Source organism: Enterobacter sp. HG048 (assembly GCF_024702055.1).
In the GTDB taxonomy this organism is placed as follows: Bacteria; Pseudomonadota; Gammaproteobacteria; order Enterobacterales; family Enterobacteriaceae; genus Enterobacter; species Enterobacter dykesii.
The window spans coordinates 1-181,176 of sequence record NZ_JANLIZ010000008.1 but is presented as its reverse complement, the minus strand read 5'-3'; the positions used below and the strand labels follow the sequence as shown (position 1 = coordinate 181,176).

At 55.8% G+C, this 181,176-nt stretch carries 169 protein-coding genes, 3 tRNA genes, 2 rRNA genes and 1 other RNA gene; 82 read left to right on the top strand and 93 right to left on the bottom strand.

Translation table 11 applies throughout. From position 1 onward, the window contains the following. The first annotated feature begins 6 nt into the window (after window positions 1-6). The 3 genes from rrf (NUX24_RS12140) to rrf (NUX24_RS12130) all read left to right on the top strand — a co-directional run bounded on the left by rrf (NUX24_RS12140) (window position 7) and on the right by rrf (NUX24_RS12130) (window position 371). A 5S ribosomal RNA gene (rrf, locus tag NUX24_RS12140) occupies window positions 7-122 on the top strand. A gap of 14 nt (window positions 123-136) precedes the next feature. Further along, window positions 137-212: transfer RNA gene (locus NUX24_RS12135), tRNA-Thr, on the top strand. 43 nt (window positions 213-255) lie between these two features. After that, window positions 256-371, top strand: a 5S ribosomal RNA gene (gene rrf, locus NUX24_RS12130). A gap of 106 nt (window positions 372-477) precedes the next feature. Here rrf (NUX24_RS12130) and NUX24_RS12125 read toward each other — a convergent pair. The 7 genes from NUX24_RS12125 to NUX24_RS12095 all read right to left on the bottom strand — a co-directional run bounded on the left by NUX24_RS12125 (window position 478) and on the right by NUX24_RS12095 (window position 9,895). Then, window positions 478-1,236: an amino acid ABC transporter ATP-binding protein gene (locus tag NUX24_RS12125; protein WP_023309440.1), complete on the bottom strand. Its 759-nt coding sequence runs from the start codon at window positions 1,234-1,236 to the stop codon at window positions 478-480. A 7-nt stretch (window positions 1,237-1,243) separates the two neighbouring features. Further along, complete coding sequence (locus tag NUX24_RS12120; protein ID WP_126329410.1) at window positions 1,244-2,347, bottom strand: amino acid ABC transporter permease; 1,104 nt, start codon at window positions 2,345-2,347, stop codon at window positions 1,244-1,246. A gap of 9 nt (window positions 2,348-2,356) precedes the next feature. Continuing rightward, window positions 2,357-3,538: an amino acid ABC transporter permease gene (locus NUX24_RS12115; RefSeq protein WP_047650970.1), complete on the bottom strand. Its 1,182-nt coding sequence runs from the start codon at window positions 3,536-3,538 to the stop codon at window positions 2,357-2,359. Window positions 3,539-3,605: 67 nt separating this feature from the next. Next, a complete protein-coding gene (locus NUX24_RS12110; RefSeq protein WP_047650969.1) occupies window positions 3,606-4,631 on the bottom strand; it encodes an amino acid ABC transporter substrate-binding protein in 1,026 nt (341 codons plus the stop codon). Between the two features lie 473 nt (window positions 4,632-5,104). Next, a complete protein-coding gene (locus NUX24_RS12105; protein WP_008502867.1) occupies window positions 5,105-5,326 on the bottom strand; it encodes a lipoprotein in 222 nt (73 codons plus the stop codon). Between the two features lie 304 nt (window positions 5,327-5,630). Beyond that, window positions 5,631-8,744, bottom strand: a complete 3,114-nt coding sequence (locus tag NUX24_RS12100; RefSeq protein ID WP_126329168.1) for an efflux RND transporter permease subunit — start codon at window positions 8,742-8,744, stop codon at window positions 5,631-5,633. Window positions 8,745-8,755: 11 nt separating this feature from the next. Next, entirely contained in the window at window positions 8,756-9,895 is a 1,140-nt protein-coding gene (locus NUX24_RS12095; protein WP_257831731.1) for an efflux RND transporter periplasmic adaptor subunit, read from the bottom strand. A gap of 387 nt (window positions 9,896-10,282) precedes the next feature. Here NUX24_RS12095 and envR point away from each other — a divergent pair, with 387 nt between their 5' ends. Then, window positions 10,283-11,002 carry an acrEF/envCD operon transcriptional regulator gene (gene envR, locus NUX24_RS12090; RefSeq protein WP_257831729.1) on the top strand — a complete coding sequence of 240 codons (720 nt, stop codon included), beginning with the start codon at window positions 10,283-10,285 and terminating at the stop codon, window positions 11,000-11,002. Here the strand turns inward: envR and NUX24_RS12085 are convergent. The 14 genes from NUX24_RS12085 to NUX24_RS12020 form a co-directional block, all read right to left on the bottom strand. Then, window positions 10,918-12,999: a bifunctional diguanylate cyclase/phosphodiesterase gene (locus tag NUX24_RS12085; protein ID WP_257831727.1), complete on the bottom strand. Its 2,082-nt coding sequence runs from the start codon at window positions 12,997-12,999 to the stop codon at window positions 10,918-10,920. The genes envR and NUX24_RS12085 overlap by 85 nt on opposite strands. A 138-nt stretch (window positions 13,000-13,137) precedes the next feature. Next, entirely contained in the window at window positions 13,138-13,302 is a 165-nt protein-coding gene (locus tag NUX24_RS12080; protein ID WP_023309432.1) for a DUF2556 family protein, read from the bottom strand. A 177-nt stretch (window positions 13,303-13,479) separates the two neighbouring features. Then, on the bottom strand, window positions 13,480-13,776 hold the full coding sequence (gene fis, locus NUX24_RS12075) for a DNA-binding transcriptional regulator Fis (protein ID WP_000462905.1): 297 nt from the start codon (window positions 13,774-13,776) through the stop codon (window positions 13,480-13,482). Between the two features lie 23 nt (window positions 13,777-13,799). Beyond that, on the bottom strand, window positions 13,800-14,765 hold the full coding sequence (gene dusB / locus NUX24_RS12070; RefSeq protein WP_257831725.1) for a tRNA dihydrouridine synthase DusB: 966 nt from the start codon (window positions 14,763-14,765) through the stop codon (window positions 13,800-13,802). A 330-nt stretch (window positions 14,766-15,095) separates the two neighbouring features. After that, a complete protein-coding gene (locus NUX24_RS12065) occupies window positions 15,096-15,836 on the bottom strand; it encodes a carbonic anhydrase (protein WP_257831744.1) in 741 nt (246 codons plus the stop codon). A 128-nt stretch (window positions 15,837-15,964) separates the two neighbouring features. After that, window positions 15,965-16,846 (bottom strand): 50S ribosomal protein L11 methyltransferase, encoded by an 882-nt coding sequence (prmA, locus tag NUX24_RS12060; RefSeq protein ID WP_257831723.1) that lies wholly within the window; start codon window positions 16,844-16,846, stop codon window positions 15,965-15,967. An 11-nt stretch (window positions 16,847-16,857) separates the two neighbouring features. Beyond that, the gene (gene panF / locus NUX24_RS12055) at window positions 16,858-18,309 is read right to left on the bottom strand and encodes a sodium/pantothenate symporter (protein WP_126329414.1); all 1,452 of its coding nucleotides are present in this window, start codon (window positions 18,307-18,309) and stop codon (window positions 16,858-16,860) included. Continuing rightward, window positions 18,299-18,541 (bottom strand): YhdT family protein, encoded by a 243-nt coding sequence (locus NUX24_RS12050; protein WP_006178860.1) that lies wholly within the window; start codon window positions 18,539-18,541, stop codon window positions 18,299-18,301. Before NUX24_RS12050 ends, panF begins: the two co-directional genes overlap by 11 nt. Window positions 18,542-18,649: 108 nt before the next feature. Then, window positions 18,650-19,999 (bottom strand): acetyl-CoA carboxylase biotin carboxylase subunit, encoded by a 1,350-nt coding sequence (gene accC / locus NUX24_RS12045; protein WP_023333644.1) that lies wholly within the window; start codon window positions 19,997-19,999, stop codon window positions 18,650-18,652. Window positions 20,000-20,009: 10 nt separating this feature from the next. Then, a complete protein-coding gene (gene accB / locus NUX24_RS12040) occupies window positions 20,010-20,471 on the bottom strand; it encodes an acetyl-CoA carboxylase biotin carboxyl carrier protein (RefSeq protein WP_010436174.1) in 462 nt (153 codons plus the stop codon). A 21-nt stretch (window positions 20,472-20,492) separates the two neighbouring features. Continuing rightward, window positions 20,493-20,945, bottom strand: coding sequence for a type II 3-dehydroquinate dehydratase (gene aroQ, locus NUX24_RS12035; RefSeq protein ID WP_047650962.1), 453 nt, complete (start codon window positions 20,943-20,945; stop codon window positions 20,493-20,495). A 234-nt stretch (window positions 20,946-21,179) separates the two neighbouring features. Further along, window positions 21,180-21,779: a protein-methionine-sulfoxide reductase heme-binding subunit MsrQ gene (msrQ, locus tag NUX24_RS12030; protein WP_032659655.1), complete on the bottom strand. Its 600-nt coding sequence runs from the start codon at window positions 21,777-21,779 to the stop codon at window positions 21,180-21,182. Beyond that, complete coding sequence (gene msrP / locus NUX24_RS12025) at window positions 21,780-22,781, bottom strand: protein-methionine-sulfoxide reductase catalytic subunit MsrP (RefSeq protein ID WP_032659657.1); 1,002 nt, start codon at window positions 22,779-22,781, stop codon at window positions 21,780-21,782. It abuts the gene before it with no gap. A gap of 77 nt (window positions 22,782-22,858) precedes the next feature. Then, a complete protein-coding gene (locus NUX24_RS12020) occupies window positions 22,859-23,833 on the bottom strand; it encodes an MDR family oxidoreductase (RefSeq protein ID WP_214576875.1) in 975 nt (324 codons plus the stop codon). Window positions 23,834-24,016: 183 nt separating this feature from the next. Between NUX24_RS12020 and csrD the strand changes: the two genes are divergently transcribed. The 8 genes from csrD (at window position 24,017) to tldD (ending at window position 36,272) form a co-directional block, all read left to right on the top strand. Next, window positions 24,017-25,957 carry an RNase E specificity factor CsrD gene (gene csrD, locus NUX24_RS12015; protein ID WP_257831717.1) on the top strand — a complete coding sequence of 647 codons (1,941 nt, stop codon included), beginning with the start codon at window positions 24,017-24,019 and terminating at the stop codon, window positions 25,955-25,957. Window positions 25,958-26,239: 282 nt separating this feature from the next. Beyond that, window positions 26,240-27,283: a rod shape-determining protein MreB gene (mreB, locus tag NUX24_RS12010; RefSeq protein ID WP_000913396.1), complete on the top strand. Its 1,044-nt coding sequence runs from the start codon at window positions 26,240-26,242 to the stop codon at window positions 27,281-27,283. A gap of 61 nt (window positions 27,284-27,344) precedes the next feature. Continuing rightward, a complete protein-coding gene (gene mreC, locus NUX24_RS12005; protein WP_010436162.1) occupies window positions 27,345-28,349 on the top strand; it encodes a rod shape-determining protein MreC in 1,005 nt (334 codons plus the stop codon). Continuing rightward, window positions 28,349-28,837: a rod shape-determining protein MreD gene (gene mreD / locus NUX24_RS12000; RefSeq protein ID WP_010436160.1), complete on the top strand. Its 489-nt coding sequence runs from the start codon at window positions 28,349-28,351 to the stop codon at window positions 28,835-28,837. Before mreC ends, mreD begins: the two co-directional genes overlap by 1 nt. A 9-nt stretch (window positions 28,838-28,846) precedes the next feature. Beyond that, entirely contained in the window at window positions 28,847-29,440 is a 594-nt protein-coding gene (locus NUX24_RS11995) for a nucleoside triphosphate pyrophosphatase (RefSeq protein ID WP_257831714.1), read from the top strand. Further along, window positions 29,430-30,899 carry a ribonuclease G gene (gene rng, locus NUX24_RS11990; protein WP_010436156.1) on the top strand — a complete coding sequence of 490 codons (1,470 nt, stop codon included), beginning with the start codon at window positions 29,430-29,432 and terminating at the stop codon, window positions 30,897-30,899. Before NUX24_RS11995 ends, rng begins: the two co-directional genes overlap by 11 nt. A gap of 42 nt (window positions 30,900-30,941) precedes the next feature. Then, the gene (yhdP, locus tag NUX24_RS11985; RefSeq protein ID WP_257831711.1) at window positions 30,942-34,742 is read left to right on the top strand and encodes an AsmA2 domain-containing protein YhdP; all 3,801 of its coding nucleotides are present in this window, start codon (window positions 30,942-30,944) and stop codon (window positions 34,740-34,742) included. A gap of 84 nt (window positions 34,743-34,826) precedes the next feature. Then, the gene (tldD, locus tag NUX24_RS11980) at window positions 34,827-36,272 is read left to right on the top strand and encodes a metalloprotease TldD (RefSeq protein ID WP_029740073.1); all 1,446 of its coding nucleotides are present in this window, start codon (window positions 34,827-34,829) and stop codon (window positions 36,270-36,272) included. A gap of 46 nt (window positions 36,273-36,318) precedes the next feature. On the opposite strand, the gene NUX24_RS11975 is transcribed toward tldD, so the two are convergent. After that, on the bottom strand, window positions 36,319-36,933 hold the full coding sequence (locus tag NUX24_RS11975) for a YagU family protein (protein WP_257831709.1): 615 nt from the start codon (window positions 36,931-36,933) through the stop codon (window positions 36,319-36,321). 219 nt (window positions 36,934-37,152) lie between these two features. Then, window positions 37,153-38,079 carry an HTH-type transcriptional activator AaeR gene (aaeR, locus tag NUX24_RS11970; RefSeq protein WP_126329180.1) on the bottom strand — a complete coding sequence of 309 codons (927 nt, stop codon included), beginning with the start codon at window positions 38,077-38,079 and terminating at the stop codon, window positions 37,153-37,155. A gap of 179 nt (window positions 38,080-38,258) precedes the next feature. Here aaeR and aaeX point away from each other — a divergent pair, with 179 nt between their 5' ends. The 5 genes from aaeX (at window position 38,259) to NUX24_RS11945 (ending at window position 43,238) form a co-directional block, all read left to right on the top strand. Next, window positions 38,259-38,462 carry a p-hydroxybenzoic acid efflux pump operon protein AaeX gene (aaeX, locus tag NUX24_RS11965; RefSeq protein WP_003860416.1) on the top strand — a complete coding sequence of 68 codons (204 nt, stop codon included), beginning with the start codon at window positions 38,259-38,261 and terminating at the stop codon, window positions 38,460-38,462. Between the two features lie 7 nt (window positions 38,463-38,469). Continuing rightward, window positions 38,470-39,402: a p-hydroxybenzoic acid efflux pump subunit AaeA gene (gene aaeA / locus NUX24_RS11960; protein WP_047650974.1), complete on the top strand. Its 933-nt coding sequence runs from the start codon at window positions 38,470-38,472 to the stop codon at window positions 39,400-39,402. A 5-nt stretch (window positions 39,403-39,407) separates the two neighbouring features. Continuing rightward, on the top strand, window positions 39,408-41,375 hold the full coding sequence (aaeB, locus tag NUX24_RS11955) for a p-hydroxybenzoic acid efflux pump subunit AaeB (protein WP_047650955.1): 1,968 nt from the start codon (window positions 39,408-39,410) through the stop codon (window positions 41,373-41,375). 90 nt (window positions 41,376-41,465) lie between these two features. Further along, the gene (locus NUX24_RS11950; protein ID WP_257831700.1) at window positions 41,466-42,920 is read left to right on the top strand and encodes an NAD-dependent succinate-semialdehyde dehydrogenase; all 1,455 of its coding nucleotides are present in this window, start codon (window positions 41,466-41,468) and stop codon (window positions 42,918-42,920) included. A 45-nt stretch (window positions 42,921-42,965) separates the two neighbouring features. Then, window positions 42,966-43,238, top strand: a complete 273-nt coding sequence (locus tag NUX24_RS11945) for a barstar family protein (protein ID WP_008502839.1) — start codon at window positions 42,966-42,968, stop codon at window positions 43,236-43,238. A gap of 64 nt (window positions 43,239-43,302) precedes the next feature. On the opposite strand, the gene yhcN (NUX24_RS11940) is transcribed toward NUX24_RS11945, so the two are convergent. The 3 genes from yhcN (NUX24_RS11940) to argR form a co-directional block, all read right to left on the bottom strand. Next, window positions 43,303-43,569 (bottom strand): peroxide/acid stress response protein YhcN, encoded by a 267-nt coding sequence (yhcN, locus tag NUX24_RS11940; RefSeq protein ID WP_032659672.1) that lies wholly within the window; start codon window positions 43,567-43,569, stop codon window positions 43,303-43,305. A 110-nt stretch (window positions 43,570-43,679) separates the two neighbouring features. Next, complete coding sequence (gene yhcN, locus NUX24_RS11935) at window positions 43,680-43,943, bottom strand: peroxide/acid stress response protein YhcN (RefSeq protein ID WP_023309389.1); 264 nt, start codon at window positions 43,941-43,943, stop codon at window positions 43,680-43,682. 375 nt (window positions 43,944-44,318) lie between these two features. Continuing rightward, a complete protein-coding gene (gene argR, locus NUX24_RS11930; RefSeq protein WP_023309388.1) occupies window positions 44,319-44,789 on the bottom strand; it encodes a transcriptional regulator ArgR in 471 nt (156 codons plus the stop codon). A 397-nt stretch (window positions 44,790-45,186) separates the two neighbouring features. Between argR and mdh the strand changes: the two genes are divergently transcribed. Continuing rightward, window positions 45,187-46,125 carry a malate dehydrogenase gene (gene mdh, locus NUX24_RS11925; protein ID WP_023309387.1) on the top strand — a complete coding sequence of 313 codons (939 nt, stop codon included), beginning with the start codon at window positions 45,187-45,189 and terminating at the stop codon, window positions 46,123-46,125. A gap of 57 nt (window positions 46,126-46,182) precedes the next feature. Here the strand turns inward: mdh and degS are convergent, their stop codons facing one another. From degS to zapG, 3 genes are all read right to left on the bottom strand, one after another. Beyond that, window positions 46,183-47,250 carry an outer membrane-stress sensor serine endopeptidase DegS gene (degS, locus tag NUX24_RS11920; protein ID WP_023309386.1) on the bottom strand — a complete coding sequence of 356 codons (1,068 nt, stop codon included), beginning with the start codon at window positions 47,248-47,250 and terminating at the stop codon, window positions 46,183-46,185. 91 nt (window positions 47,251-47,341) lie between these two features. Continuing rightward, window positions 47,342-48,709, bottom strand: a complete 1,368-nt coding sequence (gene degQ, locus NUX24_RS11915) for a serine endoprotease DegQ (protein ID WP_214576882.1) — start codon at window positions 48,707-48,709, stop codon at window positions 47,342-47,344. A gap of 171 nt (window positions 48,710-48,880) precedes the next feature. Continuing rightward, the gene (gene zapG, locus NUX24_RS11910) at window positions 48,881-49,279 is read right to left on the bottom strand and encodes a Z-ring associated protein ZapG (RefSeq protein WP_008502832.1); all 399 of its coding nucleotides are present in this window, start codon (window positions 49,277-49,279) and stop codon (window positions 48,881-48,883) included. Between the two features lie 189 nt (window positions 49,280-49,468). Between zapG and zapE the strand changes: the two genes are divergently transcribed. From zapE to sspB, 5 genes are all read left to right on the top strand, one after another. Continuing rightward, the gene (zapE, locus tag NUX24_RS11905) at window positions 49,469-50,593 is read left to right on the top strand and encodes a cell division protein ZapE (protein WP_257831693.1); all 1,125 of its coding nucleotides are present in this window, start codon (window positions 49,469-49,471) and stop codon (window positions 50,591-50,593) included. A gap of 289 nt (window positions 50,594-50,882) precedes the next feature. Next, window positions 50,883-51,311 (top strand): 50S ribosomal protein L13, encoded by a 429-nt coding sequence (rplM, locus tag NUX24_RS11900; protein ID WP_257831691.1) that lies wholly within the window; start codon window positions 50,883-50,885, stop codon window positions 51,309-51,311. A gap of 15 nt (window positions 51,312-51,326) precedes the next feature. Then, window positions 51,327-51,719 (top strand): 30S ribosomal protein S9, encoded by a 393-nt coding sequence (gene rpsI / locus NUX24_RS11895; protein ID WP_003860436.1) that lies wholly within the window; start codon window positions 51,327-51,329, stop codon window positions 51,717-51,719. 308 nt (window positions 51,720-52,027) lie between these two features. Continuing rightward, on the top strand, window positions 52,028-52,666 hold the full coding sequence (sspA, locus tag NUX24_RS11890) for a stringent starvation protein SspA (protein WP_014885418.1): 639 nt from the start codon (window positions 52,028-52,030) through the stop codon (window positions 52,664-52,666). Window positions 52,667-52,671: 5 nt separating this feature from the next. Next, window positions 52,672-53,169, top strand: a complete 498-nt coding sequence (gene sspB / locus NUX24_RS11885) for a ClpXP protease specificity-enhancing factor (RefSeq protein WP_024906337.1) — start codon at window positions 52,672-52,674, stop codon at window positions 53,167-53,169. A 27-nt stretch (window positions 53,170-53,196) separates the two neighbouring features. Here sspB and gltD read toward each other — a convergent pair whose 3' ends face one another. Then, window positions 53,197-54,615, bottom strand: a complete 1,419-nt coding sequence (gene gltD / locus NUX24_RS11880; protein WP_029740079.1) for a glutamate synthase subunit GltD — start codon at window positions 54,613-54,615, stop codon at window positions 53,197-53,199. Between the two features lie 9 nt (window positions 54,616-54,624). Beyond that, entirely contained in the window at window positions 54,625-59,085 is a 4,461-nt protein-coding gene (gene gltB / locus NUX24_RS11875; protein WP_214576885.1) for a glutamate synthase large subunit, read from the bottom strand. Between the two features lie 687 nt (window positions 59,086-59,772). Here gltB and NUX24_RS11870 point away from each other — a divergent pair. After that, window positions 59,773-60,714 (top strand): TIGR01212 family radical SAM protein, encoded by a 942-nt coding sequence (locus NUX24_RS11870; RefSeq protein WP_257831741.1) that lies wholly within the window; start codon window positions 59,773-59,775, stop codon window positions 60,712-60,714. On the opposite strand, the gene NUX24_RS11865 is transcribed toward NUX24_RS11870, so the two are convergent. After that, the gene (locus NUX24_RS11865; protein WP_257831684.1) at window positions 60,694-62,196 is read right to left on the bottom strand and encodes a helicase HerA-like C-terminal domain-containing protein; all 1,503 of its coding nucleotides are present in this window, start codon (window positions 62,194-62,196) and stop codon (window positions 60,694-60,696) included. The two genes, NUX24_RS11870 and NUX24_RS11865, sit on opposite strands and share 21 nt — an antisense overlap. 138 nt (window positions 62,197-62,334) lie before the next feature. Here NUX24_RS11865 and NUX24_RS11860 point away from each other — a divergent pair, with 138 nt between their 5' ends. Continuing rightward, window positions 62,335-63,975: a dihydroxyacetone kinase subunit DhaK gene (locus NUX24_RS11860; RefSeq protein WP_257831682.1), complete on the top strand. Its 1,641-nt coding sequence runs from the start codon at window positions 62,335-62,337 to the stop codon at window positions 63,973-63,975. Between the two features lie 43 nt (window positions 63,976-64,018). Here the strand turns inward: NUX24_RS11860 and NUX24_RS11855 are convergent, their stop codons facing one another. The 5 genes from NUX24_RS11855 to pepA form a co-directional block, all read right to left on the bottom strand. Continuing rightward, the gene (locus tag NUX24_RS11855; RefSeq protein WP_032659690.1) at window positions 64,019-65,038 is read right to left on the bottom strand and encodes an NAD(P)-dependent alcohol dehydrogenase; all 1,020 of its coding nucleotides are present in this window, start codon (window positions 65,036-65,038) and stop codon (window positions 64,019-64,021) included. 83 nt (window positions 65,039-65,121) lie between these two features. Next, entirely contained in the window at window positions 65,122-65,625 is a 504-nt protein-coding gene (locus NUX24_RS11850) for a GNAT family N-acetyltransferase (RefSeq protein WP_198886065.1), read from the bottom strand. Window positions 65,626-65,748: 123 nt separating this feature from the next. Beyond that, window positions 65,749-68,604 carry a valine--tRNA ligase gene (locus tag NUX24_RS11845; RefSeq protein ID WP_257831678.1) on the bottom strand — a complete coding sequence of 952 codons (2,856 nt, stop codon included), beginning with the start codon at window positions 68,602-68,604 and terminating at the stop codon, window positions 65,749-65,751. Further along, a complete protein-coding gene (holC, locus tag NUX24_RS11840; protein ID WP_008502815.1) occupies window positions 68,604-69,047 on the bottom strand; it encodes a DNA polymerase III subunit chi in 444 nt (147 codons plus the stop codon). The genes NUX24_RS11845 and holC overlap by 1 nt, the downstream gene beginning before the upstream one ends. A gap of 86 nt (window positions 69,048-69,133) precedes the next feature. Continuing rightward, complete coding sequence (gene pepA, locus NUX24_RS11835; RefSeq protein WP_023309366.1) at window positions 69,134-70,645, bottom strand: leucyl aminopeptidase; 1,512 nt, start codon at window positions 70,643-70,645, stop codon at window positions 69,134-69,136. Between the two features lie 266 nt (window positions 70,646-70,911). Between pepA and lptF the strand changes: the two genes are divergently transcribed. The 5 genes from lptF to mtgA all read left to right on the top strand — a co-directional run bounded on the left by lptF (window position 70,912) and on the right by mtgA (window position 77,171). Beyond that, entirely contained in the window at window positions 70,912-72,012 is a 1,101-nt protein-coding gene (gene lptF, locus NUX24_RS11830) for an LPS export ABC transporter permease LptF (RefSeq protein WP_047650945.1), read from the top strand. Continuing rightward, entirely contained in the window at window positions 72,012-73,094 is a 1,083-nt protein-coding gene (lptG, locus tag NUX24_RS11825; protein ID WP_047650943.1) for an LPS export ABC transporter permease LptG, read from the top strand. The genes lptF and lptG overlap by 1 nt, the downstream gene beginning before the upstream one ends. 135 nt (window positions 73,095-73,229) lie before the next feature. Continuing rightward, window positions 73,230-75,563 carry an aerobic respiration two-component sensor histidine kinase ArcB gene (gene arcB, locus NUX24_RS11820; RefSeq protein WP_126329189.1) on the top strand — a complete coding sequence of 778 codons (2,334 nt, stop codon included), beginning with the start codon at window positions 73,230-73,232 and terminating at the stop codon, window positions 75,561-75,563. A 232-nt stretch (window positions 75,564-75,795) separates the two neighbouring features. After that, window positions 75,796-76,449: an isoprenoid biosynthesis glyoxalase ElbB gene (gene elbB, locus NUX24_RS11815; protein WP_047743546.1), complete on the top strand. Its 654-nt coding sequence runs from the start codon at window positions 75,796-75,798 to the stop codon at window positions 76,447-76,449. After that, window positions 76,446-77,171, top strand: a complete 726-nt coding sequence (mtgA, locus tag NUX24_RS11810; RefSeq protein ID WP_029739613.1) for a monofunctional biosynthetic peptidoglycan transglycosylase — start codon at window positions 76,446-76,448, stop codon at window positions 77,169-77,171. The genes elbB and mtgA overlap by 4 nt, the downstream gene beginning before the upstream one ends. Before the next feature lie 39 nt (window positions 77,172-77,210). Here mtgA and npr read toward each other — a convergent pair whose 3' ends face one another. From npr to NUX24_RS11755, 11 genes are all read right to left on the bottom strand, one after another. Further along, window positions 77,211-77,483 carry a PTS phosphocarrier protein NPr gene (npr, locus tag NUX24_RS11805; protein ID WP_003861872.1) on the bottom strand — a complete coding sequence of 91 codons (273 nt, stop codon included), beginning with the start codon at window positions 77,481-77,483 and terminating at the stop codon, window positions 77,211-77,213. Next, window positions 77,480-78,334 carry an RNase adapter RapZ gene (gene rapZ / locus NUX24_RS11800; protein ID WP_014885397.1) on the bottom strand — a complete coding sequence of 285 codons (855 nt, stop codon included), beginning with the start codon at window positions 78,332-78,334 and terminating at the stop codon, window positions 77,480-77,482. The genes npr and rapZ overlap by 4 nt, the downstream gene beginning before the upstream one ends. Before the next feature lie 45 nt (window positions 78,335-78,379). Next, window positions 78,380-78,871, bottom strand: a complete 492-nt coding sequence (gene ptsN, locus NUX24_RS11795; RefSeq protein WP_008501443.1) for a PTS IIA-like nitrogen regulatory protein PtsN — start codon at window positions 78,869-78,871, stop codon at window positions 78,380-78,382. A gap of 82 nt (window positions 78,872-78,953) precedes the next feature. Next, entirely contained in the window at window positions 78,954-79,241 is a 288-nt protein-coding gene (gene hpf / locus NUX24_RS11790; RefSeq protein ID WP_008501444.1) for a ribosome hibernation promoting factor, read from the bottom strand. 22 nt (window positions 79,242-79,263) lie between these two features. Next, window positions 79,264-80,697, bottom strand: coding sequence for an RNA polymerase factor sigma-54 (gene rpoN / locus NUX24_RS11785; protein ID WP_047650939.1), 1,434 nt, complete (start codon window positions 80,695-80,697; stop codon window positions 79,264-79,266). A gap of 47 nt (window positions 80,698-80,744) precedes the next feature. Continuing rightward, the gene (gene lptB / locus NUX24_RS11780; RefSeq protein ID WP_033146751.1) at window positions 80,745-81,470 is read right to left on the bottom strand and encodes an LPS export ABC transporter ATP-binding protein; all 726 of its coding nucleotides are present in this window, start codon (window positions 81,468-81,470) and stop codon (window positions 80,745-80,747) included. Between the two features lie 6 nt (window positions 81,471-81,476). After that, entirely contained in the window at window positions 81,477-82,031 is a 555-nt protein-coding gene (gene lptA / locus NUX24_RS11775) for a lipopolysaccharide ABC transporter substrate-binding protein LptA (protein ID WP_033146750.1), read from the bottom strand. Further along, on the bottom strand, window positions 82,000-82,575 hold the full coding sequence (lptC, locus tag NUX24_RS11770) for an LPS export ABC transporter periplasmic protein LptC (protein WP_023309357.1): 576 nt from the start codon (window positions 82,573-82,575) through the stop codon (window positions 82,000-82,002). The genes lptA and lptC overlap by 32 nt, the downstream gene beginning before the upstream one ends. Further along, the gene (gene kdsC / locus NUX24_RS11765; RefSeq protein ID WP_023309356.1) at window positions 82,572-83,138 is read right to left on the bottom strand and encodes a 3-deoxy-manno-octulosonate-8-phosphatase KdsC; all 567 of its coding nucleotides are present in this window, start codon (window positions 83,136-83,138) and stop codon (window positions 82,572-82,574) included. Before kdsC ends, lptC begins: the two co-directional genes overlap by 4 nt. 14 nt (window positions 83,139-83,152) lie before the next feature. Then, the gene (kdsD, locus tag NUX24_RS11760) at window positions 83,153-84,139 is read right to left on the bottom strand and encodes an arabinose-5-phosphate isomerase KdsD (protein WP_023333606.1); all 987 of its coding nucleotides are present in this window, start codon (window positions 84,137-84,139) and stop codon (window positions 83,153-83,155) included. Between the two features lie 13 nt (window positions 84,140-84,152). Further along, complete coding sequence (locus NUX24_RS11755; protein WP_257831667.1) at window positions 84,153-85,130, bottom strand: calcium/sodium antiporter; 978 nt, start codon at window positions 85,128-85,130, stop codon at window positions 84,153-84,155. 227 nt (window positions 85,131-85,357) lie between these two features. On the opposite strand from NUX24_RS11755, the gene mlaF reads away from it, so the two are divergent. The 7 genes from mlaF to murA all read left to right on the top strand — a co-directional run bounded on the left by mlaF (window position 85,358) and on the right by murA (window position 90,151). After that, window positions 85,358-86,170, top strand: a complete 813-nt coding sequence (gene mlaF, locus NUX24_RS11750; RefSeq protein WP_024906354.1) for a phospholipid ABC transporter ATP-binding protein MlaF — start codon at window positions 85,358-85,360, stop codon at window positions 86,168-86,170. Between the two features lie 7 nt (window positions 86,171-86,177). After that, the gene (gene mlaE / locus NUX24_RS11745; protein WP_010436044.1) at window positions 86,178-86,960 is read left to right on the top strand and encodes a lipid asymmetry maintenance ABC transporter permease subunit MlaE; all 783 of its coding nucleotides are present in this window, start codon (window positions 86,178-86,180) and stop codon (window positions 86,958-86,960) included. A 4-nt stretch (window positions 86,961-86,964) separates the two neighbouring features. Then, complete coding sequence (gene mlaD, locus NUX24_RS11740) at window positions 86,965-87,513, top strand: outer membrane lipid asymmetry maintenance protein MlaD (protein ID WP_126329192.1); 549 nt, start codon at window positions 86,965-86,967, stop codon at window positions 87,511-87,513. Window positions 87,514-87,531: 18 nt separating this feature from the next. Then, on the top strand, window positions 87,532-88,167 hold the full coding sequence (gene mlaC, locus NUX24_RS11735) for a phospholipid-binding protein MlaC (RefSeq protein ID WP_047650934.1): 636 nt from the start codon (window positions 87,532-87,534) through the stop codon (window positions 88,165-88,167). Further along, window positions 88,167-88,460, top strand: coding sequence for a lipid asymmetry maintenance protein MlaB (gene mlaB / locus NUX24_RS11730; RefSeq protein WP_047650933.1), 294 nt, complete (start codon window positions 88,167-88,169; stop codon window positions 88,458-88,460). The genes mlaC and mlaB overlap by 1 nt, the downstream gene beginning before the upstream one ends. Before the next feature lie 126 nt (window positions 88,461-88,586). Continuing rightward, a complete protein-coding gene (ibaG, locus tag NUX24_RS11725; RefSeq protein ID WP_008501458.1) occupies window positions 88,587-88,841 on the top strand; it encodes a BolA family iron metabolism protein IbaG in 255 nt (84 codons plus the stop codon). A gap of 50 nt (window positions 88,842-88,891) precedes the next feature. After that, complete coding sequence (gene murA / locus NUX24_RS11720) at window positions 88,892-90,151, top strand: UDP-N-acetylglucosamine 1-carboxyvinyltransferase (RefSeq protein WP_023309349.1); 1,260 nt, start codon at window positions 88,892-88,894, stop codon at window positions 90,149-90,151. Window positions 90,152-90,211: 60 nt separating this feature from the next. Here the strand turns inward: murA and sfsB are convergent, their stop codons facing one another. Next, the gene (sfsB, locus tag NUX24_RS11715; RefSeq protein ID WP_047650931.1) at window positions 90,212-90,499 is read right to left on the bottom strand and encodes a DNA-binding transcriptional regulator SfsB; all 288 of its coding nucleotides are present in this window, start codon (window positions 90,497-90,499) and stop codon (window positions 90,212-90,214) included. A 229-nt stretch (window positions 90,500-90,728) separates the two neighbouring features. Continuing rightward, the gene (gene ispB / locus NUX24_RS11710) at window positions 90,729-91,700 is read right to left on the bottom strand and encodes an octaprenyl diphosphate synthase (protein WP_024906360.1); all 972 of its coding nucleotides are present in this window, start codon (window positions 91,698-91,700) and stop codon (window positions 90,729-90,731) included. 257 nt (window positions 91,701-91,957) lie between these two features. Between ispB and rplU the strand changes: the two genes are divergently transcribed. The 4 genes from rplU to cgtA all read left to right on the top strand — a co-directional run bounded on the left by rplU (window position 91,958) and on the right by cgtA (window position 94,799). After that, window positions 91,958-92,269, top strand: coding sequence for a 50S ribosomal protein L21 (rplU, locus tag NUX24_RS11705; protein WP_003025032.1), 312 nt, complete (start codon window positions 91,958-91,960; stop codon window positions 92,267-92,269). A gap of 19 nt (window positions 92,270-92,288) precedes the next feature. Next, window positions 92,289-92,546 (top strand): 50S ribosomal protein L27, encoded by a 258-nt coding sequence (gene rpmA, locus NUX24_RS11700; protein ID WP_004385076.1) that lies wholly within the window; start codon window positions 92,289-92,291, stop codon window positions 92,544-92,546. Window positions 92,547-92,642: 96 nt separating this feature from the next. Then, window positions 92,643-93,608, top strand: coding sequence for a DMT family transporter (locus tag NUX24_RS11695; protein WP_023309346.1), 966 nt, complete (start codon window positions 92,643-92,645; stop codon window positions 93,606-93,608). Window positions 93,609-93,623: 15 nt separating this feature from the next. Further along, window positions 93,624-94,799 (top strand): Obg family GTPase CgtA, encoded by a 1,176-nt coding sequence (gene cgtA / locus NUX24_RS11690; protein ID WP_045403536.1) that lies wholly within the window; start codon window positions 93,624-93,626, stop codon window positions 94,797-94,799. A 34-nt stretch (window positions 94,800-94,833) separates the two neighbouring features. Here cgtA and pmrB read toward each other — a convergent pair whose 3' ends face one another. From pmrB to dacB, 3 genes are read right to left on the bottom strand one after another with little or no spacing between them, the layout of a single operon-like run. Beyond that, a complete protein-coding gene (pmrB, locus tag NUX24_RS11685; RefSeq protein WP_257831657.1) occupies window positions 94,834-95,877 on the bottom strand; it encodes a two-component system sensor histidine kinase PmrB in 1,044 nt (347 codons plus the stop codon). After that, a complete protein-coding gene (pmrA, locus tag NUX24_RS11680; protein ID WP_126329195.1) occupies window positions 95,874-96,536 on the bottom strand; it encodes a two-component system response regulator PmrA in 663 nt (220 codons plus the stop codon). The genes pmrB and pmrA overlap by 4 nt, the downstream gene beginning before the upstream one ends. A gap of 2 nt (window positions 96,537-96,538) precedes the next feature. Beyond that, window positions 96,539-97,972, bottom strand: coding sequence for a serine-type D-Ala-D-Ala carboxypeptidase (dacB, locus tag NUX24_RS11675; protein WP_032659718.1), 1,434 nt, complete (start codon window positions 97,970-97,972; stop codon window positions 96,539-96,541). Window positions 97,973-98,200: 228 nt separating this feature from the next. On the opposite strand from dacB, the gene greA reads away from it, so the two are divergent. Then, window positions 98,201-98,677: a transcription elongation factor GreA gene (greA, locus tag NUX24_RS11670; RefSeq protein WP_014171793.1), complete on the top strand. Its 477-nt coding sequence runs from the start codon at window positions 98,201-98,203 to the stop codon at window positions 98,675-98,677. A 151-nt stretch (window positions 98,678-98,828) separates the two neighbouring features. On the opposite strand, the gene yhbY is transcribed toward greA, so the two are convergent. Then, window positions 98,829-99,122, bottom strand: a complete 294-nt coding sequence (gene yhbY, locus NUX24_RS11665; RefSeq protein WP_003861814.1) for a ribosome assembly RNA-binding protein YhbY — start codon at window positions 99,120-99,122, stop codon at window positions 98,829-98,831. Between the two features lie 127 nt (window positions 99,123-99,249). Here yhbY and rlmE point away from each other — a divergent pair, with 127 nt between their 5' ends. From rlmE to NUX24_RS11635, 6 genes are all read left to right on the top strand, one after another. Further along, entirely contained in the window at window positions 99,250-99,876 is a 627-nt protein-coding gene (rlmE, locus tag NUX24_RS11660) for a 23S rRNA (uridine(2552)-2'-O)-methyltransferase RlmE (RefSeq protein WP_003861812.1), read from the top strand. A 102-nt stretch (window positions 99,877-99,978) separates the two neighbouring features. Next, window positions 99,979-101,913, top strand: a complete 1,935-nt coding sequence (gene ftsH, locus NUX24_RS11655) for an ATP-dependent zinc metalloprotease FtsH (RefSeq protein ID WP_010436002.1) — start codon at window positions 99,979-99,981, stop codon at window positions 101,911-101,913. Window positions 101,914-102,011: 98 nt separating this feature from the next. Then, window positions 102,012-102,860, top strand: coding sequence for a dihydropteroate synthase (folP, locus tag NUX24_RS11650; RefSeq protein ID WP_257831652.1), 849 nt, complete (start codon window positions 102,012-102,014; stop codon window positions 102,858-102,860). Beyond that, entirely contained in the window at window positions 102,853-104,190 is a 1,338-nt protein-coding gene (gene glmM / locus NUX24_RS11645; RefSeq protein ID WP_023309339.1) for a phosphoglucosamine mutase, read from the top strand. Before folP ends, glmM begins: the two co-directional genes overlap by 8 nt. Before the next feature lie 223 nt (window positions 104,191-104,413). Further along, window positions 104,414-104,746 carry a preprotein translocase subunit SecG gene (gene secG / locus NUX24_RS11640; protein WP_023333590.1) on the top strand — a complete coding sequence of 111 codons (333 nt, stop codon included), beginning with the start codon at window positions 104,414-104,416 and terminating at the stop codon, window positions 104,744-104,746. A gap of 9 nt (window positions 104,747-104,755) precedes the next feature. Next, window positions 104,756-104,842: transfer RNA gene (locus NUX24_RS11635), tRNA-Leu, on the top strand. Window positions 104,843-104,995: 153 nt separating this feature from the next. Here NUX24_RS11635 and argG read toward each other — a convergent pair. Continuing rightward, complete coding sequence (gene argG / locus NUX24_RS11630) at window positions 104,996-106,342, bottom strand: argininosuccinate synthase (RefSeq protein ID WP_023309336.1); 1,347 nt, start codon at window positions 106,340-106,342, stop codon at window positions 104,996-104,998. 287 nt (window positions 106,343-106,629) lie between these two features. On the opposite strand from argG, the gene NUX24_RS11625 reads away from it, so the two are divergent. From NUX24_RS11625 to mtr, 12 genes are all read left to right on the top strand, one after another. Next, window positions 106,630-106,706, top strand: a tRNA-Met gene (locus NUX24_RS11625). A gap of 207 nt (window positions 106,707-106,913) precedes the next feature. Next, window positions 106,914-107,366, top strand: coding sequence for a ribosome maturation factor RimP (gene rimP / locus NUX24_RS11620; protein WP_014833432.1), 453 nt, complete (start codon window positions 106,914-106,916; stop codon window positions 107,364-107,366). Between the two features lie 28 nt (window positions 107,367-107,394). Further along, a complete protein-coding gene (gene nusA / locus NUX24_RS11615) occupies window positions 107,395-108,897 on the top strand; it encodes a transcription termination factor NusA (protein WP_029739628.1) in 1,503 nt (500 codons plus the stop codon). 24 nt (window positions 108,898-108,921) lie between these two features. After that, window positions 108,922-111,609 (top strand): translation initiation factor IF-2, encoded by a 2,688-nt coding sequence (gene infB / locus NUX24_RS11610; RefSeq protein WP_047650922.1) that lies wholly within the window; start codon window positions 108,922-108,924, stop codon window positions 111,607-111,609. Between the two features lie 89 nt (window positions 111,610-111,698). After that, window positions 111,699-112,103 (top strand): 30S ribosome-binding factor RbfA, encoded by a 405-nt coding sequence (gene rbfA / locus NUX24_RS11605; protein WP_003024988.1) that lies wholly within the window; start codon window positions 111,699-111,701, stop codon window positions 112,101-112,103. Continuing rightward, complete coding sequence (gene truB, locus NUX24_RS11600) at window positions 112,103-113,053, top strand: tRNA pseudouridine(55) synthase TruB (protein WP_126329200.1); 951 nt, start codon at window positions 112,103-112,105, stop codon at window positions 113,051-113,053. The genes rbfA and truB overlap by 1 nt, the downstream gene beginning before the upstream one ends. 154 nt (window positions 113,054-113,207) lie before the next feature. Then, complete coding sequence (gene rpsO / locus NUX24_RS11595; RefSeq protein ID WP_003861789.1) at window positions 113,208-113,477, top strand: 30S ribosomal protein S15; 270 nt, start codon at window positions 113,208-113,210, stop codon at window positions 113,475-113,477. Window positions 113,478-113,719: 242 nt separating this feature from the next. After that, window positions 113,720-115,858: a polyribonucleotide nucleotidyltransferase gene (gene pnp, locus NUX24_RS11590; protein WP_024906369.1), complete on the top strand. Its 2,139-nt coding sequence runs from the start codon at window positions 113,720-113,722 to the stop codon at window positions 115,856-115,858. A gap of 108 nt (window positions 115,859-115,966) precedes the next feature. Continuing rightward, entirely contained in the window at window positions 115,967-116,851 is an 885-nt protein-coding gene (nlpI, locus tag NUX24_RS11585; RefSeq protein WP_023309331.1) for a lipoprotein NlpI, read from the top strand. Window positions 116,852-116,958: 107 nt separating this feature from the next. Continuing rightward, on the top strand, window positions 116,959-117,039 hold the full coding sequence (yrbN, locus tag NUX24_RS21910; RefSeq protein WP_100122156.1) for a protein YrbN: 81 nt from the start codon (window positions 116,959-116,961) through the stop codon (window positions 117,037-117,039). After that, the gene (locus tag NUX24_RS11580) at window positions 117,032-118,927 is read left to right on the top strand and encodes a DEAD/DEAH family ATP-dependent RNA helicase (RefSeq protein ID WP_023309330.1); all 1,896 of its coding nucleotides are present in this window, start codon (window positions 117,032-117,034) and stop codon (window positions 118,925-118,927) included. The genes yrbN and NUX24_RS11580 overlap by 8 nt, the downstream gene beginning before the upstream one ends. Before the next feature lie 142 nt (window positions 118,928-119,069). Further along, window positions 119,070-120,314, top strand: coding sequence for a tryptophan permease (gene mtr, locus NUX24_RS11575; RefSeq protein WP_257831643.1), 1,245 nt, complete (start codon window positions 119,070-119,072; stop codon window positions 120,312-120,314). Window positions 120,315-120,372: 58 nt separating this feature from the next. On the opposite strand, the gene NUX24_RS11570 is transcribed toward mtr, so the two are convergent. The 3 genes from NUX24_RS11570 to NUX24_RS11560 form a co-directional block, all read right to left on the bottom strand. Further along, complete coding sequence (locus NUX24_RS11570) at window positions 120,373-121,374, bottom strand: luciferase-like monooxygenase (RefSeq protein ID WP_257831641.1); 1,002 nt, start codon at window positions 121,372-121,374, stop codon at window positions 120,373-120,375. A gap of 77 nt (window positions 121,375-121,451) precedes the next feature. Further along, a complete protein-coding gene (locus tag NUX24_RS11565) occupies window positions 121,452-122,330 on the bottom strand; it encodes a U32 family peptidase (protein WP_214576893.1) in 879 nt (292 codons plus the stop codon). Window positions 122,331-122,337: 7 nt separating this feature from the next. Further along, the gene (locus NUX24_RS11560; protein ID WP_126329204.1) at window positions 122,338-123,333 is read right to left on the bottom strand and encodes a peptidase U32 family protein; all 996 of its coding nucleotides are present in this window, start codon (window positions 123,331-123,333) and stop codon (window positions 122,338-122,340) included. 211 nt (window positions 123,334-123,544) lie between these two features. Here NUX24_RS11560 and NUX24_RS11555 point away from each other — a divergent pair, with 211 nt between their 5' ends. Both NUX24_RS11555 and NUX24_RS11550 read left to right on the top strand, forming a co-directional pair. After that, window positions 123,545-124,069 (top strand): SCP2 domain-containing protein, encoded by a 525-nt coding sequence (locus tag NUX24_RS11555; protein ID WP_029739636.1) that lies wholly within the window; start codon window positions 123,545-123,547, stop codon window positions 124,067-124,069. After that, on the top strand, window positions 124,063-124,566 hold the full coding sequence (locus NUX24_RS11550; RefSeq protein ID WP_214576894.1) for a GNAT family N-acetyltransferase: 504 nt from the start codon (window positions 124,063-124,065) through the stop codon (window positions 124,564-124,566). The genes NUX24_RS11555 and NUX24_RS11550 overlap by 7 nt, the downstream gene beginning before the upstream one ends. Here NUX24_RS11550 and NUX24_RS11545 read toward each other — a convergent pair. Continuing rightward, a complete protein-coding gene (locus NUX24_RS11545; protein WP_023309323.1) occupies window positions 124,553-124,882 on the bottom strand; it encodes a GIY-YIG nuclease family protein in 330 nt (109 codons plus the stop codon). The genes NUX24_RS11550 and NUX24_RS11545 overlap by 14 nt on opposite strands. Window positions 124,883-124,896: 14 nt before the next feature. On the opposite strand from NUX24_RS11545, the gene NUX24_RS11540 reads away from it, so the two are divergent. Beyond that, entirely contained in the window at window positions 124,897-125,331 is a 435-nt protein-coding gene (locus tag NUX24_RS11540; RefSeq protein WP_047651704.1) for a YhbP family protein, read from the top strand. Here the strand turns inward: NUX24_RS11540 and NUX24_RS11535 are convergent. Continuing rightward, window positions 125,311-125,829 (bottom strand): type 1 glutamine amidotransferase domain-containing protein, encoded by a 519-nt coding sequence (locus NUX24_RS11535; protein ID WP_048981198.1) that lies wholly within the window; start codon window positions 125,827-125,829, stop codon window positions 125,311-125,313. The two genes, NUX24_RS11540 and NUX24_RS11535, sit on opposite strands and share 21 nt — an antisense overlap. Before the next feature lie 128 nt (window positions 125,830-125,957). Between NUX24_RS11535 and NUX24_RS11530 the strand changes: the two genes are divergently transcribed. Continuing rightward, complete coding sequence (locus NUX24_RS11530) at window positions 125,958-126,602, top strand: NAD(P)H-binding protein (protein WP_214576896.1); 645 nt, start codon at window positions 125,958-125,960, stop codon at window positions 126,600-126,602. Window positions 126,603-126,642: 40 nt separating this feature from the next. Then, window positions 126,643-127,680 (top strand): permease, encoded by a 1,038-nt coding sequence (locus tag NUX24_RS11525; RefSeq protein WP_257831634.1) that lies wholly within the window; start codon window positions 126,643-126,645, stop codon window positions 127,678-127,680. 67 nt (window positions 127,681-127,747) lie between these two features. Here the strand turns inward: NUX24_RS11525 and dolP are convergent, their stop codons facing one another. From dolP to NUX24_RS11505, 4 genes are read right to left on the bottom strand one after another with little or no spacing between them, the layout of a single operon-like run. Then, the gene (dolP, locus tag NUX24_RS11520) at window positions 127,748-128,323 is read right to left on the bottom strand and encodes a division/outer membrane stress-associated lipid-binding lipoprotein (RefSeq protein ID WP_023616279.1); all 576 of its coding nucleotides are present in this window, start codon (window positions 128,321-128,323) and stop codon (window positions 127,748-127,750) included. 9 nt (window positions 128,324-128,332) lie between these two features. Next, window positions 128,333-128,923 carry a DnaA initiator-associating protein DiaA gene (gene diaA / locus NUX24_RS11515; RefSeq protein ID WP_003861754.1) on the bottom strand — a complete coding sequence of 197 codons (591 nt, stop codon included), beginning with the start codon at window positions 128,921-128,923 and terminating at the stop codon, window positions 128,333-128,335. A gap of 21 nt (window positions 128,924-128,944) precedes the next feature. Then, window positions 128,945-129,340: a YraN family protein gene (locus NUX24_RS11510; protein ID WP_257831630.1), complete on the bottom strand. Its 396-nt coding sequence runs from the start codon at window positions 129,338-129,340 to the stop codon at window positions 128,945-128,947. Next, window positions 129,298-131,475 carry a penicillin-binding protein activator gene (locus NUX24_RS11505; protein ID WP_257831628.1) on the bottom strand — a complete coding sequence of 726 codons (2,178 nt, stop codon included), beginning with the start codon at window positions 131,473-131,475 and terminating at the stop codon, window positions 129,298-129,300. The genes NUX24_RS11510 and NUX24_RS11505 overlap by 43 nt, the downstream gene beginning before the upstream one ends. Before the next feature lie 62 nt (window positions 131,476-131,537). Between NUX24_RS11505 and rsmI the strand changes: the two genes are divergently transcribed. After that, window positions 131,538-132,401, top strand: coding sequence for a 16S rRNA (cytidine(1402)-2'-O)-methyltransferase (rsmI, locus tag NUX24_RS11500; RefSeq protein ID WP_023309315.1), 864 nt, complete (start codon window positions 131,538-131,540; stop codon window positions 132,399-132,401). A 66-nt stretch (window positions 132,402-132,467) separates the two neighbouring features. Here the strand turns inward: rsmI and NUX24_RS11495 are convergent, their stop codons facing one another. The 9 genes from NUX24_RS11495 to kbaZ all read right to left on the bottom strand — a co-directional run bounded on the left by NUX24_RS11495 (window position 132,468) and on the right by kbaZ (window position 141,685). Next, window positions 132,468-134,357, bottom strand: a complete 1,890-nt coding sequence (locus tag NUX24_RS11495) for an enterotoxin (protein WP_257831625.1) — start codon at window positions 134,355-134,357, stop codon at window positions 132,468-132,470. A 19-nt stretch (window positions 134,358-134,376) separates the two neighbouring features. After that, a complete protein-coding gene (gene kbaY, locus NUX24_RS11490) occupies window positions 134,377-135,249 on the bottom strand; it encodes a tagatose-bisphosphate aldolase subunit KbaY (RefSeq protein ID WP_047651697.1) in 873 nt (290 codons plus the stop codon). A gap of 12 nt (window positions 135,250-135,261) precedes the next feature. Beyond that, window positions 135,262-136,410 carry an SIS domain-containing protein gene (locus tag NUX24_RS11485; protein WP_257831623.1) on the bottom strand — a complete coding sequence of 383 codons (1,149 nt, stop codon included), beginning with the start codon at window positions 136,408-136,410 and terminating at the stop codon, window positions 135,262-135,264. Window positions 136,411-136,656: 246 nt separating this feature from the next. Continuing rightward, on the bottom strand, window positions 136,657-137,790 hold the full coding sequence (gene nagA, locus NUX24_RS11480) for an N-acetylglucosamine-6-phosphate deacetylase (protein ID WP_257831621.1): 1,134 nt from the start codon (window positions 137,788-137,790) through the stop codon (window positions 136,657-136,659). Next, window positions 137,787-138,221 carry a PTS galactosamine/N-acetylgalactosamine transporter subunit IIA gene (gene agaF / locus NUX24_RS11475; RefSeq protein WP_023333563.1) on the bottom strand — a complete coding sequence of 145 codons (435 nt, stop codon included), beginning with the start codon at window positions 138,219-138,221 and terminating at the stop codon, window positions 137,787-137,789. The genes nagA and agaF overlap by 4 nt, the downstream gene beginning before the upstream one ends. 16 nt (window positions 138,222-138,237) lie before the next feature. Next, window positions 138,238-139,116, bottom strand: coding sequence for a PTS N-acetylgalactosamine transporter subunit IID (gene agaE, locus NUX24_RS11470; protein WP_045355422.1), 879 nt, complete (start codon window positions 139,114-139,116; stop codon window positions 138,238-138,240). Beyond that, window positions 139,106-139,885, bottom strand: a complete 780-nt coding sequence (gene agaW / locus NUX24_RS11465; RefSeq protein ID WP_024906387.1) for a PTS N-acetylgalactosamine transporter subunit IIC — start codon at window positions 139,883-139,885, stop codon at window positions 139,106-139,108. The genes agaE and agaW overlap by 11 nt, the downstream gene beginning before the upstream one ends. A gap of 10 nt (window positions 139,886-139,895) precedes the next feature. Continuing rightward, on the bottom strand, window positions 139,896-140,369 hold the full coding sequence (agaV, locus tag NUX24_RS11460) for a PTS N-acetylgalactosamine transporter subunit IIB (RefSeq protein WP_023309307.1): 474 nt from the start codon (window positions 140,367-140,369) through the stop codon (window positions 139,896-139,898). A gap of 20 nt (window positions 140,370-140,389) precedes the next feature. Then, window positions 140,390-141,685, bottom strand: coding sequence for a tagatose-bisphosphate aldolase subunit KbaZ (gene kbaZ / locus NUX24_RS11455; protein ID WP_257831613.1), 1,296 nt, complete (start codon window positions 141,683-141,685; stop codon window positions 140,390-140,392). 251 nt (window positions 141,686-141,936) lie between these two features. On the opposite strand from kbaZ, the gene NUX24_RS11450 reads away from it, so the two are divergent. After that, window positions 141,937-142,740 carry a DeoR family transcriptional regulator gene (locus tag NUX24_RS11450; protein ID WP_214576906.1) on the top strand — a complete coding sequence of 268 codons (804 nt, stop codon included), beginning with the start codon at window positions 141,937-141,939 and terminating at the stop codon, window positions 142,738-142,740. Between the two features lie 46 nt (window positions 142,741-142,786). Here NUX24_RS11450 and garD read toward each other — a convergent pair whose 3' ends face one another. After that, window positions 142,787-144,358 carry a galactarate dehydratase gene (garD, locus tag NUX24_RS11445; RefSeq protein ID WP_045888054.1) on the bottom strand — a complete coding sequence of 524 codons (1,572 nt, stop codon included), beginning with the start codon at window positions 144,356-144,358 and terminating at the stop codon, window positions 142,787-142,789. Window positions 144,359-144,732: 374 nt separating this feature from the next. Here garD and garL point away from each other — a divergent pair, with 374 nt between their 5' ends. From garL to pflB, 8 genes are all read left to right on the top strand, one after another. Then, on the top strand, window positions 144,733-145,503 hold the full coding sequence (garL, locus tag NUX24_RS11440; protein WP_214576908.1) for a 2-dehydro-3-deoxyglucarate aldolase: 771 nt from the start codon (window positions 144,733-144,735) through the stop codon (window positions 145,501-145,503). A 21-nt stretch (window positions 145,504-145,524) separates the two neighbouring features. Beyond that, window positions 145,525-146,415, top strand: a complete 891-nt coding sequence (gene garR / locus NUX24_RS11435; RefSeq protein ID WP_257831608.1) for a 2-hydroxy-3-oxopropionate reductase — start codon at window positions 145,525-145,527, stop codon at window positions 146,413-146,415. A 59-nt stretch (window positions 146,416-146,474) separates the two neighbouring features. After that, an RNA gene (gene rnpB / locus NUX24_RS11430) (RNase P RNA component class A) lies at window positions 146,475-146,851 on the top strand. A 676-nt stretch (window positions 146,852-147,527) separates the two neighbouring features. After that, window positions 147,528-148,448 (top strand): transcriptional regulator TdcA, encoded by a 921-nt coding sequence (gene tdcA / locus NUX24_RS11425; protein WP_008501504.1) that lies wholly within the window; start codon window positions 147,528-147,530, stop codon window positions 148,446-148,448. 100 nt (window positions 148,449-148,548) lie between these two features. Continuing rightward, window positions 148,549-149,538: a bifunctional threonine ammonia-lyase/L-serine ammonia-lyase TdcB gene (gene tdcB / locus NUX24_RS11420; RefSeq protein ID WP_032640996.1), complete on the top strand. Its 990-nt coding sequence runs from the start codon at window positions 148,549-148,551 to the stop codon at window positions 149,536-149,538. 9 nt (window positions 149,539-149,547) lie between these two features. Then, window positions 149,548-150,879 carry a threonine/serine transporter TdcC gene (gene tdcC, locus NUX24_RS11415; protein WP_023333551.1) on the top strand — a complete coding sequence of 444 codons (1,332 nt, stop codon included), beginning with the start codon at window positions 149,548-149,550 and terminating at the stop codon, window positions 150,877-150,879. Between the two features lie 30 nt (window positions 150,880-150,909). Then, window positions 150,910-152,118 (top strand): propionate kinase, encoded by a 1,209-nt coding sequence (gene tdcD, locus NUX24_RS11410; protein ID WP_257831737.1) that lies wholly within the window; start codon window positions 150,910-150,912, stop codon window positions 152,116-152,118. Between the two features lie 15 nt (window positions 152,119-152,133). Further along, window positions 152,134-154,428, top strand: a complete 2,295-nt coding sequence (gene pflB, locus NUX24_RS11405) for a formate C-acetyltransferase (RefSeq protein ID WP_257831604.1) — start codon at window positions 152,134-152,136, stop codon at window positions 154,426-154,428. Between the two features lie 293 nt (window positions 154,429-154,721). Here pflB and NUX24_RS11400 read toward each other — a convergent pair whose 3' ends face one another. After that, complete coding sequence (locus NUX24_RS11400; protein WP_257831601.1) at window positions 154,722-155,423, bottom strand: pirin family protein; 702 nt, start codon at window positions 155,421-155,423, stop codon at window positions 154,722-154,724. 104 nt (window positions 155,424-155,527) lie between these two features. On the opposite strand from NUX24_RS11400, the gene yhaJ reads away from it, so the two are divergent. Then, window positions 155,528-156,430 carry a DNA-binding transcriptional regulator YhaJ gene (yhaJ, locus tag NUX24_RS11395; RefSeq protein ID WP_008503135.1) on the top strand — a complete coding sequence of 301 codons (903 nt, stop codon included), beginning with the start codon at window positions 155,528-155,530 and terminating at the stop codon, window positions 156,428-156,430. Between the two features lie 41 nt (window positions 156,431-156,471). Here yhaJ and NUX24_RS11390 read toward each other — a convergent pair whose 3' ends face one another. From NUX24_RS11390 to NUX24_RS11340, 11 genes are all read right to left on the bottom strand, one after another. Then, window positions 156,472-156,837, bottom strand: a complete 366-nt coding sequence (locus tag NUX24_RS11390; RefSeq protein ID WP_023615581.1) for a DUF805 domain-containing protein — start codon at window positions 156,835-156,837, stop codon at window positions 156,472-156,474. Window positions 156,838-156,943: 106 nt separating this feature from the next. Next, window positions 156,944-157,930, bottom strand: coding sequence for a glutathione S-transferase family protein (locus NUX24_RS11385; protein WP_257831597.1), 987 nt, complete (start codon window positions 157,928-157,930; stop codon window positions 156,944-156,946). Window positions 157,931-158,001: 71 nt separating this feature from the next. Continuing rightward, complete coding sequence (locus NUX24_RS11380) at window positions 158,002-158,394, bottom strand: DoxX family protein (RefSeq protein WP_023309292.1); 393 nt, start codon at window positions 158,392-158,394, stop codon at window positions 158,002-158,004. A gap of 251 nt (window positions 158,395-158,645) precedes the next feature. Beyond that, window positions 158,646-158,942 carry a YqjK-like family protein gene (locus NUX24_RS11375; RefSeq protein WP_257831594.1) on the bottom strand — a complete coding sequence of 99 codons (297 nt, stop codon included), beginning with the start codon at window positions 158,940-158,942 and terminating at the stop codon, window positions 158,646-158,648. Beyond that, window positions 158,939-159,337, bottom strand: a complete 399-nt coding sequence (locus NUX24_RS11370) for a phage holin family protein (protein WP_014885329.1) — start codon at window positions 159,335-159,337, stop codon at window positions 158,939-158,941. The genes NUX24_RS11375 and NUX24_RS11370 overlap by 4 nt, the downstream gene beginning before the upstream one ends. Window position 159,338: 1 nt before the next feature. After that, complete coding sequence (locus tag NUX24_RS11365) at window positions 159,339-159,644, bottom strand: YqjD family protein (protein WP_008503141.1); 306 nt, start codon at window positions 159,642-159,644, stop codon at window positions 159,339-159,341. Between the two features lie 31 nt (window positions 159,645-159,675). Then, window positions 159,676-160,044 (bottom strand): DUF1090 domain-containing protein, encoded by a 369-nt coding sequence (locus tag NUX24_RS11360; protein ID WP_257831591.1) that lies wholly within the window; start codon window positions 160,042-160,044, stop codon window positions 159,676-159,678. Between the two features lie 142 nt (window positions 160,045-160,186). Then, the gene (gene mzrA / locus NUX24_RS11355; RefSeq protein ID WP_257831590.1) at window positions 160,187-160,570 is read right to left on the bottom strand and encodes an EnvZ/OmpR regulon moderator MzrA; all 384 of its coding nucleotides are present in this window, start codon (window positions 160,568-160,570) and stop codon (window positions 160,187-160,189) included. A 2-nt stretch (window positions 160,571-160,572) separates the two neighbouring features. After that, entirely contained in the window at window positions 160,573-161,235 is a 663-nt protein-coding gene (gene yqjA / locus NUX24_RS11350; RefSeq protein ID WP_008503144.1) for a DedA family general envelope maintenance protein YqjA, read from the bottom strand. Window positions 161,236-161,579: 344 nt separating this feature from the next. After that, complete coding sequence (gene exuR, locus NUX24_RS11345; RefSeq protein ID WP_023309288.1) at window positions 161,580-162,356, bottom strand: transcriptional regulator ExuR; 777 nt, start codon at window positions 162,354-162,356, stop codon at window positions 161,580-161,582. Between the two features lie 115 nt (window positions 162,357-162,471). Next, window positions 162,472-163,770, bottom strand: coding sequence for an MFS transporter (locus NUX24_RS11340; RefSeq protein WP_023333537.1), 1,299 nt, complete (start codon window positions 163,768-163,770; stop codon window positions 162,472-162,474). 475 nt (window positions 163,771-164,245) lie between these two features. On the opposite strand from NUX24_RS11340, the gene uxaC reads away from it, so the two are divergent. Together uxaC and NUX24_RS11330 are read left to right on the top strand one after the other, a co-directional pair. Then, window positions 164,246-165,658: a glucuronate isomerase gene (gene uxaC, locus NUX24_RS11335; protein ID WP_126329219.1), complete on the top strand. Its 1,413-nt coding sequence runs from the start codon at window positions 164,246-164,248 to the stop codon at window positions 165,656-165,658. 17 nt (window positions 165,659-165,675) lie between these two features. After that, window positions 165,676-167,163 carry a UxaA family hydrolase gene (locus NUX24_RS11330; protein ID WP_257831585.1) on the top strand — a complete coding sequence of 496 codons (1,488 nt, stop codon included), beginning with the start codon at window positions 165,676-165,678 and terminating at the stop codon, window positions 167,161-167,163. A gap of 92 nt (window positions 167,164-167,255) precedes the next feature. Here the strand turns inward: NUX24_RS11330 and sstT are convergent, their stop codons facing one another. The 4 genes from sstT to NUX24_RS11310 all read right to left on the bottom strand — a co-directional run bounded on the left by sstT (window position 167,256) and on the right by NUX24_RS11310 (window position 171,508). Beyond that, complete coding sequence (gene sstT, locus NUX24_RS11325) at window positions 167,256-168,497, bottom strand: serine/threonine transporter SstT (RefSeq protein WP_126329221.1); 1,242 nt, start codon at window positions 168,495-168,497, stop codon at window positions 167,256-167,258. Window positions 168,498-168,715: 218 nt separating this feature from the next. Next, entirely contained in the window at window positions 168,716-169,684 is a 969-nt protein-coding gene (locus NUX24_RS11320) for a TerC family protein (protein WP_023309283.1), read from the bottom strand. A 251-nt stretch (window positions 169,685-169,935) separates the two neighbouring features. Next, a complete protein-coding gene (locus NUX24_RS11315; protein WP_257831582.1) occupies window positions 169,936-170,934 on the bottom strand; it encodes a Gfo/Idh/MocA family protein in 999 nt (332 codons plus the stop codon). Window positions 170,935-171,004: 70 nt separating this feature from the next. Beyond that, window positions 171,005-171,508 carry a YgjP-like metallopeptidase domain-containing protein gene (locus NUX24_RS11310; RefSeq protein WP_126329223.1) on the bottom strand — a complete coding sequence of 168 codons (504 nt, stop codon included), beginning with the start codon at window positions 171,506-171,508 and terminating at the stop codon, window positions 171,005-171,007. An 83-nt stretch (window positions 171,509-171,591) separates the two neighbouring features. On the opposite strand from NUX24_RS11310, the gene rlmG reads away from it, so the two are divergent. Then, entirely contained in the window at window positions 171,592-172,728 is a 1,137-nt protein-coding gene (gene rlmG, locus NUX24_RS11305; protein ID WP_214576916.1) for a 23S rRNA (guanine(1835)-N(2))-methyltransferase RlmG, read from the top strand. Here rlmG and NUX24_RS11300 read toward each other — a convergent pair. The 3 genes from NUX24_RS11300 to lsrR all read right to left on the bottom strand — a co-directional run bounded on the left by NUX24_RS11300 (window position 172,725) and on the right by lsrR (window position 177,555). Continuing rightward, complete coding sequence (locus NUX24_RS11300) at window positions 172,725-174,746, bottom strand: NADPH-dependent 2,4-dienoyl-CoA reductase (RefSeq protein WP_257831578.1); 2,022 nt, start codon at window positions 174,744-174,746, stop codon at window positions 172,725-172,727. The two genes, rlmG and NUX24_RS11300, sit on opposite strands and share 4 nt — an antisense overlap. A 207-nt stretch (window positions 174,747-174,953) precedes the next feature. Continuing rightward, window positions 174,954-176,552 carry an autoinducer-2 kinase gene (gene lsrK, locus NUX24_RS11295; protein ID WP_257831576.1) on the bottom strand — a complete coding sequence of 533 codons (1,599 nt, stop codon included), beginning with the start codon at window positions 176,550-176,552 and terminating at the stop codon, window positions 174,954-174,956. 34 nt (window positions 176,553-176,586) lie between these two features. Further along, window positions 176,587-177,555: a transcriptional regulator LsrR gene (gene lsrR, locus NUX24_RS11290; RefSeq protein WP_010435856.1), complete on the bottom strand. Its 969-nt coding sequence runs from the start codon at window positions 177,553-177,555 to the stop codon at window positions 176,587-176,589. A 215-nt stretch (window positions 177,556-177,770) separates the two neighbouring features. On the opposite strand from lsrR, the gene lsrA reads away from it, so the two are divergent. The 3 genes from lsrA to lsrD form a co-directional block, all read left to right on the top strand. Continuing rightward, the gene (gene lsrA, locus NUX24_RS11285) at window positions 177,771-179,258 is read left to right on the top strand and encodes an autoinducer 2 ABC transporter ATP-binding protein LsrA (protein ID WP_257831736.1); all 1,488 of its coding nucleotides are present in this window, start codon (window positions 177,771-177,773) and stop codon (window positions 179,256-179,258) included. Then, complete coding sequence (gene lsrC, locus NUX24_RS11280; protein ID WP_257831573.1) at window positions 179,255-180,286, top strand: autoinducer 2 ABC transporter permease LsrC; 1,032 nt, start codon at window positions 179,255-179,257, stop codon at window positions 180,284-180,286. Before lsrA ends, lsrC begins: the two co-directional genes overlap by 4 nt. After that, window positions 180,287-181,176: autoinducer 2 ABC transporter permease LsrD (lsrD, locus tag NUX24_RS11275; RefSeq protein WP_257831571.1), on the top strand; the 890-nt coding region annotated here is incomplete at its 3' end.

Sequence of the window (181,176 nt, the reverse complement as noted above, 5' to 3'; positions counted from 1 at the left end):
AATTTGCCTGGCGGCTTTAGCGCGGTGGTCCCACCTGACCCCATGCCGAACTCAGAAGTGAAACGCCGTAGCGCCGATGGTAGTGTGGGGTCTCCCCATGTGAGAGTAGGGAACTGCCAGGCATCAAATTTAGCGTGCTGATATGGCTCAGTTGGTAGAGCGCACCCTTGGTAAGGGTGAGGTCCCCAGTTCGACTCTGGGTATCAGCACCACTTTATACTTAGGTTAAAGTTCGGCAAGAAGTAAAAGAATTTGTCTGGCGGCTTTAGCGCGGTGGTCCCACCTGACCCCATGCCGAACTCAGAAGTGAAACGCCGTAGCGCCGATGGTAGTGTGGGGTCTCCCCATGTGAGAGTAGGGAACTGCCAGACATCAAATAAGTGAGAAGGCCATCCGAAAGGATGGCCTTTTTGCGTTTATGCGCCGAAAAAACGGTAGGCCGGGTAAGGCGAAGCCTCCACCCGGCAGAGCAAACAACTAATGAATCACCTGCGACAGGAATGCTCGCGTGCGTTCTGACTTTGGATGCGCAAAGAACTCATCCGGCGGTGCCTGCTCAACAATCTCACCGCGGTCCATAAAGATCACCCGGTCGGCCACGGTTCGCGCAAACCCCATCTCATGCGTCACACAGAGCATGGTCATGCCGGATTGTGCCAGCCCAATCATGGTGTCCAGAACCTCTTTCACCATTTCCGGATCGAGGGCAGATGTCGGTTCATCAAACAGCATAATTTTCGGCTTCATACACAGCGAACGGGCGATAGCCACACGCTGCTGTTGGCCACCCGATATCTGGCCAGGAAACTTATTGGCATGCTCTGCGATACGTACACGTTCCAGGTAGTGCATTGCCAACGCCTCCGCTTCCTTTTTCGGCATCTTTCGTACCCAAATCGGCGCAAGCGTACAGTTCTGCAGAACGGTCAGGTGCGGAAACAGATTAAAGTGTTGAAATACCATTCCTACTTCCTGACGTACGCGTTCGATATTACGGATATCTTCATTCAGCTCGATACCATCAACCACAATGCGTCCTTGCTGATGTTCTTCAAGATGATTAATACAGCGAATGGTTGTGGATTTTCCGGAGCCCGAAGGGCCGCAAAGGACGATGCGTTCTCCCTGCTTTACCTTAAGATTAATGTCCCTCAGGACATGAAATTGTCCGTACCATTTATTCACATTTTCCAGCGTAATCATCGCGTCGGCGGGTGTCATAGTTATTTGGCTCATAATTTCCTCAGTGCGGTGTACGCCCGGTGTTAAAGCGCTTTTCCAGATGCTGGCTGTAGCGCGACATGCTAAAACAAAAGATCCAGTAGATCAGGGCAGCAAAGACATATCCTTCGGTGGACATGCCCAGCCAGACGGGGTCAACGGTTGCCTGTTGCACGCTGCTAAAGAGATCGAACAATCCGATAATGATCACCAGGCTGGTATCCTTGAAGAGGGCAATGATCGTGTTGACCAGACCCGGAATGACCAGCTTGAGTGCTTGTGGAAGAATGACCAGTCCCTGCGTTTTCCAGTAACCGAGAGCCAGTGATTCCGCCGCTTCGTACTGGCCTTTAGGCAACGCCTGCAGACCACCACGTACAACTTCAGCGACATAGGCGGACTGGAAGAGAATCACCCCCACCAGGGCACGGATCAGCTTGTCGATGGTTGTTCCTTCTGCCATAAACAGCGGCAGCATGACCGACGACATAAACAACACGGTGATAAGCGGTACGCCGCGCCAGAACTCAATGAAGATAACGGAGAGCACGCGGACGATCGGCATTTTTGAACGCCGTCCCAGGGCCAGTAAAATCCCCCACGGTAGCGCACCGGCTATCCCTACTGAAGCGATAATCAGCGTCAGCGTCAGCCCGCCCCACTGGCGCGTTTCAACGCGTTCCAGTCCCAGGAAACCGCCATACAACAGTACCCAGACAATAATCGGATAAACCACTGCCCAGCCGGCAATATAGCGTCCACGATGAGGCAGCTTTTTCCAGAACATGGCTGCGACAGAAAGCAGGCCGATGACCAGCGCCAGATTAATCCGCCAGCGCTGTTCGTGGGGATACAATCCATACATGAACTGACCGAAGCGCTCATGAATAAACACCCAGCAGGCGCCGGCTTTTGTGCAGTCTGCTCGGGTTGAACCGACCCAGTTGGCCTGTAAAAATGCCCAATTCAGCAGGGGAGGAATCAATTCCCAAATGAGCCACAGGCAGACAATCGTCAGCAGGCTGTTACTCCAGCTGGAGAACAGATTCTTACGCGCCCAGAGAATGAAACGTCCACCTGTCGAGTTGGCAGGGCGCGAGGAGTGCGACAGTATCGCTTTTGTCATCATAGATCCTTAGCGCTCGACCAGTGCTATACGGCGGTTATAAAGGTTCATCAGCAGTGAAATCACCAGGCTGATGATCAGATAGACAGACATCGTGATGGCGATGGTTTCGATGGCTTGTCCGGTCTGGTTAAGCACGGTTCCGGCGAAGAGTGACACCATATCCGGGTAACCAATGGCAGCGGCCAGCGACGAGTTTTTGACAATATTGAGATACTGACTGGTCAGGGGGGGAATGATGACCCGTAAAGCCTGCGGAATAATGACCTGACGAAGCGTTACGGTATGGGGTAATCCCAGCGAGCGCGCCGCCTCGTGCTGCCCATAGGGAACGGCCTGGATCCCTGCACGGATAATCTCTGCGATAAACGCGGACGTATAAATCGACAGCGCCAGCGTCAGGGCCGCCAGCTCGGGAATTAATACCATCCCGCCCTGAAAGTTAAAGCCCCGCAGATGTGGAATATCCCAGTGCAGCGCTGCCCCAAACAGCCAGTGCGCAATTAGCGGCAGGCTAACGATCAGGACAACTGCCGTGGGCCAGGTTCTACGAAGCTGACCGGTTTTGACCTGATGCTTGCGGTTAAAACGGAATACCCCCGCAGAGAGCGCAAGCGCTATCACAATTGCGCCGATAAAAGCGTACAGTCCTTCACCCGGCTGAGGAGAAGGAATGGACAACCCTCGGTTACTGAGGAAAAACAGCTCAAACGCGTCGACGGCCTGACGGGGACCGGGAAGGTTACGCAGTACGGCGAAATACCAGAAGAAGATCTGCAGGAGCGGGGGGATATTACGGAACGTCTCGATATAAACAGTCGATAGTTTCCGCAGGAGCCAGTTTTCAGAAAGACGCGCCAGGCCAATAAAGAAGCCCAGTATCGACGCGAAGACGATACAAAGCGCCGATACCAACAGCGTATTCAGTAAACCGACCACAAACACGCGTCCGTACGTGTCACCTTCCTGGTAATCAATAAGGTGCTGAACAATACCAAACCCCGCGCTGCGATCTAAAAACGCAAAACCGGAGGTAATGCCGCGGTTATTCAGGTTGGTGATGGTGTTATGGATCAGATACACGGCGATGAGAACAACCGCAACAATAGCAATAATCTGGAATAGCCAGGCGCGGACCGCGGGATGAGAAAAGGATAGCGATCCTTTTACGGCTGAGCGGCGATGGGACATAAAGAAACCTCAGTAACCATGACTCTGGAGTGGGCACTGCCGGAGCAGTGCCCGTTACAGCTATGACTTAACGTACCGGTGGCGCGTACTGAATACCGCCGTTGTTCCAGAGATTGTTCTGGCCGCGTTTGATCTTCAGCGGGCTTTCCGATCCCACGTTGCGCTCAAAGATCTCAGAGTAGTTGCCCACCTGTTTGATGATGTTGTAGGCCCACTTGTTATCCAGCTTCAGATCCTTGCCGAAATCACCTTCTGTACCCAGCAGGTGTGCCATATCCGGGTTGGATGGCTTAGCAGCTTTCTCATCAACGTTTTTCGAGTTGATGCCCATCTCTTCTGCGTTCAGCATGGCAAACAGCGTCCAGCGAACGATAGAGAACCAGTCTTCATCGCCACGACGTACCACCGGTCCGAGAGGTTCTTTGGAGATCACTTCAGGCAGAACGATCCATTCTGCCGGATTGCTCAGCTTAATACGTAAGGCATACAGCTGTGACTGGTCAGAGGCCAGCGTGTCGCAACGGCCGGACTCCAGCGCTTTGGCCGATTCATCCGAGCGGTCGAATGTCACCGGGGTGTATTTCATGTTGTTTGCTTTGAAATAATCCGCGACGTTCAGCTCGGTATCGGTGCCCGCCTGGATACAAACGGTGGCGCCATCCAATTCTTTAGCGCTTTTCAGGCCCGCTTTATTGTGGGTCAGGAAGCCGATGCCGTCATAATAGGTCACGCCCGTAAATGACATCCCCATGCCTGCATCACGTGAGGACGTCCAGGTGGTATTACGGGAGAGCATGTCGACCTCTCCGGACTGCAGCGCCGTAAAGCGTTCTTTCGCCGTCAGCGGGGTGTATTTTACTTTGCTGTCATCACCAAAAACGGCGGCAGCAACGCCACGGCAGACGTCCACATCGATACCGGTAAATTTGCCGTTCGCATCGGCATAAGAGAAGCCAGGCAAACCGTCACTGATACCGCATTGAACAAAACCTTTCTTTTTAACGGCATCCAGTGTCGTTCCCGCATGGGCTTGACCGGCTAAGGCAAACAACATGCCTGCAGCGGCCAGGCTGGCTATCATCGTCTTTTTCATAATGCATCCTGTGTGGCGAAATTTATCGTTATAGAGGCGTTTTTAAACGCTTAACCTGTCTGTGGCTTTGGCCAACGTTTATAAAGCAAACGTAATGCCAGTTTTGCGTTCGACAAAATAAGAGACGAGTGAACGCTTAATGCTGAGTGTAGACAGGCTTAAATAAAACGAGCGCCCCGAAACGGTGCGAAATTACAACCTGTGCCACAAATTGGAGCAAAAGTTGCGAGTCGGGTCAGGAAAAAGAAGAGATAGTTTTCAGCGTGAATATTGGCAGGGTATTCAATAATATTAATGTGTGAAAATCATCACGATAGAATAAGTAATTTGAATGAGTATGCGAAAAAGTTGTGACTGACTTCAGGCTTAGATTAATTATGTGAATAAATACGGAGCTATTTTTTTACTTATTTGAAAATACTGCACTCATTAAAAGCAAAAGCGCGGCCAGAGCCGCGCTTTCTCAACAGATGTTACTTCGTCAGGGCAACAATACCCAGCGTCAGACCCGCTACTGCGGCAGCACCGCCGGCGATCGCACCCGCAGTCTCCCAGTTATCCTGGGTGGTGCCTTTCATACAGGTATTGGTATGAACCAGTCGGCCCTGGTCGTCGTAAACCGGTACACATGGAGAATCGTGCGCGCAACCAGCAAGCAGCGCAGCGAGAAGTGCAACGGAAATGAATCTTTTCATGATGTTACCTCAGTATTATTTCTCATCCGTCCTATAGCCAGGAGGGCTATTAACGAACTGGAGGTTATTTTACCACCGGGGTAAGTTCTCGTTACACGAGGAATAATCTCAAATTATGTAGTTTGTAAAAATCGTGGAGAAAAGTCGGTTTCAGGAGGAATTAATGGAGGCATTATGGAGCTGCAAGAGACTGTTTTTACTTAATGCAAATCATCATGCTCTTAATACTGCCTTTCTGCAAAACCTAATTCGTTGTTTATGTTAAAAATAAAAAAGGCACCAGAGGTGCCTTTTCAGGGAAACATTAATCTTTAGGGTGAGTAAACCTTCGCCGAACAACCACAAAGAAAACGGGCACGAAGAATATCGCCAGAAGCGTTGCGGAAAGCATTCCCCCCATAACGCCCGTACCGACGGCGTTTTGCGCGCCGCTCCCGGCCCCCGAGCTGATCACCAGCGGCATGACGCCAAGGATAAAGGCCAGGGATGTCATCAGGATCGGTCGAAGGCGCATCCTGGAAGCTTCCAGAGTGGCTTCAATAATGCTTTTACCTTCTTTATCCATCAGGTCTTTAGCAAATTCGACGATCAGGATGGCGTTTTTCGCCGATAAACCAATCGTCGTCAGCAGGCCGACCTGGAAATAGACGTCATTGTTTAACCCGCGCAGCGACGCTGCGAGAAGAGCCCCAATGACCCCCAGCGGCACAACCAGCATAACGGAGAACGGAATGGACCAGCTTTCATACAGCGCTGCCAGACACAGGAACACCACGATCAGTGAAATGGCGTACAGGGCAGGCGCCTGGTTACCCGAGAGCCGCTCCTGATAAGACATCCCCGTCCAGTCATAGCCGATGCCGGAAGGCAGTTTTGCCGCGAGATTTTCCATCATAACCATGGCTTCACCGGTACTTTTACCCGGAGCGGATTCACCCAGGATCTCCATAGAGGGCATCCCGTTATAGCGCTCCAGACGAGGTGAACCATAGACCCAGCGAGCGTTGCTGAAGGCTGAAAACGGGACCATTTCCCCCTTCGCGCTGCGCACGTAAAGATTATTAATATCTCCCGGCAACATACGGAATTTTGCGTCGGCCTGGACGTAGACCTTTTTCACGCGCCCATGATCGATAAAGTCGTTAACATAGGTGCCCCCTAAGGCCGTCGAAATCGTCTGGTTCACGTCAGAAAGGCTGACGCCCAGCGCCTGCGCTTTCTCCTGATCGACATCCAGCTTGAACTGAGGCGTATCTTCAAGGCCGTTAGGGCGCACGCGAACCAGCAGGTCAGGGTGCTCATGCACCATGCTGAGCAGTTGGTTACGCGCCTGCGTCAGCTGGGTATGCCCCAGGTTGGCCTGATCGATCAATTCAAAATCGAAGCCCGTGGCGGTACCCAGTTCGATAATTGCAGGCAGGTTAAACGGGAACACGAGGCCATCTGTAATTTGACTGAAGGCTTTCGTCGCGCGACCCACAATGGCTTCAACGCCGTTTTCCGCCCCCGGGCGCTCCTCCCAGGGCTTAAGGCTGACGAAGGCTATACCGGAGTTCTGGCCCTGGCCGCTAAAGCTAAAGCCGTTAACGGTAAAGACGGATTCCACGTTCGCCTTTTCGTTGTTCAGATAGTAGTCCTGAACCTGATCGAGCACCTGTTGAGTACGCGTCTGGGTTGCACCCGCCGGGAGTTGAACCATCGTCATAAACACCCCCTGATCCTCTTCGGGCAGGAAGGAGGTGGGCAAGCGCAGGAAGAGCACCGCCATCCCACCGACGATAATGACGTACACCGCCAGATAGCGCCCTGTCTTACGCAAAATCCCGCTCACGCTGTTGCTGTAGTGCTCCACGCTTTTATCAAAAAGCGCATTAAACCAGCCGAAAAAGCCCCCTTTTTTCTCATGATGGTCGCCGGATACGGGCTTAAGCAACGTTGCGCAGAGGGCGGGCGTCAGGATTAGCGCAACCAGTACGGACAACGCCATCGCGGAAACGATAGTCAGCGAGAACTGACGATAGATTGCCCCCGTCGAGCCGCCAAAAAAGGCCATCGGAATAAAGACCGCCGAGAGCACCATGGCGATCCCCACCAGTGCGCCCTGGATCTGCTCCATAGACTTCTGCGTGGCCTCTTTTGGCGGCAGTTTGTCCTCGACCATGACGCGCTCGACGTTCTCAACGACCACGATAGCGTCATCGACCAGCAGACCAATCGCCAGCACCATGCCGAACATCGTCAGGGTATTAATGGAAAAACCGAACGCCGCCAGAATCGCAAAGGTACCCAGCAGAACGACCGGTACCGCGATAGTCGGGATGAGCGTTGCCCGCAGGTTTTGCAGAAACAGGTACATGACCAGGAAGACGAGAACGATCGCTTCAAACAGGGTCTTCACCACTTCGTGGATGGAGATTTTCACAAAAGGCGTGGTGTCATAGGGATAGACCACTTTCAGCCCCTGCGGGAAGAACTGCTGCAGTTGCGCCAGCTTGCTCTTAATGGCTGCCGCGGTGTCCAGCGCATTTGCCCCGGTTGCCAGCTTAATCCCCAGGCCGGTTGCCGCCTGCCCGTTTATTTTAGTGACCATGTTGTAGTTTTCGCCACCCAGCTCAATGCGAGCCACGTCCTTCAGATGAACCATCGAGCCGTCCTGGTTCACCTTGAGCGTCACGCGACCAAACTCCTCCGGTGATTTCAGGCGGGTTTGCGCGATGATTGAGGCATTGAGCTGCTGCCCGGGGATGGACGGCGTTCCGCCCAGCTGGCCTGCAGCTATCTGGTCGTTCTGCGTTTTCAGCTGGTTGATAATATCCTGCGGCGTCAGCTGGTATTTGTTCATCGCGTTGCTGTCGAGCCAGATGCGCATCGCATACTGAGCGCCAAACAGCTGAACGTCACCGACGCCAGACGTTCGGCTGATGGCATCTTTGACGTTCGAAGCGACATAGTCAGAGATGTCATTCTGCGTGAGATTCTTGTTGTCTGAAACAAAGCCGGCGACCAGCAGGAAGCTGCTGCTGGATTTCTCCACGCCAATCCCTTGCTGCTGTACCTCTTGCGGCAGCAGCGGCATGGCGAGCTGCAGCTTGTTCTGCACCTGTACCTGGGCGATATCCGGATCGGTTCCTGACTCGAAGGTCAGGGTGATGGTGACGTTACCCGCTGAATCGCTGGTGGAGGACATATACATCAGGTTATCGATGCCGTTCATGTTCTGTTCGATAACCTGGGTCACGGTATCCTGCACCGTTTGAGCGTCAGCGCCCGGGTAGGTCGCGGATATCGCCACGGCGGGAGGAGCAATGGTCGGATACTGCGCGACGGGAAGTTTGAGAATGGCCAGCCCGCCTGCAATCATCAAAATGATGGCAAGTACCCAGGCGAAAACCGGTCTCTGAATAAAGAAATTAGCCATGTCGTCGTCCCTTAACCGGCTGGAGCCGTGGTGGTGTCCGGCGTAGCGACGACGGTTACCCCCGGCCTGACTTTCTGTAGCCCGCTGACAATCACGCGGTCACCGTTTTTCAGCCCTTCCGTCACCAGCCAGCGATCGCCAATTGCCTGAGGGGCCACGACGGTTCGCGGCTCAACCTGGTTTTTATCGTTCACCACCAGCACGGTTGCATCACCTCGCGGTGTACGGGTTACGCCCTGCTGTGGTACCAGAATCGCATCCGGCTGGGTGCCCTCATCAATGCGGGCGCGAACGAACATGCCGGGTAACAACAGATGCTGAGGGTTCCGGAAAATGGCGCGCAGGGTAATCGAGCCGGTACTTTCATCGACCGTGACGTCAGAGAACTGCAATGTGCCTTTTAGCGGGTAGGGCTGCCCGTTCTCCATCAGCAGCTCAACGTTGCTGGCAATATCACCTTTTTGCAGGCTCGTCTGTTTCAGGCGCATAAAATCATAACTGGACTGGGTGACATCAACATAAATCGGATCGAGCAGCTGGACCGTTGCCAGCGCTGCGGCTTGCCCGTTCGTCACCAGCGCCCCTTCTGTCACGCTGGATTTTCCGATACGACCATCAACCGGAGAGGTCACTTTGGTGTAGGCAAGGTTGATACGTGCGCTTTCAACACCCCCTTTTGAGGCAACCACGCTGGCATCTGCCTGCTGAGCCGTCGCCACGGCCTGGTCATACTCCTGCTTACTGACATACTGGGTGCCTACCAGCGGGAGATAACGTTTCACCGTCAGGTGCGCAATATTGGCCGCCGCCTGAGCCTTCGCCAGCTCACCCTTCGCGCTGTCATAGGCGGCCTGATAGGGCGCAGGATCAATCTGGTAAAGTGACTCGCCCGCTTTTACATCGCTACCCTCCGCGAAGTTACGGCGCAGGATAATGCCGCTAACCTGAGGACGAACCTCCGCAACGCGAAATGCATCTGTTCTGCCCGGGAGTTCAGTGGTGACAGCCAGAGGCGCGCTTTTCACAATATGCACGCTGACCTGAGGCGCCTGCAGATGCTGTTGTTGATTTTCCTGATCATCGCATCCAGTGAGCAGTACCGCGCAGACAATGAAACCGGATAAGGGCAAGCGTCTGAAATGATTCGTCATTACTGTTCCTTTAAATACCCATTAACCGATATATGCTGCGAATCGGTAGCAGGGGCAGAGGGATAAAAATAAAATGTAGCTGCGTATAATAATGAGGGTATTTAATGTTTTTTAATTTATAAGTGCGAATGACCATGCTTGTAGACGAAAATCAGAATAAGACCGGCTCCATTCTGGGATATAGTCCAGGCATGTTAATTAGATAAATGAGTTTAATATTTTATAATTATTCACTCCGTCAATTTAATTGATTGGACTTATTTGTATTAATTATAAATCCAGAGGTGTGACTTTTTTTGTGCAAAATTAAAACGATTTTTAGTGAATACTTACATTTGCATGAACGCAATATGACCTTTAATCCTTGTGAGTAACGAGTAATTGCCTATGGCGCGTAAAAAGAAAGAAGAGGCTCAACAAACCCGGCAGCAGCTGATTGAGGCGGCTATCGGACAGTTTGCCACGCGTGGCGTAGCCAGCACGACGCTGACGGATATCGCTGATGCCGCTAAGTTGACGCGCGGCGCGATCTACTGGCACTTCACCAGTAAATCTGAAATATTTAATGCCATCTGGGAACAACAATTACCGCTTCGCGACATGATTCACGACAGGCTTTCCCTTTCCGATAGTGACGATCCATTGTTAAAACTTCGTGAGCAATTTATTACTGCGCTGCAATATATTGCCCATGAACCCCGGCAATGTGCGCTTTTACAAATTCTGTATCATAAGTGTGAATTTAGCAGCGATATGATTTCTGAGCGCGAAATCAGAAAGCGTATCGGGTTCAACGATGACACGCTACGTACCGCGCTGGAAACCTGTATTTCGCGGAACATCATTTCGCCACAGGTGAATGTAGATCTCACCTTAATTGTATTCCACGGTTTTTTTAGCGGAATAATTAAAAACTGGTTAATGAATAACGACAGTTTTAATCTTTATCAGCAGGCTCCCGCTCTGGTCGATAGCATACTGGCGACACTCCCGGTTATTCGCGTGTCGCCAGATGAGGGCGGTTACTGCTCAGCGCCAGGTAACATTTCCCCGCGGGCACAAAGTGCTTCTATGGTCTGCGCGCTGACGGGTTTACCTAGCAGATAACCCTGAAGGGTGTTACAGCCCAGCTCGGTCAAAAAGGCTTGCTGCGCTTCGGTTTCCACACCTTCAGCCACGACTTTCAGGTTAAGTGTTTTAGCGAGGGCCACAATCGCTGAGACAATAGTGGCATCCTCGCTCTCGCCGCTGAGCTCTTGTACAAACGCCCTGTCGATTTTTAGCTCGCAGGCCGGTAAGCGCTTGAGGTACAGCAGGCTCGAATATCCGGTGCCAAAATCATCAATGGAGGCCTTCACCCCCGCATTCGTCAGCTCTGTCAGCACCCGTACGCTCTCATCCGGGTTGCTCATCGCCGTCGTTTCCGTCACTTCGAGGATCAACATTTCCGGTGGCACCTGATGAAGTGCCAGGCAGTCGAGAACCGTTTTAACCAGCGAAGGTTGTTCAAACTGCAGTGTCGACAGGTTTACCGCCATTGACCAGCTTTGATGTCCCTGAAGATGCCATTCCCGCAGCTGGCGACAGGCTTCATTAATCACCCAGTTGCCAATGGGGACGATTAGCCCCGTTTTTTCCGCCAGCGGCAGAAAAAGGTCCGGCGTCAGTAACCCCTGCTTAGGATGCTGCCAGCGCAATAACGCCTCGAATCCGAGGACAGGACCCGCGGGGGCGTTAAATTTTGGCTGATACAGCAGGCGCAGCTCATTGCGATCGATCGCCATCCACAGATCGTTCATTAACTGGAGATGGGTCTGCGCCAGGGTGTTCATGGAGGGCTGGAAAAAGTGGTAACCGTTACGGCCCATATGCTTCGTGTGATACATCGCCGCGTCGGCGTTAAACATTAGCTCACGCTCGGTTTTTCCGTCGTGAGGGTACAGCGCAATACCTATGCTGAGGGTCACCACCAGTTCATAGGGGCTGAGATTGAACGGGCTATCGATCGCGCGCACCAGCGAATTCGCCAGCGATGCCGCGTCGTCCGGACCTTCTCCCTCTGCCAGCAGAACAAACTCATCACCGCCGATACGTGCAAGGGTGAATTGGCCTTTCAGAAGCAGCAGCAGACGCTGCGTAACGGCGACCAGCAGCCTGTCACCGACATCATGGCCGTAGGCATCATTGATGGCTTTGAAGCCGTCAAGATCCATGAACATCAGGGCAAAGTGGTTCCCTTCACGATCGGCTTTGCTGATGGCCTGATCGAGTCTGTCTTCCAGCAGGATACGGTTGGGCAGGCGCGTCAGGGTATCGTGTAGCGCCAGTTGAGCGAGTTCCCGGTTAGCTTCTGCCAGCGACGAGGCCAGAAGAGCGGTGCGTGCCTGAAGGCGGGCATCCAGCATCGAAACCAGCAGGGTGATCCCAAGAATAGAGAGCGCGACGACGCTGACCAGCACCGCCAGCCAGCTCCCGTTAATCCCCTCATGGTGAACCATTGTGGACATTGGAAACTGCGCCGCTTTCATCCCGGCATAGTGCATGCCGGCAATGGCAATTCCCATCGTGATGGCGGCACCCATGCGCATCAGCACGACCTGCGCGGCTTCGCGACGCAGGCGGAAGGTCAGCCATAATGCCGCGAGCGAAGCGGCAAGCGCAATCACGACCGAAATGGCCACCCACATCTTGTCCCAGATAATCCCGGGCATCACTTCCAGCGCCGCCATGCCGGTGTAATGCATAGCCACAATACCGCTTCCCATCACCAGCGCGCCGGGCAGCAGTCGGCGCAGGCGTAGTTGCTCGCAGCTCACGAGCCATAGCGCAAACAGCGACGAACCTACGGCGATGACCATGGATAGCACCGTCAGGGTGGCGTTGTAGCTCATGCTCATGGAGAGGTCCATCACCAGCATGCCGATAAAATGCATGGCCCACACGCCGATGCCCATAGCAATACCGCCGCCAGCAAGCCAGATGCGGGCAGCGACGCCATGACTCCCGGCGACGCGTGCAGCCATGTTCAGCGCGGTATACGCAGCAAGGATGGCAACAGCAAAGGAGAGGACGACAAGGATAGGGTTGTATTGGCTGACCAGCATGGACGGTTCTACTCGAGTGTGGGGTTACGCTAGAGCGGTTGAGAAGGGCGAGACATTATCACCGTCAGGTAATGGCTCAAAGGGATTTAAATCCCCGTTTTTAGTGGGTAATAACAGGTGATTTGCGCAATCTGGCGCTTAGTCGAGCTCTGAGCAGTTAACGAGTTTAAGGGGATTCACGGAGTTCATATTGCGACACTTATCGGTTTCGGTACTCATCAGTTCAATCCACTGCATCAGGAGTGTATCGAAAATGAGAACGGAGATTGCAAAGACAACCAGCCACCAGTATTTACGAATCATTGTGTCATTCCGCGAGAAAATCGCCAGTAAGGTGGGGGAAATATACACGAAAAACCGGGGTTGAAAAGCGGGAGACGCGAAGGTTTACAATGCGTTGACGGAGAGGCACAGATAATAAAAAAGGCGCTTCCCCATGCCGAAGAGCGCCTTTTTAAACAAGCATTTAACTGATTAGTATCAGTTCATGCCGTATTTTTTCAGTTTCTTACGCAGAGTACCACGGTTGATACCCATCATCAGCGCAGCGCGGGTTTGGTTACCGCGGGTGTATTGCATCACCATGTCCAACAGTGGCTGTTCAACTTCAGCCAGTACCAGCTCATACAGGTCATTAACATCCTGACCGTTCAGTTGAGCAAAATAGTTCTTCAGTGCCTGTTTAACCGAGTCACGCAGGGGCTTTTGAGTTACCTGGTCCTGAGAGTTAACGGTAGAAACGGTCAGTACGTCAGAATTTACGCGTTGTTCGAACATAGTTCTGTCAGCTCTTTATTTCATTACGCAAGATTTTCGAAGTATGCCTCCAACGCCTCCAGCTGTACGCTGGCATCCTCTATGGCGTTGAATGTGCGCCGAAACTGGTCATCTGGAGCGTGCTCCTGGAGATACCAGGAGACGTGTTTACGCGCAATTCGGTACCCTTTTGCCTGACCGTAGTGGTCATGCAGTTCCCGAACATGCGAGCATAGCAAGCGCTTAACCTCTGCCAGAGGCAGCGGGGCAAGCAGCTCCCCAGTGTCCAGATAATGCTGGATTTCCCGGAAGATCCAGGGTCTTCCCTGAGCTGCACGTCCTATCATCAGAGCATCAGCTCCCGTATAGTCGAGTACAGCCCTGGCTTTAAGCGGGTCAGTTATGTCGCCATTCGCGATAATCGGAATGGAAACTTTCTGCTTAACTGCCCGAATGCTGTCGTATTCAGCTTCACCGTTGAACAAACAGGCGCGAGTGCGTCCATGGATGGTCAGGGCCTGAATGCCACAGTCTTCGGCCAGTTGGGCAATCTCTACACAGTTACGGTGTTCCGGCGACCAACCCGTGCGAATCTTCAACGTAACAGGAACGTCCACCGCGCTGACAACCGCCGTCAGGATAGCTTTCACCTGGTCGGGGTATTGCAGAAGGGCTGAACCTGCAAGCTTGCGATTCACCTTTTTGGCCGGGCACCCCATATTGATATCAATAATCTGGGCACCACTTTCCACGTTAATCCGCGCGGCATCTGCCATCTCTTCAGGCACGCTTCCGGCAATTTGCACGGTGCGAATACCTGGTTCATCAACGTGCACCATCCGAAGGCGGGATTTATCGCTTCCCCAAACCTGCGGGTTAGACGACATCATCTCGGATACGGTTAAACCGGCTCCCATCTCATAGCACAGCGTCCTGAACGGCCGGTCTGTAATACCTGCCATTGGGGCTGCGATCAGGCGATTTCTAAGCTGGTGGTGTCCGATGCGCATGAGTTAAGAAATGACCATACTGTGACTGCAAGGCGGCGTATATTACGCATTTTTTGCACGAGATGAAAGGCCAAACTTTGAACAATCCACTGTTGTAGATCAAGGAATCGCCGCCCAATCTTTCCGTTCAAAATTATTCATTATTTAAATCATTAAGTTATATGATAATGGTTATTTTATGGGCGCTTACAATTTCCCGTAACTTCTCATCATTTCTGAATAAATGCCCAGGTGAAGCGGGATAATCTGCTGTTTTTAGCAGCAGATTTCCCTACTTCTTTGCGATCTGCGTCGCATTTTAGAACATGATCGTTATGCGAAAAATGTGTGTTATTCGACCACGACGCGCCCATGCAGCGACTGTACCGGACGGTTATTATCGTGATGCATCGTCTGGGTGAATCTGGCAAGTTGTTCTGCAGAAACCGTCAGGGGCTGTTTAAGCACAATCCAGGTGACGCCTTCTGAACACGGTGGAGTGGTCAGTGAACCGCTAAAGCGCCAGTACGTTTTATCTTTCGGCAGCAGTTTGTTCAGGTTGAGATCCTGTTTGATGGAGACGTTCTGCTCGGCCTGCTGAGGCATAACGCGCCATAGCTTTTCAAGCTCCGGGTTTACGGCCCCTTTATCAAACATGACCGCCACCACCGTCAGTTCCCCGCTGGCATTTTTATGAACCAGATGCATTTCCATCGCGTACCTCTTGCCATGCACGGTGTTTTCGCTCGGCGCGTGGAAATGGAACTGCTGTAACGTCCAGGTTTGCTTATCAAGAGTAAGGGTATCTCGGGTGTTCGCCTGTTCACTTGCCTGAATGGTATGGCCATTGTTTGTCAGCGTAACAGGGCCATCAACGTAGTGGGTTTGTAGCGGGGAGAGATGGGCGTTAGTGGTGGAATCAATATTAATGGGAGACTGGTTCATTCCGCTTTGACAGGTCTTGTATGCCCCGTCCAGCTCACTCCAGTGTTCCGGTGAACCTTCCCCTTCGTAGCTCCAGTGTGATGCGAATGCTGAAGCCGAGATCATGCTCAGCGCCAGCAGCGCTGCCTTGCCTGTAACGTGTGTCATCATATTCTTCCGGTGAATTTTTGTAATACAAATAAACATGATTTGTAGGGTTATTTTACCGAAGAATGACCGAGGGAGAGAGGATTATCAGAGGGGGAGAGGCGTGGTCAGATGACCACGCCAGATTCTTATTTTTTACGACCGGTGATGCGGCACCACTCTTCTTTTTCCACCACCGGGTCGAGAGCAAAGAGATCGGCGTAGGCTTCACACACGCTGTCGGCCTGGCTCGCCAGGATACCGGAAAGCCCCAGCAGACCGCCCTCAACGGGCAGCACGCTGATTAACGGGGCCAGTTCGCGCAGCGGGCCCGCCAGAATGTTAGCGACCACCACATCGGCTTTCATGGCGTCTGGCTGAGCATCCGGCAGATACAGCTCCAGACGATCGGAGACGCCGTTACGCTCGGCATTATCGCGGCTGGCCTGAATCGCCTGCGGATCGATATCGATCCCGATGGCTTTTGCCGCGCCCAGCTTCAGGGCTGCAATCGCGAGGATCCCGGATCCACAGCCGAAGTCGATCACTGTCTTACCGTCCAGATCCAGACCATCCAGCCACTGCAGGCACAGAGACGTGGTTGGGTGAGTGCCGGTACCAAACGCCAGACCCGGATCGAGCATCACGTTGACTGCGCTTTCATCAGGGACGTCGCGCCAGCTCGGGCAGATCCACAGACGTTTGCCGAACTGCATCGGGTGGAAGTTATCCATCCACTCGCGTTCCCAGTCTTTATCTTCCAGCTGTTCGATTTTATGCACGAAACCCGCGCCCAGCAGAGGATGATTCTCCAGAATCGCGACAACCTCTTTCATGTCGGTTTCGGCATCAAACAGGCCAATAACGTCGGTATCACCCCACAGGCGGGTTTCGCCCGGCAGCGGCTCAAAGACCGGCATATCATGCGTGTCCTGGAAGGTGATAGAGACCGAACCGGCCTCCATCAGCGCATCGCTCAGCTCTTCGGCGTTAGCGCCGGTTGTGTTCAGTTTTAGTTGGATCCACGGCATGGCAAAACTCTTTATTTATCAGTAGAAATCATAGCGGGTTGTGGGACGGGCTGACCGAAACGGTTCCCCACCACAAACGCCAGTAAACTTAGCAGTAACGAAGGCACAATCGGATGGAAGCCCAGGTACTGAATCTTAAACGTTGCGAGGACGGCGTAAAGCACGCCGCCGACAATCATCGCGCTCAGCGCACCGGCGGCATTCGCGCGCTCCCAGTAGAGCCCTAACACCAGCGGCCACAGGAATACCGCTTCAAGCCCACCAAATGCCAGCAGGTTCAGCCAGATGATCATCTCCGGCGGGCGCCACGCGGCTAACAGCAGCAATGCCCCTAACGCCAGAGTAATAACGGCCGACATGCGCTTCAGGCGTCGTTCATTCTCTACCTGCTCAGGACGCAGGTTCAGATAGAGATCTTTGATGATCGTAGCGGAACTTTGCAGCAGCTGAGCGTTGATTGTCGACATAATGGCGGCCATCGGTGCGGCAAGGAAGATCCCGGCGGCAAATGGCGGCAGCACTTTAACCATCAGGGTTGGGATAACCAGATCGGGTACGGTAAGGTCAGGAATAACTGCCCGACCTAACGCGCCCGCCAGGTGCATACCAAACATCAGGATTGCGACAACGATAGTGCCGATAATGATACCTCTGTGCACGGCTTTGCTGTCTTTGTAAGAGATACAGCGCACGGCGGTATGCGGCAGGCCAATCACCCCAAAGCACACCAACACCCAGAACGAGGTCATAAAGGTTGGCGAAAGGATGTCATCCGCGCCCTGCGGAGAGACCAGTTTCGGGTCGATGGCTTCCAGCGTTTCGACGGCGTGGCTCAGGCCACCTGCAGCATGCACAATGCCCACCAGCAGGACAAGAGTGCCAACAAGCATTACCAAACCCTGCATCGTATCGTTCAGCACGCTGGCGCGGAATCCGCCAAACGCGGTGTAGAGCGCAATGCTGACGCCGAAGATAATCAGGCCTGTCTCGTAGGGGATCCCGGCAGCCGTTTCCAGCAGGCGCGCTCCACCGATAAACTGCACCGTCATTGCGCCAATAAAAGCCACCAGCAGGCTTAAGCTGGCCAGCCACACCAGTAAACGGCTCTGATAGCGGGCAAACAGCATATCGTTGAGCGTCACGGCATTATAACGGCGCGCCAGAATGGCAAATTTTTTACCCAGTATGCCCAGCGAGAGCCAGACGGCTGGAAGCTGGATCATCGCCAGCAGCACCCAGCCTAACCCGTATTTATAGGCTGCGCCGGGTCCGCCGATAAACGAGCTGGCGCTGATGTAGGTCGCGGTCAGCGTCATGGCCAGCACGACGCCGCCCATCGAGCGGCTACCCAGAAAATACTCGTTCAGGAAGGTGCCAGTCGTTCTTTTACGCATGGCGTAAACGGATAAACCAAACACCACTAACAGGTAAGCGATAAGCGGCAGAATGACCTCAAGCTGCATCATCGTCCTCCAGCGGAATATCGCGATAGATGAATTTCACCATTGCCCAGCACAGCAGGATGAAGACCAGCGGTACCAGCAAACACGCCATTTCGAACCAGTGCGGCAGGCCGGTGATGCCAATAGCGGAGTCAGGTAAGTAAGCAGTTACTAACCATGCAGCGAGATAGAGAAGGGTCAGCCACAGCGCCCAGCGCGCTTCTTTATGGGCCTGAACAAAACGTTTGTCCATTTTTTGTCCCTTGTGGATGAAGAAAGCGGGGATTGTACATGATGGGGCCTGGCGATCCCCAGAAATAAAAAAGGCCGGATTATCCGGCCTTTTAGCAACACAGGTCTCTTACTTCTCGTTCAGACCGAGTTTTTTCTCCAGATAGTGGATATTAGTTCCACCATTCTGGAAGTGCTCATCGCTCATGATACGCATCTGCAGATCGACGTTGGTTTTGATACCGTCGATGATCAGTTCCTGCAGGGCGTTTTTCATGCGGGCAATCGCCACGTCACGGTTTTCGCCGTAGCAGATAAGCTTGCCGATCATTGAGTCATAGTACGGCGGTACGGTGTAACCGGCGTAGATATGAGACTCCCAGCGTACACCAAAGCCACCCGGCGCGTGGAAACGCGTGATTTTACCCGGGCTTGGCAGGAAGGTGTTCGGGTCTTCGGCGTTAATACGGCACTCTACCGCATGGCCTTTCACCACAACTTCTTCCTGCTTGATGGACAGCGGCTGGCCTGCAGCGATACGCAGCTGTTCTTTGATCAGGTCAACGCCGGTGATCATTTCGGTAACCGGGTGTTCAACCTGAATACGGGTGTTCATTTCGATGAAATAGAACTCGCCGTTCTCGAACAGGAACTCAAAGGTACCTGCACCGCGATAGCCGATATCGACACACGCTTTGGAGCAACGCTCGCCGATGTAGCGACGCAGTTCCGGGGTAATGCCCGGTGCTGGTGCTTCTTCGACCACTTTCTGGTGACGACGCTGCATGGAGCAGTCACGTTCTGCCAGATAGATCGCGTTACCCTGACCGTCAGCCAGCACCTGAATTTCGATGTGGCGTGGGTTTTCCAGGTATTTTTCCATGTACACCATGTCATTGCTGAAAGCGGCTTTCGCTTCTGCTTTGGTCATGGAGATGGACTGCGCCAGTTCAGCATCGCTACGCACAACGCGCATACCGCGACCGCCGCCGCCGCCGGACGCCTTGATGATAACCGGGTAGCCAATGCGTTTAGCATGAGCACGGTTAGCATCCATGTCGTCGGTCAGAGGGCCGTCAGAGCCTGGTACGGTTGGAACACCGGCTTTTTTCATCGCGGTGATTGCAGACACTTTGTCGCCCATCAGGCGGATGGTGTCGGCTTTCGGGCCGATGAAGATGAAGCCAGAGCGTTCCACCTGCTCAGCAAAGTTGGCGTTCTCAGAGAGGAAGCCGTAACCCGGATGAATTGCCACCGCGCCGGTGATTTCAGCGGCGCTGATGATAGCCGGGATGTTCAGATAGCTTTTTACGGACGGAGCCGGGCCAATACAGACCGTCTCATCCGCCAGTAATACGTGTTTTAAATCGCGATCCGCGCTTGAGTGCACAGCGACGGTCTTGATGCCCAGTTCTTTACAGGCACGAAGAATACGCAGTGCGATCTCGCCGCGGTTGGCGATAACAATTTTATCCAGCATGTACGCCTCGTTACTCGATGACGACCAGCGGCTCGTCAAATTCAACCGGCTGACCACTTTCGACCAGAATCGCTTTCACAGTACCTGATTTGTCTGCTTCGATCTGGTTCATCATTTTCATCGCTTCAACGATGCACAGGGTATCGCCTACGTTGACTTTCTGACCCACTTCGATGAACGCCTTCGCGTCCGGGCTCGGGGTGCGGTAGAAAGTACCAACCATTGGGGAACGTACGATGTGACCACTGATTTCTGCTGCAGCGGCAGGTGCGGCTTCAGCTGCTGGCGCAACGGCTGCGGAGAGCGCAGGCTGCTGCACTGGCGCAGCATAAGCTTGCTGCATTACCGGGAAGCTAGCGGCTGGGGCTGCACGGCTGATGCGTACAGACTCTTCGCCTTCAGAAATTTCCAGTTCGGAGATGCCTGATTCTTCAACCAGCTCGATCAGTTTTTTAATCTTACGAATATCCATGAGTGGGTTCCGTACTCTTGTTTAGTGTGATTGTGACAAGCGTTTTACCGCTGTCTGTAAAGCGTATGAATAGCCGTCTGCGCCCAGTCCACAGATAACGCCAGCAGCGATATCCGACAGATACGAATGGTGACGGAACGGCTCTCGGGCGTGCACATTACTCAGGTGGATCTCGATAAACGGGATACCCACCGCGAGCAGTGCGTCGCGGATAGCAACACTGGTGTGCGTAAACGCGGCCGGATTGATCAGGATATAGTCCACATTGTCTTTAGCCTGATGAATACGGTCGATGAGTGCGTACTCCGCATTCGACTGAAAATGATCCAAATCCACATTCAGTGACGCTGCTTCCGTTCCCAGACGGTTAACAATTTCACTCAATGTTAGCGTGCCGTACTTCTCTGGCTCACGGGTGCCGAGCATGTTCAGGTTCGGTCCGTTCAAAACTAAGATATGGAACTTATCAGTCATAATGCCGCTATCTCCTGCGATTTTCGGGTAAAAAACAAAATATACCTTCGAAACGCAAATGTCACCTTTTCAGAGGCTTAAAACCGCTGTCAGGCGAACCAAGGTCGCACATTATAACGATTTCGTAGCATTTAGCAGCTAAATACTGGTCTTATCAGGGAAGATTATCAACCGCTATCCGAAAAAGATTTGCGGTTGACCGGTAATCTGCGGGAAAACGCACAGTTTCGCGAACTATCGCAACCACTGGCGGAACTTCTTGTAACGCCATGCTAAAAGCGCCACGGCCGCCAGTGCATACAGGATCGGCTGTGGCGAGAGAATCTTCACCGACCACAGGTAATGAATGGGAGCGAGGATCGCGACAAGATAGACGAAGTTGTGCAGAAGCTGCCAGCGCCTGCCCAGTTTTCGCTGCGCATATTGCGTGGATGTCAGCGCTAACGCCAGTAAAACCACCCAGCTCACGATACCTAGCGTCAGATAAGGACGTGTCACCAGTTCGCGGCCAAGCAGTGCCAGATTGTTAATTCCCAGTTCCAGCAGGGCGTAGCTGGTGAGGTGCAGCGTCGCCCAGGCAAAACACCATAGCCCTAACAGCCGACGGGTGCGTATCAATAATGGCTGTTTAGCGTAGCGCGCCAGCGGCGAGACGAGCAAGGTGGCCAGCAAAAATTTCAGAGCCATCCGACCGGTAAAATGCTGGATATCCTTTGCCGGATCTGCGCTAAAAAGCCCCTGGCTGGCGGCCCAGAAAAGCCATATAAAAGGAAGCAGCCCGGCCAGGTGCAGCAGCACTTTCAGCCAGGTAATCTGTTTTGCCGTTAAACGCACTCAGAAGTTCTCCCGTAAGTTGAGACCACGGTAAAGCGAGGCCACTTCATCCGCATAGCCGTTAAACAGCAGCGTCGGCTGCCGCTTCACGTCCAGCGCACCGCCGGAACCGATAAACCGCTCGGTTGCCTGCGACCAGCGCGGATGATCCACGTGCGGGTTCACGTTGGCGAAGAAGCCGTATTCATCCGGGGCCGCAAGATTCCACGTGGTTGGCGGACGTTCGCGGGTAAGCTTAATGCTGACGATAGATTTAATCCCTTTGAAGCCATATTTCCACGGTACGGTTAAACGGATGGGCGCGCCGTTCTGCGGCGGAAGCGCTTTGCCATAAACGCCGACGGTCAGCAGGGTGAGGGGGTGCATCGCTTCGTCGAGACGTAGCCCTTCCACATAGGGATACTCAAGCCCGCCGCCGATAAACCGATCTTTTTGTCCGGGCATCTCGTCCGGCGCATAGCGCGTCTGGAAAGCGACATATTTTGCGTTGCTGGTGGGTTCAACCATCGCCAGCAGTTTATGCAGCGGGAAGCCGACCCAGGGCACCACCATCGACCAGGCTTCCACGCAGCGCATGCGATAGATACGCTCTTCGAGCGGGAAACGGGTGGTGAGATCGTGATGGTCCAGCGTCAGCGGTTTTGCCACTTCGCCATCAATTTTCAGCGTCCAGGGATCGGTTTTGAGGCTCCCCGCGTTGGCAGCAGGATCGGCCTTATCGAGACCAAATTCGTAGAAGTTGTTGTAGCCGGTAACTTTATCTTCCGGCGTGAGCGTCAGCTTGTTTTGCCATTCGGCCGGTTTCGTAAAGGTGAGCGGGGCGCCGGATGGGGCCTTTGGCCGATCGTTGCCTTTAAACCAGTCGAGCAGGTCGGCGTGTGCCGCAGGAGAGAGCGTCAGGGCTGTGGCGCTGATGCCAAGCATTTTCAGGATCTGGCGGCGCTGTAACATAAAGACAGACTCAGACGTTACGTCGGCTTCCGTCAGTTTTCGGTTTTTCATGGCATCCTCCGTCATGCGTTTTTCTAAGCATGACGGAGGAGAGGGATTCGCGCGAATATGTCACGAAAATTTGAAGATTAGGCGATTTTCACCAGCGCGCGGCCGTGGAACTGGTTGTCCATGATCTTACTGGCGTATTCCGGCGCCTGGCTGAGGGTTATCTCCGTTGCGCTCTGGGTATAGAAAGATTCCGGCAGATCGCGCACCAGCCGTTCCCAGGCTTGATGACGACGGGCCGGCGGGGTCATCACGGAATCCACGCCCTGCAGGCGTACGTTACGCAGAATGAATGGCATCACGGTGGTTGGCAGGGCAAATCCGCCCGCCAGACCGCAGGCTGCCACGCAGCCGCCGTAGTTCATCTGCGCCAGGACTTTTGCCAGCACCTTGTCTCCGACGGTATCCACCGCCCCTGCCCAAACCTGTTTTTCCAGCGGACGGGTTTCGGCAAATTCGTCGCGGCTGAGAATGCGGCTGGCGCCAAGCTGGCGCAGATAGTCATGGGTGCTTTCCCGGCCGGAAACCGCAGCGACCTGATAGCCCAGCTTGTGGAGCAGCGTGACTGCCGTGCTGCCCACGCCGCCGCTAGCGCCGGTGACGACAATTTCCCCTGACTCAGGGCGGATACCCGCATCTTCCAGCGCCATCACGCAAAGCATGGCGGTAAAGCCTGCCGTGCCGACGATCATCGCCTTGCGGCCATCCATGCCTTTCGGCACAGGCACCAGCCAGTCGCCCTTCACGCGCGCCTGCGTGGCCAGCCCGCCCCAGTGATTTTCACCCACGCCCCAGCCGGTGAGCAGTACATGCTGGCCTGGATGGAAGCGCGGATCCTCGCTGGCATGAACCCGGCCCGCGAAATCGATCCCCGGCACCATAGGGAAATTTCGGATGATTTTACCCTTACCGGTAATAGCCAGCGCATCTTTATAATTTAAACTGGACCAGTCAATGTCGACGGTTACTTCGCCTTCCGGCAGGCGGCTCTCTTCTACCGGCTGCACTGAGGCAAGCGTTTTGCCGTCCTGCTGTTCTAAGATCAAAGCCTGCATACGGGGTCCTCGCGACTCATATGATTGGAAAATAATTTCTGAAGACTATACTCGCTCAGGGAATAGCAGTGCCGATTTAACGCAATAAATTGCCAGATACACCCGATTTGGTAGTATGCCGCATTTGAAATGCAAGTTAGCGCTTACTCGCTACCCCCATCAACCCACGGAGTAATCTCAAGGATGCGATTAACGACGAAGTTCTCAGCTTTTATTACCTTGCTGACGGGGCTTACCATTTTTGTCACCCTTCTGGGCTGCTCTCTGAGCTTTTACAACGCCATTCAGGACAAGCTGGTCAACCGGGTACAGTCTGTGGCATCGGTGATTGATACGCGTCTGCTAACGACGCCGCTACCAACGCTCACCAGTGAGCTTGATGAATTGATGGTACCTGTTGATATCGTTCAGATCGACATTCAGCAGGGAAAGCACCGTGTTTTAAGCCATGAACGACCGGGAAGCTATCGCCCTGCGGGCGTGGTGAGCCAGTATCGGGAAGTGACGGTGCATTCCCTCAAAAATCCGGGGATGACCATACGTATGGTCTATCTCGATCCGATGGCCAGCTATTTCCGATCCATGATGACCACCGCGCCGCTCACCGTCGCGGTGGCGTTTATCGTCCTGCTGATCTTTCTCGCGGTCCGCTGGCTGCGCCGCCAGCTTTCCGGTCAGGAGCTGCTGGAGATGCGCTCCGTACGTATCCTGAACGGTGAACGCGGCCCGCAGGTGCGTGGCTCCGTCCACGAGTGGCCGTCACGCGCCAGCAGCGCGCTCGATACCCTGCTCTCCGAAATCCAGTTTGCCAGCGACCAGCGCAGCCGTATGGATACGCTGATCCGCTCTTATGCCGCGCAGGATAATAAAACCGGCCTTAACAACCGTCTTTTCTTTGATAATCAGCTCGCCACGCTGCTTGAGGATCCGGAAAAAGTGGGGACACACGGGGTGGTGATGATGATTCGCCTGCCCGATTTCGATCTCCTGCGCGACACCTGGGGACAGCGGGCCGCGGAAGAAAACCTCTTTACGCTGATCAACCTGCTCTCCACCTTTATTATGCGTTACCCGGGCGCGCTGCTGGCCCGCTATCACCGCAGCGACTTTGCCGTGCTGTTGCCTCATCGTACGCTGAAGGAATCCGAAAGCATCGCCAGCCAGCTGCTGAAGGCGGTAGATGCGCTGCCGCAGAGCAAAATGCTCGACAGGGACGATATGGTCCACATGGGGATCTGCGCCTGGCGTGGCGGACAATCCACAGAGCAGGTGATGGAACATGCGGAAGCCGCTACCCGCAACGCCGTATTGCAGGGGGCCAACGGATGGGCGGTTTACGATGACTCGCTGCCGGAAAAAGGACGCGGCAACGTGCGCTGGCGCACGCTGATTGAGCAAATGCTCAGCCGCGGCGGACCGCGTATTTATCAAAAACCCGCGGTCATGAAAAACGGCAACGTTCATCACCGTGAACTGATGTGTCGTATTTTTGACGGTACCGAAGAGGTCATCTCGGCGGAATATCTGCCGATGGTGCTGCAATTTGGCCTGTCCGAAGAGTATGACCGCCAGCAGATTACCCGGCTGATTCCGTTTTTATCCTTCTGGCCTGAAGAAAACCTGGCGTTACAGGTCACCGTGGAGTCGTTAATACGCCCACGTTTTCAGCGCTGGCTACGTGATACGTTAATGCAATGCGAAAAATCGCAACGCAAACACATTATTTTTGAACTTGCTGAGGCCGATGTAGGTCAACACATCAGCCGGTTACGTCCGGTGGTGCGTTTGATCAATGCGCTCGGTGCACGTATCGCTGTGACGCAGGCAGGTTTAACGCTGGTCAGCACCAACTGGATCAAGGAGCTGGATGTGGAGTTATTAAAGCTACATCCGGGGCTGGTTAGGAATATTGAGAAGCGTACGGAAAACCAGCTGCTGGTACAGAGTCTGGTAGAAGCGTGCAAGGGTACGCGAACACAAGTATTTGCCACGGGCGTGCGCTCCAGAAGCGAATGGCAGATGTTAACAGCGCGCGGCGTGATGGGCGGTCAGGGGGATTTTTTTGCTGCCTCTCAACCGCTTGACACCAACGTGAAAAAATATTTGCAAAGATACTCTGTTTGACCTGCCGTTTACGCTGTTTTCACGTAGAATATCGCGCCTGTAGCTTTGAGTATGTCGAGCAAAAAGCCAGTGAACGACCTGTAACGGGTTACAAACGTCAGTGGGGAACGCTACTGTTTACTCAGCCCTGAGGGAGTCAGGGGATGTTTTTGTAACATCAGGAAACGTACTGCACAAATTTTCACCGTTGCAGATGATTTTTGCGCCTTGTCGCTGCTGCGTGTGGTTGGTAAAGTAAGCGGATTTTGTTTTCCGCCCCAGCTTTCAGGATTATCCCTTAGTATGTTGAAAAAATTTCGTGGCATGTTTTCCAATGACCTGTCCATTGACCTGGGTACCGCGAATACCCTTATTTATGTAAAAGGACAAGGCATCGTATTGAATGAGCCTTCCGTTGTGGCCATTCGTCAGGATCGTGCAGGCTCGCCGAAAAGCGTGGCTGCAGTGGGTCATGACGCGAAGCAGATGCTGGGTCGTACCCCTGGCAACATCGCCGCCATTCGCCCAATGAAAGACGGCGTTATCGCCGACTTCTTCGTGACTGAAAAAATGCTTCAGCACTTCATCAAGCAGGTTCACAGCAACAGCTTCATGCGTCCAAGCCCGCGTGTTCTGGTGTGTGTGCCGGTTGGCGCAACCCAGGTAGAGCGTCGCGCAATCCGTGAATCTGCACAGGGTGCAGGTGCACGTGAAGTGTTCCTGATTGAAGAGCCAATGGCTGCGGCCATCGGTGCGGGTCTGCCTGTTTCCGAAGCGACCGGTTCTATGGTGGTGGACATCGGTGGTGGTACCACTGAAGTGGCCGTTATCTCTCTGAACGGCGTGGTGTACTCCTCTTCTGTACGTATCGGTGGTGACCGCTTCGATGAAGCCATCATTAATTATGTGCGCCGTAACTACGGCTCTCTGATCGGTGAAGCCACCGCAGAGCGTATCAAACACGAAATCGGCTCTGCGTATCCGGGCGATGAAGTGCGTGAGATCGAAGTTCGTGGCCGTAACCTGGCTGAAGGTGTTCCGCGCGGTTTCACCCTGAACTCCAACGAAATTCTGGAAGCTCTGCAGGAACCACTGACGGGCATCGTGAGCGCGGTAATGGTTGCGCTGGAACAGTGCCCACCAGAGCTGGCGTCCGATATCTCCGAGCGCGGTATGGTTCTGACCGGTGGTGGTGCGCTGCTGCGTAACCTCGACCGCCTGTTAATGGAAGAGACAGGAATTCCTGTCGTAGTTGCAGAAGATCCACTGACTTGCGTAGCCCGTGGTGGCGGCAAGGCGCTGGAAATGATCGACATGCACGGCGGCGACTTGTTCAGCGAAGAGTAGTCATTGTGAAAGGGTAGCGCATTGCTACCCTTTCTCTCTGACGCGAGAATACGCATAGCCTATGAAGCCAATTTTTAGCCGTGGCCCATCGCTACAGTTTCGCCTTATCCTGGCGGTTCTGGTTGCGCTTGGGGTCATTATTGCCGATAGCCGCCTCGGTACGTTCAGCCAGATCAGAACGTACATGGATACCGCCGTCAGTCCTTTCTACTTTGTATCAAATGGTCCCCGTGAACTGCTCGACTCCGTTTCTCAAACGCTGTCTTCACGCGACCAACTCGAACTCGAAAACCGGGCATTACGTCAGGAACTGCTGCTGAAAAACAGCGAACTGCTGATGCTGGGACAGTACAAGCAGGAAAACGCGCGTCTGCGCGAGCTGCTTGGCTCGCCGCTGCGTCAGGATGAGCAGAAAATGGTCACGCAGGTGATCTCTACCGTCAACGATCCTTACAGCGATCAGGTGGTGATCGACAAAGGCAGCGTCAACGGTGTATACGAAGGCCAGCCTGTTATCAGTGATAAAGGCGTTGTGGGTCAGGTCGTGGCGGTTGCCAAACTGACCAGCCGCGTGCTGCTGATTTGTGATGCCACCCATGCGCTGCCGATTCAGGTTCTGCGTAACGACATTCGCGTGATTGCGGCCGGTAACGGCTGTACGGACGATCTGCAACTCGAACATCTGCCTGCCAACACGGACATCCGTGTGGGTGACGTGCTGGTGACGTCAGGTCTGGGCGGACGCTTCCCTGAAGGTTATCCCGTTGCGGTTGTCTCTTCCGTGAAGCTGGATACGCAACGTGCGTATACCGTCATCCAGGCGCGTCCGACCGCCGGTTTACAGCGTCTGCGCTACCTGCTGCTGCTGTGGGGGGCCGATCGTAACGGCGCCAACCCGATGACGCCTGAAGATGTGCATCGCGTGGCAAATGAGCGTCTGATGCAGATGATGCCTCAGGTTCTTCCTGCGCCAGACGCGATGGGGCCGCCTGCGCCTGTACCGGCTCCTGCTACGGGATTAACGCAGCCGCCACCGCCACCTCAAGTGTCGGGTGGAGGGCAGTAGTGGCAAGTTATCGTAGCCAGGGACGCTGGGTTATCTGGCTCTCATTTCTTATCGCATTGTTGCTGCAAATCATGCCCTGGCCGGACGACATCCTCGTTTTCCGGCCAAACTGGGTATTGCTCATTTTGCTCTACTGGATCCTCGCCCTGCCGCATCGCGTAAATGTGGGCACAGGTTTTGTGATGGGTGCCATACTGGATCTCATTAGCGGCTCTACGCTTGGCGTACGCGCGTTATCCATGAGCATAATTGCGTACCTCGTCGCACTCAAATTCCAGCTCTTTCGTAACCTCGCGCTCTGGCAACAGGCGCTGGTGGTGATGTTGTTGTCACTTGCTGCGGATATCGTTGTTTTCTGGGCAGAGTTTTTAGTGATCAACGTCTCTTTCCGACCGGAAGTGTTCTGGAGTAGTGTAGTAAACGGTGTGCTCTGGCCATGGCTGTTCCTGCTGATGCGTAAAATTCGCCAGCAGTTTGCCGTGCAGTAAAAGGTTTCTATGACGTCTATCTATCTTGCCTCTGGTTCTCCGCGTCGTCAGGAGTTGCTCACTCAGTTGGGCGTCTCCTTTGAACGTATCGTTACGGGTATTGAAGAGAAACGTGCTGAGGGTGAAAGTGCTCAGCAGTATGTTTCCCGTCTGGCACGTGAAAAAGCGCAGGCTGGCGTGGTGCAAACGCCGCGTGACCTTCCGGTTCTGGGGGCGGATACCATCGTTATCCTTAACGGTGAAGTGCTGGAGAAACCGCATGACGCTGACCATGCAGTGCGAATGCTACGTAAAATGTCCGGGCAAACGCATCAGGTGTTGACGGCCGTTGCGCTGGCGGACAGTCAAAACGTGCTGGATTGCCTGGTCGTGACGGACGTGACGTTCAGAGTGCTTACCGACGACGAGATCGCCGCTTACATTGCCAGCGGTGAACCGATGGATAAAGCAGGTGCATACGGTATTCAAGGGTTGGGTGGCTGTTTTGTCAGGAAGATTAATGGCAGCTATCACGCCGTAGTCGGCTTACCGCTGGTGGAAACGTATGAGTTGCTGAGCAATTTTAACTCACTGCGTGAGGGAAGGGATAATTATGACGGCTGAATTGTTGGTAAACGTAACGCCCTCGGAAACCCGTGTGGCCTACATTGATGGTGGCATTCTTCAGGAAATTCATATTGAGCGTGAAGCGCGACGCGGAATCGTAGGCAATATCTACAAAGGTCGTGTCAGTCGTGTACTACCGGGTATGCAGGCGGCTTTTGTAGATATTGGGCTCGATAAGGCGGCATTTCTTCATGCTTCCGACATTATGCCGCACACCGAGTGTGTGGCAGGTGAAGAGCAAAAACAGTTTGCCGTCCGCGACATCTCCGAGCTGGTGCGTCAAGGCCAGGATCTGATGGTGCAGGTGGTGAAAGATCCGCTGGGTACTAAAGGTGCCCGCCTGACCACCGACATCACGTTACCTTCCCGTTACCTGGTCTTTATGCCGGGTGCCTCGCACGTGGGGGTTTCCCAACGTATTGAGAGCGAAACCGAACGTGAACGTCTGAAAAAAGTCGTCAGCGCCTACTGCGACGAACAGGGTGGGTTTATCATCCGTACCGCCGCGGAAGGGATCAGCGAAGAAGACCTGGCATCCGATGCGGCCTACCTCAAGCGCGTCTGGACCAAAGTGATGGAGCGTAAAAAACGCAACCAGACCCGCTATCAGCTGTACGGTGAGCTGGCGCTCGCGCAGCGTGTTCTGCGTGATTTCGCCGACGCGCAGCTTGACCGCATTCGCGTGGATTCCCGCCTGACCTATGAAGCGCTGTTGGAATTTACCGCCGAGTACATCCCGGAAATGCCGGGCTTGCTGGAGCATTACTCTGGCCGCCAGCCGATTTTCGATCTCTATGATGTCGAAAACGAAATCCAGCGCGCGCTGGAGCGTAAGGTCGAGCTGAAATCCGGCGGCTATCTGATCATCGATCAGACCGAAGCGATGACGACCGTGGATATCAACACCGGGGCGTTTGTCGGCCATCGCAATCTGGATGACACCATCTTCAACACCAATATCGAAGCCACGCAGGCCATTGCTCGCCAGCTTCGTCTGCGCAATCTGGGCGGCATTATCATCATCGACTTTATCGATATGAGTAATGAAGACCATCGCCGTCGCGTGCTGCACTCGCTTGAGCAGGCGCTGAGTAAAGATCGCGTGAAAACCAGCATCAACGGCTTCTCTCAGCTGGGTCTGGTGGAAATGACCCGGAAACGGACCCGCGAAAGCGTGGAACATGTGCTGTGTAACGAGTGTCCAACCTGCCACGGACGCGGTACGGTAAAGACGGTTGAGACCGTCTGCTATGAAATCATGCGGGAAATTGTGCGTGTCCATCATGCCTACGACTCAGACCGTTTTCTGGTCTATGCTTCCCCTGCGGTGGCGGAAGCCCTGAAAGGCGAAGAGTCGCACGCGCTGGCGGAAGTGGAAATCTTTGTCGGCAAGCAGGTAAAAGTACAAATCGAACCGCTCTATAACCAGGAGCAGTTTGACGTCGTGATGATGTAAACCGCAGTTCGCTGCGAGACCAAAGCTGACAAGGAGAGATGCGTGGGGCGATTGCCGGGTATTTTACTGCTTACAGGGGCAACGCTGGTCGTGATTGTCGCGTTGCTCGTGAGCGGGCTACGCCTCGTTCTGCCGCATCTGGATAGCTGGCGCCCGCAGGTGCTGGCGAAAATCGAATCCGCCACCGGCGTGCCGGTGGACGTAAGTCAGATCAGTGCGAGCTGGCAGAACTTCGGTCCAACGCTCGATGCGCGGGATATCAATGCCAGCCTGAAAGACGGCGGCCATCTGAAAATTAAACGCGTAACGCTGGCGCTGGATGTCTGGCAAAGCCTGCTGCATCTGCGCTGGCAGTTTCGCGATCTCACCTTCTGGCAACTCCAGTTCCTGACCAATACGCCGCTGCGTAGTGGCGATGGCGATCAGGGGCTGGAAACCAACCGCATCAGCGATCTCTTCCTGCGCCAGTTCGATCACTTTGATCTCCGCGACAGCGAGGTGAGCTTTATTACCCTTTCGGGGCAGCGTGCCGAGCTGGCGATCCCACAGCTGACCTGGCTGAACGGTAAAGACCGTCATCGTGCCGAGGGACAGGTGAATCTCTCCAGCCTGAATGGGCAGCATGGCGTGATGCAGGTGCGTATGGATCTGCGTGACGACAATGGGTTACTGAACAACGGTAAGGTTTGGCTGCAGGCCGACGATGTGGATGTGAAACCCTGGCTGGGTGACTGGCTGCAGCAAAACATGCAGCTGGAAACCGCTCGTTTCAGCCTTGAAGGCTGGATGACGCTGACAAACGGGGAATTCGCCAGCGGCGACATCTGGCTGAAGCAGGGGGGGGCGAGCTGGAAAGCGGAGAACCAGCAGCATCAGCTTTCCGTGGATAATCTCACTGCGCACGTGACTCAGGAGAAAGAAGGCTGGCAGTTTGCTATTCCCGATACGCGAATCACCATGGACAACAAGCCGTGGCCACGCGGTGCGCTGACGCTGGCCTGGATGCCGGAACAGGATGTCGGCGGGGCAAGCAGCAAACGCAGTGACGAGCTACGTATTCGAGCCAGCAATCTGGATCTGACCGCCATCGAAGGGCTGCGCTCGATGGCCGCAAAGCTCTCGCCTGACCTTGGTGAGATCTGGCTGGCCACGCAGCCGAGCGGGACGATCGACGCCCTGGGGCTGGACATCCCGCTTCAGGCGACGGAGAAAACGCGCTTCCAGGCCACATGGAAAGACCTTGCCTGGAAGCAGTGGAAACTACTGCCAGGCGCAGAACACTTCAGCGGCAAACTGGAAGGTAGCGTGGAAAACGGCAGGCTGACGGTCGATATGCACGACGCCAAAATGCCGTATGAAACCGTCTTCCGCGCGCCTCTGGAAATCGAGCATGGCAACGCTACGCTGAGCTGGCTTAAAAATGACAAAGGTTTTCAGCTTGATGGCCGCGATATTGATGTCAAAGCAAAAGCCGTACATGCCCGCGGGGATTTCCGCTATCTGAAGCCCGAAGGCGATGAGCCGTGGCTGGGTATTCTTGCAGGGATCAGCACCAGCGACGGCTCGCAGGCCTGGCGCTACTTCCCGGAGAACCTGATGGGCAAAGCGCTGGTGGATTACCTGAGCGGCGCGATCCAGGGCGGGCAGGCGGATAACGCTACGCTGGCCTATGGCGGTAATCCGCATCTGTTCCCTTACAAGCATAATGAAGGCCAGTTCCAGGTGCTGGTGCCGCTGCACAACGCCACTTTCGCCTTCCAGCCGGGTTGGCCTGCGCTGAAAAATCTGGATATTGAACTCAACTTCCTTAATGACGGATTGTGGATGAAGTCAGACAGCGTTGCGCTGGGTGGCGTGACGGCCCGCAATCTGACGGCAAATATCCCGGACTATTCCAAAGAGAAGCTGCTTATTGATGCGGATATCAACGGCCCGGGCAAGGCGGTTGGGCCGTATTTTGAGGATACGCCGCTGGATGATTCACTGGGGGCCACCCTTCAGGAGCTACAGTTGGATGGCGATGTAAGTGCTCGCTTACATCTGGATATCCCGCTGGACGGTGAGATGACCACCGCGAAAGGCGATGTTCGTCTGAACAACAATAGCCTGTACATCAAACCGCTCGACAGCACGCTGAAAAACCTCACGGGGCAGTTCAGCTTCGTAAACGGCAACCTGAAGAGTGAGCCACTTAAAGCGAACTGGTTCAATCAGCCCGTCAATATTGATTTCTCAACCACCGAAGGGGAAAAGGCCTATCAGGTGGCGGTTAATCTGGATGCTAACTGGCAGCCTGCCAGAATGGATGTTTTGCCGAAGCCAATCGCACAATCGGTGGAGGGCGCCGTTTCCTGGAACGGTAAGGTAGCTATCGATCTGCCTTATCACGCCGACGCCCGCTATAAGGTCGATATCACTGGCGACCTGAAAAACATCAGCAGCCAGCTCCCCGCGCCGCTGGATAAACACGCCGGGCAGGCGCTGGCAGTGAAGCTCAACGTTGATGGCAACCTCAATAGCTTCGCGCTGACCGGCAGCGCAGGCGAGACAAACCACTTCAACAGCCGCTGGCTGCTTAACCGCAAGCTTACGCTCGACAGGGCCATCTGGACGACTGACAGCCGCACCACGCCGCCCCTGCCAGAACAGGCAGGCATTGAACTTAATCTTCCGGCGATGGATGGTGCCGAATGGCTCGCGCTCTTCCAGAAAGGCGTGGGGCAGAACGTAGACGAGACCGCTCAGTTCCCGCAGACCGTTACCCTGCGCACGCCTGCGCTGACGCTGGGCGGACAGCGGTGGAACAACCTGAGCATTGTCTCTCAGCCGACGAGCAACGGAACAAAGGTCGAGGCTCAGGGCAGGGAAATTAACGCCACGTTAAATATGCGCGATAACGCGCCGTGGCTGGCCGCGATCCGCTACCTCTACTACAACCCGACGGTCGCGAGCAGTCAAGACCAGGCTGCAGGCCCGTCGCCGTTCAGTAACGCTTCCCGCATTGATTTCAGCGGCTGGCCCGATCTGCAGCTACGCTGCGCGGAATGCTGGCTGTGGGGGCAAAAGTACGGACGCATTGACGGAGATGTTGCCATCAAAGGCAATACGTTGAGCCTGGCCGGTGGGCTGGTCGATACCGGCTTTGGCCGCCTGACGGCTGCGGGCGAATGGGTCAATAATCCAGGCGAGCAGCGCACCTCGCTGAAGGGCGACATCAAGGGCAACAAGCTGGACGCAGCGGCTAACTTCTTTGGCATCAGCACACCGCTTCGCGGCTCGTCATTTGACGTCAATTACGATCTGCACTGGCGCGCGGCGCCGTGGAAGCCAGATGAAGCGTCACTAAACGGCATCTTGAAAACGCACTTCGGCAAAGGGGAAATTGCCGATGTGAGTACCGGGCGCGCCGGGCAGATCCTGCGCTTGCTGAGTTTTGATGCCCTGCTGCGCAAGCTGCGCTTCGATTTTAGCGACACCTTCAGCGAAGGGTTCTACTACGACTCCATTCGCAGCACGGCGTGGATCAAGGACGGCGTTCTGCACACTGACGACACGCTGGTCGATGGCCTGGAAGCGGATATCGCCATGAAAGGCTCGGTGAACCTCGTGCGTCGCGAGCTGGATATGGAAGCCGTGGTGGCGCCGGAAATTTCCGCAAGCGTGGGCGTTGCGGCGGCCTTTGTGGTGAACCCGATTGTCGGTGCGGCGGTGTTTGCCGCCAGTAAAGTGTTGGGGCCACTGTGGAGCAAGGTCTCCATTCTGCGCTACCGCATTACCGGTCCGGTCGATAAACCGCAGATTAACGAGGTGCTGCGCCAGCCGCGCAAAGATGCACAGCAATGATTTGACGTGGGCAGGTAATTGCCTCACTCTCAATAAATACGATCTTTATACCGCCACGGGCGGCAACGAACGAGTAGCAATACGATGAGTCTGAACCTGGTAAGTGAACATTTGCTCGCAGCGAACGGCCTGAGTCATCAGGACCTGTTCTCCATTCTTGGTCAACTGACCGAACGCCGTCTCGACTACGGTGACCTTTATTTCCAGTCGAGCTATCACGAATCCTGGGTTTTAGAAGACAGCATCATTAAAGATGGCTCCTACAACATTGACCAGGGCGTCGGCGTCCGCGCCGTCAGCGGCGAGAAAACCGGTTTCGCCTATGCCGATCAGATTAGCCTCACCGCACTTGAACAGAGCGCGCAGGCCGCACGTACTATTGTTCGTGATACCGGCGATGGTCGCGTGAAAACCCTGGGAGAAGTGCAGCACTCTGCGCTCTATACCAGCATCGATCCGCTGCAGAGCATGAGTCGTGAAGAGAAGCTGGATATCCTGCGTCGCGTAGACAAAGTCGCCCGCGCGGCGGACAAACGCGTGCAGGAAGTCTCTGCCAGCCTGAGCGGTGTCTATGAACTGATTCTGGTGGCGGCAACGGATGGCACTCTGGCAGCGGATGTTCGTCCGCTGGTGCGTCTCTCAATCAGCGTGCAGGTCGATGACGACGGCAAACGCGAGCGCGGCTCAAGCGGTGGCGGCGGTCGTTTCGGCTATGACTGGTTCCTGGGCGATGTTGACGGTGAAGCGCGCGCCGACGCGTGGGCGAAAGAAGCCGTGCGCATGGCGCTGGTGAATCTGAATGCCGTCGCGGCGCCGGCGGGCTCATTCCCGGTGGTGCTGGGCGCTGGCTGGCCGGGCGTGCTGTTGCACGAGGCGGTAGGCCATGGACTGGAAGGCGACTTTAATCGTCGCGGGACGTCCGTATTCAGCGGTCAGATCGGGCAGCTTGTCTCCTCTGAACTGTGCACCGTTGTGGATGACGGCACCATGCGCGATCGTCGCGGCTCGGTAGCTATCGACGACGAAGGCACGCCAGGCCAGTACAACGTGCTGATCGAAAACGGCGTGCTGAAAGGCTACATGCAGGACAAACTCAACGCGCGTCTGATGGGCGTTGCGCCGACAGGTAATGGCCGTCGTGAATCCTATGCGCACCTGCCGATGCCGCGCATGACCAATACGTACATGCTGCCGGGCAAATCCACGCCGCAGGAGATTATCGAATCCGTTGATTACGGTATCTTCGCGCCAAACTTTGGCGGCGGCCAGGTGGACATCACCTCCGGTAAGTTTGTTTTCTCCACGTCAGAAGCGTATCTGATAGAGAAAGGCAAAGTGACCAAAGCGGTGAAGGGTGCGACGCTGATTGGTTCCGGTATTGAAGCCATGCAGCAGATCTCCATGGTCGGTAACGATCTGAAGCTGGATAACGGCGTGGGCGTCTGCGGTAAAGAGGGCCAGAGCCTGCCGGTTGGTGTAGGCCAGCCAACGCTGAAGGTAGACAACCTGACGGTGGGCGGCACAGCCTGACCTGACCCTGCTTAAAAAAATGGCGCTACTGATGTAGCGCCTTTTTTTAGCGTAAGTTACTCAGCGGTATCTCCGGATCCGGCTCGTGAGTGATGCGATTACGCAAATCACGACGAATGATTTCGATCGACCAGAACCAGATCAGATGGCCCACGATCTCTGACACGTGTTCATACCACGGTAGCTCAAACAGCGGTGGCGTCAGCCCCATCAGAGGGAAGGAGATCATATGAACAAAAAGCTGAGCTAACGCACCCGCCAGCAAACCCTGCCAGAGTTTAATTTTCGGAAAGACTTCCGCAACTACACAATAACCTACAGCGAACACGATTGAGAAAATAATATGTGTTACGCCGACCCAGTTAAATATATGTCCGGCAAATGTATAAACCGCCGTGTTAGGATCGACGACGCCCAGCCAGTCGCGTAAAAATACATAGGGAGGGTTTAAGAAGTTTCGTGAGCAGTCAATCTGGCTGGCGGCTCTTATTAATTGCTCGGGCCCGCATGCGCCGGTGAATAAATCGGTGGGACTGCGTGGCGGAAGCGGCACCTCGGCTCCCCATTTGACAAAGGCGGAGACAATCCCTGCAATTAAACCGATGAACGAAGCGAGCCCATAGCGCCTGCGTGAAGGCGGTGTTTGTTCAAATAGATTCATTTGTTTTCCTTGTTTAACATCATCCTGCGGAATTCATTTTATTATTCATATCAGCAACAAATTAATAACAGTCTGAAAGGCTGACTGTTATTAAGGTAAAGGGCAGACGGCGGCAGTGTCAATTCTCTATTCCTGATAGTGACGAAGGAATATTCCAGAATGCAGAGGAGTTTCATCCTGGAAATATTCAACGCTCATATATTTTCAGCGTTAAATCGATTATTCCTTCCTTCTCCCCCGCATCCCCTGAAACAGCTCCGCCACGTCCACAAAATATTCGGTCAGATAGTTAATACACACCTGTACCTTGAGCGGGAGTTTGTCTTTTTCGGTATACAGGGCATACACCGGACGCGGATCGGACTGGTAGCGCGGGAAGAGGATCTCCAGCACGCCGCTGTTGATCTCGTTGATCACCCACATTAACGGCACGTAAGCGATCCCGGCACCGGCCACCAGCCAGCGTGAAATGGTCATCGGATCGTTGGTGACAAACCGCCCTTCCGGCAGCAGTTTGGTGGAGATCCCTTCCGGAGCGATCAGCTCAAATTCATTATCGGGCCGCACGCTATACTCCAGCCACGAGTGGTTGGCGAGATCGGCGGGTTTCTCCGGAACACCGTACTGCGCCAGATAGCTTTTCGAGGCGCAGACGACCATCGGCATGCTGCCCAGCCGTCGCGAGAACAGGCTGGAATCCTGCAGTGCGCCGACGCGGATCACCACGTCCAGGCCGTCGGCAATGAGGTCCGGCGCCGGGATACCCGTCACCAGATTAACGGTAAGCCCGGGATATTCTTTCAGCATATCTGCCGTCATGGCAGCGAGAACATTTTGTGCCATAGTTGAAGAACACCCGATGCGCAGCGTACCGATGGGGGTGTTGTTAAAGGCATAGAGCTGTTCGTGGACATCCTGCACTTCAAGCAGCATGCGGCGACAGCCCTGATAGTAAATTTTACCCGCTTCCGTCAGCCCAATGCTGCGGGTACTGCGGTTGAGCAGCTTGACCTGAAGCTCATCTTCCAGTTTGGACACCGTCTGGCTGATGGATGAGACGCTCATCTGAAGCTGGCGGGCAGCGGCGGTAAACGAGCCCAGTTCAACCACTTTGGCGAAGACCGACATGCGTTTTAAACGTTCCATTGTTCACTCTGGCTTAAAAGTGATTTAGATCACATATTATAGATAACAGCATAACAGTTACGTTAATATATTATTAATTACATAACGGCTGCGCCATTCTCGCCCGGCGTTTCTTGCTCTCCTGCGGTGGCGTGCGCTAAAAAATTCTGAAGCCTGCACTCTCTCTTATCAAGGTCAACATGAGTCTGTTTCCCGTTATCGTGGTGTTCGGTTTGTCGTTCCCACCGATATTTTTCGAGCTTCTTTTATCACTGGCGATCTTCTGGCTGGTGCGCAAGGTGCTGGTCCCTACCGGGATCTACGATTTCGTCTGGCACCCTGCATTGTTCAATACCGCGCTGTATTGCTGCCTGTTTTACCTGATATCGCGCATGTTTGTCTGAGGTTGATGTGAAAACGCTAACAAGAAATATCTCCCGCACTGCCATCACCATGGCGCTGGTTATCCTCGCCTTCATCGCTATTTTCCGCGCCTGGGTTTATTACACCGAATCGCCGTGGACGCGTGATGCACGCTTCAGCGCCGATGTGGTGGCCATCGCCCCCGACGTAGCCGGTCTTATCACGGCGGTTAACGTCCACGATAACCAGCTGGTGAAAAAAGATCAGGTCCTGTTCACCATCGACCAGCCTCGTTACCAGAAAGCGCTGGAAGAGGCGGAAGCGGACGTGGCCTATTATCAGGCGCTCGCTGCGGAGAAACGCCGCGAGGCAGGCCGCCGTAATCAGCTGGGCGTTCAGGCAATGTCCCGCGAAGAGATTGACCAGTCCAACAACGTGCTGCAAACCGTGCTGCACCAGCTGGCGAAAGCGCAGGCAACGCGCGATCTGGCGAAGCTCGATCTCGAGCGCACCGTGATCCGCGCGCCGTCCGATGGCTGGGTCACCAACCTCAACGTCTATGCCGGGGAATTCATTACCCGTGGCTCAACCGCCGTGGCGCTGGTTAAACAGAACTCCTTCTACGTGCTCGCCTATATGGAAGAGACCAAGCTGGAAGGCGTGCGTCCGGGTTATCGGGCGGAAATCACGCCGCTCGGCAGCAACCGCGTCTTTAAAGGCACCGTCGACAGCGTTGCTGCAGGGGTGACTAACTCCAGCAGTTCTAACGATGCCAAAGGGATGGCGACGGTCGATTCCAACCTGGAGTGGGTGCGTCTGGCCCAGCGCGTGCCGGTACGTATTCATCTGGATGAACAGCAGGGAAATCTGTGGCCTGCGGGTACCACGGCGACGGTGGTTATCACCGGTGAAAAGGACCGGGATGCCAGCCAGGACTCGTTCTTCCGTAAAATTGCCCATCGCCTGCGCGAGTTTGGTTAATCGCCATGGGTATCTTTTCCATCGCCAGCCAGCACATTCGCTTCGCCGTGAAGCTGGCGTGCGCCATCGTGCTGGCGCTGTTTGTTGGCTTCCACTTCCAGCTTGAAACCCCTCGCTGGGCAGTGCTGACGGCTGCGATTGTCGCGGCGGGTCCTGCCTTTGCCGCGGGCGGGGAACCCTATTCAGGCGCGATCCGCTATCGCGGGATGCTGCGTATTATCGGAACGTTTATCGGCTGCTTCGCGGCGCTGACCATTATTATTTTGATGATCCGCACCCCGCTGCTGATGCTGATGGTCTGCTGCATCTGGGCGGGTTTCTGCACCTGGATCTCGTCTCTGGTGAAAGTGGAGAACTCCTACGCCTGGGGACTGGCGGGCTATACCGCGCTGATTATTATCATCACCATCCAGTCCGAGCCGCTGCTGGCCCCGCAGTTTGCGGTGGAGCGATGCAGTGAAATTGTTATTGGTATTGTCAGCGCGATCGTCGCTGACCTGCTTTTCTCCCCGCGCTCCATCAAGCAGGAAGTCGACCGTGAGCTTGACGCGCTGATCGTTGCCCAGTATCAGCTGATGCAGCTGTGCATTAAGCATGGCGACAGCGAAGAGGTGGATAAAGCCTGGAGCGGGCTGGTACGTCGTACGCAGGCGCTGGAAGGGATGCGCAGCAACCTTAATATGGAGTCGTCGCGCTGGGCCCGAGCGAATCGACGCCTTAAAGCCCTCAACACCGTCTCTCTGACGCTGATTACCCAGGCCTGTGAAACCTATCTGATTCAGAACACCCGGCCGGAAGTGGTCACCGATACGTTCCGCGAACTGTTTGCCGAGCCGGTGGAAACCGTGCAGGACGTGCATAAGCAGCTTAAGCGCATGCGCCGGGTGATTGCCTGGACCGGGGAGCGCGACACGCCGGTGACCATCTACACCTGGGTCGGCGCCGCGACGCGCTATCTGCTGCTGAAGCGCGGCGTGATCGGTAACACCAAAATCAGCGCGGCGGAAGAAGAGGTGCTGCAGGGGGAAGTGGTGATCAAAGCGGAATCCGCCGAGCGCCATCACGCGATGGTTAACTTCTGGCGTACGACGCTTGCCTGCATGCTTGGCACGCTGTTCTGGCTGTGGACGGGCTGGACGTCCGGCAGCGGCGCGATGGTGATGATTGCCGTCGTGACCGCACTGGCGATGCGTCTGCCTAACCCGCGTATGGTCGCCATTGATTTCCTTTACGGCACGATTGCCGCGTTGCCGATAGGCGCGCTCTATTTCCTGGTCATCATCCCGTCGACGCAACAGAGCATGCTGCTGCTCTGTATTAGCCTGGCGGTCATGGCGTTCTTTATCGGCATTGAAGTGCAAAAGCGGCGCCTGGGATCGCTGGGGGCGCTGGCGAGTACGATTAACATCATCGTGCTCGATAACCCGATGACCTTTCATTTCAGCCAGTTCCTCGACAGTGCGTTAGGTCAGCTGGTGGGCTGTTTCCTGGCCATGATGGTGATACTGCTGGTGCGGGATAACTCGCAGGCAAGAACGGGCCGCGTGCTGCTGAACCAGTTTGTGTCGGCTGCCGTGTCGTCTTTAACAACCAATACCGCGCGCCGTAAAGAGAACCACCTGCCCGCGCTCTACCAGCAGCTGTTTTTGCTGCTGAACAAGTTCCCGGGCGATATCGCGAAGTTCCGCCTGGCGTTAACCATGATCATTGCGCACCAGCGTTTGCGTAACGCGCCCGTGCCGATCAACGACGATCTGTCGGCATACCACCGCCAGCTGCGTCGTACCGCCGATCACGTGCTTTCTGCCAGCAGCGATGACAAACGGCGTCGCTACTTTACGCAGCTTCTTGAAGAGCTCGATACTTATCAGGAAAAGCTCAAGCACTGGGAGGCACCGCCTCAGGTGACCGAGCCGGTAGGACGGCTGGTGTTTATGCTGCATCGCTACCAGAATGCCCTCACGGATAACTGACTGAAGTAAAAAAACCGACGCCAAAAGCGTCGGTTTTTTTGTGGCTATACTTATTCCAGCACGTTCTTACATTTCAGAAAGGGAGAACACATGACGACCCAGGCGCTTCAGGACCACATCCTTTTTCAGACCGGTTATCTGGTCAACGGAATCTGGAAAACGCTGGATACAACCTTTGATGTGCTGAATCCCGCGACCGGCGAGGTCATTGCTAAAGTCGCAAAAGCGGGTAAAGCGCAAACCGAAGACGCTATCGCAGCGGCTACCCAGGCCTTCCCGGCATGGCGTGCCAAAACCGCGAAAGAGCGCTCGGCGATTCTCTACCGCTGGTACGAACTGATTATTGAGAATAAAAGCTGGCTCGGGCGGTTGATGACCACCGAACAGGGCAAACCCCTGAAAGAAGCGGAGGGAGAAGTCGAGTACGCCGCCAGCTTTATCCAGTGGTTTGCCGAAGAGGCCAAACGGGCGAATGGTGAAATTATTCCGCCGATCAAACCCGGCTCACGCATTCTGGCGACCCGTGAACCCATTGGTGTGGTCGCGGCGATTACGCCGTGGAACTTCCCGATGGCCATGCTCACCCGCAAGTTAGGCCCGGCGCTCGCGGCCGGATGCACCGGGGTCATTAAACCGGCCAATAACACGCCGCTCAGCGCCTTTGCGCTGCTTACGCTGGCGAAACAGGCCGGAGTGCCCGACGGTGTTCTCAACGCCGTGGCCGGGAATACGCATGAAATCAGCGATGCGATCATGGCAAGCCGCGACGTGCGTAAAATCTCCTTTACCGGCTCAACCTCCGTCGGCAAAACGCTGGTGCGTAACGCCGCGGAAACCATGAAAAAAGTCTCGATGGAGCTGGGGGGAAATGCCCCGTATATCGTTTTTGAGGATGCGGATATCGACGCAGCGGTTAAGGGCGCGATCGCCAACAAGTTCCGCAATGCCGGGCAGGTCTGCGTCAGCGTGAACCGTTTTTATATTCAGGAAACCGTCTACGACAGATTTGTGAATAAACTTGCCGATGCGGTGAATGCGCTGAAGGTGGGTAATGGTCTTGAAGACGGGGTCGTGGTCGGGCCGCTGATTGAACCTTCTGCGGTCAACAAGGTGCGTGAGCATGTCGACGATGCCGTTGCCCGGGGCGCAACCGTACTGGCAGGAGGTAAGCCTCATCCGCTTGGCGGGAATTTCTGGATGCCAACCGTACTGGGCGACTGCCATGAGGGCATGAAGCTGGCAGAAGAAGAGACGTTTGGCCCGGTGGCGGCGTGCTTCCGGTTCACCTCGGAAGATGAAGTCATCCAGCGCGCCAACAACACGCCCTATGGGCTGGCGGCTTACTTCTACACCCAGAATCTCTCACGGGTCTTCCGCGTTTCACAGGCCATCGAGAGCGGGATGATCGGCATCAACGAGTGCGCCGTCTCCACGGAGCTCGGCCCCTTTGGCGGCGTAAAAGAGTCAGGCCTTGGACGAGAGGGCTCCGTGCTGGGGCTGGAAGAGTATCTGGAAGTTAAAACCCTGCATATTGGGGGATTATAATAGACAGGGCGGCATCTGCCGCTCGCCTGGACTGGGTGGCTGGCAATGAAAACCTATACGTTTGATTTTGACGAGATCGACAGTCAGGAAGACTTCTACCGTGAATTTATCCGGGTGTTTGATCTTGAGCGGGAAAGCGTGACGAATCTGGATACGCTGTGGGACGTGGTCACCGGCAGTCTGTTGCCGCTACCGCTGGAAATTGAGTTCATCCATTTGCCAGATAAGCTGCGAAGACGTTTTGGTGCGCTGATCTTGCTGTTCGATGAAGCGGAAGAAGAGCTTGAAGGGCAGCTGCGCTTTAACGCGCGGCATTGAATGAAAAAAAAAGCCCCTGACCATGAGGCCAGGGGCAAGTCGTATGATGAGATACGACGAGGGTTTATTTATACAGCTCTGCCGTTGCATGCCAGTGGTCACCCTGATTCAGTTCGGTGACGCGATAGCTGCTGGCGCCTGCTTTTTCAGCTTTGGCGGCAAGTTCATGACGAATATCCATCGGTGAACCGGTGACAGACGTTACGGAGACGCTGCCCATACGCTGTAGATTTTGTGCCTGGTCGGCATTTACCTGCTGTACCGCTGCGCTCGCGCCGAAAGAGAGAACGGATGCCAGACCGAGGGTTGCGATGATCAATTTGGTTTTCATAGTCTTTACTCCTGAATAGGGTTTTTACTCAACGGCGAGAAGGGTTGAACCGCTATTTTTATGCCTGGTGCCGTTGAGTGGAGATTTACGTTTTCAGCTATTACTAAAACTTATTTGTACAGCTCAGCGGTGGCGTGCCAGTGGTCACCGGAACGCGCTTCGATGATGCGATAGGATGACGCACCCTGTTCTTCCGCTTTTTTGTTCAGCATCTCATGCATGTCCATTGGCGATGTGCCGACCGCGCCGACAGAAACCGTACCGATGGCCTGGCGGGATTGCGCCTGGTCAGCATTGATAGAGTCTGCTGCGAAAGCACCGAATGACAGGACGGACAGGACGCTGAGCGCCGCTACAGTTGATTTGATTTTCATGATTCTTACCTCGTCGAATTTTTTAGTGGGGTCTTGTTTCGTGACCCTCATCACAAAATCAAGTATACACTAATAACGGTAAAAATTAATACCAGACTAATGGTTTCCTTTGTTATTACGTATTAAGTAGTCTATTTTTTATAACCAAATTGCATAATATTGGGCGTTTTTTGTTCAATGTGGATAGCTATATCTAATTAAATCATATGGATATCAGCTTTTGATTTTTTGTGCGATTTTTTGATTTAGCATTCACCAGATCAATGTTAATGGGTGGTAAAAAGCACTATTTGTCAAAGTGAAGGGCAGTACAAAAGAGGGGAGAACGCAGCGGAAGCAGAACGATCCCCGCAGCGACGCTACGGGGAGAGGGGATTAGAGTTCCTGCTCGAACAGTACCAGAATGGCTTCGTGGAGATCTTTCACGGAGAAACCGCTAGCCGGTGTGGTAAAGATAGTGTCATCGCCAGCGATAGTCCCGAGAATACCTTCCGTTTTACCCAGCGAGTCCAGCATGCGGGCAATCAGCTGCGCGGCACCCGGGCTTGTGTGGATCACCACGACGGCGTCGTTATGATCGATATCCAGAACCAGGTTTTTGAGCGGGCTGGAGGTGGTCGGCACGCCAAGTTCTGCCGGCAGGCAATAGACCATCTCCATCTTGGCGTTACGCGTACGCACCGCGCCAAATTTCGTTAACATGCGGGAGACTTTCGACTGATTGATGTTATCGAAGCCTTGTTCCTGCAGCGCCTGAACAATTTCTCCCTGAGAACTGAATTTCTCTTCTTTGAGTAGCGCCTTAAACGCCTTTACTAATTCTTCTTGCTTAGACGAGCTTCGCATAAGTCACCCGGAATATGACGATAGAAACAACATTATTATGCATGTGGATGAATTTTTATGCAAATTATCTACTCAGCGCCAGGCTGAAATAATGTTATGAAAGGGAGTGATTTTATCAGATTTCGTTATCAGAAAACATGCCTGGGTCACGCCGCGCAAATAAGCTTAAAAGTAAATTAAATGTTATCAAAATGATGTTGTTTTGGTGGCGGGGCAGGGTGTATTGTAACCACCTCTTAATGCGTTGCCCTCTGTCGTCAGATAGTCTTCTGGTGAGAGATAAAGTCGCGTGACCTCAAATTCTTTAGCTACGAAAATTGTAATTATTTACTTGCTGAATTATGGTCGCCGCAACGGATTTACAGATACTTAAGTTAACCATAATAAGGAGTTTAGGATGAAAGTCGCAGTCCTCGGCGCTGCTGGTGGTATCGGCCAGGCGCTTGCCCTACTACTGAAAACCCAACTGCCTTCAGGCTCAGAACTCTCCCTGTACGATATTGCTCCGGTAACCCCAGGCGTGGCGGTTGACCTGAGCCACATCCCAACTGCTGTAAAAATCAAAGGCTTCTCCGGTGAAGATGCACGTCCTGCGCTGCAGGGTGCCGACGTGGTGCTGATTTCTGCAGGCGTGGCGCGTAAGCCAGGCATGGATCGTTCAGACCTGTTCAACGTCAACGCGGGCATCGTGAAAAACCTGGTGCAGCAGATTGCAGAAATCTGCCCGAAAGCATGCATCGGTATCATCACTAACCCGGTGAACACCACCGTGGCTATCGCGGCAGAAGTGCTGAAGAAAGCGGGTGTTTACGACAAAAACAAACTGTTCGGCGTAACCACGCTGGATATCATCCGTTCCAACACCTTTGTTGCTGAGCTGAAAGGCAAACAGCCAACAGAAGTGGAAGTACCGGTCATCGGCGGTCACTCTGGCGTCACCATCCTGCCTCTGCTGTCGCAGATCCCAGGCGTGAGCTTCACCGAGCAGGAAGTGGCTGACCTGACCAAACGCATCCAGAACGCGGGCACCGAAGTGGTGGAAGCGAAGGCGGGTGGCGGTTCTGCAACCCTGTCTATGGGCCAGGCGGCTGCACGTTTCGGTCTGTCACTGGTTCGCGCTCTGCAGGGCGAGAAAGGCGTTGTTGAATGCGCTTACGTTGAAGGCGATGGCGAACACGCTCGCTTCTTCTCTCAGCCGCTGCTGCTGGGTAAAAACGGTATCGAAGAGCGTAAATCTATTGGTACGCTGAGCGCGTTTGAACAACACGCGATGGAAGGCATGCTGGATACGCTGAAGAAAGATATCACCCTGGGCGAAGAGTTCGTTAACAAGTAATACGAACCGTCTCCAGGTAAAAAAAACGGAGCTTATCGCTCCGTTTTTTTATGCCTGTCAGTTAGTGGCCGGGTATTCCTGAATCGTCACGTGCAGCGTCAGTTTCTTATCGTTGCGCATGACCTCAACCGGGATGATAGAACCCGGGCGAATTTCTGCCACCTGATCCATCGTCTCCAGCGCAGAGACCGCTGGCGTGCCGTTGACCGACACAATGACATCGTTTACCTGAATCCCCGCGTTGGCCGCCGGACCACCCGGTGCCACCTCGTTAACCACGATGCCCTGAATCTGATCGATACCGCCGCCCTGGGTATGCATCGGCGCAATTTCGCGCCCGCCGATACCGATATAGCCGCGGATCACGCGTCCGTCGCGGATCAGCTTATCCATAATTTTGGTCGCCAGCTGGAACGGAATAGCGAAGCCGATCCCTTCTGGCGTCTCACCGTCGTTACTCTTATCGAATGAGAGGGTATTGATACCCATCAGCTCGCCCAGCGAGTTGACCAGCGCCCCGCCGGAGTTACCGTGGTTGATGGAGGCATCGGTTTGCAGGAAGTTCTGCCGCCCGGAGGGGTTCAAACCAATACGACCGGTCGCGCTGATAATCCCCTGGGTGATGGTCTGGCCCAGGTTGTAAGGGTTACCGATAGCCAGTACGACGTCACCAATATGCGGGGTACGTTTACGGTTGATCGGGATGACCGGCAAGCCGCCCGTGGCGTTAATCTTCAGGACGGCCAGGTCGGTCAGGCTGTCAGAGCCAACGAGTAACGCCTCAAACACGCGGCCATCCTGCAGGGCGACGATGATCTGGTCGGCATCGTTAATCACGTGCTTGTTGGTAATAATGTAGCCGCGCTCGTCCATGATCACGCCGGAGCCGAGGGTACGGATCTCCAGCTGATTATGGGCTGAGGTATTCAGGCCGCGGTTATAGACGTTAACCACGGCAGGTGCGGCACGGCGAACGGCCTGGTTATAGGTGGCCGGCGTTTCATCCGTGCTATCGAACTGGGGAGCCGACAGTTTATTGAACTGACGTAAAGACGGCAGCGCCAGCAGCAGCAGGCCAGCGACAATCAAACCGATGACAGTAGAACGTAAGAGCTTTAAAAGCATGATGCGCGTGTCGTTAAAAAAGGAACGATTTGCAGCATAACATGAGTTATCCGGACATCACACGCAGCGGTGATGTCCGGGTCGCAAATGCTTAGCGCAACAGAATATAGATGGACTCATTGCCACGCATGACCTGCAGGGCAATAACCGCCGGTTTAGTTTCCAGCACCTTGCGCAGTTCGGCAATAGACTGCACGCGGTTGCGGTTTACACCGATAATCACGTCATCCTGATGCAATCCGGCCTGTGCGGCAGGGCTGCTCTTCTCGACGGTGTCGATGCTAATGCCTTTCGTACCGTCCTTCAGCTGCCCGTCGCTCAACGTCGCCCCCTGCAGCGCCGGGGCGATAAGCTCCGCACTGGCCGAGGATGAGGTGCTCTTATCCAGCGTCACTTCAACGTCAAGCGGCTTGCCGTCACGTATCAGGCCCAGCTTCACTTTGGCGCCAGGTTCCGTCGTGGCAATCCGTGAACGCAGTTCTGCAAAGCTGTTCAGCGGTTTGTCGTTCAGGCTGACGATCACATCCCCCGATTTTACGCCCGCTTTTGCCGAGCCGGAGTTTGGCAGCACTTCACTGACAAACGCCCCACGCTGTACGTTGATATTGAACGCTTTTGCGATATCCGCGCTCATCTCCATACCTTTAATACCCAGCAGCCCGCGTTTGATTTCACCGAACTGGATCAGCTGCTGCGCCAGGGTTTTGGCCATATTGCTGGGGATAGCAAAACCGATCCCGATGCTGCCGCCGCCCGGGGCCAGAATCGCCGTGTTAATCCCAATCAGCTCACCGTTAAGATTGAGCAATGCCCCGCCGGAGTTACCACGGTTGATGGAGGCATCGGTCTGGATAAAGTTTTCCAGCCCTTCCAGATTGAGGCCGCTGCGCCCGAGCGCCGAGACGATCCCGGAGGTGGCGGTCTGCCCTAAACCAAAGGGGTTGCCCACGGCGACGGCAAAATCGCCGACGCGCAGTTTGTCGGAGTCCGCGATGGCAATCTGGGTCAGATTGCTCGGGTTTTGCACCTGCAGCAGCGCGATGTCGCTCTGGTCATCGCCGCCGATCAGTTTGGCATCAAATTCACGGCCATCGTTCAGCTGGACGCTGATCTTATCGGCCTGGCTGATGACGTGGTTATTGGTCAGGATATAGCCTTTTGCTGCATCAATAATGACGCCAGAACCCAGGCCTTCAAAAGGCTGAGCCTGCTGGTCGGGAGACTCATCGCCAAAATATTTTTTCAGTTCTTCAGGGACGCGTTGGCTTTGTACTGCGGTGCCCTCAACCTGAACGCTGACGACCGCCGGCAACACTTTTTCCAGCACAGGCGCGAGGCTTGGAATGGCCGCCTGGCCAGGCACCTGGGAGGGTAGGGCGGCAAATACAGGGACGGACGCCGAGAGAGATAACCCGACACTTAACGCGATAGCGCTCAACAGCTGGTTTTTTTTCTTCATCGATGTTGACTCTCGTAACCTGGAATAAAGGAAAAACGGCCCTAAAAACACGTTGATGTTATTGAATTTTAAACCGCTGAACAATGAGGTGTTTAACTAAATGATAGCTGGGGTCATCAGGAAAGGACGGGCGCAATCGCTGCGCCCGTAAAATAAATTCTGGTTGTGCGATTAATCGCGTTTTACACCGCCGCGCAGCAGGCCGGACGCGCCATCGGAATAGTCGCGAGGCATCTGAACGGGCGCCTGATCGTTACCGGCTTCAGAGTCTGCCAGACGGTTGCGGAACGGGTTGGTTTCCGCGGTCATTTCCGGCAGCAGGCTGCTGGAGCTTTTTGCCATATGTTGATACAGCTGACGATAGTCGGTCGCCATGTTGTCCAGCAGCTCGGCGCTACGGGCAAAATGGCTGACCAGCTCTTCACGATACTCTTCCAGTTCAGCTTTGTTCTTTTCCAGTTCGTACTGCAGTGACTGCTGCTGACGCAATTTGCGATTACCGAAACGCATGGCCACAGCACCGATGACGATGCCGACGACTAAACCGATTAGCGCATATTCCCAGGTCATGAACTTCTCCCGTTGTCTTGTTGTTCCGTAGGGTGTTGGCTCGGCTCCTGCCTGTGCCTGATAATGCCACTATAACCGCTATTTCTGCAGAAGTGGAATCCTGACGTATCATCGCGTAGTGTAGAACGGCCTTTTTTTCATCAGTCACGTCTGCTGGTGAGCGTTAATTGAAGGAATAACAATAAGATTATGCAAAACCTGTCCCCTGCATCGCGTTATCAACTGGCCCTTAACGAGGGCACTCATCAGCCTGACGACGTTCAACGTGAGGCGGTAAACCGTCTGGAGATGATTTACCAGGAGCTCACGGCAAAACCCGCTGAAGTCGAACAGAACGGCGGGCTAAAGGCGGCGTTTGGGCGGTTGCTCGGTAAAAAAGCGCCACAGGCTCACGCGCCGGTGCGCGGTTTATATATGTGGGGCGGGGTCGGTCGTGGAAAAACCTGGCTGATGGACCTGTTTTATCTGAGCCTGCCTGGCGCACGTAAACAGCGTCTGCACTTCCATCGTTTTATGCTGCGGGTGCATGAAGAGCTGACCGCACTGCAGGGCAAAAGCGATCCGCTGGAGATTGTGGCCGACCGGTTCAAGGCGGAAACGGACGTACTCTGTTTCGATGAGTTTTTTGTGTCTGACATCACCGATGCCATGCTGTTAGGGGGCCTGATGAAAGCGCTATTTGCCCGCGGGATCACGCTGGTGGCCACGTCGAATATCCCGCCGGACGAGCTGTACCGCAACGGCCTGCAGCGGGCACGCTTCCTGCCCGCCATCGATGCCATCAAGCAGCACTGCGACATCATGAACGTCGATGCAGGTGTCGATTATCGTCTGCGCACGCTGACCCAGGCGCACCTGTGGCTTTCGCCGTTAAATGCAGAGACCACCCGCGAGATGGATGCACTCTGGCTGGCGCTGGCGGGAGCAAAACGCGAGCACGCTCCGGAACTTGAGATTAACCATCGCCCGCTGCCCACACTCGGCGTCGAAAACCAAACGCTGGCGGTCTCCTTTACGACGCTCTGCGTGGATGCCCGCAGCCAGCACGACTATATTGCGCTTTCGCGTCTGTTCCACACCGTGATGGTGCTGGGCGTGCCGGTGATGACGCGGCTGATGGAGAGCGAAGCACGGCGCTTTATTGCGCTGGTGGACGAGTTTTATGAGCGGCACGTCAAGCTGGTGGTCAGCGCCGAGGTACCTTTATATGAGATTTACCAGGGCGAGCGGCTGAAGTTTGAGTTCCAGCGCTGCCTGTCGCGCCTGCAGGAGATGCAGAGCGAGGAATATCTGAAGCTGGAGCATATGCCATAAATGCCACCCTCTCCCTGTGGGAGAGGGGCTGGGGGGGAGGGCACCAGACCGCACACTACTCACCCCCGAAAAACCCATTCCAAATCACATTTAAGGGTCGATCTTTGACCTCAACTTCTCTATAATCTTGCGACCCCACGTTACGAGAAGGTTTTTTTCCCGAAACTTTCTATGTGTCGGCATGTGCTATTCGAAGGGGTAGGTTTGCCGGACTTTGTCGTGTGAACCTCAACTGACTAAACGTTTGGGTGTTCACCAACGTGTAACTTATTATTTGGGTAAGCTTTTAATGAAAACTTTTACAGCTAAACCAGAAACCGTACAGCGCGACTGGTATGTTGTTGACGCGACCGGTAAAACTCTGGGCCGTCTGGCTACTGAACTGGCTCGTCGCCTGCGCGGTAAGCATAAAGCGGAATACACTCCGCACGTTGATACCGGTGATTACATCATCGTTCTGAACGCTGATAAAGTTGCTGTAACCGGCAACAAGCGTACTGACAAAATGTACTACCACCACACCGGCCACATCGGTGGTATCAAAGAAGCGACCTTTGAAGAGATGATTGCCCGCCGTCCTGAGCGTGTGATTGAAATCGCGGTTAAAGGCATGCTGCCAAAAGGCCCGCTGGGTCGTGCTATGTACCGTAAACTGAAAGTTTACGCGGGTAACGAGCACAACCACGCGGCACAGCAACCGCAAGTTCTTGACATCTAATCGGGATTATAGGCAATGGCTGAAAATCAATACTACGGCACTGGTCGCCGCAAAAGTTCCGCAGCTCGCGTTTTCATCAAACCGGGCAGTGGTAAAATCGTAATCAACCAGCGTTCTCTGGAACAATACTTCGGTCGCGAAACTGCCCGCATGGTAGTTCGCCAGCCGCTGGAACTGGTTGACATGGTAGAAAAACTGGATCTGTACATCACCGTTAAAGGTGGTGGTATCTCCGGTCAGGCAGGTGCGATCCGTCACGGTATCACCCGCGCTCTGATGGAGTACGACGAATCCCTGCGTTCTGAACTGCGTAAAGCTGGCTTCGTTACTCGTGACGCGCGTCAGGTTGAACGTAAGAAAGTGGGTCTGCGTAAAGCACGTCGTCGTCCACAGTTCTCCAAACGTTAATCCATTCTGCTTACGCAGAACGATTGGCGAAAAACCCGCTTCGGCGGGTTTTTTTATGGATAATGCGCAGGTTATCCACAATATCCATGCATATATCTTCTCTTTTTCCACATTTCCAGAATCCCCTCACCACAAAGCCATCAAAATCTGGTAAACTATCATCCAATTTTCTGCCCAAATATCGGTGAATACTCGATTTTTGTTCGTTTCTTGAACAATGTGTTTTCTCTGGGATGGGCGATACAACATCTGGCTGGCCCCTGTTGGGCTGGTAGCAGTAAAAATTCTGAATATACCTGGAGGTTTTCATGGCTGTCGCTGCCAACAAACGTTCGGTAATGACGCTGTTTTCTGGTCCTACTGACATTTATAGCCATCAGGTTCGTATCGTGCTGGCCGAGAAAGGTGTCAGTTTTGAGATCGAGCATGTGGAAAAGGATAACCCGCCTCAGGATCTGATCGATCTCAACCCGAGCCAAAGCGTACCGACGCTGGTGGATCGCGAGCTGACCCTGTGGGAATCCCGTATCATTATGGAATATCTGGATGAGCGTTTCCCGCATCCGCCACTGATGCCTGTGTACCCTGTCGCGCGTGGTGAAAGCCGCCTGTACATGCAGCGTATCGAAAAAGACTGGTATTCGCTGATGAACGTGATTACCAGCGGTTCCGCTTCTGAAGCTGACGCTGCACGTAAGCAACTGCGTGAAGAGCTGCTGGCAATCGCCCCTGTGTTTGGTCAGAAACCATTCTTCCTGAGCGATGAGTTCAGCCTGGTGGATTGCTACCTGGCACCGCTGCTGTGGCGTCTGCCAACCCTGGGCGTAGAGTTCAGCGGTCCTGGCGCGAAAGAGCTGAAGGGCTATATGACTCGCGTATTTGAACGCGACTCTTTCCTGGCATCTTTAACTGAACCGGAACGTGAAATGCGTCTCGGCCGAGGCTAATGACTGTGGAAATGTCACAACTTACCCCACGCCGTCCTTATCTGCTGCGCGCCTTCTATGAATGGCTGCTGGATAACCAGCTCACGCCGCACCTGGTTGTGGATGTGACGTTGCCGGGCGTGCTGGTTCCAATGGAATACGCGCGTGACGGACAAATCGTACTGAACATCGCGCCGCGCGCGGTGGGCAACCTGGAGCTGGCAAACGATGAAGTGCGCTTCAACGCGCGTTTCGGCGGCGTGCCGCGTCAGGTTTCCGTGCCGCTGGCAGCCGTGCTGGCCATCTACGCGCGTGAAAACGGTGCGGGTACCATGTTCGAGCCGGAAGCGGCGTATGATGAAGATGTTGCCAGCCTGAATGATGACAACGCATCCGACGAGCGCGAAAGCGACACGGTGATGTCACTTATCGATGGCGATAAACCCGATCATCACGACGACAATGATCCTGATGACGATCCGCCTCCGCGCGGTGGTCGTCCGGCTCTTCGCGTCGTGAAATAAAAAACAGGCCCAATCGGGCCTGTTTTTTTACACTTCCAGGTAGTTCAGGATCCCGTCAGCCGCTTTACGACCTTCGGCAATCGCCGTTACCACCAGGTCAGAACCGCGAACGATATCGCCACCGGCGAAGATTTTCGGGTTGCTGGTCTGGAATGCGTTGTCGCTGCCTTCTGGCGCAATCACTCGGCCCTGCGAATCCAGCTCAACGCTGTGCTTCGCCAGCCATTCCATGCTGTGAGGACGGAAACCGAACGCCATCACCACGGCATCGGCCGGGATCACGTGCTCAGAACCGGCTACGATCTCGGCGCGACGACGGCCTTTCGCATCCGGTGCGCCCATCTCAGTGCGCGCCATCTTCACGCCGCTCACTTTACCGTTGGCATTCACTTCAATACCCAGAGGCTGGATGTTGAACTGGAACTCCACGCCCTCTTCACGCGCGTTTTTCACTTCGCGCTTAGAGCCCGGCATGTTCTCTTCGTCACGACGATAGGCGCAGATCACGTGTGCCGCATTCTGACGAATGGAGGTACGCACGCAGTCCATCGCGGTATCACCGCCGCCCAGCACCACCACGCGTTTGCCTTCCATGCTGACGAACGGCTCGTCGGCGGTTTCGCCGTAGCCCATGATCTGCTTGGTGTTGGCAATCAGGAACGGCAGCGCGTCAAACACGCCCGGCGCATCTTCGTTCTCCAGACCGCCGCGCATGGACTGATAGGTGCCCACGCCCAGGAACACGGCGTCGTAATCCTTCAGCAGGTCGTCGAGCTGCACGTCGCGGCCCACTTCCACGTTCAGTTTGAACTCAATGCCCATGCCGGTGAAGATTTCACGGCGACGGGTCATGACCTCTTTTTCCAGCTTGAAGGCCGGGATGCCGAAGGTCAGCAGACCGCCGATTTCCGGATGGCGGTCAAAGACCACCGCCTTCACGCCGTTGCGGGTCAGCACGTCCGCACAGGCCAGGCCCGCCGGGCCCGCGCCGATGATTGCCACGCGCTTGTCGGTTTGCTTCACGCCGGTCATGTCCGGACGCCAGCCCATTTCGAACGCTTTATCGTTGATATAGCGCTCGATGTTGCCGATGGTCACCGCACCGAACTCGTCGTTCAGCGTACAGGAACCTTCACACAGACGGTCCTGAGGGCACACGCGGCCGCACACTTCCGGCAGGGTGTTGGTCTGGTGAGACAGCTCGGCGGCTTCAAAAATACGCCCTTCGTTGGCCAGCTTCAGCCAGTTCGGGATGTAGTTGTGTACCGGGCATTTCCACTCACAGTAAGGGTTACCGCACGACAGGCAGCGGTCTGCCTGTGCTTTGGCCTGGCCTTCTGAAAACGGCTCGTAGATTTCAACAAATTCAATTTTGCGGATCTTCAGCGGTTTCTTTGGCGGATCAACACGCTGCAGGTCGATAAACTGGTATACGTTCTGGCTCATCTGAATTCCTTACTGCGCCTGCACGCGCAGCTCTGCTGCGCTACGACTACGGTGACCCAACAGGGCTTTAACATCGCTGGACTTCGGCTTAACCAGCGCGAATTTCGCAGAGAACGCCGGCCAGTTCGCCAGGATCTCTTCGCCGCGCGAAGAACCGGTATGCTGCACGTGTTCGGTAATCAAACCGCGCAGGTGTTCTTCGTGAATGGCCAGCGTATCAACGTCCAGCACTTCTACCAGCTCCGGGTTCACGCGTTTGCGGAACTCACCGTCTTCATCCAGGACGTAGGCAAAACCGCCCGTCATGCCTGCGCCGAAGTTCACGCCGGTTTTACCCAGAACGCAAACAATCCCGCCCGTCATGTATTCACAACCGTTATCGCCGATGCCTTCCACCACGGTGATAGCACCGGAGTTACGCACCGCAAAACGCTCGCCCGCACGGCCTGCTGCGAACAGACGACCGCCGGTCGCGCCGTACAGGCAGGTGTTACCGATGATGCTGGCTTCATGGCTGCGGAAGGCTGAGCCGACCGGAGGACGCACCGCCAGCAGACCGCCCGCCATGCCTTTACCGACGTAGTCGTTGGCATCGCCGGTCAGATACAGCTCAACACCACCTGCGTTCCATACGCCGAAGCTCTGACCCGCGGTACCGCTGAAGTGCGCGGTAATTGGATCTGCTGCCAGCCCCTGGTCACCGTGCGTCTGCGCGATGTAGCCGGAAAGGGAGGCACCCACGGAACGGTCGGTGTTGCGGATATCAAACCAGAACGTTTTGCTCTGCTTGTCGTCCACGAACGGCTTCGCCTGCTGCAGCAGCTGTGCGTTCAGCACGCCGTTATCAAACGGCGGGTTGTTCTCGGTGCAGTAGACCGCTTTGCCAGGATGAGGCTGCGCGGTTTCCAGCAGCTTGCTCAGCTCCAGCTTCTGCTGCTTGGCCGTGAAGCCTTCCAGCTCTTTCAACAGGTCGGTACGGCCAATCAGGTCCACCAGACGTTTCACGCCCAGCTGCGCCATCAGCTCGCGGGTTTCGCGGGCGATGAACTCAAAGTAGTTGGTCACTTTGAACGGCAGACCGTGATAGTGGTTCTTACGCAGCTTCTCGTCCTGGGTAGCAACGCCGGTTGCGCAGTTGTTCAGGTGGCAAATACGCAGGTATTTACAGCCGAGCGCAACCATTGGGCCGGTACCGAAGCCGAAGCTTTCCGCGCCGAGGATCGCCGCTTTGATGATGTCGAGGCCGGTTTTCAGGCCACCGTCCACCTGCAGGCGGATCTTGTGACGCAGACCGTTAGCCACCAGCGCCTGCTGGGTCTCCACCAGGCCAAGCTCCCACGGGCAGCCCGCGTATTTCACGGAGGAGAGTGGGCTTGCGCCGGTGCCGCCGTCGTAGCCGGCGATGGTGATGAGATCCGCATAGGCTTTCGCCACGCCGGTCGCAATGGTGCCGACGCCCGGTTCGGAAACCAGCTTCACGGAGATCATCGCCTTCGGGTTGACCTGCTTCAGGTCGAAAATCAGCTGCGCCAGGTCCTCGATAGAGTAGATATCATGGTGCGGCGGCGGGGAGATCAGCGTCACGCCCGGCACGGAATAGCGCAGTTTGGCGATGTACGGGGTAACTTTATCACCCGGCAGCTGGCCGCCTTCGCCCGGTTTCGCACCCTGAGCGACTTTAATCTGGATCACGTCGGCGTTGACCAGGTACGCAGGCGTCACGCCAAAGCGACCGGATGCCACCTGCTTGATACGGGACACTTTGTTGGTGCCGTAACGCGCCGGATCTTCACCGCCTTCGCCGGAGTTGGAGTTGCCGCCGATGCTGTTCATGGCTTCCGCCAGCGCTTCGTGGGCTTCCGGGCTCAGCGCGCCGATGGACATCGCCGCGGTATCGAAGCGTTTGAACAGTTCAGATGCCGGCTCAACCTCATCAATGCTGACCGCTTCATCGCCCGGATTGAGGGCAATGAGGTCGCGCAGCGTTGCCGCCGGACGGTTGTTTACCAGCTCAGCGTACTGCTGGTAGTCGCTGTATTCACCGCTCTGTACCGCCTGCTGCAGCGTGCGCACCACGTCCGGGTTGTAGGCGTGGTATTCGCCGCCGTGAACGTATTTCAGCAGACCGCCCTGATCCAGCGGCTTACGTGCCAGCCACGCGCGTTTGGACAGGTTCACCAGATCCTGCTGGAAGTCAGCAAAACCGGCGCCGCCGATGCGGCTGACCACGCCCTGGAAGCAGAGGTTGGCGACCTCGTCATGCAGGCCGACCGCTTCAAACAGCTTCGAACAGCGGTAGGAGGCAATGGTCGAGATGCCCATTTTGGACATGATCTTGTACAGGCCTTTATTGATGCCGTTACGGTAGTTCAGCATCACCGCGCGGTAATCTTTGTCGATCGCGCGGGTATCCACCAGACGGGCCAGCGTTTCGTAGGCCAGGTACGGGTAGATCGCCGTCGCGCCAAAGCCTAACAGCACGGCAAAGTGGTGCGGGTCGCGGGCGCTGGCGGTTTCAACGATGATGTTGGCGTCACAGCGCAGGCTCTTGTCGACCAGACGCGTCTGGATAGCGCCGACCGCCATCGGGGCAGGCACCGGCAGACGGTTTTTCGCGATATTGCGGTCGGACAGCACCAGCAGAACGGTACCGTTACGCACCATCTGTTCGGCTTTGTCACACAGCGCATTCACCGTCTCTTCGAGGCTCGCTTCGGTCACGTCGAAGGTAATATCGAGCGTGTCGGCGCGGTAGTGCTCCTCTTTCATGGTGGTGAGCTGTTTGAAATCGGAGTACAGCAGGATCGGCGATTTAAAGGTCAGACGGTGCGCCTGGCCTTCGGCCTCGCAGAAGACGTTCATCTCGCGACCGATGCTGGTGGCCAGCGACATCACGTGCGCTTCGCGCAGCGGGTCGATCGGCGGGTTGGTCACCTGCGCGAACTGCTGGCGGAAGTAATCGTAAATGATGCGCGGCTGGCTGGAGAGCACGGCAAACGGGGTATCGTCACCCATTGAGCCGACCGCTTCCTGGCCGTTTTCACCAAGCACGCGAATAACGGAGTCCAGCTCTTCTGCGCTGTAGTTAAACTGTTTCTGGAAGCTTGCAAGCGTATCGTCGTCCAGTTCGCGGCGACCCACTTCTTCATCCGATAAATCTTCGAACGGCACCAGGCGACGCACGTTCTTCTCCATCCACTCTTTGTACGGATGGCGGCTTTTCAGATCGTGATCGGTTTCGGCAGAGTGCAGAATGCGCCCGCCGCGGGTGTCGATAACCATCAGTTCGCCCGGGCCGACGCGGCCCTTCTCGACCACTTCGTCAGGCTGGTAATCCCAGATACCGACTTCAGAGGCGCAGGTGATGAGCTTGTCTTTGGTGATGACGTAGCGCGCCGGGCGCAGACCGTTACGGTCCAGGTTACAGGCGGCAAAACGGCCGTCGGACATGACGATGCCCGCCGGGCCGTCCCACGGCTCCATGTGCATGGAGTTGAAGTCGAAGAACGCGCGCAGCTCAGGGTCCATATCCGGGTTGTTCTGCCAGGCCGGTGGCACGAGCAGACGCATGGCGCGCACGATGTCCATCCCGCCCGCCAGCAGCAGTTCCAGCATGTTATCCATGGAGCTGGAGTCAGAGCCGGTTTCGTTCACGAACGGCGCGGCATCGTGCAGGTCAGGGATCAGCGGCGTCTGGAACTTATAGGTACGGGCGCGGGCCCACTGGCGGTTACCGGTGATGGTGTTAATCTCGCCGTTATGCGCCAGGTAGCGGAACGGCTGAGCCAGCGGCCAGCGTGGAACGGTGTTGGTGGAGAAGCGCTGGTGGAACAGGCAAATGGCCGATTCCAGACGCAGGTCCGCCAGGTCCAGGTAGAAGCGCGGCAGGTCAGCCGGCATACACAGACCTTTATAGATGTTCACCAGGTTAGAGAGGCTACAGACGTAGAACTCTTTATCGTCCTGGAGACGTTTTTCAATGCGGCGGCGGGCGATAAACAGACGGCGTTCCATATCACGCGGACGCCAGCCCGCAGGCGCGTTGACGAAAATCTGTTCAATACGAGGCAGCGAGGAGAGGGCGATTTCACCGAGCACCCCTTCGTTAGTTGGCACATCGCGCCAGCCGACAATCGACAGGGTTTCACGCTGAAGTTCTTCTTCGACGATGCGGCGTGAGGCGGCAGCCTTTTCAGGATCCTGGTTCAGGAACAGCATGCCGACAGCGTAGTTTTTGGCTAAACGCCAGCCGCGCTCTTCCGCCACGATGCGGAAGAAACGATCCGGTTTTTGCAGCAGCAGGCCGCAACCGTCGCCGGTTTTACCATCGGCAAGAATAGCGCCACGGTGCTGCATACGGGCCAGTGCGTGAATAGCGGTACGCACTACCTTGTGGCTAGGTTCGCCTTCTATGTGGGCGATCAGGCCGAAACCACAGTTATCCTTCTCAAGGGATTTATCGTACAACATATCAGTGAACCTCCCCAGGCTCGTCGGGCTTCCCACTGAACTTTACCGTGGCGCACAGGCGCAGAAAGAGCATGGCGACGGGGTTTGCGTTTCATACGCGGACCTCGCATTCGCCCTCTTTTTCATCCTTTCGCGCAGGTAAACAAGTTTGAGGACTTGCTTCAGAGGGAATCTCAATTACTGCATAAATATGATGAGCAGGCCGCTCATCCAGAAAGCTTCCAGCGGATTTCCAACTTATCGGGAATTGGTACACAGGTCAAATGGCAATCTTATTTATACAAAAATGTGCTAAAGAGAGTTTATCTTTTTGTTATTAAAAGGTATTTAACTATTTTTACATTGATTGAATGCCCTGGCAGGACACAGAGGAGTGTGATCTGACTCACTATATGAAAGCGGTATTATCAATGTAGCGTGCTGAATAGCAGTTTTATAGCAGAATAATAATCTGGCATTGACTGCAAACCCGCATAAACCCACTGTTTTTCAGTGGTGGCGCTATAAATGAAAAAAACAATCAGAACATAAGGAAAAGTAATCACATGCGGCGTGAATGAAATTGCAGTAATCCTGAGTATTTATTCATATAGATAAAGGCCGTCCAGGGCGATTGATCCAGGTCATCGCCGACAGAGGCTAAAAGTGGCAGGCTTGTCCCCTTTCTCCGGGACGGTCTATCAGATTATGCAGTTACAGAAATTAGTCAATATGTTTGGTGGGGATCTTTTGCAGCGGTACGGGCAAAAGGTTCATAAGCTGACGCTGCATGGCGGGTTTAGCTGCCCGAATCGCGATGGCACCATCGGGCGCGGCGGCTGCACCTTCTGTAACGTTGCGTCCTTTGCTGACGAAGCCCAGCAGCATAAATCTATCGCTGAACAACTTGCCCATCAGGCCAGCCTGGTGAACCGCGCGAAGCAGTATCTGGCCTATTTTCAGGCCTACACCAGCACGTGGGCGGAGGTGCAGGTGCTGCGCTCTATGTATCAGCAGGCCGTCAGCCAGGCCAGCATCGTTGGGCTGTGCGTGGGCACGCGCCCGGACTGCGTACCGGACGCGGTGCTGGACCTGCTCAGCGAGTACAAAGAACAAGGCTACGAGATCTGGCTGGAGCTGGGCTTACAGACCGCACATGACAAAACGCTGCACCGTATTAACCGTGGCCATGATTTCGCCTGCTACCAGCGCACCACGCGCCTGGCCCGCGAGCGTGGGCTGAAGGTCTGTTCACACCTGATTGTTGGGTTACCCGGTGAAGGTCAACAGCATGGCCTTGAAACGCTGGAAAAGGTGGTTGAGACCGGCGTGGACGGCATTAAGCTGCACCCGCTGCATATCGTTACGGGAAGCATTATGGCAAAAGCCTGGGAGGCCGGGCGGTTAAGCGGTATTGAGCTTGAGGACTATACGGTGACGGCGGGGGAGGTGATTCGCCACACCCCGCCGGAAATTGTCTACCACCGCATCTCGGCCAGCGCCCGCCGTCCAACGCTTCTGGCTCCGCTATGGTGTGAGAACCGCTGGACGGGGATGGTGGAAATTGACCGCTATCTGCAGGAGAACGGTGTGCAGGGTTCGGCGCTGGGCCGCCCGTGGGTTCCCCGTCTACCGGCGACGGCCGCCTAACAAACTCCCCAGCATGCCGCGCACGATTTGATTGGTGACCTGCCGCGCCGCGCTTTTCGCCATGGTCTGTACCACGCCGTCGCGCTTGCCGCCGCGCGGCCCGGTGCTGCCGAACAGGATGTCTTTGAGCCCCCCGAGAATACCGTCATCCACGGCGACGGACTGCCCTTTAGCGGCAGGAGCATCCTGCGATTCGGTTGTCGCCTGCACTCCTTTTTGCAGCATCTCGAACGCGGACTCGCGATCCACCTCGTCTTCGTACTTTCCGTAAACCGGCGAGTGGTTAATCAGGCCGTTGCGTTCATCGTCGGTAACGGGCCCCATGCGCGAGCAGGGCGCGATCACCATGGCGCGTTCCACCACGGACGGGCTGCCCTTCGCATCCAGGAACGAGATCAGCGCTTCACCGGTGCCTAACGCCTGAATCGCCGCTTCGGTATCAAAGGCCGGATTGGCGCGCATGGTTTGCGCGGCGGCTTTCACCGCTTTCTGATCTTTCGGCGTAAAGGCGCGCAAGGCGTGCTGCACGCGGTTACCGAGCTGGCCGAGCACGTTATCCGGGATATCCGACGGGTTTTGTGAAACAAACCAGACGCCAACGCCTTTGGAGCGGATCAGGCGAATGACCTGTTCAATCTTATCCAGCAAGACCTGCGGCGCGTCGTTAAACAGCAGGTGCGCTTCGTCAAAGAAGAAGACCAGCTTCGGTTTTTCCAGATCGCCCGCTTCGGGTAACTGCTCGTAGAGTTCGGAGAGCATCCATAGCAGGCTGGCGGCGTAGAGCTTTGGCATTTGGTAGAGCTTCTCGGAGCTCAGAATGTTGATAATGCCTTTGCCGCTGCTGTCGGTGCGCATCCAGTCTTTGATATCCAGCATCGGCTCGCCGAAGAAGTGCTCGGCGCCCTGTTGCTCCAGCGTCAGTAACCCACGCTGAATGGCTCCCACCGAGGCGCTGCTGATATTGCCGTACTGGTTCTGGAAGGATTTGGCGTTATCGCCTATGTACTGCGTAATGGCGCGCAGATCTTTGAAATCAAGCAGCAGCAGCCCCTGATCGTCGGCAATACGGAAGATAATATTCAGCACGCCGGACTGCACGTCGTTGAGGTTAAGCAGACGGGCCAGCAGCAGCGGGCCGAGATCGGAAACGGTAGCGCGCACCGGGTGGCCCTTCTCACCAAAGATATCCCACACTACCACCGGATTGTTATGCGGCGTCCAGTTCGTGATGCCAATATTGTTCAGCCGTTCGAGCAGTTTCTCAGAGGCCGTCCCTTCCTGAGCCACACCGGTTAAATCGCCTTTCACGTCAGCCATAAAGACCGGTACGCCAATCTCCGAAAGCGACTCCGCCAGCTTTTGCAGGGTGACGGTTTTCCCCGTCCCGGTCGCTCCGGTGATCAGACCGTGGCGGTTCGCCATCGCGGGCAGTAAATACAGCTCTTTTTCCAGCGTCCTGGCAATTAACAATGGTGTACTCATGATGCGCTTCCTCTCTTTGTCCTGGGTGGAGTATAGGCAACCTGACCGCAATTTGGTTGAGTAAATTCCTGACTTTGCGGCGCATTATCCAGCGCGGACTATGCTTTTGCATACGGTTCACAAAAATAGTGGGAAACGATGTCCAGATTCTTCTTTAACGATCGCAAACAGCTGGTCAACGATGCCATTGAAGGCATACTGCTTTCTGCGCCACACGCAAATCTCGTCAAGCTTGATATCGATCCGGCCATCAGGATCGTCGCGCGCGGCGACTGGGACAAAAGCCGCGTGGCGGTGATCTCCGGCGGCGGCTCAGGCCACGAACCCGCGCACGCCGGGTTTGTTGGCAAAGGGATGCTGACGGCGGCAGTGTGTGGCGATCTGTTTGCCTCGCCGAGCGTGGATGCGGTGCTGAACGCCATTGTGGCGGTCACGGGCGATCGCGGCTGTCTGCTGATCGTCAAAAACTACACCGGCGATCGCCTGAACTTTGGTCTGGCGGCGGAAAAGGCCAAACGCTACGGCCTGAAGGTGGAGATGGCGATCGTGGCGGACGATATCGCGCTGCCGGATAACAAACAGCCGCGCGGTATTGCCGGTACGGCACTGGTGCACAAGATTGCCGGCTATGCGGCGGAGCAGGGGAAATCGCTGAGCGAGGTGCGGGATATTGCGCAACAGGCCTGCGATAACCTCTGGAGCCTGGGCGTGGCGATGCAAACGTGCAACCTGCCGGGCAGCGATGATGAAGAGGGGCGGATTAAGCAAGGCCATGTCGAGCTGGGCCTGGGCATTCACGGAGAGCCCGGGGCTTCCGTCGTGGATACGCAGAACAGCAAAGCCATTATCGACACGCTGGTGACGCCGTTACGCGCGCAGGCGGGAGAAGGGCGGTTTGCGGTATTGATTAACAATCTCGGCGGCGTATCGGCGCTGGAGATGGCGCTGCTGACCAAAGAGCTGGCGCATTCGGCGCTGAAAGAGGAGATCGCGTATCTGATAGGCCCCGCGCCGCTGGTGAGCGCGCTGGACATGAAAGGCTTTTCGCTCACGCTGCTGAAGCTCAACGATTTCTTCGAAAAGGCGATTCGCGCCGAGGTCGAAACGCTGGGCTGGCAGAAACCCGTGGCGTTTGCGCCGCTGCGCACCGTGGCGCATACCGCCATTCACGATCGCGTGGAATACACTCCGTCGGACAATGTGCGGGTAGGCGAATATGTTTCCTCGGTGACAAAAACGCTGCTCCAGCTGGAAAACCGACTGAACGCGCTGGATGCCAAAGTGGGCGACGGCGATACCGGCTCCACTTTTGCGCAAGGGGCGCGGGATATTGCGCAGCGTCTGGAGGATCGCAAGCTCCCGCTTGATGACGTATCGACGCTGCTGCTGCTGGTTGGCGAGCGGCTGGCGACGGTGATGGGCGGATCGAGCGGGGTGCTGATGTCGATCTTCTTTACCGCGGCCGGGCAAAAGCTTCACGATGGTCAGCCGCTGCCCGAGGCATTGCTCAGCGGGCTGGCGCAGATGAAGCAGTACGGTGGGGCAGATCTCGGCGATCGTACCCTGATCGACGCGCTGCAACCGGCGCTTGAAGCATTGAAGAATGGCGATCTTCAGGCAGCGGCGCAGGCCGCACAGCACGGTGCTGAAGCAACGGCGAAAATGGCGAAAGCCGGCGCGGGACGTTCATCGTATGTGAATAAAGAGAATCTGGATGGGGTAATGGATCCGGGAGCGGTCGCGATAGCGGAAGTATTTAACGTATTGTCGCAGCAGTGAAAGTAGGCCGGGTAAGGCGAAGCCGCCACCCGGCACTATCACATCAGAAATCCGCTTTCAACACCACGCGGTAGCGGGCTTTGCCGTCACGCACGTGCTGGATCGCTTCGTTGATTTTCGACATCGGATACAGTTCGGTGGTCGGCGCCACTTTGGTGCGTCCGGCAAATTTCATCAGCTTGCGCAACTCAAACGGCGTACCGGTCGCGGAGCCTGACACGCTGCGATCCCCGCCGATCAGGGTAAACGCAGGAACCGGCAGCGGCTTCATTACGGCACCTACGGTATGGAAGTTACCGCCGTAGGCCAGCGCCTCAAAGTACGGCTGCCAGTCAAGATCCACGTTAACGGTGTTGATGATCAGGTCAAACTGCCCGGCCAGCGCGTTCAGCGCGTCAGGATCGCGGCTGTTCACCACTTTATCCGCACCCATCGCCAGCACTTCTTTCTCTTTCGCCGGGTTCGAGCTGAACGCCGTGACTTCACAGCCCATCGCGTGCAGCAGCTTGATGGCGATATGCCCCAGGCCGCCAATACCAATGACACCCACGCGGCTGGTGGCGGTGATATGGTGCATCAGCAGGGGTTTGAAGACGGTGATACCGCCGCACAGCAGCGGACCGGCGGATTCGATATCAATGCTGTCCGGCAGCGGAATCACCCATTGCCAGTCGGCGCGCAGTTTGTCGGCAAAACCGCCCTTGTTCAGAATAGTGGGAACGGCGCCTTCGAGGCAGTTGATCTGATTCCCGCTGATACAGGCGTCGCAGTGACCACAGCTGCGTGCCGTCCAGCCAATGCCCACGCGCTGGCCCACTTTCAGCCCTTTGTCCTGCGCGGCGCTACCGAGCGCCACGACGCGGCCAATAACTTCGTGTCCGGCAACCAGCGGATAGCTCGAGAAGCCCCATTCGTTGTCGATCATCGAGAGATCCGAGTGGCAGATCCCGCAGTAATCAACCTGTACTTCGACGTCTTCTGCTTTTAGTTCGCCCGCATCGTACTCGTACAGCTCAAGTTCTGCACCCGCCTGCGGTGCGGCGTAGCTTTTTATCTTCGACATCGTGTTTCCCCCGTTGTGGTGTGAACTGAGAGTGTAGAGCATTCAGTTTACAGCCGCTTAACAGAAGAGGGCAGGAACGAAACTTACAGACTTTTCAGCATTCTGACTTCGCAATCAACGTGGCCGGTACAGCCCAGCGGTGCATCGATATGCTCAAAGCCCAGATGTTCATACAGGCCGATGGCCTCTTTGAGGAAAGCGGTTGTTTCAAGGTAGCAGCGTGTAAAACCCTGCTTGCGGGCGTGGTCCAGCGCAATTAGCGCCAGCTTTTTCGCCAGTCCTTGCCCGCGCGCCGTTGGGAGGAAATACATTTTCTGCAGCTCACAGATATCCGGCTCGCTGCAGCTGAGGGGCGCCACGCCGCCGCCGCCCACGACCTGGCCGTTCTGCTCAATTACCCAGTAGGCATGCCCTGGCTGGCTGTAGAGCTGGAAAAGCTCGTCCAGATTCGGGTCAGCAACCGTGTAGCCTTTGTCAGCCGTCAGGCCATATTCGGCAGAAACGGTGCGGATAACGGCGGCGATAGCCGGGTTATCCTGCTCAGTGATCCGACGCATCGTCGTCGCGACGGGGGTAATCACGCTCATAGCATTACTCATTACAAAAATTGACACATAACTGCTGTTAATAGCACCGCAGAAAGGGGAGTGCAAGCGAGGAGTTTTCAGGAAGGATACCCCTTACGCCCTGAAGCGTAAGGGGTAAAAGCATTACAGGGCTGCGATAACCGCCTGCTGCTCGATCAGTTTGGTCTTCGCATCGGCGAAGGCAACCAGACGCTCACGCTCTTTCGCGATGACCGCTTCCGGCGCGCGGGCGACAAAGCCTTCGTTCGCCAGCTTGCTTTCGATTTTGCCAATTTCCACGTCGACTTTCGCCACTTCTTTCGCCAGACGAGCCAGCTCGGCGTCTTTGTCGATCAGGCCCGCCATCGGGATCAGCAGTTCGGCGCCGTCGATGATTTTGGTCACGGAAACCGGACCTTTATCATCCGCAGGCAGCACGGTGATGCTTTCCAGACGCGCCATGGTTTTCAGGAAAGTGTTGTTCTCGGTGACGCGACGAACGGCAGCCTCGCTACAGCCACGCAGCAGCAGCTCCAGCGGTTTGCCAGGGGCAATGTTCATTTCAGCACGGATGTTACGTACCGCAACGATCGCCTGTTTCAGCCACTCGGTATCGGCGGACGCCGCTTCATCAACCTTGGCCGCATCGAATTCCGGGAACGGCTGCAGCATGATGGTATCGGCGTTGATGCCCGCAATCACCTTCACGCGCTGCCAGATGGTTTCGGTGATGAATGGAATGACCGGATGCGCCAGGCGCAGCAGACCTTCCAGAACGGTAATCAGCGTGTTGCGCGTGCCGCGCAGTTCCGCCTCGGTGCCGCCGTTCATCACCGGCTTCGCCAGCTCCAGATACCAGTCGCAGAACTGGTTCCAGGTGAATTCATACAGGATGCCCGCCGCGATATCGAAGCGGTAGGTGTCCAGCGCCTCGCGGAACGCTTTCACCGTCTGGTTGAATTCCGCCAGGATCCAGCGGTCTGCCAGAGACAGCGTCATCTCGCCGCCGTTGAAGCCACAGTCCTGATCTTCGGTGTTCATCAGCACGAAGCGGCTGGCGTTCCACAGCTTGTTACAGAAGTTACGGTAACCTTCCAGACGCTTCATGTCCCAGTTGATGTCACGGCCAGTTGAGGCCAGTGCCGCCAGGGTGAAGCGCAGGGCGTCGGTACCGTGAGACTCGATCCCGTTCGGGAACTGCTTCTCGGTGCGCTTGCGGATTTTCTCAGCCAGCTGCGGCTGCATCATGTTGCCGGTACGTTTTTCCAGCAGATCTTCCAGAGAGATACCGTCAACCATATCCAGCGGGTCAATCACGTTCCCTTTGGACTTGGACATCTTCTGGCCTTCGTCGTCGCGGATCAGACCGGTCATGTAGACGGTATGGAACGGAACCTGTGGCTTGCCGTCTTCGTCTTTGATGAAGTGCATGGTCATCATGATCATGCGGGCAATCCAGAAGAAGATAATATCGAAGCCGGACACCATCACGCTGGTTGGGTGGAACTGACGCAGCGCGTCGGTATTTTCTGGCCAGCCGAGGGTGGAGAAGGTCCACAGCGCGGAGGAGAACCAGGTGTCCAGCACGTCTTCGTCCTGACGCAGCGCAACATCCGCGCTCAGGTTGTTTTCCTGACGCACTTCGTCTTCGCTACGGCCAACGTAAACGTTGCCTTCGTTGTCGTACCACGCCGGAATACGGTGACCCCACCACAGCTGACGGGAGATACACCAGTCCTGAATGTCGCGCATCCAGGAGAAGTACATGTTTTCGTACTGCTTCGGCACGAACTGAATACTGCCGTTTTCAACCGCTTCCACAGCCGGTTTCGCCAGCACGTCGGCACGCACGTACCACTGGTCGGTCAGCATTGGCTCGATAACCACGCCGCCACGGTCGCCGTAGGGCACGGTCAGATCGTGAGGTTTGATCTCTTCCAACAGTCCGAGTGCGTCAACGGCAGCCACGATGGCTTTACGGGCGGCAAAACGCTCCAGCTTCTGGAACTCAGCCGGGATGTCGCTGGAATAAACGTCGGATTCGTTGCCTTTGGTGTCGTACACTTCTGCGCTTTCGCGGATATCGCCGTCGAAGGTCAGAATATTGATCATCGGCAGGGCGTGACGACGGCCCACTTCATAGTCGTTGAAGTCGTGCGCCGGGGTGATTTTCACGCAGCCGGTGCCTTTTTCCATGTCGGCGTGTTCGTCGCCCACAATCGGAATACGGCGGTTTACCAGCGGCAGCACGACAAATTTGCCGATCAGGTCTTTATAACGCGGATCTTCCGGGTTAACGGCCACGCCGGTATCGCCCAGCAGGGTTTCCGGACGGGTGGTCGCGACCACCAGGTAATCTTTACCGTCGGCGGTTTTTGCGCCGTCGGCCAGCGGATAGCGGATGTGCCACATGGAGCCTTTAGACTCGCGGTTTTCCACTTCCAGGTCAGAGATGGCGGTGCGCAGTTTTGGATCCCAGTTTACCAGGCGTTTGCCGCGGTAAATCAGGTCTTCTTTGTACAGGCGGACGAAGACTTCTTTAACGGCGTTGGACAGGCCTTCATCCATGGTGAAGCGCTCACGCTCCCAGTCCACGGAGTTGCCGAGACGGCGCATCTGACGGGTAATGGTGCCGCCGGATTCCGCCTTCCACTGCCAGATTTTGTCGATGAACGCGTCGCGACCGTAGTCGTGGCGGGTTTTTCCTTCTTCAGCGGCAATTTTACGCTCAACCACCATCTGGGTCGCGATACCCGCGTGATCAGTCCCCGCCTGCCATAGGGTGTTTTTACCCTGCATGCGCTGGTAGCGGATCATGGTGTCCATGATGGTCTGCTGGAAAGCATGACCCATATGCAAACTGCCGGTGACGTTCGGCGGCGGGATCATGATGCAGAAGGACTCTTTGCTTTCGTCGCCGTTAGGCTTGAAATAGCCCTGCTGTTCCCAGTGCTCGTAAAGCGGCTGTTCGATATCGCGTGGGTTATATGTCTTTTCCATTATTTCCAGGTTGCCGTATTCAGGTTAAAACCAGCCAGGCGGTACGCTTTATAGCGTTCGCGCGCCAGTTGTTTCAAAGATTCTTCGTAAGGGACAAAGTCTACCACTTCTGTGAAAGCGGTGGCAAAATCTGCAAAATCTATCCGCAGGCTAATCAGAATATCGCGCGCGCTGCTGTTGCGCTTTTGCGGCCAGGCAATTTCAACCGGTGCACCGCCGCGCGGGCCTTCGCCCGACAGATTATGCGGCACAAAACTCTCGGGCGGGCGCGCCCACAGCGCTTCATCCAGGCGAATCGCCTGCTGTTCATCTTCACAGGCAATCAGAACGCGTTTACCTGCGCGCCAACGTTCTGCGGCAATTTCACACACCAGCTGTTCGACGGCGCTCAGGCCATCCTGATGAGTGTCGTTGTCCAGAAGGTAGAACGTTGCATTCTTCATATATGGGGCTTCTTGTGCTCACTTTAAATGCTTAAGCCGGGTGGCAGCTTCGCCTTACCCGGCCTACGGTTTACTGCCGTTTTGACTTACTCGTCGCCGTTAAAACCCGCACGATTGAGCAGGAACTGCGACAGCAGCGCCACTGGACGACCGGTTGCGCCTTTGGCTTTACCGGAGCGCCATGCGGTGCCCGCGATATCCAGGTGCGCCCAGTTGTACTTGCGGGTGAAGCGTGCCAGGAAGCAGCCCGCGGTGATCGCACCGCCAGGACGCCCGCCAATGTTCGCCATATCCGCAAAGTTAGATTCCAGCTGATCCTGATACTCATCGCCAAGCGGCAGACGCCATGCGCGGTCGCCGGCCTGCTCTGAGGCGCCGATAAGTTCATGCGCCAGCGGGTTGTGGTTCGACATCAGGCCAGTGATGTGGTGACCCAGGGCAATCACGCAGGCTCCGGTGAGGGTAGCGACGTCAATCACTGCTTCCGGCTCGAAGCGCTCAACGTAGGTCAGCACGTCACACAGCACCAGACGGCCTTCGGCGTCGGTGTTCAGCACTTCAACGGTCTGGCCGGACATGGTGGTCAGAACGTCACCCGGACGATAGGCGCGGCCGCCAGGCATGTTTTCGCAGCCCGCCAGAACGCCGATCACGTTGATAGGCAACTGAAGTTCCGCGACCATACGCATGACGCCGTAAACCGCCGCCGCACCGCACATGTCGTACTTCATCTCATCCATGCCTTCGGCAGGCTTGATGGAGATACCGCCGGAGTCGAAGGTCAGGCCTTTACCGACCAGCACGATGGGGCGTGCGTCTTCGGACGGGTTGCCTTTGTACTCGATGACGGACATCAGGGATTCGTTCTGCGAGCCGTTACCGACCGCCAGGTAAGAGTGCATTCCCAGCTCTTTCATCTGCTGTTCGCCGATGACGCGGGTAATGACGTTTTTGCTGTAGGCGTCGGCCAACTGACGTGCCTGAGAGGCCAGGTACGCCGCGTTACAGATATTAGGCGGCATGTTGCCGAGATCTTTAGCCGCTTTAATGCCGGCTGCGATCGCCAGACCGTGCTGAATAGCGCGTTCGCCGCTGGTCAGTTCGCGGCGGGTTGGCACGTTAAAGACCATTTTACGCAGCGGACGACGCGGCTCGCTTTTATTGGTCTTCAACTGATCGAAGCTGTAGAGGCTCTCTTTTGCCGTTTCAACCGCCTGACGCACTTTCCAGTAGGTGTTACGTCCTTTGACGTGCAGTTCAGTCAGGAAGCAGACGGCTTCCATTGAGCCGGTATCATTCAGCGTATTGATTGTTTTCTGAATCACCTGCTTATACTGACGTTCATCCAGCTCGCGTTCTTTGCCGCAGCCAATCAGCAGAATACGCTCTGACAGTACGTTCGGAACATGGTGCAGTAACAGCGTCTGCCCAGGTTTGCCTTCCAGTTCGCCACGGCGCAACAGGGCGCTAATATAGCCGTCACTGATTTTATCGAGTTGCTCGGCGATCGGGGAGAGTCGGCGTGGTTCAAAGACGCCCACAACGATGCAGGCACTCCGCTGTTTCTCCGGGCTACCGCTTTTTACACTGAACTCCATGCACTACGCTCCTGAATCTTAAAGACAACGGCGGCTGCTACGGATAGAATTGAAACCTTTCGTAACTCATGTCCGCTGTTGTGGTGACTTCGTGTTAATCTTACGTTACTACGGTTTCGACACGTCAGAAAAAGTCCTGAAGCGTGAATCCGCTGGATGTTTTAATCTTAGCGATGATTTCGACGACTCAAGAGAATAAATGACGTTTAAGCCATGAAACAAGCGAAATTCCTGCAAAGAGACGGGTTTTTACGGGCGTATTTAAAGTGATAATCATAAGATATCTGGTGCGGGAGACGCTCAAAAGCCAACTGGCGATCCTCTTTATCCTGCTGCTGATTTTTTTCTGTCAGAAGCTGGTTAAGATCCTCGGTGCGGCCGTTGACGGCGAAATTCCAACGAATCTGGTGCTTTCCCTGCTTGGTTTAGGGATCCCGGAAATGGCGCAGCTCATCCTGCCGCTAAGTCTTTTCCTTGGCCTGCTCATGACGCTTGGGAAACTCTACACCGAGAGTGAAATCACGGTGATGCATGCCTGTGGCCTGAGCAAAGCGGTACTGGTGAAAGCCGCCATGATACTGGCTCTGTTCACGGGTATTGTTGCGGCGGTGAACGTGATGTGGGCGGGCCCCATGTCTTCCCGCCATCAGGACGAAGTGCTGGCCGAAGCGAAAGCCAACCCCGGCATGGCGGCGTTAGCCCAGGGGCAGTTCCAGCAGGCGACCGACGGCAACTCCGTGCTGTTTATTGAGAGCGTTGACGGCAGTAAATTCAACGATGTTTTCCTGGCGCAGCTGCGTCCTAAAGGTAACGCGCGTCCTTCCGTGGTGGTGGCAGATTCCGGTCAGCTGGCTCAGCGCAAAGATGGCTCTCAGGTCGTGACGCTGAACAAAGGTACTCGATTTGAAGGAACCGCGATGCTGCGCGACTTCCGCATTACGGATTTCCAGAACTATCAGGCCATTATCGGCCATCAGACTGTGGCGCTCGATCCAACGGATACCGAGCAAATGGACATGCGTACCCTGTGGAATACCGATACCGACAGAGCGCGCGCTGAGTTCCACTGGCGTATTACGCTTGTATTCACCGTGTTTATGATGGCGCTGATTGTCGTTCCGCTGAGCGTGGTGAACCCGCGCCAGGGACGCGTGCTCTCTATGCTGCCGGCGATGCTGCTTTACCTGATCTATTTCCTGCTGCAAACCTCGATTCGTTCTAACGGCGCGAAGGGTAAGCTGGACCCTATGGTCTGGACATGGTTCGTCAACAGCCTGTACATCTTACTGGCGCTGGGATTAAACCTGTGGGATACGGTGCCTGTGCGCCGCATACGTGCCCGATTCTCGCGTAAAGGAGCCATCTAATGCAGGCGTTTGGCGTTCTTGATCGCTATATCGGTAAAACCATTTTTACCACCATCATGATGACGTTGTTCATGCTGGTGTCGCTCTCCGGCATTATCAAATTTGTCGATCAGCTGAAAAAAGCCGGGCAGGGGAGCTACGACGCGCTGGGCGCGGGGATGTATACCCTGCTCAGCGTGCCGAAAGATGTGCAGATCTTCTTCCCGATGGCGGCCCTGCTGGGTGCCCTGCTGGGGCTGGGAATGCTGGCGCAGCGCAGCGAGCTGGTCGTTATGCAGGCCTCGGGTTTTACCCGTATGCAGGTTGCGCTGTCGGTGATGAAAACCGCAATCCCACTGGTGCTGTTGACCATGGCGATTGGCGAGTGGGTCGCGCCGCAGGGTGAACAGATGGCGCGTAACTACCGTGCTCAGGCCATGTTCGGCGGCTCGCTGCTCTCGACTCAACAAGGTTTATGGGCGAAAGACGGTAAAAACTTCGTCTACATCGAACGGGTCAAGGGGAATGATGAACTGGGCGGGGTGAGCATCTACGCTTTCGATGACCAGCGCCGTCTGCAGTCCGTTCGCCACGCCTCTTCGGCGAAATTTGACGCCGAACATAAGCAGTGGCGTTTGTCCCAGGTTGATGAATCTAACCTGACCGATCCGAAACAGATTACGGGTTCTCAGACGGTAACCGGCACGTGGAAGACCAACCTGACGCCTGACAAGCTCGGTGTTGTTGCGCTGGATCCTGACGCGCTCTCCATCAGCGGTTTGCACAACTATGTGAAATACCTGAAGTCGAGCGGGCAGGATGCGGGACGCTATCAGCTCAACATGTGGAGCAAAATCTTCCAGCCTATGTCCGTGGCGGTAATGATGCTGATGGCGCTGTCGTTTATCTTCGGTCCGTTGCGCAGCGTGCCGATGGGCGTGCGTGTCGTGACCGGTATCAGCTTCGGCTTTGTGTTCTACGTGCTCGATCAGATCTTCGGTCCGCTGACGCTGGTTTATGGCATTCCGCCGATAATTGGAGCGCTGCTGCCAAGCGCAAGTTTCCTCCTGATCAGCCTCTGGCTGCTGTTGAAACGCTCCTGATCGACCTCTCCTCGCTTCCGGTTAACCGGGAGCGAGGCTAATCTCCTGTTTCACCCCGCACTTTTTCTCACAACCTTCAACGCCTCGCCCTGAATTTGAGTATTATTGAGCGATAAAGTCGTGAAGGGATCCTCTATGAAGCAAATTCGAATGCTTGCCCAGTATTACGTCGACCTGATGATGAAACTTGGGCTGGTGCGTTTCTCCATGCTGCTTGCGCTGGCGCTGGTCGTTCTGGCCATTGTCGTGCAAATGGCCGTCACCATGGTTCTGCATGGTCAGGTCGAGAGTATCGACGTCATCCGCTCCATCTTCTTTGGCTTGCTCATTACGCCCTGGGCGGTCTATTTCCTTTCCGTAGTGGTTGAACAGCTGGAAGAGTCCCGTCAGCGTCTGTCAAAACTGGTCGATAAACTGGAAGAGATGCGCGAGCGCGACCTGAAGCTCAACGTCCAGCTTAAAGACAACATTGCGCAGCTGAATCAGGAGATCTCCGATCGTGAGAAGGCGGAAGCCGAGCGTCAGGCCACCCTGGAGCAGCTGAAAATCGAAATGAAAGAGCGTGAGGTCACGCAGATCCAGCTTGAGCAGCAATCCTCTTTCCTGCGGTCGTTCCTTGATGCTTCGCCGGATCTGGTGTTTTACCGTAATGAAGATAAAGAGTTTTCCGGCTGTAACCGGGCGATGGAGTTGCTCACCGGGAAAAGCGAGAAGCAGCTGATTAACCTGAAGCCGCAGGACGTTTACTCTGAAGAGGCGGCGGCCAAGGTTATGGAGACAGACGAAAAAGTATTCCGCCATAACGTCTCGCTGACCTATGAACAGTGGCTGGATTATCCGGACGGACGCAAAGCCTGCTTTGAGATCCGTAAGGTGCCCTACTATGACCGCGTGGGGAAACGCCACGGCCTGATGGGCTTTGGCCGCGATATCACCGAGCGTAAGCGCTACCAGGATGCCCTGGAGCGCGCCAGCCGCGATAAGACTACCTTTATCTCCACCATCAGCCACGAGCTGCGTACGCCGCTTAATGGCATTGTCGGGCTGAGCCGTATTCTGCTGGATACCGACCTGACCGCAGAGCAGGAAAAATACCTTAAGACTATCCATGTCTCAGCGGTCACGCTGGGTAATATCTTCAACGATATTATTGATATGGATAAGATGGAGCGCCGTAAAGTTCAGCTTGATAATCAGCCTGTTGATTTCACCAGCTTCCTTGCCGATCTGGAGAACCTCTCCGGCCTGCAGGCGCAGCAGAAGGGACTGAGTTTTGTTATGGATCCAACCCTGCCGCTGCCGCATAAAGTGGTGACTGACGGCACGCGTCTGCGCCAGATCCTGTGGAATCTCATCAGCAACGCGGTGAAGTTTACCCAGAAGGGGCAGGTGGCGGTGCGCGTCCGCTATGACGAAGGCGACATGCTGCACTTCGAGGTGGAGGACTCCGGGATGGGCATTCCGCAGGAGGAGCAGGACAAAATTTTCGCGATGTACTATCAGGTTAAGGACAGCAACGGCGGGAAACCGGCGACCGGAACGGGCATTGGCCTGGCCGTGTCTAAACGGCTGGCGAAGAGTATGGGCGGTGATATCACCGTTGCCAGCCAGCCTGGCAGCGGATCAACCTTCACGCTGACGGTTCATGCCCCTGCGGTGGCGGAAGAGGTTGAGGATACCTTTGCAGACGACGATATGCCGCTGCCCGCACTGCACGTCCTGCTGGTGGAAGATATCGAGCTGAACGTGATTGTGGCGCGCTCTGTGCTGGAAAAACTGGGCAACAGCGTGGATGTCGCGATGACCGGTAAGGCCGCGCTGGAGATGTTTAAACCGGGCGAATACGATCTTGTCCTGCTGGATATTCAGCTGCCGGATATGACCGGGCTGGATATTTCGCGTGAGCTGACGCGTCAGTACGCGGCCGACGAACTGCCGCCGCTGGTGGCGCTGACGGCGAACGTGCTGAAAGATAAAAAAGAGTATCTCGATGCCGGTATGGACGATGTACTCAGCAAGCCGCTGGCGGTGCCTGCTCTGACCGCCATGATTAAGAAGTTCTGGGATACCCGTGATGAAGAGGAGAGCACCATGACGTCTTTAGATAGCGCAAAAGCCCAAACGATACTGGATACCGCGATGCTGGAGCAGTACATCGATCTGGTGGGGCCGAAACTGATTACCGACGGTCTGGCAGTGTTCGAAAAAATGATGCCAGGCTACCTGAGCGTGCTGGAATCAAACCTGACGGCCCGGGACCAGAAGGGCATCGTCGAAGAAGGTCATAAAATCAAAGGTGCCGCCGGCTCGGTTGGCTTACGCCATCTGCAGCAGCTGGGTCAACAGATTCAGTCGCCTGATTTACCTGCATGGGAAGATAACGTGGGTGATTGGGTTGAAGAGATGAAACAAGAGTGGCAAAACGATGTTGCGGTACTTAAAGCCTGGGTCGACGCCAGAAAAAAATGACCCCGGATTAACCGGGGTGCGCGAATACTGCGCCAACACCAGGGAAATCGTGGCTGCGCCTGTTTTTTAAAGTTATTTTCGAAATGGCGCTGCCTGAAAAATTTAGGCCGCACGCAGATAAGATAGCAAATCTTAAATGGTTTGTTACATGAATCAGTGAAATGTGTGAAGCATAGCGTTTTAATCAAAATTATTAATGTGCTTCAGCAAGTTGCAGAAAAGGATTGTCATGATGAAAAAGATTGGTGTCGTGCTGAGCGGATGCGGTGTTTACGATGGTTCTGAAATACATGAAGCCGTAATCACGCTGCTGGCCCTGGCTAAGCAGGGAGCAGAGGTTATTTGTTTTGCGCCAGACAAAAATCAGGCGGATGTGATTAATCATCTGACCGGCGAGCCGATGGCGGAAACCCGTAATGTACTGATTGAAGCCGCGCGTATTGCGCGAGGTGATATCCATCCTCTTATTCAGGCAGATCCTACAGAGCTTGATGCGCTCATTGTGCCGGGTGGGTTTGGGGCGGCCAAAAATCTCAGTACCTTTGCTGCGCAGGGCGCGGAGTGTCAAATCGATCCTCATCTTAAAGCGCTGTCGCAGGCCATGCATGCGGCTGGAAAACCGCAGGGCTTTATCTGCATTGCGCCGGCAATGCTGCCCAGGATTTTTGATTTCCCGCTGCGTCTGACTATCGGGACGGATATTGATACCGCAGAGATCGTCGAGGAAATGGGGGGCGAACACGTTCCGTGCCCGGTTGATGACATTGTGGTTGATGAAGATAACAAAATTGTCACCACGCCGGCGTATATGCTGGCGAATAATATCGCTGAGGCGGCCTCAGGCATTGAAAAGCTGGTGGCTCGCGTGCTGGTGCTGACTGAATGAGGCGTAAATTTGCCGCAGGCGCAGGGGTGAAACGTTTTCTCTTGCGCATCGTACTTGTGCTGGCGGTATTCTGGGGCGGCGGGCTGGCTTTATTCAGCATTATGCCGGTACCGTTCTCTGCCGTTATGGTTGAGCGCCAGCTTAGCGCGTGGTTCAGCGGCGATTTCAGCTATGTTGCCCACTCTGATTGGGTGAGCATGGATGAGATCTCCCCGTTCATGGGGCTGGCGGTCATCGCGGCGGAGGACCAGAAATTCCCGGAGCACTGGGGGTTTGACGTGGCGGCCATTGAGAAGGCGCTAGCCCATAACGAACGCCATGAAAACCGCGTGCGCGGGGCATCAACCTTGTCGCAGCAGACGGCCAAAAATCTGTTTCTGTGGGATGGTCGAAGCTGGGTGCGAAAAGGGCTGGAAGCGGGGCTGACCCTGGGGATGGAAACGGTCTGGAGCAAAAAACGCATTCTGACCGTCTATCTCAACGTCGCTGAGTTTGGCGACGGCATATTTGGCGTGGAAGCTGCCGCACAGCGGTATTTCAATAAGCCAGCCAGCCGTCTGAGCATGTCAGAAGCAGCGCTATTGGCCGCTGTGTTACCGAACCCTATCCGCTTTAAGGCCAGTGCCCCATCAGGGTACGTGCGAAGCCGTCAGGCGTGGATTATGCGCCAGATGAATCAGCTGGGCGGAGAGGGGTTTATGCAGCGTAATAACCTTATGTAGGACGGGTAAGCGCAGCGCTACCCGCCTGAATAGCAGATATTAATCTTCGTCGAAACCTGCGTTAAACAGAGCAATCACCGCCGCCAGCGCTTCCTCTTCCTGAGGGCCGGTGGCTTCTACTTCAATCTGGCGCCCCTTGGCGGAATCGAGCATGAGCAGCGCGATCACGCTGTTCGCTTCCGCTTCGGTGCCTTCGTCATTCCGCAGCAATACCTCTGCATCGAAACCCTGCATCAGCTCAAAAAGCTTCATCGCCGGGCGCGCATGCATACCCAGCTTATTGGTGATCTCAACGGTTTGTTTTACGGTCATGTTTTACGTTTTTCCAGCGTGCGATGACGGGACTGAACGTTCTTCCCGCGCGAGCGGAAATAGTCGGCCAGCTGTTCGGCGATATAAACCGAACGATGTTTACCGCCGGTACAGCCAATCGCCACCGTCAGGTAGCTACGATTATTTGTCTCCAGCATAGGTAACCATAGCTCAAGGTAGCTTCGCGTCTGGTAGATAAAATTGTGTACTTCTGTGTGCCGGTCGAGGAACGCCGCCACCGGCTTATCCAGACCGGTCATTGGACGCAGTTTTGGATCCCAGTGCGGGTTCGGCAGGAAGCGCACGTCGAAAACGTAATCCGCATCAATCGGAATACCGTGCTTAAAGCCGAAGGATTCGAACACCATCGTCAGTTCGCGCTCGCGTTTACCCAACAGCCGGGTACGCAGCATTTCCGCCAGCTCGTGAACGGACATCTCAGAGGTGTCGACAATCAGGTCGGCACGAGAGCGCAGCGGCTCCAGCAGGTCGCTCTCTTCATCAATAGCGCTCTCCAGAGAGAGGTTCTTGCTGGAAAGCGGATGCAAACGACGGGTATCGCTATAGCGGCGGATCAGCGTATTGCGGTCTGCATCGAGGAACAGCAGCTGAGGCGAGAACGCGTCAGGCAGGTTGCTCATGGCCTGTTCGAAGATCTCTGGCGATTCAGGCATGTTACGAACGTCGATACTGACGGCGGCAGAGGTTTGTCTCTCCGCCAGCGTGCGGGCCAGGTCGGGTAACAACACGACCGGCAGATTATCGACGCAGTAAAAACCCATATCTTCCAGGGCGCGCAGAGCAACGGATTTCCCCGACCCTGAACGGCCACTGACAATCATCAGCACCATGTTCCGTTTCTCCTCAGGACAACAGATGTGAAGGCCATCTCCTGGTTATGCATCATCCTGATTGCCTTCTGCTTCAGTGATAATTTGATAGAGCTCTTCATCACTTTGAGCCGAGCGCAGTCGACGGCAAATAGTTTTATCGGCCAGACGCTTGGCGACCAGCGACAGCGTATGCAGATGGGTTTTCGTCTGATCGGCAGGCACCAGCAGCGCGAAGAGGAGATCGACGGGCTGGTTATCAATGGCATCGAAGGCGATGGGCGTTTCAAGCTGCACAAACACACCAACGGCACGCAGGGTATCCTCTTCCAGTTTGCCATGCGGGATCGCGATGCCGTTGCCGATACCGGTACTGCCCATTTTTTCACGGGTCAGAATCGCTTCGAACACCACCTGCGGCGGCAGGCCCAGCTGTTTGGCAGCCAGTTCACTGATGATCTCCAGCGCACGTTTTTTGCTCTGGCAGTGAACCGCACTGCGGGTACATTCCTGGTTAAGGACATTGCTCAGTTGAAGAGCGGAATCGTTGTTCATCATAATTTCACCTAAGCGCTAACTGTACAAATGGCCTGTTGTGTTTCACAACAGGCCGTCCTGCACCCGTTAACTGCCCGGACAATTAGTGTTGTTTCAGTTTATCTTTATGTTTATTGAGCTGTCGTGCAAGCTTATCAATCAAGCCGTCGATAGCAGCGTACATGTCTTGCCCTTCCGCACTGGCATGCAGTTCACCCCCGTTAACATGCAGGGTGGCATCCGAGATATGAGTCACTTTCTCCACTTTCAACACAATATAGACCTGATTGATCCTTTCGAAATACTGCTCGAGTTTTGCAAACTTCGCGTTAACGAAGTCGCGTAAAGCCTCAGTAATTTCGACGTTTTGTCCAGTGATGTTGAGCTGCATAGTGTCTTCCTTATCGGTTGTGTCAGACCAGCTGTTTACGCTGGTTGGACGGCGGAATGGATAAAGACTCTCGATACTTCGCAACAGTACGACGTGCCACCATAATACCCTGATCGGACAGCATGGTGGTTAACTTACTGTCGCTTAGTGGCTTCGCGGGGTTCTCCGCGGCGATCAACTTCTTCACCAGGGCACGAATGGCCGTTGACGACGCTTCGCCGCCGCCCTCGGTATTCACATGGCTGGAGAAGAAATACTTAAGCTCAAATATACCGCGTGGACTGTGCAGATACTTCTGCGTGGTGACACGGGAAATGGTTGATTCATGCATCTCGACGGCCTGGGCGATATCCGCCAGTACCATCGGTTTCATATACTCTTCGCCCTGCTCAAAGAACGCCTGCTGCTGTTCGACAATACAGCGGCTGACGCGCAGCAGCGTATCATTTCGGCTCTCCAGACTTTTGATCAGCCATCGCGCTTCCTGAAGATTGCTGCGAATATATTGATTGTCGGAGTCGTTACGCGCGCTGGTGCACATGGAGGCATACTGCTGGTTGATTTGCAGACGAGGGATGCTGTCTGAATTCAGTTCAACGACCCAGCGGTCATTGTGTTTTCTGACCAGCACGTCCGGGATCACGTACTCGGGTTCGCTGGTCTGGATCGACTGTCCCGGGCGCGGATCGAGCGACTGGATCAGATTCACCGCTTCTTTCAGCACCTCTTCCTTCAGGCGCGTGACGCGCATCAGGCTGCGGAAATCGTGGTTGGCCAACAGATCCAGATGATCGCTGATGATTAAGCGCGCCTCGTCGAGCCATGGCGTCTCTTTGCTGAACTGAGAAAGCTGGATCAGCAGGCAGTCGCGCAGATCTTTTGCGGCTACGCCTACCGGATCGAAACGCTGGATGCGCTTCAGAACGGCTTCAACTTCCTCAAGCTCAATCTCGTCGTCGCCCATGCTTTCCAGGATATCGTCCAGCGTGACGGTCAAATAGCCGGTGTCGTCAACGGCATCGACAATTGAGGTGGCAATCGCGCGGTCGGTATCGGAGAAGGGGGTAAGTTCCACCTGCCACATCAGGTAATCCTGCAGCGACTGGGTGGTCTCTCCCTGATAGACCGGTAGCTCATCATCCTGGTAGTCTGCACGCGTACCGGAAGGTGTTCCGGCGGTGTAGATTTCATCCCAGCTGGCATCCAGCGGAAGCTCGTCGGGCATCTCTTTTTGTTCGAGTGCATCCGCGGTGTCGAGCGCTTCTGTATCCTGTGACTGCTGAGCGTCTACCTCGTCATGAAGATCGGTTTGTTCCAGCAGGGGGTTGCTGTCCAGCGCCTGCTGGAGCTCCTGCTGAAGTTCTAACGTGGACAGTTGCAACAGGCGAATTGCCTGCTGTAGCTGCGGCGTCATTGCCAGTTGTTGGCTGAGCCTTAATTGCAAACCTTGCTTCATGTTCAGAGCTTTTTTCTCCGGTTCGGCGTTACGTTACCTCTACCCTATCAGAGTCTGAAGTCTTCCCCAAGATAGACGCGCTTAACATGATCGTCTTCGAGGATCTGCTGCGGCGTACCGTGGGCGATCAGATTGCCCTGGCTCACAATATACGCGCGTTCACACACGGCCAGCGTTTCACGAACGTTGTGGTCGGTGATCAGTACGCCAAGCCCGCTGTCACGCAGGTGTTCAATGATGCGTTTAATGTCGATAACCGAGATCGGGTCAACGCCCGCAAACGGTTCATCCAGAAGGATAAATTTCGGGTTTGCAGCCAGCGCACGCGCAATCTCAACACGACGGCGTTCACCCCCGGAGAGGGCCTGACCGAGGCTGTCGCGCAGATGCTCAATGTGGAACTCTTCCATCAACTCGTTGGCACGATCCTGACGCTGTTCGCTGGTCAGATCGTTACGAATTTCCAGGACCGCCATCAGGTTATCGTAAACGCTAAGGCGACGGAAAATGGAGGCTTCCTGCGGCAGGTAGCCGATCCCGCGACGCGCGCGCGCGTGCAGAGGCAGAAGGCTGATGTCTTCATCGTCAATGATAATGTTGCCGGCATCGCGCGGCACAATGCCAACGACCATGTAGAAAGTGGTGGTTTTACCCGCACCGTTAGGGCCAAGCAGCCCCACGATTTCGCCGGAGTTGACGGTCAGACTGACATCTTCTACGACACGGCGGCCCTTGTAGGCCTTCGCGAGATTTTTTGCAGTTAATGTTGCCATAACGAATTAGTTACTCTTCTTCTGTGCCGGGGCCTGGCCTTTGCCTTTGTCCTGCAGCTGCGACGGAACCAGGACGGTCGTGACGCGTTTGCCTTTCTCGCTGGAGGCCTGCATTTTTTGCTCTTTCACCAGATAGGTGATCTGGTCGCCGGTAATGTTGCTGTCCAGCTGTTCCAGATACGCGTTTCCGGTCAGGATGACCAGGTCCTTCGCCAGCTCATAGTGCATATGCGAGGCGCGGCCTTTCACCGGCTTGCCGTTGTCCTGCATCTGGTAGAAGGTGGCCGGGTTGCCGTAACCATCAATGATCTCTTTGCCCTGCTCGCCACCCGGACGGGTCACGACCACTTTGTCGGCGTTAATTTTGATGGTGCCCTGAGTCATGACGACGTTACCCGTGAAGGTGACGACGTTGCCCTGCATATCGAGCGACTGGGTATCAGACTCGATATGGATCGGTTGGTCGGTATCGCCCGTTACAGCAAGCGCGGGGAGACTGGTCGCCAGCATCGCGCTGGCGATAATTACTTTAAGGCTGAGTTTGTTTGTTTTGAATTTCATAGGAGGTTCTAACCTTTTCAATCAGCTCGGCGTTCTTGCTGCGTAAGTTCCCGCGCATTCTCAAACCGCTGGAATTAAATGTTGTGCCATACAGTGTGACCAGATCCTGCGAGGTCACGTCCTGGGTTACCAGGTTAATCTGGGCATTATCCGTCGTAATTTTTCGCAGTTGCGAGTCAGCGGTCAGGGCGTTGACTTCAACGTGGCCATACAGATAAAGCATACGGTCATTTGTCAGTTTTGCCCTATCTGACTTAATTGACCACGTCGGCACTTTGTCCTTATCAAATGTGGTCATGACAGGTTGGGTAAACCACGAAATACCGTCATCTGAAAAATATTCAACATGCTGGGCAATCAGACGATAGTTCAGCGCGCCTTCCGGGCTGTAGACCACGGTGTCGCTGTGATCGCTTTTATAGGTTGGATCGTTATTGTTGACCACTTCCGTTTGCGTATCGTCGCGATCGGCAAGGTTCACGCCAATCAAGACCAGTGCGACAAGCGAAAGCAAAATGATAATCCAGCGTCTGGTTTTACTCATATCGATTGCCCTTTGGCCTCATCAAGCTTGCCCTGCGCCAGCAAAAGCAGATCGCAGACTTCACGTACGGCACCACGGCCGCCGTTGATGTGGGTAACGTAGTCTGCGCGCGGGATCAGCAGCGGATGCGCATCGGCAACGGCGATGCTCAGCCCGACTTCAGCCATCACAGGCCAGTCAATCAGATCGTCCCCGACGTAGGCTACGTTTTCCGGTGCGATAGCCAGTTTACCCAGTAAATCCTTAAACGCCGCCATCTTATCGGATTGACCCTGATACAGATGGGTAATTCCTAAGGTTTCACAGCGGTCTTCTACCAGTTTAGCTTTTCGTCCGGTGATGATAGCCACCTCAATACCTGAGGTGAGCGCGCAGCGGATACCGTAGCCGTCGCGAACGTTAAACGCTTTCAGCTCTTCACCATTGTTGCCCATGTAAATCAGGCCATCGGAAAGTACGCCATCCACGTCCAGGATGAGCAGACGAATGTTTTCCGCCTTTGCCATCATCTGGGTACTGACCGGTCCATAACAGGTTGCAAGGGATGCACCCGCATTACTCATTGTCTTATCCTTCATTACACTACGCCTGCGCGCAGCAGATCATGCATATGTACCACACCCAGCAACTGGTCGCCATCGGCAACCATCACTGAGGTAATGTGGCGGGACTGCATCAGGTTCAGCACATCCACGGCCAGCGTACCCGGACGGACGCGTATACCGCCCGGCGTCATCACATCGGCGATGCCGAGCGTGCGGACGTCTACACCCATGTCGAACACGCGACGCAGGTCGCCATCGGTGAAGATCCCCTGAATTTTCATCAGATCGTCGCACACGACCGTCATACCCAGATTCTTACGGGTGATTTCCAGCAGCGCATCACGCAGGGAGGCTTCTTTACTGACGTGAGGGATCTCGTCCCCGGTGTGCATAATATCGTTTACCCGAAGCAGAAGCTTGCGCCCCAGCGCGCCACCCGGGTGGGAAAGCGCGAAATCCTCCGGCGTAAAACCGCGGGCTTCGAGCAGCGCGACGGCAAGCGCATCACCCATGACCAGCGCGGCGGTGGTGCTGGACGTCGGCGCCAGGCCAAGCGGACAGGCCTCCTTGGGCACTTTCACGCACAGGTGAATATCGGCTGCCCGCGCCATGCTGCTTTCCGGACGGCTGGTCATGCAAATAAGCGGCACCTGCAGTCGCTTCAGTACCGGGATCAGCGCCAGAATTTCATTGGACTCCCCGGAGTTGGACAGCGCGATGACGATATCCTGCGGCGTGACCATACCCAGATCACCGTGCGCGGCTTCCCCTGGATGTACAAAGAAGGACGAGGTGCCGGTACTGGCAAACGTTGCCGCCATTTTGCGTCCAATGTGGCCGGACTTGCCCATCCCCATCACCACGACTTTGCCGGCACAGTAGAACATCTTCTCACATGCCAGACTAAAATCCTGATTAATGTACTGATCTAACTGCGCCAGACCTTCACGTTCAATCTCCAGAACCTCTTTGCCTGCCTTCTGAAAGTCAAAACCCGGCTGCAATTCTATTTGCGACATAATGCGTTTCCGTTTACCCAGAGATAAGAGGCGAGAGCCAGTACAGCATCGCCATCCATACGATAAATCCACCCGTCAGCAGCGCGCCTGCGCCTTTGCCGATCTGTCGTTGCCGCCGCCAGCAGAGCAGGGCAAATATCACGCTGACCAATAACATCACGCCGTAGTCACGTGAGAACGCCAGGGGATTAAAGGGCCCTGGCGTAATCAGGGCCGGCAGGCCCATCACAATGGCGATATTAAATATGTTGGAACCGATGATATTACCAATAGCAATGTCATCCTCACCTTTCCGTGCCCCCGCAATGGCCGTGGCCAGCTCCGGCAGGCTGGTGCCGATGGCAATCACCGTCAGGCCAATGGTCAGTTCACTGATGGCGAAATAGTTCGCCAGCACCGTCGCGTTATCCACAACCATGCGCGTTGCCATCGGCATGATGATCAGCGCAACGCCAAGCCAGAGCAGGGCAACAGGCAGCGTGCCTTCTCGCGGCAGTTCGGCGACCTGCTCCCGCGTGAGGCTATCCTGACCCTGCTTCTCAGCCTGACGGGCGATTTTAACACTATACAGCAGCCAGATGATGGCCAGCGCCAGCAGGAAAATGCCGTCGCTGTAGCTCAGTACACCATCATAAAATACGCAGCCTGCCAGCAGGCTTACGATTAACATTAGCGGCAATTCACGGCGCAGAACATCAGAATGCACGCGAAATGGATGGAGCAATGCGGCCAGGCCTAAAATCAAAAGTATATTGACGATGTTAGAGCCAATCGCGGTGCCTACTGCCAGGTCTAACTGACCATGCAGCGATGCTGTTACAGAGACGATGATTTCAGGAAGTGACGTTCCAACACTGACAACGGCCATCCCGATGACGACAGGCGGTACGCCCGTCAGGCGACACAGGATAGATGCAGCAAACACTAAACGGTCAGCACTGTAGACCACCAAAAGTAAACCAATTATTAACAGTGCTGTTGCTAAAAGCATCAAAAGTCCTTTCTTCAGGTATACTCGTCGGTCCATCGCACGGGAATGGCTGGACTGCATACAGTCTGAGGCGTAACGAATTCCTAATTTTGACTTTATGCGCCGGAAAAGTAAAACAAATGCCAGCTTTCGCTAACCTCAACGGCTATTATTCTGTAAAAATGTGGAGTTGAGGGCTGATTCAGGCGGCATGCCTTAACGTGAGCAGGGTAATAAAGGAACCATAAATGAGCCAAACGATGGCGAATTTAGTCGATGTTCGCGGCGTGAGTTTTTCCCGCGCCAACAGATTGATATTTGATGATATTTCGTTGACCGTACCGCGTGGCAAGATCACTGCCATCATGGGGCCGTCCGGGATCGGTAAAACGACCCTGTTGCGCCTTATTGGTGGGCAGATCCCACCTGATAGCGGTGAAATCCTCTTCGATGGCGAAAACATCCCGGAGATGTCACGCTCGCGTCTGTATACTGTCCGCAAACGCATGAGCATGCTCTTTCAGTCGGGAGCCTTGTTCACCGACATGAATGTCTTTGATAACGTGGCCTATCCGCTGCGCGAGCATACCAGCCTGCCGCCTGAACTGCTGAAAAGCACGGTGATGATGAAACTCGAAGCCGTCGGTTTGCGAGGCGCCGCAAAGCTGATGCCCTCGGAGCTGTCCGGCGGGATGGCGCGTCGTGCCGCGCTGGCGCGAGCCATTGCATTAGAACCTGATTTAATCATGTTCGACGAACCGTTTGTTGGACAGGATCCCATCACGATGGGCGTGCTGGTGAAGCTCATCTCTGAACTGAACAGCGCGCTTGGCGTCACCTGCATTGTGGTGTCTCACGATGTACCGGAAGTATTGAGCATTGCCGATTACGCCTATATCGTGGCGGACAAAAAGATCGTCGCACACGGTAGCGCTCAGGCGCTGCAGGAAAATTGCGATCCGCGCGTGCGGCAGTTCCTTGACGGTATTGCCGATGGCCCTGTGCCGTTCCGCTACCCCGCGGGCGACTATCGTGACGATTTACTGGGAATAGGGAGTTAAGCCACTCATGCTGTTAAATGCGTTGGCCGCTCTCGGACACCGTGGCATAAAAACCATCAGGACGTTCGGGCGTGCCGGATTGATGTTATTCAACGCGCTGGTCGGCAAGCCGGAATTCCGCAAGCACGCACCGCTGCTGGTGCGGCAGCTTTATAATGTCGGCGTTCTGTCGATGCTCATCATCATTGTCTCCGGTCTGTTTATCGGTATGGTGCTTGGGCTGCAGGGCTATCTGGTTCTGACAACCTACAGTGCGGAAACCAGCCTCGGGATGCTGGTGGCGCTCTCGCTGCTGCGCGAGCTGGGGCCGGTTGTGGCGGCGCTGCTGTTCGCCGGGCGCGCGGGGTCGGCATTAACGGCTGAAATTGGCCTGATGCGCGCGACCGAGCAGCTCTCCAGCATGGAGATGATGGCGGTCGACCCGCTGCGTCGCGTGATCTCGCCGCGTTTCTGGGCTGGGGTGATCTCTTTACCGTTACTGACTATTCTGTTTGTCGCCGTGGGTATCTGGGGCGGTTCGCTGGTTGGCGTGCACTGGAAAGGCATTGATGCCGGTTTCTTCTGGTCCGCGATGCAGGACGCAATCGACCTGCGAATGGATCTGGTTAACTGTCTGATTAAAAGCGTGGTATTTGCCATTACGGTCACCTGGATTGCATTGTTCAATGGTTACGATGCCATCCCGACGTCTGCGGGCATTAGCCGTGCAACTACACGTACTGTCGTACATTCGTCGCTGGCCGTACTGGGTCTGGATTTTGTGCTCACCGCACTGATGTTTGGGAATTGAGTTCATGCAAACGAGAAAAAATGAAATTTGGGTCGGTGTATTCCTGCTGCTGGCGCTGCTGGCCGCGCTGTTTATCTGCCTGAGAGCGGCGGATATTACGTCTGTGCGCACCGAGCCGACGTATCGCATCTATGCCACCTTCGATAACATCGGCGGCCTGAAGGCGCGTTCACCGGTCCGCATCGGCGGCGTGGTGATCGGACGCGTATCTGACATTACGCTGGATGAGAAAACCTACCTGCCACGCGTCGCGATGGATATCGAAGAGCGTTACAACCATATCCCGGACACCAGCTCCCTTTCTATTCGTACTTCCGGTCTGCTGGGCGAACAATATCTGGCGCTTAACGTTGGCTTTGAAGACCCCGAGCTGGGAACGACTATCCTTAAAGACGGTAGCGTCATTCAGGATACGAAATCCGCGATGGTTCTGGAGGATATGATTGGTCAGTTCCTTTACAACAGTAAAGGGGATGAGAAAAAGTCTGACAATGCCCCTGCGCAGAGTGAAGACCATACCAATGCCGCGCCGACCCCAGGTGCTGCGAATTAATATCAGGAGAAGTCATTCATGTTTAAACGACTGTTAATGGTTGCCATGCTGGTCATCGCCCCTCTAACCGCCGCCCACGCTGCGGATCAGAGTAACCCGTACAAACTGATGGACGAAGCGGCGAAGAAGACCTTCGACCGCCTTAAAAACGAACAGCCTAAAATTCGTGCTAATCCTGATTATCTGCGTGACGTCGTTGATCAGGAACTGCTGCCGTACGTGCAGATTAAATATGCGGGTGCGCTGGTGCTGGGACGTTATTACAAAGACGCGACCCCTGCGCAACGTGATGCGTACTTTGCCGCGTTCCGTGAATACCTGAAACAGGCTTATGGCCAGGCGCTGGCGATGTACCACGGTCAGACCTATCAGATTGCGCCTGAGCAGCCGCTGGGCGATGCGACCATCGTCCCTATCCGTGTGACGATCAACGATCCTAACGGTCGTCCGCCGGTTCGTCTGGATTTCCAGTGGCGTAAAAACAGCCAGACCGGTCACTGGCAGGCGTATGACATGATTGCCGAAGGGGTAAGCATGATCACCACCAAACAGAACGAATGGAGCGACCTGCTGCGCACTAAAGGCATTGATGGCCTGACCGCTCAGCTGCAGTCTATCTCTCGCCAGAAAATTACCCTGGACGAGAAGAAGTAATGTCACAGCAACTCAGCTGGTCGCGTGAAGGCGAGACATTAAAGCTGTCCGGTGAACTGGATCAGGATCTGCTGAACCCACTGTGGGACAAACGCCACGAAGCGATGCAGGGCGTGACGCGTATCGACTTAACCGACGTTACGCGGGTGGATACGGCGGGTGTTGCGCTGCTTGCCCATCTGGTTGCCGTGGGGAAAAAGCAGGGGACAAGCGCTAAGCTTCACGGCGCGAGCGATAATGTCGTGACCCTTGCGCAGCTCTACAATCTCCCTCAGGACGTACTGCCTCGTTAATATTTTCAGTGCGTTACTTCTGAAAGCCCTGACTGTTTCATCGTCGGGGCTTTTTGCTTGTTTAAGACAACGCCACTTTGCTCTAAGATGTTGAGCTTGTTTTCACTATCAGATGATTAAGAGCCCATGGAAAATCATGAAATCCAGACAGTGCTGATGAATGCACTCTCCCTTCAGGAAGCCCACGTCACTGGCGATGGCAGTCACTTCCAGGTTATTGCTGTGGGTGAGATGTTCGACGGTATGAGCCGCGTGAAGAAGCAGCAGGCTGTGTACGCGCCTCTGATGGAATATATTGCGGATAACCGCATCCACGCCCTGTCGATTAAAGCGTTCACCCCGCAAGAGTGGGCACGCGATCGCAAACTAAACGGTTTTTGAGCTGAGGGCGACAGGCCCGCAGCACGGTTGATTTTATAAGAGAACACACAATGGATAAATTTCGTGTACAGGGGCCAACGCGTCTCCAGGGCGAAGTCACAATTTCTGGCGCTAAAAACGCCGCGCTGCCAATCCTCTTTGCTGCGCTGCTGGCTGAAGAGCCGGTAGAAATTCAGAACGTACCGAAGCTGAAAGATATCGACACCACCATGAAGCTGCTCACCCAGTTGGGCACGAAAGTTGAGCGTAACGGTTCCGTCTGGATCGACGCCAGCAAGGTGAACAACTTTTCAGCCCCTTACGATCTGGTGAAAACCATGCGTGCATCCATCTGGGCGCTTGGCCCGCTGGTGGCGCGTTTTGGTCAGGGTCAGGTCTCTCTGCCGGGCGGCTGCGCCATCGGTGCGCGTCCGGTTGACCTGCACATCTTTGGTCTGGAGAAGCTGGGCGCAGAGATTAAGCTCGAAGAAGGTTACGTTAAAGCGTCCGTCAATGGTCGTCTGAAAGGCGCGCACATCGTCATGGACAAAGTGAGCGTGGGCGCAACGGTGACCATTATGTCTGCGGCGACGCTGGCAGAAGGTACCACCATCATCGAAAACGCCGCGCGCGAACCGGAGATTGTGGATACCGCCAACTTCCTCGTGGCGCTGGGGGCGAAGATTTCCGGTCAGGGTACCGACCGTATCACCATCGAAGGCGTTGAGCGTCTGGGCGGCGGTGTCTATCGCGTTCTGCCTGACCGTATCGAAACCGGTACCTTCCTGGTCGCTGCGGCGATTTCTGGCGGGAAGATTGTTTGTCGCAACGCGCAGCCAGATACCCTGGATGCGGTGCTGGCGAAACTGCGCGATGCGGGTGCGGATATCGAAATCGGAGAAGACTGGATCAGCCTCGATATGCACGGTCAGCGTCCAAAAGCGGTCAATGTGCGTACGGCGCCGCATCCGGCGTTCCCTACGGACATGCAGGCGCAGTTCACCCTGTTGAACCTGGTTGCCGAAGGCACTGGCTTCATCACCGAAACCATTTTCGAGAACCGCTTTATGCACGTACCGGAACTTATCCGTATGGGCGCGCATGCTGAGATCGAAAGTAATACCGTGATTTGCCACGGCGTTGAGAAACTCTCAGGTGCTCAGGTGATGGCAACCGATCTGCGTGCGTCTGCAAGCCTGGTGCTGGCGGGTTGTATTGCGGAAGGCACGACGATCGTGGATCGTATCTATCACATCGATCGTGGCTATGAGCGTATCGAAGATAAACTGCGCGCGCTGGGTGCCAACATTGAGCGTGTGAAGGGCGAGTAATCGTTCCGGCAGCCCCCTGCCAGCAATGACCGGGGGGTTGCTGTTCCTGTCAAAAAAGCGTTATTCCTGTGGTTCTCTTTTTGCCTTTCTCTGGCGAATCATGCGCGATCTGTCGATAAATTCATGGGTAATGGGGTCGTGGTAGCGCGAAGGCCAAATCACCCACGGATGCGTATCCAGCGCCGTCGCGATGATTAATTCTCCCTTGGGCCAGGGGCGAGTGAGGGCGTTTGCCAGAGTTGAAGAACTTAGTCCATGGCGGCGGGACTCTGCTGCCAGTGAAGTGCCTCTTTTGTGCAGTGCGGCAATAATATCAGCCGTGTGCCAGTCGATAAATTTCGTATCCATAACGCCGTCCTTAAGTTTGGATTCACCTACGCCGTTTTTTCTGAAACGACGCGGTTACTATACTCATTTCAACTTTTTGTTCTAAAAAGTTCGCGTTACTTGATGGGATATTCAGAATAAGACACGGCTTTATTCATGCGGTCTCTAAACCGATGAATTTACATGAACACGGAATTTACAGGAGTGTACTGGAATCTCCCCGCTATCGCTGCGGGGAGAAACAAGGTGATTAACGGTCGCGCTGTACGGCGATATGGGCAAGACCAATCAGTGCCTCGCGCCACGGACTGTCTGGAATGACCTGAAGCGCTTCGATGGCTTTGTCGGCTTCTTCTTCCGCGCGCTGACGCGTCCATTCCAGCGATCCGCAGATAGCCATAGTTTCCAGTACAGGTTCCAGAAGATGGCGGCCATTTCCCTGCTCAATCGCTTCACGGATCATTTTCGCCTGGTCAGCTGTTCCGTTGCGCATAGCATGAAGCAGCGGCAGGGTTGGTTTACCTTCGTTCAGGTCATCGCCCACGTTTTTACCGAGCGTCTCGCCGTCCGCACTGTAGTCCAGCAAATCATCAATCAGCTGGAAGGCCGTACCCAGATAGCGGCCATAGTCCTGCAGGCCTTTTTCCTGTGCTTCGGTACAGTCAGCCAGAATGCCGGAACACTGGGCAGCCGCTTCAAACAGGCGCGCCGTTTTGCTGTAGATGACGCGCATGTAGTTTTCTTCGGTGATATCAGGGTCGTTGACGTTCATCAGCTGCAGCACTTCGCCTTCAGCAATGACGTTTACGGCTTCGGACATCACTTCCAGCACTTTCAGGGAACCCAGGCTGGTCATCATCTGGAAGGCGCGGGTATAGATAAAATCCCCCACCAGGACGCTGGCTGCGTTTCCGAAAGCGGCGTTTGCCGTGGCTTTGCCACGACGCATATCCGATTCATCCACAACATCGTCATGCAGAAGCGTCGCCGTGTGAATAAATTCGATGAGCGCTGCGATAGTGATGTGAGCATTTCCCTGATAGCCAACGGCTCTGGCAGCCAGAATGGCAATCATCGGACGAATGCGTTTACCGCCGCCGCTGACGATGTAATAGCCCAACTGATTGATCAGCTGAACGTCAGAGTTGAGTTGCTCCAGGATTGCTGCATTCACACCCGCCATATCTTGCGCGGTTAACTCGTTGATTTTTTCTAAATTCATCGCAAAAGCCGGGCTTTTTATCCTGTTGATCCCATCTTCAATGGGGTAACGAAGGGTTTCGGTTTATCAATAGTAGTGCTGATTGTACTGAAAAAACGGCTCAGATAAACGTTACCGTACGTGTTGTGTTTTTTTTCTTCATGTATTGACGGTAGCACTTGTCAAAGGCTCGCGTTTTGCGTAATATTCGCGCCCTATTGTGAATATTTATAGCGCACTCTGATTCATACGAGGACGTGCGCGGAAGCGGAGTTTATATGTACGCGGTTTTCCAAAGTGGTGGTAAACAACACCGAGTAAGCGAAGGTCAGACCGTTCGCCTGGAAAAGCTGGACATCGCAACTGGCGAATCTGTTGAGTTCGCAGAAGTTCTGATGATCGCAAACGGTGAAGAAGTCAAAATCGGCGTTCCTTTCGTTGATGGCGGCGTTATCAAAGCTGAAGTTGTTGCACACGGTCGTGGCGAGAAAGTTAAAATCGTTAAGTTTCGTCGTCGTAAGCACTACCGTAAGCAGCAGGGCCACCGTCAGTGGTTCACTGATGTGAAAATTACTGGCATCAGCGCCTAAGACCTGAGGAGAGATTTAAATGGCACATAAAAAGGCTGGCGGCTCCACACGTAACGGTCGCGATTCAGAAGCTAAACGCCTTGGCGTTAAGCGTTTCGGTGGCGAATCCGTTCTGGCGGGTAGCATCATCGTTCGTCAACGTGGTACCAAATTCCACGCTGGCAACAACGTAGGTTGCGGTCGTGACCACACTCTGTTTGCTAAAGCAGACGGTAAAGTGAAATTTGAAGTTAAAGGCCCGAACAACCGTAAATACATCAGCATCGTTGCTGAGTAAGGTTTTCTCGGTCCGGTAACGGATTAAAGCCCCGCAACCTGTTGCGGGGCTTTTTACATTGGAAACCCGGTAATTTTTTCTGTAGGGAAAACGGGCATGAAGCAGCAGGCCGGCATTGGTATTCTTTTGGCGCTCACTACCGCAATGTGTTGGGGTGCGCTGCCAATTGCAATGAAGCAGGTACTGGAAGTGATGGAGCCGCCTACGGTGGTCTTTTATCGCTTTCTGATGGCAAGCATCGGCCTCGGGGCCATTCTGGCTATCAAAGGTAAGCTTCCACCCTTGCGGCTCTTCCGCAAACCGCGCTGGCTGGTATTACTGGCTATCGCGACGGGCGGTCTGTTCGGTAACTTCATCCTGTTCAGCTCTTCCCTGCAATATCTCAGCCCCACGGCGTCGCAGGTGATAGGTCAGCTTTCACCTGTGGGCATGATGGTCGCCAGCGTCTTTATCCTCAAGGAGAAGATGCGCGGCACGCAGATTATCGGGGCGAGCATGCTGCTGTGCGGTCTGGTGATGTTCTTCAATACCAGTCTGATAGAGATTTTTACCCGCCTGACGGATTACACATGGGGTGTAATTTTTGGTGTGGGGGCGGCAACGGTCTGGGTGAGCTATGGCGTCGCGCAAAAGGTGTTATTGCGTCGTCTTGCCTCACAGCAGATCCTCTTTTTGCTGTACACTTTGTGTACAATAGCATTGCTGCCATTAGCAAAGCCGGGTGTGATTTCCCAGCTTAGCGACTGGCAACTGGCGTGCCTCATTTTTTGTGGGCTGAACACGCTGGTCGGTTATGGCGCGCTGGCCGAAGCGATGGCGCGCTGGCAGGCGGCACAGGTGAGCGCGTTAATTACGCTTACTCCGCTGTTTACGCTGTTATTTTCAGATTTGTTATCAATGGCCTGGCCCGATGTCTTCGTCAGACCGATGCTCAACCTGTTGGGTTATCTCGGTGCGTTTGTCGTGGTTGCGGGCGCGATGTATTCCGCCATTGGTCATCGTCTTTGGGGACGTTGGCGCAAAAATGAAGCGGTTGTAGTAGTCCCCCGCTCAGGCGAATGAGTTACGGAGAGTAAAATGAAGTTTGTTGATGAAGCGACGATCCTGGTCGTGGCTGGTGATGGCGGCAATGGTTGCGTAAGCTTCCGCCGTGAAAAGTATATCCCACGTGGCGGTCCTGACGGCGGTGACGGCGGGGATGGTGGTGACGTGTGGCTGGAGGCGGATGAGAACCTCAACACGCTGATCGACTACCGTTTCGAGAAATCCTTCCGCGCTGAACGTGGCCAGAACGGCCAGAGCCGTGACTGTACCGGGAAACGCGGTAAAGATGTCACTATTAAAGTTCCGGTCGGTACGCGTGTGATTGACCAGGGAACCGGTGAAACCATGGGTGACATGACCAAACACGGTCAGCGCCTGATGGTGGCTAAAGGCGGCTGGCACGGTCTGGGTAACAGCCGTTTCAAATCCTCCGTTAACCGTACTCCGCGTCAGAAAACGATGGGTACGCCGGGTGATAAGCGCGATCTGCAGCTGGAGCTGATGCTTCTGGCAGACGTGGGCATGCTGGGTATGCCAAACGCCGGTAAATCGACGTTCATTCGAGCAGTCTCTGCGGCGAAACCAAAAGTGGCAGACTATCCGTTTACCACGCTGGTACCAAGCCTGGGCGTTGTCCGTATGGATAACGAAAAGAGCTTTGTGGTTGCCGATATTCCGGGACTGATTGAAGGCGCTGCGGAAGGCGCGGGTCTGGGTATTCGCTTCCTGAAACACCTTGAGCGTTGCCGCGTGCTGCTGCATCTTATCGATATCGATCCTATCGATGGTTCCGATCCGGTTGAAAACGCCCGTATCATCATCGGTGAGCTGGAAAAATACAGCGAAAAACTGGCGAATAAACCACGCTGGCTGGTCTTCAACAAGATCGACCTGATGGACAAAGCCGAAGCGGAAGCGAAAGCCAAAGCGATTGCTGAAGCGATGGGTTGGGAAGATAAATACTACCTGATCTCTGCGGCAAGCCAGGTTGGCGTGAAAGATCTGTGCTGGGATGTGATGACCTTCATCATCGAGAACCCAATCGTGCAGGCGGAAGAAGCGAAACAGCCTGAAAAAGTCGAATTCATGTGGGATGACTACCACCGCCAGCAGCTCGAAGAGCTGGAAGCGGAAGACGATGATGAAGACTGGGACGATGACTGGGATGAAGACGACGAAGAAGGCGTCGAGTTCATCTACAAGCACTAATATCTGCCCGAAGCCCCCATTATGGGGGCTTTTTTTATTCCAGCGTTGCGGGTAGCCAGCAGCTGGCGATCAAACCACTTTCAGCGCCGTTCTCAAGCGTCAGCCTGCCGTGGTGGAGCTGCACAATGCGCTGCACGATACTCAGGCCCAGACCGCTGCCACCGTAGCGCTGGTCAAGACGGCGGAATGGCTCGGTAATTGACTGTCGGTGCGCGTCATCAATACCGGGCCCCTGATCGATCACGCTGATCTGCGTCCCCCCGTCGACCCCGGTTAATGTCACTGTGATCGTTGTCCCTGCCGGGCTGTAGCGCCCGGCATTCTCCAGCAGGTTGCGCAGCATCAGACGCAGGAGCACGGCGTCTCCCTGAACCGTGAGCGCGCTTTTAGCGGGCCAAATCACCTTATGCTCTTTGGCTTCATGGCCCAGGCCGAGAGGTTCAATGATATTTTCCGTCCAGCTCACGGTTTCGTAGCGTCCGCTGGCCATTGCCTGTCCGGCACGGGCCAGCATCAGCAGCTGCTCAACGGTATGCATGAGCTGATCGATACGGCTAATTAACGTCGCGGCCTGTGGTGCGCCTGACTGGGCCATAAGCTCCAGATGGAGCCGGATACCGGCAAGGGGCGTTCGGAGCTCGTGTGCGGCGTCAGCGGTGAAGAGACGCTCCTGCTGAATGGTATTGTCCAGCCGGGCGAGCAGCTGGTTCAGGGAGGTTGTCACCGCGCCTATTTCTTCCATGTCGGAATACATGGGAAGCGGTGTTAAGTTATCCGCCGAACGGTTAGCAAGGCTGTCACGCAGTTTATTCAGCGGTCGGGTTATCCAGCTGACTGCCCAGAAAGAGAAAAACAGCGTAAAGCCTACCATCACCAGAGAAGGGACGAGAAGGGAAGCAATCGCTTCGCGGATCTCTTTCTCGACATGGTTATTGCGGGATTTTGCCGACAGCGTTTCATTCACCAGAAAACCAATCTGCTCACGGCTTTCATGCCACAGCCAGATGACGCTTATCAGCTGGAAAAATAAGAGAATAACTGCCAGCAGCACCATCAAACGCCGACGCATGCTGTTCATTTCTGGCTCTCAAGGCGATAGCCAACGCCACGGACGGTTTTGATTCTGTCCTTGCCGAGCTTGCGACGCAGGTTGTGAATGTGAACTTCAAGGGTATTTGACCCCGGGTCGTCCTGCCAGGAGTAGATATCCTGCTGGAGCGTCTCTCTGTGCACCGTTTGCCCGCTGCGCATGATTAGACGCGTAAGCAGGGCGAACTCTTTTGGCGTCACCTCTACCGCCTGATCCCGGCGCAGTACCTGCTGGGTTTGCAGATTCAGCGTAATATCGCCGTCGGTCAGTAAGTTATCACTATGGCCCTGATAGCGGCGAATCAACGCCCGCACTCGCGCCTGCAGTTCCGCAAGTGCAAAAGGTTTCACCAGGTAATCATCTGCGCCTGCATCGAGGCCGGTGATGCGATCCTCAATGGCATCGCGTGCCGTCAGGATCAACACCGGGTTGGCAATACCGCGGCGTCGCCACTGGCTGAGCAGCGTGGCGCCGTCTTTATCAGGCAAGCCCAAATCGAGGATCACCAGGCTGTATTCGCCGCTCTGGATCAGGGCGTCCGCCTCCGCGGCGGTGCAGGCACAGTCGAGGGCATACCCTTCATTGGCCAGCCCCAGCGCCAGCCCTTCCTGCAATAACTGATCGTCTTCAACTATGAGTAGTTTCATCGCTAGTTATTCTGGTAGATGTCCTTATAAAGCCTGCTTTCGAAGCGAACCAGAGGAATACGACGATTGCGCTGGTCGGTCGGTTCGACGGCATAGCCGGAAAGATACTGCACGAATGCCATGCGTTGTCCGCTGGCGGTAGTGATAAAGCCTGCAAGATTGTAAACCCCCTGCAGCGAGCCTGTCTTAGCGGATACCTTGCCATCCACGCCGGCAGCGTGAAGCCCGGCGCGATACTGCAGCGAACCGTCATGCCCGGCCAGAGGCAGCATTGAAATAAAGTTTAGCTCAGTGTCATGCTGTGCAATGTACTGAAGCACCTGCATCATCGTGGCCGGTGAGATCAAATTATGACGCGATAATCCGGAGCCATCGACGGCGATGGTATTGCCCAGCTCGATCCCGGCCTGCTGGCGCAGGATCTGACGAACGGCGTCTGAACCCGCGCGCCAGGTTCCCGGCACCCCGAAACGCGCGTGGCCAATCATGCGGAACACGGTGTCGGCAATCATGTTGTCCGACTTTTTCAGCATGATTCGCAGTAAATCGTGCAGCGGCGGAGACTGTTTGCTGGCGATGACCGTGCCGGGCTGATTAACCTGCGTCTGGCGAAGCAGCGTGCCGGTGTATGTTATGCCCGCTTGTTTCAGCTCATCTTTCAGAATGGCACCCGCATAGCTTGCACCATCCTGTATCGCAAAGGCCAGCGGCAGCGGATCGGCGCGCTGCGTCAGGCAGCCGGTAAGCGTGAAGCGGTTAAGATCGCCTGGCACGACGTCAAGCTCACAATATTGCGCATCCGGGGAGCCTTTCGCCAGCGTGCGAACCTGGCTAAACATGGTGACCGGGTAGTAGGACGCTATGCGGATAAACGCTAAATCATCTGGCTTTGGCGCGCTGTAAAGCGAAACCGAGAAGCAGTTACGGTCAACAATCGCGGCGGCGGGCGGGGCGCTAAAACATTGGGTCATGTCGTTCCACGGCCAGCCTGGGGCTTTATCGTGGCTGGCAAAAATGGACGTGTCGATCAGCACATTGCCATCAATTTTCTGCACGCCAGATTTTTTCAGTACCGCAACCATATTGCGGATATCCTGGCGCTTAAAGGTCGGATCGCCGCCAAAACGGGCGATAAGATCGCCTTTCAGTTCGCCACCCTCGACGTTACCTTTGGTCTCGAGTGTGGTCGTAAAACGGAAGTCAGGACCGAGCTGGAGCAGGGCGGCGAGGGCAGTAATCACCTTTTGGGTACTGGCAGGCAGCGCCATCTGTTGACTGTGATAGTCAATCTCGGGAGCCTGTGCGCCAACCTTCTGCACCATCAGGGCAAGGTTCGCGCCTGCGGGGAGCTGATTAATGTACTCATCAACATTCGCGGCCTGGGCGGTGAACGTTATACTGGTAGTCAATCCGATGATAAATCTGGAAAATCGCATAATCTCGCGCTAACAACCCGAAAACAAACCGTCATACTACGGTGCATGGCACTGCAAAGTAAACGATGACCCATAGTGAACTTCGCGGTAAAATGCATATCAAATTGAAAAATTGCTGCTGACCTGGGGCATTGCTCCCGGGTCGGTTTTCTTTTTGCTTCTTGCCCGCTTAGGTGGGCAGGAGCAGGGAACACTGCTCCCAACAGGAATGTTTAAGAGGTATAACAAATGCAAGCTATTCCGATGACCTTACGTGGTGCCGAAAAACTGCGCGAAGAGCTGGATTTCCTGAAATCCGTGCGTCGCCCTGAAATCATCGCCGCTATCGCGGATGCGCGCGAGCATGGCGACCTGAAAGAGAACGCTGAATACCACGCCGCGCGTGAGCAGCAGGGCTTCTGTGAAGGGCGTATTAAAGATATCGAGGCAAAACTGTCCAATGCACAGGTTATCGATATCACCAAAATGCCTAACAACGGGCGTGTGATCTTTGGTTCTACCGTGACCGTGCTGAACCTGGACAACGATGAAGAGCAGACCTATCGCATCGTCGGTGATGATGAAGCAGACTTCAAACAGAACCTGATTTCAGTGAACTCCCCGATTGCTCGCGGCCTGATTGGCAAAGAGCAGGACGATGTTGTCACCATTCGCACCCCTGGCGGTGAAGTGGAATACGAAATTATTAAGGTTGAATACCTGTAATTCGCTTCTCTACTAAGATGTTGATACATTGTAAAGAAAAGAAAAAGGCCGCATAGCGGCCTTTTATCAACTCAAGGAGCATGGCATTTTGCTCGCCTGCTGACAGAAATCCCTCGTTTCACACAGAAAATGTGTTTAATTCAGGATATCCTTAGCGTGGCAGCGAGATTTTACGCTCTTTAGATGGGCGGTAGAGCACCAGCGTTTTACCGATGACCTGTACATTACAGGCGCCGGTTTCGCGCACGATGGCTTCCACGATCAGGTTTTTAGTGTCTCTGTCTTCAGAGGCGATTTTCACCTTGATCAGCTCGTGGTGTTCCAGCGCTTGTTCAATCTCGGCAAGCACCCCTTCGGTCAAACCATTGTTGCCAAGCATCACTACAGGCTTGAGCGGATGTGCCAGACCTTTCAGGTGCTGTTTTTGTTTAGTACTCAGATTCATCGTATATTTTTGCTTACGTTGGGATTGAAAACGGTTCATTCTACCGCCATCTCCCTTATATCGCCAAATAGCTGCGTAGAAATTTACGTCACAGGCAGGTAACGATGAACCAGGACGGAAATGTTAAATGACAGGTAAAAAGCGTTCTGCCAGCTCCAGCCGCTGGCTTCAGGAACACTTTAGCGATAAATATGTTCAACAGGCACAGAAAAAGGGGTTGCGTTCCCGTGCCTGGTTTAAACTTGATGAAATACAGCAAAGTGACAAACTTTTTAAGCCGGGGATGACGGTTGTTGACCTCGGTGCGGCACCTGGCGGATGGTCCCAGTATGCGGTAACGCAGATCGGCGGAACGGGCCGAATCATTGCGTGCGATCTTTTACCAATGGATCCCATCGTCGGTGTCGACTTCCTTCAGGGCGACTTTCGTGATGAATTAGTGCTGAAAGCGTTACTTGATCGTGTAGGTGACAGTAAGGTCCAGGTTGTCATGTCAGATATGGCACCAAATATGTGCGGAACACCGGCGGTGGATATCCCCCGCGCCATGTATCTGGTGGAGCTAGCGTTAGAAATGTGTCGTGATGTACTAGCGCCTGGTGGTAGTTTTGTTGTGAAGGTGTTTCAGGGCGAAGGTTTCGAGGAGTATCTTAAGGAAATTCGCTCCCTGTTTGCGAAGGTCAAAGTTCGTAAGCCGGACTCTTCCCGGGCCCGTTCCCGAGAAGTGTATATTGTAGCGACCGGGCGAAAATGATAACCGGTAGATTTCAGGCGAAAGTTTGAATGAAACTGGATATAGAGTATCCTGACGCTGTTTTTAACACAGTTGTAATATGAGGTTAATCCCTTGAGTGACATGGCGAAAAACCTAATACTCTGGCTGGTCATTGCCGTTGTGCTGATGTCAGTATTCCAGAGCTTTGGGCCCAGCGAGTCGAATGGCCGCAAGGTGGATTATTCTACCTTCCTGCAGGAGGTCAATCAGGACCAGGTTCGCGAAGCGCGTATCAACGGACGTGAGATCAACGTTACCAAGAAAGATAGTAACCGTTACACGACTTACATCCCGGTGAATGATCCTAAGCTGCTTGATAACCTTCTGACCAAAAACGTCAAGGTAGTTGGCGAGCCGCCAGAAGAACCAAGCCTGCTGGCTTCTATCTTCATTTCCTGGTTCCCGATGCTGCTTCTTATTGGCGTCTGGATCTTCTTTATGCGCCAGATGCAGGGCGGCGGTGGCAAAGGTGCCATGTCGTTCGGTAAGAGCAAGGCGCGTATGCTGACGGAAGACCAGATCAAGACCACCTTCGCTGACGTCGCCGGTTGTGACGAAGCGAAAGAAGAGGTAGGTGAACTGGTTGAATACCTGCGTGAACCGAGCCGTTTCCAGAAACTGGGCGGTAAGATCCCGAAAGGCGTGCTGATGGTTGGCCCTCCGGGTACCGGTAAAACCCTGCTGGCGAAAGCCATTGCGGGTGAAGCGAAGGTGCCGTTCTTTACTATTTCAGGTTCTGACTTCGTTGAAATGTTCGTGGGTGTCGGTGCATCTCGTGTGCGTGACATGTTTGAGCAGGCCAAGAAGGCAGCACCGTGCATTATCTTCATCGATGAAATCGACGCCGTAGGCCGCCAGCGTGGCGCAGGTCTGGGCGGTGGTCACGATGAACGTGAACAGACGCTGAACCAGATGCTGGTTGAGATGGACGGCTTCGAAGGTAACGAAGGTATCATCGTTATCGCGGCGACTAACCGTCCGGACGTACTTGACCCTGCGCTGCTGCGTCCAGGCCGTTTCGACCGTCAGGTTGTTGTGGGTCTGCCGGACGTTCGCGGTCGTGAACAGATTCTGAAAGTTCACATGCGTCGCGTACCGCTGGCGCCAGATATCGATGCGGCAATCATTGCGCGCGGTACTCCTGGCTTCTCCGGTGCGGACCTGGCGAACCTGGTCAACGAAGCTGCTCTGTTTGCCGCTCGCGGTAACAAGCGCGTCGTATCTATGGTGGAGTTTGAGAAAGCGAAAGACAAAATCATGATGGGTGCGGAACGTCGCTCCATGGTGATGACGGAAGCGCAGAAAGAGTCCACGGCATACCACGAAGCGGGTCACGCGATTATCGGTCGCCTCGTGCCGGAACACGATCCGGTGCATAAAGTGACGATTATTCCGCGCGGTCGTGCGCTGGGTGTGACTTTCTTCCTGCCTGAAGGCGACGCGATCAGCGCCAGCCGTCAGAAGCTGGAAAGCCAGATTTCGACCCTGTACGGCGGTCGTCTGGCAGAAGAGATTATCTACGGTGTGGAACATGTTTCTACCGGTGCGTCCAACGACATTAAAGTTGCGACAAACCTGGCGCGTAACATGGTGACGCAGTGGGGCTTCTCCGACAAACTCGGTCCGCTGCTGTATGCAGAAGAAGAGGGTGAAGTATTCCTGGGCCGTTCTGTGGCTAAAGCGAAACATATGTCCGATGAGACGGCACGTATCATCGACCAGGAAGTAAAATCTCTGGTAGAGCGTAACTACGCACGTGCACGCCAAATCCTGAACGACAATATGGACATCCTGCATTCGATGAAAGATGCGCTCATGAAATATGAGACCATCGATGCACCGCAGATTGACGACCTGATGGCGCGCCGCGAAGTACGTCCGCCGGCAGGCTGGGAAGACCCAGGTGCTTCCAATAATTCTGACAACAATGGCACCCCGCGTGCGCCGCGTCCGGTTGATGAACCGCGTACGCCAAATCCGGGCAACACCATGTCAGAACAGTTGGGCGATAAGTAAGCCACTGCTGTTGAAGCGTTTGTCTGTACCTCAAACCCTGGAGCTTGCTCCGGGGTTTTTCATTTCTGTTTAACGATATAGATACCAGGGATTTCGCCATGAAATTATTCGCTCAGGACTCGCATCTCGATCTTTCACATCCCCATGTGATGGGGATCCTGAATGTTACCCCTGACTCTTTCTCTGACGGCGGCACGCATAACACGCTTATCGAGGCGGTTAAGCACGCGAATTTAATGATTAATGCGGGTGCCACCATTATTGACGTGGGCGGCGAATCGACGCGTCCTGGTGCGGCGGACGTGTCTGTGGAAGAAGAGCTGGCGCGCGTGGTGCCGGTGGTTGAAGCTATCGCGCAGCGGTTTGAAGTGTGGATCTCCGTTGATACCTCTAAACCCGAAGTGATTCGTGAAGTGGCGAGAGTGGGCGCTCACATTATCAATGATATTCGCTCGCTCACTGAGCCTGGCGCCCTTAAAGCCGCGGCAGAGACGGGATTACCGGTATGCCTGATGCACATGCAGGGTCAACCAAAAACCATGCAGGAAGCACCGAGGTATGACGATGTCTTTGCCGACGTGAATCGCTTCTTTATTGAGCATATTGCACGCTGTGAACGTGCAGGTATCCCAAAAGAGAAATTGCTGCTCGACCCGGGGTTCGGTTTCGGTAAAAATCTCTCCCACAATTATGCGTTGCTTGCGCGCCTGTCGGAATTCCATCATTTTGGCCTGCCGTTACTGGTGGGGATGTCGAGAAAGTCGATGATTGGGCAGTTGCTTAACGTGGGGCCGAGCGAACGCCTGAGCGGCAGCCTGGCCTGCGCAGTGATTGCGGCGATGCAGGGTGCGCACATTATTCGTGTCCATGACGTCAAAGAAACAGTAGAAGCCATGCGTGTGGTGGAAGCCACACTGGCAGCGAAGGAAAACAAACGCTATGAGTAATCGTAAGTATTTTGGTACCGATGGTATCCGTGGGCGTGTAGGCGATGCTCCCATCACCCCTGATTTTGTCCTGAAGCTCGGCTGGGCTGCTGGCAAAGTGCTGGCGCGTCATGGTTCCCGTAAGATCATTATCGGTAAAGATACCCGTATTTCCGGCTATATGCTGGAGTCCGCGCTGGAAGCGGGTCTGGCGGCGGCTGGACTGTCCGCGTCCTTTACGGGCCCGATGCCGACACCTGCAGTCGCGTATCTGACGCGTACCTTCCGTGCGGAAGCGGGGATTGTCATTTCAGCTTCTCACAACCCGTTCTACGACAACGGCATTAAATTCTTCTCCATTGACGGCACCAAGCTCCCGGATGACGTGGAAGAAGCTATTGAAGCCGAAATGGAAAAAGAGATCACCTGTGTCGATTCCGCAGAGCTGGGTAAAGCGAACCGTATCGTTGATGCAGCGGGCCGTTATATCGAATTCTGTAAAGGTACCTTCCCGAATGAGCTGAGCCTGGCTCACCTCAAAATTGTGGTGGACTGTGCAAACGGCGCGACCTATCACATCGCCCCGAATGTCTTCCGCGAACTGGGTGCGAAAGTCATCACTATTGGCTGCGAGCCGGATGGTCTGAACATTAACGAGCAGGTGGGGGCAACTGACGTTCGTGCCCTGCAGGCGCGTGTTCTGGCAGAGAAAGCCGACCTGGGTATTGCGCTGGACGGCGACGGTGACCGCGTGATCATGGTCGACCACGAAGGTAACAAGGTCGACGGCGATCAAATCCTCTACATCATCGCGCGTGAAGGACTGCGTCAGGGTCAGCTGCGCGGCGGTGCGGTGGGCACGCTGATGAGTAACATGGGCCTGGAACTGGCGCTGAAACAGCTCGGTATTCCGTTTGTCCGCGCGAAAGTGGGTGACCGCTATGTGCTGGAAAAACTGCAGGAGAAGGGCTGGCGCATCGGCGCAGAAAACTCGGGTCACGTGATCCTGCTTGATAAAACCACCACCGGTGACGGTATCGTGGCCGCGCTGCAGGTGGTTGCCGCAATGGCGCGCAACCATATGAGCCTGCACGATCTGTGCAGCGGCATGAAAATGTTCCCACAGATTCTGGTCAACGTACGTTTCACTGCCGGCAAAGGCGATCCGCTGGAAAACGAGAACGTCAAAGCGGTGATGGCTGACGTTGAAGCGGCCCTGGGCAATCGTGGACGCGTGCTGCTGCGTAAATCCGGTACCGAACCGCTGATCCGCGTGATGGTGGAAGGTGAAGATGAAGCGCAGGTTACCGAATTTGCACACCGTATTGCGGATGCTGTAAAAGCTGCATAATCGTGCACGCTAAATGTATAAAAAGGCGGCTTTTGTCGCCTTTGTTTTAAGCAATTAATGGCTTTTTGCTGTTTTTTTCCGCAGTTGATACAATGCGTCAAAAATGCCCTTGCGAAGGTCATTCGCTTTGGTTAGTATTCACACCCGCTTCAGTGGGAAACAAAAATCCTGCTAATTGGTCGAAGCATTGGTATGCGGCAAATCCGCAAGGAACAGGTTGATTATGTACGAAGCTCTTTTAGTTATTTTCCTTATTGTAGCCATCGCTCTCGTAGCGCTGATCATGCTGCAGCAAGGTAAAGGCGCTGATATGGGAGCCTCCTTCGGAGCAGGCGCTTCCGGTACGCTGTTCGGTTCAAGTGGTTCTGCGAACTTCATGACCCGCACAACGGCGATTCTGGCTACGCTGTTCTTCATCATCAGCCTTGTGCTTGGCAATATCAACAGCAACAAGACCAGCAAAGGAAGCGAGTGGGAAAATCTGAGCGCGCCAGCGAAAACTGAGCAGACTCAGCCAGCTGCACCGGCTAAGCCGACCAGCGATATCCCGCACTAAGTATTCTGTACCGAGGTGGTGGAATTGGTAGACACGCTACCTTGAGGTGGTAGTGCCCTAACGGGCTTGTGGGTTCGAGTCCCATCCTCGGTACCAATATTCCAGAAGAAAGACGTCGAAAGACGTCTTTTTTTTCGTTTGTAGATTGTGTGTGGCGGGCAAAGTGGTGGGTCGCGTTGTGCTTATCGGCCCGACATAAGCCCACAAAAAAGGCGTCCATCGGACGCCTTTTGCATTTTATACTCGCGGTTACTTCTTATCGCTGTGTTCCAGGTTTTCAACCTGCGGCAGGCCGTTACCTGAATTGGCTGACAGCAAACCGTTCTCAACATAGTTGAACAGCTTCTCGCGGGTATCGGTGATGTCCAGATTACGCATGGTCAGCTGACCAATACGATCGTCCGGTGAGAACACGGATTCACCTTTCTCCATGGTCAGACGTTCTGCTTTATAGGTCAGGTTGTCAGACACGGTGTTCAGGATGGAGTAGTCGTTACCGCGACGCAGTTCCAGCGTTACTTCACCGGTGATCGCGCTTGCCACCCAACGCTGCAGCGCATCGCGCAGCATCAGCGCCTGTGGATCGAACCAGCGACCCTGATACAGCAGTTTACCCAGCTGACGGCCATGAGAGTGATACTGCTCGATGGTATCTTCGTTGTGAATGCCGGTCAGCAGACGCTCGTAAGCGATGTGCAGCAGCGCCATTCCCGGGGCTTCATAGATGCCACGGCTTTTCGCTTCGATAATACGGTTTTCAATCTGATCGCTCATACCCAGACCGTGACGACCGCCAATACGGTTCGCTTCCAGCATCAGCTCAACATCATCAGAGAAGGTTTTACCGTTCAGCGCAACCGGATGGCCGCGTTCGAAACGTACGGTCACTTCTTCAGCCTGGATTTTGACGTTCTCGTCCCAGAACTTCACGCCCATGATCGGGTTAACGATCTTCACGCTGGAGTTCAGGAATTCCAGGTCTTTCGCTTCGTGCGTCGCACCCAGCATGTTGGAGTCGGTGGAGTAGGCTTTCTCGACTGACATCTTATAGTCGAAACCGCAGGCAATCATGAATTCGGACATTTCATGACGGCCACCCAGCTCGTCGATGAAGTCGGTATCCAGCCACGGTTTGTAAATCTGTAGTTCGGCGTTGGTCAGCAGGCCATAACGATAGAAACGTTCAATATCGTTACCTTTATAGGTGCTACCGTCACCCCATATGTTAACGCCGTCTTCTTTCATCGCCGCAACCAGCATGGTGCCGGTGACCGCACGGCCCAGCGGGGTGGTGTTGAAATAGGTCAGGCCGCCGGTAGTGTTATGGAACGCACCGCACTGAATAGCCGCGATACCTTCAGCGACCAGTTGCTTACGGCAGTCAATCAGGCGCGCGTTCTCTGCACCATACTCTTTAGCGCGACGAGGAATGGCATCGTAGTCGTCCTCATCCGGCTGGCCCAGGTTCGCAGTATAGGCGTACGGAACCGCTCCCTTCTGGCGCATCCACAGCAGTGCAGCGCTGGTATCCAGGCCGCCTGAGAAAGCGATGCCAATACGTTGTCCTACCGGAAGATGCTTGAGAATCGTCGTCATAGAATAAAACCCTGCTTGATTGACTGATTAGAGACCGCTTTCGCTCTCTTGTGCATTTTTATGCAAAATAAGTGAGTATTCATTTAATCATCTTTTGGCGAAGACCGGAAGAGAGTCGTGCGTTTTTTGTAAAAATTTTGGTCTAATCGATCTGGCGGAAGTCGCCTTGACAGGTGGGGTCAACTATCAATATACTAAACGCCGATTTTACGTCCCGTCTTCGGTACCAAATCCCAGCATTATTTGCAAATTCTGTCCAAAACGCGTAGAATTTGCCACGTTTCAGGCGCGGGGTGGAGCAGCCTGGTAGCTCGTCGGGCTCATAACCCGAAGGTCGTCGGTTCAAATCCGGCCCCCGCAACCACTTTCCCATAAAGTTCTTTTTCAAATATACTGTGAAGACTTAGAGCCTTCGTAGCTGGATTTGAAAAAATTCTTTCGGAAAGTGCTCCAGGCCACAGTTGTGGCTATAGGGTTCAGTTATCTAAAGCCCCGATTTATCGGGGTTTTTTGTTATCTGACTACAGAATAACTGGGCTTTACGCCCTTTTTTTATGTCTTGGGGGTGGGCTTGTCCACATTAGAGCAAAAATTAACAGAGATGATTACTGCACCGGTCGAAGCACTGGGCTACGAACTGGTCGGCATCGAATTCGTTCGCGGCCGTACATCGACGCTGCGCATCTATATTGATAGTGAAGATGGCATCAATGTTGATGATTGTGCTGATGTCAGCCACCAGGTGAGTGCGGTTCTTGATGTTGAAGACCCGATTACCGTTGCGTACAACCTGGAAGTTTCCTCACCTGGCCTCGATCGCCCGATGTTCACGGCCGAGCACTATGTGCGCTTTACCGGTGAAGAAGTGGCTCTCGTTCTGCGTATGGCCGTACAGAACCGCCGTAAATGGCAGGGAATTATCAAAGCCGTTGATGGTGAAATGATCACGGTGACAGTCGAAGGCAAAGATGAAGTGTTCGCGCTGAGTAATATCCAGAAGGCGAACCTGGTTCCCCACTTTTAACAGTCTGGATTGAGGTGAAAAGCCCGCGATGAACAAAGAAATTTTGGCTGTTGTTGAAGCCGTCTCCAACGAGAAATCACTGCCGCGTGAGAAGATTTTCGAAGCGCTGGAAAGTGCCCTGGCTACAGCAACCAAGAAAAAATACGAACAAGAGATCGATGTTCGCGTAGAAATCGATCGTAAAAGCGGTGACTTCGATACATTCCGTCGTTGGGTAATCGTTGAAGAAGTGACCCAGCCGACCAAAGAGATCACGCTGGAAGCCGCCCGTTTTGAAGACGAAAGTCTGAACGTGGGCGAGTACGTTGAAGATCAGATTGAATCTGTCACCTTCGACCGTATCACGACCCAGACCGCTAAACAGGTTATCGTGCAGAAAGTGCGCGAAGCCGAGCGCGCGCTGGTTGTCGATCAGTTCCGCGATCAGGAAGGCGAAATCATCACCGGCGTGGTGAAGAAAGTGAACCGCGACAACATCTCCCTGGAGATCAAATCCGAAGGGTTACCGGGTAACGCTGAAGCCGTGATCCTGCGTGAAGATATGCTGCCGCGTGAAAACTTCCGCCCAGGCGACCGTATTCGCGGTGTTCTGTACGCCGTTCGCCCTGAAGCGCGTGGTGCACAGCTGTTCGTGACCCGTTCTAAACCAGAAATGCTGGTAGAACTGTTCCGTATCGAAGTGCCGGAAATCGGTGAAGAAGTTATCGAGATTAAAGCGGCGGCTCGCGATCCGGGCTCCCGTGCGAAAATTGCGGTGAAAACCAACGACAAGCGTATCGACCCGGTCGGTGCTTGCGTCGGTATGCGCGGTGCGCGCGTTCAGGCAGTTTCTACTGAGCTGGGCGGCGAACGTATTGATATCGTTCTGTGGGATGACAACCCGGCGCAGTTCGTGATCAACGCAATGGCCCCAGCTGATGTGGCGTCTATCGTTGTTGACGAAGACAAACACACCATGGATATCGCTGTTGAAGCGGGCAACCTGGCGCAGGCAATCGGCCGTAACGGTCAGAACGTACGCCTGGCGTCACAGCTGAGCGGCTGGGAACTCAACGTAATGACCGTTGATGACCTGCAGGCTAAGCATCAGGCTGAAGCCCATGCGGCGATCGATACCTTCACTAAATACCTGGATATTGACGAAGACTTCGCCACTGTTCTGGTTGAAGAAGGTTTCTCTACGCTGGAAGAACTGGCCTATGTGCCAATGAAAGAGCTGCTGGAAATTGACGGTCTGGATGAACCAACCGTTGAAGCCCTGCGTGAACGCGCTAAAAACGCACTGACCACCCTGGCACTGGCTCAGGAAGAAAGCCTTGGCGACAAAAAGCCGGCTGATGACCTGCTGAATCTGGAAGGTCTTGATCGTGCGATTGCGTTCAAGCTGGCTGCCCGTGGTGTTTGTACGCTGGAAGATCTCGCTGAGCAAGGCGTTGATGACCTGGCTGATATCGAAGGTTTAACCGACGAGAAAGCCGGCGAGCTCATCATGGCCGCACGTAATATTTGCTGGTTCGGCGACGAAGCGTAATAAACTGTAGCAGGAAGGAACAGCATGACTGATGTAACTGTAAAATCGCTGGCTGCTGAGATTCAGACCTCCGTGGACCGCCTGGTACAGCAATTTGCTGATGCAGGGATCCCGAAGTCCGCTGATGACTCGGTGACCGCGCAAGAAAAACAAACCTTGTTAACGCACCTGAACCGTGAACACGGTTCTACGCCTGACAAGTTAACGCTGCAGCGCAAAACGCGTAGCACGTTAAACATCCCTGGTACCGGTGGCAAAAGCAAATCGGTCCAAATTGAAGTCCGCAAGACGCGCACCTTTGTAAAACGTGATCCGCAAGAGGCAGAACGCCTTGCTGCGGAAGAGCAGGCACAGCGTGAAGCGGAAGAACAAGCTCAGCGTGAGGCGGAAGCAGCCGCCAAACGTGAAGCAGAATTAAAAGCTGAACGTGAGGCCGCAGAAAAAGCGAAACGCGACGCAAGTGATAAAGTGAAGCGTGACGCTGCGGAAAAAGACAAAGTGAGCAATCAACAGACAGACGAAATGACCAAAACCGCCCAGGCTGAAAAAGCCCGCCGTGAAAATGAAGCTGCCGAGCTGAAGCGTAAAGCGGAAGAAGAAGCCCGCCGTAAGCTGGAAGAAGAAGCTCGCCGCGTCGCCGAAGAAGCGCGCCGTATGGCAGAAGAAAACGAGAAGAATGGTGTGAATACCGTTGAGCCGACTGAAGACACCAGCGACTATCACGTGACCACTTCTCAGCATGCGCGTCAGGCTGAAGATGATAACGACCGTGAAGTTGAAGGCGGTCGTGGCCGTGGCCGTAATGCAAAAGCTGCGCGTCCGGCGAAAAAAGGTAACAAGCACGCTGAATCTAAAGCTGACCGTGAAGAAGCACGCGCTGCTATTCGCGGCGGTAAAGGCGGCAAGCGTAAAGGTTCTGCTCTGCAGCAGGGCTTCCAGAAGCCAGCTCAGGCGGTTAACCGTGACGTCGTGATTGGCGAAACCATTACCGTTGGCGAACTGGCGAACAAGATGGCGGTTAAAGGCTCTCAGGTCATCAAAGCGATGATGAAGCTGGGCGCCATGGCGACCATCAACCAGGTCATTGACCAGGAAACTGCACAGCTGGTTGCGGAAGAGATGGGCCACAAAGTTATCCTGCGTCGTGAAAACGAGCTGGAAGAAGCAGTGATGAGCGACCGTGATACTGGCGCTGCGGCAGAACCACGCGCACCGGTAGTGACCATCATGGGTCACGTTGACCACGGTAAAACCTCTCTGCTTGACTACATTCGTTCTACCAAGGTTGCCTCTGGTGAAGCGGGTGGTATTACCCAGCACATCGGTGCATACCACGTAGAAACTGACAACGGTATGATCACCTTCCTGGATACCCCAGGCCACGCCGCGTTTACCTCAATGCGTGCTCGTGGTGCTCAGGCGACGGATATCGTTGTTCTGGTTGTTGCGGCGGACGACGGCGTCATGCCGCAGACCATCGAAGCTATCCAGCACGCGAAAGCAGCAGGTGTGCCGGTTGTGGTTGCAGTTAACAAGATCGATAAGCCAGAAGCGGATCCCGATCGTGTTAAAAACGAACTTTCCCAGTACGGTATTCTGCCGGAAGAGTGGGGCGGCGAAAGCCAGTTCGTACACGTGTCTGCGAAAGCGGGTACCGGTATCGACGAACTGCTGGACGCGATCCTGCTGCAGGCCGAAGTTCTGGAGCTGAAAGCCATCCGTAACGGTATGGCGAGCGGCGCGGTAATCGAATCCTTCCTGGATAAAGGACGTGGCCCGGTTGCTACCGTTCTGGTTCGTGAAGGTACACTGCATAAAGGCGATATCGTTCTGTGCGGTTTCGAATACGGTCGCGTCCGTGCGATGCGTAACGAACTGGGCCAGGAGGTACTGGAAGCAGGTCCGTCCATTCCAGTTGAAATCCTGGGTCTGTCCGGTGTTCCGGCTGCCGGTGACGAAGTGACCGTTGTGCGTGACGAGAAGAAAGCGCGTGAAGTTGCGCTGTATCGTCAGGGCAAATTCCGTGAGGTTAAACTGGCTCGTCAGCAGAAATCTAAACTCGAGAACATGTTTGCCAACATGACCGAGGGCGAAGTTCACGAAGTGAACATCGTTCTGAAAGCTGACGTTCAGGGTTCTGTGGAAGCGATCTCCGACTCCTTGCTGAAACTGTCTACCGACGAAGTGAAAGTGAAGATCATCGGTTCTGGCGTAGGTGGTATCACCGAAACCGACGCAACCCTGGCTGCTGCCTCCAACGCTATCCTGGTTGGCTTCAACGTTCGTGCGGATGCATCTGCGCGTAAAGTAATTGAAGCCGAAAGCCTGGATCTGCGTTACTACTCCGTCATCTATAACCTGATCGACGAAGTGAAAGCAGCGATGAGCGGCATGCTGTCTCCTGAGCTGAAACAGCAGATCATCGGTCTGGCTGAAGTACGTGACGTGTTCAAATCACCGAAATTCGGTGCTATCGCGGGCTGTATGGTTACCGAAGGTAACATCAAGCGTCACAACCCAATCCGCGTACTGCGTGACAACGTGGTTATCTACGAAGGCGAGCTGGAATCCCTGCGCCGCTTCAAAGATGACGTTAACGAAGTCCGTAACGGCATGGAATGTGGTATCGGCGTGAAGAACTACAACGACGTTCGCGTTGGCGATATGATCGAAGTGTTCGAGATCATCGAAATTCAGCGTACCATCGCTTAATTACCGATTGTAAGCCGGGATCGCCTCGCGCCACCCGGCAATAATTTTAAAAGGGGCTTTTAGCCCCTTTTTTGTCTGGAGAATTTATTATGGCGAAAGAATTTGGTCGCCCTCAGCGCGTAGCGCAGGAAATGCAAAAAGAGATCGCACTCATTCTGCAACGTGAAATTAAAGACCCGCGCGTCGGCATGATGACCACCGTTTCCGGTGTCGAAATGTCCCGCGATTTGGCCTATGCAAAAGTGTTCGTCACCTTCCTGAACGATCAGGACGAAGCGGCAGTGAAAAACGGCATTAAAGCGCTGCAGGAAGCCTCTGGTTTCATCCGCTCCCTGCTTGGCAAAGCGATGCGCCTGCGTATCGTGCCTGAACTGACCTTCTTCTACGACAACTCGCTGGTCGAAGGTATGCGTATGTCCAACCTGGTGACCAGCGTGGTTAAACATGACGACGAGCGTCGTGTTAACCCGGCGGACGACAGCAAGGAGGACTAATGAGTCGTCCTCGTCGTCGCGGTCGCGACGTGCATGGTGTGCTGCTGCTGGATAAACCCCAGGGCGCTTCCAGCAACGACGTGCTGCAAAAAGTTAAGCGTATTTATAACGCCAACCGTGCGGGCCACACCGGCGCGCTCGATCCGCTGGCAACCGGCATGCTGCCGGTCTGCCTGGGAGAGGCGACAAAGTTTTCCCAGTACCTGCTCGACTCCGATAAGCGCTACCGTGTGATCGCTAAGCTGGGTCAGCGCACGGATACCTCCGACGCGGATGGTCAGGTGGTGGAAGAGCGTCCGGTGACGTTCAGCGCGGAACAGCTTGATGCTGCGCTGGAGAGCTTCCGTGGGGACACGATGCAGGTGCCGTCGATGTATTCGGCCCTGAAATATCAGGGAAAAAAACTCTACGAATATGCGCGTCAGGGCATAGAAGTCCCGCGTGAAGCCCGTCCGATAACCGTGTATGAGCTGCTGTTTATTCGCCACGAAGGTGATGAGCTGGAGCTGGAAGTGCACTGTTCGAAAGGGACGTACATTCGCACCATCATCGACGACCTCGGTGAAAAGCTGGGCTGCGGCGCGCATGTGATATACCTGCGCCGCCTGGCGGTGAGCAAGTACCCGGTGGAGCGGATGGTCACCCTGGAATATCTGCGCGAGCTGGTAGAACAGGCGGAAGCGCAGGGGATTGCGCCGGCAGATTTGCTGGATCCTTTGCTGATGCCGATGGACAGTCCGGCAGCGGACTTCCCGGTTGTTAATCTTCCTTTAACATCGTCCGTTTACTTTAAGAACGGCAACCCGGTTCGTACGGCACAAGCGCCGCTGGAAGGGCTGGTACGCGTGACCGAAGGTGACGAAGGGAAATTCATCGGTATGGGCGAAATGGATGGCGAAGGGCGCGTTGCGCCGCGTCGTCTGGTCGTCGAATATCCGGTCGACGCGTGACGGTGATAACGGCTCACCTTGCGATAAGCAGGGGAGACGAGTAGAATATCGCCGCTTAACGCCTGGCAAATTGTTTAACAATCTGCGGGGCGTACATGGGATTGCTGAATTAGAGATCGGCATCCTTACATTCTTTATACTTTGGAGTTTGAAAATGTCTCTAAGCGTTGAAGCTAAAGCTAAAATCGTTTCTGAGTTTGGTCGTGGTACTAACGACAGCGGTTCTACCGAAGTTCAGGTTGCACTGCTGACTGCCCAGATTAACCACCTGCAGGGTCACTTTGCAGAGCACAAAAAAGATCACCACAGCCGTCGTGGTCTGCTGCGTATGGTTTCTCAGCGTCGTAAACTGCTCGACTACCTGAAACGTAAAGATGTTGCACGCTACACCGCGCTGATCGAGCGTCTGGGTCTGCGTCGCTAAGTCTTGCGAGTTTCAGAAAAGGGGGCCTGATGGCCCCTTTTTTCAACCAGACGGCAGCAATTCACTGGAAACTATTGTATTGTTGCTATAAATGATCTTCATTGCAGAGGTTCGCGCGGCTAATGAGAGGCTTCACCCATGGGGGTGTTGGTTGTCATTAGTCGCGAGGATGCGAAGAAGGTCGGGTCAAATCGACAGCACACCGGTGGTGTGCTGTCAAACATTTAAGAAAGGACAGAACTTTGCTGAATCCGATCGTTCGTAAATTCCAGTATGGTCAACATACCGTCACGCTGGAAACCGGCATGATGGCACGTCAGGCTACTGCTGCCGTTATGGTAAGCATGGATGACACTGCGGTATTCGTTACCGTTGTTGGCCAGAAAAAAGCTAAACCAGGTCAGGACTTCTTCCCGCTGACCGTTAACTACCAGGAGCGTACCTACGCTGCCGGTAAAATCCCGGGTGGTTTCTTCCGTCGTGAAGGCCGTCCAAGCGAAGGCGAAACCCTGATTGCGCGTCTGATTGACCGCCCGGTTCGTCCGCTGTTCCCGGAAGGCTTCGTTAACGAAGTACAGGTTATCGCTACCGTTGTTTCCGTTAACCCACAGGTTAACCCGGACATCGTTGCCATGATCGGCGCATCCGCTGCCCTGTCACTGTCTGGTATTCCATTCAATGGCCCAATCGGTGCCGCGCGCGTTGGCTACATCAACGACCAGTACGTGCTGAACCCAACCCAGGAAGAGCTGAAAGAAAGTAAGCTGGACCTGGTTGTTGCGGGTACTGAAGCGGCTGTGCTGATGGTTGAATCCGAAGCTGAACTGCTGAGCGAAGACCAGATGCTGGGCGCTGTGGTCTTTGGCCACGATCAGCAGCAGATCGTTATCCAGAACATCAACGACCTGGTGAAAGAAGCCGGTAAACCACGTTGGGACTGGCAGCCAGAAGCGGCAAACGACGCGCTGAACGCACGCGTTGCAGCCCTGGCAGAATCTCGTCTGAGCGATGCATACCGCATCACTGACAAGCAGGAGCGTTATGCTCAGGTTGACGTGATCAAGTCTGAAACTATCGCCACTCTGGTTGCTGAAGATGAAACGCTGGACGCTAACGAACTGAGCGACATCCTGCACGCAATCGAGAAAAACGTTGTTCGTAGCCGTGTACTGGCAGGCGAGCCGCGTATCGATGGCCGCGAAAAAGACATGATCCGTGGTCTGGATGTGCGTACTGGCGTTCTGCCACGTACTCACGGTTCCGCGCTCTTCACCCGTGGCGAAACGCAGGCGCTGGTTACCGCGACTCTGGGTACTGCACGTGACGCACAGATCATCGACGAACTGATGGGCGAGCGCACTGACAGCTTCCTGTTCCACTACAACTTCCCTCCGTACTCCGTAGGCGAAACCGGTATGGTTGGCTCGCCGAAGCGTCGTGAAATTGGTCACGGTCGTCTGGCGAAGCGCGGCGTGCTGGCAGTGATGCCAGAAGCAGACAAATTCCCGTACACCGTACGTGTGGTGTCTGAAATCACCGAATCCAACGGTTCTTCTTCCATGGCTTCCGTGTGTGGTGCTTCTCTGGCGCTGATGGATGCAGGCGTACCAATCAAAGCCGCTGTGGCTGGTATCGCTATGGGTCTGGTGAAAGAAGGCGACAACTTTGTTGTTCTGTCTGACATCCTGGGCGACGAAGACCACCTGGGCGATATGGACTTCAAAGTAGCGGGTTCCCGCGAAGGTATCTCTGCGCTGCAGATGGATATCAAAATTGAAGGTATCACCAAAGAGATCATGCAGGTTGCTCTGAACCAGGCTAAAGGTGCGCGTCTGCACATCCTGGGCGTGATGGAACAGGCGATTAACGCGCCGCGTGGCGACATTTCTCAGTTCGCTCCACGTATTCACACCATCAAGATCAACCCAGACAAGATCAAAGATGTTATCGGTAAGGGCGGTTCCGTAATCCGTGCGCTGACCGAAGAGACTGGCACCACGATCGAAATCGAAGATGACGGTACTGTGAAAATCGCAGCAACCGACGGCGAGAAAGCGAAATTCGCAATCCGTCGCATCGAAGAAATCACTGCAGAGATCGAAGTGGGCCGCGTCTACGCAGGTAAAGTGACCCGTATCGTTGACTTTGGCGCGTTCGTTGCCATCGGTGGCGGTAAAGAAGGTCTGGTTCACATCTCTCAGATCGCTGATAAGCGCGTTGAGAAAGTGACCGATTACCTGCAGATGGGTCAGGAAGTACCGGTGAAAGTTCTGGAAGTTGATCGCCAGGGCCGCATCCGTCTGAGCATTAAAGAAGCAACCGAGCAGTCTCAGCCAGCTGCTGCGCCAGAAGCACAGGCAGCAGAACAGCAAGGCGAGTAAGTTGCCATTTGCCCTCCGCTTTGCGGAGGGCCTATTATCAGGCAGGACGCCTTGTTAAGCCGCCGGGGGACAGGACGTTCATCCAATAGTTGTCTTCGGGAGTGGGAAATGAAGCCTTTTTTGCGCTGGTGTTTCGTTGCGACAGCTTTAACGCTGGCAGGATGCAGCAACTCTGCCTGGCGTAAGAGCGAAGTCCTCGCAGTGCCATTGCAACCGACTTTGCAGCAGGAAGTGATTCTGGCACGCATGGAACAAATACTTGCCAGTCGGGCTTTAACCGATGAAGAACGCGCACAGCTTTTATATGAGCGCGGAGTGTTGTATGATAGTCTCGGTCTGAGGGCATTGGCGCGAAATGATTTTTCACAAGCGCTGGCTATCCGACCTGATATGCCTGAAGTATTCAATTACTTAGGCATTTATTTAACGCAGGCAGGCAATTTTGATGCTGCCTATGAAGCGTTTGATTCTGTACTTGAGCTTGATCCAACTTACAACTACGCGCACTTGAATCGCGGTATCGCATTGTATTACGGCGGTCGTGATAAGTTAGCGCAAGATGATCTGCTGGCGTTTTATCAAGACGATCCTAATGATCCTTTCCGTAGCCTGTGGCTTTACATCGTTGAGCGGAAGCTCGATGAGAAGCAGGCAAAAGAGGCACTGAAACAGCGCTTCGATAAATCGGACAAGGAACAGTGGGGATGGAACATTGTCGAGTTCTACCTGGGCAACATTAGCGAAGCAACGCTGATGGAACGCCTCAAGGCGGACGCAACGGATAACACCTCGCTCGCTGAGCATCTCAGTGAAACCAACTTCTATTTAGGTAAGTACTACCTAAGTCTGGGGGATATGGACAGCGCTACGGCACTGTTCAAATTAGCGGTTGCTAACAACGTACACAACTTCGTTGAGCACCGTTATGCATTGTTGGAATTATCGCTCTTGGGCCAGGAGCATGACGACCTGGCAGAATCGGACCAGCAATAGCTGACGACATAAACATCAGCCCGTAATCTTTTGATTGCCATCACCTTAACTGGTGAGGGCGTTGTTGTTCGTCAATACACCTACTTTGAGCCGGTTCACACTTTTCAATGAAAATTGCTAATCATTTTCACGATGAGCTAAGTAGACTGGCCGCCATTGACATTGAGGCACTCGTACTACATGGCTGAATTCGAAACCACTTTTGCAGATCTGGGCCTGAAGGCTCCTATCCTTGAAGCCCTTAACGATCTGGGTTACGAAAAACCATCTCCGATCCAGGCTGAGTGTATCCCACACCTGCTTTCTGGTCGTGACGTGCTGGGCATGGCCCAGACTGGTAGCGGTAAAACTGCAGCATTCTCGCTGCCGCTGCTGAACAACATTGATCCGGACCTGCGTGCACCGCAGATCCTCGTCCTGGCTCCAACCCGTGAACTGGCTGTTCAGGTTGCAGAAGCCATGACGGAATTCTCTAAACATATGCGCGGCGTAAACGTGGTAGCCCTGTACGGCGGCCAGCGTTATGACGTGCAGTTACGCGCCCTGCGCCAGGGCCCACAGATTGTTGTCGGTACGCCGGGCCGTCTGCTGGATCACCTGAAGCGCGGTACTCTGGATCTCTCTAAACTGAGCGGCCTGGTACTGGATGAAGCAGATGAAATGCTGCGTATGGGCTTCATCGAAGACGTCGAAACCATCATGGCGCAGATCCCGGACGGTCATCAGACCGCGCTGTTCTCTGCCACCATGCCAGAAGCGATTCGTCGTATCACCAAGCGCTTCATGAAAGATCCTCAGGAAGTGCGTATTCAGTCCAGCGTAACCACTCGCCCGGACATCAGCCAGAGCTACTGGTCTGTGTACGGCATGCGCAAAAACGAAGCGCTGGTACGTTTCCTGGAAGCGGAAGATTTTGATGCGGCGATTATCTTCGTGCGTACCAAAAACGCGACCCTGGAAGTGGCTGAAGCCCTGGAGCGTAGCGGCTACAACAGCGCAGCGCTGAACGGCGACATGAACCAGGCTCTGCGTGAGCAGACTCTGGAGCGTCTGAAAGACGGTCGTCTGGATATCCTGATTGCCACCGACGTGGCAGCACGTGGTCTGGACGTTGAGCGTATCAGCCTGGTTGTTAACTACGACATCCCGATGGATTCCGAGTCTTACGTTCACCGTATCGGCCGTACCGGTCGTGCGGGTCGTGCTGGCCGTGCGCTGCTGTTCGTTGAGAACCGCGAGCGTCGTCTGCTGCGTAACATTGAACGCACCATGAAACTGACCATTCCAGAAGCGGACCTGCCAAACGCAGAGCTGTTGGGCAAACGCCGTCTGGAAAAATTCGCCGCGAAAGTACAGCAGCAGCTGGAAAGCAGCGATCTGGACCAGTACCGCGCGCTGCTGTCGCAGATTCAGCCTGTTGCTGAAGGCGAAGAGCTGGACATGGAAACCCTGGCTGCAGCACTGCTGAAAATGGCTCAGGGCGAACGTAGCCTGATCGTGCCACCAGATGCGCCGATGCGTCCTAAGCGTGAATTCCGTGACCGTGACGATCGCTTCGAACGTCGTGGCGACCGTAACGATCGTGGCCCACGTGGTGACCGCCCAGAGCGTGGTGGTGAAGACCGTCCACGTCGCGAGCGTCGTGACGCGGGTGATATGGAACTGTACCGCATTGAAGTGGGTCGTGATGATGGCGTTGAAGTTCGTCACATCGTTGGCGCGATCGCTAACGAAGGCGACATCAGCAGCCGTTACATCGGTAACATCAAGCTGTTCGCATCCCACTCTACCATCGAGCTGCCAAAAGGCATGCCGGGCGAAGTGCTGCAGCACTTTACGCGTACCCGCATCCTGAACAAGCCGATGAACATGCAGCTGATGGGTGATGCACAGCCACGCCCTGACCGCGGTGGTGAACGTCGTGGCGGTGGTCGCAGCTTCGGTGGCGAGCGTCGTGAAGGCGGCCGCAGCGAAGGTCGCGGTGGTGAAGGTCGTCGTTTCTCCGGCGAGCGTCGCGAAAACCGTGGTCCACGTCGTGAAGAAGGCACCAGCCGCCGTCGTTTCGGTGACGCGTAAGCCTTACGCTTCTGACGTAAAGTAAAATATACAGCCCCGATACACGCTATCGGGGCTTTTTTTATTCCTTTTGTACTCTTGTACTGGTACAGTGCGTCACATTAAAATGCAGAACCGCATGATTGACTGGAGAAAAGGCTGTATGGCGACACTAACCACCACCCAAACGTCACCCTCGCTGCTTGGCGGCGTGGTGATCATCGGCGGAACCATTATAGGTGCCGGGATGTTTTCCCTGCCTGTGGTCATGTCCGGTGCGTGGTTCTTCTGGTCGCTGGCGGCGCTGGTCTTTACCTGGTTCTGCATGCTCCATTCCGGGCTAATGATCCTTGAGGCGAACCTGAACTACCGCATTGGCTCCAGCTTCGACACCATTACCAAAGATCTGCTGGGCAAAGGCTGGAACCTGGTGAACGGGCTGTCCATCGCGTTTGTGCTCTATATCCTGACCTACGCGTACATTTCAGCGAGCGGCTCGATTCTGCATCACACCTTCTCGGAGATGTCGCTGAACGTTCCGGCGCGTCTGGCGGGGCTCTGTTTTGCACTGGCTGTGGCGTTTATCGTCTGGATGAGTACCAAAGCGGTGAGCCGCATGACGGCGATCGTACTGGGCGCGAAGGTCATCACCTTCTTCCTTACCTTCGGCAGCCTGCTGGGGCACGTGACGCCCGCCACGCTGTTTAACGTCGCCGAAGTGAACACCTCCTACACGCCGTACCTGCTGATGACGCTGCCGTTCTGTCTGGCGTCGTTCGGCTACCACGGTAACGTGCCGAGCCTGATGAAGTACTACGGCAAAGATCCCCGCACCATTGTGAAGTGTCTGGTCTACGGCACGCTGCTGGCGCTGGGTCTGTATGTGATTTGGCTGCTGGGGACGATGGGCAACATCCCACGTCCGGAATTTATCGGCATTGCCCAGAAGGGCGGTAACATCGACGTGCTGGTGCAGGCGCTGAGCGGCGTGCTGAACAGCCGCAGCCTGGATCTGCTGCTGGTTATCTTCTCTAACTTTGCGGTGGCGAGTTCTTTCCTGGGCGTGACGCTGGGCCTGTTTGACTATCTGGCGGATCTGTTCGGCTTTGATGATTCTGCGATGGGGCGTTTAAAAACCGCGCTGCTGACTTTCCTGCCGCCGATTGTGGGCGGCCTGCTGTGGCCGAACGGTTTCCTGTACGCCATCGGCTATGCAGGGCTGGCGGCAACTATCTGGGCGGCAATTGTGCCGGCGCTGCTGGCGCGCAAATCACGTAAACGTTTCGGTAGCCCGAAATTCCGCGTCTGGGGCGGCAAGCCGATGATTGCGCTGATCCTGGTGTTTGGCGTGGGTAACGCGGTGGTACACATATTGTCGAGCTTTAACCTGTTACCCGTGTATCAGTAAACGTCTCTTTTCACCCTCTCCCCTGGGGAGAGGGCTGTGGTGAGGGCAACAAAACGCACTACATTTCTTCTTTAACCTGCATCGCCAGCTCAAACGAATGCAAACGCGCCTGGTGATCGAAAATCTGGCCGTTAACCATAATTTCATCCGCCTGCGTTTCGCGCAGCACCGCCTCCAGCCCGTGGCGCACTTTCGCTTTATCGCCTACCAGCGACATGCTCAGCGCCTGCTGTACGCCATACTGCTCTGAGGCTGACCACAGCTGATGCATATTCTCCACCGGCGGCGGAAGCTGGCCCGTCTCACCGCGACGCAGCTTCACAAACGCCTGCTGCATTGAGGTAAACAGGAATTCCGCGTCGCGATTGCTGTCGGCGGCAATGATGTTAATGCACACCATCGCGTACGGTTTCTCAAGACGCTCGGACGGTTTGAAGTTCGTGCGGTAGAGATGCAGCGCCTGATGCAGCATATCCGGCGCGAAGTGCGAGGCGAAGGCAAACGGCAGCCCCAGCTGCGCGGCGAGCTGTGCACTGTAGAGGCTTGAGCCTAACAGCCACACCGGGATCTTCTCGCCGTAGCCCGGGACCGGGCGCACGTGCGGGTTAGGATCGCGCGCGTCAAACCAGTCCACCAGCTCGGCCACGTCGCGCGGGAAGTGGTCGATATCGCCGCTCATATGGCGACGCAGGGCGCGCATGGTTGGCTGGTCGCTGCCGGGCGCACGACCAAGACCCAAATCAATACGCCCAGGATAGAGGGTATTTAGGGTGCCAAACTGCTCGGCAATCACCAGCGGGGCGTGGTTTGGCAGCATCACGCCACCGGAGCCCAGATGCAGGGTGGTGGTATTTGCTGCCAGATAGCCAATCAGTACAGAGGTGGCGGCGCTGGCAATGCCCACCATGTTGTGATGTTCGGCCAGCCAGTAGCGGTGATAGCCACGCTTTTCGGCCAGCTGAGCGAGATCGAGAGAGTGCGAAAAGGCTTCTCTTGCCGAGGAGCCTTGTGGGATCGGCGCCAGATCCAGCACCGAAAACGGAATGGTTTTGTCAGTCATAACAGCTCACTTTGTCGACGGTCAATCTTTAATACTGCATTAAATAATGATAACCGTTGTTAACAAAGTGAGCTTTTTTACGCCTGCAGCTCCAGCCCGGCGAGCCGTCTCCAGTAGCCGTTGCAGTCGCTGTTTGCCGTCAGCGGCAGCGGCGCGGCGCCGTTTTCATTGGCGCGGAAGGCGTCCAGCATCGCGAACACGCCAGTATCCAGCGGCGACAGACGAACCATATCCACCAGCCCGTCCATCGACGCCAGCTCGTTGCCGAGGTTATAGACATAGCCGCTCATGGTCTGAATACCGTTGAGGACAAACACCTGCTGATTCTCCTGCGACAGCATGCTGCGTCCGTTCGGGTACTTGATGCAGCAGGTTTCGCATTCGTCTTTCGGGCGGTCTTCCGAGCGCGCGGTGAAGCAGCGGGCGGAGTAGGCCAGCGGCAGATGCCCGTAGCTCAGCACTTCCACTTCAAACTGATTGCGAATGCCCAGCTCGTCGCACTGGTTAAGCAGGTTAGCCAGCCAGTCACGGGAGAGCTCTACCGGCATGCACCAGCGCGTCATCCCCTGTTTGAGCAGCAGGCGCAGGGTCACGGCGTTGTAGCAGTTCAGGGCATGACCCGCGACAAACGGCAGCCTGCGTTCAGCGCACATGTTCACCACGCCCAGATCGCTCGCTTCCAGCAGGAACTCGCCGTTTTCAACGTAGCGCTTCAGCTCGCCCAGTTCGGACGACGCCTGCACCAGCGCGAGCGTGGAGAGCACCACCTGCTTGCCGCTTCCGGCCAGGCCTTTCGCCATATCCAGCCAGTCGCCCACTTTGGTGGCGCGGCGCTTGCTGCACACCGCTTCGCCGAGGTAAATCACGTCGGCGCTGCTGGCAGCGGCCTGTTGGTAAAAATCTTCCAGCGTCTCTTTTGGCCAGTAGTAGAGCACCGGTCCTAATGAATATTTCATGATTTTCTCACTGCCATTTACGGTGATACGCGCCCAGCGTGGTTTGCGTGCCTTCGGACATCGAACCGAGCGTTTCCATCCAGGCCTGCTGTGGCGCGTAGTTCTGCGGGTCCGCCATGCAGCGGTCGATGGCCTGACGCCACACTTTCGCAACCTGGCTCACATAGGCCGGGCTGCGCTGACGTCCTTCGATTTTCACCGAGGCAATATTGGCCGCCAGCAGTTCCGGCAGCAGCTCCAGCGTGTTGAGGCTGGTCGGCTCCTCCAGCGCGTGATAGCGCTCGCCGTCGACCAGATAGCGGCCTTTACACAGGGTTGGATAACCGGCGTTTTCACCGTCCTGATAGCGGTCGATCAGCACCTCATTCAGGCGGGATTCCAGCCCCTGAGGGGTCTGCTGCCAGCGAACAAAGCGGGCAGGAGAGCAGGCCCCGACGGTATTTGGAGATTCGCCGGTTAAATAAGAGGAAAGATAGCAACGGCCTTCAGCCATGATGCACAGGCTGCCAAAGGCAAAAACTTCCAGCGGCACTGGCGTGACGCGCGCGAGTTGCTTAACCTGATGAATAGAGAGCACGCGCGGCAGCACCACGCGGGCCACGTCAAAGTGTTGATGATAAAAACGCACCGCCTCTTCGTTGGTGGCAGATGCCTGAACAGAGACGTGGCGCTCAATATGGGGATAGCGTTCTGCCGCATACTCAAGCATGGCGAGGTCGGCCAGGATCAGCGCATCGGCACCCAGCTGTGCCGCCATATCCACCGCGCGCTGCCAGCGGGTGTAGCCGTCAGGATGAGCAAAGGTATTGATGGCGATATGCAGCTTGCGGCGGTGCTGGTGAACGAAGTTAACGGCTTCCTGAAGCTTTTTCTCCGTAAAGTTGAGGCCAGCAAAATGGCGGGCGTTGGTGTCATCTTTCAGCCCGATATAGACCGCATCGGCCCCATTTTCGATGGCCGCCTTAAGCGCCGGAAGATTTCCGGCAGGGCAGAGCAGCTCCATAATTTATCCTGATGTAGTCGATCGCAAAATTGTTAACGAGCTGGGATTTTAATTAACCCATACGCGACAATTTTTGATTTAAGGCAGCTAATGGCGTATTGATGACACCAATAATGAGGTACGGCGGACGAAGGTTTGTTGATTTACGCCGCTATGTTGCGCGTCGGATATGGCAAAATAGCCGGACTATAGATATCAGGGAGTAAAGCTCGTGCTGGATAAACTGCGTTCACGTCTCGTACAATTTGGTCCATCAATGCTGAGCGTGCCGGTCAAGCTGGCGCCGTTCGCGCTTAAACGTCAGGTGCTGGAGCAAGTCCTGAGCTGGCAGTTCCGCCAGGCGCTGCAGGACGGCGAGCTGGAATTCCTTGAAGGCCGCTGGTTAAGCATTGAGGTGCGTGACATCGGGCTGCGCTGGTTTACCTCCGTTGAGAATGACCAGCTGATCGTACGCGAGTCCGCCGACGCGGATGTGAGCTTTAGCGCCAACGCCAGCGATCTGCTGATGATCGCCGCGCGCAAGCAGGATCCGGATACGCTCTTCTTCCAGCGCCGTCTGGTGATTGAAGGCGACACGGAGCTGGGCCTGTACGTTAAGAATTTAATGGATGCCATTGAGCTGGAGCAGATGCCGAAAGCGCTGCGCGTGATGTTAATGCAAATGGCAGATTTCGTTGAGGCCGGGCTGAAAACCCCGCCGGACGGTAAACACACTTCAGTAGGTGAGCCATGCTGATTCGAGTCGAAATTGGGATTGATGCGCCGGGGATCGATGCGTTGTTACGCCGCGCCTTTGCGAGCGATGCCGAAGCCCAACTGGTCCACGACCTTCGCGAGGATGGCCTGATTACGCTGGGGCTGGTTGCCACCGATGACGAAGGTCAGGTGGTCGGCTATGTGGCCTTCAGTCCGGTCATCGTTCAGGGCGAAGATCTTCAGTGGGTGGGAATGGCACCGCTGGCGGTAGATGAAAACTATCGCGGGCAAGGGCTGGCGCGTCAACTGGTCTATGAAGGGCTGGATTCGCTCAATGAGTTTGGCTATGCCGCCGTTGTCACGCTGGGCGATCCGGCGTTTTATGGTCGATTGGGCTTTGAGCAGGCCGCGCATTACGATCTGCGCTGCCGCTGGCCGGGGACGGAATCCGCTTTCCAGCTCCATCGTCTGGCGGACGACGCGCTCAACGGCGTCAATGGTCTCGTCGAGTACCACGACCATTTCAATCGCTTTTAATCAGGCTCTCGCGTAGCGCCTCAAAGGAGCCGTCTCCGGTCACGAGGCGCTCCTTCTGGCGCTTCGTAAGCTGCTTGATGCGGTATTCCAGCCTGAGCGCCAGCGATCGGTCGCCGACGGCCGCTGAGAAGGCGAGCTGTAGTTCCCCTTTCCCCCGCAGCGCTTTTGCCCCTTTCCCCGTTTGATGTTGTAAAAAACGCCGCGCCACATCGGTGGTGATCCCGGTGTAGAGGGCGTTATCAGCGGTTCGGACAAGATAGAGAAACCAGCACACGGTAAACGGATTCAGTATGTTAAGGTGAACGCACCATAGCATGAGAGAGAACGAAAATGGAAACACTGGCCGCCATTAACCGCTGGCTGGCGAAGCAGCATGTTGTCACCTGGTGCGTCTATGACGAGGGTGAGATGTGGTGCGCAAACGCGTTTTACTACTACGATCCTGAGCGCGTGGCGTTTTATGTCATGAGTGAAGACAACACGCGTCATGCGCAGATGACCGGCCAGCAGGCAAAGGTGGCAGGTACGGTAAACGGCCAGCCGAAAACGGTCGCGCTAATCCGCGGCGTGCAGTTTAAAGGTGAAATCCGTCGTCTGGATGGTGAAGAGAGCGACGCGCGCCGTAAGCTCTACACGCGCCGCTTTCCCGTTGCCGCTGCGCTAAAAGCCCCGGTCTGGGAAATTCGCCTCGATGAGCTGAAATTTACCGACAACACCCTGGGCTTTGGCAAAAAGCTGCACTGGTTACGCGCCGAGCAGGCGTAGCGCTTCGCGGTTAAACGCCGGGAGATCGTCCGGGGTCCGGCTGGTGATCAGCTGGTCTTTGTCGTTGACCACCTCCTGATCGTAAAACTCGGCCCCCGCATTTTTCAGATCGATAACGATCGGTTTCACGGCGGTAAGCTTACGCCCGCGGACCACTTCTGCGCTGATGAGCAGCTGCGGGCCGTGGCAGATGGCAAACACCGGTTTGCCGGTAGAGACAAAGTCCCGGGTGAAGGTCACGAAGCGCTCGTCCCCGCGCAGGGAATCCGGGGAATGGCCGCCGGGTAACAGCAGGGCGTCGAAATCTGAGGGGCTAACGTTATCAATGCTCTCATCGATGGTCACGGTCGCCTCGCCCTTATGGCCTGTCACCGTTTTACCCGCCTCTTTCTCAATGGTGATGACCTCATGTCCCGCCTTGCGGAACGCCTCTGCTGGAGAGGTGAATTCTGAATCTTCAAACTCGTCGGTAATCAAGACTGCGATTTTCTTGCCCATGCTTCCTCCGTTGTTTTGGCTTCAGACTGATTTTTCTCCGCTTGTGGTAAATACTTACCTGTAACAGACTTCTAAGTGTGGTCGACGACGCTGAGTTCGCAAACGGACAATTCTGTAAAGGGGAAAAGATGAGTCAGGTATTGATTACAGGTGCTACCGGCTTAGTGGGCGATCATCTGCTGCGGCTGCTGATTCAGGATCGCCGCGTGAACTATATCGCCGCCCCGACCCGTCGACCGCTGGCGGACATTTCCGGCGTCTTTAATCCGCACGATCCTCAGCTGACGGACGCGCTGGCGCAGGTGCAGGACCCGATTGATATCGCCTTTTGCTGTCTGGGCACCACGCGGCGGGAGGCGGGGAGCAAAGAGGCATTTATCCACGCCGACTACACGCTGGTGGTGGACACCGCGCTCACGGCGAAAAAGCTGGGGGCCAGACATTTTCTCGTGGTCAGCGCGCTGGGAGCCAGTGCCGGATCGCCGTTCTTCTACAACAAGGTGAAGGGCAAGATGGAGGAGGCACTGATTGCGCAGAAATGGGAGCAGCTGACGATTGTGCGCCCTTCGATGCTGATCGGCCACCGGGACGAACGCCGCTTTAACGAGTCGATCCTGGCCCCGCTGTTTCGGGTCCTTCCCGGCAACTGGAAAGCCATCGAGGCGCGGGACGTCGCGCGCGCGATGTTAAAAGAGGGACTGGCCCCGTCGAAAGCGGGCGTAAACATTATCCCTTCGGCAAAACTGCGTGAAATCGCGCAGGGCGAGGCGTAAACTCCCCCGGCTAATAACCTAATATTCTCCGGGGAATGCTATGACTGGTCAGTCTTCATCTCAGGCGGCAACACCTGTTCAATGGTGGAAGCCCGCACTCTTCTTTCTTGTGGTCATTGTTGGCCTCTGGTACGTGAAATGGCAGCCGTACTATGGCAAAGCCTTCACCGCCGCCGAAACGCACAGCATCGGTAAATCTATTCTTGCTCAGGCTGAATCCAGCCCGCTGCAGGCGGCGTGGGATTACGCCATTGTCTACTTCCTTGCCGTCTGGAAAGCCGCCGTCTTAGGTGTGATCCTTGGGTCACTAATTCAGGTGCTTATCCCCCGTAACTGGCTGGTGAAAACCCTCGGGCAGCCGCGCTTTCAGGGCACGCTGTTGGGGACGATTTTCTCCCTGCCGGGCATGATGTGTTCCTGCTGCGCCGCGCCCGTGGCCGCAGGGATGCGCCGCCAGCGCGTGTCGATGGGCGGCGCACTGGCGTTCTGGATGGGCAACCCGCTGCTCAACCCGGCAACGCTGGTGTTTATGGGCTTTGTGCTGGGCTGGCATTTTGCGTTCATCCGTCTGGTCGCCGGGCTGCTGACCGTGCTGGTGGTGGCGACGCTGGTGCAAAAACTGGTGAAGGATACTGCCGCAGAACCCGCAGCCGTTGAGCTGGACGTCAGCGAGCCGCAGGGTGGCTTCTTTGCGCGCTGGGGCAGGGCGCTCTGGCAGCTTTTCTGGAGCACCATCCCGGTCTATATTCTGGCGGTACTGGTTCTGGGGGCGGCGCGCGTCTGGCTCTTCCCGCATGCGGATGGCGCTATCGACAACACGCTGATGTGGGTCATTGCGATGGCCGTTGCGGGCTGCCTGTTTGTGATCCCAACGGCGGCGGAGATCCCGATTGTTCAGACCATGATGCTGGCCGGTATGGGGACCGCGCCGGCGCTGGCGCTGCTGATTACGCTGCCGGCGATCAGCCTGCCGTCGCTTATCATGCTGCGTAAGTCGTTCCCGGCCAAAGCGCTGTGGCTGACCGCAGGGCTGGTGGCGTTGAGCGGGGTGATGGTGGGCAGTATTGCGTTGATGTAAAAAAAGCCCGGTGGCGCTAGCGCTTACCGGGCCTACAAAAAAATCCCCTCAAGCGAGGGGATTTTTTTTATTTGATGTAAGTAAACGCGGTGGTGACGTGCTTCACGCCGCTCACCCGGCTGGCGATATCGGCCGCCGCTTTCCCTTCACGTTCGGTCACCAGACCCAGCAGGAACACTTCGCCGTTTTCAGTCGTCACTTTCACGTTGGATGATTTCACCTGGTCCGAGCCCAGCAGCTGGGAACGCACTTTGGTGGTGATCCAGGTGTCGGAAGAGGCGTCACCCAGGCCAATTGGCTTGCCCTGGCGCACTTCGTTAAACACCTCTGTGGTCCCTTCGACGCCCATCGCAATCTGTTTCGCACGCGAGGCGAGCTCCATATTCGGCGCCTGGCCTGCCAGCAGCACTTTGCCCTGATAAGCCGTCACGTTGATACGCGCTTCTTTCTTGATTTGTTCGTCTTTCGACAGCGCACTGTTGACGCGCAGCTCCAGCGTACCGTCATCTACCTGCGTCCCCACAGAGCGCGGATCGGTCGCTGCTTTGGTACCCACTGCAGCGGTGCCCACAACGGCCGCAGCGATACATCCCTGAAGCAGTAATGCAGACATAAGGACTGCGAGGGTCGATAAAGCCTTCATAAGAACTCCTTAATCATCCTGGTGAGGGAAAAGCGTGTTATCGATCAAATCACATAAGCAGTTCACCGTGAGCATATGCATCTCCTGAATACGCGCGCTCCGGTGAGAAGGAATGCGGATTTCCACATCCTGCGGCCCGAGCAGACCCGCCAGCTCACCCCCGTCATAGCCGGTTAAGGCCACGATGGTCATGTCGCGGGTGACGGCGGCTTCAACGGCTTTGACAATGTCCCGGCTATTGCCGCGCGTGGAGATGGCCAGCAGCACATCTCCGGCGTGACCCAGGGCTCGCACCTGCTTTGCGTAAATTTCGTCATGCAGACGATCGTTAGCAATCGCCGTTAAGACCACATTATCGGTATTAAGTGCAATGGCGGGTAAACTCGGGCGTTCTGTTTCAAAGCGATTGATCATGCTGGCAGCAAAATGCTGTGCGTTGGCGGCTGACGTGCCGTTGCCACAACAGAGGATTTTGTTGCCGTTAAGCAGGGATTGCACCAGCGTCATTGCGGCACGCGAGATAGCATCCGGAAGGGCTTCCGCCGCGGCAATCTGAGTCTGGATGCTTTCTGTGAAGCACACTTTAATTCTTTCGAGCACGTTATCCCTTTTAAATCTTAATTATGCGTCTTCGCCAAAAGCGTTTTTGAGCCATTCGATCTCATTTCCGGTGAAGGCTATCACATCGAACCGACAATCCACAGTATCAAAGCTCCCATTATGGCGGGCAAGCCACAAGTGGGCAGTCTGTAATAATTTATGTTGTTTGGCGAGCGTCACGCTGGCGGCAGCACCGCCAAAACGGGAGGACTGTCGAAAGCGGACTTCTACAAATACGGTGACCTGACCGTCTTTCATGATCAGATCAATTTCGCCGCCGCGCCCGCGGACGTTAGCGGCGATAAAGTGCAGTCCTTTGCCTTCAAGCCAGCGACGCGCCTTTAACTCCCACGCATCGCCGGTCTCTTTACGGCTTAACTGGCCGGGACGATTTGCCCCTGCTGGTATTTGAGCCATGATAACTTCCTGTTGATCACGCAGTCCTGAGTCGCGGTCAGATCGCCGGTGTTGCCGTTAAGCTCAAAGCCCGGCACCTGCCGCATCTGGGTAAAGTGGTTCGCCAGCGCCCATGCATCGACACCCATCGCATACAGACGCGCCAGCGAATAATCGTTACGTACGGTACTCAGCGCCTGCTGCATCAGCGCCGGGTTGCTGCCTGCCAGCATCGGGATTTCGCTGTACTGCAGACCGTCCATTTCCAGGCGGAAATCCGGGCCAGCGGTGCCCTGCGCGCTGCGTGAGCTGGCGTAGAGCGTTGCGCCGCTCTGGCTGCCGTTACGCATCGCGATCATCGGTTTGATAAAGGCGATCTCCTGCGGCGTGGCAACGATATAGGCCGCATCCACTTTGCCGCCACCGCTAATCTGCGCGTCGGTTGGTGGGGCCGGGATCGTCAGGCCGCCAATCGTCACGCCCTGCTGCTGCGGCAGGCTGGCGGTGACAGGGCTGCCGTTAAGCGCGATACCCGCTCCGCCGTTTACGCCCGCGCGCAGTTCAGAGACGGAACCGAATTTCTGCTGCAGCACCACGCCACCGCCCAGCTTTTGCCACTCATCGGCAAAGGCATTGGCCACGCGATCGCCCAGCGCGCTGCGTGGGATGAGCAGCAGCGGAGCCTGTTTACCCTGCTCGTGAATATGACGCGCCCCATCGCGGGCTTCGTCTTCAGGGGAAAGCGCGAAATAGCAAATATTGGCCCGGTTCTGAACCTGCTCGGGCTGGTTGAGCGCCAACACGTTCAGCGTGGTATTGCTCTTCATCAGCTCTTCAACGTTGTTTTTCAGCAGCGGACCGACAACGATGCTCGCCCCGTCCTGCTGAACCTGAGCCAGAACCTGGTCCAGCGGCTGCGAGCTGGTGTCGTAGATTTTCAACTCAGCGCCCGGGTTGGCGCTGGTGGTTGCCACGGCCTGCGGCTGCGCGGCAGGTTGGGCCGCGGGTTGTGCAGTCTGCTGTTGAGCCTGTTCTGCCGTTGCGTCAGGCGCTGGCGCCGCTTGCGTCTCGGCCGGAGCCTGAGTTGCAGGTGCTGTAGTAGCCGGAGCTGCTGCAGCCGGTGCCGCTGTAGCCGGAGGCGTCGTCGGGGCCGTCACCGGGTTTTGCATCGTACCCTGCGCCGGCGCTTGCGCCGTGGTCAGATCGCTGGTCTCCGCTGCGGACGGGCTGACAACATCATTCACGTTAGCCGCCTGAGCCGCCTGCGCGGGAACCGCGCTGCCGGTTACCGAGGTGGTACCATTTTTCGCGGCTTCAAAGCCCTGCTGAATGGTACGGCCAAACACCGCCGCCTGGCCGTTGAGCGGCAGAAGCAGGGCGATTTTGCTGGTGGACGCTGGCTTAAAGTTCTGGACGTTCACCAGCTGGGTTGGCAGCATTTTCGCACCCGGGTTTTGCGGGTAGCGCGTCTGCCAGTCCGTAATACCGGCTTTCAGCATCTTTGGATCGCTGCGGTTGTTGAACCACATCTGCTGCAGATCCAGCCAGCCCTGCAGGACGTTTTCATCGGCGTTGATGACCAGCGCCTGCGCCTGTTCCTGGGTCATAGAGGCAAGCGCTTGCCAGGTGGCATCGATATTTTTCTGCTTATCGGCACCGCCGAGCAGCGGCTCTTGCGCGACGAGGGCGCGGAGCAACGTCAGGGAAGGGCGCCCCTGCTCCGCGGTAATGCCCGCCTGCCAGAAGCGAGCCTGCTGATTTTTATCCAGCGCGCTCACGTCAATGTCACCGAGGATCTTCTTCGCGGCGGCGTAATCTTTCAGCGCGACCTTCAGCTCGGCAGAGAGCAGGCTCTGCTCAAGACGCTGGGCGTCGTTAAGATCTTTTGGCAACTGGTTAAACAGTTCTGCTGCCTGCTGGGTTTTACCCTCTTTCAGCAGTGCACGAATGGCGAGTAATTGCCAGTTGGTCTTGGTATCATTTGAACTCTGCGACATTTGTTGCAGATAAAAGCCAGAATCAGCCTGAGCAGACCCCTGGAGATGGGCGGTGCTCTGGTCAGGTGCCTGGGTGCCACAGCCTGCAAAGATCAGGGCTGCCAGCAGAAGCGGCACGCTGCGCGTGGCTTTTTTTCGAAGAAACGTTAACGGTACCATACTGTATCCAGTGATTTTTTTTACGCAATGCTCAATATTAAATCGGCAATACGGACGAAACAATGAAACAACACGAAACGGCAGATAATTCTCAAGGCCAGCTTTATATTGTACCTACTCCTATCGGGAATTTGTCTGATATTACCCAACGTGCGCTCACCGTACTGCAAGCTGTTGATTTAATAGCTGCTGAAGATACCCGCCACACTGGCTTGTTGCTGCAACATTTCGCGATTAACGCCCGTTTGTTTGCTCTGCACGATCACAATGAGCAACAAAAAGCCGAAACGCTGGTGGCGAAGCTGAAAGAGGGGCAGAACATTGCCCTGGTCTCCGACGCCGGTACGCCGCTGATAAACGATCCCGGCTATCACCTGGTGCGTACCTGTCGCGAAGCTGGTATTCGCGTTGTGCCGCTGCCGGGACCGTGCGCTGCCATTGCTGCGCTGAGCGCCGCAGGTCTGCCGTCTGACCGTTTCTGCTATGAAGGCTTCCTGCCTGCCAAATCCAAAGGTCGTCGCGACGTGTTAAAAGATCTGGAAGCGGAACCGCGCACCCTGATTTTCTACGAATCCACGCACCGTCTGCTGGAGAGCCTGGAAGATATGGTGACCGTGTGGGGAGAAGCCCGTTACGTGGTGCTGGCGCGCGAGCTGACCAAAACCTGGGAAACCATTCACGGTGCCCCAGTAGGTGAACTGCTGGCGTGGGTGAAGGAAGACGAAAACCGCCGCAAGGGTGAAATGGTGCTGATTGTCGAAGGGCATAAGGCGCAGGAAGACGCGCTCCCTGCCGACGCGCTGCGGACGCTGGCGCTGCTGCAGGCGGAACTGCCGCTGAAGAAGGCCGCTGCGCTGGCGGCGGAAATTCACGGCGTGAAGAAAAATGCGCTGTATAAGCATGCGCTGGAGCAGCAGGGGGAGTAAGCCCCTGCGCCTGTTTTGCCGGGTGGCGGCTGAGCCTAACCCGGCCTGCAGATCGTTATGCGTCTTTTAGCTAACTGGCACCGCCTCAAACACCAGCGTTTCCAGCGGCTGCAGCGTAATCACCACCGCGTTTTTATACTCCTCCGGTACGGTTGAATTACTGCCGTAGACCGCTTTCAGACGAAACTGCGCCGCGTTTCCTGTCGGTATTTCGAAATCTTTCGTCAAATCAAGGTAGTAGCTTTGCGGCTTATCCGACGGGTTACGCAAGCCGAGAATCGCTTTGTCCTTGCTCCAGGATGCCCAGCCGTAAACCTGCAGCGCGGTCGGATCGCCACCAATCCAGTGCGTATCCACCAGCACGCTGGCGTTATCCCGGGACCATTTCGCGGCCCGCGCCAGGGTATCCCACTTCGCCTTATTCAGCATTGAAGGGGTGATATACAGCTCCTGCAGCTGGGTTCCGGTAGCGAAGTAGCTCCAGACCTGGTCGGCAAAGTCGCTGTCCGTTTGCACCTTCTCCAGCCCGTAATAGGCGTTTTCCGCGCTGACGATCCCGTGATACATCAACGAGTTCAGCGGGAACAGCGGCCCTTTGCGAACAATGGAGCGGTACGTTTCCGCATCGCGGTAGGTCAACCACTGCTGCACCGGCGTGCCGGGGCCGTACAGGTTGATGTCATCGCCCTGGCGCCAGATGGAATCAGCGTAGAACAGCCAGGACGGGCTGGCGTTGGTACCGGTCGTCAGGTTAATAAACAGATTCGGGTTGACGCTGCGCATGTTGTGCAGCAGAGCGATAGAGGCGTCAAAATCCGAGGCGAACGGGCTGCCCTTAATATGCGAATTGGCATTACCCATCCCGTCGAGCTTGAACGAGGTAATGTGCTCGTTTTTAATTAGCTTAACGATCTGCTCATTGAAGTTTTTAAAATAGTTTGGGCCTGACAGCGCCAGCTTCCCGTCTACCGTTTCGAAACCGTACTCTTTTGCATGCGAGACGCGAGTATCGCGCGGTTTGTTATAGCCACCCCACGGCGAGAGCCACAGTCCAACCGAGCTGTGCAGGCTGTCGGCTTTTTCCCGAACTTTGCCAAAACCGTTGCTGAATGCCGGGCCAAACAGCCAGCGTCCGGTCAGATCATCCCAGCCATCGTCAAGCAGGAACGCATCCAGCGCCACGCCTCGCCCGGTGATAAATTCCTTATTCCATTCATCCATCCGCCCCAGCACGTCCTGCTCGGAGTAAGGGGTAAAGAAGCCGATATCCATCCAGCTGTTGTAGTGTAAATAAGGCTTATACGGACGCGGGCGGACGGCATCGATGAACTGGTTTACGCTGCGGCGCAGCTGGCTGGTCTCCGGGAAGGTGCCGAACCAGGTGGTAAAGCTGACCGGCGACTCTGGCTGAATCGGCGTTTTCAGTTCTACGTTGAGGTTGGTCGTCCCTTCATAGGCGTAAGTGTTTACGATGGGCTTGTCCGGCAGAATATAGAACGAGTCTGCGACGATCGGCGAGCTGTTAATCGCCCCGTCTACGTAAGGTGCCTGAGCCTGCTTTTTGGTCGGGAAGAAGGTAATTTTCGCCACGTCTCGCGGCTGGCCGACTGCGGCAACGGTATAGTCGATGCTGGCGTATTTCCCCTTCACCAGGTTCAGCTTCACCGTTACGTTAAAGTCCGGATGGGTGAAGTCGATGACCATCGCGCTGTCCTGCTTTTCGACATGCTTGATTTTAAAATCAGCGGTATGGATTTTCGTCTCGTCCGGAAGCGTCAGGAAGAACAGCTCCTGCGGCGTGAGCGGATGATTAGCCCTGGTGTCCTTAACCACTACCGTTGAGTTTGCATCATCAAATGACAGGGCAATATTGTCGTTACCGAGCGCGTAGTTCGCGGCCACCGCGCTATGGGAAATGCACAGGGCCAGCAGTGAGAGTGCGAGGATTTTTTTCATCAGCGTAAGCTCCTTTTAATCAGGCTTCTGCCGGAAGCAGCAATCGGTTTGCCGATCCGCAAACGGCGATCTTGCTTCTGACCACCTCTTTCATGGCGTCCATGCCGACCCGCATATAGAAGCGCGGATCGTTCCCCTGCGGGTTTTCGGCAAACCAGGCTTTAACCGCGTCAGAGAAGGCAATTTTCAGCTCGGTGGCCACGTTGACCTTGCACACGCCCAGCTCGATGGTGCGGCGCACAAACTCATCCGGCACATCGCTCGCGCCGTGCAGCACCAGCGGCACGGTGACCACTTCGCGGATCTCGGCCAGCCGCTGGAAGTCGATTTTCGGGCGCTTGGTATACAGGCCGTGCGCGGTGCCGATGGCGACGGCAAGACTGTCTACGCCGGTCAGTTCGACGAAGCGTTTCGCCTCCTGCGGATCGGTGAGAAATGCGCTTTCCGCGTCCACGCTCATGTCATCTTCCACGCCACCCAGACGCCCCAGCTCGGCCTCGACGCTGCAGTCGTTGAGGTGGCAGAAATCGACCACCGACTTCACCAGCTTCACGTTTTGGTCAAACGGATAGTGGCTGCCGTCGATCATCGCGCTGCGCACGCCCGCGTTGACCTTGCGGCGAATATCGTCCAGCGATTCGTGGTGATCGAGGTGCAGCGCCAGCGGCATGTCGTAGGTGTGGGAGTAGGCGCTGCACAGGGCGTAGATCTCTTCCAGCGCAATATGCTTAAAAGTGCCCGGCGTGCCCGCGAGGATCACCGGCGATCGCATTTCGCTGCACGCTTCGAGGATCGCCTGGATCGTCTCCGCGTTGTGGATGTTGAACGCCGGAACGGCGTAGCCTTTTGCCTGTGCGTCCTGCAGAAGATATTTGGTAGAAATAATACTCATGATCCGATCCTCTTAAGCCTGCCACGGATGAATAACAACGCCCTGCACCACGCGGTTGACCGTCCCGCTGGCGGATGGCGTATCGGGCGTAATGCCTGTGCTAAGCGACTGGGTGAGCGCAAAGACCTGGGCATACATCAGGAAGCAGAACGCCTGTTCCATATCGATAAACGGACGTGAAGGCGGCAGGAGAATATGCGGACCCGCTTCAATGACCGGATCGTTTTCAGCGGCGATGGCGACGACGCGCAGGGCCTGGCGATCGCGGCGCAGCTCGGCCAGCAGATCCAGATCGTACTGACGCGTATACGGATGGCTGGAGATGAACACCACCACCAGCGTTTCGTTGTCGACCAGCGACTTCGGCCCGTGACGGAAGCCCGTCGGGGAGTCGTAAAATGCCGCCAGCTTGCCCGCCGTCAGCTCCAGCACCTTTAGCGCCGATTCGCGCGCCGCGCCCTGCAGGCCGCCGCTTCCCAGATACACGATCCGTTTCCACGGTTCGCTGCCAAAGACGCCGTTGCTGAAATCGCCGAGCGTAGTGAGGATCGCCTGACAGCGTTCGGCGACGTCGCGGAAGGTATGGCTGTTGATCGTTTCCGCAGCGAACACGGCCAGACAGCTCGCCATCATGGTGGTGATGCTGCTGGTCATCGCGAACCCGCGATCGTGCGTTTCGGCAGGCATCAGCAGGGCAAAGGCGTTATCGTTGTCGACGGCGTTTTGGTACAGGCTCCCCGCCTCGTTACAGGTAATGGACAGGTGATAGCACTCCGGCACGAACTGGTTTGCCAGCTCAACGGCCGCGACGCTTTCCGGACTATTGCCGGAGCGGGCAAACGAAACCAGCAGCAGCGGGTGCGCAGGGCTGAAGTAGTCCATCGGGTTCGTGACCAGATCGGTTGTCGGGACGGCGGTGAAGTTTTTCCCGGTGTGGCTTGAAAGCCATGGCGCAATGATATCGCCGATAAAGGCGGACGTGCCCGCGCCGGTCAGGACGATTCGCAGATCGTGCTTGCGCAGCAGCGGCGTCAGGAAACTGTCGATCGAAGCACGCAGGTTATCGATGTTGTTGAGCGAGCGGATCCAGCTGGCAGGCTGCTGGCGGATCTCTTCCTCGGTCCAGGTGCCGGTTGTGGCGGCGGGAGTGGTTTGTGGCATAACTCAGTCCTTAGTCGTGTGAATTCCACATCAGACGCTGGCAATCGTGTCGCTATCTTTCGTTTCGTTTCACTTGTTCACTTAAGCAGTTAAATAAAATCTATAGAAAAGAAATCGAAACTTCAACGGGAGAAAAGAAATAAAACGAAAAGTGTGATCGTGAAAGGAAAGGGAAAATTTAAGGAAAGGAAAAGAAAGGCCTTACGATCGGGTGCCGTAAGGCCAACAGGAGACACAATGAAAGGGCTAAAGGGGGAGAGCCTGGCCCTGAATCCAGATCCGCTGGAGGTGTAAACCCCCGTCCAGCGCAATGATATTGGCGCGTTTGCCCGCGGCTAAGGAGCCAAGCTGATCGTCAACGCCCAGCAGCCGGGCAGGGTGCAGCGAGGCCATATGGATCGCCTCTTCGGCGGTTACGTCCGCATACTCCACCATATTCCTGACCGCGGCATCCAGCGACAGCGTGCTGCCCGCCAGCCCGCCGGAGCCGGTTCGAACCACGCCGTTTTGCATCGTGACCTCTTCACCGCACAGGGTATACCGACCGTCCGGCATACCTGCCGCCTGCATGGCATCGGTAATCAGCACCACGCGATCCTGCGCGCAGCAGCAGCATAAGCGCATCGCCCCCGGATGGACGTGGTGGCCGTCGGCAATTAGCTCCAGCCACGCCCTTTTGTCCGTAAGCCCTGCGCCGACCATGCCTGGCTCTCTGTGGTGCAGCCCCGTCATGCCGTTGTAGCAGTGCACCAGCCCGTCGGCACCCGCGTCAAGCGCGGCGAGAGTTTGCTCGTACGTGGCCGCGCTGTGGCCAAGCATCACGCGTATGCCTCGCCGTTTAAGATGGTGGATCGCCTGCAGCGCGCCGGGTTTTTCTGGCGCGAGCGCCACAACCCGTAGCGTGCTCTGTGAAACGTCATTCAGCCTGTTCAGCTCGGCGATATCCAGCTCCCGGAACAGCTCGGGCGGATGCGCCCCTTTGTTCTGCGGCGTAAAGAACGGTCCTTCCAGATAACTGCCCAGGATCTGCGCGCCGGGTCCGCCGGACTGACTGCGCCGGGCGATACGCATCAGCGCGGCGTGGATAATCTCCAGCGGCGCGGTGACGGTGGTGGGCAGAAATGCGCCCACCCCTTCGCGCGCTTTATGCACTGCCAGAGTGTCCAGCGCGTCAGGCGCATCATCCATGACGTCCACGCCCGCGCCGCCGTGGACGTGCGTATCGATATACGCCGGGCAAAGCAGTTCCGCATCGCGCGTCGTCACGCCCGCTGGGATGGGTTCAATCGCCGCAACCGCGCCGCTTTCAATGCGTAGCTGGTGGTCGTCCAGCCAGCCCTGTTCGGTAAGGATCCGTCGCGCGCGCAGCAGCTGGCTCATATCCCTTCCTCAGCCGGGGCTTCCTCGCGACAGCGCCCCAGCTCGTCCACCAGGCTCGTCAGGCCGCGGTGCCCGCACTCCAGCGCCTGCAGGCGAAACGCCTCGCTGCTTAATCCGTCGCGCTCCAGCACCATCTCCAGCAGCAGCTGCAGGTTGGTGCCGGTAATCACTTCGCTACCCGGCCTTTGCATCGCGAGCGTTGACGCCACGCGGAACGGCGTGCCGCCGAGCAAATCGGTGAGAAACACAATATCGTGCTGCGCATCGAGTTCGCTTACCGCCTGCTCAAGCTGAGCGGTCAGCCGCGCGGTGGTGGAGGTTTCCGGAAAATCGATGGCGATAAACTGCGGCTGCTCGCCGAGGATCTGCTTCATCGCCTGCTCAAGCCCGCTGGCAAAACCGCCGTGACCCGTCAAAATAATGCCTAACATCGCAACCTCTTTGCTTTTACAGGAAGTGACAGAATTTACCGACAACGCCCAGCAGCACGGTGATACCGATCAGCCGCAGCGGGCTCCAGCCGCGGCGCACCAGCCAGAACATGGTCAGGGTGTAGACCAGCGGCAGGAACGCGGGCATCAGCTTGTCGATGACGTCGGCCTGCAGTTTGACGACCGCATCACCCGCCTTGATTTCGAGCGTGGTATTGAGGCGGACGTAGGTTGCCACCAGCGCGCCGATCACCGTCATCCCGACGATAGAGGCCGCGTGGCCGACCTTTTTGGTGTTGGCTTTAATCAGCGGAATGGCCGCGACGCCCATCCGGTAAGCGTAGTGCGCCAGGCCAAAGCGCAGGCCAAGGTGCACCACGTTAAACAGTACGATAAAGACCACCGCGCCCAGAATCGACCCTTGCAGCGCCAGGCTGGCGCCAATACCGCCGCAGATGGGCAGCAGGGTTAGCCAGAACATGGCGTCGCCAATACCGCCGAGCGGCGCGCCGACGGCAATTTTGGTGCTCTGGATGCTGTTCACATCCTGCTTGGATCGCTCCATCGCCAGAATGATGCCGATAACAAAGGTTACCAGGAACGGGTGGGTGTTAAAGAAGCCCATATGCCCTTTCATCGCCCGCGCCAGGTCCCGCTTGTTGGTGTGGATCTTTTTCAACGCGGGCAGCAGCCCGTACAGCCAGCCGGAGGCCTGCATACGCTCGTAGTTAAACGAGGCCTGCAGCAGCATGGAACGCCAGGCCACGCGGTTAATATCCTTTTTCGTCAGCTCGGCACCGATGTTCTGGTCTTCGTAGACGTTTTCATTCACGCCGGTCAGCAGCGTCTCTTCGCTTTCAGACACGCCCGGCAGGGTGGTGTGGTTAGATGCCATCTTCGAATTCCTCTTTCTGGGCCGCGGGAGCCGTCGGTTCAGGTGATTTACGCATCAGGTCGATCAGCGCCATGGCCAGCGCGGCCGCCGCAATCGCCAGCACCGGTAGCTTGAGCCAGGCGGCGGCGACAAAACCGATAATGAAGTAAGGGATGTAGACGTTTTTCATCATGATCTTCAGCAGCACGGCAAAGCCGATGGCGGGCATGATGCCGCCCGCGACGCCGAGGCCGTCAATCAACCGCGCCGGCAACACATCAATGGCGGTTTTCGCATGTTCCGCACCGAAGTAGATCGGCAGGAACGCGCACAGAAAATAGAAGATGCCGAGCGCCAGCAGCGCAAGATAGTTAACCCGTTCAATACCGTGAGTATCTGCATTGGCCGCCATGCGATCGCATCGTGACATCACGCCGGACATCACCGAGAAGAGGAACGTAATCCCCATCTGTACCGCAACGGCAAACGGCACGGCGACGCCCACCGCGACTTCTGGCTTCACGCCGGTGCTGATGGCAAATGCGGTCCCCACGATGGTGCCGATAATGACGTTAGGCGGCTGGGCGCCGGCGAGCGGGGCCAGCCCCATCCAGACCAGCTCTAACGTGCCGCCGGTCAAAATGCCGGTGTGCAGATCGCCCAGAATCAGGCCGACCAGCGGCCCGAGTACCACCGGTCGGTGCATGTGCGTTAACCCGTTAAACATATCCAGACCGGCGATAAAGGCGAGTATGCCCAACCCAAGCGCCTGCAACAGACTGATTTCCATTGTGAATCCCTCAGAGCAGTTTAAAGAGATCCAAAGCAGTTTCTGTTGGAACGCCCTGAACGAAGCATTCCACACCGGCCGCTTTCAGGCCGTTGAACGCGTCAATATCGTTCGCGTCGACAGAGACCGTTTTGGCAATTTGTTGTTTGCCACTGGCGTAGTGCATGTTTCCGACGTTGATACGGGTGATGGGCACGCCGCCCTCGACCAGCTTCAGAAAATCGGCGGGTGATTTGCAGACCAGCAGGATTTTCTGGCGGTCAGCGGCGCGGTGAATGTTGTCGATGACCTTTTGCAGCGACCAGAAGCGCACGGCTATCCCTTCCGCGAGCACCATTTCCATCAGGTTCTGTTGAACCGGATCCTCAGCGACCTCATCGTTAGCGACGAGCACCAGGTTTGCCCCCGCAAACCCCACCCACTGCACGCCCACCTGACCGTGGATCAGGCGTTCGTCGATGCGGCATAAAACAATGTTTGGCATAGCGTTTTCCTCTTTTTTAATTATGCGTTTTGAGTCGTTACGCCTTCGCAGGCGGCGTGGTACTGCTGGAGTATGTCCTGAATGTGGTCGATGATGAGTTCCCGTGGCGTTGACTTGAGAGCGCCCTCGCGAACTTTGCCGTACTGCAGCGGCAGGTACTGGCTGATCAGCGGCAGAGGAACAGGCTCGTCTGCCAGGTTACGCACCAGCCGTGCAAAGGCGTCGTCAATTTGGCTGTCCGGCCAGTAGTAGCGCACGCGGTCAGAGTAGCTGTAGCCGCGCGCCAGGCGGCGCGCGTTGCCGTCACCGTGGTAATGGCTTTGCCAGTATTCCGGGCGGTCGAGCATGACGTTTTCCAGCACGTGACGCAGGCCGGAGCTGGCTTTTGCCGGCAGCAGCTCCTCTTCAATGGCGGCCAGCGAAAACAGCGCCTCGCGCAGGGCGAAGGTCAGGGCGGGGCCAACTTTCAGAATGGCAAAGTGATCGTTAACCAGCTGGCGCAGCGCCTGCGGCGTCTGGTAGTCGGTGGAGTGCGCTTCAAACACCAGCGTGTCGTAGGCTTCAACCATTTTGCTCAGGGCAACGGCTTTCTGCGGCTGATAGTCGCAGACGTGCGCGTGGTCGAACTCCACGCCAGGCTGGACCACCAGGCCAATAATGCGCGGCCAGATGTCGCTTAAGCCTTCCTTTTCTAACACGTGGCGGTGCGCTTCAAGCGTGGCGCGGGCCGCGTCCGGCGTGGTGACGGCAAGTTCGGTGAGCGTCTCGTGCGCGCCACCGGGAACCGGCACTTCCGTACCGATAACGTAGACCAGATCGGATTCACCAAACTGCTCGCGACAGGTTGCTTCGGCAATCTTCGCCAGACGTGCGGCGCGACCGGCGACGATCGCGTCGGTCAGGGGAACCGGGTCGTCATCGCAGGACATGCTGCAGTCGAGGTGGATCTTTTTGAATCCGGCGGAAACATAGCTTTTGATCAGATCGTCGGCATTTGCCATCGCCTGTTCTGCAGGGAGATTTTGCCAGCGGTTAGGACCCAGGTGATCGCCGCCGAGGATCAGCTGTGACGTCGGGAAACCGAGCGACTCGGCCAGCCGGCAGACAAACCCGTGAAAATCCGCAGGCGTCATGCCGGTATAGCCGCCAAACTGATCCACCTGGTTGGAGGTGGCCTCGATCAGCAGCGGCGACTGACGCGAATGCGCGTAACGAATGGCTGCTTCAAGTACCAGCGGATGTGCGGAACAGACGGCATAGATCCCGTTTGAATTCCCTCGTTTATGTTGTTCCACCATTTCTGTCAGATGTTTCACTTTCCTCTCCATTTCGGATGGTCATGATATTTATCTTTCGTTTTGTTTCATTTAATCCTGCATCATGGTGATATAAAAATAAAACGAAAGATAATAGTTTTCCGATCTGTTTCACAAAAGAAACATAATGAAAGGTTTCAGCGCAGTGTTGGCTTGCGTCTGTACGTAAGGCGGGACTTGCATTCCCGAAAAAGAAAGGCCTTAATAGGCAAAACGAAATGAAACGAAAGAATATTTATTAAGGATCTCGTATGAGCAGCACCGATTCATCCGCGGAAAAGCGCATCACCGGCACCAGTGAAAGGCGAGAGCAGATCATTCAGCGGTTGCGGGCGCAGGGGAGCGTGCAGGTTAACGATCTGTCTCATCTGTACGGCGTATCGACGGTGACGATCCGCAACGATCTGGCGTTCCTGGAGAAGCAGGGCATCGCCGTTCGCGCCTACGGCGGGGCATTGATTTGCGAGGGCAATGCGCCGGGCGCTGAGCCTTCCGTGGAGGATAAAAGCTCGCTGAATACGGCGGTGAAGCGCAGTATCGCGCAGGCCGCTGCCGCGCTGGTCAAACCCGGGCACCGTATTATTCTGGACTCCGGCACCACGACGTTTGAAATCGCCCGCATGCTGCGCCAGCACACGGACGTGATTGCGATGACCAACGGGATGAACGTGGCGAATGCGTTGCTGGAAGCGGAAGGAGTGGAATTGCTGATGACCGGCGGGCACTTGCGCCGTCAGTCGCAATCCTTCTACGGTGACCAGGCAGAACAGTCGCTACAGAATTACCATTTTGACCTGCTGTTCCTCGGCGTTGACGCCATCGATCTCGAACGCGGCGTGAGTACGCATAACGAAGACGAAGCCCGCCTGAACCGCAAAATGTGCGAGGTGGCGGAGCGTATTATCGTTGTCACGGACTCCAGCAAATTTAACCGCTCAAGCCTGCATAAAATCATTGATACGCAAAGGATTGATATGATTATTGTCGATGAAGGCATTCCGGCGGAGAGCCTGGACGGGCTGCGGAAAAGCGGGATTGAGGTGGTGTTGGTTTAAGTTTTTTTACCCTCTCCCCTATGGGAGAGGGTAGGGTGAGGGGAAATCACGTCACCGGTGCCGGGTTAAACACCGCCAGCTGGTTATGCAGTCCCCACTGGTCGGAGAACGTTTTCTTCCGCCCGCTGGCGACATCCAGAATGAAGTGGAACAGTTTCCAGCCCACGTCCTCAATGCTCTCTTCTCCGGTGGCGATGGTGCCCGCGTTGATATCCATTAAGTCATACCAGCGGTTCGCCAGCTCGGTACGGGTCGCCATCTTGATCACAGGCACCGCCATCAGGCCGTACGGCGTGCCGCGCCCGGTGGTAAAGACCTGTACCGTAATGCCGGATGCCACCTGCTGCGTGCCGCAAACGAAATCGCTGGCCGGCGTTGCCGCGTAGATTAGGCCGCGTTTCGTCGGACGCTGGCCCGGAGAGAGGACTTCCACAATTGCGCTCTGGCCGGATTTGGCAATCGATCCAAGGGCTTTTTCCACCACGTTTGCCAGGCCGCCTTTTTTGTTCCCCGGTGAGGGATTGGCGCTGCGGTCAGTTTTGCCCATATCGAGATAGCTATCGTACCAGGCCATTTCCTCAAGCAGGCGCTTGCCGACCTCTTCATTAACGGCGCGTGGTGTGAGCAGATGGATGGCATCACGCACTTCGGTTACCTCGGAAAACATCACCGTGGCGCCGCAGCGAACAAGCAGATCGGACGCATAGCCCACCGCCGGGTTGGCCGTCACGCCGGAGAAAGCATCGCTGCCGCCGCACTGGGTGCCTACTACCAAATCAGAGGCCGGGCAGGTTTCGCGCTGGCGCTTGTTGAGCTTGTCCAGATGGCGTTCAGCCACCTGCAGAATATCGTCGACCATTGAGCGGAAACCCACGTGGCGCTCGTCCTGCAGACGCACGATGCTGGCCTCGTCTGCCGGAATGGCTTTGACATCTTCGGTGCCCTGCAGCAGGCGCTCTGGCTGCAATTTTTCACACCCCAGACCGATGACCATCACCTCGCCGCCAAAGTTCGGGTTGAGGGCAATATTGTGGATGGTACGGATAGGCACTACCGCAGCGGGTGCGTTAATCGCCACGCCGCAGCCGTAGAGGTGGTTCAGGCCAACCACGCCGTCGACGTTCGGGTATTTTGGCAGCAGATCGCGTTCGATGATTTTCACCACGTAGTCCACCACGCCCGCCACGCAGTGCACGCTGGTGGTAATGCCAAGCAGATTCTTGGTGCCGACGCTGCCGTCCGCGTTGCGGTAGCCTTCGAAGGTATAGCCTTCGAGAGGAGGAAGAGGTTCCGGCACGCGGGTCGCCAGCGGAAGCGTATTTAGCGGCGGTGCTTCCGGCAGCGCCACCAGCGACTCCTCAACCCAGCTGCCCTGCGGTATAGAGCGAACGGCATAGCCGATGACTTCACCGTAACGTACAATTTCGCTGTTAGCAGGGATATCCACCAGGGCGACTTTATGTCCCTGCGGAATATGCTCAATCAGTTCCAGCCCGTCCGGAAAGCGGGTGCCCGCTTTTAAGCCATTGTCGTTGACAATAATCGCCACATTATCAGTGTCGTGGACTTTTATATAAAACGCCGTCGGCGATGCCTGTCGAATTTCAATGTCGGCCATTGTTCAGTATTCTCCAGCAAAGTGTCTGATAATAAATTCAGCCAATTTTCAAAGGGTAGAAATAAATACGCGGCTTTCAGAAATAAAGCATGTCAGCATAGGGGATATGAAAATGTGATCTCGATCGCTCCCGAGCCAGTAATGCCTGATTCTGTGCATTAGCGCCCAGCGCATTGTGCATATGCAAAAAAATTCATTGAAATGTTACGCAATGCTTGAGCATTAAAACAATGTGCGGTCGTGGGTTGCGTTTTATACTGAATGACGATTTTATAACGCCAAAATACGTCAGAATAATAAATATAATGCTGGCGCGGTGTCTGGATAAATAAAATGATGCTGATATAGGCTGCGGAATTAAAAAGGTAAATAAGATGAATAACGATATCTTCCCGAATAAATTTAAAGCGGCCCTCGCGGCGCACCAGATTCAGATTGGCTGCTGGTCCGCGCTGGCAAACCCAATAAGCACCGAAGTGCTGGGTCTGGCCGGGTTCGACTGGCTGGTGCTGGACGGCGAACATGCGCCAAACGATATCAGCACCTTTATTCCGCAGCTGATGGCGTTGAAAGGCAGCCCCAGCGCCCCGGTAGTGCGCGTGCCCACCAACGAGCCGGTGATTATCAAGCGCCTGCTGGATATCGGTTTCTACAACTTCCTGATCCCGTTTGTGGAGACGGAAGAACAAGCGGCCCTGGCCGTAGCCTCAACGCGCTATCCGCCAGAAGGGATCCGCGGCGTTTCCGTTTCGCATCGCGCCAATATGTTTGGCACCGTGCCGGACTACTTCGCGCAGTCCAATAACAACATCACCATTCTGGTTCAGATCGAGAGCCAGCAGGGCGTTGATAACGTTGACGCGATTGCGGCCACAAACGGCGTGGACGGTATCTTCGTCGGCCCGAGCGATCTGGCGGCCGCCTTTGGCCACCTGGGTAACGCCGGCCACCCTGACGTGCAGCGCGCGATCCAGCACATCTTTGCCCGCGCTAAAGCACACGGCAAACCGTGCGGCATTCTGGCGCCGGTTGAGGCTGACGCCCGTCGCTATCTGGAGTGGGGAGCCACGTTTGTTGCCGTTGGCAGCGACCTCGGCGTATTCCGCTCAGCCACGCAGAAATTAGCCGACGCTTTTAAAAAATAACCATCATTGAGGAAACAGATTATGACGCTGAAAGTGGGTTTTATTGGCCTGGGCATCATGGGTAAACCAATGAGTAAGAACCTCATCAAAGCGGGTTACTCGCTGGTGGTATCCGATCACAATCCGCAGGCCGTGGCAGAGGTAATGGCGGCGGGCGCTGAAACGGCCACCACCGCTAAAGCCATTGCCGAGCAGTGCGATGTCATCATCACCATGCTGCCCAACTCCCCGCATGTTAAAGAAGTTGCGCTGGGTGAAAACGGCATTATCGACGGCGCGAAGCCGGGCCTGGTGCTGATCGATATGAGCTCTATCGCACCGCTTGCAAGCCGTGAAATCAGCGAGGCGTTAAAAGCGAAGGGTGTCGATATGCTGGATGCGCCGGTCAGCGGCGGTGAGCCGAAAGCGATCGACGGCACGCTGTCGGTCATGGTTGGCGGCGATAAAGCCGTTTTCGATAGATTTTACGACCTGATGAAAGCGATGGCGGGCTCGGTGGTGCATACCGGGGACATCGGAGCGGGTAACGTGACCAAGCTGGCAAACCAGGTGATTGTGGCGCTGAACATTGCCGCCATGTCCGAAGCGCTGACGCTGGCAACCAAAGCGGGCGTCAATCCGGATCTGGTCTATCAGGCCATTCGCGGCGGTCTGGCGGGCAGTACCGTGCTGGATGCCAAAGCGCCGATGGTCATGGATCGTAATTTCAAACCCGGTTTCCGCATCGACCTGCATATCAAAGATCTGGCGAACGCGCTGGATACCTCTCACGGCGTAGGCGCGCAGCTGCCGCTGACCGCGGCGGTCATGGAGATGATGCAGGCGCTGCGTGCCGATGGCCTGGGCACGGCCGACCACAGCGCGATTGCGTGCTACTACGAAAAACTGGCGAAGGTGGAAGTGGCGCGTTAATCCCGCCTTGCCCACACCTGAGGGTGACAGCGGCGCGCAAACCCTCTATACTGCGCGCCGAAGCTGACCAGACAGTCGCCGCTTCGTCGTCGTCCCTTTCGGGGGAGACGGGCGGAGGGGAGGAAAGTCCGGGCTCCATAGGGCAGGGTGCCAGGTAACGCCTGGGGGGGAAACCCACGACCAGTGCAACAGAGAGCAAACCGCCGATGGCCCGCGCAAGCGGGATCAGGTAAGGGTGAAAGGGTGCGGTAAGAGCGCACCGCGCGGCTGGTAACAGTCCGTGGCACGGTAAACTCCACCCGGAGCAAGGCCAAATAGGGGTTCACATGGTACGGCCCGTACTGAACCCGGGTAGGCTGCTTGAGCCAGTGAGCGATTGCTGGCCTAGATGAATGACTGTCCACGACAGAACCCGGCTTATCGGTCAGCTTCAACTTCTTAAAAAACCCCGCCTCGGCGGGGTTTTTGCTTTCCGGGTGATGCTGGATGGGTAAGCGCAGCGCCGGACAAACGACATCAATTCTCATATTTGCGACATTAAGCACATTTCACTGTTTTTATCCCTTCAGTATCGCTTCTGCATCTATAGAAGATCGTCATCACAAAATTTCACGCTAAAAAACACACGATTTTTAGTATTGATAATTTGTTATGTTTGTTGCTTTTATGATCGCGAATGTTTTCTCGTTTGATATGCATATATTGAAATCAAATACATTTACCCCGTGAATATGTGACGCATTCCACTCTTTTCCACAAACCTGAAAATTCGCATCGGAAAAATTTAATAAAATGAAAGAATGTTTCAAACCAATAGCGGTTATTTATTGGTCTTTAATTGCCTGAAAGATCGTCTTTATTGATTTTTTTAACGCAGAAAAATTTATCAAGGTTATCGCCATAAAATAAATTTATTACTACTGATTTTATTGATCGATATCAGCGTAATGGTGTATCTGAAATTATCCATTTTATTGATAATAAAGGTGTTTTTAGGTTGTTGTTGTTCCATTGAAGCATGCGGAAAAGCAAATTGTGAGTGACAGCACATACCCCCTTAAACACTATTAGGTAGAATCCGCTCCGTCATAGGGAAATAAGCGCAGAATATTATGAACACTATTATTCTACCGAAAACACAGCACCTCGTGGTATTTCAGGAAGTCATTAAAAGTGGCTCCATAGGTTCTGCAGCAAGACAGCTTGGCCTGACGCAACCCGCCGTCAGCAAAATCATCAGCGATATTGAGTCCTACTTCGGCGTGGAAGTGATGGTGCGTAAAAACACCGGAGTAAAACTCACTGCCGCGGGCCAGGTTCTGCTCTCATACTCAGAGTCGATCACCCGCGAAATGAAAAACATGGTGAGTGAGATTAACAGCCTGAGTTTCAGCACCGTTATGGACGTCTCCTTTGGCTACCCGTCGCTGATCGGCTTTACCTTCCTGTCCGAGATGATCAAAAAATTCAAGGAAGTGTTCCCGAAAGCACGCGTCTCGATGTATGAAGCCCAGCTCTCCTCTTTCCTTCCGGCCATTCGCGACGGCCGTCTGGATTTCGCCATTGGCACATTAAGCGATGAAATGCTGCTGCAGGATCTGCACGTCGAACCGCTGTTTGAGTCCGAGTTTGTGCTGGTCGCCAGCAAAACGCGAACGTGCACCGGCCCGACGACACTGGCATCGCTCACGCACGAGCAGTGGGTGATGCCGCAAACCGATATGGGCTACTACAAAGAACTTCTGACTACTCTGCAAGACAACCACATCAGCATCGAAAACATTGTCCAGACCGATTCCGTCGTCACCATTTATAACCTTGTCCTGAATGCCGATTATTTGACGGTCATTCCCCGCGATATGATTGCGCCGTTCGGTTCTGACCAGTTTATTGTGCTGCCCGTGGAAGATGAATTACCCGTGGCGCGTTATGCCGCCGTGTGGTCAAAAAATTACAGGATTAAAAAATCGGCGTCAGTATTAGTTGAGCTGGCAAAACAGTATTCGTCGATGAATATCGAAAGACGACGATGAATAATGAGTATTGATTTTAAAAACACCCAGAGCTTATCTCTGTAGCGCTCTGATACCCTGACTTTGCCTGAAAAGAATGAATTATTATAACGAGGATATTATGCATATTACCTACGATCTCCCGGTAACGATTGAAGATATTCAGGACGCCAGAAAACGACTGGCAGGAAAAATATATAAAACCGGTATGCCTCGCTCGAATTATCTCAGCGAACGCTGTAAGGGCGAAATATTCCTGAAGTTCGAGAACATGCAACGTACCGGCTCGTTTAAGATCCGCGGCGCGTTTAACAAATTAAGCTCGCTGACCGACGCTGAAAAACGCAAAGGCGTTGTCGCCTGCTCCGCGGGGAACCACGCGCAGGGTGTGTCCCTCTCCTGCGCCATGCTTGGCATCGACGGTAAAGTGGTGATGCCGATGGGCGCGCCGAAGTCTAAGGTGGCCGCGACGCGCGACTACTCGGCGGAAGTGGTGCTGCACGGCGAGAACTTCAACGACACCATCGCCAAAGTCAGCGAAATCGTCGAGATGGAAGGGCGTATTTTTATTCCGCCGTACGATGACGCCAAAGTGATTGCCGGGCAGGGCACCATCGGTCTGGAAATTCTCGAAGATTTATACGACGTGGATAACGTTATTGTGCCTATCGGCGGCGGCGGTTTAATTGCCGGGATTGCGACGGCAATTAAATCCATCAACCCCACCATTAATATCATCGGCGTGCAGTCAGAAAATGTTCACGGCATGGCGGCATCGTATCAGGCCGGAGAAATAATGAGCCATCGCGTTACCGGCACGCTGGCCGACGGCTGCGATGTTTCTCGTCCCGGTAATTTACCGTTCGAAATTGTTCGCGAGCTGGTTGATGACATTGTGCTGGTCAGCGAAGACAACATTCGCGACAGCATGATCGCGCTTATTCAGCGAAATAAAGTGGTGACGGAAGGCGCCGGCGCGCTGGCCTGTGCCGCGTTATTAAGCGGCAAGCTTGACCACTATATTCAGGGTCGTAAAACCGTCTGCATTATTTCCGGCGGCAATATCGATCTCTCCCGTGTTTCCCAAATTACCGGCTTCGTTGACGCATAAAGGTGACCTATGAGCAACACAGAAAGCATTATCGTTGGCCAGACAAAGACGTCCTCCTGGCGTAAGTCTGATACCACATGGACGCTCGGCCTGTTTGGTACCGCCATTGGCGCAGGCGTGCTGTTCTTCCCCATCCGCGCAGGCTTTGGTGGATTGATCCCTATCCTGCTGATGCTGGTTCTCGCGTTCCCGATTGCGTTTTACTGCCACCGCGCGCTGGCGCGTTTGTGCCTCTCCGGCAGCAACGTCTCCGGCAACATCACTGAAACGGTGGAAGAGCATTTTGGCAAAACCGGTGGGGTGGTGATCACCTTTCTCTACTTCTTCGCCATTTGCCCGCTGCTGTGGATTTACGGCGTCACCATTACCAACACCTTTATGACCTTCTGGGAAAACCAGCTCCAGCTGCCTGCGCTGAACCGCGGCGTGGTGGCGCTGTTCCTGCTATTGCTGATGGCCTTTGTTATCTGGTTTGGTAAAGACCTGATGGTGAAGGTCATGAGCTTCCTGGTGTTCCCGTTTATCGCCAGCCTGGTGCTGATTTCCCTGTCGCTGATCCCTTACTGGAACTCGGCGGTGATTGACCAGGTCAACCTGAGCGATATCGCCTTCACCGGTCATGACGGCATTCTGGTCACGGTGTGGCTGGGTATCTCCATCATGGTCTTCTCCTTCAACTTCTCGCCTATCGTCTCCTCGTTTGTGGTCTCCAAGCGCGAAGAGTACGAACCTGAGTTCGGTAAAGAGTTTACCGAGCAGAAATGTTCCAAAATCATCGGTCGCGCCAGCCTGCTAATGGTGGCCGTGGTGATGTTCTTCGCCTTTAGCTGCCTGTTTACGCTCTCTCCGCAGAACATGGCGGACGCCAAGGCGCAGAACATTCCGGTGCTCTCTTACCTGGCGAACCATTTTGCGTCAATGTCCGGCACCAAGTCGACGTTCGCGACGGTGCTGGAATACGGTGCCTCCATCATCGCGCTGGTGGCTATCTTCAAATCCTTCTTCGGTCACTACCTGGGCACGCTGGAAGGGCTGAACGGCCTGATCCTCAAGTTCGGCTACAAGGGCGATAAGAAGAAAGTCTCCGTTGGCAAACTGAACACCATCAGCATGGTGTTCATCATGGGCTCCACCTGGGTTGTGGCCTACGCCAACCCGAACATTCTGGATCTTATTGAAGCCATGGGCGCACCAATCATCGCCTCTCTGCTGTGCCTGCTGCCGATGTACGCCATCCGCAAAGCGCCGGCGCTGGCGAAGTACAAAGGGCGCACCGAGAACATCTTCGTTACCGCGGTCGGCCTGCTGACCATTCTGAATATCGTTTACAAACTGTTCTAACCCATTGCTCAGGAAGAGCGGAGTCACATGATGATTGAGTTTCCGGTTGTACTGGTTATTAACTGCGGATCGTCCTCTGTTAAGTTTTCGGTGCTCGACGCCAGCAGCTGCGATGCCCTGATCACGGGCATTGCAGACGGCATCAACACTGAAAAAGCCTTTATTTCCGTGAACGGGGGTGAGCCAGCCAGAATGGCTCACCAGGACTACGAAGGGGCGCTGGCTGCCATCGCCCTGGAGCTGGAGAAGCGTAACCTGATGAGCAGCGTGGCCTTAATTGGCCACCGCATTGCGCACGGGGGAAATCTCTTCAGCGAGTCGACCCTGATTACGGAAGAGGCGATCGCGCAGATCCGCCAGGTCTCCCCGCTGGCACCGCTGCATAACTACGCCAACCTGAGCGGCGTGGAAGCGGCAGAGCGCCTGTTCCCGGGCGTGCAGCAGGTCGCGGTATTTGATACCAGCTTCCACCAGACGCTGCCGCCGAAGGCGTATCTGTACGGCCTGCCGTATCGCTATTTTGAAGAGCTGGGCGTGCGCCGCTACGGCTTCCACGGGACCTCTCACCGCTACGTGGCCGCGCAGGCGCATACGCTCCTCGGGCTGTCCCCCGATGACAGCGGCCTGGTGATTGCCCATCTCGGCAACGGGGCGTCCATCTGCGCGGTGCGCAACGGCGAAAGCGTCGACACCTCGATGGGGATGACGCCGCTGGAAGGGCTGGTAATGGGGACGCGCTGCGGCGATGTGGACTTCGGCGCGATGGCGTGGATTGCCCAGCAGACCGGCCAGTCGTTCGAGGATCTGGAGCGCGTGGTCAATAAAGAGTCCGGGTTGCTTGGGATCTCCGGCATCTCCTCCGATTTACGTACGCTGGAGAAAGCCTGGCACGAAGGCAACGAGCGGGCGCAGCTGGCAATACACACCTTCGTGCACCGCATTGCGCGGCATATTGCCGGCCACGCCGCGTCGCTGCACCGCCTGGATGGGGTGGTCTTTACCGGCGGCATTGGCGAAAACTCGAAGCTTGTCCGCGCGCTGGTGGCGGACCATCTGAAAGTCTTCGGCATCGTTCTCGACGACGCCAAAAATGACCTGCCGGGCAGCGCGGGTGAGCGCGTGATCTCCACCGAAACGTCCCGCGTGGCCTGCGCGGTTGTCCCTACCAACGAAGAAAAAATGATCGCGCTGGACGCCCTCCGTCTTGGGAAGGTTATCCCGGCCGCGGCTTACGCCTGATAAAGCGAGAAACACATGAAAGTAACTATCGATACGGGCGTCGCGCCCTACAGCGACGCATGGGCCGGGTTTCGCGGTGAAGAATGGAAAAACGCCGTCAACGTCCGCGATTTTATTCAGCATAACTACACCCCTTATGAAGGCGATGAAGCTTTCCTCGCGCAGGCGACGCCAGCAACGACGGCGCTGTGGCAGAAGGTAATGGTCGGCATTCGCCAGGAGAATGCCACCCACGCCCCGGTGGATTTTGACACCAACATTGCCACCACCATTACGGCCCACGGGCCGGGCTACATCGACCAGGATCTGGAGACGATCGTCGGCCTGCAAACCGATAAGCCGCTCAAGCGTGCGCTGCACCCGTATGGCGGGATCAACATGATCCGCAGCTCGTTTGAAGCCTATGGCCGGGAGATGGATCCGCAGTTCGAATACCTGTTTACCGACCTGCGCAAAACCCACAACCAGGGGGTGTTTGACGTCTATTCGCCGGAGATGATGCGCTGCCGTAAATCCGGCGTGCTGACCGGCTTGCCGGACGGCTACGGGCGCGGACGCATCATCGGCGACTATCGCCGCGTGGCGCTATACGGGATCGCTTATCTGGTGCGCGAGCGCGAACTGCAGTTTGCCGATCTGCAGGGCAGGCTGGAGCGCGGTGAAGATCTGGAGGCGACGATCCGCCTGCGCGAAGAGCTGGCGGAGCACAGGCGCGCGCTGCTGCAGATCCAGCAGATGGCGGCCAGCTATGGCTTTGATATCTCGCGTCCGGCGATGAGCGCTCAGGAAGCGGTGCAGTGGGTCTATTTTGCCTACCTGGCAGCGGTGAAATCCCAGAACGGCGGGGCGATGTCGCTGGGGCGCACGGCCTCGTTCCTTGATATCTACATCGAACGCGACATGCAGGCGGGGCGCCTGAATGAAATCCAGGCGCAGGAGCTGATCGACCACTTCATTATGAAGATCCGCATGGTGCGCTTCCTGCGCACGCCGGAGTTCGACACGCTCTTCTCCGGCGATCCGATCTGGGCGACGGAAGTGATTGGCGGCATGGGGCTGGACGGCCGCACGCTGGTGACTAAAAACAGCTTCCGCTATCTGCATACCCTGCACACCATGGGGCCTGCGCCGGAGCCGAACCTGACGATCCTCTGGTCTGAACAACTGCCGATTGCGTTCAAGAAATACGCCGCGCAGGTGTCGATCGTCACCTCTTCGCTGCAGTATGAGAACGACGATCTGATGCGTGCGGACTTCAACAGCGACGACTACGCCATTGCCTGCTGCGTCAGCCCGATGGTGATCGGCAAGCAGATGCAGTTCTTTGGCGCGCGCGCCAACCTCGCAAAAACGCTGCTGTACGCGATCAACGGCGGGGTGGACGAGAAGCTGAAGATTCAGGTCGGCCCGAAAACCGAGCCGCTGCTGGACGACGTGCTGGATTACAATACCGTGATGGCGAGCCTCGACCACTTTATGGACTGGCTGGCGGTGCAGTACATCAGCGCCCTGAACCTCATTCACTACATGCATGATAAGTACAGCTACGAAGCCTCGCTGATGGCGCTGCACGACCGCGACGTCTATCGCACCATGGCCTGCGGCATTGCCGGGCTGTCGGTGGCGGCGGATTCCCTGTCGGCCATTAAATACGCCACGGTGAAGCCGGTGCGCGACCATACCGGTCTGGCGGTCGATTTCGTAATTGAAGGGGACTATCCGCAGTACGGCAATAACGACGACCGCGTGGACAGCATCGCCTGCGATCTGGTGGAGCGCTTTATGAAGAAAATTCAGGCGCTGCCAACCTACCGCAACGCGGTGCCAACCCAGTCGATTCTGACCATCACCTCCAACGTGGTGTACGGCCAGAAGACCGGGAACACGCCGGACGGACGCCGCGGCGGCACGCCGTTTGCGCCTGGCGCGAACCCGATGCACGGCCGCGACAGAAAAGGGGCCGTGGCCTCGCTAACGTCGGTGGCCAAGCTGCCGTTCACCTATGCGAAAGACGGGATCTCCTACACCTTCTCCATCGTGCCGCAGGCGCTGGGCAAGGACGAGCTGGTGCGCAAAACCAACCTGGTGGGGCTGCTGGACGGGTACTTCCATCACGAAGCGTCCATTGAGGGCGGGCAGCACCTGAACGTTAACGTTATGAACAGGGAGATGCTCCTCGATGCCATTGCGCATCCCGAGAACTACCCGAACCTGACCATCCGCGTCTCGGGCTATGCGGTGCGGTTTAATGCGCTGACGCGCGAGCAGCAGCAGGATGTGATTTCGCGAACGTTTACGCAATCTATCTGACGACATTCAGGTCTCATGCCCCCTCAACGCAGGGGGCATTTTTTTGCCCGCTAAACATACAAAATTGTTTATATAATTACTCACACATCTTCATCCGCTCTTGAAAAACAATACGCCTGCTTTTCCCTATCACAGCATGTAAGGACAGTAAGATGATGAAAATGACCCGTATTGCGCTGGTCGCCGCCTCGCTGGCAGCGTGATTTCGTACGTCGCGAACGGCGCCGGATGATTCTGCCGTGGCTCGATCGGTTCCCTCTCCCATTGGGAGAGGGTTAAGGTGAGGGCATTCTCTAAACCGGCAAATCAATCAGCAGCGCGCGCAGCGGCGTATCCGCCACCAGGGTGATGTTCGCTTCATCACGAATAAACGCCCCGTCGCCGCAGGTGAGCGCTTCTTTCTCTTCCGTGTGCGTCACCGCGTGTACCGTACCGTGGATAGACTGCAAATAGGCGCGCGGACCATGAAGCTGGAAGCTCGCCTGTTCACCTTTCTTCAGTTCGATATGGTGCAGCCACACCTGCTGGCGCAGCTGCAGGCTACCTTTACTGCCATCCGGCGATGAAATCAGCTGCTGTTTATCGCCCGTTAAATCTAACTTCTGTACCAGCGGATTTTCCCGCTCGGGGCAGGCGTCCAGCCACAGCTGCATGCGGGTCAGCGTTTTATCTTTGCTGAGGTTATGCTCGCTGTAGCTGATGCCCGGCTGCGTGGAAATTAACAACGCTTCGCCAGCCTTTGCCTGGACATGATTGCCCTCGCTATCGCGGTATTCTGCCTCGCCTTCCAGGATCAGGTTCAGGATATCGACTTTCGGGTACGTACGCGGCTGGAAGGAGGCGCCCGGGGCGAGGACTTCCTGATTCAACACGCGCAATGAAGCGTAACCGAGGAGTTTAGGGTCAAAGTAGTGTCCAAAGGAAAAGGTGTAGCGGGCCTGCAGCCAACCGAAATCGGCTTGTCCGCACTGTTTAGCTGTTCTTGTCGTAATCATAAACTTGACCTCTCTTTACACTAAAACAATGGTAAAGGTATGGACGCTGCATTGTTAGCCAGATATTCTGCCCGGTATGTTCAAATTTCCTGAATGAGAACGAGATGGCTAAAGAGAGAGCATTGACGCTTGAGGCGCTTCGCGTCATGGACGCGATTGACCGGCGCGGCAGTTTTGCGGCGGCGGCAGATGAGCTGGGGCGCGTTCCGTCTGCGCTAAGCTACACCATGCAGAAGCTGGAGGAAGAACTGGACGTGGTGCTGTTTGACCGCTCCGGTCATCGAACTAAATTCACCAACGTGGGGCGAATGCTGCTGGAGCGCGGCCGCGTGCTGCTGGAAGCGGCGGACAAGCTGACGACAGACGCCGAAGCGCTGGCGCGCGGCTGGGAAACCCATCTGACGTTAGTTACCGAAGCGCTGGTGCCGACTGAAGCGCTGTTCCCGCTGGTGGACCGCCTGGCGGCGAAGGCTAATACGCAGCTGTCCATCATCACCGAGGTGCTGGCAGGCGCGTGGGAACGTCTGGAGACGGGCAGGGCGGATATTGTCATCGCCCCGGACATGCACTTCCGCTCATCGTCGGAAATCAACTCGCGCAAGCTCTACAGCGTGATGAACGTTTACGTTGCCGCACCCAATCACCCGATTCATCAGGAGCCGGAGCCGCTCTCTGAGGTCACACGCGTGAAGTATCGCGGCGTGGCGGTCGCGGATACCGCGCGCGAGCGTCCGGTGCTGACGGTGCAGCTGCTGGATAAACAGCCTCGCCTGACGGTGACTTCGCTGGAAGATAAAAGGCAGGCGCTGCTGGCCGGTCTGGGCGTGGCGACAATGCCGTACCCGTTTGTGGAAAAAGATATTGCGGAAGGGCGACTGCGGGTCGTGAGCCCGGAGTACACCAGCGAAGTGGATATCATTATGGCGTGGCGTCGCGACAGCATGGGCGAAGCCAAATCGTGGTGCCTGCGAGAAATTCCAAAGCTCTTTGCGCACCACAACAAATAAGCGTACAGGCCCGGTAAGCGTAAGCGCCACCGGGCAGTAATTTACGCGCCGATCTTAGGATCCGGACCAAAGCGGTTTTCGCCCGGCGTCCCGCTCTGGCAGTTGAAGATCAAAATCACGATCCAGCCCACAATCGGGATCAGCAGAAGTAGCAACCACCACGCCGAACGATCGGTATCGTGCAGCCGACGGAACAGTACCGCCCACGATGGCAGCAGGACTAACAGGCCATAGATGGTGGTCAGTACGCCTTCACCGCCAGCCCGCTCCCAGCCAAGAATTTTATCCACGATGCCCAGCACCATAATCAGAACGAAGTTCACCAGAACGAACATCCAGTACTCTTTGCGGCGGGCGCGGCCACCAAATCCAATGTAGTTACGCAGTACTTTTAAATACCAGTCCATTTTCCTTGCCTCATTAGTCAGTCAATCACTTGTTTTCTAAGCGATCGAGGTAAGGATAGATGGAGATTGTGAATTAAAAAAGGGCATCTGGTGATGCCCTTAATATTTAGCCAAATCGGACGTCGCGCCCGTGAGGTTCATCCAGATCCTGCCACGGCCCAATGGAGATAATGCCCGTTGGGTTGATGGTTTTGTGGCTGCGGAAATAGTGGGTGCGAATATGGTCGAAGTCGACCGTTTCGGCGATCCCTTGCATCTGGTAGATGTCGCGCAGGAAACCGTGCAGGTTCAGGTAATCGCTGATGCGGTGCTTGTCGCACTTAAAGTGGGTGACATAGACCGGATCGAAGCGAACCAGCGTGGTCCACAGGCGAATATCCGCTTCCGTCAGGCGATCGCCCGTCAGGTAGCGATGCTGGCCCAGGATCTGCTCGAGACGCTCAAGCGATTCAAACACCTTTCCGACCGCTTCGTCATACGCTTCCTGGCTGGTGGCGAAACCGGCCTTGTAGACACCGTTGTTGACGTTGTCGTAAATCCAGCTGTTCAGCTCGTCAATTTTCTCACGCAGCTCAACCGGATAGTAATCTCCGGCACGGGCGCCGTGCGCGTCAAAGGCGGTATTGAACATGCGGATGATTTCCGCAGACTCATTGCTGACAATCGTCTGGTTTTTCTTGTCCCACAGCACCGGCACGGTAACGCGCCCGGTGTAGTGAGGATCGGCGCGCAGATAGAGCTGGTAAAGGAAATCGTGGTGGTAAAGATCGTCGCCGGTCGCCGCGGGGAAATCACTGTCAAACGTCCAGCCGTTTTCCAGCATCAGTGGGTTCACGACCGAAACCGGAATTAAGGTTTCGAGACCTTTAAGCTTGCGCACAATCAGCGTGCGGTGTGCCCACGGGCAGGCAAGCGAAACATAAAGATGATAACGGTCTTTCTCTGCCGCGAAGCCGCCTTCGCCGCTCGGGCCCGGCGCACCGTCGGCGGTCAGCCAGTTACGGAAGGCCGAAACTGAGCGCTTGAAGCGACCTCCGGTGGATTTGGTGTCATACCAGACATCCTGCCATACGCCGTCTACGAGTTGTCCCATTTTTTCTCCTCCGTCAGATAGCAAAAGCGAGGAGATGTCTCCTCGCTTTGTGTTCATTCAGTATAGCGTGCTTACCATTTCTTATTCAGAACGCGGTCGATGCTGTATGCGCCCGGGCCAGTGACGGCCAGCAGCAGGAAGCCACCCGCGATGGTCAGGTTTTTCATGAACATCAGAGAGTTCACGCCTTCCGCAAAGTTGCTGTGGAAGATGAACGCTGTCAGCACGGTGAAGCCTGCGGTAAACAGTGCGGTGGTACGGGTCAGGAAGCCGAACAGTACCGCCAGGCCGCCGCCGAACTCAAGAAGAATGGTCAGCGGCAGTAGGAACCCCGGAACGCCCATGGCTTCCATATACTGCTGGGTACCCGCATAACCGGTGATTTTTCCCCAACCTGCCACGATGAACAGAATTGGCATCAGAATACGCGCTACCAGTACACCAACATCTTCTAATTTTTTCATTTTACTCTCCAGGAAACCACATCAGCGGCTGAACGTTATTTGTCTGCAATTCCGGGTAGATACCGCGGCGTTGCTGTCGATGGAGAGGATAATAAACGGGGCGGGTGGTAATTGTTAGCAAGGAAAACTGTCAATCTTCTTCAAAGATATTGAGTAAGGGGCGTGCGCGCTGGTGCCCTCACCCAACCCTTTCCCACGGGGAGAGGGCGCAAAAACAAAAAACGGTAACCTGGGTTACCGTTTTGCTTTTATCACCGCAGCTGCTGCTGACGCAACGTGGCTTTCACCAGACGCCAGGCGCTCCAGACACCGAATCCACGACGTGCCCAGCGGATGAGCATATTTGGATGACGAACCGTCCAGATAGCCATCACGCTGCTGCCGACCAGCGCCCATGAGCGCAGGCTCAGGAAGGTGTTCCAGCCGCGGTCAAACCGTCGCGTCGCGTCAATCCAGTCGCGGCGGCTGGCAGACAGATCCAGCCGTTGCTGCTGGATCTGACTTAACAGGTACGCTTTTCGCTTCTGACGTTCCGCTTTATCGCTCACGGCTTGTCATCCTCCAGCAGAGCGCGATCGTTCGCCAGCTCCTGACGCGTATGGCGCAGGAAAGTGGACTTGCGCGCTTTACGCAGAGTCCAGATACCGCCTATCAACGCTGCGACCAACAGAACGACGGTGGTGGCAATCATCGCGTTAAGACGATACTGCGGGTCAATTGCCCAGATGATTAACACCATCAGGCTCATCAGACCAAACGCGGCGAAGAGCATGGTAAGTCCGAGCATCAGCAGCATCTGGAAGAGGTTCGCTTTCTCCTCTTCCAGTTCGACCACTGCCAGCCGGACGCGCGTTTCGGCAATCCCGACCAGCGTCGTTAAAATACGCTGGCCGATGCCGAGGACGTTGTTAGCAGGCCCTTGTGCGTGACGAGGATCTTCCATATCAGCGACGCGTCAGAAGGACACCCAGTACCACACCCACTGCGGCACCAATCCCTACACCCGTCCATGGATTATCACGCACATATTCGTCCGCGCGGGCAGCCGCTTCGCGGGTCTGTTTCGCCAGCGCATCACCGGTTTCACCCAGGCGATAACGGCTCTCTTTCAGCGCCTGCTCCGCCTTGCTGCGCAGCTTGCTGACCTCTTCTTTTGACTTGTCAGCAGAGGAGTTCAGCACCTCTTCAAGGGTATCGGCCAGGGATTTTAGTTCAGCGCGCAGATGTTCAGACGTCGTATCTTTTGACATGATTCTCTCTCCTGTTGAGATTTCCGTTAACTCAATAATCGCGAGCTTCCAGCGCTTTCAGGTCATCCTGCGCTTCTTTCAACTTCTTCTCGCGCTTGGCAATTTTTTCCGCATCCCCTTTCTCTTTCGCTTCCTGCAGGTCGCGACGGCGCTCGGCTATCTCGTCCTTCTGTTCAGCGATTTTCTTCTGGTGGTCGGCACGAAGCTTGCTGTCTGAACAGTTCGCTTTCACTTCGCTAAGCGCTTTTTTAAGACCATCAACACGGTGCTGATTGTTATGCTTTTCGGCATAACCGATCTCACGCTTAATATCCTGTTCTTTCTCCTGACAGAGAGAGTTTGCGAAGGATGCTGTGCTTAAAGAAAAAAGGGCCAGAGCCAGAGTCATGCGGAATTTCATTATCGAAACCTTCCATTGTGTGGCGGCATAAGCCGCTATCCAAAGTTATGCGGAGTACATTGAGGGGTGCTCCGCGTACTTAAGCATAGTAAGTAAACGGGGGATTCACCAAAGTGAGTGAAAAGATTCGGAATCCTGGAAGTTATCCAAACCGATGCGACGTATCGCGAATCAATGAGAGCCAGGCTGCAGGCTGGCTCTCATCTTCCTGCTGGGCAATGATATACCCGTGCGGCAACGTACGGTCGAGAACCACTTTCGCGGCGGCACTTTGCGCACGGGAATCAAACTTGATCAGTAAAACGTCATCCTGCGGGGTAATGCTCTTGAAGCGGATCCCGTTCGCATCCAGATGATGCCAGACGGAAAAACCATCAGGCACGCTGGCGCCCTGGTTTACTGGGCGGATGGCCAGCGTCGATTCCTGATGCGAAAGCGCGCTCCATGCCAGCAGCATGGCGCTGAGGACGATCAGCGTAATCACGACAACGGCAAAACGGCGCAGGGCGAGCGGTGAGATAGCCATCGTCAGCCTCTGGCTCCGTATTTCTTTTTCCACAGCACGACCAGTGAGCCAATCAGCCCGAAGACCAGCAGCACAACGGGCAGCAGCATCAGGCAGGACATCAGCTGGTCTTCATATTTCATGAAGACCGGGGTTTTCCCCAGCGCATAGCCGAGCGTCGTCAGAATAAGCACCCATAACAGGCCGCTCATCCAGTTAAAGAACTGGAAGCGCGCGCTGCTCAGCCCCGACAGACCGGCAATGGTCGGCAACAGGGTGCGAACAAAGGCGATAAAGCGGCCAATCAGCAGTGCGGAAAGCCCGTGCTTGTGGAAAAGGTGGTGCGCCCGCTGGTGATAATGTGCGGGAAGATGAGAGAGCCAGTTCTGGACGATCCGGGTATTGCCCAGCCATCGTCCCTGGATATAGCTCACCCAGCAGCCGAGGCTGGCCGCAACGGTCAGTAATAAAATGGTTTGTGGAAACGCCATCGCCCCTTTGGCGCACAGCACGCCGACAAGCACCAGCAAACTGTCACCGGGCAGGAAGGCAGCAGGCAGCAAGCCGTTCTCGAGGAACAGGATCATAAACAAGACGAAATAGAGCATGCCAATCATGGAAGGGTTGGCCAGCGTTTCAAAATCCTGCGCCCAGAGGGCATGCAGTAGTTGGGTCAAAAGTTCCATTCAGTGTTCCTGGAAATCGGTTAACGTCACGCCTGTTATCCGGGACAAACAGCACGGCGACATTGTTGTGATTTCATTATGGTCGCTCGCGGACACATTGCGGTGTGGCCAACACTGTTCCCTGTTAATTGGCTGGTTAGCAAGCACTAACTTACAAAATAAGGAATTGAATCCAATTGTAACAAAGCCCAACGTTCTGCGTCACAGAATTTGCAGGCGTGAGTTGATTTTGGCGTAAGCCCAGGAAGTGAGCGAGGGGATTTACAAAGGCTGACACTATATATGTTTTGCTTACCCACTGAAGCCGGAAGGCGCGACGTAGCGCCTGCCAGCAGAAAGGTCATCTATTTTGCGGCACTGGACGCCGTATCGAGATGAACAACAGGATTATCGGCAAAAAGATAGCGGTCAGCGTTAAATTCGAAGTCATCGCTGGTTTCGTTGAACAGCATCTGCTTGGTGTTTTCCAGGTGCTGCCACATCGCCAGCTTGGCGGCATGCGGATCTTTACGAATCAGGGCCTTAAGGATTTGGTCGTGATCGTCGCACCAGTTGTCGACGGTACGGGAATCGATATGGTCGTGCAGTTTTTTCCAGTAGGGGTTGTGAACGCGCTGAGTCCACATTTTTTCTACGATTGCCGCCAGGGCCGTATTTTGGGTTGCCAGGGCGACCTGGACGTGAAACTGCAGATCCCACTCTGAATCGCGGAAACATTTTTCCTTACGGGCATTCTCTTGGATTTCCATCAGCTTCATGATGTCCTGCTTGGTCACCTGCGTCGCCGCAAACTCAGCAATATTGCTTTCAATCAGCTGGCGAGCCTGGAGCAGCTCAAACGGACCATAGCTGGCGAATTCAAGACTTTCATCCGCGACGGGAGAGTGTTTCGGCAGATTAGAAATCACGTGAATGCCGGAGCCTTTGCGTACCTCAACGTAGCCTTCCACTTCCAGCATGATAATTGCTTCACGCACCACGGTGCGGCTGACGCTTTTTTCATCCGCGATAAAGCGCTCGGCGGGAAGTTTATCACCGACAAGATAGACCCCTTGCTCGATGCGATCTTTCAGCTCCGCAGCAAGTTGTTGATACAAACGACGTGGTTCGGTGATTTCCATATGCGCTCCAGGCAGGGTACGGCAGATGATTTGTTATACCACTTTTGCGTGCCACTCTCCAGATTTTGCCATTAAAAAAGCCGCCCGGAGGCGGCTTCGGCGAAACGTATTTTCGCTAACTCTGCGTCGCCGGTTTCCCGAGGGACTCTTTCGCCAGTTCCTCTGCCGATTTGCTTTTCAGCACCGTCCAGATAACCACCGCACCCATCAGGTCGAAGATCGCCAGCACCGCGAACAGCGGGCTGAAGCCGATGGTATCCGCCAGCGCGCCGACCACCAGTGCAAACATGGTGCTCGCGGTCCAGGCGGCCATGCCGGTCAGGCCGTTGGCGGTTGCCACTTCGTTACGACCAAAGACGTCAGACGAGAGTGTTATCAGCGCCCCGGACAGGGACTGGTGAGCAAAGCCACCGATGCACAGCAGGGCAATGGCGACATACGGGCTGGTGAACAGGCCAATCATGCCCGGGCCAATCATCAGCAGCGCGCCCATGGTCACCACCATTTTACGGGAAACAATCAGGTTCACGCCAAACCAGCGCTGGAACAGCGGTGGCAGGTAGCCGCCCACGATACAGCCCAGGTCAGCGAACAGCATTGGCATCCAGGCGAACATCGCGATCTCTTTCAGGTTAAAGCCGTAGACTTTAAACATGAACAGGGGGATCCACGCGTTAAAGGTCCCCCAGGCCGGTTCAGCCAGGAAACGCGGCAGAGCGATACCCCAGAACTGACGGGTGCCCAGAATCTGCCAGACGGTCATTTTTTTGCCGTTGTTGGTCTGATGCTGCGCTTCCTGACCGCCAATGATGTATTCGCGTTCTTCTTCAGAGAGCTTTTTCTGATCGCGCGGATGTTTATAGAAAATCAGCCACGCCATCGCCCAGGCAAAGCTCAGCACGCCTGAGATGATGAACGCCATCTGCCAGCTGTGCATCACGATGGCCCACACCACCAGCGGCGGCGCAATCATTGCCCCGATGGACGAGCCTACGTTGAAGTAGCCGACCGCGATGGAACGCTCTTTCGCCGGGAACCACTCGGAGCTGGCCTTCAGACCCGCCGGGATCATCGCGGCTTCTGCCGCACCGACCGCACCGCGCGCCAGCGCCAGTCCACCCCAGCTGCCTGCCAGCGCGGTTGCGCCGCAGAACACCGCCCAGGCGATGGCGAAGAAGGCATAACCGATTTTGGTACCGAGAATGTCCAGCACATAGCCCGCAACAGGCTGCATGATGGTATAAGCCGCGGAATAGGCGGCAATGATGTAGGAGTATTGCTGCGTGGAGATATGCAGCTCTTCCATCAACGTTGGCGCTGCTGCTGCCACGGTGTTACGCGTCAGGTAGCCCAGCACGGTGCCTAACGTCACCAGCGCGATCATATACCAACGTAACCCTTTAATTTTACGCATCTAAAACCTCATCGTTATGTTATTTCCGCGCCAGAGCACGGCAACCTCTCAACCGTTTCCGGGAGCAGTTGTGTAACGGGAGGGGCGTAACCAGGAGCATGTCCCGGAACGGCCCGAACCTTGCCATAAGTAAGCGTGCATAAGTCGGTATCCGTACCGTTAAACCCGATGTCTCTCACACCGGTAATGCATTCCGTCGGCTGAGTGTTTGCGACGGCGAAAAGATAACTTGTCATACAACTTTAAAAGGTGAGTGACATCACAAATGTATGATTCTTTGTGGGGACATTAATCTTCGCGCGAAAAGCCAGAATTGGCGCGGTCTGCAGAAGGGTTTACTCCATTGAGGGTAATTTATTTGTTGGCGTTTATTGATCCCACTCACGAAAAAAGCTTCGGTTGGTGGAAATTGGTGTGATAACTTTGCAGCATATGAACATACGCTTTCTGCGCTCCCGTAATGAGGAAGACGATAATGACGCCGTTTATGACCGAAGATTTTCTGTTAGATACCGAATTTGCTCGCCGCCTTTACCACGACTATGCAAAAGATCAGCCGATTTTCGACTACCACTGCCATTTACCGCCGCAGCAGGTTGCCGAAAATTATCGCTTCAAAAACCTGTATGACATCTGGCTGAAGGGTGACCACTACAAATGGCGTGCCATGCGCACCAACGGCGTGGCTGAGCGCCTGTGTACCGGCGATGCGACCGACCGCGAGAAATTTGACGCCTGGGCGGCAACCGTTCCGCACACCATCGGCAACCCGCTCTACCACTGGACCCATCTTGAGCTCCGCCGTCCGTTTGGCATCACCGGCAAGCTGCTCTCCCCAACGACCGCGGATGAAATCTGGGATCGCTGCAACGCGCTGCTGGCGCAGGATAACTTCTCCGCGCGCGGCATCATGAAGCAGATGAACGTTAAGATGGTGGGCACCACCGACGATCCGATTGACTCCCTGGAACATCACGCCGTTGTCGCGAAAGACACCTCTTTCGATATCAAAGTGCTGCCAAGCTGGCGCCCGGACAAAGCCTTCAACATTGAGCAGGCCACCTTCACCGACTACATGGCGAAGCTGGCGGAAGTGTCGGATACCGACATCCGTCGTTTCACCGATCTGCAAACCGCGCTGACCAAACGTCTGGATCACTTCGCGGCGCACGGCTGTAAAGTGTCTGACCACGCGCTGGACGTGGTGCTGTTTGCGGAATCAAACGAAGCCGAGCTGGACAGCATTCTGGCGCGTCGTCTCTCTGGCGAAGTCTTAAGCGAGCACGAAGTGGCGCAGTTCAAAACGGCGGTGCTGGTATTCCTCGGTGCGGAATACGCGCGTCGCGGCTGGGTACAGCAGTACCATATTGGCGCGCTGCGCAATAACAACCAGCGCCAGTTCAAACTGATCGGTGCTGACGTAGGCTTCGACTCCATCAACGACCGTCCGCTGGCGGAAGAGCTGTCAAAACTGCTGAGCAAACAGAACGAACAAAACCTGCTGCCTAAAACCATCCTGTACTGCCTGAACCCGCGCGATAACGAAGTGCTGGGTACCATGGTCGGCAACTTCCAGGGCGAAGGGATGCCGGGCAAGATGCAGTTCGGTTCCGGCTGGTGGTTTAACGATCAGAAAGACGGCATGGAGCGTCAGATGACGCAGCTGGCGCAGCTGGGTCTGCTGAGCCGCTTTGTCGGCATGCTGACCGACAGCCGCAGCTTCCTGTCCTATACCCGTCATGAATATTTCCGCCGCATTCTGTGCCAGATGATTGGCCGCTGGGTACACGCGGGCGAAGCGCCAGCGGATATCCAGCTGTTGGGCGAAATGGTGAGAAACATCTGCTTTAACAATGCGCGTGACTACTTCGCCATTGAACTGAACTAAGGCCGTTTGAGGTTGATATGCAATACATCAAAATCCATTCGCTGGATAACGTGGCCGTCGCGCTGACGGATCTCGCTGAAGGCGACGTGGTGACCGTTGATAACCAGAGCGTCACCCTGCGTCAGGCGATCGTTCGTGGACACAAGTTTGCCCTGATCCCCATTGCGAAAGGGGAGAACGTGGTGAAGTACGGTTTGCCCATCGGCCATGCGCTGGCGGATATTGCGCCGGGTGAATACATTCACTCCCACAATACCCGCACCAATCTGAGCGATCTGGACGAGTACAGCTATCAACCTGATTTACCGGTGGAAGAGCGTCAGGCGGCGGATCGTGAGGTGCAGATCTACCGTCGCGCCAACGGTGACGTGGGGATCCGCAACGAGCTGTGGATCCTCCCGACCGTCGGCTGCGTCAACGGAATTGCGCGTCAGATCCAGACGCGCTTCCTGAAAGAGACCAGCAACGCCGAAGGGACTGACGGCGTACATCTGTTCAGCCACACCTACGGCTGCTCGCAGCTGGGTGACGACCACATTAACACCCGCACCATGCTGCAGAACATGGTGCGTCATCCAAACGCGGGCGCGGTGCTGGTGATTGGCCTGGGCTGCGAGAACAATCAGGTGGACGCCTTCCGCGACACGCTGGGCGAGTTCGATCCTGAGCGAGTATACTTTATGGTGTGCCAGCATCAGGACGACGAAGTGGAAGCGGGCGTTGAACAGCTACACCAGCTTTATGAGGTGATGCGTCACGACAGGCGCGAGCCGGGCAAGCTGAGCGAGCTGAAGTTTGGGCTGGAGTGCGGCGGGTCTGATGGCCTTTCCGGTATTACTGCCAACCCGATGCTGGGCCGCTTCTCGGATTACGTGATTGCCAACGGCGGCACGACGGTGCTGACCGAAGTGCCTGAAATGTTCGGCGCGGAGCGTATTCTGATGAGCCACTGCCGCGACGAAGAGACCTTTGAGAAGACCGTCACCATGGTGAACGACTTCAAACAGTACTTCATCGCCCACAATCAGCCGATTTACGAGAACCCGTCGCCGGGCAATAAAGCGGGCGGGATCACCACGCTGGAAGAGAAATCCCTCGGCTGCACCCAGAAAGCGGGCGCGAGCCAGGTGGTGGACGTGCTGCGCTACGGCGAGCGCCTGAAAACGCACGGTCTGAACCTGCTGAGCGCACCGGGCAACGATGCGGTCGCCACCAGCGCGCTGGCGGGTGCCGGCTGCCATATGGTGCTGTTCAGTACCGGTCGCGGCACGCCGTACGGCGGTTTTGTGCCGACGGTGAAAATCGCCACCAACAGCGAGCTGGCGGCAAAGAAAAAGCACTGGATCGACTTTGATGCGGGCCAGTTGATTCACGGCAAAGCCATGCCGCAGCTGCTGACGGAGTTCGTGGACACTATCGTGGAATTTGCTAACGGCAAGCAGACCTGTAACGAGAAGAACGACTTCCGCGAGCTGGCGATCTTTAAGAGTGGTGTGACGCTTTAACCGGTGTGGCCAGATGCCCTCACCCTGAGCCTCTCCCACGGAGAGAGGCTACAAACACTAAAAACGGCAACCTCAGGGTTGCCGTTTTGCTGTTAACCTCGCAGGGCGTTCTTCGCTAAACGCGCGTCTTCCGCCTGACAGGCTGCTGCGGTAAACAGCACGTCGGTAGAGGAGTTCAGCGCGGTTTCGCAGGAGTCCTGCAGTACGCCGATGATAAAGCCGACGGCCACGACCTGCATTGCAACCTCGTTCGGGATGCCGAACATATTACACGCCAGCGGGATCAGCAGCAGCGAACCGCCCGCTACGCCGGATGCGCCACAGGCACACAGCGACGCCACGACGCTCAGCAGCAATGCGGTTGGCAGATCCACCGGAATGCCCAGCGTATGCACCGCCGCCAGGGTCAGCACGGTAATGGTGATTGCCGCGCCCGCCATGTTCACGGTTGCGCCCAGTGGAATCGACACGGAATAGGTATCGCGGTCCAGGTTCAGCTTTTCCGCCAGCGCCATGTTCACCGGAATATTCGCCGCAGAGCTGCGGGTGAAGAAGGCATACACGCCGCTCTCGCGCAGGCAGGTCAGCACCAGCGGATAAGGGTTACGGCGGATCTGCCAGAACACCAGCAGCGGGTTAATCACCAGCGCCACCAGCAGCATACAGCCGACCAGCACAACCAGCAGCTGCGCATAGCCCCACAGCGCGTCGAAACCGGTGGTTGCAAGCGTAGAGGAGACCAGCCCGAAAATGCCGATTGGCGCAAAGCGAATCACCAGCTTCACCATAAAGGTGACGGCGTTGGACAGATCGTTGACCAGGTTTTTCGTGGTGTCGTTACCGTGACGCAGCGCGAAGCCCAGACCAATCGCCCAGACCAGGATGCCAATGTAGTTTCCGCTCATCAGCGCGGTGATGGGGTTAGAAACCATGCTCATCAGCAGTCCGCGCAGCACTTCGACAATGCCGGATGGCGGCGTGATGTCACCGGCCCCGCTGGTCAGGTGCAGCGTGGACGGGAACAGGAAGCTAAACACCACGGCCGTTAAGGCCGCCGAGAAGGTTCCCAGCAGATAAAGGAACAGAATGGGGCGAATGTTGGTTTTTTGTCCGTGCTGGTGGTTGGCAATCGACGCCATGACCAGCATCAGAACCAGTACCGGCGCCACGGCCTTCAGTGCGCCAACGAAAAGGGTACCGAGCAGCCCTGTGGCCTCCGCCGCAGGTTTTGACACCATCGCCAGCAAAATACCCAGCACCAGTCCGACCAGAATTTGTTTAACGAGGCTGCCCTGCGCCAGGCGCGCGAACAGACCGCTTGATTGTGTGCTCATACGTTTTTCCTGAGTGAAATTGCGTTCCATCCTGATGTGCTCTTAGTCACATTTATGTCCGGATGTAAGTAAATGTTTGCCTGGTCGAGTATAGGGAATGCGCGAAAGGAAGGAAGCGTAAAATGCTGGATTTTACGTGTCACATCATATTTTTTAACTGTTGCGTTACAAAAGTGTGTTCACCCTCTCCCTGTGGGAGAGGGTAGGGGTGAGGGGGATTACTCCACCTGCTGCTTCTTATCGTGCTGGCGGTTAACCCAGGTATTGATAATCAGCGTCACGATCAGAATGCCAAACACCACGCCGAGCGAAATGGCGATCGGGATATGGTAGAAATCAACAATCAGCATCTTGATACCGATAAACACCAGGATCACTGACAGACCGTACTTCAGCATTGAGAAGCGCTCCGCCGCGCCCGCCAGCAGGAAGTACATCGCACGCAGGCCGAGGATGGCGAAGAGGTTTGAGGTCAGGACGATGAACGGGTCGGTGGTCACCGCGAAGATCGCCGGAATGCTGTCCACCGCGAAAATCACGTCGCTCAGCTCAACCAGAATCAGTACCAGCAGCAGCGGGGTGGCAAACAGCAGGCCGTTCTTGCGCACGAAGAAGTGCTCGCTCTCAATCTTATCGGTCATGCGCAGATGACCACGGATCCACTTCACCAGCGGGCGATCGCCAATCGCGGAGCCGTCTTCTTTCGCCAGCGCCATTTTGACCCCGGTGAACAGCAGAAACGCGCCGAAGACGTACAGCAGCCATTCGAACTGGGTAATCAGCCAGCTGCCGGCGAAGATCATGATGGTACGCAGGATAATCGCGCCCAGCACGCCGTAGACCAGCACGCGTCGCTGCAGGGCAGCAGGCACGGCAAAGTAGCTGAACAGCATCAGCCAGACGAAGACGTTATCAACCGCCAGGGCTTTTTCAATCAGATAACCGGTGAGGAAGGCGAGCGCCTGAGGGTCGGCCACTGCGCGGCCTTCGGTCGAGGCCAGGTACCACCAGAAGGCAGCACAGAACAGCAGGGAAAGGGTAACCCAGACCAGCGACCAGGCGGCGGCCTGCTTCATGGTCATGCCGTGCGCGCCGCGACGGCCCTGCAAAAAGAGGTCGATCGCCAGCATGATGAGCACGACAACCGCGAATCCGCCCCACAACATTGGAGTGCCGACAGAATGCATACTATTTTCCTTACACATAAAAAACAAAAACGGCCATGGTCAGAAGACGATAGCCGTTAGCTTTTTATGCATAGACCTCGCCTCCCGGCAAGGTCTCACTTACAACCATGAAGGTTGCCCGGCGACCGGATGCGGTTTTGCACGCATCGTAATGACGATCCACCGGCGAAGAAGTTACTCCCCTTTGCAGGTAACAAAATATGTCAGGCCATCGGTTTCGTCAATGGTCTGCACCGTTTCATTACACAGCTTTACGCGATAACTTCCGCGCTCACGCCGTCTGCCGGGAATACCACGCCGGTCTGGCGACGGATCTCCGTTTGCAGCTTCGCCGTGGTGCGGCTCACCGCGAGGCCAGGGTGATTCACTTCATTGTCTTCCACCAGACGGGCGAAGACCTCTGCCTCATAGAGCATAGTGTTAATATGCTGAGGCTGCGTCAGCTCCTGCGCTTTGCCGCCGCGCGGCACAAAGCTCACTTTCTGGCACTCGGAGATCTTCTCGATAACCAGCGAGCCCGCTTCGCCCTGAATTTCGCTCGGCAGCACGGAATCGCTGACTTTGGAGTGCTGCAGCGTGACGCTAAAATCACCGTAGTCCAGCACCGCTACACCGTGCGCATCCACGCCGCTCTCCAGCAGGCTGGCGGTGGCGCTGACGCCGTGCGGTTCGCCCCACAGGGCCACGGCGGAGGCCAGGCAATAGAAACCGATATCCATAATCGAGCCGTTCGAGAAGGCCGGGTTAAAGGTGTTCGGATTCTCGCCGTCCAGATAGCGCTGGTAGCGCGACGAGTACTGGCAGTAGTTGATAAGGGCTTTACGCACTTTGCCAATTTTCGGCAGCGACTGCTGCAGCAGCAGGAAATTCGGCAGGCTGGCGGTTTTGAACGCTTCGAACAGCACCACCTGGTTTTCGCGGGCAAGCGCAATGGCCGCTTCCACTTCCGCAATATTTGACGCCAGCGGCTTCTCGCAAATCACATGCTTTTTATGGCTGAGGAACAGCTTCGTTTGCGGGAAGTGCAGGGAGTTCGGGCTGGCGATATACACCGCGTCAATGGCGTCGCTTTGCGCCATCTCATCAAGCGAGGTGAAGAGATGCTCAACGAGGTAATCGTTGGCAAAACTCTGCGCCTGCTCAAGGCTGCGGGAATAGACTGCGGTAAGTTTCAGTTTGCCGGTTTCGTGGGCGGCGTCGACGAACTGGCGCGTGATCCAGTTCGTTCCAATGACTGCGAAACGTATCATAAACGTTTACGTACTCCGTAGCGGGGAACCTTTAGCCACTGTAGCACGTCATCATGACAATTCGCGTGCGCTATTCCGCATTACCATTTAACGATAAATGCGTAAGCCACAGACGAGTATCAAACTCCAGCTGGTGGTATTGCGGCTCCATGTGGCAGCACAGGGAGTAGAAGGCTTTGTCGTGCTCTTTCTCCTTCAGGTGCGCCAGTTCGTGCACCACGATCATCCGCAGAAAGGCTTCCGGTGCGTTACGGAAAACCGTCGCGACGCGGATTTCGGCCTTCGCCTTCAGCTTGCCGCCCTGTACGCGGGAGATGGCGGTGTGCAGGCCGAGCGCGTTTTTTAGCACGTGGATCTTGTTGTCGTACATCACCTTGTTGATCGGCGGCGCGCTCTTCAGATACCGGCTTTTCAGATCCTGCGTATACTGCCAGAGGGCCTTATCGGTCGCGAAATCGTGCGTGCCGGGATAGCGTTTTTCCAGCACCGCGCCGAGCTTCTGCTCGGCAATCAGGTTGCGAACCTGAGACAGTAAATGCTCCGGATAGCCCTGGAGATAAGTAAGTTGGTTCATCAACGCCCCAAATCGACAATAAAACGGGTATACTCACGCACCCTTTTCAGGGATACGCCAAATTTTACCATTCAGGAGGGCCGATGAGCCACTTAGACAACGGTTTCCGTTCACTCAACCTTAAACGTTTCCCGGAAACGGACGACGTTAACCCGCTCATGGCGTGGGAAGCGGCGGATGAATATCTGCTGCAGCAGTTGGATGAGACTGAAATCCGCGGCCCGGTTTTGATCCTGAATGACGCCTTTGGCGCGCTGGGCTGCGCCCTGGCGGAGCACACGCCGTACAGCATCGGCGATTCCTACCTGAGCGAGCTGGCGACGCGTGAAAACCTGCGCCATAACGACCTCGAAGAGTCCAGCGTGAAGTTCCTCGACAGCACCGCGGATTACCCGCAGGCGCCGGGTGTGGTACTGATCAAAGTACCAAAAACCATGGCGCTGCTGGAGCAGCAGCTGCGCGCCCTGCGTAAAGTGGTGACGCCGGAAACGCGCATCATCGCGGGTGCTAAAGCGCGCGATATTCACACTTCGACGCTGGAGCTGTTCGAGAAGGTCCTCGGCCCAACCACCACCACGCTGGCGTGGAAAAAAGCGCGCCTGATCAACTGCACCTTCAGCGCGCCGGAGCTGGCCGACGCGCCGGAAACCCTGAGCTGGAAGCTGGAAGGCACCGACTGGACCATCCACAACCATGCGAACGTCTTCTCCCGCACCGGGCTGGATATCGGGGCGCGTTTCTTTATGGAACATCTGCCGGAAAATCTGGAAGGTGAGATTGTCGATCTGGGCTGCGGTAACGGCGTGATTGGCCTGACGCTGCTGGCGAAGAACCCGGACGCCAGCGTGGTGTTCAGCGACGAGTCGCCGATGGCGGTGGCCTCCAGCCGTCTGAACGTGGAAACCAACATGCCGGAAGCGCTGGACCGCTGCGAGTTTATGATCAACAACGCGCTGTCGGGCGTGGAGCCGTTCCGCTTCAACGCCGTGTTCTGCAACCCGCCGTTCCACCAGAAGCACGCCCTGACGGATAACGTCGCGTGGGAGATGTTCCACCACGCGCGCCGCTGCCTGAAAATCAACGGCGAGCTTTATATCGTGGCTAACCGCCATCTGGACTACTTCCACAAGCTGAAGAAGATTTTCGGCAACTGCGTCACGATTGCCACCAACAACAAATTCGTGGTGCTGAAATCCGTGAAGCTGGGTCGTCGTCGCTAAATCATCAGTGCAAGCTGGGTGCCCTGCGCAATTGCGCGTCGCGCATCCAGCTCCATCGCCACGTCGCACCCGCCGATCAGATGCACCGTTTTACCGGCTTCGCGCAGCGGGTCCGCCAGATCCCGTTTCGGCTCCTGCCCGGCACATAAAATGACATGATCCACGCGCAGCAGCTGCGGTTCGCCGCCGATCGTGACGTGCAGCCCCTCATCGTCGATCTTCTCGTAGCTTACCGCCGGGATCATCTTCACCCCGCGAGAGAGCAGGGTGGCACGGTGGATCCATCCCGTGGTTTTGCCCAGCCCTTCGCCCGGCTTGCTGGCCTTACGCTGCAGCATCACGATCTGGCGCGGGCTTTTCGGCAACTGCGGCCCTTCCGGGCGTAGCCCGCCGGACTGGCTCAGGCTGGTGTCGATACCCCATTCCACGCAAAACTCGGCAATGTTCTGGCTGGTGGCCTCGCCCGGCTGGCTTAAGTACATGGCGGTATCAAAGCCGATCCCGCCGCAGCCGATAATCGCCACCTTCTCGCCGACCGGCGCTTTGTCACGCAATACATCCAGATAGCTCAACACCTTCGGATGATCGATACCCTCGATCGCAGGCGTGCGCGGGACGATCCCGCTCGCCAGGATCACTTCATCGAAACCGATCAGGTCTGCCGCATTCACAAACTGGTTAAGCCGCAGCTCGACGCCAGTCAGTTCGATCATCCGGCGGTAGTAGCGCAGGGTTTCATAGAACTCCTCTTTGCCGGGGATCTGTTTGGCGATATTAAACTGCCCGCCAATCTCCGCCAGCGCATCAAACAGCGTCACGCTGTGGCCTCGCGAGGCGGCATTCACCGCAAACGCCAGGCCCGCCGGGCCAGCGCCCACCACGGCCAGGCGCTTTTTATTGACCGCCGGAACGATCGGCATTTTGGTTTCGTGGCAGGCGCGCGGGTTCACGAGGCAGGAGGTGACCTTCCCGACGAAGATCTGATCCAGACAGGCCTGGTTGCAGCCGATGCAGGTATTAATCTCGTCCGCACGGCCGCTTTGCGCTTTGGACAACAGTTCGGCATCGGCGAGGAACGGACGCGCCATCGACACCATATCGGCGTCGCCGCGCGAAATCACATCGTCCGCCACCTGCGGATCGTTGATGCGGTTAGTTGTGACCAGCGGAACAGAGACTTTGCCCTTCAGCCTGCGCGTTACCCAGCTGAACGCCGCGCGCGGCACCGGCGTGGCGATGGTCGGGATGCGCGCCTCGTGCCAGCCGATGCCGGTGTTGATAATGGTGGCGCCTGCGGCTTCAATCGCCTGCGCCAGCTGCACGGTCTCGTCGAACGTGCCGCCGCCCTCTACCAGATCGAGCATCGAGAGACGGAAGACGATAATAAAGTCCGCGCCCGCACGTTCGCGCACCGCGCGCACCACCTCCACGGCAAAGCGCATCCGGCGGGCATAGTCGCCGCCCCATTCGTCATCGCGCTGGTTAGTGCGGGCGGCGAGAAACTCGTTAATCAGATAGCCTTCTGAGCCCATCACCTCCACGCCGTCGTAGCCCGCCTCACGCGCCAGCGCCGCGCAGCGGGCAAAGTCGTCGATCAGCGCCAGGATCTCATCGTGGCTGAGGGCGTGAGGTTTAAAGCGGTTGATTGGCGCCTGAATGGCCGACGGCGCGACCAGGTTCGGCTGGTAGCTGTAGCGCCCGGTATGCAGGATTTGCAGGGCGATTTTTCCGCCCTCGCGGTGTACCGCGTCGGTCACAATACGGTGGTGCGGCAGCTGTGACGCATCGTTCAGGACCGCGCCGCCCTCCATTCCCACGCCGGAAGGCGCAGGGGCCACGCCGCCGGTGACAATCAGCGCCACTCCGTGGCGGGCGCGCTCGGCATAGAAGGCCGCCAGACGCTCGGCCCCGTCCGGATGTTCCTCCAGCCCCGTGTGCATTGAGCCCATCAACACGCGGTTTTTGAGTGTGGTGAACCCCAGATCGAGGGGTGCGAATAACGACGGGTAGCGGCTCATAGTCTCTTCCAGTGTAAAATTATTGTTATGTGGTCGGATGAGTTACTAATTTAGCCAGCGGCAGCGGAAAGGTAAAAGCGGGATCGAATGATTGTGATAGATCTCAAAGAACTTCGCCCCTCACCCCAACCCTCTCCCCAAAGGGGAGAGGGGACTGGCTGGTGCGGTCTCAAAGAATTGGCTCGATCTGGTTTTTTCCCTCTCCCCTCAGGGGAGAGGGGCAGGGTGAGGGGTGTGGGTTTTTGCTAGCCCCGGTGCCTGCCACATCGACGTCGTCAGCCCGCTGTCCACCAGCCCGAGCTGGTCGGCGTACACCGCCTGCCATTTCTGCATCATGCCGTCGTACAGCTCCCGGCGCTGCGGGTTCGGCGTGAACTCGCGGCTCCACTTCACCAGCCGCTCGCCCGTCGAGGCCATATCCGCAAACAGCCCCGCGCCCGCGCCTGCGGCAATCGCGCAGCCGAGCGCCGTTGCCTCTTTCACTTCCGGCACGCGCACCGGCAGCCCGGTAACGTCGCTTAAAATTTGACTCCACAGGGCGCCTTTGGCCCCGCCGCCTGCAAATACCAGGCTTTCAAACGTCACGCCGGAGAAGCGCGAGATCTGCGCCAGGTTGCAGGCCGAGACGATCGCCGCGTTCTCCTCCAGGGCGCGGAACAGCGTCGCTTTGTTGCACTTTTCCGGGTCGATGGAGAGGTTAATAAACGACGGCGCGGCGTGGTACCACTGCTTGAAATGCATCGCGTCGGAGAAGATCGGCATCACCCCGTAGGAGCCCGCCGGCACGCGGCTCGCCATCTCTTCCAGCAGGGAATAAGTGTCCATCCCCATCCGCTCGGCAATCAGCTTTTCCTCTGCGCAGAAGGCGTCGCGGAACCAGCGCATGGTCAGCCCGGTGAAGAAGCTGATCGACTCCGCCTGCGCCATGCCGGGAATAACATGCGGGTTCACGCGGATGTTCATCTCGGGGTCGGTGCGCACCTGCGGCAGGTTGACCACCTGCTGCCAGAAGGTGCCGCCCAGCACCGCCGTCTGGCCGGCGCGGACCACGCCCAGCCCCAGACAGCCCAGCTGCACGTCGCCGCCGCCCATCACCACCGGCGTGCCCTCGCGCAGGCCGCTCTGCTGCGCGGCCTCTTTGGTGATCGCGCCCAGCACGGTGCCGGTCTCTTTCACCGGGGAGAGAATATCGGCGCGCAGCCCGGCCATGTCGAGCAGCGCCGGACGCCAGTCGCGGGAAAACAGATCCAGCATGCCGGTGGTGCCCGCGTTAGACGGGTCGACCGCCAGCTCGCCGGAGAGCTTCGCCGCCAGCCAGTCGCTGATCATGGTGATGGTGGCGGCTTTACGGTAGATGTCAGGACGATGGTGCGCCAGCCACAGGAGGCGCGGCATGGCGCTCAGCGCCAGCGTCTGTCCGGAAACTTCATACACCTCGGATTCAAAACGGTCGTCGTGGATCTCTTTGAGTTCGGCCACCTCGCGGCTGGCGCGGGCGTCGACGTTGGCGCAGGCCCAGATGGCCTCGCCGTTGCGGTCGTACAGCACGATCCCTTCGCGCATCGAGCAGCAGGCGACGGACTGAATATCCGCCGCGCTCAGATGCGCCAGCTCAAGCGCCTGGTGAATGCACTGGCAGGCCAGCCGCCAGTTGGTGTCGAGGTCGAACTCCATCGATCCCGGCACGTTCTCCACGCTCAGGTGCTTCCACTCGGCCTGGCCGACGGCAATCTGGTTGCCCTCTAAATCGAAAATAACGGCGCGAACGCTGCCTGTCCCTGCATCTAACGCTAAAAGGTAACTCATGAGCTTGCCTCGTTGTTAGCGCAGGGCCTGCCCGTTACGTCAGGGCCAGCACCGCGCGGGCTGTCGTCTCCTCCGTCACCAGGCCATTGATACGGCGACCCTTCAGTGCGGCATAAATCGCATCGGCTTTCTCTTCCCCCCCGGCCACGCCAACGATGGTGGGCAGCTGCGCCAGTTCATCGAGCGTGACGCCCAGTAATTCTTTATGGATCTCCAGCTCCTCGACGCATTCCCCTTCGGCATTGAGGAAATAACCGAGAATGTCGCCGACCGCGCCTTTGCGGGCGTACATCAGCTGTTCACCTTCGCTGATATAGCCGGATCGCAGTATCGTGGCGTCACGGCGCTGGTTCACCGAACCAATGCCGACCACCGCCACGTCGGCGGCCGTCGCGGCGAGGATCACGTCCCGCACGCTGGTCTCGCGTTTTAAGATCCCGGCAACCTCTGCGGATGACACGCGAAGCGGGGCGGGGATCATGCTGACGCTGCAGGCCGCATCCAGCTGGCCGATACCCGTCATATACGGCCCGACGCCGCCGGAGAGCGTCACCAGGCGGATCTGCTGCGAGCTGATAAAGCCGCTCAGGTGCTGCAGGCTGCTCATGGTGGTTTCACCAAACCCCACCGCCAGCAGCTGGCCGGGCTCCAGCACGCCCATCAGCGACTGCGCCGCGCCAATGCCGAGCCGCACGTTCATCGGCGGCGTATTTAACGCTGGCATCACGCGCACCAGCTTCAGGCCAAAACGCTGCTGTAGCTCGGTCTCCAGCGCCAGACATCCCTCGTAGCGGGAGTTGATCTGCACGCGGATCACCCCGGACTGACGGCCTTTTTCCAGCAGGCGGGAGATCTTCAGGCGCGGCAGCCCGAGCCGCTCGCCGATGTCGTTCTGGGTTAATCCGTCGTGGTAGTAGCACCAGGCCACGCGCGCCACGAGTTCCTCTTCCGCCAGTGCCAGCCCGGCAAACCGTCCTTCTTCCGCAGTGCGTTTATCGCTCATAATTGAACTCTTATAAAAATTTAGATCATATGTTCGTGATGGCGCGAAGGGAAAATGTGAGCCACGCGACAAAACGGATCTTTTAGATCGTTTCTGGTTTATCTGTATCTCAATCGATAAAACTGTGATCCCTGCACGGTTGTAAATATAGTTCACCGTCTACGCTTTTGAACATTATTAAATCTAAAAATCATTTGTTCAATAGCGGAGCGATGATGACCTCACTTCTCGACGCGCGGAATATCAGCAAGCAGTTCTCAGGCGTGCCGGTTCTAAAAGGCATAGATTTCACGCTGCTTGCGGGCCAAGTGCACGCGCTGATGGGCGGAAACGGCGCGGGAAAATCGACGCTGATGAAGATCATCGCCGGGGTGGAAACGCCGGACAGCGGTGAACTTTCTGTCGAGGGGCAGTCATATGCGCGCCTCACGCCCGCTCAGGCGCACGGGTTAGGTATTTATCTGGTGCCGCAGGAGCCGCTGCTGTTCCCCAACCTGACGGTGCGGGAAAATATCCTGTTTCGCCTGCCGCGCGAACGCGATCTGGAAAAGCGGCTGGCGGAGAAGCTCCAGCAGCTACAGTGCCAGCTTAACCTCGACGCCGCTGCCAGCACCCTGGAAGTGGCGGATCAGCAGATGGTGGAGATCCTGCGCGGGCTGATGCGCAACGCCAGGATCCTGATCCTCGACGAACCCACGGCCTCCCTCACGCCCGGCGAAACCGAGCGGCTGTTCCGCCAGATCCGCGCCCTGCAGGCGCTCGGCGTCGGGATTGTCTTTATCTCGCACAAGCTGCCGGAGATTCGCCAGCTGGCAAGCCACGTCTCGGTGATGCGCGACGGCGCGGTGGTGCTGAGCGGCGAAACCGCGCGGTTTGACGACAGCGCCCTGATCGCCGCCATGACGCCGGTGAGCCGCGATAAATCACTCAGCGATAGGCAAAAGCTGTGGCTGGCGCTGCCGGGCAACCGGCGCACCCAGCCACAGGATTTCCCGGTGCTGCGCGTTGACGATCTCACCGGTGAGGGGTTTATCGATCTTAGCCTTGAGCTCTACGCCGGCGAGATCGTCGGCCTGGCCGGGCTGGTGGGATCCGGGCGCACCGAGTTTGCGGAAACACTCTACGGCCTGCGGCAGGTACGCGGGGGCCGCATCTGGCTGGAAAACCAGGAGATCACCGGCGATCCGGTAAGTTCACGCCTGGAAAAAGGGCTGGTCTATCTGCCGGAGGACAGGCAGGTGTCCGGCCTGTTCCTCGACGCGCCGATCCGCTGGAATACCGTGGCGCTGAACGAGCCGTCTCTCTGGCAGCAGCGCAAGCGGGAGTCTGCGGTGGTGGAGCGCTATCACCGGGCGCTGGGGATCAAGCTCAACCATGCGGATCAAACCGTGCGCACGCTCTCCGGCGGCAACCAGCAGAAGGTGCTGCTGGCGCGCTGCCTGGAGGCCAATCCGCTGCTGCTGATTGTCGATGAACCCACACGCGGGGTGGACGTCTCGGCGCGCGCCGATATCTACCAGCTGATAAAAAGCGTGGCGGCGCAGAACGTGGCGGTGCTGATGATCTCAAGCGATCTTGACGAGTTCCCGGGCCTTGCGGACCGCGTGCTGGTGATGCATCAGGGCGTGCTCAGCGGCGAGCTGCCGCGCCACGCCGTCAGCCTCGACAAAATGATGGCGCTGGCGTTTGGAGGCCAATCATGAAGACCTTACTCAAAAACCGCGAGCTGAGCGCGTTTCTCGCCATTCTGGCGCTGTTCGCCGTGCTGGTGGCGCTGAACCCTTCTTACTTCAGCCTGCAGACGCTGGGGATGATCTTCGCCAGCGCGCAGATCCTGATCCTGTTGGCCATCGGTGCCGCGCTGGTGATGCTGACCCGCAATATCGACGTGTCCGTCGGCTCCACCGTCGGGCTGTCCGCCATTGCCGTCGGCGTGGCGCTGAACAGCGGCTACAGCCTGCCCGTTTCCATTCTCTTCGCGCTGTCTATTGGCGCGCTGGCCGGTGCGTTCAACGGTTTTCTGGTGGTAGGGCTGCGCATTCCGGCAATTGTCGCCACCCTCGGCACGCTGGGGTTGTACCGCGGCGCGATGCTGCTCTGGACGGGCGGGAAGTGGATTGAGGGGCTGCCGCCTGGGCTGAAATCCCTCTCTGAGCCTGCCGCCATCGGCATTTCGCCGCTCGGCATGCTGGTGTTGGTTATCGCGGTCACCGGCGCGTGGACGCTCTCGCGCACCGCGTTCGGTCGTGATTTCTACGCGGTGGGGGATAACCTCGCCGCCGCGCGCCAGCTGGGCGTGGCGGTGAACCGCACGCGGATGCTCGCCTTTACCCTGAACGGCATGCTGGCGGCCTGCGCCGGGATCGTCTTTGCCGCGCAGATTGGCTTTGTGCCCAACCAGACCGGCAGCGGGCTGGAGATGAAGGCCATCGCCGCCTGCGTGCTCGGCGGTATTTCGCTGCTGGGCGGCACCGGCACGCTGATAGGCGCGCTGCTGGGCGCCTTCTTCCTGACCCAAATCGATACCGTGCTGGTGCTGTTCAGGCTCCCGGCGTGGTGGAACGACTTTATCGCCGGGCTGGTGCTGCTGGGCGTGCTGGTGCTCGACGGACGTCTGCGTCAGGCGCTGGCGCGCCATCAGCGGGCGCTGAAGTACGGTCGCTTCCAGCCGGGTAACAGAGGGGGAAAGCACGTCACCCCGTTTCCCAAACGCAAAAAAGAGGTGGCGTAAATGAGGCTTAACTGGGAAAGCGCGCTGCTGATTTTGCTGGTGCTGGAGATCCTGCTCTTTGGCGCCATCAACCCGCGCATGCTCGACATTAACATGCTGCTGTTCAGCACCAGCGATTTTATCTGCATCGGCATCGTGGCGCTGCCGCTCACGCTTGTGATCATCAGCGGCGGGATCGACATCTCCCTCGGCTCAACCATCGGCCTGTGCGCCATCGCGCTGGGCGTGATGATGCAGTCCGGGTGGCCAATGGCGGTCGCTATTCCGCTGACGCTGCTGCTCGGCCTGCTGTGCGGATTATTTAATGCCGCGCTGATCCACTACACCGGCATCAGTCCTTTGGTTATCACCCTCGGCACGCTCTACCTCTACGGCGGCGGCGCGCTGTTGCTCTCCGGCATGGCCGGGGCGACGGGCTACGAGGGCATCGGCGGCTTCCCGGACAGCTTCACCGCGTTCGCTAACCTCACGGTGTTGGGCTTGCCGATCCCGCTGTTGCTGTTCGCGGTGATTACGTTTTTTTTCTGGCTGATTACCCATCGCGGGCGCTTTGGTCGTCACCTGTTTTTAATCGGCCAGAATCCTCGCGCGGCGCGCTATGCGGCGCTGTCGGTGAACGGCATGCCCTATGCGCTGTACGGCCTGGTGGGCGTGGCCTCGGCGGTTGCTGCGCTGGTGATGGTCTCCTACTTCGGCTCGGCGCGTTCGGATCTGGGCCGCGATCTGCTGATGCCTGCGCTCACCGCCGCGGTGCTCGGCGGGGCGAATATCTACGGCGGTTCAGGTTCGGTTGTGGGTACCGCGCTGGCGGCGCTGCTGGTGGGCTACCTGCAGCAGGGTTTACAGATGGTCGGCATCCCCAACCAGGTGTCGAGCGCGCTGTCAGGGGC

Excerpts from the sequence above, each read along its gene's own strand:
- NUX24_RS12020 (WP_214576875.1), bottom strand. The coding sequence starts at position 23,833 with ATGCAGGCTTTGATCTTAGAACAGCAGGACGGCAAAACGCTTGCCTCA.
- NUX24_RS12065 (WP_257831744.1), bottom strand. The coding sequence starts at position 15,836 with ATGACACACGTTACAGGCAAGGCAGCGCTGCTGGCGCTGAGCATGATC.
- rlmG (WP_214576916.1), top strand. The coding sequence starts at position 171,592 with ATGAGCCACTTAGACAACGGTTTCCGTTCACTCAACCTTAAACGTTTC.
- NUX24_RS11870 (WP_257831741.1), top strand. The coding sequence starts at position 59,773 with ATGCAGTTACAGAAATTAGTCAATATGTTTGGTGGGGATCTTTTGCAG.
- lptB (WP_033146751.1), bottom strand. The coding sequence starts at position 81,470 with ATGGCAACATTAACTGCAAAAAATCTCGCGAAGGCCTACAAGGGCCGC.
- mreB (WP_000913396.1), top strand. The coding sequence starts at position 26,240 with ATGTTGAAAAAATTTCGTGGCATGTTTTCCAATGACCTGTCCATTGAC.
- lptC (WP_023309357.1), bottom strand. The coding sequence starts at position 82,575 with ATGAGTAAAACCAGACGCTGGATTATCATTTTGCTTTCGCTTGTCGCA.
- NUX24_RS11340 (WP_023333537.1), bottom strand. The coding sequence starts at position 163,770 with ATGCGTAAAATTAAAGGGTTACGTTGGTATATGATCGCGCTGGTGACG.
- mlaD (WP_126329192.1), top strand. The coding sequence starts at position 86,965 with ATGCAAACGAGAAAAAATGAAATTTGGGTCGGTGTATTCCTGCTGCTG.
- kbaY (WP_047651697.1), bottom strand. The coding sequence starts at position 135,249 with ATGAGTATTATTTCTACCAAATATCTTCTGCAGGACGCACAGGCAAAA.
- folP (WP_257831652.1), top strand. The coding sequence starts at position 102,012 with ATGAAATTATTCGCTCAGGACTCGCATCTCGATCTTTCACATCCCCAT.
- nusA (WP_029739628.1), top strand. The coding sequence starts at position 107,395 with ATGAACAAAGAAATTTTGGCTGTTGTTGAAGCCGTCTCCAACGAGAAA.
- NUX24_RS11845 (WP_257831678.1), bottom strand. The coding sequence starts at position 68,604 with ATGGAAAAGACATATAACCCACGCGATATCGAACAGCCGCTTTACGAG.
- hpf (WP_008501444.1), bottom strand. The coding sequence starts at position 79,241 with ATGCAGCTCAACATCACTGGACAAAACGTCGAAATTACTGAGGCTTTA.
- garD (WP_045888054.1), bottom strand. The coding sequence starts at position 144,358 with ATGGCCGACATTGAAATTCGACAGGCATCGCCGACGGCGTTTTATATA.
- NUX24_RS12110 (WP_047650969.1), bottom strand. The coding sequence starts at position 4,631 with ATGAAAAAGACGATGATAGCCAGCCTGGCCGCTGCAGGCATGTTGTTT.
- mtgA (WP_029739613.1), top strand. The coding sequence starts at position 76,446 with ATGAGGCGTAAATTTGCCGCAGGCGCAGGGGTGAAACGTTTTCTCTTG.
- sfsB (WP_047650931.1), bottom strand. The coding sequence starts at position 90,499 with ATGGATACGAAATTTATCGACTGGCACACGGCTGATATTATTGCCGCA.
- uxaC (WP_126329219.1), top strand. The coding sequence starts at position 164,246 with ATGACGCCGTTTATGACCGAAGATTTTCTGTTAGATACCGAATTTGCT.
- npr (WP_003861872.1), bottom strand. The coding sequence starts at position 77,483 with ATGACCGTAAAACAAACCGTTGAGATCACCAATAAGCTGGGTATGCAT.
- sspA (WP_014885418.1), top strand. The coding sequence starts at position 52,028 with ATGGCTGTCGCTGCCAACAAACGTTCGGTAATGACGCTGTTTTCTGGT.
- NUX24_RS11505 (WP_257831628.1), bottom strand. The coding sequence starts at position 131,475 with ATGGTACCGTTAACGTTTCTTCGAAAAAAAGCCACGCGCAGCGTGCCG.
- NUX24_RS11580 (WP_023309330.1), top strand. The coding sequence starts at position 117,032 with ATGGCTGAATTCGAAACCACTTTTGCAGATCTGGGCCTGAAGGCTCCT.
- rplM (WP_257831691.1), top strand. The coding sequence starts at position 50,883 with ATGAAAACTTTTACAGCTAAACCAGAAACCGTACAGCGCGACTGGTAT.
- NUX24_RS11365 (WP_008503141.1), bottom strand. The coding sequence starts at position 159,644 with ATGTCAAAAGATACGACGTCTGAACATCTGCGCGCTGAACTAAAATCC.
- fis (WP_000462905.1), bottom strand. The coding sequence starts at position 13,776 with ATGTTCGAACAACGCGTAAATTCTGACGTACTGACCGTTTCTACCGTT.
- NUX24_RS11540 (WP_047651704.1), top strand. The coding sequence starts at position 124,897 with ATGGAAACACTGGCCGCCATTAACCGCTGGCTGGCGAAGCAGCATGTT.
- argR (WP_023309388.1), bottom strand. The coding sequence starts at position 44,789 with ATGCGAAGCTCGTCTAAGCAAGAAGAATTAGTAAAGGCGTTTAAGGCG.
- gltD (WP_029740079.1), bottom strand. The coding sequence starts at position 54,615 with ATGAGCCAGAACGTATACCAGTTTATCGACCTGCAGCGTGTTGATCCG.
- rapZ (WP_014885397.1), bottom strand. The coding sequence starts at position 78,334 with ATGGTGCTGATGATTGTCAGTGGCCGTTCAGGGTCGGGGAAATCCGTT.
- mzrA (WP_257831590.1), bottom strand. The coding sequence starts at position 160,570 with ATGGCTATCTCACCGCTCGCCCTGCGCCGTTTTGCCGTTGTCGTGATT.
- tdcD (WP_257831737.1), top strand. The coding sequence starts at position 150,910 with ATGATTGAGTTTCCGGTTGTACTGGTTATTAACTGCGGATCGTCCTCT.
- kdsC (WP_023309356.1), bottom strand. The coding sequence starts at position 83,138 with ATGAGTAATGCGGGTGCATCCCTTGCAACCTGTTATGGACCGGTCAGT.
- NUX24_RS11310 (WP_126329223.1), bottom strand. The coding sequence starts at position 171,508 with ATGAACCAACTTACTTATCTCCAGGGCTATCCGGAGCATTTACTGTCT.
- nlpI (WP_023309331.1), top strand. The coding sequence starts at position 115,967 with ATGAAGCCTTTTTTGCGCTGGTGTTTCGTTGCGACAGCTTTAACGCTG.
- pmrA (WP_126329195.1), bottom strand. The coding sequence starts at position 96,536 with ATGAAACTACTCATAGTTGAAGACGATCAGTTATTGCAGGAAGGGCTG.
- agaE (WP_045355422.1), bottom strand. The coding sequence starts at position 139,116 with ATGGCATCTAACCACACCACCCTGCCGGGCGTGTCTGAAAGCGAAGAG.
- secG (WP_023333590.1), top strand. The coding sequence starts at position 104,414 with ATGTACGAAGCTCTTTTAGTTATTTTCCTTATTGTAGCCATCGCTCTC.
- mtr (WP_257831643.1), top strand. The coding sequence starts at position 119,070 with ATGGCGACACTAACCACCACCCAAACGTCACCCTCGCTGCTTGGCGGC.
- NUX24_RS11385 (WP_257831597.1), bottom strand. The coding sequence starts at position 157,930 with ATGGGACAACTCGTAGACGGCGTATGGCAGGATGTCTGGTATGACACC.
- NUX24_RS11315 (WP_257831582.1), bottom strand. The coding sequence starts at position 170,934 with ATGATACGTTTCGCAGTCATTGGAACGAACTGGATCACGCGCCAGTTC.
- NUX24_RS11390 (WP_023615581.1), bottom strand. The coding sequence starts at position 156,837 with ATGGACTGGTATTTAAAAGTACTGCGTAACTACATTGGATTTGGTGGC.
- NUX24_RS11525 (WP_257831634.1), top strand. The coding sequence starts at position 126,643 with ATGACTGGTCAGTCTTCATCTCAGGCGGCAACACCTGTTCAATGGTGG.
- pflB (WP_257831604.1), top strand. The coding sequence starts at position 152,134 with ATGAAAGTAACTATCGATACGGGCGTCGCGCCCTACAGCGACGCATGG.
- aaeX (WP_003860416.1), top strand. The coding sequence starts at position 38,259 with ATGAGTCTGTTTCCCGTTATCGTGGTGTTCGGTTTGTCGTTCCCACCG.
- ftsH (WP_010436002.1), top strand. The coding sequence starts at position 99,979 with ATGGCGAAAAACCTAATACTCTGGCTGGTCATTGCCGTTGTGCTGATG.
- NUX24_RS12095 (WP_257831731.1), bottom strand. The coding sequence starts at position 9,895 with ATGACGAATCATTTCAGACGCTTGCCCTTATCCGGTTTCATTGTCTGC.
- NUX24_RS11560 (WP_126329204.1), bottom strand. The coding sequence starts at position 123,333 with ATGGAGCTGCTCTGCCCTGCCGGAAATCTTCCGGCGCTTAAGGCGGCC.
- NUX24_RS11975 (WP_257831709.1), bottom strand. The coding sequence starts at position 36,933 with ATGAATCTATTTGAACAAACACCGCCTTCACGCAGGCGCTATGGGCTC.
- NUX24_RS11370 (WP_014885329.1), bottom strand. The coding sequence starts at position 159,337 with ATGGAAGATCCTCGTCACGCACAAGGGCCTGCTAACAACGTCCTCGGC.
- yhaJ (WP_008503135.1), top strand. The coding sequence starts at position 155,528 with ATGGCTAAAGAGAGAGCATTGACGCTTGAGGCGCTTCGCGTCATGGAC.
- exuR (WP_023309288.1), bottom strand. The coding sequence starts at position 162,356 with ATGGAAATCACCGAACCACGTCGTTTGTATCAACAACTTGCTGCGGAG.
- agaW (WP_024906387.1), bottom strand. The coding sequence starts at position 139,885 with ATGGAAATCAGTCTGTTGCAGGCGCTTGGGTTGGGCATACTCGCCTTT.
- NUX24_RS12115 (WP_047650970.1), bottom strand. The coding sequence starts at position 3,538 with ATGTCCCATCGCCGCTCAGCCGTAAAAGGATCGCTATCCTTTTCTCAT.
- NUX24_RS11510 (WP_257831630.1), bottom strand. The coding sequence starts at position 129,340 with ATGGCTCAAATACCAGCAGGGGCAAATCGTCCCGGCCAGTTAAGCCGT.
- truB (WP_126329200.1), top strand. The coding sequence starts at position 112,103 with ATGAGTCGTCCTCGTCGTCGCGGTCGCGACGTGCATGGTGTGCTGCTG.
- NUX24_RS11865 (WP_257831684.1), bottom strand. The coding sequence starts at position 62,196 with ATGAGTACACCATTGTTAATTGCCAGGACGCTGGAAAAAGAGCTGTAT.
- NUX24_RS11530 (WP_214576896.1), top strand. The coding sequence starts at position 125,958 with ATGAGTCAGGTATTGATTACAGGTGCTACCGGCTTAGTGGGCGATCAT.
- kdsD (WP_023333606.1), bottom strand. The coding sequence starts at position 84,139 with ATGTCGCAAATAGAATTGCAGCCGGGTTTTGACTTTCAGAAGGCAGGC.
- argG (WP_023309336.1), bottom strand. The coding sequence starts at position 106,342 with ATGACGACGATTCTCAAGCATCTTCCGGTAGGACAACGTATTGGCATC.
- mlaF (WP_024906354.1), top strand. The coding sequence starts at position 85,358 with ATGAGCCAAACGATGGCGAATTTAGTCGATGTTCGCGGCGTGAGTTTT.
- NUX24_RS11300 (WP_257831578.1), bottom strand. The coding sequence starts at position 174,746 with ATGAGCCGCTACCCGTCGTTATTCGCACCCCTCGATCTGGGGTTCACC.
- nagA (WP_257831621.1), bottom strand. The coding sequence starts at position 137,790 with ATGAGCCAGCTGCTGCGCGCGCGACGGATCCTTACCGAACAGGGCTGG.
- mlaE (WP_010436044.1), top strand. The coding sequence starts at position 86,178 with ATGCTGTTAAATGCGTTGGCCGCTCTCGGACACCGTGGCATAAAAACC.
- NUX24_RS11400 (WP_257831601.1), bottom strand. The coding sequence starts at position 155,423 with ATGATTACGACAAGAACAGCTAAACAGTGCGGACAAGCCGATTTCGGT.
- ptsN (WP_008501443.1), bottom strand. The coding sequence starts at position 78,871 with ATGATGAACAACGATTCCGCTCTTCAACTGAGCAATGTCCTTAACCAG.
- NUX24_RS12125 (WP_023309440.1), bottom strand. The coding sequence starts at position 1,236 with ATGAGCCAAATAACTATGACACCCGCCGACGCGATGATTACGCTGGAA.
- murA (WP_023309349.1), top strand. The coding sequence starts at position 88,892 with ATGGATAAATTTCGTGTACAGGGGCCAACGCGTCTCCAGGGCGAAGTC.
- dacB (WP_032659718.1), bottom strand. The coding sequence starts at position 97,972 with ATGCGATTTTCCAGATTTATCATCGGATTGACTACCAGTATAACGTTC.
- pepA (WP_023309366.1), bottom strand. The coding sequence starts at position 70,645 with ATGGAGTTCAGTGTAAAAAGCGGTAGCCCGGAGAAACAGCGGAGTGCC.
- degQ (WP_214576882.1), bottom strand. The coding sequence starts at position 48,709 with ATGAAGAAAAAAAACCAGCTGTTGAGCGCTATCGCGTTAAGTGTCGGG.
- rpoN (WP_047650939.1), bottom strand. The coding sequence starts at position 80,697 with ATGAAGCAAGGTTTGCAATTAAGGCTCAGCCAACAACTGGCAATGACG.
- cgtA (WP_045403536.1), top strand. The coding sequence starts at position 93,624 with ATGAAGTTTGTTGATGAAGCGACGATCCTGGTCGTGGCTGGTGATGGC.
- mdh (WP_023309387.1), top strand. The coding sequence starts at position 45,187 with ATGAAAGTCGCAGTCCTCGGCGCTGCTGGTGGTATCGGCCAGGCGCTT.
- agaV (WP_023309307.1), bottom strand. The coding sequence starts at position 140,369 with ATGCCAAACATTGTTTTATGCCGCATCGACGAACGCCTGATCCACGGT.
- lptG (WP_047650943.1), top strand. The coding sequence starts at position 72,012 with ATGCAGGCGTTTGGCGTTCTTGATCGCTATATCGGTAAAACCATTTTT.
- degS (WP_023309386.1), bottom strand. The coding sequence starts at position 47,250 with ATGCTTTTAAAGCTCTTACGTTCTACTGTCATCGGTTTGATTGTCGCT.
- lsrK (WP_257831576.1), bottom strand. The coding sequence starts at position 176,552 with ATGAGTTACCTTTTAGCGTTAGATGCAGGGACAGGCAGCGTTCGCGCC.
- NUX24_RS11535 (WP_048981198.1), bottom strand. The coding sequence starts at position 125,829 with ATGGGCAAGAAAATCGCAGTCTTGATTACCGACGAGTTTGAAGATTCA.
- greA (WP_014171793.1), top strand. The coding sequence starts at position 98,201 with ATGCAAGCTATTCCGATGACCTTACGTGGTGCCGAAAAACTGCGCGAA.
- NUX24_RS11995 (WP_257831714.1), top strand. The coding sequence starts at position 28,847 with ATGACGTCTATCTATCTTGCCTCTGGTTCTCCGCGTCGTCAGGAGTTG.
- NUX24_RS11945 (WP_008502839.1), top strand. The coding sequence starts at position 42,966 with ATGAAAACCTATACGTTTGATTTTGACGAGATCGACAGTCAGGAAGAC.
- zapG (WP_008502832.1), bottom strand. The coding sequence starts at position 49,279 with ATGACCTGGGAATATGCGCTAATCGGTTTAGTCGTCGGCATCGTCATC.
- mreC (WP_010436162.1), top strand. The coding sequence starts at position 27,345 with ATGAAGCCAATTTTTAGCCGTGGCCCATCGCTACAGTTTCGCCTTATC.
- NUX24_RS11380 (WP_023309292.1), bottom strand. The coding sequence starts at position 158,394 with ATGAAAAAATTAGAAGATGTTGGTGTACTGGTAGCGCGTATTCTGATG.
- accB (WP_010436174.1), bottom strand. The coding sequence starts at position 20,471 with ATGGATATTCGTAAGATTAAAAAACTGATCGAGCTGGTTGAAGAATCA.
- aaeR (WP_126329180.1), bottom strand. The coding sequence starts at position 38,079 with ATGGAACGTTTAAAACGCATGTCGGTCTTCGCCAAAGTGGTTGAACTG.
- NUX24_RS11495 (WP_257831625.1), bottom strand. The coding sequence starts at position 134,357 with ATGAAAAAAATCCTCGCACTCTCACTGCTGGCCCTGTGCATTTCCCAT.
- yqjA (WP_008503144.1), bottom strand. The coding sequence starts at position 161,235 with ATGGAACTTTTGACCCAACTACTGCATGCCCTCTGGGCGCAGGATTTT.
- NUX24_RS11485 (WP_257831623.1), bottom strand. The coding sequence starts at position 136,410 with ATGCCACAAACCACTCCCGCCGCCACAACCGGCACCTGGACCGAGGAA.
- mlaB (WP_047650933.1), top strand. The coding sequence starts at position 88,167 with ATGTCACAGCAACTCAGCTGGTCGCGTGAAGGCGAGACATTAAAGCTG.
- sstT (WP_126329221.1), bottom strand. The coding sequence starts at position 168,497 with ATGAGCACACAATCAAGCGGTCTGTTCGCGCGCCTGGCGCAGGGCAGC.
- rpmA (WP_004385076.1), top strand. The coding sequence starts at position 92,289 with ATGGCACATAAAAAGGCTGGCGGCTCCACACGTAACGGTCGCGATTCA.
- aroQ (WP_047650962.1), bottom strand. The coding sequence starts at position 20,945 with ATGACTGATAAGTTCCATATCTTAGTTTTGAACGGACCGAACCTGAAC.
- NUX24_RS11570 (WP_257831641.1), bottom strand. The coding sequence starts at position 121,374 with ATGACTGACAAAACCATTCCGTTTTCGGTGCTGGATCTGGCGCCGATC.
- rng (WP_010436156.1), top strand. The coding sequence starts at position 29,430 with ATGACGGCTGAATTGTTGGTAAACGTAACGCCCTCGGAAACCCGTGTG.
- NUX24_RS11450 (WP_214576906.1), top strand. The coding sequence starts at position 141,937 with ATGAGCAGCACCGATTCATCCGCGGAAAAGCGCATCACCGGCACCAGT.
- rsmI (WP_023309315.1), top strand. The coding sequence starts at position 131,538 with ATGAAACAACACGAAACGGCAGATAATTCTCAAGGCCAGCTTTATATT.
- tldD (WP_029740073.1), top strand. The coding sequence starts at position 34,827 with ATGAGTCTGAACCTGGTAAGTGAACATTTGCTCGCAGCGAACGGCCTG.
- panF (WP_126329414.1), bottom strand. The coding sequence starts at position 18,309 with ATGCAGCTTGAGGTCATTCTGCCGCTTATCGCTTACCTGTTAGTGGTG.
- garR (WP_257831608.1), top strand. The coding sequence starts at position 145,525 with ATGACGCTGAAAGTGGGTTTTATTGGCCTGGGCATCATGGGTAAACCA.
- yhcN (WP_023309389.1), bottom strand. The coding sequence starts at position 43,943 with ATGAAAATCAAATCAACTGTAGCGGCGCTCAGCGTCCTGTCCGTCCTG.
- lsrR (WP_010435856.1), bottom strand. The coding sequence starts at position 177,555 with ATGAGCGATAAACGCACTGCGGAAGAAGGACGGTTTGCCGGGCTGGCA.
- NUX24_RS11545 (WP_023309323.1), bottom strand. The coding sequence starts at position 124,882 with ATGCTATGGTGCGTTCACCTTAACATACTGAATCCGTTTACCGTGTGC.
- NUX24_RS12105 (WP_008502867.1), bottom strand. The coding sequence starts at position 5,326 with ATGAAAAGATTCATTTCCGTTGCACTTCTCGCTGCGCTGCTTGCTGGT.
- rpsO (WP_003861789.1), top strand. The coding sequence starts at position 113,208 with ATGTCTCTAAGCGTTGAAGCTAAAGCTAAAATCGTTTCTGAGTTTGGT.
- zapE (WP_257831693.1), top strand. The coding sequence starts at position 49,469 with ATGCAAAACCTGTCCCCTGCATCGCGTTATCAACTGGCCCTTAACGAG.
- rlmE (WP_003861812.1), top strand. The coding sequence starts at position 99,250 with ATGACAGGTAAAAAGCGTTCTGCCAGCTCCAGCCGCTGGCTTCAGGAA.
- prmA (WP_257831723.1), bottom strand. The coding sequence starts at position 16,846 with ATGCCGTGGATCCAACTAAAACTGAACACAACCGGCGCTAACGCCGAA.
- lptA (WP_033146750.1), bottom strand. The coding sequence starts at position 82,031 with ATGAAATTCAAAACAAACAAACTCAGCCTTAAAGTAATTATCGCCAGC.
- arcB (WP_126329189.1), top strand. The coding sequence starts at position 73,230 with ATGAAGCAAATTCGAATGCTTGCCCAGTATTACGTCGACCTGATGATG.
- NUX24_RS11360 (WP_257831591.1), bottom strand. The coding sequence starts at position 160,044 with ATGAAATTCCGCATGACTCTGGCTCTGGCCCTTTTTTCTTTAAGCACA.
- NUX24_RS12100 (WP_126329168.1), bottom strand. The coding sequence starts at position 8,744 with ATGGCTAATTTCTTTATTCAGAGACCGGTTTTCGCCTGGGTACTTGCC.
- holC (WP_008502815.1), bottom strand. The coding sequence starts at position 69,047 with ATGAAGAATGCAACGTTCTACCTTCTGGACAACGACACTCATCAGGAT.
- NUX24_RS11850 (WP_198886065.1), bottom strand. The coding sequence starts at position 65,625 with ATGAGCGTGATTACCCCCGTCGCGACGACGATGCGTCGGATCACTGAG.
- ibaG (WP_008501458.1), top strand. The coding sequence starts at position 88,587 with ATGGAAAATCATGAAATCCAGACAGTGCTGATGAATGCACTCTCCCTT.
- rbfA (WP_003024988.1), top strand. The coding sequence starts at position 111,699 with ATGGCGAAAGAATTTGGTCGCCCTCAGCGCGTAGCGCAGGAAATGCAA.
- tdcB (WP_032640996.1), top strand. The coding sequence starts at position 148,549 with ATGCATATTACCTACGATCTCCCGGTAACGATTGAAGATATTCAGGAC.
- NUX24_RS11695 (WP_023309346.1), top strand. The coding sequence starts at position 92,643 with ATGAAGCAGCAGGCCGGCATTGGTATTCTTTTGGCGCTCACTACCGCA.
- NUX24_RS11860 (WP_257831682.1), top strand. The coding sequence starts at position 62,335 with ATGTCCAGATTCTTCTTTAACGATCGCAAACAGCTGGTCAACGATGCC.
- aaeB (WP_047650955.1), top strand. The coding sequence starts at position 39,408 with ATGGGTATCTTTTCCATCGCCAGCCAGCACATTCGCTTCGCCGTGAAG.
- tdcA (WP_008501504.1), top strand. The coding sequence starts at position 147,528 with ATGAACACTATTATTCTACCGAAAACACAGCACCTCGTGGTATTTCAG.
- NUX24_RS12120 (WP_126329410.1), bottom strand. The coding sequence starts at position 2,347 with ATGACAAAAGCGATACTGTCGCACTCCTCGCGCCCTGCCAACTCGACA.
- accC (WP_023333644.1), bottom strand. The coding sequence starts at position 19,999 with ATGCTGGATAAAATTGTTATCGCCAACCGCGGCGAGATCGCACTGCGT.
- yhcN (WP_032659672.1), bottom strand. The coding sequence starts at position 43,569 with ATGAAAACCAAATTGATCATCGCAACCCTCGGTCTGGCATCCGTTCTC.
- NUX24_RS11320 (WP_023309283.1), bottom strand. The coding sequence starts at position 169,684 with ATGCATTCTGTCGGCACTCCAATGTTGTGGGGCGGATTCGCGGTTGTC.
- msrP (WP_032659657.1), bottom strand. The coding sequence starts at position 22,781 with ATGAAAAACCGAAAACTGACGGAAGCCGACGTAACGTCTGAGTCTGTC.
- yhbY (WP_003861814.1), bottom strand. The coding sequence starts at position 99,122 with ATGAATCTGAGTACTAAACAAAAACAGCACCTGAAAGGTCTGGCACAT.
- lsrA (WP_257831736.1), top strand. The coding sequence starts at position 177,771 with ATGACCTCACTTCTCGACGCGCGGAATATCAGCAAGCAGTTCTCAGGC.
- envR (WP_257831729.1), top strand. The coding sequence starts at position 10,283 with ATGGCGCGTAAAAAGAAAGAAGAGGCTCAACAAACCCGGCAGCAGCTG.
- elbB (WP_047743546.1), top strand. The coding sequence starts at position 75,796 with ATGAAAAAGATTGGTGTCGTGCTGAGCGGATGCGGTGTTTACGATGGT.
- NUX24_RS12050 (WP_006178860.1), bottom strand. The coding sequence starts at position 18,541 with ATGGACAAACGTTTTGTTCAGGCCCATAAAGAAGCGCGCTGGGCGCTG.
- csrD (WP_257831717.1), top strand. The coding sequence starts at position 24,017 with ATGCGATTAACGACGAAGTTCTCAGCTTTTATTACCTTGCTGACGGGG.
- rpsI (WP_003860436.1), top strand. The coding sequence starts at position 51,327 with ATGGCTGAAAATCAATACTACGGCACTGGTCGCCGCAAAAGTTCCGCA.
- lsrC (WP_257831573.1), top strand. The coding sequence starts at position 179,255 with ATGAAGACCTTACTCAAAAACCGCGAGCTGAGCGCGTTTCTCGCCATT.
- dolP (WP_023616279.1), bottom strand. The coding sequence starts at position 128,323 with ATGAAGGCTTTATCGACCCTCGCAGTCCTTATGTCTGCATTACTGCTT.
- agaF (WP_023333563.1), bottom strand. The coding sequence starts at position 138,221 with ATGTTAGGCATTATTTTGACGGGTCACGGCGGTTTTGCCAGCGGGCTT.
- NUX24_RS11330 (WP_257831585.1), top strand. The coding sequence starts at position 165,676 with ATGCAATACATCAAAATCCATTCGCTGGATAACGTGGCCGTCGCGCTG.
- rplU (WP_003025032.1), top strand. The coding sequence starts at position 91,958 with ATGTACGCGGTTTTCCAAAGTGGTGGTAAACAACACCGAGTAAGCGAA.
- NUX24_RS12080 (WP_023309432.1), bottom strand. The coding sequence starts at position 13,302 with ATGATTCGTAAATACTGGTGGCTGGTTGTCTTTGCAATCTCCGTTCTC.
- NUX24_RS11950 (WP_257831700.1), top strand. The coding sequence starts at position 41,466 with ATGACGACCCAGGCGCTTCAGGACCACATCCTTTTTCAGACCGGTTAT.
- NUX24_RS11755 (WP_257831667.1), bottom strand. The coding sequence starts at position 85,130 with ATGCTTTTAGCAACAGCACTGTTAATAATTGGTTTACTTTTGGTGGTC.
- gltB (WP_214576885.1), bottom strand. The coding sequence starts at position 59,085 with ATGTTGTACGATAAATCCCTTGAGAAGGATAACTGTGGTTTCGGCCTG.
- infB (WP_047650922.1), top strand. The coding sequence starts at position 108,922 with ATGACTGATGTAACTGTAAAATCGCTGGCTGCTGAGATTCAGACCTCC.
- garL (WP_214576908.1), top strand. The coding sequence starts at position 144,733 with ATGAATAACGATATCTTCCCGAATAAATTTAAAGCGGCCCTCGCGGCG.
- ispB (WP_024906360.1), bottom strand. The coding sequence starts at position 91,700 with ATGAATTTAGAAAAAATCAACGAGTTAACCGCGCAAGATATGGCGGGT.
- NUX24_RS11855 (WP_032659690.1), bottom strand. The coding sequence starts at position 65,038 with ATGTCGAAGATAAAAAGCTACGCCGCACCGCAGGCGGGTGCAGAACTT.
- NUX24_RS11550 (WP_214576894.1), top strand. The coding sequence starts at position 124,063 with ATGCTGATTCGAGTCGAAATTGGGATTGATGCGCCGGGGATCGATGCG.
- dusB (WP_257831725.1), bottom strand. The coding sequence starts at position 14,765 with ATGCGCATCGGACACCACCAGCTTAGAAATCGCCTGATCGCAGCCCCA.
- tdcC (WP_023333551.1), top strand. The coding sequence starts at position 149,548 with ATGAGCAACACAGAAAGCATTATCGTTGGCCAGACAAAGACGTCCTCC.
- mlaC (WP_047650934.1), top strand. The coding sequence starts at position 87,532 with ATGTTTAAACGACTGTTAATGGTTGCCATGCTGGTCATCGCCCCTCTA.
- NUX24_RS12085 (WP_257831727.1), bottom strand. The coding sequence starts at position 12,999 with ATGCTGGTCAGCCAATACAACCCTATCCTTGTCGTCCTCTCCTTTGCT.
- pmrB (WP_257831657.1), bottom strand. The coding sequence starts at position 95,877 with ATGAACAGCATGCGTCGGCGTTTGATGGTGCTGCTGGCAGTTATTCTC.
- yrbN (WP_100122156.1), top strand. The coding sequence starts at position 116,959 with ATGAAAATTGCTAATCATTTTCACGATGAGCTAAGTAGACTGGCCGCC.
- glmM (WP_023309339.1), top strand. The coding sequence starts at position 102,853 with ATGAGTAATCGTAAGTATTTTGGTACCGATGGTATCCGTGGGCGTGTA.
- NUX24_RS11565 (WP_214576893.1), bottom strand. The coding sequence starts at position 122,330 with ATGAAATATTCATTAGGACCGGTGCTCTACTACTGGCCAAAAGAGACG.